The 226,696-nt window shown below is 70.9% G+C and carries 208 protein-coding genes, 2 tRNA genes, 5 pseudogenes and 1 riboswitch (2 of these 216 running past the window's edge); of the genes and pseudogenes, 137 read left to right on the top strand and 78 right to left on the bottom strand.

Features of this window, described 5'->3' with window-relative positions; translation table 11 throughout:
- The 13 genes from OG700_RS12400 to OG700_RS12340 all read left to right on the top strand — a co-directional run.
- Positions 1–635, top strand: partial view of an ABC transporter family substrate-binding protein gene (locus OG700_RS12400; protein ID WP_405612803.1) — the final stretch only. It extends 1,963 nt beyond the left edge of the window; the window shows 635 of its 2,598 coding nt (coding positions 1,964–2,598); its start codon lies off the left edge, out of view; the stop codon is at positions 633–635.
- 317 nt (positions 636–952) lie between these two features.
- Entirely contained in the window at positions 953–2,839 is a 1,887-nt protein-coding gene (gene typA, locus OG700_RS12395) for a translational GTPase TypA (RefSeq protein WP_405612800.1), read from the top strand.
- Between the two features lie 509 nt (positions 2,840–3,348).
- A complete protein-coding gene (locus OG700_RS12390) occupies positions 3,349–4,992 on the top strand; it encodes an ABC transporter substrate-binding protein (protein ID WP_405612797.1) in 1,644 nt (547 codons plus the stop codon).
- Between the two features lie 149 nt (positions 4,993–5,141).
- Positions 5,142–6,068 (top strand): ABC transporter permease, encoded by a 927-nt coding sequence (locus tag OG700_RS12385; protein WP_405612794.1) that lies wholly within the window; start codon positions 5,142–5,144, stop codon positions 6,066–6,068.
- The gene (locus OG700_RS12380) at positions 6,061–7,041 is read left to right on the top strand and encodes an ABC transporter permease (RefSeq protein WP_405612791.1); all 981 of its coding nucleotides are present in this window, start codon (positions 6,061–6,063) and stop codon (positions 7,039–7,041) included. The genes OG700_RS12385 and OG700_RS12380 overlap by 8 nt, the downstream gene beginning before the upstream one ends.
- 11 nt (positions 7,042–7,052) lie before the next feature.
- The gene (locus tag OG700_RS12375) at positions 7,053–8,111 is read left to right on the top strand and encodes an ABC transporter ATP-binding protein (RefSeq protein WP_405612788.1); all 1,059 of its coding nucleotides are present in this window, start codon (positions 7,053–7,055) and stop codon (positions 8,109–8,111) included.
- The gene (locus tag OG700_RS12370) at positions 8,104–9,273 is read left to right on the top strand and encodes an ABC transporter ATP-binding protein (protein WP_405612785.1); all 1,170 of its coding nucleotides are present in this window, start codon (positions 8,104–8,106) and stop codon (positions 9,271–9,273) included. The genes OG700_RS12375 and OG700_RS12370 overlap by 8 nt, the downstream gene beginning before the upstream one ends.
- 157 nt (positions 9,274–9,430) lie before the next feature.
- Positions 9,431–11,059, top strand: a complete 1,629-nt coding sequence (locus tag OG700_RS12365) for an ABC transporter substrate-binding protein (RefSeq protein ID WP_405612782.1) — start codon at positions 9,431–9,433, stop codon at positions 11,057–11,059.
- Between the two features lie 110 nt (positions 11,060–11,169).
- A complete protein-coding gene (locus OG700_RS12360; protein ID WP_405612779.1) occupies positions 11,170–12,093 on the top strand; it encodes an ABC transporter permease in 924 nt (307 codons plus the stop codon).
- The gene (locus OG700_RS12355) at positions 12,086–13,066 is read left to right on the top strand and encodes an ABC transporter permease (RefSeq protein ID WP_405612776.1); all 981 of its coding nucleotides are present in this window, start codon (positions 12,086–12,088) and stop codon (positions 13,064–13,066) included. The genes OG700_RS12360 and OG700_RS12355 overlap by 8 nt, the downstream gene beginning before the upstream one ends.
- 11 nt (positions 13,067–13,077) lie before the next feature.
- Positions 13,078–14,055 (top strand): ABC transporter ATP-binding protein, encoded by a 978-nt coding sequence (locus tag OG700_RS12350; RefSeq protein ID WP_405612774.1) that lies wholly within the window; start codon positions 13,078–13,080, stop codon positions 14,053–14,055.
- Complete coding sequence (locus OG700_RS12345; RefSeq protein WP_405612771.1) at positions 14,045–15,184, top strand: ABC transporter ATP-binding protein; 1,140 nt, start codon at positions 14,045–14,047, stop codon at positions 15,182–15,184. Before OG700_RS12350 ends, OG700_RS12345 begins: the two co-directional genes overlap by 11 nt.
- A gap of 204 nt (positions 15,185–15,388) precedes the next feature.
- Positions 15,389–16,480 (top strand): hypothetical protein, encoded by a 1,092-nt coding sequence (locus OG700_RS12340; protein ID WP_405612769.1) that lies wholly within the window; start codon positions 15,389–15,391, stop codon positions 16,478–16,480.
- 60 nt (positions 16,481–16,540) lie between these two features.
- Here the strand turns inward: OG700_RS12340 and OG700_RS12335 are convergent, their stop codons facing one another.
- Positions 16,541–18,724, bottom strand: coding sequence for a prolyl oligopeptidase family serine peptidase (locus OG700_RS12335; RefSeq protein WP_405612766.1), 2,184 nt, complete (start codon positions 18,722–18,724; stop codon positions 16,541–16,543).
- Positions 18,725–18,904: 180 nt separating this feature from the next.
- On the opposite strand from OG700_RS12335, the gene OG700_RS12330 reads away from it, so the two are divergent.
- Positions 18,905–19,099, top strand: coding sequence for a hypothetical protein (locus OG700_RS12330; RefSeq protein WP_405612764.1), 195 nt, complete (start codon positions 18,905–18,907; stop codon positions 19,097–19,099).
- A gap of 137 nt (positions 19,100–19,236) precedes the next feature.
- On the opposite strand, the gene OG700_RS12325 is transcribed toward OG700_RS12330, so the two are convergent.
- Positions 19,237–20,658, bottom strand: coding sequence for an IS1380 family transposase (locus tag OG700_RS12325; protein WP_405608350.1), 1,422 nt, complete (start codon positions 20,656–20,658; stop codon positions 19,237–19,239).
- Between the two features lie 203 nt (positions 20,659–20,861).
- On the opposite strand from OG700_RS12325, the gene mshB reads away from it, so the two are divergent.
- The 3 genes from mshB to OG700_RS12310 all read left to right on the top strand — a co-directional run bounded on the left by mshB (position 20,862) and on the right by OG700_RS12310 (position 24,711).
- Positions 20,862–21,764 carry an N-acetyl-1-D-myo-inositol-2-amino-2-deoxy-alpha-D-glucopyranoside deacetylase gene (gene mshB, locus OG700_RS12320; protein WP_405612761.1) on the top strand — a complete coding sequence of 301 codons (903 nt, stop codon included), beginning with the start codon at positions 20,862–20,864 and terminating at the stop codon, positions 21,762–21,764.
- Positions 21,765–21,853: 89 nt separating this feature from the next.
- Positions 21,854–22,291 (top strand): DUF6113 family protein, encoded by a 438-nt coding sequence (locus OG700_RS12315; protein WP_405621641.1) that lies wholly within the window; start codon positions 21,854–21,856, stop codon positions 22,289–22,291.
- A 218-nt stretch (positions 22,292–22,509) separates the two neighbouring features.
- Entirely contained in the window at positions 22,510–24,711 is a 2,202-nt protein-coding gene (locus OG700_RS12310; protein WP_405612758.1) for a hypothetical protein, read from the top strand.
- Positions 24,712–25,036: 325 nt separating this feature from the next.
- On the opposite strand, the gene OG700_RS12305 is transcribed toward OG700_RS12310, so the two are convergent.
- Positions 25,037–25,882 (bottom strand): tetratricopeptide repeat protein, encoded by an 846-nt coding sequence (locus OG700_RS12305; protein WP_405612755.1) that lies wholly within the window; start codon positions 25,880–25,882, stop codon positions 25,037–25,039.
- A gap of 17 nt (positions 25,883–25,899) precedes the next feature.
- On the bottom strand, positions 25,900–26,907 hold the full coding sequence (locus tag OG700_RS12300) for a GNAT family N-acetyltransferase (RefSeq protein ID WP_405612752.1): 1,008 nt from the start codon (positions 26,905–26,907) through the stop codon (positions 25,900–25,902).
- A 139-nt stretch (positions 26,908–27,046) separates the two neighbouring features.
- Between OG700_RS12300 and fdxA the strand changes: the two genes are divergently transcribed.
- Together fdxA and OG700_RS12290 are read left to right on the top strand one after the other, a co-directional pair.
- Positions 27,047–27,373 (top strand): ferredoxin, encoded by a 327-nt coding sequence (gene fdxA, locus OG700_RS12295; protein ID WP_189111520.1) that lies wholly within the window; start codon positions 27,047–27,049, stop codon positions 27,371–27,373.
- Between the two features lie 98 nt (positions 27,374–27,471).
- Complete coding sequence (locus OG700_RS12290; protein ID WP_405621639.1) at positions 27,472–28,566, top strand: bifunctional succinyldiaminopimelate transaminase/glutamate-prephenate aminotransferase; 1,095 nt, start codon at positions 27,472–27,474, stop codon at positions 28,564–28,566.
- A gap of 99 nt (positions 28,567–28,665) precedes the next feature.
- On the opposite strand, the gene OG700_RS12285 is transcribed toward OG700_RS12290, so the two are convergent.
- Positions 28,666–29,103, bottom strand: coding sequence for an ATP-binding protein (locus tag OG700_RS12285; protein WP_405612749.1), 438 nt, complete (start codon positions 29,101–29,103; stop codon positions 28,666–28,668).
- Positions 29,104–29,391: 288 nt separating this feature from the next.
- The gene (locus OG700_RS12280; protein ID WP_405612747.1) at positions 29,392–30,378 is read right to left on the bottom strand and encodes a hypothetical protein; all 987 of its coding nucleotides are present in this window, start codon (positions 30,376–30,378) and stop codon (positions 29,392–29,394) included.
- A gap of 95 nt (positions 30,379–30,473) precedes the next feature.
- Here OG700_RS12280 and dapE point away from each other — a divergent pair, with 95 nt between their 5' ends.
- Both dapE and OG700_RS12270 read left to right on the top strand, forming a co-directional pair.
- Positions 30,474–31,565 carry a succinyl-diaminopimelate desuccinylase gene (dapE, locus tag OG700_RS12275; protein WP_405612744.1) on the top strand — a complete coding sequence of 364 codons (1,092 nt, stop codon included), beginning with the start codon at positions 30,474–30,476 and terminating at the stop codon, positions 31,563–31,565.
- Between the two features lie 178 nt (positions 31,566–31,743).
- The gene (locus OG700_RS12270; protein WP_405612742.1) at positions 31,744–32,493 is read left to right on the top strand and encodes a TIGR00730 family Rossman fold protein; all 750 of its coding nucleotides are present in this window, start codon (positions 31,744–31,746) and stop codon (positions 32,491–32,493) included.
- 23 nt (positions 32,494–32,516) lie between these two features.
- Here OG700_RS12270 and folP read toward each other — a convergent pair whose 3' ends face one another.
- Entirely contained in the window at positions 32,517–33,389 is an 873-nt protein-coding gene (gene folP / locus OG700_RS12265) for a dihydropteroate synthase (RefSeq protein ID WP_405612739.1), read from the bottom strand.
- 110 nt (positions 33,390–33,499) lie between these two features.
- Here folP and OG700_RS12260 point away from each other — a divergent pair, with 110 nt between their 5' ends.
- Both OG700_RS12260 and OG700_RS12255 read left to right on the top strand, forming a co-directional pair.
- Positions 33,500–33,853: a DivIVA domain-containing protein gene (locus tag OG700_RS12260; protein ID WP_405612737.1), complete on the top strand. Its 354-nt coding sequence runs from the start codon at positions 33,500–33,502 to the stop codon at positions 33,851–33,853.
- Positions 33,850–34,446: a DNA-3-methyladenine glycosylase I gene (locus OG700_RS12255; RefSeq protein WP_405612734.1), complete on the top strand. Its 597-nt coding sequence runs from the start codon at positions 33,850–33,852 to the stop codon at positions 34,444–34,446. The genes OG700_RS12260 and OG700_RS12255 overlap by 4 nt, the downstream gene beginning before the upstream one ends.
- Before the next feature lie 6 nt (positions 34,447–34,452).
- Here OG700_RS12255 and OG700_RS12250 read toward each other — a convergent pair whose 3' ends face one another.
- Positions 34,453–35,253 (bottom strand): enoyl-CoA hydratase/isomerase family protein, encoded by an 801-nt coding sequence (locus OG700_RS12250; RefSeq protein ID WP_405612731.1) that lies wholly within the window; start codon positions 35,251–35,253, stop codon positions 34,453–34,455.
- A gap of 324 nt (positions 35,254–35,577) precedes the next feature.
- On the opposite strand from OG700_RS12250, the gene OG700_RS12245 reads away from it, so the two are divergent.
- Entirely contained in the window at positions 35,578–35,745 is a 168-nt protein-coding gene (locus tag OG700_RS12245) for a DUF3117 domain-containing protein (protein ID WP_003966491.1), read from the top strand.
- Positions 35,746–35,879: 134 nt separating this feature from the next.
- Here the strand turns inward: OG700_RS12245 and OG700_RS12240 are convergent, their stop codons facing one another.
- Complete coding sequence (locus OG700_RS12240; protein WP_405612728.1) at positions 35,880–36,545, bottom strand: O-methyltransferase; 666 nt, start codon at positions 36,543–36,545, stop codon at positions 35,880–35,882.
- A 141-nt stretch (positions 36,546–36,686) separates the two neighbouring features.
- On the opposite strand from OG700_RS12240, the gene sigE reads away from it, so the two are divergent.
- The 5 genes from sigE to OG700_RS12215 all read left to right on the top strand — a co-directional run bounded on the left by sigE (position 36,687) and on the right by OG700_RS12215 (position 41,680).
- Positions 36,687–37,445, top strand: a complete 759-nt coding sequence (gene sigE / locus OG700_RS12235; protein WP_405621636.1) for an RNA polymerase sigma factor SigE — start codon at positions 36,687–36,689, stop codon at positions 37,443–37,445.
- Positions 37,442–38,323, top strand: a complete 882-nt coding sequence (locus OG700_RS12230; RefSeq protein WP_405612725.1) for an anti-sigma factor family protein — start codon at positions 37,442–37,444, stop codon at positions 38,321–38,323. The genes sigE and OG700_RS12230 overlap by 4 nt, the downstream gene beginning before the upstream one ends.
- A 115-nt stretch (positions 38,324–38,438) precedes the next feature.
- Complete coding sequence (locus OG700_RS12225) at positions 38,439–40,262, top strand: trypsin-like peptidase domain-containing protein (protein ID WP_405612722.1); 1,824 nt, start codon at positions 38,439–38,441, stop codon at positions 40,260–40,262.
- A 126-nt stretch (positions 40,263–40,388) separates the two neighbouring features.
- Complete coding sequence (locus OG700_RS12220) at positions 40,389–40,880, top strand: sec-independent translocase (RefSeq protein ID WP_405612719.1); 492 nt, start codon at positions 40,389–40,391, stop codon at positions 40,878–40,880.
- Positions 40,881–40,996: 116 nt separating this feature from the next.
- The gene (locus OG700_RS12215) at positions 40,997–41,680 is read left to right on the top strand and encodes a hypothetical protein (RefSeq protein WP_405612716.1); all 684 of its coding nucleotides are present in this window, start codon (positions 40,997–40,999) and stop codon (positions 41,678–41,680) included.
- 84 nt (positions 41,681–41,764) lie between these two features.
- Here OG700_RS12215 and OG700_RS12210 read toward each other — a convergent pair whose 3' ends face one another.
- The 3 genes from OG700_RS12210 to OG700_RS12200 all read right to left on the bottom strand — a co-directional run bounded on the left by OG700_RS12210 (position 41,765) and on the right by OG700_RS12200 (position 44,834).
- Positions 41,765–42,880, bottom strand: coding sequence for an Mrp/NBP35 family ATP-binding protein (locus tag OG700_RS12210; RefSeq protein ID WP_405621634.1), 1,116 nt, complete (start codon positions 42,878–42,880; stop codon positions 41,765–41,767).
- A gap of 87 nt (positions 42,881–42,967) precedes the next feature.
- Positions 42,968–43,570: a DUF1003 domain-containing protein gene (locus OG700_RS12205; RefSeq protein ID WP_405612714.1), complete on the bottom strand. Its 603-nt coding sequence runs from the start codon at positions 43,568–43,570 to the stop codon at positions 42,968–42,970.
- Entirely contained in the window at positions 43,560–44,834 is a 1,275-nt protein-coding gene (locus OG700_RS12200; RefSeq protein WP_405621631.1) for a magnesium transporter MgtE N-terminal domain-containing protein, read from the bottom strand. Before OG700_RS12200 ends, OG700_RS12205 begins: the two co-directional genes overlap by 11 nt.
- A gap of 281 nt (positions 44,835–45,115) precedes the next feature.
- Between OG700_RS12200 and OG700_RS12195 the strand changes: the two genes are divergently transcribed.
- Positions 45,116–45,829, top strand: coding sequence for a hypothetical protein (locus OG700_RS12195; RefSeq protein WP_405612711.1), 714 nt, complete (start codon positions 45,116–45,118; stop codon positions 45,827–45,829).
- Between the two features lie 35 nt (positions 45,830–45,864).
- Here the strand turns inward: OG700_RS12195 and OG700_RS12190 are convergent, their stop codons facing one another.
- Together OG700_RS12190 and OG700_RS12185 are read right to left on the bottom strand one after the other, a co-directional pair.
- The gene (locus tag OG700_RS12190) at positions 45,865–46,392 is read right to left on the bottom strand and encodes a hypothetical protein (RefSeq protein WP_405612709.1); all 528 of its coding nucleotides are present in this window, start codon (positions 46,390–46,392) and stop codon (positions 45,865–45,867) included.
- Between the two features lie 30 nt (positions 46,393–46,422).
- A complete protein-coding gene (locus OG700_RS12185) occupies positions 46,423–47,538 on the bottom strand; it encodes a magnesium and cobalt transport protein CorA (RefSeq protein WP_405612706.1) in 1,116 nt (371 codons plus the stop codon).
- Between the two features lie 477 nt (positions 47,539–48,015).
- On the opposite strand from OG700_RS12185, the gene OG700_RS12180 reads away from it, so the two are divergent.
- From OG700_RS12180 to OG700_RS12165, 4 genes are all read left to right on the top strand, one after another.
- The gene (locus OG700_RS12180) at positions 48,016–48,657 is read left to right on the top strand and encodes a suppressor of fused domain protein (RefSeq protein WP_405612703.1); all 642 of its coding nucleotides are present in this window, start codon (positions 48,016–48,018) and stop codon (positions 48,655–48,657) included.
- Between the two features lie 355 nt (positions 48,658–49,012).
- Entirely contained in the window at positions 49,013–49,651 is a 639-nt protein-coding gene (locus OG700_RS12175) for a DUF6758 family protein (RefSeq protein ID WP_405612701.1), read from the top strand.
- Positions 49,652–49,751: 100 nt separating this feature from the next.
- Positions 49,752–50,621, top strand: coding sequence for a PHP domain-containing protein (locus tag OG700_RS12170; protein WP_405612699.1), 870 nt, complete (start codon positions 49,752–49,754; stop codon positions 50,619–50,621).
- Between the two features lie 143 nt (positions 50,622–50,764).
- Complete coding sequence (locus OG700_RS12165) at positions 50,765–51,370, top strand: MarC family protein (RefSeq protein WP_023538843.1); 606 nt, start codon at positions 50,765–50,767, stop codon at positions 51,368–51,370.
- Positions 51,371–51,452: 82 nt separating this feature from the next.
- Here OG700_RS12165 and OG700_RS12160 read toward each other — a convergent pair whose 3' ends face one another.
- A complete protein-coding gene (locus OG700_RS12160; protein ID WP_187280063.1) occupies positions 51,453–51,605 on the bottom strand; it encodes a hypothetical protein in 153 nt (50 codons plus the stop codon).
- Positions 51,606–51,781: 176 nt separating this feature from the next.
- On the opposite strand from OG700_RS12160, the gene OG700_RS12155 reads away from it, so the two are divergent.
- Entirely contained in the window at positions 51,782–52,693 is a 912-nt protein-coding gene (locus OG700_RS12155) for an NYN domain-containing protein (RefSeq protein WP_405612696.1), read from the top strand.
- Between the two features lie 9 nt (positions 52,694–52,702).
- Here OG700_RS12155 and OG700_RS12150 read toward each other — a convergent pair whose 3' ends face one another.
- Both OG700_RS12150 and OG700_RS12145 read right to left on the bottom strand, forming a co-directional pair.
- Positions 52,703–53,557 (bottom strand): alpha/beta fold hydrolase, encoded by an 855-nt coding sequence (locus OG700_RS12150; RefSeq protein ID WP_405612694.1) that lies wholly within the window; start codon positions 53,555–53,557, stop codon positions 52,703–52,705.
- Positions 53,558–53,723: 166 nt separating this feature from the next.
- Positions 53,724–55,562 carry a DEAD/DEAH box helicase gene (locus tag OG700_RS12145; protein WP_405612692.1) on the bottom strand — a complete coding sequence of 613 codons (1,839 nt, stop codon included), beginning with the start codon at positions 55,560–55,562 and terminating at the stop codon, positions 53,724–53,726.
- A 497-nt stretch (positions 55,563–56,059) separates the two neighbouring features.
- Between OG700_RS12145 and OG700_RS12140 the strand changes: the two genes are divergently transcribed.
- Complete coding sequence (locus OG700_RS12140) at positions 56,060–56,827, top strand: ferritin-like fold-containing protein (protein ID WP_405621629.1); 768 nt, start codon at positions 56,060–56,062, stop codon at positions 56,825–56,827.
- A gap of 15 nt (positions 56,828–56,842) precedes the next feature.
- Here OG700_RS12140 and OG700_RS12135 read toward each other — a convergent pair whose 3' ends face one another.
- The 4 genes from OG700_RS12135 to OG700_RS12120 form a co-directional block, all read right to left on the bottom strand.
- Entirely contained in the window at positions 56,843–57,112 is a 270-nt protein-coding gene (locus tag OG700_RS12135; protein ID WP_405612690.1) for a hypothetical protein, read from the bottom strand.
- Positions 57,113–57,294: 182 nt separating this feature from the next.
- Positions 57,295–57,522, bottom strand: coding sequence for a DUF3107 domain-containing protein (locus OG700_RS12130; RefSeq protein ID WP_405612687.1), 228 nt, complete (start codon positions 57,520–57,522; stop codon positions 57,295–57,297).
- Positions 57,523–57,646: 124 nt separating this feature from the next.
- Positions 57,647–58,297, bottom strand: a complete 651-nt coding sequence (locus tag OG700_RS12125) for a TetR/AcrR family transcriptional regulator (protein WP_405612685.1) — start codon at positions 58,295–58,297, stop codon at positions 57,647–57,649.
- A gap of 221 nt (positions 58,298–58,518) precedes the next feature.
- Positions 58,519–58,791, bottom strand: coding sequence for a hypothetical protein (locus OG700_RS12120; protein WP_405612683.1), 273 nt, complete (start codon positions 58,789–58,791; stop codon positions 58,519–58,521).
- Between the two features lie 172 nt (positions 58,792–58,963).
- Here OG700_RS12120 and OG700_RS12115 point away from each other — a divergent pair, with 172 nt between their 5' ends.
- The 7 genes from OG700_RS12115 to moeZ all read left to right on the top strand — a co-directional run bounded on the left by OG700_RS12115 (position 58,964) and on the right by moeZ (position 67,757).
- Complete coding sequence (locus tag OG700_RS12115) at positions 58,964–60,046, top strand: alpha/beta fold hydrolase (protein ID WP_405612680.1); 1,083 nt, start codon at positions 58,964–58,966, stop codon at positions 60,044–60,046.
- Positions 60,047–60,054: 8 nt separating this feature from the next.
- Positions 60,055–61,398, top strand: a complete 1,344-nt coding sequence (locus tag OG700_RS12110) for a DUF3152 domain-containing protein (protein ID WP_405612678.1) — start codon at positions 60,055–60,057, stop codon at positions 61,396–61,398.
- Between the two features lie 209 nt (positions 61,399–61,607).
- Entirely contained in the window at positions 61,608–63,434 is a 1,827-nt protein-coding gene (locus OG700_RS12105) for a DUF3492 domain-containing protein (protein WP_405621626.1), read from the top strand.
- Complete coding sequence (locus OG700_RS12100; RefSeq protein ID WP_405612675.1) at positions 63,427–64,575, top strand: hypothetical protein; 1,149 nt, start codon at positions 63,427–63,429, stop codon at positions 64,573–64,575. The genes OG700_RS12105 and OG700_RS12100 overlap by 8 nt, the downstream gene beginning before the upstream one ends.
- Before the next feature lie 181 nt (positions 64,576–64,756).
- Positions 64,757–65,758: an NAD-dependent epimerase/dehydratase family protein gene (locus tag OG700_RS12095; RefSeq protein ID WP_405612673.1), complete on the top strand. Its 1,002-nt coding sequence runs from the start codon at positions 64,757–64,759 to the stop codon at positions 65,756–65,758.
- Complete coding sequence (locus OG700_RS12090) at positions 65,746–66,507, top strand: spherulation-specific family 4 protein (protein ID WP_405612670.1); 762 nt, start codon at positions 65,746–65,748, stop codon at positions 66,505–66,507. Before OG700_RS12095 ends, OG700_RS12090 begins: the two co-directional genes overlap by 13 nt.
- A gap of 71 nt (positions 66,508–66,578) precedes the next feature.
- Positions 66,579–67,757, top strand: coding sequence for an adenylyltransferase/sulfurtransferase MoeZ (gene moeZ, locus OG700_RS12085; RefSeq protein WP_405612668.1), 1,179 nt, complete (start codon positions 66,579–66,581; stop codon positions 67,755–67,757).
- Positions 67,758–67,857: 100 nt separating this feature from the next.
- On the opposite strand, the gene OG700_RS12080 is transcribed toward moeZ, so the two are convergent.
- Entirely contained in the window at positions 67,858–69,513 is a 1,656-nt protein-coding gene (locus OG700_RS12080; protein WP_405612666.1) for an alpha/beta hydrolase, read from the bottom strand.
- Positions 69,514–69,591: 78 nt separating this feature from the next.
- On the bottom strand, positions 69,592–72,372 hold the full coding sequence (locus OG700_RS12075) for a lysylphosphatidylglycerol synthase domain-containing protein (RefSeq protein ID WP_405612664.1): 2,781 nt from the start codon (positions 72,370–72,372) through the stop codon (positions 69,592–69,594).
- Between the two features lie 161 nt (positions 72,373–72,533).
- Between OG700_RS12075 and OG700_RS12070 the strand changes: the two genes are divergently transcribed.
- From OG700_RS12070 to nudC, 6 genes are all read left to right on the top strand, one after another.
- Entirely contained in the window at positions 72,534–72,926 is a 393-nt protein-coding gene (locus tag OG700_RS12070) for an MGMT family protein (RefSeq protein ID WP_405612662.1), read from the top strand.
- A gap of 242 nt (positions 72,927–73,168) precedes the next feature.
- On the top strand, positions 73,169–76,531 hold the full coding sequence (locus OG700_RS12065; protein ID WP_405612660.1) for an ATP-dependent helicase: 3,363 nt from the start codon (positions 73,169–73,171) through the stop codon (positions 76,529–76,531).
- Positions 76,532–76,610: 79 nt separating this feature from the next.
- A complete protein-coding gene (locus OG700_RS12060) occupies positions 76,611–76,892 on the top strand; it encodes a hypothetical protein (protein ID WP_405612657.1) in 282 nt (93 codons plus the stop codon).
- 125 nt (positions 76,893–77,017) lie between these two features.
- Positions 77,018–80,668, top strand: coding sequence for a UvrD-helicase domain-containing protein (locus OG700_RS12055; RefSeq protein ID WP_405612655.1), 3,651 nt, complete (start codon positions 77,018–77,020; stop codon positions 80,666–80,668).
- 9 nt (positions 80,669–80,677) lie between these two features.
- Positions 80,678–82,084 carry a dipeptidase gene (locus tag OG700_RS12050; RefSeq protein ID WP_405612653.1) on the top strand — a complete coding sequence of 469 codons (1,407 nt, stop codon included), beginning with the start codon at positions 80,678–80,680 and terminating at the stop codon, positions 82,082–82,084.
- A gap of 43 nt (positions 82,085–82,127) precedes the next feature.
- A complete protein-coding gene (gene nudC / locus OG700_RS12045) occupies positions 82,128–83,072 on the top strand; it encodes an NAD(+) diphosphatase (protein ID WP_405621623.1) in 945 nt (314 codons plus the stop codon).
- Between the two features lie 112 nt (positions 83,073–83,184).
- On the opposite strand, the gene OG700_RS12040 is transcribed toward nudC, so the two are convergent.
- Positions 83,185–83,427: a mycoredoxin gene (locus tag OG700_RS12040; RefSeq protein ID WP_242574344.1), complete on the bottom strand. Its 243-nt coding sequence runs from the start codon at positions 83,425–83,427 to the stop codon at positions 83,185–83,187.
- Positions 83,428–83,577: 150 nt separating this feature from the next.
- On the opposite strand from OG700_RS12040, the gene OG700_RS12035 reads away from it, so the two are divergent.
- The 4 genes from OG700_RS12035 (at position 83,578) to OG700_RS12020 (ending at position 87,146) form a co-directional block, all read left to right on the top strand.
- Complete coding sequence (locus tag OG700_RS12035) at positions 83,578–85,779, top strand: ATP-dependent DNA helicase UvrD2 (protein ID WP_405612651.1); 2,202 nt, start codon at positions 83,578–83,580, stop codon at positions 85,777–85,779.
- 155 nt (positions 85,780–85,934) lie between these two features.
- On the top strand, positions 85,935–86,285 hold the full coding sequence (locus tag OG700_RS12030) for a hypothetical protein (protein ID WP_405612649.1): 351 nt from the start codon (positions 85,935–85,937) through the stop codon (positions 86,283–86,285).
- Positions 86,286–86,457: 172 nt separating this feature from the next.
- Positions 86,458–86,826, top strand: a complete 369-nt coding sequence (locus OG700_RS12025) for a WhiB family transcriptional regulator (protein WP_405612646.1) — start codon at positions 86,458–86,460, stop codon at positions 86,824–86,826.
- Entirely contained in the window at positions 86,823–87,146 is a 324-nt protein-coding gene (locus tag OG700_RS12020) for a hypothetical protein (protein ID WP_405612643.1), read from the top strand. The genes OG700_RS12025 and OG700_RS12020 overlap by 4 nt, the downstream gene beginning before the upstream one ends.
- Before the next feature lie 372 nt (positions 87,147–87,518).
- Here OG700_RS12020 and OG700_RS12015 read toward each other — a convergent pair whose 3' ends face one another.
- On the bottom strand, positions 87,519–88,913 hold the full coding sequence (locus OG700_RS12015) for an ABC1 kinase family protein (protein ID WP_405612641.1): 1,395 nt from the start codon (positions 88,911–88,913) through the stop codon (positions 87,519–87,521).
- 41 nt (positions 88,914–88,954) lie between these two features.
- Entirely contained in the window at positions 88,955–90,220 is a 1,266-nt protein-coding gene (locus OG700_RS12010) for a TOMM precursor leader peptide-binding protein (protein ID WP_405612639.1), read from the bottom strand.
- Positions 90,221–90,406: 186 nt separating this feature from the next.
- Here OG700_RS12010 and OG700_RS12005 point away from each other — a divergent pair, with 186 nt between their 5' ends.
- From OG700_RS12005 to OG700_RS11990, 4 genes are all read left to right on the top strand, one after another.
- Positions 90,407–91,030, top strand: coding sequence for a M48 family metallopeptidase (locus OG700_RS12005; RefSeq protein WP_405612637.1), 624 nt, complete (start codon positions 90,407–90,409; stop codon positions 91,028–91,030).
- Positions 91,031–91,143: 113 nt separating this feature from the next.
- On the top strand, positions 91,144–92,790 hold the full coding sequence (locus OG700_RS12000) for a TerD family protein (RefSeq protein ID WP_405612634.1): 1,647 nt from the start codon (positions 91,144–91,146) through the stop codon (positions 92,788–92,790).
- 13 nt (positions 92,791–92,803) lie between these two features.
- Positions 92,804–93,484, top strand: a complete 681-nt coding sequence (locus tag OG700_RS11995; RefSeq protein ID WP_405612632.1) for an AIM24 family protein — start codon at positions 92,804–92,806, stop codon at positions 93,482–93,484.
- Between the two features lie 15 nt (positions 93,485–93,499).
- Positions 93,500–94,264: an AIM24 family protein gene (locus tag OG700_RS11990; protein ID WP_405612630.1), complete on the top strand. Its 765-nt coding sequence runs from the start codon at positions 93,500–93,502 to the stop codon at positions 94,262–94,264.
- Between the two features lie 89 nt (positions 94,265–94,353).
- Here OG700_RS11990 and OG700_RS11985 read toward each other — a convergent pair whose 3' ends face one another.
- Positions 94,354–94,911: an NUDIX hydrolase gene (locus tag OG700_RS11985; protein ID WP_405612628.1), complete on the bottom strand. Its 558-nt coding sequence runs from the start codon at positions 94,909–94,911 to the stop codon at positions 94,354–94,356.
- Positions 94,908–96,401 carry a zinc-dependent metalloprotease gene (locus OG700_RS11980; RefSeq protein WP_405612626.1) on the bottom strand — a complete coding sequence of 498 codons (1,494 nt, stop codon included), beginning with the start codon at positions 96,399–96,401 and terminating at the stop codon, positions 94,908–94,910. The genes OG700_RS11985 and OG700_RS11980 overlap by 4 nt, the downstream gene beginning before the upstream one ends.
- A gap of 193 nt (positions 96,402–96,594) precedes the next feature.
- Here OG700_RS11980 and OG700_RS11975 point away from each other — a divergent pair, with 193 nt between their 5' ends.
- The 4 genes from OG700_RS11975 to OG700_RS11960 all read left to right on the top strand — a co-directional run bounded on the left by OG700_RS11975 (position 96,595) and on the right by OG700_RS11960 (position 99,861).
- Entirely contained in the window at positions 96,595–97,707 is a 1,113-nt protein-coding gene (locus OG700_RS11975) for an SDR family oxidoreductase (RefSeq protein WP_405612624.1), read from the top strand.
- A gap of 144 nt (positions 97,708–97,851) precedes the next feature.
- Positions 97,852–98,313, top strand: coding sequence for a molybdenum cofactor biosynthesis protein MoaE (locus tag OG700_RS11970; RefSeq protein ID WP_405612621.1), 462 nt, complete (start codon positions 97,852–97,854; stop codon positions 98,311–98,313).
- Between the two features lie 143 nt (positions 98,314–98,456).
- Entirely contained in the window at positions 98,457–98,630 is a 174-nt protein-coding gene (locus OG700_RS11965) for a hypothetical protein (RefSeq protein ID WP_405612619.1), read from the top strand.
- A gap of 139 nt (positions 98,631–98,769) precedes the next feature.
- Positions 98,770–99,861: a PDZ domain-containing protein gene (locus OG700_RS11960; protein ID WP_405612617.1), complete on the top strand. Its 1,092-nt coding sequence runs from the start codon at positions 98,770–98,772 to the stop codon at positions 99,859–99,861.
- Positions 99,862–99,992: 131 nt separating this feature from the next.
- Here OG700_RS11960 and OG700_RS11955 read toward each other — a convergent pair whose 3' ends face one another.
- Entirely contained in the window at positions 99,993–100,598 is a 606-nt protein-coding gene (locus OG700_RS11955; protein WP_405612614.1) for a PPA1309 family protein, read from the bottom strand.
- A gap of 151 nt (positions 100,599–100,749) precedes the next feature.
- Here OG700_RS11955 and OG700_RS11950 point away from each other — a divergent pair, with 151 nt between their 5' ends.
- From OG700_RS11950 to OG700_RS11935, 4 genes are all read left to right on the top strand, one after another.
- On the top strand, positions 100,750–103,668 hold the full coding sequence (locus OG700_RS11950; protein ID WP_405621621.1) for a UPF0182 family protein: 2,919 nt from the start codon (positions 100,750–100,752) through the stop codon (positions 103,666–103,668).
- Between the two features lie 42 nt (positions 103,669–103,710).
- Positions 103,711–103,784 (top strand) — tRNA-Met (locus tag OG700_RS11945).
- Positions 103,785–104,019: 235 nt separating this feature from the next.
- Entirely contained in the window at positions 104,020–106,020 is a 2,001-nt protein-coding gene (locus tag OG700_RS11940) for a sel1 repeat family protein (RefSeq protein ID WP_405612612.1), read from the top strand.
- Between the two features lie 115 nt (positions 106,021–106,135).
- Positions 106,136–106,209: transfer RNA gene (locus tag OG700_RS11935), tRNA-Met, on the top strand.
- 106 nt (positions 106,210–106,315) lie between these two features.
- Here OG700_RS11935 and OG700_RS11930 read toward each other — a convergent pair.
- Positions 106,316–106,732, bottom strand: a complete 417-nt coding sequence (locus OG700_RS11930) for a Fur family transcriptional regulator (protein ID WP_405612610.1) — start codon at positions 106,730–106,732, stop codon at positions 106,316–106,318.
- A gap of 126 nt (positions 106,733–106,858) precedes the next feature.
- Between OG700_RS11930 and OG700_RS11925 the strand changes: the two genes are divergently transcribed.
- Entirely contained in the window at positions 106,859–108,328 is a 1,470-nt protein-coding gene (locus OG700_RS11925; protein ID WP_405612608.1) for a catalase, read from the top strand.
- Between the two features lie 137 nt (positions 108,329–108,465).
- Here OG700_RS11925 and OG700_RS11920 read toward each other — a convergent pair whose 3' ends face one another.
- The 3 genes from OG700_RS11920 to hisN form a co-directional block, all read right to left on the bottom strand.
- On the bottom strand, positions 108,466–108,867 hold the full coding sequence (locus tag OG700_RS11920) for a cyclic nucleotide-binding/CBS domain-containing protein (protein WP_405612606.1): 402 nt from the start codon (positions 108,865–108,867) through the stop codon (positions 108,466–108,468).
- 431 nt (positions 108,868–109,298) lie between these two features.
- Positions 109,299–109,544 (bottom strand): hypothetical protein, encoded by a 246-nt coding sequence (locus OG700_RS11915; RefSeq protein ID WP_405612604.1) that lies wholly within the window; start codon positions 109,542–109,544, stop codon positions 109,299–109,301.
- Between the two features lie 235 nt (positions 109,545–109,779).
- Positions 109,780–110,580, bottom strand: coding sequence for a histidinol-phosphatase (gene hisN / locus OG700_RS11910; RefSeq protein ID WP_405612602.1), 801 nt, complete (start codon positions 110,578–110,580; stop codon positions 109,780–109,782).
- A gap of 135 nt (positions 110,581–110,715) precedes the next feature.
- Between hisN and OG700_RS11905 the strand changes: the two are divergent.
- A pseudogene (locus tag OG700_RS11905) lies at positions 110,716–111,207 on the top strand (TetR/AcrR family transcriptional regulator); the annotation flags it as partial.
- 328 nt (positions 111,208–111,535) lie between these two features.
- Here the strand turns inward: OG700_RS11905 and OG700_RS11900 are convergent.
- The 4 genes from OG700_RS11900 to OG700_RS11885 all read right to left on the bottom strand — a co-directional run bounded on the left by OG700_RS11900 (position 111,536) and on the right by OG700_RS11885 (position 115,244).
- Positions 111,536–111,862, bottom strand: a complete 327-nt coding sequence (locus OG700_RS11900) for a DMT family transporter (protein WP_405621619.1) — start codon at positions 111,860–111,862, stop codon at positions 111,536–111,538.
- Positions 111,863–111,985: 123 nt separating this feature from the next.
- Entirely contained in the window at positions 111,986–112,996 is a 1,011-nt protein-coding gene (rsgA, locus tag OG700_RS11895) for a ribosome small subunit-dependent GTPase A (RefSeq protein ID WP_405612600.1), read from the bottom strand.
- 4 nt (positions 112,997–113,000) lie between these two features.
- Positions 113,001–114,377, bottom strand: a complete 1,377-nt coding sequence (aroA, locus tag OG700_RS11890) for a 3-phosphoshikimate 1-carboxyvinyltransferase (protein ID WP_405612598.1) — start codon at positions 114,375–114,377, stop codon at positions 113,001–113,003.
- Positions 114,378–114,506: 129 nt separating this feature from the next.
- A complete protein-coding gene (locus OG700_RS11885) occupies positions 114,507–115,244 on the bottom strand; it encodes a M50 family metallopeptidase (RefSeq protein WP_405612596.1) in 738 nt (245 codons plus the stop codon).
- A 408-nt stretch (positions 115,245–115,652) separates the two neighbouring features.
- Between OG700_RS11885 and OG700_RS11880 the strand changes: the two genes are divergently transcribed.
- The 10 genes from OG700_RS11880 (at position 115,653) to OG700_RS11835 (ending at position 125,725) form a co-directional block, all read left to right on the top strand.
- On the top strand, positions 115,653–116,168 hold the full coding sequence (locus tag OG700_RS11880; RefSeq protein WP_405612594.1) for a lytic polysaccharide monooxygenase auxiliary activity family 9 protein: 516 nt from the start codon (positions 115,653–115,655) through the stop codon (positions 116,166–116,168).
- Positions 116,169–116,367: 199 nt separating this feature from the next.
- Complete coding sequence (locus OG700_RS11875; RefSeq protein WP_405612592.1) at positions 116,368–117,183, top strand: SOS response-associated peptidase; 816 nt, start codon at positions 116,368–116,370, stop codon at positions 117,181–117,183.
- Between the two features lie 47 nt (positions 117,184–117,230).
- Positions 117,231–117,944, top strand: a complete 714-nt coding sequence (locus OG700_RS11870; protein WP_405612590.1) for an alpha/beta family hydrolase — start codon at positions 117,231–117,233, stop codon at positions 117,942–117,944.
- Between the two features lie 277 nt (positions 117,945–118,221).
- A complete protein-coding gene (locus tag OG700_RS11865) occupies positions 118,222–118,881 on the top strand; it encodes a sigma-70 family RNA polymerase sigma factor (RefSeq protein ID WP_405612588.1) in 660 nt (219 codons plus the stop codon).
- A complete protein-coding gene (gene rsrA, locus OG700_RS11860; protein WP_405612586.1) occupies positions 118,878–119,198 on the top strand; it encodes a mycothiol system anti-sigma-R factor in 321 nt (106 codons plus the stop codon). Before OG700_RS11865 ends, rsrA begins: the two co-directional genes overlap by 4 nt.
- A gap of 178 nt (positions 119,199–119,376) precedes the next feature.
- A complete protein-coding gene (locus tag OG700_RS11855; RefSeq protein ID WP_405612584.1) occupies positions 119,377–121,065 on the top strand; it encodes an HD domain-containing phosphohydrolase in 1,689 nt (562 codons plus the stop codon).
- 472 nt (positions 121,066–121,537) lie between these two features.
- Positions 121,538–122,824 carry an HD-GYP domain-containing protein gene (locus OG700_RS11850; protein ID WP_405612582.1) on the top strand — a complete coding sequence of 429 codons (1,287 nt, stop codon included), beginning with the start codon at positions 121,538–121,540 and terminating at the stop codon, positions 122,822–122,824.
- A gap of 104 nt (positions 122,825–122,928) precedes the next feature.
- Positions 122,929–123,933 carry a tetratricopeptide repeat protein gene (locus OG700_RS11845; protein ID WP_405621617.1) on the top strand — a complete coding sequence of 335 codons (1,005 nt, stop codon included), beginning with the start codon at positions 122,929–122,931 and terminating at the stop codon, positions 123,931–123,933.
- A 133-nt stretch (positions 123,934–124,066) separates the two neighbouring features.
- A complete protein-coding gene (gene def, locus OG700_RS11840; protein ID WP_405612580.1) occupies positions 124,067–124,780 on the top strand; it encodes a peptide deformylase in 714 nt (237 codons plus the stop codon).
- Between the two features lie 207 nt (positions 124,781–124,987).
- Positions 124,988–125,725 carry a D-Ala-D-Ala carboxypeptidase family metallohydrolase gene (locus OG700_RS11835; protein ID WP_405612578.1) on the top strand — a complete coding sequence of 246 codons (738 nt, stop codon included), beginning with the start codon at positions 124,988–124,990 and terminating at the stop codon, positions 125,723–125,725.
- Positions 125,726–125,753: 28 nt separating this feature from the next.
- On the opposite strand, the gene OG700_RS11830 is transcribed toward OG700_RS11835, so the two are convergent.
- Together OG700_RS11830 and OG700_RS11825 are read right to left on the bottom strand one after the other, a co-directional pair.
- Positions 125,754–126,716 (bottom strand): GlxA family transcriptional regulator, encoded by a 963-nt coding sequence (locus OG700_RS11830; protein ID WP_405612576.1) that lies wholly within the window; start codon positions 126,714–126,716, stop codon positions 125,754–125,756.
- 328 nt (positions 126,717–127,044) lie between these two features.
- Positions 127,045–127,590: a GNAT family N-acetyltransferase gene (locus OG700_RS11825; protein WP_405612574.1), complete on the bottom strand. Its 546-nt coding sequence runs from the start codon at positions 127,588–127,590 to the stop codon at positions 127,045–127,047.
- Between the two features lie 80 nt (positions 127,591–127,670).
- Here OG700_RS11825 and OG700_RS11820 point away from each other — a divergent pair, with 80 nt between their 5' ends.
- On the top strand, positions 127,671–128,633 hold the full coding sequence (locus OG700_RS11820) for a phosphotransferase family protein (RefSeq protein WP_405612572.1): 963 nt from the start codon (positions 127,671–127,673) through the stop codon (positions 128,631–128,633).
- Positions 128,634–128,675: 42 nt separating this feature from the next.
- Here the strand turns inward: OG700_RS11820 and OG700_RS11815 are convergent, their stop codons facing one another.
- Positions 128,676–129,284 (bottom strand): TetR/AcrR family transcriptional regulator, encoded by a 609-nt coding sequence (locus OG700_RS11815; protein ID WP_405621615.1) that lies wholly within the window; start codon positions 129,282–129,284, stop codon positions 128,676–128,678.
- A gap of 111 nt (positions 129,285–129,395) precedes the next feature.
- Between OG700_RS11815 and OG700_RS11810 the strand changes: the two genes are divergently transcribed.
- Both OG700_RS11810 and OG700_RS11805 read left to right on the top strand, forming a co-directional pair.
- Positions 129,396–130,142: an SDR family NAD(P)-dependent oxidoreductase gene (locus OG700_RS11810; RefSeq protein ID WP_405612570.1), complete on the top strand. Its 747-nt coding sequence runs from the start codon at positions 129,396–129,398 to the stop codon at positions 130,140–130,142.
- 358 nt (positions 130,143–130,500) lie between these two features.
- A complete protein-coding gene (locus OG700_RS11805) occupies positions 130,501–130,770 on the top strand; it encodes a hypothetical protein (RefSeq protein WP_405612568.1) in 270 nt (89 codons plus the stop codon).
- 173 nt (positions 130,771–130,943) lie between these two features.
- Here the strand turns inward: OG700_RS11805 and OG700_RS11800 are convergent, their stop codons facing one another.
- The 3 genes from OG700_RS11800 to OG700_RS11790 all read right to left on the bottom strand — a co-directional run bounded on the left by OG700_RS11800 (position 130,944) and on the right by OG700_RS11790 (position 135,254).
- A complete protein-coding gene (locus OG700_RS11800) occupies positions 130,944–131,966 on the bottom strand; it encodes a ribonucleotide-diphosphate reductase subunit beta (protein ID WP_405612566.1) in 1,023 nt (340 codons plus the stop codon).
- Positions 131,966–134,368 carry a ribonucleoside-diphosphate reductase subunit alpha gene (locus tag OG700_RS11795; RefSeq protein ID WP_405612564.1) on the bottom strand — a complete coding sequence of 801 codons (2,403 nt, stop codon included), beginning with the start codon at positions 134,366–134,368 and terminating at the stop codon, positions 131,966–131,968. The genes OG700_RS11800 and OG700_RS11795 overlap by 1 nt, the downstream gene beginning before the upstream one ends.
- 148 nt (positions 134,369–134,516) lie before the next feature.
- Positions 134,517–134,649: riboswitch (cobalamin riboswitch) on the bottom strand.
- A gap of 77 nt (positions 134,650–134,726) precedes the next feature.
- Positions 134,727–135,254 (bottom strand): GNAT family N-acetyltransferase, encoded by a 528-nt coding sequence (locus OG700_RS11790; protein ID WP_405612562.1) that lies wholly within the window; start codon positions 135,252–135,254, stop codon positions 134,727–134,729.
- An 84-nt stretch (positions 135,255–135,338) separates the two neighbouring features.
- Here OG700_RS11790 and OG700_RS11785 point away from each other — a divergent pair, with 84 nt between their 5' ends.
- Positions 135,339–135,920 (top strand): Uma2 family endonuclease, encoded by a 582-nt coding sequence (locus tag OG700_RS11785; RefSeq protein ID WP_405612560.1) that lies wholly within the window; start codon positions 135,339–135,341, stop codon positions 135,918–135,920.
- Between the two features lie 77 nt (positions 135,921–135,997).
- Here OG700_RS11785 and OG700_RS11780 read toward each other — a convergent pair whose 3' ends face one another.
- Positions 135,998–136,204, bottom strand: a complete 207-nt coding sequence (locus OG700_RS11780) for a YbdD/YjiX family protein (RefSeq protein WP_405612558.1) — start codon at positions 136,202–136,204, stop codon at positions 135,998–136,000.
- A complete protein-coding gene (locus tag OG700_RS11775; RefSeq protein ID WP_405612556.1) occupies positions 136,201–138,387 on the bottom strand; it encodes a carbon starvation CstA family protein in 2,187 nt (728 codons plus the stop codon). The genes OG700_RS11780 and OG700_RS11775 overlap by 4 nt, the downstream gene beginning before the upstream one ends.
- Before the next feature lie 245 nt (positions 138,388–138,632).
- Here OG700_RS11775 and OG700_RS11770 point away from each other — a divergent pair, with 245 nt between their 5' ends.
- A complete protein-coding gene (locus OG700_RS11770; protein WP_405612554.1) occupies positions 138,633–139,571 on the top strand; it encodes an aldo/keto reductase in 939 nt (312 codons plus the stop codon).
- A 91-nt stretch (positions 139,572–139,662) separates the two neighbouring features.
- On the opposite strand, the gene OG700_RS11765 is transcribed toward OG700_RS11770, so the two are convergent.
- Positions 139,663–140,802: an endonuclease/exonuclease/phosphatase family protein gene (locus OG700_RS11765; protein ID WP_405612552.1), complete on the bottom strand. Its 1,140-nt coding sequence runs from the start codon at positions 140,800–140,802 to the stop codon at positions 139,663–139,665.
- Positions 140,803–141,086: 284 nt separating this feature from the next.
- Between OG700_RS11765 and OG700_RS11760 the strand changes: the two genes are divergently transcribed.
- The 7 genes from OG700_RS11760 to OG700_RS11730 all read left to right on the top strand — a co-directional run bounded on the left by OG700_RS11760 (position 141,087) and on the right by OG700_RS11730 (position 148,845).
- Entirely contained in the window at positions 141,087–142,127 is a 1,041-nt protein-coding gene (locus tag OG700_RS11760; RefSeq protein WP_405612550.1) for a glycosyltransferase family 2 protein, read from the top strand.
- The gene (locus OG700_RS11755) at positions 142,124–143,044 is read left to right on the top strand and encodes a lysylphosphatidylglycerol synthase domain-containing protein (RefSeq protein ID WP_405612548.1); all 921 of its coding nucleotides are present in this window, start codon (positions 142,124–142,126) and stop codon (positions 143,042–143,044) included. Before OG700_RS11760 ends, OG700_RS11755 begins: the two co-directional genes overlap by 4 nt.
- Positions 143,031–144,431, top strand: coding sequence for an aspartate aminotransferase family protein (locus OG700_RS11750; RefSeq protein WP_405612546.1), 1,401 nt, complete (start codon positions 143,031–143,033; stop codon positions 144,429–144,431). The genes OG700_RS11755 and OG700_RS11750 overlap by 14 nt, the downstream gene beginning before the upstream one ends.
- Positions 144,425–145,483, top strand: a complete 1,059-nt coding sequence (locus tag OG700_RS11745) for an NAD-dependent epimerase/dehydratase family protein (protein WP_405612544.1) — start codon at positions 144,425–144,427, stop codon at positions 145,481–145,483. Before OG700_RS11750 ends, OG700_RS11745 begins: the two co-directional genes overlap by 7 nt.
- A gap of 11 nt (positions 145,484–145,494) precedes the next feature.
- Entirely contained in the window at positions 145,495–146,505 is a 1,011-nt protein-coding gene (locus tag OG700_RS11740; RefSeq protein ID WP_405612542.1) for a UbiA prenyltransferase family protein, read from the top strand.
- A gap of 121 nt (positions 146,506–146,626) precedes the next feature.
- Positions 146,627–147,631, top strand: a complete 1,005-nt coding sequence (locus tag OG700_RS11735) for a glycosyltransferase family 2 protein (RefSeq protein WP_405612540.1) — start codon at positions 146,627–146,629, stop codon at positions 147,629–147,631.
- A complete protein-coding gene (locus tag OG700_RS11730; RefSeq protein WP_405612538.1) occupies positions 147,628–148,845 on the top strand; it encodes an endonuclease/exonuclease/phosphatase family protein in 1,218 nt (405 codons plus the stop codon). The genes OG700_RS11735 and OG700_RS11730 overlap by 4 nt, the downstream gene beginning before the upstream one ends.
- Before the next feature lie 71 nt (positions 148,846–148,916).
- On the opposite strand, the gene OG700_RS11725 is transcribed toward OG700_RS11730, so the two are convergent.
- Positions 148,917–149,759: a BTAD domain-containing putative transcriptional regulator gene (locus OG700_RS11725; protein ID WP_405612536.1), complete on the bottom strand. Its 843-nt coding sequence runs from the start codon at positions 149,757–149,759 to the stop codon at positions 148,917–148,919.
- A 414-nt stretch (positions 149,760–150,173) separates the two neighbouring features.
- Here OG700_RS11725 and OG700_RS11720 point away from each other — a divergent pair, with 414 nt between their 5' ends.
- The 6 genes from OG700_RS11720 (at position 150,174) to OG700_RS11695 (ending at position 158,559) form a co-directional block, all read left to right on the top strand.
- Positions 150,174–151,310 carry a radical SAM protein gene (locus OG700_RS11720; protein ID WP_405612534.1) on the top strand — a complete coding sequence of 379 codons (1,137 nt, stop codon included), beginning with the start codon at positions 150,174–150,176 and terminating at the stop codon, positions 151,308–151,310.
- Complete coding sequence (locus OG700_RS11715) at positions 151,310–153,622, top strand: DegT/DnrJ/EryC1/StrS family aminotransferase (RefSeq protein ID WP_405612532.1); 2,313 nt, start codon at positions 151,310–151,312, stop codon at positions 153,620–153,622. The genes OG700_RS11720 and OG700_RS11715 overlap by 1 nt, the downstream gene beginning before the upstream one ends.
- A 278-nt stretch (positions 153,623–153,900) precedes the next feature.
- Positions 153,901–155,136, top strand: a complete 1,236-nt coding sequence (locus tag OG700_RS11710) for a hypothetical protein (RefSeq protein ID WP_405612530.1) — start codon at positions 153,901–153,903, stop codon at positions 155,134–155,136.
- Entirely contained in the window at positions 155,126–156,235 is a 1,110-nt protein-coding gene (locus OG700_RS11705) for a hypothetical protein (protein ID WP_405612528.1), read from the top strand. Before OG700_RS11710 ends, OG700_RS11705 begins: the two co-directional genes overlap by 11 nt.
- 142 nt (positions 156,236–156,377) lie before the next feature.
- The gene (locus tag OG700_RS11700; RefSeq protein WP_405612526.1) at positions 156,378–157,232 is read left to right on the top strand and encodes a phytanoyl-CoA dioxygenase family protein; all 855 of its coding nucleotides are present in this window, start codon (positions 156,378–156,380) and stop codon (positions 157,230–157,232) included.
- A 31-nt stretch (positions 157,233–157,263) separates the two neighbouring features.
- Positions 157,264–158,559, top strand: coding sequence for a galactosyltransferase-related protein (locus OG700_RS11695; RefSeq protein WP_405612524.1), 1,296 nt, complete (start codon positions 157,264–157,266; stop codon positions 158,557–158,559).
- Here the strand turns inward: OG700_RS11695 and OG700_RS11690 are convergent.
- The 4 genes from OG700_RS11690 to OG700_RS11675 form a co-directional block, all read right to left on the bottom strand.
- Positions 158,549–159,577 carry a Gfo/Idh/MocA family protein gene (locus tag OG700_RS11690; RefSeq protein WP_405612522.1) on the bottom strand — a complete coding sequence of 343 codons (1,029 nt, stop codon included), beginning with the start codon at positions 159,575–159,577 and terminating at the stop codon, positions 158,549–158,551. The genes OG700_RS11695 and OG700_RS11690 overlap by 11 nt on opposite strands.
- 13 nt (positions 159,578–159,590) lie before the next feature.
- Positions 159,591–160,592, bottom strand: coding sequence for a zinc-binding dehydrogenase (locus tag OG700_RS11685; RefSeq protein ID WP_405612520.1), 1,002 nt, complete (start codon positions 160,590–160,592; stop codon positions 159,591–159,593).
- A complete protein-coding gene (locus OG700_RS11680; RefSeq protein WP_405612518.1) occupies positions 160,579–162,048 on the bottom strand; it encodes an MFS transporter in 1,470 nt (489 codons plus the stop codon). Before OG700_RS11680 ends, OG700_RS11685 begins: the two co-directional genes overlap by 14 nt.
- A gap of 132 nt (positions 162,049–162,180) precedes the next feature.
- On the bottom strand, positions 162,181–162,945 hold the full coding sequence (locus tag OG700_RS11675; protein ID WP_405621613.1) for a GntR family transcriptional regulator: 765 nt from the start codon (positions 162,943–162,945) through the stop codon (positions 162,181–162,183).
- A gap of 280 nt (positions 162,946–163,225) precedes the next feature.
- Between OG700_RS11675 and OG700_RS11670 the strand changes: the two genes are divergently transcribed.
- From OG700_RS11670 to OG700_RS11655, 4 genes are all read left to right on the top strand, one after another.
- Positions 163,226–164,506 (top strand): extracellular solute-binding protein, encoded by a 1,281-nt coding sequence (locus OG700_RS11670; RefSeq protein ID WP_405612516.1) that lies wholly within the window; start codon positions 163,226–163,228, stop codon positions 164,504–164,506.
- Positions 164,507–164,593: 87 nt separating this feature from the next.
- On the top strand, positions 164,594–165,589 hold the full coding sequence (locus tag OG700_RS11665; protein ID WP_405612514.1) for a carbohydrate ABC transporter permease: 996 nt from the start codon (positions 164,594–164,596) through the stop codon (positions 165,587–165,589).
- Positions 165,590–165,702: 113 nt separating this feature from the next.
- The gene (locus OG700_RS11660; protein ID WP_405621611.1) at positions 165,703–166,494 is read left to right on the top strand and encodes a carbohydrate ABC transporter permease; all 792 of its coding nucleotides are present in this window, start codon (positions 165,703–165,705) and stop codon (positions 166,492–166,494) included.
- Between the two features lie 6 nt (positions 166,495–166,500).
- Positions 166,501–168,045, top strand: coding sequence for a glycoside hydrolase family 3 protein (locus OG700_RS11655; protein ID WP_405612512.1), 1,545 nt, complete (start codon positions 166,501–166,503; stop codon positions 168,043–168,045).
- A 93-nt stretch (positions 168,046–168,138) separates the two neighbouring features.
- Here OG700_RS11655 and nagB read toward each other — a convergent pair whose 3' ends face one another.
- A complete protein-coding gene (nagB, locus tag OG700_RS11650; protein WP_405612510.1) occupies positions 168,139–168,921 on the bottom strand; it encodes a glucosamine-6-phosphate deaminase in 783 nt (260 codons plus the stop codon).
- Positions 168,922–169,111: 190 nt separating this feature from the next.
- Here nagB and OG700_RS11645 point away from each other — a divergent pair, with 190 nt between their 5' ends.
- Together OG700_RS11645 and OG700_RS11640 are read left to right on the top strand one after the other, a co-directional pair.
- The gene (locus tag OG700_RS11645) at positions 169,112–170,200 is read left to right on the top strand and encodes an SIS domain-containing protein (RefSeq protein WP_405612508.1); all 1,089 of its coding nucleotides are present in this window, start codon (positions 169,112–169,114) and stop codon (positions 170,198–170,200) included.
- A gap of 354 nt (positions 170,201–170,554) precedes the next feature.
- Positions 170,555–172,048 (top strand): histidine kinase N-terminal domain-containing protein, encoded by a 1,494-nt coding sequence (locus OG700_RS11640; protein WP_405621608.1) that lies wholly within the window; start codon positions 170,555–170,557, stop codon positions 172,046–172,048.
- Positions 172,049–172,288: 240 nt separating this feature from the next.
- On the opposite strand, the gene OG700_RS11635 is transcribed toward OG700_RS11640, so the two are convergent.
- On the bottom strand, positions 172,289–172,546 hold the full coding sequence (locus OG700_RS11635; protein ID WP_004937597.1) for a WhiB family transcriptional regulator: 258 nt from the start codon (positions 172,544–172,546) through the stop codon (positions 172,289–172,291).
- A gap of 317 nt (positions 172,547–172,863) precedes the next feature.
- Positions 172,864–173,832 carry a diacylglycerol/lipid kinase family protein gene (locus tag OG700_RS11630; RefSeq protein WP_405612506.1) on the bottom strand — a complete coding sequence of 323 codons (969 nt, stop codon included), beginning with the start codon at positions 173,830–173,832 and terminating at the stop codon, positions 172,864–172,866.
- A gap of 104 nt (positions 173,833–173,936) precedes the next feature.
- Between OG700_RS11630 and OG700_RS11625 the strand changes: the two genes are divergently transcribed.
- Entirely contained in the window at positions 173,937–174,365 is a 429-nt protein-coding gene (locus OG700_RS11625; protein WP_405612504.1) for a hypothetical protein, read from the top strand.
- 134 nt (positions 174,366–174,499) lie between these two features.
- Here OG700_RS11625 and OG700_RS11620 read toward each other — a convergent pair whose 3' ends face one another.
- Both OG700_RS11620 and OG700_RS11615 read right to left on the bottom strand, forming a co-directional pair.
- Positions 174,500–175,474: an RNA polymerase sigma factor SigF gene (locus tag OG700_RS11620; protein ID WP_405612502.1), complete on the bottom strand. Its 975-nt coding sequence runs from the start codon at positions 175,472–175,474 to the stop codon at positions 174,500–174,502.
- Positions 175,471–175,884: an anti-sigma regulatory factor gene (locus OG700_RS11615; protein WP_023538758.1), complete on the bottom strand. Its 414-nt coding sequence runs from the start codon at positions 175,882–175,884 to the stop codon at positions 175,471–175,473. The genes OG700_RS11620 and OG700_RS11615 overlap by 4 nt, the downstream gene beginning before the upstream one ends.
- 468 nt (positions 175,885–176,352) lie before the next feature.
- Here OG700_RS11615 and OG700_RS11610 point away from each other — a divergent pair, with 468 nt between their 5' ends.
- Positions 176,353–177,951 carry a Na+/H+ antiporter gene (locus OG700_RS11610; protein ID WP_405612500.1) on the top strand — a complete coding sequence of 533 codons (1,599 nt, stop codon included), beginning with the start codon at positions 176,353–176,355 and terminating at the stop codon, positions 177,949–177,951.
- Here OG700_RS11610 and OG700_RS11605 read toward each other — a convergent pair.
- From OG700_RS11605 to OG700_RS11590, 4 genes are all read right to left on the bottom strand, one after another.
- A complete protein-coding gene (locus OG700_RS11605) occupies positions 177,930–178,748 on the bottom strand; it encodes a 1-aminocyclopropane-1-carboxylate deaminase/D-cysteine desulfhydrase (protein ID WP_405612498.1) in 819 nt (272 codons plus the stop codon). The two genes, OG700_RS11610 and OG700_RS11605, sit on opposite strands and share 22 nt — an antisense overlap.
- Positions 178,749–178,895: 147 nt before the next feature.
- Positions 178,896–179,033, bottom strand: a complete 138-nt coding sequence (locus OG700_RS11600; protein WP_405612496.1) for a hypothetical protein — start codon at positions 179,031–179,033, stop codon at positions 178,896–178,898.
- Between the two features lie 373 nt (positions 179,034–179,406).
- Complete coding sequence (locus OG700_RS11595) at positions 179,407–179,595, bottom strand: hypothetical protein (RefSeq protein WP_405612494.1); 189 nt, start codon at positions 179,593–179,595, stop codon at positions 179,407–179,409.
- Positions 179,592–179,921: a hypothetical protein gene (locus OG700_RS11590; RefSeq protein ID WP_405612492.1), complete on the bottom strand. Its 330-nt coding sequence runs from the start codon at positions 179,919–179,921 to the stop codon at positions 179,592–179,594. Before OG700_RS11590 ends, OG700_RS11595 begins: the two co-directional genes overlap by 4 nt.
- A gap of 143 nt (positions 179,922–180,064) precedes the next feature.
- Here OG700_RS11590 and OG700_RS11585 point away from each other — a divergent pair, with 143 nt between their 5' ends.
- On the top strand, positions 180,065–180,706 hold the full coding sequence (locus OG700_RS11585; protein WP_405612490.1) for a helix-turn-helix domain-containing protein: 642 nt from the start codon (positions 180,065–180,067) through the stop codon (positions 180,704–180,706).
- Positions 180,707–181,202: 496 nt separating this feature from the next.
- Here the strand turns inward: OG700_RS11585 and OG700_RS11580 are convergent, their stop codons facing one another.
- The 3 genes and pseudogenes from OG700_RS11580 to OG700_RS11570 all read right to left on the bottom strand — a co-directional run bounded on the left by OG700_RS11580 (position 181,203) and on the right by OG700_RS11570 (position 183,685).
- Entirely contained in the window at positions 181,203–182,834 is a 1,632-nt protein-coding gene (locus OG700_RS11580) for a recombinase family protein (protein ID WP_405612488.1), read from the bottom strand.
- A 76-nt stretch (positions 182,835–182,910) separates the two neighbouring features.
- Positions 182,911–183,060, bottom strand: a pseudogene (locus tag OG700_RS11575) (1-aminocyclopropane-1-carboxylate deaminase); the annotation flags it as partial.
- 46 nt (positions 183,061–183,106) lie between these two features.
- Positions 183,107–183,685: an N-acetylmuramoyl-L-alanine amidase gene (locus OG700_RS11570; protein WP_405621606.1), complete on the bottom strand. Its 579-nt coding sequence runs from the start codon at positions 183,683–183,685 to the stop codon at positions 183,107–183,109.
- 269 nt (positions 183,686–183,954) lie between these two features.
- Between OG700_RS11570 and OG700_RS11565 the strand changes: the two genes are divergently transcribed.
- From OG700_RS11565 to OG700_RS11525, 9 genes and pseudogenes are all read left to right on the top strand, one after another.
- Positions 183,955–185,361 (top strand): family 2B encapsulin nanocompartment shell protein, encoded by a 1,407-nt coding sequence (locus OG700_RS11565; RefSeq protein WP_405612486.1) that lies wholly within the window; start codon positions 183,955–183,957, stop codon positions 185,359–185,361.
- 196 nt (positions 185,362–185,557) lie between these two features.
- Positions 185,558–186,598 carry a family 2 encapsulin nanocompartment cargo protein polyprenyl transferase gene (locus OG700_RS11560; protein ID WP_405621603.1) on the top strand — a complete coding sequence of 347 codons (1,041 nt, stop codon included), beginning with the start codon at positions 185,558–185,560 and terminating at the stop codon, positions 186,596–186,598.
- 327 nt (positions 186,599–186,925) lie between these two features.
- Positions 186,926–187,505, top strand: a pseudogene (locus OG700_RS11555) (dihydrofolate reductase family protein).
- A gap of 43 nt (positions 187,506–187,548) precedes the next feature.
- Positions 187,549–187,989 carry a DUF6304 family protein gene (locus OG700_RS11550; RefSeq protein WP_405612484.1) on the top strand — a complete coding sequence of 147 codons (441 nt, stop codon included), beginning with the start codon at positions 187,549–187,551 and terminating at the stop codon, positions 187,987–187,989.
- A 106-nt stretch (positions 187,990–188,095) separates the two neighbouring features.
- Positions 188,096–189,061: a DUF1648 domain-containing protein gene (locus tag OG700_RS11545; RefSeq protein ID WP_405612482.1), complete on the top strand. Its 966-nt coding sequence runs from the start codon at positions 188,096–188,098 to the stop codon at positions 189,059–189,061.
- 1 nt (position 189,062) lies between these two features.
- Positions 189,063–189,422: a GntR family transcriptional regulator gene (locus tag OG700_RS11540; RefSeq protein WP_405612480.1), complete on the top strand. Its 360-nt coding sequence runs from the start codon at positions 189,063–189,065 to the stop codon at positions 189,420–189,422.
- A gap of 156 nt (positions 189,423–189,578) precedes the next feature.
- Positions 189,579–190,013 carry a transposase gene (locus tag OG700_RS11535; protein ID WP_405612478.1) on the top strand — a complete coding sequence of 145 codons (435 nt, stop codon included), beginning with the start codon at positions 189,579–189,581 and terminating at the stop codon, positions 190,011–190,013.
- 57 nt (positions 190,014–190,070) lie between these two features.
- Positions 190,071–190,418: pseudogene (locus OG700_RS11530) on the top strand (transposase); the annotation flags it as partial.
- A gap of 326 nt (positions 190,419–190,744) precedes the next feature.
- The gene (locus OG700_RS11525; RefSeq protein WP_405612476.1) at positions 190,745–191,527 is read left to right on the top strand and encodes a hypothetical protein; all 783 of its coding nucleotides are present in this window, start codon (positions 190,745–190,747) and stop codon (positions 191,525–191,527) included.
- Positions 191,528–192,224: 697 nt separating this feature from the next.
- On the opposite strand, the gene snpA is transcribed toward OG700_RS11525, so the two are convergent.
- The gene (snpA, locus tag OG700_RS11520; RefSeq protein WP_405612474.1) at positions 192,225–192,881 is read right to left on the bottom strand and encodes a snapalysin; all 657 of its coding nucleotides are present in this window, start codon (positions 192,879–192,881) and stop codon (positions 192,225–192,227) included.
- A gap of 200 nt (positions 192,882–193,081) precedes the next feature.
- On the opposite strand from snpA, the gene OG700_RS11515 reads away from it, so the two are divergent.
- The 4 genes from OG700_RS11515 to OG700_RS11500 all read left to right on the top strand — a co-directional run bounded on the left by OG700_RS11515 (position 193,082) and on the right by OG700_RS11500 (position 197,235).
- Positions 193,082–194,125: a LysR family transcriptional regulator gene (locus tag OG700_RS11515; protein WP_405612472.1), complete on the top strand. Its 1,044-nt coding sequence runs from the start codon at positions 193,082–193,084 to the stop codon at positions 194,123–194,125.
- A gap of 122 nt (positions 194,126–194,247) precedes the next feature.
- A complete protein-coding gene (locus OG700_RS11510; RefSeq protein ID WP_405612470.1) occupies positions 194,248–194,592 on the top strand; it encodes an ArsR/SmtB family transcription factor in 345 nt (114 codons plus the stop codon).
- Positions 194,592–194,864 carry a hypothetical protein gene (locus OG700_RS11505; RefSeq protein WP_405612468.1) on the top strand — a complete coding sequence of 91 codons (273 nt, stop codon included), beginning with the start codon at positions 194,592–194,594 and terminating at the stop codon, positions 194,862–194,864. Before OG700_RS11510 ends, OG700_RS11505 begins: the two co-directional genes overlap by 1 nt.
- 133 nt (positions 194,865–194,997) lie before the next feature.
- Positions 194,998–197,235, top strand: a complete 2,238-nt coding sequence (locus OG700_RS11500; protein ID WP_405612466.1) for an MMPL family transporter — start codon at positions 194,998–195,000, stop codon at positions 197,233–197,235.
- Positions 197,236–197,304: 69 nt separating this feature from the next.
- On the opposite strand, the gene OG700_RS11495 is transcribed toward OG700_RS11500, so the two are convergent.
- The gene (locus OG700_RS11495) at positions 197,305–197,946 is read right to left on the bottom strand and encodes a TetR/AcrR family transcriptional regulator (RefSeq protein WP_405612464.1); all 642 of its coding nucleotides are present in this window, start codon (positions 197,944–197,946) and stop codon (positions 197,305–197,307) included.
- An 87-nt stretch (positions 197,947–198,033) separates the two neighbouring features.
- Between OG700_RS11495 and OG700_RS11490 the strand changes: the two genes are divergently transcribed.
- The 5 genes from OG700_RS11490 to OG700_RS11470 all read left to right on the top strand — a co-directional run bounded on the left by OG700_RS11490 (position 198,034) and on the right by OG700_RS11470 (position 203,058).
- Positions 198,034–199,023, top strand: coding sequence for a DMT family transporter (locus OG700_RS11490; RefSeq protein ID WP_405612462.1), 990 nt, complete (start codon positions 198,034–198,036; stop codon positions 199,021–199,023).
- A gap of 54 nt (positions 199,024–199,077) precedes the next feature.
- The gene (locus OG700_RS11485; protein WP_405612460.1) at positions 199,078–199,506 is read left to right on the top strand and encodes a RidA family protein; all 429 of its coding nucleotides are present in this window, start codon (positions 199,078–199,080) and stop codon (positions 199,504–199,506) included.
- On the top strand, positions 199,503–200,492 hold the full coding sequence (locus OG700_RS11480; RefSeq protein ID WP_405612458.1) for a hypothetical protein: 990 nt from the start codon (positions 199,503–199,505) through the stop codon (positions 200,490–200,492). Before OG700_RS11485 ends, OG700_RS11480 begins: the two co-directional genes overlap by 4 nt.
- A gap of 191 nt (positions 200,493–200,683) precedes the next feature.
- The gene (locus OG700_RS11475) at positions 200,684–201,892 is read left to right on the top strand and encodes a glycosyltransferase 87 family protein (protein WP_405621601.1); all 1,209 of its coding nucleotides are present in this window, start codon (positions 200,684–200,686) and stop codon (positions 201,890–201,892) included.
- Positions 201,892–203,058, top strand: a complete 1,167-nt coding sequence (locus OG700_RS11470; protein ID WP_405612456.1) for a glycosyltransferase family 4 protein — start codon at positions 201,892–201,894, stop codon at positions 203,056–203,058. The genes OG700_RS11475 and OG700_RS11470 overlap by 1 nt, the downstream gene beginning before the upstream one ends.
- Before the next feature lie 264 nt (positions 203,059–203,322).
- Here the strand turns inward: OG700_RS11470 and OG700_RS11465 are convergent, their stop codons facing one another.
- From OG700_RS11465 to OG700_RS11450, 4 genes are all read right to left on the bottom strand, one after another.
- Positions 203,323–203,994 carry a LuxR C-terminal-related transcriptional regulator gene (locus OG700_RS11465; RefSeq protein WP_405612454.1) on the bottom strand — a complete coding sequence of 224 codons (672 nt, stop codon included), beginning with the start codon at positions 203,992–203,994 and terminating at the stop codon, positions 203,323–203,325.
- Entirely contained in the window at positions 203,982–205,307 is a 1,326-nt protein-coding gene (locus OG700_RS11460) for a sensor histidine kinase (RefSeq protein WP_405612452.1), read from the bottom strand. The genes OG700_RS11465 and OG700_RS11460 overlap by 13 nt, the downstream gene beginning before the upstream one ends.
- Before the next feature lie 126 nt (positions 205,308–205,433).
- Complete coding sequence (locus OG700_RS11455) at positions 205,434–206,147, bottom strand: response regulator (RefSeq protein ID WP_405612450.1); 714 nt, start codon at positions 206,145–206,147, stop codon at positions 205,434–205,436.
- Complete coding sequence (locus tag OG700_RS11450) at positions 206,144–207,388, bottom strand: sensor histidine kinase (protein ID WP_405612448.1); 1,245 nt, start codon at positions 207,386–207,388, stop codon at positions 206,144–206,146. The genes OG700_RS11455 and OG700_RS11450 overlap by 4 nt, the downstream gene beginning before the upstream one ends.
- Positions 207,389–207,520: 132 nt before the next feature.
- On the opposite strand from OG700_RS11450, the gene OG700_RS11445 reads away from it, so the two are divergent.
- The gene (locus OG700_RS11445) at positions 207,521–208,456 is read left to right on the top strand and encodes an ATP-binding cassette domain-containing protein (RefSeq protein WP_405612446.1); all 936 of its coding nucleotides are present in this window, start codon (positions 207,521–207,523) and stop codon (positions 208,454–208,456) included.
- Positions 208,453–209,295, top strand: a complete 843-nt coding sequence (locus OG700_RS11440) for an ABC transporter permease (protein ID WP_405612444.1) — start codon at positions 208,453–208,455, stop codon at positions 209,293–209,295. Before OG700_RS11445 ends, OG700_RS11440 begins: the two co-directional genes overlap by 4 nt.
- Before the next feature lie 27 nt (positions 209,296–209,322).
- Here the strand turns inward: OG700_RS11440 and OG700_RS11435 are convergent, their stop codons facing one another.
- Together OG700_RS11435 and OG700_RS11430 are read right to left on the bottom strand one after the other, a co-directional pair.
- Positions 209,323–209,832 carry an SDR family NAD(P)-dependent oxidoreductase gene (locus OG700_RS11435; protein WP_405612442.1) on the bottom strand — a complete coding sequence of 170 codons (510 nt, stop codon included), beginning with the start codon at positions 209,830–209,832 and terminating at the stop codon, positions 209,323–209,325.
- A gap of 59 nt (positions 209,833–209,891) precedes the next feature.
- On the bottom strand, positions 209,892–210,764 hold the full coding sequence (locus OG700_RS11430) for a SigB/SigF/SigG family RNA polymerase sigma factor (RefSeq protein ID WP_405612440.1): 873 nt from the start codon (positions 210,762–210,764) through the stop codon (positions 209,892–209,894).
- Between the two features lie 318 nt (positions 210,765–211,082).
- Here OG700_RS11430 and OG700_RS11425 point away from each other — a divergent pair, with 318 nt between their 5' ends.
- A complete protein-coding gene (locus OG700_RS11425) occupies positions 211,083–211,451 on the top strand; it encodes a hypothetical protein (RefSeq protein WP_405612438.1) in 369 nt (122 codons plus the stop codon).
- 207 nt (positions 211,452–211,658) lie between these two features.
- Here the strand turns inward: OG700_RS11425 and OG700_RS11420 are convergent, their stop codons facing one another.
- Complete coding sequence (locus OG700_RS11420) at positions 211,659–212,225, bottom strand: hypothetical protein (RefSeq protein WP_405612436.1); 567 nt, start codon at positions 212,223–212,225, stop codon at positions 211,659–211,661.
- Positions 212,226–212,552: 327 nt separating this feature from the next.
- Between OG700_RS11420 and OG700_RS11415 the strand changes: the two genes are divergently transcribed.
- Complete coding sequence (locus tag OG700_RS11415) at positions 212,553–213,263, top strand: tectonin domain-containing protein (RefSeq protein WP_405612434.1); 711 nt, start codon at positions 212,553–212,555, stop codon at positions 213,261–213,263.
- Between the two features lie 346 nt (positions 213,264–213,609).
- Here the strand turns inward: OG700_RS11415 and sodN are convergent, their stop codons facing one another.
- On the bottom strand, positions 213,610–214,005 hold the full coding sequence (gene sodN, locus OG700_RS11410) for a superoxide dismutase, Ni (RefSeq protein ID WP_405612432.1): 396 nt from the start codon (positions 214,003–214,005) through the stop codon (positions 213,610–213,612).
- 150 nt (positions 214,006–214,155) lie between these two features.
- Between sodN and sodX the strand changes: the two genes are divergently transcribed.
- On the top strand, positions 214,156–214,575 hold the full coding sequence (gene sodX / locus OG700_RS11405) for a nickel-type superoxide dismutase maturation protease (RefSeq protein WP_405612430.1): 420 nt from the start codon (positions 214,156–214,158) through the stop codon (positions 214,573–214,575).
- Here the strand turns inward: sodX and OG700_RS11400 are convergent.
- The gene (locus OG700_RS11400) at positions 214,479–215,108 is read right to left on the bottom strand and encodes a CGNR zinc finger domain-containing protein (RefSeq protein WP_405612428.1); all 630 of its coding nucleotides are present in this window, start codon (positions 215,106–215,108) and stop codon (positions 214,479–214,481) included. The genes sodX and OG700_RS11400 overlap by 97 nt on opposite strands.
- Before the next feature lie 80 nt (positions 215,109–215,188).
- Between OG700_RS11400 and OG700_RS11395 the strand changes: the two genes are divergently transcribed.
- A complete protein-coding gene (locus OG700_RS11395) occupies positions 215,189–215,986 on the top strand; it encodes a class I SAM-dependent methyltransferase (protein WP_405612426.1) in 798 nt (265 codons plus the stop codon).
- Between the two features lie 92 nt (positions 215,987–216,078).
- On the opposite strand, the gene OG700_RS11390 is transcribed toward OG700_RS11395, so the two are convergent.
- Genes OG700_RS11390 through OG700_RS11380 form a run of 3 tightly spaced genes read right to left on the bottom strand, consistent with a single transcriptional unit; the run spans position 216,079 to position 218,830 of the window.
- Positions 216,079–216,882, bottom strand: a complete 804-nt coding sequence (locus OG700_RS11390) for an amino acid ABC transporter ATP-binding protein (RefSeq protein ID WP_405612424.1) — start codon at positions 216,880–216,882, stop codon at positions 216,079–216,081.
- Complete coding sequence (locus OG700_RS11385; protein WP_405612422.1) at positions 216,879–217,826, bottom strand: amino acid ABC transporter permease; 948 nt, start codon at positions 217,824–217,826, stop codon at positions 216,879–216,881. The genes OG700_RS11390 and OG700_RS11385 overlap by 4 nt, the downstream gene beginning before the upstream one ends.
- 29 nt (positions 217,827–217,855) lie before the next feature.
- A complete protein-coding gene (locus OG700_RS11380; RefSeq protein WP_405612420.1) occupies positions 217,856–218,830 on the bottom strand; it encodes an ABC transporter substrate-binding protein in 975 nt (324 codons plus the stop codon).
- Positions 218,831–219,355: 525 nt separating this feature from the next.
- Between OG700_RS11380 and OG700_RS11375 the strand changes: the two genes are divergently transcribed.
- The 9 genes and pseudogenes from OG700_RS11375 to OG700_RS11335 form a co-directional block, all read left to right on the top strand.
- Positions 219,356–220,603: an NADP-dependent malic enzyme gene (locus tag OG700_RS11375; protein ID WP_405612418.1), complete on the top strand. Its 1,248-nt coding sequence runs from the start codon at positions 219,356–219,358 to the stop codon at positions 220,601–220,603.
- 556 nt (positions 220,604–221,159) lie between these two features.
- Positions 221,160–221,744, top strand: coding sequence for a phosphoesterase (locus OG700_RS11370; protein WP_405612416.1), 585 nt, complete (start codon positions 221,160–221,162; stop codon positions 221,742–221,744).
- On the top strand, positions 221,741–223,297 hold the full coding sequence (locus OG700_RS11365) for an alkaline phosphatase D family protein (protein WP_405612414.1): 1,557 nt from the start codon (positions 221,741–221,743) through the stop codon (positions 223,295–223,297). Before OG700_RS11370 ends, OG700_RS11365 begins: the two co-directional genes overlap by 4 nt.
- Before the next feature lie 76 nt (positions 223,298–223,373).
- Positions 223,374–224,336, top strand: a complete 963-nt coding sequence (locus OG700_RS11360; protein WP_405612412.1) for a zinc-binding dehydrogenase — start codon at positions 223,374–223,376, stop codon at positions 224,334–224,336.
- Between the two features lie 16 nt (positions 224,337–224,352).
- Complete coding sequence (locus OG700_RS11355; protein ID WP_405612410.1) at positions 224,353–224,688, top strand: hypothetical protein; 336 nt, start codon at positions 224,353–224,355, stop codon at positions 224,686–224,688.
- Positions 224,689–224,742: 54 nt separating this feature from the next.
- Positions 224,743–224,952, top strand: coding sequence for a helix-turn-helix domain-containing protein (locus tag OG700_RS11350; RefSeq protein WP_405612408.1), 210 nt, complete (start codon positions 224,743–224,745; stop codon positions 224,950–224,952).
- Positions 224,952–225,500 carry a Clp protease N-terminal domain-containing protein gene (locus OG700_RS11345; protein WP_405612406.1) on the top strand — a complete coding sequence of 183 codons (549 nt, stop codon included), beginning with the start codon at positions 224,952–224,954 and terminating at the stop codon, positions 225,498–225,500. Before OG700_RS11350 ends, OG700_RS11345 begins: the two co-directional genes overlap by 1 nt.
- Before the next feature lie 199 nt (positions 225,501–225,699).
- Positions 225,700–226,074 (top strand): hypothetical protein, encoded by a 375-nt coding sequence (locus tag OG700_RS11340; protein WP_405612404.1) that lies wholly within the window; start codon positions 225,700–225,702, stop codon positions 226,072–226,074.
- A 69-nt stretch (positions 226,075–226,143) separates the two neighbouring features.
- Positions 226,144–226,623: pseudogene (locus OG700_RS11335) on the top strand (transposase family protein); the annotation flags it as partial.
- Here OG700_RS11335 and OG700_RS11330 read toward each other — a convergent pair.
- Positions 226,613–226,696: the 3' portion of a hypothetical protein gene (locus OG700_RS11330; RefSeq protein WP_405622266.1), read on the bottom strand. 42 nt of this gene lie beyond the right edge of the window; 84 of the gene's 126 nt are visible here — the last part of the coding sequence; its start codon lies off the right edge, out of view — the gene reads right to left on this strand; the stop codon is at positions 226,613–226,615. The pseudogene OG700_RS11335 and the gene OG700_RS11330 sit on opposite strands and share 11 nt — an antisense overlap.

Below are 226,696 nucleotides of genomic sequence, written 5' to 3'. Positions count from 1 at the left end.
GCTTCGTGCTCCCCTCCGGCCCCGGCTCCGAGCAGCTGCGTACCGTCGGCGAGAAGATCGCGCGCATGCTCGACCGCGTCGGCATCCGTACGGAGATCACCAAGGTCGCCGACGCCGACTACTTCAAGGACCACATCGCGTCGGGCGACTACGACCTCGCCCTGTACTCGTGGCCCGCGACCGCCTACCCGGCGACCGACGGCCGGCCGATCTACGCCAAGCCCGTCCCCGCCTCCGACGGCTCGCTGCTGGTGGAGCAGAACTACACCCGCGTCGGTACGGACCACATCAACCAGCTCTTCGACCAGGCGGCCTCCGAGCTGGACGAGAAGGCGGCCCGCGATCTGCTCCGGCAGGCCGACGCCCGCATCTGGGCGGCGGCCGGATCCATCCCCCTCTACCAGCGCCCGCAGCTCGTCGCGGCCAAGCCGGCCGTGGCGAACGCCGGTGCCTTCGCCTTCGCCGCCCCGCGCTACGAGGACATCGGCTTCAAGGACCCCGCCAGGAGCGGCCCGGAGAAGTCGGCCACCCCCGGGGACGGCCGGGAAGTCACCGAGGAGAACGGCCAGGAAAGCGGCCAGGAAAGCGGCCAGAAGGAGAAGGGCAGCCGTAGCACAGAAGAAGAAACGGAGTAAACCGGCAGGTCAGACCCAGAAAGCCGGACGATTCACTTGCCCGCCGGACCCCCCGGCGGGCAAGATCGTGTGCACCCCCTGACCCGGGCGGTTCCACACCCCTCGGCACACCCCGCAGCACCTCCCTGCGGACTCCCCGCCAGCACTCCCCGCCCGCACCGGCGGGCACCCCCGCCTCTCGCCGGATCGGCCCCGGAAGCCCCGGAAGCCCCGGACGCGCCAGCCCCGTACGATGGGTACGGCCGTGGCGTGTCCGCCCGGCAGGCGTACGAGGAAGACAACGCCGCATCCCACGATCGAGAGAAGCGCCAGCCAGCATGCCCACGCGCCACGACATCCGTAACGTCGCCATCGTCGCCCACGTCGACCATGGCAAGACCACTCTGGTCGACGCCATGCTGAAGCAGGCCGGCGCCTTCGCCGCGCACGCCGCCGAGCACCTCGACGACCGGATGATGGACTCGAACGACCTGGAGCGTGAGAAGGGCATCACGATCCTCGCCAAGAACACGGCGGTGAAGTACCACCCCAAGGAGGGCGGTACAGGTGACATCCCGAACCTGGTCACGATCAACATCATCGACACCCCCGGCCACGCCGACTTCGGCGGTGAGGTCGAGCGGGGCCTGTCGATGGTCGACGCGGTCGTCCTCCTGGTCGACGCCTCCGAGGGCCCGCTGCCGCAGACCCGTTTCGTGCTGCGCAAGGCCCTGTCGGCCAAGCTGCCGGTGATCCTGTGCATCAACAAGACGGACCGGCCCGACGCCCGTATCGCCGAGGTGGTCGACGAGACGTACGACCTGTTCCTCGACCTGGACGCGGACGAGGACCAGATCGAGTTCCCGATCGTCTACGCCTGCGCCCGGGATGGCGTCGCCTCGCTGACCAAGCCGCAGGACGGTACGGTCCCGGCCGACAGCACCAACCTGGAGCCGTTCTTCACCACGATCCTGGGCACCGTCCCGGCTCCGGTGTACGACGAGGCCGCGCCGCTCCAGGCCCATGTCACCAACCTGGACGCGGACAACTTCCTCGGCCGTATCGCGCTCTGCCGCGTCGAGCAGGGCGAGTTGAAGAAGGGCCAGACCGTCACGTGGATCAAGCGTGACGGCACGATGTCCAACGTCCGCATCACCGAGCTGCTGATGACCGAGGCGCTCACCCGCAAGCCGGCCGAGAAGGCGGGCCCCGGCGACATCTGCGCCATCGCCGGAATCCCGGACATCATGATCGGCGAGACCCTGGCCGACCCGGACAACCCGATCGCGCTGCCGCTGATCACGGTGGACGAGCCGGCCATCTCGATGACCATCGGTACGAACACCTCGCCGCTCGTCGGCAAGGGCGGCAAGGGCCACAAGGTCACCGCCCGGCAGGTGAAGGACCGCCTCGACCGCGAGCTGATCGGTAACGTCTCGCTGCGCGTCCTGGAGACCGAGCGCCCCGACACCTGGGAGGTGCAGGGCCGCGGCGAGCTGGCGCTGGCCATCCTGGTCGAGCAGATGCGCCGCGAGGGTTTCGAGCTGACCGTCGGCAAGCCCGAGGTGGTCACGAAGCAGGTCGACGGCAAGCTGCACGAGCCGATCGAGCGCATGACGATCGACTGCCCCGAGGAGCACCTGGGCGCGATCACGCAGCTGATGGCGACCCGCAAGGGCCGTATGGAGACCATGACCAACCACGGGTCCGGGTGGATCCGGATGGAGTGGATCGTGCCGTCCCGCGGACTCATCGGCTTCCGTACGGAGTTCCTCACCCAGACCCGCGGCACCGGCATCGCGCACTCGATCTTCGAGGGCCACGAGCCGTGGTTCGGCGAGCTGCGGACCCGTAACAACGGCTCGCTGGTCGCGGACCGTTCGGGTTCGGTGACGCCGTTCGCGATGGTCAACCTCCAGGAGCGCGGTGTCATCTTCACCGAGCCGGGCACCGAGGTGTACGAGGGCATGATCATCGGTGAGAACTCACGCGCCGACGACATGGACGTGAACATCACCAAGGAGAAGAAGCTCACCAACATGCGCGCGGCCTCCGCCGACACGACGGAGAACGTGGTGCCGCCGCGCAGGCTGTCGCTGGAGCAGTCCCTGGAGTTCTGCCGCGACGACGAGTGCATCGAGGTGACCCCGGAGACGGTCCGTATCCGCAAGGTCGTCCTGGACCAGAAGGAGCGTGGCCGCGCGGCCTCCCGCGCCAAGCGCTGACCCACCGGGCGGTCACATGGACCCCACCAGCCTCATGGCTCCCCGGCCTGGCCCCGCGAGGTGCCGGGCCGGAGGCCTGGGGGCTGTCCCGTGTACCGGACCGAGCCGGGCACCACCCTCGCGAAATGGTGGGACAGTAGGCTGTTTTGCCCGAGCAGAACGTTCCTGTCAACACGTTTTCCCTGCTGGAACGTCCGGATAGCGGGTATCGCTCACCGGAAGTTGCGTCAACAGTCCGTTTCGCGGGTGTCTGTCTGGGCTTACTTTGTCCGGATTTCGGGCGTTGGTGGTTGGTCGATGTTGTCAAAACGAGACGCTGCAAGTGTGGTTTACCGGTCGGGCGTACTTAATAGTTGGCTCCATTGAGCTCGGGTCAATGGGTCATGCGCTGATGGGGAGCGCCGACTCACGAGCACACACTCGGAGCACTGATCGACCGCCGTCAGGGGTGTCGGCGTAACGATCAGTGCCCATCTTGTTGTGACAAGTGGACTCATGAGGAGGAACCCATGCGCGGTGCCAAGAGTGCCAAGTGGGTCGCGGGCGCGATAGTTATCGCCCTGGCTGCGACCGCTTGCGGTGGCGGGGACAGCGACAGCGGCGACGACATGAAGGCGGGGAAGGCCGACCCGAATGGCATTCTGACCGCACAGCTCGGCGAGCCGCAGAACCCGCTGCAGCCGGCCAACGCCAAGGAGAGCCAGGGCAGTCGTGTCCTGAAGGTCATCTTCTCCGGCCTCGTGGACTACGAGCCCGGGACCGGTGAGCTGAAGAACGTCAACGCCGAGTCGGTCACCCCGAACGACGACTCGTCCGTGTGGACCGTCAAGCTCAAGCCCGGCTGGAAGTTCCACGACGGCACCCCGGTCACCGCCGCTTCCTACGTGGACTCGTGGAACTGGTCGGCCAACACCAAGAACAACCAGACCAACTCCAGCTGGTTCCAGGACATCAAGGGCTACGAGGACGTCCACCCCGAGAAGGGTGACCCGAAGGCCGAAAAGATGTCCGGTCTGAAGGTGGTCGACGAGAACACCTTCACGATCACGCTGACCAGCTCGGTCTCGTACTTCGCGTACAAGCTGGGTTACGACGTGTGGGCCCCGCTTCCCGAGTCGTTCTTCAAGGACCCGAAGGCGGCCGGCGAGAAGCCGATCGGCAACGGCCCCTACAAGTTCGTCTCGTGGGACCACAAGAAGCTGATCAAGGTCCGCAAGTTCGAGGACTACACCGGGCCGAACAAGGCCAAGAACGGTGGCATCGACTTCAAGAACTACACCACCGCCGACGCCGCCTACTCGGACCTGCGGTCGGACAACCTCGACTGGATCGAGCAGATCCCGACCACGTCTCTCACGAGCTACAAGGACGACCTGGGCGACCGCGCGATCGACCAGGAGTACTCGGCCGTCCAGTCGATCGTCCCGGCGTTCTACACGGACCAGTTCAAGGACATCGACCCCAAGGTCGTCCAGGGTCTGTCCCTGGCGATCGACCGTGACACGATCACCAAGACCGTGCTGCACGGCACCCGGTCCCCGGCCGACTCGTACGTCGCCCGCGGTGTGCTCGGCTACAAGGCCGGCGCCCTGTCCGACGTCACGAAGTTCGACCCGGCCGCCGCCAAGAAGCTCATCGAAGAGGGCGGCGGCGTCCCCGGCAACAAGATCTCGATCCAGTTCAACGCCGACCAGGACCACAAGCCCTGGGTCGACGCGGTCTGCAACAGCATCCGCAAGAGCGTCGGTGTCGAGTGCACCGGTGACTCGAAGCCGGACTTCCAGGCGGACCTGAACGCGCGTGACAACAAGCAGGTCAAGTCCATGTACCGCGGTGGCTGGGTGCTCGACTACCCGGTCAACTCGAACTTCATGCGCGACCTGTACGGCACCACCGCCGCGGGTAACACCTCGGGCTACTCCAACAAGGAGTTCGACGAGCTGTCCGCCGCGGCGGACAAGGCGGCGACGCTCGACGAGACGGTGAAGATGTACCAGGAGGCCGAGCAGCTCCTGAAGGCTGACATGCCTGCCATCCCGCTGTGGTTCTACAAGAACAACTCGGGTCAGTCCCGGAACGTATTCGGCAAGATCGTCTACGGCCAGGACGGTGACCCCATCTTCACCGACGTTCAGGTGAAGTCGAAGAAGTAGCAAGCGGGACCGTATGCCGGTGCCGCCGCTCCAGGGGGAGCGGCGGCACCGACCCGGCCAAGGCCAAGGCCCCGGGAGACTCCACCCCATACCCCGCGGCGGAGAAAACTACGTAGGCCATCGCCGACCCCTCACGGCATGGAGGCATGATGGGGCGTTACGTCGCCAGGCGACTGCTCCAGATGATCCCGGTATTCATCGGGACCACTCTGATTATTTTCCTTATGGTCAACATTCTGCCCGGAGACCCTATCCGGGCGATGTGGGGCGAGAAGGCGGCAGACCCCGCCCAGCTCGCCGCGCTGCGGGCCGAGTTCGGGTTCGACAAGCCGCTGTGGCAGCGGTACATCGACTACATGCTCAACCTGTTCCAGGGTGACTTCGGCGAGACCTTCGGTCGCCGCCCGGTCGCCGAGGTGATGGGCGAGGCATTCCCGGTGACCCTCCGACTGGCCGCCGTCGCGCTGGTCATCGAGATCATCATCGGCATCGGACTCGGTGCCTGGGCGGGTCTGAAGGCCGGCAAGGCCGTCGACACCGGTGTGCTGATCTTCACCCTGGTCGTCATCTCGATTCCGGTGTTCGTGCTCGGCTACCTCGCGCGGTTCATCCTCGCGGACGAACTGGGGTGGGTCGCGCCCAATGTGCAGGACTCCACCAGCTTCTCGCAATTGTTTTTGCCAGGCTTCGTCCTGGCGATGCTCTCCATGGCGTACGTGGCCCGGCTGACCCGCACCACGTTCGCCGAGAACCTGCGCGCCGACTACATGCGTACCGCGATGGCCAAGGGCCTGCCGCGACGCCGCATCGTCGGTGTCCACCTGCTGCGCAACTCGCTCATTCCGGTCGTCACCTTCCTCGGGACGGACGTCGGTGGCTTCATCGGCGGCGCCGTCATCACCGAGGGCATCTTCAACGTCCAAGGTGTCGGCAACCTTCTCTTCACCGGGCTCCAGCAGCGGGAAGGCTCGACGATCGTCGGTGTGGTGACGGTGTTCGTCCTCGTCATCCTGCTGATCAACCTTCTTGTCGACCTGCTGTACGCGGTCCTGGACCCGAGGATCCGGTATGCCTGACGTGACCAAGACCCCGAACATGACCAAGAACGACGCGACCACCGACGCCCTCGCGCCGCCGGCCGCCGGAGCGCCCGAGAGCGCGGCCGACGGCCACAAGTCGCAGGGCAAGCCCCGCAGTCTGTGGGGCGACGCCTGGTACGACCTGCGGCACCGCCCGATGTTCTGGGTCTCCTCGATCCTGCTGTTCCTGCTGCTGGTCGTCGCCGCGTTCCCGGGGATGTTCACCAGCGCGGACCCGCGTGACGGCGACCTGATCAATCACTTCCTGACCAAGCCGGACCTGGGCAAGGTGTTCCAGCCCGAATGGTTCGGCTACGACGGCCAGGGGCGTTCGATCTACGCGCGTGTCATCTACGGCACCCGCGCCTCGATCCTGGTGGGTGTCGGCGTCACGCTGGCCGTCACCTTCCTCGGTGGCCTGCTCGGCATGCTGGCCGGCTACTTCGGCGGCTGGATCGACTCGGTCATCTCCCGTATCACCGACATCTTCTTCGGCATCCCCTTCCTGCTCGGCTCGATGGTCGTCCTGAACGCCTTCACCGAGCGCAAGGTCTATGTCGTGATCTTCGCCCTCGCCTTCCTGGGCTGGACGTCGATCTGCCGTGTGATGCGCTCGTCGGTCATCACCGCCAAGCAGGCGGACTACGTGACGGCCGCCCGAGCCCTCGGCGCGGGCACCCGGCGGATCCTCTTCCGCCACGTCCTGCCGAACGCCATGGCGCCGACCATCGTCGTCGCCACGATCGCCCTCGGTGGCTACATCTCGGCCGAGGCGACGCTGTCGTTCCTCGGTCTCGGCCTCGCCGACCCGACCATCTCCTGGGGCATCGACATCGCCCAGGGCAGCAAGGACATCAGGGACAACCCGCACGCCCTGTTCTTCCCGGCCGGAATGCTGAGCCTCACGGTCTTCGCGTTCATCATGCTGGGTGACGCCGTCCGCGACGCCCTCGACCCGAAGTTGCGCTGAGGAGGGCGTACGTGACCATCATCGAAGAAACCTCAAGTGTCCCGACGCCCCGATCGGGCGGCTCCGACACCACCCCGCTGCTCGAAGTACGCGATCTCCACGTGGAGTTCCACACCCGCGACGGTGTCGCCAAGGCCGTCAACGGCGTCAACTACAGCGTCTCCTCGGGCGAGACCCTGGCCGTGCTCGGTGAGTCAGGCTCCGGCAAGTCCGTGACCGCGCAGGCGATCATGGGCATCCTCGACATGCCGCCCGGCTCCATCCCGCAGGGCCAGATCCTGTACCGCGGGCAGGACATGCTCACCATGAGCTACGAGGAGCGGCGGAAGATCCGCGGCCGGAAGATCGCGATGATCTTCCAGGACGCGCTCTCCTCGCTCAACCCCGTGCTCTCGGTGGGCTACCAGCTCGGCGAGATGTACCGGGTCCACGAAGGGCTCTCCCGCAAGGCCGCCAAGGCCAAGGCCGTCGAGCTGATGGAGCGGGTCAACATCCCGGCGGCGAAGGCGCGGGTCAACGACTACCCGCACCAGTTCTCCGGCGGTATGCGCCAGCGCATCATGATCGCCATGGCGCTCGCGCTGGAGCCCGACCTGATCATCGCGGACGAGCCCACGACCGCGCTCGACGTGACCGTGCAGGCCCAGGTGATGGACCTGCTCGCGGATCTCCAGCGCGAGTTCAACATGGGGCTGGTCCTGATCACCCACGACCTCGGCGTCGTCGCCGACGTCGCGGACAAGATCGCCGTCATGTACGCGGGCCGGATCGTGGAGACCGCGCCGGTGCACGAGCTGTACAAGCGCCCGGCGCACCCGTACACCCGTGGCCTGCTCGACTCCATCCCCCGGCTCGACCAGAAGGGGCAGGAGCTCTACGCGATCAAGGGCCTGCCGCCCAACCTGCTCAAGATCCCGGCCGGCTGCGCCTTCAACCCGCGCTGCCCGAAGGCCCAGGACATCTGCCGTACGGATGTCCCGGTCCTCGACCCGGTGACCGAGCAGGACGGCACGGAGCTGCCCGGCCGCGGCAGCGCGTGCCACTTCTGGAAGGAGACGATCCATGGCTGAGCCGAAGAAGACGACCGGCGACCCGGCCGCGGACGCCGCGCCCGCGGTCGTCACCCCCAATGTCACCGAGGTGGCGGAGATCGAGGCCGCCACCGAGTCGGCGGCGGTCGCCGCCATCGAGGCGCCGGTGGAGCGCGGGGAGCCGATCCTCCAGGTCCGTAATCTGGTCAAGCACTTCCCGCTGACCCAGGGCATCCTCTTCAAGCGCCAGGTCGGCGCGGTCAAGGCCGTGGACGGGGTCTCGTTCGACCTCTACCAGGGCGAGACGCTGGGCATCGTCGGCGAGTCGGGCTGTGGCAAGTCCACGGTCGCCCGGCTGCTGATGACGCTGGAGAAGGCGACCGCGGGCGAGGTCTTCTACAAGGGCCAGGACATCACCCGGCTGTCCGGGCGGGCGCTCAAGGCGGTCCGCCGGAACATCCAGATGGTCTTCCAGGACCCGTACACCTCGCTGAACCCGCGGATGACGGTCGGCGACATCATCGGCGAGCCCTTCGACATCCACCCCGAGGTGGCGCCGAAGGGCGACCGGCGCGGCAAGGTCCAGGACCTGCTCGACGTCGTGGGACTGAACCCGGAGTACATCAACAGGTACCCGCACCAGTTCTCCGGCGGCCAGCGCCAGCGCATCGGCATCGCCCGCGGTCTCGCGCTCAACCCCGAGATCATCATCTGCGACGAGCCGGTCTCGGCGCTCGACGTGTCCGTGCAGGCGCAGGTCATCAACCTGATGGAGAAGCTCCAGGACGAGTTCAACCTGTCCTACATCTTCATCGCGCACGACCTGTCGATCGTCCGGCACATCTCCGACCGGGTCGGTGTCATGTACCTCGGCAAGATGGCCGAGATCGGTACGGACACCCAGATCTACGACCACCCGACGCACCCCTACACCCAGGCGCTGCTGTCGGCGGTCCCGGTCCCCGACCCGGAGGCCCGTACCGGCCGTGAGCGGATCATCCTCTCCGGCGACGTGCCGTCCCCGGCGAACCCGCCGTCCGGCTGCCGCTTCCGTACCCGCTGCTGGAAGGCCGAGGACAAGTGCGCCAAGGAGGTCCCGCTGCTGGCGATCCCCGAGCGCTTCGTCACCTCGACCACCCCGGCGGCGCACGAATCGGCCTGCCACTTCGCCGAGGAGAAGGACGTCATCCACGCCGTGTGAGACGTCGATGAGTGTCGGTGAGTGAACGACGAGAGGCCCGGACCGAGCGCGGTCCGGGCCTCTCGTCGTTCCCCGCACGGGTGCCCAATACATGCGCGAAATATGAAAGGGAGTGATATTTGGGCCTAAGTGACAGTCAGGACTCAGGAGGAACTCCATGCGCGGAGCCACGCACGCCAAGTGGGCCGCAGGTGCGCTCGCCGTCGCCCTCACGGCGACAGCCTGCGGCGGCGGTGGGAGCGGCGGCGGGGGTGGCACCGACGGTGTGCTCAGCTCGTCCTGGGGCGACCCGCAGAACCCGCTGGAGCCCGCCAACACCAACGAGGTCCAGGGCGGCAAGGTCCTCGACATGGTCTTCCGGGGGCTGAAGCGGTACAACCCGAAGACCGCCAAGGCCGAGAACATGCTCGCCGAGAAGATCGAGACCACCGACTCGACGAACTTCGCCATCACCGTGAAGAGCGGCTGGACCTTCAGCAACGGCGAGAAGGTCACCGCGAAGTCCTTCGTGGACGCCTGGAACTACGGCGCGAACCTGAAGAACAACCAGCGCAACGCCTACTTCTTCGGCCAGATCGACGGCTATACGGCGGTCCACCCCGACTCGGGCCGGCCCACCGCCACCACGCTGTCCGGCCTCAAGGTCACCGGGCCGCAGACCTTCACCGTCAAGCTGTCCCAGAAGTTCTCCACCTGGCCGGACACCCTCGGGTACGCCGCGTTCGCGCCGCTGCCCTCCGCGTTCTTCAAGGACCACACGGCCTGGCTCGCCAAGCCGGTCGGCAACGGGCCGTACACCATCGACTCGTACACCAAGGGCTCGCAGATGTCCCTGCGCAAGTGGGACAAGTACCCGGGCTCGGACAAGGCGCAGAACGGGGGGGTGGACCTCAAGGTCTACACCGACAACAACACCGCCTACACCGACCTGACGGCGGGCAATCTGGACCTCGTCGACGACATCCCGGCCTCCCAGCTCAAGAACGCGCCGTCCGACCTGGGATCGCGCTACATCAACACCCCCGCGGGCATCATCCAGACCCTCGCCTTCCCGTTCTACGACAAGGCCTGGAACACCCCGGACGGGAAGAAGGTCCGCACGGGGCTGTCGATGGCGATCAACCGCAAGCAGATCACCGAGACGATCTTCCAGAAGACCCGCACCCCGGCCACCGACTGGACCTCCCCGGTGCTCGGCGCGGCGGGCGGCTACAAGGCCGGCCTCTGCGGCAAGGCCTGCGACTACGACCCCGCCGCCGCGAAGAAGATGATCGCCGACGGCGGCGGCCTCCCTGGTGGCCGGATCCAGCTCACGTACAACGCGGACACCGGCTCCCACAAGGACTGGATCGACGCCGTCTGCAACAGCATCAACAACACCCTGGGCAACGACCGGGCGTGCGTCGGCAGGCCGATCGGCACCTTCGCCGACTTCCGCGGCCAGATCACCGACCAGAAGATGCCCGGTCCGTTCCGGGCCGGCTGGCAGATGGACTACCCGCTGATCCAGAACTTCCTCCAGCCGCTGTACTACACCAACGCCTCGTCCAACGACGGCAAGTGGACCAACGCCGAGTTCGACAAGCTCGTCAACGAGGCGAACGCCGAGAGCGACACCCAGACGGCGGTCAAGAAGTTCCAGCAGGCCGAGGGCGTCGTGCGGGACAACATGGCCGCCATCCCGCTCTGGTACCAGAACGGCAGCGCCGGCTACTCGGATCGGCTGAGCAACGTCCATCTCAACCCCTTCAGCGTCCCCGTCTACGACGAGATCAAGGTCAGCTGACGCCGGAGCCGTGAGGCCCGGCGCACCCTCCCCGTGCCGGGCCGCACCCGTCTCCGGCCACCCGCGACCAGGACCCGACCAGGACCCGACCACGACCCCCGGAGCCCTTCATGGGACGTTATGTGATCCGGCGTCTGCTCCAGATGATCCCGGTCTTCATCGGTGCCACGATGCTGATCTTCCTCATGGTCAACGTGATGGGCGACCCCATCGCGGGTCTCTGCGGCGAGCGGGCCTGCGACCCGGCTACCGCCGCGCAACTGCGCAGCCAGTTCGGCCTCGACAAGCCCGTGTGGCAGCAGTACCTCACGTACATGGGCCACGTCTTCACCGGCGACTTCGGTACGGCCTTCAACGGCCAGCGGGTCACCGAGCTGATGGCCACGTCCTTCCCGATCACCATCCGGCTGACGATCGTCGCGATCGTCTTCGAGATCATCATCGGCATCACGCTCGGCGTGCTCACGGGACTGCGGCGCGGCCGGCCCGTCGACAGCGGCGTCCTGCTGCTGACCCTGGTCGTCATCTCCGTACCGACGTTCGTGACCGGCCTGCTCGTGCAGCTGTTCCTCGGGGTGAAGTGGAACATCATCTCCCCGTCGGTCTCCACCGCCGCCCCGCTCGGCGAACTGATCGTGCCGGGCCTCGTACTGGCCTCCGTGTCACTGGCGTACGTCACCCGGCTGACCCGCACCTCCATTGCCGAGAACAACCGCTCCGACTACGTCCGTACCGCCGTCGCCAAGGGCCTGCCGAGACACCGCGTGATCACCCGGCATCTGCTGCGCAACTCACTGATCCCGGTGATCACCTTCATCGGCACCGACATCGGCGCCCTGATGGGCGGCGCGATCGTCACCGAGCGGATCTTCAACATCCACGGCGTCGGCTACCAGCTCTACCAGGGCATCCTGCGCCAGAACACCCAGACCGTCGTCGGCTTCGTGACGATCCTCGTCATCGTCTTCCTGCTCGCGAACCTGCTGGTCGACCTGCTCTACGCCGTACTCGACCCGAGGATCCGCTATGCCTGAGCCACAGCCCCCGAAGGACGAAGGAGTCATCGCCCCCACCGGCACCGGCGGCGCGATGGACCTCGCCACCAGCGACGGCGCCGGCCTCGAAGGGCTCGACCAGGGCGACGGCAAGGGGCCCGACGAGAGGGCCCGCAGCCTCTGGTCCGACGCCTGGCGCGATCTGCGCCGCAACCCGGTCTTCATCGTCTCGGGCCTCGTCATCCTCTTCCTGGTGATCATCGCGATCTGGCCCCAGCTGATCGCCTCCGGCAACCCGCTCTCCTGCGACCTCGCCAAGGCCCAGCAGGGCTCGCAGCCCGGCCACCCCTTCGGCTACACCGCCCAGGGCTGCGACGTCTACACCCGTACCGTCTACGGCGCCCGCGCCTCGGTCACCGTCGGCGTCTGCGCCACCCTCGGCGTCGCGATCGTCGGGGCCGTGCTCGGCGGGCTGGCCGGCTTCTTCGGCGGCTTCTGGGACGCGATCCTCTCCCGCGTCACCGACATCTTCTTCGGCATCCCGGTGGTGCTCGGCGGTCTCGTCCTGCTCTCCGTGGTGACCAGCTCCACCGTCTGGCCCGTGATCGGATTCATGGTGCTGCTCGGCTGGCCGCAGATCTCCCGGATCGCCCGCGGCTCCGTCATCACCATCAAGCAGAACGACTTCGTCCAGGCGGCGCGCGCCCTCGGCGCCTCCAACTCACGGATGATGCTGCGGCACGTCCTGCCCAACGCCGTCGCCCCGGTCATCGTGGTGGCGACCATCGCGCTCGGCACGTACATCGCGCTGGAGGCGACCCTGTCGTACCTCGGCGTGGGCCTCAAACCGCCCGCCGTGTCCTGGGGCATCGACATCTCCGACGCGTCGAAGTTCATCCGCAACGCCCCGCACATGCTGCTCTGGCCCGCCGGTGCCCTGGCCATCACCGTGCTCGCCTTCATCATGCTCGGCGACGCGGTGCGCGACGCCCTCGACCCCAAGCTGCGCTGAGGAGCCGGTCCATGTTGCTCGAAGTGCGCGATCTGCACGTGGAGTTCCACACCCGCGACGGCGTCGCGAAGGCGGTCAACGGGGTCAGCTACTCGGTCGACGCGGGCGAAACCCTCGCCGTGCTCGGCGAGTCGGGCTCCGGCAAGTCCGTCACCGCCCAGGCGATCATGGGCATCCTGGACGTCCCGCCCGGAAAAATCGCGGGCGGCGAGGTGCTGTTCAAGGGCCAGGACCTGCTCAAGGTCAAGGAGGACCAGCGGCGCAAGATCCGCGGTGCCGACATGGCGATGATCTTCCAGGACGCGCTCTCCTCGCTCAATCCGGTGCTCAGCGTGGGCGCGCAGCTCGGCGAGATGTTCATGGTGCACCGGGGGATGTCCCGCAAGGACGCGCGGGCGAAGTCGGTCGAACTCATGGACCGGGTAAGGATCCCGGCGGCCAAGGAGCGGGTGAACGACTACCCGCACCAGTTCTCCGGCGGTATGCGCCAGCGCATCATGATCGCCATGGCGATGGCGCTCGAACCCTCGCTGATCATCGCGGACGAGCCGACGACCGCGCTCGACGTGACCGTGCAGGCCCAAGTGATGGAGCTGCTCGCGGAGCTGCGGCGCGAGCTGAACATGGGGCTGATCCTGATCACCCACGACCTCGGCGTCGTCGCCGACGTCGCGGACAAGATCGCGGTGATGTACGCGGGCCGGATCGTCGAGTCCGCCCCCGTCCACGACATCTACAAGGCCCCCGCCCACCCCTACACCCGAGGGCTGCTCGACTCCATCCCCCGGCTCGACCAGAAGGGCCGGGACCTGTACGCGATCAAGGGCCTGCCGCCCAACCTGCTGCACATCCCGCCCGGTTGCGCCTTCAACCCGCGCTGTCCGCGAGCACAGGACATCTGCCGTACGGATGTGCCGCCGCTCTTCGAGGTCGACGAGAACCGGCACAGCGCCTGCTTCTTCTGGAGGGAGACGCTCGATGACGTCTGAGTCCGCCGAGCCCATTCTGCGAGTGCGCGACCTGGTCAAGCACTTCCCGCTCACCCAGGGCATCCTCTTCAAACGGCAGATCGGCGCGGTCAAGGCCGTCGACGGTGTCTCCTTCGACCTGGCGGCCGGCGAGACGCTGGGCGTCGTGGGCGAGTCCGGCTGCGGGAAGTCGACCGTGGCCCGGATGCTGGTCAACCTGGAGCGGCCGACGGCCGGCGAGATCCGGTACAAGGGCGAGGACATCACCCGGCTGTCGGGCCGCGCGCTGAAGGCCGTACGCCGGAACATCCAGATGGTCTTCCAGGACCCGTACACCTCGCTGAACCCGCGGATGACCGTCGGCGACATCATCGGCGAGCCCTTCGACATCCACCCCGAGGTCGCGCCGAAGGGCGGCCGGCGGCGGATGGTGCAGGACCTGCTCGACGTGGTCGGCCTCAACCCGGAGTACATCAACCGCTATCCGCACCAGTTCTCCGGCGGCCAGCGCCAGCGCATCGGCATCGCCCGCGGACTGGCGCTGCGGCCGGAGATCATCGTCGCCGACGAACCGGTCTCCGCCCTCGACGTGTCCGTGCAGGCGCAGGTCATCAACCTGATGGAACGCCTCCAGAACGAGTTCGGCCTGAGTTACGTCTTCATCGCGCACGACCTGTCGATCGTCCGGCACATCTCCGACCGGGTCGGGGTGATGTACCTCGGGCGGATCATCGAGATCGGCACGGACACCCAGATCTACGACCACCCCACCCACCCGTACACGCAGGCGCTGCTCTCCGCCGTGCCGGTACCCGACCCGGCGGCCCGCGAGGGCCGCGAGCGGATCATCCTGACCGGTGAGGTGCCCTCGCCGGCGCATCCGCCGTCCGGCTGCCGCTTCCGTACCCGCTGCTGGAAGGCGCAGGAGCGGTGCGCGCTGGAGGTGCCTCTGCTGGCCGTGCCCGCGGTCTTCCGGGAGACGCGGGGGCCGGCTGAGCACGACTCGGCGTGTCACTTCGCCGAGGAACGGCAGGTGGTGCGCAGTGCGGCCGGACCTGCGGCCGGACCTGCGGCCGGGTCCGGAGAGGCGGCGCGCGGGGACGGTGGCGGGGGCGGGGAGCAGGGGCCGGATCCGGACAAGGAGAGGTGATTGAGACGTCAGGCCCGTTGACACGCAGGAAACTTCACCGACGCCCCGCCGATATACGGACGGGCCACATTGGTCGACGTACGGCCGTGCGGGTGCCGTTGGGCCGGCCGGGATCCTGAGGTCCCGGCCGGTCGCCCCCTCCGGGGGCTGCCGGGTGCCTCCGGTGCCCTTGTTCCCGGAGCGTTCAACCGGGACCATCGCAGGGTGATATTCACCCGCGGGGCCCGGATCACCGGCGCCGTGCTGTGCGCCGTGCTCGCCGCCGTCACCGCCGCGTGGATCGTGCGTGACCTCATGGCGACGGACCGGCCGGTCGACCTCTGGTGGTTCTGGGCGGGTCAGGGCGACATCCGGGCCGCCACCCCGCCGGTGACCACTCTGCTCGACCCCGTGCTGCTGGTCGTGTACGCCGTCGTGGCCGCCACCGTGCCGCGCTCGGCGGTCGCCGCGTCCGCGCTCTTTGCCACCGGCGTCCTGACGATCGCCGTCCGGCTGCCGGGTCTGTGGGTGCTCGGCTCGTCGTGGATGGACGGCCGCGCCCCGGACGACCTCCGTACCCGTGCGCTGCTCTGTGCCTTCGGCGTTCTCGGGGCGGGCGTCGCGCTGCTCGGCACGGCCGTGGCCGGGCGCAGGCCGCCGGACTCCGCGTACGCGCTGACGCCGACCCGGCCCGCGCAGGGCGTCTCCGTGGCCGCCTTCCTGCTGCTGGGTGCCGCGGCGGGCATCTGGGCGGCCTGGGAGGTCTATTGGGGGCGGCGGCTGGGCCTCGACGCCTATCTCGGCCGCGTCACCGGCGAGTCCGTGCTGATGCCGCTGCTCGGTACGCCGCCCGGCTGGCTGAACACGGTGATCGTGCTGCTGTGCCTCACGGCGGCCGTGGGGGCGCTCTTCGGCACCCCGTTCTCCCGGCCGCTCGGCATGGTGGCGGCGGCGCTGCTGGTGGGGGTCGGCGGCGCGGCTCTGGCGACGGCCCTGCGGTACGAACAGCTCGACCACTTCGACGAGTTGACCACCGTCGAACAACTCTCCCTGGCCGGACTGCTGTTCGGGCTCGGCGCGGGCTGTCTGGCGCTGTTCGCGCTCGCCCGCGGGGGCGAGGAGGACGTGCCGGGCGCCGGGCCGTACGGACCGGCGTGGGGGCAGCCGGAACGGGAGCCGGAGCCGGAGCCGGAGAGGTACGGGCAGGGGTACGGATACGGGTATCCGGCGGGCGGTGGTGGCGGGAGTGGTGGAGGTGGCGGGAGTGGTGGCGGCGGATTCGGGCCGCCACCCTCGTCGCCGCCGCCCGGCTGGTGAGGGCACCAGCCGGGCGTACGGCACTTACGTCACCTACGGCGCGTACGCCGCGTACGGCGCCTACGTCATCCCGAGCGAACGCTTGAGGAAGTCCACCTGGAGCAGCAGCAGATTCTCCGCGATCTGCTCCTGCGGCGTCATGTGCGTCACCCCGGTGAGCGGCAGCACCTCGTGCGGCCGGCCCGCAGACAGCAGCGCCGACGACAGCCGCAGCGTGTGCGTCATCACGACGTTGTCGTCGGCCAGCCCATGAATGATCATCATCGGTCGCGCCGGGCTCGCGGACCGCGCCAGCACGTCGTCCGTGACCAGCGAGTTGGCCGCGTAGACCTCGGCCGCCTCCGCCGGATCGCCCAGATAGCGTTCCGTGTAGTGGGTGTCGTACAGCCGCCAGTCGGTGACCGGGGCGCCCGCGATCGCCGCGTGGAAGACGTCGGGGCGGCGCAGCGCGGCGAGCGCGGCGAGGTAACCGCCGTACGACCAGCCGCGGATGGCCACCCGCGATTGATCCAACGGGAACCGCTCGGCGAGCGCCTGGAGCGCCTCGATCTGGTCGTCGAGGGTGAGCGGCAGATTGTCCTTCACCGCCTTCTCCCAGCCGGGGGAGCGGCCCGGACTGCCCCGGCCGTCCGCGATGACGACGGCGAAGCCCTGGTCGGCGAACCACTGTGACGTGAGGTACGGATTGTGCGCGGCCAGCACGCGCTGGCCGTGCGGTCCGGCGTAGGGATCCAGCAACACCGGAAGCGGACCATCCGCCTCCCGGTACTCCGTGGGGAGCAGAACGGCGCACGGAATTCGGTGTGCGCCCCCCGCCGTGAGCTGGACGCGCGGGGCGAGATTCGGCTGTTGCGCGTACGAGGCGACGACGGCGAGTTGCCTACCCTCCCGCACCACCCGCACCACCGTTCCGCTGACGTCCGGCCGGGCCGACGCCAGCACCATGACACCGCCCGCGCGGACCGCGGTGTGCACGCCCGCGCCCTCCGAGACGCGCTCGCAGTCCTTCAACGGGCCGTCGTCCCCGTAGGGGACCCGGTAGACGTGGATCTCGCCGGTCTCGGGCACCTGCGCGGTCTCGCCCGCCGCCGCCGACACCAGCACGTCCCGTTCGCCGATGTCGAGCACCGCGCGCAGCTGCAACTCGGGCCCGGTCAGCGCCCGGTCACCGACGACCAGCACCCGCGCGCCGCCCCCGGCCCCGGTGCCGTCCTCGGTGTCCGGGGTGTCCACTATCCGCACCAGCTCGCCGCCGGGCGTCAACGCCGGTACCCCGGAGAACAGTTCAAGCCATGCCGGGTCCGTCTCCGCCCGTACCAGCCGCGTCTCGCCGCTCGCCGTGTCGACCGACAGACAGTGCTGACGGCGCTGATCCCGCGCCTGGACGAGCAGCAGCGGGGCGCCCGCCGACGACCAGTGGACGGAGGCGAGATACGGCGACTCTGCCCGGTCCCAGACCACCTCCGTACGCGAACCGTCGAGGCCGATCAGGAAAAGCCGCACGTCAGCGTTGGGTGTACCAGCCGCGGGATAGGCGATCGTGGACGGTTCGCGGTCCGGATGCGCCGGGTCGGCGATCCACCACCGCTGGACGTCGGCCCCGTCGACCCGCGCCACCAGCAGCTGGTCCGACTCCGGCGACCACCAGAAACCGCGTGAGCGGGCCATCTCCTCGGCGGCGATGAATTCGGCCAGACCGTAGGTGGTCTCCCCGTCCTCCGGCGCCGCCAGCTCACGGTCGCCGTCCCCCTCGGCGCCCGTCACCCGCAGCGTGCCCCCGGCCACATACGCGATGTGCCGCCCGTCGGGCGACGGCCTCGGGTCGATCACCGGCCCCGGCACGGGCAGTTCGCGCGCCGTCCCGGCCCGCAGCTCGGCGGTGAACAGCCGCCCGGACAGGGCGAAGGCCGCCAACTCGGTGGCGCCGTCGACCGCGTAGGCGACGATGCCCGCCGACCCCTCACGGCTCCGCTCCCGGCGGGCGCGCTCCTCGGCCGAAAGCTCCTCCGGTGTGCCTGCCAGCAGGGCTTGAGGGTCGGCGGCGATCCGCTCGCGCGCCGTACCCGATCTGTCGTCGAGATCGAGCACCCACAGACGGTTCGTACGGTCCGTTCCCGAGGTGGAACGGAGGAAGGCCACCCGCGAACCGTCGGGGGACACCGTGAAGGCGCGCGGAGCACCGAGCGTGAACCGCTGGGTCCTTGCGTATTGGCGAGGAAAGGAGAGTTGTTGCCCTGAGGTCATACGACCGAACCTAGCGTCCGTCCCAGGCGTTCGTGCGCCCCCATGTGCTGCCGTGCACCGATCGATGCGTTCCGGCGGATAGTTATGATCCATACCGCCAGGTGGGTATGTACCCGCCGGCACATGCGTGTTGCTCGTCCCGATCGAATATCCGCCGAACATCTGTGGAGGTGAACCGCCGTGGCACTCTCGATTTCGGCGGTGGTGCTGCTGGCGATCGTCGTCGTCCTGTTGGTCCGGAAATCCGGACTGAAAGGTGGACACGCGTTGGTCTGCGTCTTACTCGGTTTCTATCTGGCCAGCTCCTCGGTGGCCCCCACGATCAGCGAACTGACCACCAACGTGGCGGGGATGATCGGCGGCATCAAGTTCTAACCTCGCCGTTTCAGTTGGGGTTGCTGGGCGGCTGAGCGAGGTTGTTTGAGGCTGGGTCGGCCGGTGGGCATGGTGAGGGCCCGACGCGGGGTCGGGTTCTCCGAGGTCCTTGGGTTGAGGTGGGCGGGGGTGGTGGGTCAGCCGGCGGGGCGGGGTAGTGCGGCCAGTCGGTGGAATGCGGCCGTGAGCTCGTGTCGCCAGGGCCAGGTCGCCGATATCCGGAGGCGGAGGCGGCGGCTGCCCCGGGTGATTCTGGCGGCGACGTGCAGGAGCCGGTATCGGAGTTTCTTGGGTTCGGCCGTGGCGAGTTCGCCGTCCAGGAGGAGGGTGCGGGTCCAGGCAAGGAGGTCGATCGCCGCGAGGCTGAGTTCGAGCCAGGCGGCGTTGACGCCGAAGCGGCGGGAGGGGAAGCGGCCGAAGCCGGTGGTCTTGCCGCACCGGATGTGGTCTTCGACGGTGGCGTGCTGGCGGTGGCGGACCTCCAGGAACTGGGCGGAGCCGGAGGTGAACGGGGTGTCGGTGAGAAAGACCTGGTGCCGCATGCCTTCGTCCTGGTCGAAGAGTGAGAGCTGGGCTCCGGGGTGGGGATGTTCGCGGCGGACGATGATGCGGGTGCCGTCCGGGTAGCCGGCAAGGTCGGTCATGCCGGTCAGTTCGGCGACCTCGGCGGACTCGCGGAGGGTGCCGTCCTGGTCCAGGGCGGGGTGCCAGACCTGCTCGGGCAGGGCCCGGATCGCGCGGCGGACTGGTTCGGTGACCGCGTATCCGACTGAGAAGAAGGTGCGGATTCCGCGTGTTCGCAGGTCTCGGATGTGGCTGAGGAACGCTTTCGCGGATCCGGCGCTGTCGGTGCGGATCAGGATGTCGGTGCCGTGCCGGTGGGCGTCGGGGATCTGCGCGAGAGCGTCGTCCAGAACCGCGATGTGATCCGCGGCCGTGTTGGCTCCGGAGTTTCCGGGCCGGAGGCGCCCGGACATGGCCTCGCCGGTGTTGGCCAGGAAACACAGCAGGGGGTGGAAGCCGAAGCCGCCTTTGTAGGTGGGTGCGGCCTGGACCTTCTCCGAGTGGCAGGTGATCAGCGTGGCGTCGATGTCCAGGACCAGTCCGGGCACTTCCCGCCCGCCGGCTTTCGCCGCCGGTATGCCGCAGCGGGTCTCGGATGCCTGGAGCCAGGCCACTTCCCGAGCCTGAGCCCGGGCTGAGCGCAGGCGGCCCAGTACGCGTTCATCGACGGCGGCCAGCACCCGCCAGGCAGTCGGTGTCGAGGCGATGGGGCCGAACACCTCGCGCTGGTCGCGCAGGACGGCCAGATCCGTGATGGTCTCGCCGCCGGCAGCCACCATCACCGCGAGGTCGGTAGCGATCCGGCCCGGGTCATGACCAGTACCGCGTGGCCGGAGCGGTCCGAGCGCGGTGGAGTACGCGCTGGTCAGTCCGGTGACATCGGCGAGATCAGCCAGCAGCCGTGCCCCGGCATGACCGATCACCCCCGCCCCGTCAGCAGAGACATGAAGCCTGGGACGCGAACCGATACCCTGCACGCAGAAAGTGCCTTCCACCTGGACCGACAGAACCCCTCGACAAGGTTCATCGTCCCAGCTCGGAAGGCACTTTCGCGTTCACGGCCAGCAACTGGTCGCACGCCAACTGAAACGGCGAGGCTAACCTCTCCCGGCAAGCTTTGCCCCGCCGCAGCACCGGCCCGGCGACATTCCGTTCCGGGCCGATCCACCCGACCGGCCCGGCCTCGTACGCTGTGCGCATGACCGATCTTCCCGACCGTCGCCTGCTCCTGGTCCACGCGCACCCCGACGACGAGTCGATCAACAACGGCGCCACGATGGCCAGGTACGCGGCCGAGGGCGCCCGGGTCACCCTGGTGACCTGCACACTGGGTGAGGAGGGCGAGGTCATCCCGCCCGCCCTCGCCCATCTGGCGCCCGGCGGCGAGTCGGCGGGCGCCTCCAGCGTGCTCGGAGCCCACCGCGAGGGTGAACTCGCGGCGGCGATGCGCGAACTCGGCGTCACCGACCACCGGCTGCTCGGCGGCCGGGGGCGCTTCCGGGACTCCGGAATGATGGGCTTCCCGCAGAACGACCGCGAGGACGCCTTCTGGGGCGCGGACGTGGACGGCGCCGCCGCGTACCTCGTGGAGGTGATTCGTTCCGTACGGCCGCAGGTGCTGGTGACGTACGACCCGCACGGCGGCTACGGCCACCCCGACCACATCCAGACCCACCGCGTCGCCACGCGCGCCGCCGAACTGGCCGCCGACGCCGGCTTCCGGCCCGGCCTCGGCGCCCCGCACCCGATCGCGAAGATCTACTGGAACCGGGTGCCGCGCTCGGCCGCCGAGGAGGGATTCGCCCGACTGCGCGCCGCCGGGGCGGACTTCGAGGGCGTCGCGGACATCGGGGACGTGCCCGGTGTGGTGGACGACGGCGAGATCACGGCGGAGATCGACGGGACGGCGTACGCGGCGCGCAAGGCCGCGGCGATGCGCGCCCATGAGACCCAGATCGTCGTGGACGGTTCCTTCTTCGCGCTCTCCAACGGCCTCGGACAGCCACTTTTCAGCACGGAGTACTACCAGTTGGTGCGGGGCGCCTCCGGCGCGGACGCCGGCGTACGTGAGACGGATCTCTTCGCCGGGGTGGGCGTGTGAGCGGGCCTGAGGACGCGCGCCCGCCGAAGGCGGCCGGCGGTGCGGGGGGTGGTGGTGCCCGTGCGACCGGGGCTACTCGTGCGGGTGATGTGACGAGCGGTGCCACGGGTGCGGGCGCCGCGCGGCGTGGCGAACCCGGGGCGTGGCTCACGTCCCCGCCGAGACCCGGCCGCATCGCCGCGTACCTCGGTCTCCTGGTCCTCGGAGCGGTGGTCGGCACGGCGGGCGCGCTCGTCCAGGGCGGCTGGTTCCCCGGCGGTCTGATCCTCGCGCTGCTCGCCGCCGCGGGCCTCTTCCACGGAGGCCGGACCGCCACCGGAACCTCGTTCGGCGTCGGCGCCCCCGCCGCGGGCTGGCTGATCGCCGTCATCGTGCTGAGCCTCGGCCGGCCGGAGGGAGACGGTGTTTTCGCGGCGGGCCTGGGGCCGGTCGTCTATCTGCTGGGCGGTGCGCTGGTGGCTGTGATGTGTGCCACCATGTCGCGGTCACCGCAACCGGCCGCGGAGTCCGGCCGACTTGGAAAGTGACGTGCCCGTCCGGTATCTGTCGGCCAACCGTCGGCCCGAATCGACCCCGTCCGTACGGTCGGTGGAATGAATGGTTCCCCCGGTCGTCGGGTGTGGTCCGGCGCAGGACAGTATGGTGGTGCGCGCTCCGGGCCGTCCCCTGGCCTCCGGCTTGGGGGACCCACAACGGTTGAGTACCAGTAAGAACGGGCGGCGGAGCCAACCCGGGAGAACTTGCTTTGAGTCGTGAAACTGACAGTTCGTCCTCCGGGCCCCAGGGGCGCGGCGGAGCCGCGTACCCCTCGGGGACACCGCCGTACGGATCCCGCCAGTATCCGTCGCCGCACCCTGAGCAGGACGCTCCGGAGGAGACAGCCGAGGCCCCGGCCCAGCCGGACGAGCCGAAGACCGAGACCACGCTGACCACGCGTATCCGGATCAACATCCCGGGTTCGCGGCCGATTCCGCCCGTCGTCATGCGTACGCCCATGAGCGATACGGACAGCGGCCCGTCCGGACGGGGCGGGCCGGCGGGTCCGGCCGCGCCGCCGGACCGGGGCGACGACACGGGTGGGGTGCCGCGTTCCGGCGCCGGACCCGACACCGGCGCGGCCGACGAGGACGCGCCGGCGGGCGACAAGCCCCCGACGAGCGACTGGTTCGCGCCGCGCAAGCCCTCGACCGGGGGCACGCTCGGCGGGGCGATGGGCGCGGGAGCCGCCGCGACGGCTCCGGGGCCGACGATCCCCGGCCCCGGGCCTGGCCCCGGCACCGGTGGGCGCTCCGACCTCCCGTACGGCTCCGACACCGGACCGGACACCCGGGGCGGCGCGGGCGTGCCGCGCCCGCCGGCCCCGGGAGGCAACGCCTTCATGCCGCCCGCCGGCGGCGCCACACCGGCGTTCGGCGGCGGCGGGCCCGACGGACCGACCACGGGCCCCGCGAGAGGTACGTCCTCGCTCGCCTTCCTGGACCTGCCGCCCGGCGCCGACCTGGGCGCATCGGCCGGCCCCGCGGGACCGGCCGGCCGCGACGACCGGGATGACCGGGACAGCCGGGATGACCGGGACAGCCGGGACGACCGCGGCGGACGGCCGCGCATGTCCGACGACACGGCCATACTGACCCCGCAGACCCCCGCCCCCGAGCCCGCGAGCGGGCCGCCCGGCGCCCATGTCTCGGGCGACACGCTCACCAGCGGTATCCCGGTGGTGCCCTCGGAGAGCCGCTCCCCGTTCCCGCCCGCCGGTTCCCAGACGGGCCCGGTGCCGCGCGCCGACCTGTCCGGGGGACGGCTCCAGGACGGCCAACCGCCCGCGCCGCCCGGCCCGTCGGCCGGTGGCCCCATGGCCGCGGGGCACTCGTCCCACGGCGGCGGCAACCCGGACTTCTCGTCGCCGGACTTCCCCGGCGCGCCGGGACCGGTGTCCGGCACACCCGCCCCCGCCTCGGGTCCCGCACCCGCGCGGACGGCGAGCCCGCCTCCCAAGAAGAAGGGCCGCTCCAAACTGATGGGCGCCGGCGTGGGCGTCGTCACGCTGGTCGTGATCGCCTACGGCGCCGGACTGCTCCTGAACCACTCCGACGTACCGAAGGGCACCACCGTCCTCGGGGTGGACATCGGCGGCGGCACCCGCGACGACGCGGTGGACAAGATCGACGTGGCGCTCGGCAAGCGCTCGACCGCGCCGCTCCAACTGTCCGTCGGCGGCAAGAAGGAGGAGCTGGCGCCCGACAAGGCGGGGCTCAGCCTCGACAGCCAGACCACCGTCCGCAACGCGGCGGGCAGCGACTACAACCCGGTCTCCGTGATCGGCTCGCTCTTCGGCGGCGAACGCGTCACCGAGCCGGTGATCCCGGTCGACGAGGAGAAGCTGCGCGTCGCGCTCACCGACCTCGCGGGCGACTCGGGCTCGGCGGCCGACGGCACGATCAAGTTCGAGCCGGGCAAGGCCGTCGCCGTACCGGGCAAGGCGGGCAAGACACTTGACGTCGAGCGCTCGATGATCTCGGTGAAGGACGCCTACCGCGCCCATGTCGAGACGGGCGAGACGAACACCGTCGAACTGCCCATCGGCAGCCGCGAACCGACGATCGATCAGGCCGAACTCGACCGCGCGATGAAGGACTTCGCCGAGCCGGCGATGTCCGGCCTGATCACGATCAAGGCGGGCGGCCGGCAGATCCAGTTCGGCCCCGACCGGTCACTGCCGCAGATCCTCTCCATGAAGGCGATCGACGGCAAGCTGGTCGAGGTCTACGACCGGGCGGCGATCGAGCAGTTGCTGGACGGCGTCTTCGACGGCCTGACGATCACCAAGGGCGACGGCAAGGAACACCCGCTGTCGGCGGCGGATGTGGCCCAGGCGATGCAGAAGCCGCTGCTGGGCAAGACCCCGGCGGAACGCACGGCGGAGATCGCCCTCGACCCGCAGGGTTAGGTCCTGTCCGGTGGATCTTCGGGGATCGGCCCGGGGCGTCTGGTGCGGTGCGTCGCAAGGCGGAGGATCGTGCTCGTACTGGACGTACTCGGATGCCTTCGAAAACGCTGTCAACGAAGCGAGGCCGTGCCGGGCGTCCCGGGCCCCGAAGATCCGCCGGACAGGGCCTAGGGCGTGCCAGGCGTCGTCGGCCAGGCGGGACTTTCGAAACACGCCCTAACACCACGCCCGGGCGCCGGACGGGCTGAAGCCCGTCCGGCGCTTGAGGACGACAGGACGGCCCGGCCCGCCGGCCGGACCCGTGGGACCACGCCCACGCCCGCCCTCAGTTCAGCATCGCGCGGGCCGCCCGCGCCTTGTGGCGGATCGCGTCCGCCGTCGACGGCTCCACCGCCGCCACCACCTCCGCGTACTCGTCCAGCTCCGCTGCCCCCGCCAGGAAATCCCCGCGCCGGACCAGCAGTTGGGCGCGTTCGTAGCGGAGCCGGGCCGGGTGGGAGGGCAGCAGGAGACTCAACTCGACCGCCCACAGGGCGACATCGCCGCGTTCCGGGCGTGTCGACGCCCACGCGCGGATGTTGTTCAGGACCCGCACCACGACGTGCAGCGGTTCGGCCGAACTCAGCATCGACGGCTCCAGAGGGGTGCCTGTCGCCCCCGTGACCAGCGTCTCGGTGTCCCGCCGCGTCAGGAGCCGGCCGCCCGCGTACGGGTCGACCAGGACCTGCTGGTCGGGTTCCCCCGGCGCGCCGAGGCCGACGACGAAGTGGCCGGGCAGGGCCACCCCGTACACCGGCGCTCCCGCGCGGCGCGCGACCTCGGTCCACAGCACGGACAGCAGGATCGGCAGCCCGCGCCTGCGCCGCAGGACCTCGTGCAGCAGGGAGGCCTCCAGCCGCTGGTACTCGCCAGGGGTTCCCTGGAAGCCGAGGCGGGTGCCCAGCAGGTCCGCCAGCGCGGTGGCCCAGGCGTGCGGGCCGGTGAGCCCGAAGGGCAGCATCCCGGCGAGCCGGTCGAGTTCGATCTGCGCCGCGTCGAGCCCGGCCTCGTCCAGCGCGGAGTCCGCCTCCGTACCGATGAGAAGGCAGAGCAGCGCGACGTCGGGCCGCTCGGCGCGGGCCTCGGCGGCGAACCGGCTCCGCCGGTCCGCCGATGACGGTTGAGGTTCCATGGCCGGTCCGTCGCTCCTCACGCGGCTCGGAAGTGGTGGTACCGGTGGTGCGTGGCGAAGCCCATGCCGTCGTACAGCGCGCCCGCCGCCCCGTTGTCCGACTCGACCTGGAGCCACGCGGCGGACGCGCCCTCGTCCAGCGCGCGCCGGGCGAGCGCCCGCATCACCGCGCTCGCCAGCCCCTGCCGCCGCCGCGCGGGATCGACCTCGACGGCCATGAACCCCGCCCAGCGCCCGTCGACGACACACCTGCCAATCGCCGCAGGCACCCCGTCGTCGGCCGCCACCGACGCGAACCACACGGACGGCCCGCCGCCCAGCACCCGCAGCACGTGTGGCCCCGGTTCCTCGAAGCGCTGGTAGCGGCGGAGCCACGCCTCGTCGCAGGCGCGGTCGAGGCGTACCCGCGCGGCTGACCCGGTCTCAGGTGGGCCGTCCGCGAGCGGCGCGAGCGCCCCGACGCGCAGCTCGGCCGTGACCTCCCGCTGCCAGCCCCGCGCCTCCAGTTCGGCGCAGAGCCGCTCCTGCGTCCCCTCGGCGCCCGTGGCGGTCTGGATGTACGCCGGCAGGCTCCGCAGGTCGTACCAGCGCCGTACGCGCGTCAGCGCCTCGTCCAGGGGCATTCCCGGATCGCCCAGCGGCAGCACCGAGTTGGCGCGCCGGGTGAACCCGGCGGACGCGCGCAGTTCCCACTCGCCGAGTGCCTCCCGTTCCACGGGCGGCCACGCCCGCGCCGCCACCCGGGCCAGCTCCCGGAACGACGCGGCGGGGCCGCCCCGCCGTCTGGCCGGTGCGGCCGGGACGACCTTGCCCGCGACGAGCGAGGATTCCGGGATCCGCACGGTCTCACCCGTACGTCGTGTGACGAGGACCACACCGTCGTCCCAGGATGTGAGAACGCCGACCGTGTCGGTGAACTTCTCCGCGCCGTCCAAGGCGCCGGTCAGACGCCGTACCGACACGCGTTTACCCACGTCAGTGCGGGTGATGCGGACCTCCAGCCGTCCGCCGGTGGTGAATTCCACTGCTCTGTGCGCCCCTCCTGTGCGGATCGTGCCCAGGAACGGAGATACTAGGTGCGGGCATCGACGACGCCGCGCTCCCGCGCGCCCGTGGACGGAGCCGCAGATGGCCCGCCGCGCCCTATCGAGGAGGAACGACAGCGTGACCTACGTCATCGCGCAGCCTTGTGTGGATCTCAAGGACAAGGCGTGCATCGAAGAGTGCCCGGTCGACTGCATCTACGAGGGCTCCCGGTCCTTGTACATCCACCCGGACGAATGCGTCGACTGTGGCGCCTGTGAGCCGGTGTGCCCGGTCGAGGCGATCTTCTACGAGGACGACACCCCGGAGGAGTGGAAGGACTACTACAAGGCGAACGTGGAGTTCTTCGACGAGCTCGGTTCCCCCGGTGGCGCGTCCAAGCTCGGTCTGATCGAGCGTGATCACCCCTTCATCGCCGCACTTCCGCCGCAGCCTCAGAACGACTGACAGGCGCGCCCCCGGTCCCGTACGGCACGCCGCCGTACGGGACCGAGGCGTTTGTCCCGTCGTACCGAAAAGTGAGCACTGTCGAGAAAGTGAGCACCGTGTCCGCAGTCTCCTCACGCCTTCCGGTCTTCCCCTGGGACAAGCTGGAGCCCTACAAGGCGACAGCGGCGGCCCATCCTGACGGCATCGTCGACCTGTCCGTCGGGACCCCGGTCGACCCGGTGCCCGAGCTGATCCAGCGGGCCCTGGTCGCGGCCGCGAACTCGCCCGGCTATCCCACCGTGTGGGGAACGGCCGAGCTGCGCGACGCGCTGACGGGCTGGGTCGAACGGCGGCTCGGGGCGCGCGACGTCGCGCACACCAACGTCCTTCCGGTCGTCGGCTCCAAGGAGTTGGTGGCCTGGCTGCCGACCCAGCTCGGCCTCGGCGCCGGTGACCGGGTCGCGTACCCACGGCTCGCCTACCCGACGTACGAGGTGGGCGCCCGGCTGTGCGGCGCGGAACCCGTCTCCTACGAAGACCCGACCGCACTCGACCCGGCGGGCCTGCGGCTGCTCTGGCTCAACTCGCCGTCGAACCCGACCGGCCGGGTCCTGGACAAGGCCGAGCTGACCCGGATCGTCGCCTGGGCGCGTGCGCACGGCGTGCTCCTCTTCAGCGACGAGTGCTATCTGGAACTCGGCTGGGAGGCCGAGCCCGTCTCGGTGCTCCACCCGGACGTCTGCGGCGGCTCGTACGAGGGTGTCGTGGCCGTCCACTCGCTCTCCAAGCGCTCCAACCTGGCCGGCTACCGCGCGGCCTTCCTCGCGGGCGACGCGGCCGTCCTGGGCGAGCTGCTCCAGATCCGCAAGCACGGCGGCATGATGACGCCGGCGCCGGTGCAGGCGGCGACCGTCGCGGCGCTGGGCGACGACACGCACGTGGCGGAGCAGCGCGTGCGGTACGCGGCCCGCCGCACCGCCCTGCGCGCGGCCCTGGAGGGCCACGGCTTCCGGATCGAGCACAGTGAGGCGAGCCTGTATCTGTGGGCGACGCGTGACGAGCCGTGCTGGCAGACGGTGGCGCACCTGGCGGCGCTGGGCATCCTGGTGGCGCCGGGGGACTTCTACGGGCCCGCCGGCGCGAGTTTTGTACGGGTGGCGCTCACGGCGACGGACGAGCGCGTGGAGGCCGCGGTCAAGCGACTGGGCTGAGTCCCGTCGCCGGCCGGGCGGGCCGACGGCATGAAGGGGTGCGGGGAGTACGTACTCCCCGGACCCCTTCACATGTGCGTACGTGCCGGCCGGCTCAGGTCAGCCGAGCGGCAGGGTGTTGACCGGGAGCTTGTCGGTCGGCAGACCCCCGAGGGATTCGGTCGGCAGGCCGTTCTCGGTGACGGACGTGGCCGCGTCGCCGAGGGTCTGTCCGGCGCCGCCGGCGGCTTCACCGGCCGCCCGCTGCGCGACGGGGGTCGCCTTCCTGGCGACGCCGCCGAGGGTCTCGCCGGCGGCCGGGACGGAGGTGCGAACCGTCTCGGCGCCGACCTCGCCCGCGATGCCGGTCGCCTGGCGGGCGCCGCTGTCCAGCGTGTCACCGAGGGCGGCGCCGTCCAGCTGGGAAACGCCGCCGAGGTCGGTGGCCTGCGGGAGGGCTGCTGCGTTGGCGGAGCCGGCCGCACCGACCACGGGGGCTGCGCCCGCCGCGATAAGCAGCGCGGCACGGGCGATCCGACGGGTCAGGGGGAGGGACATGATGCTCCTTTGACGGGAGAGGGAATTGTCGTGTCCAGTGAGCGGACGCAGTGACAACCCCTCGAAGGGCACCGGAGGTTGCGGTGTGCAAGAGTAAAGAATTGGCAATGCGTCGCATTATCGGTTACGGATAAAAACGGTCAAAGGATCCTCGGCGCGGAAATCTGGCAAACCGTCACTTCGCTTTTGGAGCAGGGGATTTGGCGCCACGCGGGGCAACTGCCCGGTGGGGCCGCGCAATGCCCCCCGAATATGCCCCGGCCGCCACGTCCGGGTTACCCCGCCGTACTACTGCGCGATACGCATTCGAACGTCGTTCGCGGCGGTTTTCTCCGGACCCGATTGGCCGCCCGTCTTCCGCCAGCCCTCGTCGGACTTCGCGACGCTCCACACCCGGTCTCCTACGGAGACCTCGGTGATCCGCAGATCGGCGGAGCGTGCCACCGCCCAGTGGGCGAGTTCCCAGCCGCGCGCCCCGTCCGACGCGCCGACCGGCACCGCGACCTCGGCCGGACCCTTCGCGCCGGTCTCGCCGCCCGGCTGCCCGCCCGCCTCGCCGTCCCCGCCGTCCGTGCCGCCCTTGCTCGCCGGATCGGCGCCTGCGGTGCTCGTGCTCGGCAGCACCTCGGGCCCGAAGGTGTGCGTCAGCGCGGCCCGTACCTTCGCCGGATCGCCCGGTCCGCCGTCGCCGCCGCCCGTGCAGGTGAGCGTCGCGGCGGCCCGGCCGGTGAGCGCGGCGGACAGCAGCGTCGCGTCCGGCTCGTGCTTCGCGTACGCCTGCGGGAACCCGCTGCGCTGGACGCGCTGGGCCGCCTCCGTAAGAGGAAGCCGCGAGTAGCCGGGAACCTCGGCCAGCCCCTCGTAGAACTTCCCCGCCGAGTACACCGGGTCGAGGATCTGCTCGACCGTGCCCCAGCCCTTCGACGGGCGCTGCTGGAACAGGCCGACGGAGTCCCGGTCGCCGTAGTCGATGTTGCGCAGCGCCGACTCCTGGAGGGCGGTCGCCAGCGCGATCGTGACGGCGCGCTCGGGCATGCCGCGGGTGGTGCCGACCGCGGAGATCGTGGCGGCGTTCGCCGCCTGCTCCGGGCTCATCTCGTACGTCGGGACGTCGCCGTCCGACGACTCGGCGGCCCGCGCCGTGCAGCGCGGCGGGCCGCTGTCGTCGGACACGTACCGCACAGCGACATAGCCGGCCACCGCGAGGAGCACGGTGAACGCGGCCGTGAGACGCAGGAGTCGGCCGCGACGGGGAGGGGAAGCGGTCTCGGACACGCAGCCCACCGTACCGGCCCCGGCGCCCGGCCAGGACCCGCCCGCCCACCCCCTGCCGCACCCGCCGGACACGGGCCACGCCGTAGGGTCTGGCCATGCCCGAAACAAAGCCTGGAACTGTGCTGGACCTCACGCTGGACGCCCCGGAGCTCACCGCCCGGCTCGTCGACATCCCGTCCGTCAGCGGCGACGAGAAGCCCCTCGCCGACGCCGTCGAGGAGGCCCTGCGCGCCCTGCCGCACCTCACCGTCGAGCGGTACGGCAACAACGTCGTGGCCCGTACGGACCTCGGGCGGGCCGAGCGGATCATCCTGGCCGGGCACATCGACACCGTCCCCATCGCGGACAACGTGCCCTCCAGGCTCGACGAGAACGGCATCCTCTGGGGGTGCGGCACCACCGACATGAAGTCGGGCGTCGCCGTCCAGCTGCGCATCGCCGCGACCGTCCCCGCGCCCAACCGCGACCTCACCTTCGTCTTCTACGACAACGAGGAGGTCGCCGCCGACCTCAACGGCCTCGGGCACGTGGCCGCAGCCCGCCCCGACCTCCTGGAGGCCGACTTCGCCGTCCTGCTCGAACCCTCCGACGCGCAGGTCGAGGGCGGCTGCCAGGGGACGCTGCGGATCCACCTCCGTACGGAGGGCGAGCGGGCGCACTCGGCGCGCAGCTGGATGGGGTCCAACGCCATCCACGCCGCCGCGCCGATCCTGGCCCGCCTCGCCGCGTACGAGCCGCGCCGCCCGGTGATCGACGGACTGGAGTACCGGGAGGGCCTGAACGCCGTGGCGATCGAGGGAGGCGTGGCGAACAACGTCATCCCCGACGCGTGCACCGTGGTGGTCAACTACCGCTACGCGCCGGACCGCGGCGAGGCGGAGGCGCTGGCGCACGTGCGCGCGGTGTTCGCCGACTGCGGGATCCGGGAGTTCGTCGTGGACGACCACTCGGGCGCGGCCCTGCCCGGCCTCTCACACCCCGCCGCGGCGGCCTTCATGGCGGCCGTGGGCGGCACCGCGCAGCCCAAGTTCGGCTGGACGGACGTCTCGCGCTTCGGTGCGCTCGGGGTGCCCGCGGTCAATTACGGCCCGGGGGACGCGCTGCTCGCCCACAAGCGCGACGAGCACGTGGCCGTCGAGCGGATCACGCACTGCGAGAACCGGCTGCGGGAGTGGCTGACCTCCTGACGAGGTGTGGGCGGGGCGGTCGGGAAGCAGTCGGCGGTCGGTCGGCAGGCGGTCGGTGTGCGGTCGGCGGTCGGTCGGTACGGCGGGGGCGTCGGACCGACCGCCGGAATTTCGCCGTTTGTCACCTCCATGGATCTACGCTGGCCGGGAACTGGCACAGCAGCGGAGGGAGCAGTCCATGGGCAGTCCTGAGGAAGCACGGAAGCCGGACACGCAGCGTCTCGGGCCGGTGCTGCGCCGCCGGGACCAGGTGCAGGCCGGCACCACCGACCAGCGGCTGCTGGACACCGAGGGTGACTCCGAGTGGGTGCACACCGACCCCTGGCGGGTCATGCGCATCCAGTCGGAGTTCGTGGAGGGCTTCGGCGCGCTCGCCGAACTGCCCAGCGCCATCAGCGTCTTCGGCTCGGCCCGTACACCTGTCGACTCGCCGGACTACGAGGCGGGCGTACGGATCGGCCAGGCCCTGGTCGAGGCCGGTTTCGCGGTGATCACCGGCGGCGGACCCGGCGCGATGGAAGCGGCGAACAAGGGCGCGCGGGAGGCGAAGGGCGTCTCCGTGGGACTCGGCATCGAGCTGCCCTTCGAGCAGGGGCTCAACCCCCACGTCGACATCGGCGTGAACTTCCGTTACTTCTTTGTCCGAAAAACGATGTTTGTCAAATACGCCCAGGGATTCGTCGTGCTGCCCGGCGGCCTCGGCACGCTGGACGAGCTGTTCGAGGCGCTCACGCTGGTCCAGACGCGCAAGGTGACCCGATTCCCGATCGTCCTGTTCGGCACGGCGTACTGGAACGGGCTCATCGACTGGCTGCGGGACACGGTCGTCGCGCAGGGCAAGGCGTCCGAGAAGGACCTGCTGCTGTTCCACGTCACGGACGACGTGGACGAGGCGGTGGCGCTGGTGACCAAGGAGACCGGCAAGTAGCGGCATCCGCAAGGTCGTTGGGATCAGGCCAGTCCCCGGCGGGCCACCGCCGGGGGCCGGTGGCCCGCGATGGACGCCACCATGTCCAGCACCTGCTTCGTCTCGGCCACCTCGTGCACGCGGTAGATCCGCGCGCCGAGCCACGCCGAGACGGCGGTCGTCGCGAGCGTGCCGATCACCCGCTCCTTCACCGGCTTGTCGAGGGTCTCGCCGACGAAGTCCTTGTTGGACAGCGACACCAGCACCGGCCAGCCGGTCTCCGCCATCTCACCCAGCCTGCGGGTCGCCTCCAGGGAATGCCGGGTGTTCTTCCCGAAGTCGTGCCCCGGATCGATCATGATCCCGTCCCGGCGGACGCCCAGTTCCGCGGCCCGCTCGGCCAGTGAGAGCGTCACCCGGAGGATGTCCGCGAGCACGTCGTCATAGGCGATCCGGTGCGGCCTGGTCCGGGGCTCGGCCCCGCCCGCGTGCGTGCAGACCAGCCCCGCGCCGTACCGGGCGGCGACCTCGGCGAGCGCCGGATCCACCCCGCCCCAGGCGTCGTTGAGCACATCGGCGCCCGCTTCGCAGACGGCCTCGCCGACCTCGTGCCGCCAGGTGTCCACGCTGATCACCACGTCCGGGTACCGCCTGCGGACCTCGGCGACGAAACCGACCGTGCGGCGCGCCTCCTCCGCCGCCGTCACCTCGTCGCCGGGCCCCGCCTTCACCCCGCCGATGTCGATGATGGCGGCGCCCTCGGACACCGCCTGCTCCACCCGGTCGAGCGCGGGCCGGTCGCGGAAGGTCGCGCCCTGGTCGTAGAACGAGTCCGGCGTCCGGTTGACGATGGCCATGATCACCGGCTCGTACGCGTCGAACTCCCGCCGCCCCAGCCGCAGAGTGCCGCCGTTCATCCCCTGGTCACCGCCCGTTCCCGCCGCCCGTTCCGTCGTCAGCGACCTTAACTGTCGGTCCCGCGTGGCACGATCGGCATCGGACGTTTCGCTGCCCCCGGGAGAAGCTCGTGTTCTTGTTCTTGCTCATCGCGATGGTCGTGGTCGTCGCGGCCGTCACCCTCGCGGTGGTCGGCGGCGGTGACCGCGAGGTGCTGCCCGAGACCGCGCCCGAACAGCTCGTGGACCCGCTGCCCACGACACGCCCGGTGGGCCGGGCCGACATAGAGGCCCTGCGGCTGCCGGTCTCCCCCCGCGGCTACCGGATGGCGGACGTGGACGAGGTGCTGGCCAGGCTCGGCGCCGAGCTGGCCGAGCGCGACTCCCGGATCGCCGAGCTGGAGTCCACCCTGGCGGGCGCCCAGGCGACGGCGGTCGGCCGGCCCGACCTCTTCGAGAACCCGGGCGAGGAGGACCAGCGGTGACCGACGGCGGAGCGGTGGCGGGACCGGACGGCGAGCTGCGCTGCCCCTGGGGCCTGTCGACCGAGGACTACGTCACGTACCACGACGAGGAGTGGGGCCGCCCCGTCCACGGCGACGACGCGCTCTTCGAGCGGCTGTGCCTGGAGGCGTTCCAGTCCGGCCTCTCCTGGATCACGATCCTGCGCCGCCGTGAGGGCTTCCGCCGGGCCTTCGCCGGATTCCGTATCCCGGCCGTCGCCGCCTTCACCGACGCGGACGCCGCCCGGCTGCTGACCGACGAGGGCATCATCCGCAATCGCGCCAAGATCGACGCCACGCTCGCCAACGCACGCGAGCTGGCCGGCTGGTCCGCCGGCGAGCTGGACGCCCTTATCTGGTCGTACGCACCGGACGCCGCGACGCGCCCGGTGCCCAGGACGATCGGCGACGTCCCGGCCGTCACCGACGAATCCACCGCGCTGGCCAAGGCGCTCAAGAAGCGCGGCATCCGGTTCGTCGGCCCGACGACGGCGTACGCCCTGATGCAGGCCTGCGGCCTGGTCGACGACCACCTGGCCGAATGCGTGGTCCGCGGACAGCTCACGCGCCCCTGAGCCGCGTCAGCGGCCCACGTAGCGCGGCTTCGCCTTGTCGAGGAAGGCCTGGACCGCGATGCCGTGGTCCTGCGACGCGCCCGCCCGGTTCTGGAGTTCGCCCTCCTTCTCCAGCGTCTCGGCCAGCGAGTGGCCGGCGCCGTAGGCCAGGGACTCCTTCAGCGCCGCGTACGCCAGCGTGGGGCCCTGCGCGAGGGTGCGCGCGACCGCCGCCGCCTCGGCGGCGAGATCGGCCGCGGGGACCAGCTTGTTGACGATTCCCAGCTCGTCCGCCCGCCGCGCCGTGATCGACCGCGGGAACATCAGCAGATCGGCCGCCCTGCTCTGCCCGATCAGCCGGGGCAACGTCCACGACACGCCGGAGTCGGCCGTCAGTGCCACGCCCGCGAACGAGGTGTTGAAGGAGGCCGTGTCGGCGACGACGCGGTAGTCGCAGGCGAGCGCGAAACCCAGGCCCGCCCCCGCCGCGACCCCGTTGACCCCGGCGACGACCGGCTTCGGCATCTCGGTCAGCGCCCGCACGATGGGGTTGTAGTGCTCCCGCACGGTGCTCATGGTCCCGCCGTTGCCGTCGGCCGCGTCGGCCGCCAGCAGGGCGACATGCTCCTTCAGATCCTGCCCCACACAGAAGGCCCGCCCGGTGGCGGTGAGAAGCACGGCCCGTACGGCCGGGTCGTCCGCGGCGGTGCGCAGCGCGTCCCGCAGGGCGACCTTGGCCGCTACGTTCAGCGCGTTCATGGCCTCGGGCCGGTTGATCGTGACGGTCGCGAGCCCGTCGCCCACCTCGTACAGCACCGTGTCGGCCATGATCGGATCTCCTCTGCGACTCTGACTGCCCGTCCGCTGTCCTGTCCGGCCCCAGCATGGCGGAGATCACCCCAGGCCGGCATGTGAGCTGCGTCAAACAATCCACGGCCGCCGAGCCGCGAACAGCGGCGAAGTATCGCAGGCGGATCACCGAATTGAGTCGTTTTGAGAGAGCGCGTTGCGCAAGCGATGCCGTCCGATGTTGGTCATCGGGTCCCGCCATGCGGGATAATGGCCTGGAAGCAATGTGTTCGATGCCGGTGACACAGCGCCTGTCATGGGGCCGCCGGCTGCGATGAGCTGGTTTCAGGAAGGGGAACGAGCATGGCGGCCATGAAGCCGCGGACGGGCGACGGCCCGCTCGAGGTGACCAAGGAGGGGCGGGGCATCGTCATGCGCGTTCCGCTCGAAGGCGGCGGTCGGCTGGTCGTCGAGCTGACCCCCGACGAGGCGGATGCGCTGGGTGACGCCCTGAAGAAGGTCGTCGGCTGACGCGTACAGAACGCGCACTCTCGTGCCGCCCCGCCACGGAGACACCTCCGTGGCGGGGCGGCTTTATGTGTTGGTGCCATGCGGGTCCTCGCCGGGCACACAGGACACGGCAGGCGGGACTTTCGCAACATGCCCTAGCGGCGCACGGCGCAGAGCAGCCCGTCGCCCACCGGCAGTAGTGACGGCAGCAGCTCGTCGTGCATCTCCCGCACCGTGCGCAGCAGCTCGCGCAGCCGCAGCACCTCGTGGGGCTGGGCCGCCGAATCGACCGTACGGCCGTCGGCGAAGACGCCCTCGAAGCAGACGAGCCCACCCGGTCGCAGCAGGCGCAACGATTCAGCGAGATAGTCCAGGCTCTCCAGCCGGTCCCCGTCGCAGAAGACGAGGTCGTAGCCGCCGTCGGCGAGCCGGGGAAGTACGTCGCGGGCCCGGCCGGGGATGAAACGCGCCCGGTTGTTGGTGAAGCCGGCCGCGCGGAACGCCTCACGGGCGAACTGCTGCCGCTCGGGCTCCGTGTCGACCGTGGTCAGTACGCCGTCGGGCCGCATCCCGTTCAGCAGATAGATCCCGGAGACCCCGGTGCCCGTACCGATCTCCGCGACCGCCTTGGCGTCCGCCGTGGCGGCAAGCAGACGAAGCGCGGCGCCCGTGCCCGGTGACACCGAGCGGAGCCCCATGTCCCGGGCCCTGTCGCGGGCCCAGCGCAGTGCCTCGTCCTCGGCGACAAAAGCGTCGGCGAACGCCCAGCTTGTCTGCCGGTTGGCGGTAATGACCCTCTCCTGTCCCCGTAGTTGGCGCACCGTGACTGTATCCGCTGGACGCGGGAACCCGCTGATGGGACCGGGCGTTATGAAGGGGTGGGGGAACACATGGATGAAGACCTGGGACCAGGCGCAAATTCAGGCAAAGATTCTTATCCGGAGCTAACGGGCGAGGTGGCTATGGTAGGTGCTCCGCTGGACACCACCAGAGTCGATAGGGGAGGTGCGGCTGCGCCTGCGGATCGGGGAGGAGCGTTCAAGCGCTTTCTCAGGTCGGCCGGTGAGCCGAAATCCGTGACCAACTTCGCTGACCGTTCTCGCTCGACCGACTCCGCAGTTACGGCGACCTTCGCATCGGATGCGGAATCGCAGGCGTGGACGCCTCCCAGCTGGGAGGAGATCGTCAGCACGCACAGCGTCCGCGTGTACCGCCTGGCCTACCGTCTCACGGGCAACCAGCACGACGCCGAGGATCTGACCCAGGAAGTCTTCGTCCGGGTCTTCAGGTCCCTGTCGACGTACACGCCCGGCACGTTCGAGGGCTGGCTGCACCGCATCACCACCAATCTCTTCCTGGACATGGTCCGCCGCAAGCAGCGGATCCGTTTCGACGCGCTCGGTGACGACGCGGCGGAGCGCCTGCCCAGCCGTGAGCCCTCACCGCAGCAGGTCTTCCACGACACCCACTTCGACGCGGATGTGCAGCAGGCGCTGGACACCCTCGCTCCCGAATTCCGGGCCGCGGTCGTCCTGTGCGACATCGAAGGGCTGTCGTACGAGGAGATCGCCGCCACGCTCGGCGTGAAGCTCGGCACGGTGCGCAGCCGGATCCACCGCGGCCGTTCGCACCTGCGCAAGGCCCTTCAGCACCGTTCTCCCGAGGCTCGGGCCGAGCAGCGGACGTTCGTGAGCGTGGCCGGGGAGGGCGGAGTCGCGTGAGTGGCACAGGTCCGACCCCCGCGGAGCAGCACCTGGGGGACCGGCTCGCCGCCCTGGTGGACGGGGAGCTCGGTCACGACGCCCGGGAGCGTGTGCTGGCACACCTCGCGACCTGCGCCAAGTGCAAGGCGGAGGCCGACGCCCAGCGACGGCTGAAGAACGCGTTCGCGCGGTCGGCGCCGCCGCCGCTGTCCGAAGGGTTCCTCGCCCGGCTCCAGGGTCTGCCCGGCGGACCGTCCGAGAAGGACGGGGACGAGTCCTCCGGCCCGTTCGACGGATCGGTGTTCGGCAACGGAGTCTTCGCCGCACGGAACGACACGTTCGGCTACCGCCCGACCGACTCCCACGCGTCGCCCCTGCGCGGCTCCGGCTCCGGTTCCGGCGCGGGCTTCAGGATCCACGAGGTGGGCCGCGCGGAGGCCGAGCGCTCGCCGTGGCGCGGCCGGCGGTTCGCCTTCGCCGCCGCGAGCGCGGTGTCGTTCGCCGCGATGGCGCTGGGCGGCGCGCTGCCCATGGGCGTCACGGCCGACACGGCCGCCCGCGGGTCCGGCGCGGGCATCACCCCGCTGACCAGGGCCACCACACCACCCGGCAGCGCCACCCGGAGCAGGCAGGGCGGCGAGCGGGGTGCCATCCTTCCGCAGTCCCTCGACAGCGCGCCGGTGCTCGCTCCTGGCACGACGCGGGCGCCGCTCAACGCCCACCCGTTCCAGTCGGCGGTGCTCAACCACTTCCCGGCGGCGCCCTTGATACGTCCTGCGGGTACGGCGTTCCAGCTGGCGGCGAACCCCGGACTGACCACCCCCACGGCCACGCCCGACCCCACCCACCTCGCCGCGCCCACACAGCCCGGCGCGCCGCTTTCGCGGAGTCGGTGACCAATGCCGGTGACAGGGTCCGTGACGGGGTCCCTGCGCGGACATTCGTAAACCTGGTTGAATCCCTGCACGGGTGCCCTTGTCGGGGCACGGACGAGGCAGGTGCGGGGAGAGCATGGACGACGGGAAGCCCACCGGACCCAAGGCGAAGTGGTGGAGCCGCCCGGCATCGGGACGCGCGATACCGCGCGAACCCGACGTACCGGAGCGCCGTAACCAGGAGGAGACGACGGAACTGTCGCCGGTCACCGATGAAGTTCCCCCGAGTCCCGACCGCACGCCGGTCACCGAACCGGCCGACAGCGCCCCGGAGCGGGTGTCCGAGCCGGCCCCGGATCCCGAGGACCATCTGCTCGCCCCACCCGAGCGCGCCCCCTCGGCCGTGAGCGCGGAGACGGGGCCGCAGAGCCGGCCACAGCCGCTGCACGAGCCCGATCCGTACAGCACACCGCCCTACGGCGGCCCCGGGCCTTGGGCGCCCGCGCCGCCCGTCCAGCGACCGGTGCCCACCCCGGCGCAGGGCACGCCCATCCCGCCGCAGCACTACACCGGTCCGGCCGTCCCTGACCCGTCGCAGCAGACCTCGGGGTACGGCGTCCCGGCGCAGGCCGCCCAGCAGCCCATGCCGCAGCCCCTGCCCCCGCCGCAGACGCAGACCCACCATCAGCCGCTCGCGCACCCGCAGCCGATGCCCCCGCCGCAGACACAGCAGCATCCCCCGCCTCAGGGCGGCCCGCACCCGCAGCCCACCCAGTGGCTCCAGTACGACCCCTGGAGCGCCCCCGGGCAGCGGGAACCCCTGTCGTACCCCGACCCCGGCGACTCCCGGAAGAAGCGCCGGGGCGTCGGGCTCGTGGGCGCCCTGGCGCTCGCGCTCTGCGCCGCCGTCATCGGCGGTGGTGTCGGCGCGTACGTGGAACGCAACGGCGGCCTCACCAGCGTCGAACTGCCCCAGGCCGGCACCGACGGCGGAGGCCGCCCGGCCGACAGCGTCGCCGGGATCGCCTCCAGCGCCCTGCCGAGCGTCGTCACCCTCCATGTCAGCGGCGGCGGCGAGCAGGGCACCGGCACGGGCTTTGTCCTGGACCGCAAGGGCCACATCCTGACGAACAACCATGTCGTCGATCCGGCCGGCGCCTCCGGCGACATCTCGATCACCTTCAGCGGTGGCGAGACGGCCAAGGCGAAGCTCGTCGGCAAGGACAGCGGCTACGACCTGGCCGTGGTGAAGGTCACCGGAGTCTCCGGGCTCAAGCCGCTGCCGCTCGGCAATTCCGAGAACGTCCAGGTCGGCGACCCGGTCGTGGCGATCGGCGCGCCCTTCGACCTCCAGAACACCGTCACGGCGGGCATCATCAGCGCCAAGGAACGCCCGATCACGGCCGGCGGCGAGAACGGTGACGGCAGCGACATCAGCTACGTCGACGCCCTCCAGACCGACGCGCCGATCAACCCCGGCAACTCGGGCGGCCCGCTGGTGAATTCGAAGGCCCAGGTCATCGGCATCAACAGCGCGATCCGCGGTGCGAACGGCGGCGGCTCACCGGACGGCGCCCAGGCCGGCTCCATCGGGCTCGGCTTCGCGATACCGATCAACCAGGGCAAGCGCGTCGCCGAGGAGCTGATCAGCACGGGCAAGGCGTCGCACCCGGTGATCGGTGTCACGCTCGACATGCAGTACACCGGCGACGGCGCCAAGGTCGGTGCGAAGAACGGCGACGGCGGACCGGCGGTGGAGGAAGACGGTCCGGCCGCGAAGGCGGGCATCAGGACCGGCGACATCATCACCGAGGTGGACGGTCAGCGGGTGCACAGCGGCGAGGAGTTGATCGTGAAGATCCGCTCGCACCGCCCCGGTGACGAGCTGGAGCTGACCCTGACCCGCGGAGGTGAGGAGCAGACCATGACTCTGGTCCTCGGCAGCGCGGAGGGTAGGTGAGTGTCGAATGAAGGTACCCTCCGGCCAGCTCCGCCGGGTACCGTGGAGCGGCCCGGGCCTTGACCCACCACAGGCCAGGCCGACGAGGTCCCGCCTGCGGGCACGGAGAACACAAGGAGCAGCTAGGTGTTCAATGACATAGGCGCGCTTGAACTGGTGACGCTCGTCGTCCTCGCCGTGCTCGTCTTCGGCCCGGACAAGCTGCCCAAGGTCATCCAGGACGTGTCCCGTTTCATCCGTAAGGTGCGGGCGTTCTCCGACAACGCGAAGGAAGACATCCGCTCCGAGCTGGGACCGGAGTTCAAGGACTTCGACTTCGAGGACCTCAACCCCAAGAAGTTCGTCCGCAAGCAGCTGTCGGAGCACGAGGACGACCTGGGGCTGAAGGACATCCGCAGCAGCTTCAACCTCAAGAAGGAAATCAACGACGTCGCGGACTCGGTCCACGGCAAGGGCGGCGACACCGCCGCGACGGACACCGCCGGGAGCGACAGCGGCGCGAGTACGGCCGCGCCGACGAGCCTGACGAAGAGCCCGTCCGGCACCTCCGACCTGCTCAAGAAGCCGGAGACGCCCCCGCAGGCCGATCGTCCGCCTTTCGACGCAGACGCCACCTGAGGGGCGCCCTGCCCGGCGAGCCGGTAACGGGTGGCTATCCTCCATCTGTCCGGTAGTGAGACGTCCGTGAGGGCGGGCCGCTCCGGACCCCGAGACAGAGGAGGCGGTCCGGACAGATGGAGACGACGAGTCGGGTAGGGGCCCACGACGCGGCCGGCACGGCGGATGGGGTGTCGGGGGCGGCCCGGCGCCCGGTCGAGGGCTATCTGCGGGCGACCTTCCCCTGGTACGGACTGGACGACGCGTTCACCGGACCCAGATGGCTGATGCAGGTGGGGACGGCGGCGGACGGCACCGTGCAGCACGGCGCCACCGGACACGGCGAAGAGCCGTCGATAAGACCGGACGCGTCAGGCGCGGAGAAGGAGCGGTTCGCGGCGGTCATCACGGTCGCCGCGAGCCCCGTACGCCGCAGTGGTGACGGCACGGGCGTGCTCGACGCCACGACGGTGTCCTCGGCGGCCTGGCTGGCCGGTTCGGGGCTCCTGGTGTCGACCTGGCCCGCGCAGCTCGACCACTCGCTGCGCGACGACTGGCTGGACCAGCAGACCGAGACGGCCTTCGAGCTGGCCGACGATCTGAACGGCTCCGCCTGGTCGGTGCTGTCGCTGCCCGTGGACGGTGTGCCGACGCCGTTCCACTATCGCGAATCCGAATTCGGCTGGGTGCTCGCGGGCTCGACGGGCCCGACCGCCACGGCCGAGGGCGGGGTGCACATCGGCGCGTACGGGCGCGGCATGAGCGCGTACGGCCTGGGCTTCTCGGTCATCGAGGACATCAACTCGTACGTGCCCGAGTAGCCGAGATCGCCGGACGGGCTGAAAGCCCGTCCGGCGCTTGAGGATCCGATATGAACCGTCCGGCGTTTGAGGACGGAACCTCGATCAGAACTTGTTACGCGGCGTCAGTCCCAGCGTCATACCCGCCAGACCGCGCTGCCGCCCGCCCAGCTTGCCCGCGATCGACCGCAGCGCCGCGCCCGCCGGGGAGTCGGGGTCGGAGAGCACGACCGGCGTGCCGTCGTCGCCGCCCTCCCGCAGCCGTACGTCGATCGGGATCGCGCCGAGCACCGGCACCGAGGCGCCGGTCGTCTTCGTCAGCCCCTCGGCGACCCGCTGGCCGCCGCCCGTCCCGAACACGTCGATGATCTCGTCGCAGTGCGGGCACGGCAGGCCCGACATGTTCTCGACCACGCCGACGATCTTCTGATGGGTCTGTACGGCGATGGAGCCGGCCCGCTCCGCGACCTCGGCGGCGGCCTGCTGCGGCGTGGTGACCACCAGGATCTCGGCGTTCGGCACGAGTTGCGCCACCGAGATGGCGATGTCGCCCGTGCCCGGCGGCAGGTCCAGCAGCAGTACGTCCAGATCGCCCCAGTACACATCGGCGAGGAACTGCTGGAGCGCGCGGTGCAGCATCGGTCCGCGCCACACCACCGCGGAGTTGCCGGGAGTGAACATGCCGATCGAGATGACCTTCACGCCGTGCGCCGACGGCGGCATGATCATGTTCTCGACCTGGGTGGGCTTGCCGTCCGCGCCCAGCATGCGCGGCACGCTGTGCCCGTAGATGTCCGCGTCGACGACGCCGACCTTCAGTCCGTCGGCCGCCATCGCCGCCGCCAGGTTGACCGTCACCGACGACTTGCCGACGCCGCCCTTGCCCGAGGCCACCGCGTACACCCGGGTCAGCGAGCCGGGCTTGGCGAAGGGCACCTCGCGCTCGGCCGTACCGCCGCGCAGCGACGTCGCCAGCTCCTTGCGCTGCTCGTCGCTCATCACGTCGAGGGTGACGGCGACATCGGTGACGCCCGCGACCGAGGCGACGGCCTGCGTCACGTTCGTGGTGATCGTCTCGCGCATGGGGCAGCCGGACACCGTGAGGTAGATCGTGACAGCCACCGCGCCGTCCGCCCCGATATCGACTGATTTGACCATGCCGAGGTCGGTGATCGGCCGGTGGATCTCGGGGTCGTTCACCGTCGCCAGTGCTGCGCGCACCGCGTCCTCCGCGGGGGCGACGGTTCCGTGCGTGTCGGTAGCCATATGGAGATGGTACGGCGCGGCGCGCACGCTCCGGAAAGCGCGTCAGTGCTCGGAACGGTCGGGTTCGTCACGTCCGTGCGGCGGTTCGCCCGGCAGTAGTACGTGCTGTTCGGCCAGGTCCCGCACCAGGTCCTGGAGCTCCGAGCGGATCCAGTCGCGGGTGGCGACCTCACCGAGGCCCATGCGCAGTGAGGCGATCTCGCGGGTCAGGTACTCGGTGTCGGCGATGGCGCGCTCGTTCTGCTTGCGCTCCTGCTCCTGGGTGACCCGGTCCCGGTCGTCCTGGCGGTTCTGCGCCAGCAGGATCAACGGGGCCGCGTAGGAGGCCTGGAGGGACAGCGCCAGCGTCAGGAAGATGAACGGGTACTCGTCGAAACGCACGCCCGCGGGCGCGAAGATGTTCCACAGCACCCACACGATGATGGTCAGCGTCATCCAGACGATGAAGCGTCCCGTCCCGAGGAAACGCGCGATCCGCTCCGAGAGCCGGGCGAACGCCTCGGGGTCGTAGTCCGGCAGGAGCCTGCGCCTCGGCGTACGCGGCTGGTCGAGCCGTCCGTGCGGCCCCCGCGCCACGGTGCTCGCTCCGGTGGCCGCCAGGCTCCGTTCCCTCGCCGCGTCCTTCTCCGCCCGCTCAGTGCCCACGCGCGGCCTCCTCCAGGCTGTGGAACCCGGTCTCCCGCCAGTCGTCGGGCAGCAGGTGGTCCAGGACATCGTCGACGGTCACGGCGCCGAGCAGCGACCCGCTCTCGTCCACGACCGGCGCGGCCACCATGTTGTACGCGGCGAGATAGCCGGTGATCTGGGGCAGCGGCGTATCGGGCCCCAGCGGCGGCAGATCGCTCTCCACGATCGAGCCGACGAGCGTGAACGGCGGGTCCCGCAGCAGCCGTTGGAAGTGCACCGTGCCCAGATACTTGCCGGTCGGCGTCTCGTCCGGCGCCCGGCACACATAGACCTGCGCGGCCAGCGCGGGCGAGAGGTCCCGCCGGCGCACTCGCGCCAGCGCGTCGGCGACCGTCGCGTCCGGCCGCAGCACGATCGGCTCGGTCGTCATCAGGCCGCCCGCCGTCCGCTCCTCGTACGCCAGCAGCCGCCGCACGTCGGCGGCGTCGTCGGGCCGCATCAGCTCCAGCAGCCGCTCCTTGTCCTCCTCGGGCAGCTCGGAGAGCAGGTCGGCCGCGTCGTCCGGGTCCATCGCCTCCAGGACATCGGCGGCCCGGTCGTCGTTGAGCTTGCCCAGGATCTCCACCTGGTCGTCCTCGGGCAGCTCCTCCAGGACGTCGGCGAGCCGGTCGTCGTCGAGGGCGGCGGCCACCTCGGCGCGCCGCTTCGGCGTCAGATGGTGCATCACATTGGCCAGGTCGGCCGGGCGCAGCCGTTCGAAGGTCGCCACGAGGGACTCCGCGCCCTGACTGTCCTCCTCCAGCGTGAAGCCGGTGACGGCCGACCAGTCGACGGTCAGCGCCTCGCCGCGCCGCCGCAGCGCGCCGCCCTTGCCGCGCCGGACGAAGACCTTCCCGATCTCCCACTCGCGGCGGGCGGGCAGTTGCTGGACGGCGACATCGAGGACGGTCACCTCCTCGCCGTTCTCCACGAGCTGGACGCGGCGGTCGAGCAGTTCGCCCAGGACCAGCCGCTCCGTGGGGCGCTGTTCGAAGCGGCGCATGTTGACCACGCCCGTCGTGATCACCTGACCCGACGCGACGCCCGTGATACGGGTCATGGGCAAGAAGATCCGCCGCCGGCTGAGGACTTCGACGACCATGCCGAGCAGCCGCGGCGGACGGCCGCCGACGCGCAGCATCGCCACGAGGTCGCGCACCCGCCCGACCTGGTCACCGCTGGGGTCGAAGACCGGCACACCGGCGAGATGCGAGACGAAGACCCGGGAGGTGCCCGACGCCATCATGCGCTCCTCCTTGCCCGTGATCTTGCCCGTGACTGTCCCCGTATCGACCGCGACAACGGGTTCAGGCTAGCCCGTACCGCTCCGTGCCGCCTTGGTGGATCCGTCCGTACGGTACGGGCGATCCGTCGCCGGGGCTCGTTGTCGAGGGGCGTCGTCGGCACGGGTACGCTGCGGTCTGCCGTCCCCCGTCACGCATGAGAGGCAGTGCGTTCGTGACCCTTCTTCGGTCCTCCGCCCGACTTTGCCGGGCCGCGATTCCCGTGGCTCTCTGCGTCGGGATGACCGTCGCGCTCACGGCGTGCGGCGGCGACGAGGATCCGGACGCGGGCACGAACGGCGTCGGCAAACTGTCGGCCGCCGGGATCGAGAAGAGGGCGAAGGCGGCGGCCGAGAGCGCGGACGCGGTACGCCTGTCGGGCACGCTCGTCACCGACGGTCAGACGTACAAGCTCAACATGTCGCTCAAGGAGGCCGGCGGCACCGGGTCGGTCAGCTCCAAGGCCGGCGGCACGTTCGAGCTGCTGCGCGTCGAGGACGAGCTGTTCCTCAAGGCGGACGCCGACTTCTGGAGCCACCCGGACGACAAGGGCGGCGACGGGGCGAGCACCCCGCCCAGCGCCGCCGACGCCGAGGCGGCGGGCAAGCTCAACGACAAGTACGTGAAGGTGCCCGAGGACGACCCGGCGTACGACCAGCTGCGGGGCTTCACCGACAAGAGCGTGCTGCTCGACGGGCTGCTGGGGCTGCACGGCAAGCGCGGCAAGGGCGACCGGGGCGAGATCGGCGGCGTACGGACCATCGAGGTCAACGGCAGCGAGGGCACGGGCGGCTCGCTGAACGTGTCGCTGGAAGGTACGCCGTACCCGCTGCAACTGGCCCGCGCGGGGGACGCGGGGACGCTCACGCTCAGCGACTGGGGCAAGGACTTCCCGCTGGAAGCGCCCACCAAGGGCGAGACGGTCGACTATGGCAGCACCCTGCCGAGCACCTGACCCGACCGGGCGCGCCGTTCCTCGGCCCTGCTCCCTCAGCCCTGCTTCCTCTTGCGCTTGAACAGCAGCCGCGGCACGGCCGCGGGCGCCGGCTGACGCGTCGTCGCCGGCGTCGGCAGCGGCGCCGCCGACTGCGAGTCCTGCGGCATGTCGGTGATCGCGTCGCGCGGCTCCAGCCGCAGCACCCGCGACTCGCGCGCCCAGCGCTCCGTCATCTCGTCGAAGTCCGGCGCGTTCAGCCGCTTGCCCTTCAGCTCGGCGACGGCCGCCTCCCACGCCGGAGTACGAGGAGCGAGCTCCGTGACGGACGCGGTCCAGGCCACCAGCCGCCCGCCCTTGTCCTTGCTCCGTACGGTCACATCGGCGGTGGAGCCGTCGACCAGCCCCGGCAGGGGCTGCTCACCGCTGCCGTCCCCGACGATCAGCGCGGCACCGTCGAGCCACACGTGCCACAGCGCGCGGGCGGGACCGCCCGCCCGCACCCAGATGAGGCCGGACTTCTTGGTGGCCTCCTCGACGAGCGCCTTGCCGAGGATCGGGGTGCCGGGGGCGGTGTCTGTCATGCCCCGCAGCCTAGGGCGTGCCCCGGAGCCCTACAGCCACCCGTTGCGCTTCAGCGTCCGGTGGATGGTGAGACACACGACCGCGATGCCGCCCAGCACCATCGGGTAGCCGTACTTCCACTCCAGTTCGGGCATGTGGTCGAAGTTCATGCCGTAGACCCCGCAGACGGCCGTCGGTACGGCGATGATCGCCGCCCAGGACGTGATCTTGCGCATGTCCTCGTTCTGCGCGACGGTCGCCTGCGCCAGATTGGCCTGGAGGATCGAGTTGAGCAGCTCGTCGAAGCCGACGACCTCCTCGTGCACCCGGGCCAGGTGGTCCGCGACGTCCCGGAAGTACTTCTGCACGTCGGGTTCGACCAGCCGCATCGGACGCTCGCTCAGCAGCTGCATCGGGCGCAGCAGCGGCGCCACGGCCCGCTTGAACTCCAGTACCTCGCGCTTGAGTTGGTAGATCCGCCCGGCGTCCGAGCCGCGCGGGCTGCCCTTCGCGGGCGCCGAGAAGACATCGATCTCGACCTCGTCGATGTCGTCCTGCACGGCAGCGGCCACCGCGATGTAGCCGTCGACGACATGGTCGGCGATGGCGTGCAGGACGGACGACGGCCCTTTGGCGAGCAGTTCGCTGTCCTCCTCCAGCCGGTGCCGCAGCGCGCGCAGCGAGCCCTTGCCGCCGTGCCGCACGGTGATGACGAAGTCCCGGCCGGTGAAGCACATGACCTCGCCGGTCTCCACGACCTCACTGGTCGCGGTGAGTTCGGCGTGCTCCACGTAGTGGATGGTCTTGAAGACGGCGAAGAGGGTGTCGTCGTACCGCTCCAGCTTGGGCCGCTGATGGGCGTGCACGGCGTCCTCGACGGCGAGCGGGTGCAGCCCGAACTCGGCCGCGATACCGGCGAATTCGGCCTCGGTCGGCTCATGGAGGCCGATCCAGGCGAAGCCGCCGCCCTTGCGCACCTCCAGCATCGCCTCGTGCGGGGTGAGGCACGGCTCGTCCTTCACCCGGCGGCCGTCGCGGTAGACGGCGCAGTCGACGACGGCGCTGGAGGCCGAGGGGTCGCGGGTGGAGTCGTACGGGCTGTGGGCGTTGTTGCTCTTGCGCAGGGACGGACGGACCGCCGCACGCAGGTCACGGATCATCGACATGGCTGGCTCCTCACGGAGAGGCCGTCGGCGGGGCGTGGCGCAGCCCGGAACGGGGACGTGACGCGCGTACGTGCGGCGGGCCATCGCATCGCGATGACATGCCATGAGGTGACATGACGCGGCGTGTGTACGTCCGCAAAGCGGGCGGCACCGCGAGGACGCGGTGACGGCGTTCGCTACAGACAGGCAAAACAGAGCTGGTGCAGTGCTCTTCCGTCGTGCGACAAGCCGCGGGCCTGTACGGGGCAGGGCCTCAGAGCGAGGCGGTACAGCGCGAGGAAGAGCGGCTGGTACTGGCCGGGTGACTTCGATCCACCGCAGCCCCACCTCCTCCGGCCGGTCCCCCGTAGGGGATGACGTGTGTCGGAACCGGAGAGCGACGCTTGCGCGCGCTGTCCCGACCGGCGGCCCAGACTAGCAGTCGATCGGGGCCAATTCGGTCTCTTGCCCGTTAAGGCGGCGTTCTATGCTCGCCGGATGGCAGAAGTTCTCTCTCTGGTCGAGGCCCGGTTGCGTACGGCGCTCGGCGAACCCGACGCCCGCGCCGCGATGACGTTCGTGGGCACGGACCGTATCGAGGTGCTGCGCTTCCTCGACGCGGGGGAGCGGGAGGAGCCGGGGGAGCCCCCGGGTTCCGCCGACTCCTCCTACGGAGGCGCCGTCGTGCGGTACGCCACGCTGGGGATGTCCGCGCGGCCGATGGCCGACCCCACGGTCGTCGTCGCCGACCCGGACCGCGGACCGCGAGCGGAACTGGTCCTGTCGGTACGCGCCGGGCTCGCCGACACCGACAAGGTGCTGCGCCCTCTCGCCGTACTGGCCGCGTCGCCCCAGGTCGAGGGCCTGGTTGCGGTGCCGGGCGCGTCCCTGGAGGTCGGTGAACCCCTGTGGCCGGGCGCGCCGTTCAGCTCCGTGCTCGTCGCCGAGTCCGGCGGACTGGTGCCCGATCTGGAACTGGCCGCGCCGCTCGACCCCGTACGGTTCCTGCCGCTGCTTCCGATGACGCCCAACGAGGCCGCGTGGAAGCGGGTCAAGGGCGCGCAGGCGCTCCAGGAGCGGTGGCTGGCGCACGGGACGGATCTGCGCGACCCGCTGCGCGGCTCGGTGCCGCTCGACTAGGGCCTCTCGTTTGGATCTTGCCGGGCTCGCGGTCCCTGGCACCGCGCCTCGCCGCGTTGACAGCGTCTTTCGAAGGCATCCGAGTACGCCCAGTACGAGAGCGATCCTCCGCCTTGCGATCGCACGCACCAGACGCCGTCGGCCCCGCCCTTCGGGCGGACGGCGCTACTTTCGCAACACGCCCCCAGGGGTACGCCCCCAGGGGGCGTACGCCGGTGCGCGGCGAGCCGCCGGACCTTGTACGCCGCCGGAAGGAGTACCCGTCTCGTACAGGCCGCCGGTATTTGCCAGGGTTATGTGCCGGACGGGTGATCGTCCTTGACGGGGCGTCGACCGGGGAGGACCGTTGGGCTCTATGAGGGGCGAACCAGGTTGCCCGAAGTGCGGTGGCCGGGTCAGGGCGCCCGGTCTCTTCGCCGACTCCTGGCAGTGCGACACGCACGGCACGGTGCATCCGATGCAGCCGGTCATACCGCCCAGCGTCGAAGCCCTCGGAGTCGTGGTGAACCGCGCCCGGGTCCCCGTCTGGATGCCCTGGCCGCTCCCCGTCGGCTGGCTCTACACCGGTGTGGCGTACGCGGGCGACGACCGCAGCGGCGGCCGGGCCACCGCCGTCGCGTGCTCCGGACCCGGCCCGCTCGGCGGCTCCGGGGAATTGCTGCTGGTCGCCGAGGAGCTCGGTGTCGGACTCGGGGCGCGGTACGCGGGGATCGACGGACCCGACCCGGGTCCGCACATCCGTGTCGATCAGCCCCCGCACGCCAAACTGCTGGCCGCCGGCCGCCCCACCCCGCTCTGGCACGTGCCCGACGTCCCGCCGGACCGCGCGGTCTTCGCGGGCGAGGCACTGGGGCTGTGGCTCTGGGCGATCGTCTGGCCGGAGCAGACGGGGCTGCTGATGTACGACGAGCTGGTGCTGACCGATCTGCGGGACGCGGGCGCCGAGGTCGAACTGCTGCCGTGCGGGGCGCTGTCCCCGCGCCTGTTGAGCTGACGGAGGGCCGCGGCGTCCCGCGCCGGCGCGGCCGGGACGGCTCTGCGCGCCCGTTATCCTGGAGCGTCCCCTGCCCGCCCGAGCTCCTGGAGTACGCGTCGTGCGCATCGACCTGCACACCCACTCCACGGCGTCGGACGGTACGGACACCCCGGCCGAGCTGGTACGTAACGCCGCGGCGGCCGGCCTGGACGTCGTCGCGCTCACCGACCACGACACGACCCGGGGCCACGCCGAGGCCGTCAAGGCCCTCGCCGATCTCGACAGCGGCCTGACTCTGGTCACCGGCGCCGAGCTGTCCTGCCGGACCGACGGTGTGAGCTTGCACATGCTGGCGTACCTCTTCGACGCCGACGAGCCCCAACTGCTGCGCGAGCGCGAGCTGGTGCGCGACGACCGGGTGCCGCGGGCGCGGGCGATGGTGGCCAAGCTCCAGGAGCTGGGCGTCCCGATCACCTGGGAGCAGGTCGCCCGGATCGCCGGGGACGGCTCGATCGGCCGCCCGCACGTCGCGTCGGCGCTCGTCGAACTGGGCATCGTGGGCTCGGTCGACGAGGCGTTCACCTCCCAGTGGCTCTCCGACCACGGCCGGGTGCACGTGCCCCGGCACGAGCTCGACCCCTTCGACGCGGTCCGGCTGGTCAAGGCCGCCGGCGGTGTCACCGTCATCGCGCATCCGCTGGCCGTGACCCGGGGCGCGGTCGTGGCCGAGGCGGCCATCGCGCGGCTGGCCGAGGCGGGGCTCGACGGCATCGAGGTCGACCACATGAACCACGACGAGCCCACGCGCGTACGGCTGCGCGGACTCGCCGCCGAGCTGGGCCTGCTCACCACCGGCTCCAGCGACTACCACGGCAGCCGGAAGACCGTCCGGCTCGGGGAGTACCGCACCGACCCGGAGATCTACGGCGAGATCGTCCGGCGGGCCTCGGGCGCGTTCCCGGTGCCCGGCACGGGCGGACACGCGTAAGCGACCCGTATCGCTCGGCCCGTACCTCGTCGTACGCACCCGTACGCACCCGTACGCACCCGTCGTACCCCGCACTCCGTACGTACTCCGCACCGCTTCCCGAGCCCCGCGCTCCCTCCGCCCACTCCTCGCAAGGCCACACCGTGTTCGACGCCGCCGTTTTCGGCTCCCTCTTCCTGACCCTCTTCGTGATCATGGACCCGCCCGGGATCACGCCGATCTTCCTCGCCCTCACCTCCGGACGACCCGCCAAGGTCCAGCGCCGGATGGCCTGGCAGGCGGTGGCCGTCGCCTTCGGCGTGATCACCGTCTTCGGCCTCCTGGGCCAGCAGATCCTCGACTATCTGCATGTGTCCGTCCCCGCGCTGATGATCGCGGGCGGACTGCTCCTGCTGCTCATCGCGCTCGATCTGCTCACCGGCAAGACCGACGAGCCCAAGCAGACGAAGGACGTCAACGTCGCCCTCGTACCGCTCGGCATGCCGCTCCTGGCCGGCCCCGGCGCGATCGTCTCCGTGATCCTCGCCGTCCAGCACGCCGACGGCGCGGCGGCCCAGGCGTCCGTGTGGGCGGCGATCGTGGCGATGCACGCCGTGCTCTGGCTGACGATGCGCTACTCGCTGGTGATCATCCGGCTGATCAAGGACGGCGGTGTGGTGCTGGTGACCCGGCTCGCCGGGATGATGCTCTCGGCCATCGCCGTGCAGCAGATCATCAACGGCGTCACCCAGGTCGTCCAGGGTGCCTGACACCAAAGCGCCCCCGCACGGTTGGTCCGTGCGGGGGCGTCTCGACATGAGCCGATCAGTGGATCCGATGGGATCCAAGAATTCACGAGGCCGTGGTGACGGCCGGTCGGATATAGAGGCGCTGCCCTGTTGAGGCGGCCTGCTGCACGATCTGGTTGACGGAGGCGGCGTCCACAACGGTGCTGTCGACGGCGGTGCCGTCCGCATCGTTCAGTCGCATGATCTCGAAGCGCATATCGCTTCTCCCTTCGTCTGATCCTCCGTAGGAGAACTGTGTGTGACGGATAGCCCGTCGTTGATTACATAAGGCCACAACGCCTTGCCCTCTGCAAACATTCCCTACACTAAGGAAAATTTTCAGCTCGCTAACTACTGGCGGGTACAGCCGCGCCCACGGACAATGGACCCCGTATGAGCGAGGCAGAGATCAACCCCGACATCGCCGAGGTCGGCGCCCGCCTGGAGCGCACCAACGAACTGCTCCAGCGGATGCTCGCCGAGGTCGCGAAGACCCCGTCCACCCACGCCATCTTCGTCGACGCGGGTTACGTCTACGCCGCGGCCGGATTACTGGTCGCCGGAACCGAGGACCGGCGGGCCTTCGATCTCGACTCCGAAGGGCTCATCGAGGCGTTCATCGACAAGGCGCGCACGATCTTCGCGGACAGCAGGCTGCTGCGCGTCTACTGGTACGACGGCGCGCGGCGGCGTATCCACACGCCCGAGCAGCAGTCCATCGCCGAACTGCCCGACGTCAAGGTCCGCCTCGGCAATCTCAACGCCAACAACCAGCAGAAGGGCGTCGATTCGCTGATCCGCACGGATCTCGAATCGCTCGCCAGGCACCGCGCCATCAGCGACGCCGCGCTCGTGGGCGGTGACGAGGACCTGGTGTCCGCCGTCGAGGCCGCGCAGGGGTACGGCGCACGCGTCCACCTCTGGGGCATCGAGGCGGGCGACGGCCGCAACCAGGCCGAGCCGCTGCTGTGGGAGGTCGACAGCCAGCGCACCTTCGACCTCGACTTCTGGAAGCCGTACGTGACCCGGCGGCCGGTCACCACGTACGAGAACGAGGGCGATCCGCCGCCCTCGCGCGAACAGGTGCGCTTCATCGGCGCGCAGATCGCCGCGACCTGGCTGGTGGGACGGGGGCGGGTGGCGATGGCGGAACTGCTGCCCGGCCATCCCTATCTGCCGGGCCCGGTGGACCAGGATCTGCTGATCGAGGCGGAGAAGCTGCTGCAACGGTCGCTGCGGGGGCACGCCGTGCTGCGGCGGTCGCTGCGCGACGGGTTCTGGCAGCACCTGGAGGCGCAGTTCTGAGCCTCGCGCTCAGCTCTGGGGGCTGTCGTCCCAGAAGGCGCTGAGCGCGGCGGCCGTACGCGACGGCTGATCGGTGTTCGGCGAGTGCTCGGCGCCCTCGATCACCGTCCTGCGCGCGCCCAGCCGTCGCGCCATGTCGTCGAGCAACGGCACCGGCCAGGTGTCGTCCCGCTCGCCGGACACCACATGAAGGGGCAGGCGCGGTACCGCCGCCAGCTCCGCCACCCGGTCCGGCTCCACCGTCAACTGCCGCCCCGTGGCGATCAGTTGGGCCGGGTTGTGGCGCAGCCAGCGACGGCGCAGCTCCGTGCCGTCGACATCCGTCTCCTCCGGCGGCTCCATCGCCCGGATGCCCTCCCAGACCTCCGCCATGTCCATGTGTGTGAGCGCCAGGGCCTCGCTCAGCAGCCGTACCCGCTCCTGCTGGGAGGGTGCGATACGGGCGGGGCCCGAGGAGATCAGCGTCAGCGAGCGGAACGGCTCCGGGTCCGTCAGGACGGCGGCGCGGGCGATCTGCCCGCCCAGCGAGTGCCCCACGAGATGGACCGGGGTGCCGGCCGCCGCCGCCTGCGCCAGCACATCGGCCGCCAACTCCTGCTGTGCGTAAGCCTCTTGGGAGTCGGGGCCGGCGGACTCGTACTGCCCGCGGCCGTCCACGGAGACGACGCGGTAGCCGGCCGCGGTGAGCGGTTCCAGCATCGCGATGAAGTCCTCCTTGCTGCCGGTGTATCCGGGCAGCAGGAGCGCGGTGCCCCGCGGCGTCCCCCCGGGGCGCGCGTCGAGCACCGCGAAGTGCCCGCGCCGCGTCGACAGCTGGAGCGCGCGGGCACAGGGCGGGGGAGTGAACGTGGGCGGCCGGCTCATGCGACGAGCGTAAGACCCCAGGCCCACCGCCGCCTCACCCGGCCGGGGCGCCGAGACGCCCCCGCCTCACCCGGCCGGGGCGCCGAGACGCCCTCCTACGGAGGCGCGCACACGCCGATGGCCCGGTCCCCGCGAAGGGGAGACCGGGCCATCGGCGTACGCGGTGTCAGCTCTCGGGCTGGGCGACCGCCGCACGCGCACGGCGGCGGCGCGGCTTGGCCTCGGAGGCGGGGGCGTCGGCCACCGCCGTGTCGGCCGTCTTCACCGTCTCGGCCTCGACCGGGGCCTTGGCGCGCGTACGGCGCCGTGGCTTGGTCTCGGTCTTCGGCTCGGCGTCGATGTCGGTGACCACGGCCGGAGCCGCCGCCTCGACGGTGTCCACGGCCGTGACCTCGACCGCGGGCTTGGCGGCGCGCGTACGACGACGGCGCGGCTTGGCGACCACCTCGGCACCGGCGGCGGCGTCCGCGTCGGCCTTCGGCTCGGCGAGCGGCTCGACGAACACGTCCGGTGCGGGCTGCGCCACGGTCGCGGCCACGGCGGCCGCCGCCTCGGCGGGCACGCTCACGCGCGTACGCCGGCGGCGACGCGGGATGCGCGGCTCGGTGCCGTCCGCGCCCTCGGCGGTGTCGACCGCTCCGGCCGCCGCGGCCGACGTCTCCGTCACCGTCTGCGCCTCGCCGGCCTCCAGGGAAGTCCCGCCGCGTGTACGGCGGCGCTGCCGCGGCGTACGCGTACGCGCCGGGCGCTCCTCCTGTACGGCGGTGGCCGTCCGGGCCGACGGACCGGTGGCCGACTTGCGGCCGCGACCGCCCGTCTCGCCCAGATCCTCGACCTGCTCCGCCGACAGACCGGCACGTGTCCGGTCCGTACGCGGCAGGATGCCCTTCGTCCCGGCGGGGATGTCGAGCTCCTCGAAGAGGTGCGGCGATGTCGAGTACGTCTCCGGCGGGTCCGGGAAGCCCAGGTCCAGCGCCTTGTTGATCAGCTGCCAGCGCGGGATGTCGTCCCAGTCGACCAGCGTCACGGCGATACCGGACGCGCCCGCGCGGCCGGTGCGGCCGATGCGGTGGAGGTAGGTCTTCTCCTCCTCCGGCGACTGGTAGTTGATGACGTGCGTCACGCCTTCGACGTCGATACCGCGAGCGGCGACGTCGGTGCAGACGAGGACGTCCACCTTGCCGTTGCGGAACGCGCGCAGCGCCTGCTCACGCGCCCCCTGGCCCAGGTCGCCGTGGACGGCGCCCGAGGCGAAGCCGCGCTGGGCGAGCTGGTCGGCGATGTCGGCGGCCGTACGCTTCGTACGGCAGAAGATCATCGCGAGCCCGCGGCCCTCGGCCTGGAGGATGCGCGCGACCAGCTCCGGCTTGTCCATGGAGTGGGCGCGGTAGACGCGCTGGGTGGTGTTGGCGACCGTCGCGCCCGCGTCGTCCGGCGACGTGGCGCTGATGTGCGTCGGCTGCGACATGTAGCGACGGGCGAGACCGATGACCGCGCCCGGCATGGTGGCCGAGAACAGCATCGTCTGGCGCTTCGGCGGCAGCAGCTGGATGATCCGCTCGACGTCGGGCAGGAAGCCCAGGTCGAGCATCTCGTCGGCCTCGTCCAGGACGAGTCCGCGCACGTGCGACAGGTCGAGCTTGCGCTGGCCCGCCAGGTCCAGGAGGCGGCCCGGAGTGCCGACGATCACGTCGACGCCCTTCTTCAGGGCTTCGACCTGCGGTTCGTAGGCACGGCCGCCGTAGATCGCCAGTACGCGCACGTTGCGCACCTTGCCGGCGGTCTGGAGGTCGTTGGTGACCTGCTGGCACAGCTCGCGGGTGGGGACGACCACGAGGGCCTGCGGAGCGTTGGTGAGCTGCTCGGGAACGGCCCGGCCCGCCTCGACGTCGGCGGGGACGGTGACGCGCTCAAGGAGCGGCAGGCCGAAGCCGAGCGTCTTGCCGGTGCCGGTCTTGGCCTGGCCGATGACGTCCTTGCCGGACAGCGCGACCGGCAGGGTCATCTCTTGGATGGGGAACGGAGACACGATGCCGACGGCTTCAAGCGCTTCGGCTGTCTCGGGAAGGATTCCGAGGTCTCGGAAAGTCGTAGTCAGGGTGCTGCCTCTTCTGTGAGACGCGACGCGAGGCGAACGCTGGGGGTCGTACCGCACCTGGGTACTCGGCCGGCCGTGGATTGGCCGGATGGCGCGGGACCACTGCCGTCGCTCGAGCGCTCGTGCCGCTGAGGGGGCCCCTCATCTGCGGTCATACGCAGCTGTGCGTACGGTCCGCGCGGAGGGCGGTCGGGGTCGGAGCCGATCGGGCCACCGACCGGGCATCCTCATGGGGCCTGTCCGGGACAGATCTCCCGGTCAAACACTGCGATGGCCCACCGAATACTCGGCAGGCGCATTACCACTGTACCCCGGAATCGCGCATGTGTGTTGGACGAATTCGTCTCAACGGTATGCGAGCAGTGTCTGACCAGGCCCTTACGCGGTGTGCGGAGCGGGCTATTGTGCGCTCCATGGAGACGTCTGACAACGCCACTGCGCCCGAGTCCACACCCGGATCCGCACCCTCGGAACACACCGGGATCGCCGCCCAGGACTGGGCGACGGCCTCCGCCGACCCGAAGTACCGGGCCGCGGTCGTGGATCTGCTGGGAGCACTCGCCTACGGCGAACTGGCGGCTTTCGAGCGGCTCGCCGAGGACGCCAAACTCGCGCCGACGCTGGACGACAAGGCGGAACTCGCGAAGATGGCCTCCGCCGAATTCCACCATTTCGAGAGATTGCGCGACCGGCTCGGGGAAATCGACGCCGATCCCACGGGCGCCATGGATCCCTTCGCCGCCGCACTGGACGCGTTCCACCGGCAGACCGCGCCGTCGGACTGGCTGGAGGGCCTGGTCAAGGCGTACGTGGGTGACTCGATCGCCAGCGACTTCTACCGCGAGGTGGCCGCGCGGCTGGACTCCGACACCCGTGGACTGGTCCTCGCTGTGCTCGATGACACAGGGCACGGCAATTTCGCGGTCGAGAAGGTCCGGGCGGCGATCGAGGCCGAACCACGGGTCGGCGGGCGGCTCGCGCTCTGGGCGCGGCGGCTGATGGGCGAGGCGCTGTCGCAGGCGCAGCGCGTGGTGGCCGACCGGGACGCGCTGTCGACGATGCTGGTGGGCGGGGTCGCCGACGGCTTCGACCTGGCCGAGGTGGGCCGGATGTTCTCGCGGATCACCGAGGCGCACACCAAGCGGATGGCGGCGCTGGGGCTGGCCGCCTGAGAGACGGGCCGGGAGTCAGGACGGCATGGGCCGGCGCAGACCATGGCCCGCGGGGCGCAGCAGCAGCGAGAGCAGGACCACCCCGACGGCCACCGCGCCGATCAGCGTCGCGACGACGTGACCGGGGCCGAGCGCCGCGTGGGTGAGCACCGCGCCGAAGAGGGAGCCCAGGGAACCCGCGGCGAGCACGGGTCGGCGGGAGGGGAGCCGGTGGGGCAGGCGCTGGAGGGCGGCCCACGAGGCGCCGAGTCCGAGCAGGACCGCACCGAGAGCTTCCAAGATCACTGCTGGTCACCTCACGAAGCACGCTGGGCAATCCGGTCGTAGCCCGGTCTACCCGCGGTGCGCGCGGAGCAACCCTCCGCGATCCGAAGAGCCAACGAACGAAGGAGTGGCCCGGCGGGATCTCTCCCACCGGGCCACTCCCGTGTGGCCGTGGTGCTGTTACGGCGGTTGAACGGTTCGCACTAGAGAGTGCCGAAGCCCACCCGTCGTGTCGTCGGCTCGCCGATCTCCACGTACGCGATCCGTTCGGCCGGTACGAGCACCTTCCGCCCCTTTTCGTCCGTGAGGCTGAGCAGCTTCGCCTTGCCGGCGAGTGCGTCGGCGACGGCGCTCTCGACCTCCTCGGCGGACTGCCCGCTCTCCAGAACGATCTCGCGGGGCGTGTGCTGCACGCCGATCTTGACCTCCACCGCTATGTCCCTCCGAACGGTCGGTGCGTTGCGCGGTCAACCGCGCGGTACCCAGCACACATTAGCCCGGCGGGACGGTGCTCAGGACGGTGGCGGGGCACGCCCGCAGCGAACACGGACCGGGTCAGGCGCCGGGGTGCTGCTCGCTGCCGTGCAGCGGGAATCCGGCGATGCCGCGCCAGGCGAGCGAGGTGAGAAGTTCCACGGCCTTCTCGCGCGGGATGACCGACTCGCTGGAGAGCCAGTAGCGGGCCACCACCTGGGAGACGCCGCCGAGTCCGACGGCCAGCATCATGGACTCCTCCTTGGAAAGGCCGGTGTCCGAGGCGATCACGTCGGAGATCGCCTCCGCGCACTGGAGCGCCACCCGGTCGACGCGTTCGCGCACGGCGGGCTCGTTCGTCAGATCGGACTCGAAGACCAGCCGGAACGCGCCGCCCTCGTCCTCGACGTAGGCGAAGTACGCGTCCATGGTGGCCGCGACCCGGAGTTTGTTGTCGGTCGTCGACGCGAGGGCCGTGCGCACCGCGTGGAGCAGGGCCTCGCAGTGCTGGTCGAGCAGCGCCAGATAGAGGTCCAGCTTTCCCGGGAAGTGCTGGTAGAGGACGGGCTTGCTGACGCCGGCCCGTTCCGCGATGTCGTCCATCGCCGCGGCGTGGTAACCCTGTGCGACGAAGACTTCCTGAGCCGCGCCCAGGAGCTGATTGCGTCGAGCGCGGCGTGGCAGGCGCGTGCCTCGCGGGCGCGCCGCCTCGGTCTGCTCTATGGCTGTCACGCCGCCTCCCAGAATCGTTCCGTGCGCGCTGTGCGCCGCCTTGCCATCGTACTTTTGGGTAACCCGGCTGTGCGTGGTCAGGTCGCAGAATTTCACGGACCGGACGGTCGGGGAGCCGGATGTCCGTCCGGCCCCGGATACGTCGGCGGTACGTCGGCGGAAAAATGTATCCAATGCTGACAAAAGGCGGACCCGGTCCTGAGCGGTCGCTCACCGGTCGCTCAGCGGTAGTCGTCCTCGTCGAGGGAGACGATACGCGCCTGCTCGGCGGCGTCCGTCTCGTCCGCCTCGGTCGTATCGATGGGGGCCGGCGGATCGTCGCCCTCGGGCCGCACGTCCGCGCGCTGCTCGGCGGCGTCGGCCTCCGGGGTCTCCTCGTCGAGGTCTTCGAGTGCGCCGGAATCCGTCCCGGCGCCCCGTGCCTTGTTCTCGGGGTTCTCGGGGTCGTTGGGGTCGTTCGGGAATGTGTCCGGGTCGCTCGGGTCCGCCGACATGGCGCCCCTTCCTCTCCGGTCGTCTTCCGACCTCCACTCACGCCTCCGTTCGCGAAATGAGGCGTACGCGTCCGCGTACTTACGAGGGTAGGAGGTCCGCACCCGCGGCGCTATGTGTCCTGTGACGGTGAACACGCGAACCGGCACGTGATCGTCTCGTAACATTGCCCGCATGTCTTCGACCGAGCTGCCGGAAACCCTCGCCGCCGCCGTCCCGCGCGTGAGTACCGTCCGGGTCGCCGACGGTGAGCGGCTGCGTTCGGTCGCCCTGCCCGGCCTGACCCTGAACGTGCGCTCACGGCCCCCGACGCGCCCCGGACTGCCGCACGCGCTGTACGTGCACGGCCTCGGCGGCTCCTCGCAGAACTGGTCCGACCTGATGCCGCTGCTGGCCGACGTGGTCGACGGCGAGGCGGTCGACCTGCCCGGCTTCGGGGATTCCCCGCCGCCGGAGGACCGCAACTACTCGATCACCGCCCACGCGCGGGCCGTGATCCGGCTGCTCGACGCGAGCGGCCACGGCGCGGTGCACCTCTTCGGTAACTCCCTGGGCGGAGCCGTCACGACCCGGGTCGCCGCCGCCCGCCCCGACCTGGTGCGCACCCTCACCCTCGTCTCGCCCGCGCTGCCCGAGATCCGCGTGCAGCGCAACGCCGTGCCGACCGCCCTGCTGGCCGTGCCCGGTGTCGCCGCCCTCTTCGGGCGGATGACGCGCGGGTGGACGGCCGAGCAGCGCACTCGTGGGGTGATGGCCCTCTGTTACGGCGACCCCGGCCGGGTCTCCGAGGAAGGGCTGCGGCACGCGGTGGAGGAGATGGAGCGACGGCAGGAACTGCCGTACTTCTGGGAGGCGATGACCCGTTCTGCGCGCGGCATCGTCGACGCGTACACCCTCGGTGGGCAGCAAGGGCTGTGGCGGCAGGCCGAGCGGGTTCTCGCCCCGACACTGCTGGTGTACGGAGGGCGGGACCAACTCGTTTCGTACCGAATGGCACGCAAGGCGTCCGCCGCTTTCCGGGATTCGCGACTCCTGACGCTTCCGGACGCCGGGCATGTTGCCATGATGGAGTATCCGAAGGCCGTCGGCGAGGCCGCGCGGAGTCTCGTCCGGGAGTCGGACGGGGCTGACGGCGGGGCGGCGGGTGAGACGAACGACCGTGCCGGCCGTAATGACGGTGGGGACGGCACCCTCGTGGGTGACAGCGGCGGCGACAATGACGACGGCAACAACGGCAACGACAGTGGCGGGAGCTGATCCTGGGCGTGGGACGACACAGCCGTAAAGGCCCCGCACCCCAGGGATCCGACAGCAAGAAGCGGGCCCCCTCCGGGGGCACCCCGCCGGCCGGTGAGCGGGCGGCGCCCCCCGCGCCGCCTCCCGGCGAGCGGGACCACGCCGCACCGGCGTACGGCACGCCCGCCCACGGCGTGCCGCAGGTGCGCGGCGGGCATCCCGAACACCCTGAGCCCGGCGGCGGTTGGGGCGGGCAGCAGCGCTACGGGGACTGGCAGGGCGGCGGGGGCGGGCCTCAGGGGTCGCAGCACCCGCAGCACCCGCAGGGTCCTCAGCAGCAGCAGCCGGGACCGGGCCGGGGGACGGGTTCGGCGCCGACCGGCGGTCGGCGCCGGGTGCCGGGACCGCGTCGCGAGTTCATCGACGCCTTCGACGCGCCGCCCTCCGCGCACACCCCCGCCACCGACCGGGACGACGAGAGCGGCCGTCCCGGCGTGGACTCCGCGGACGGCTCCGTGGTCACCGCCGCCGAGGGCGACGCGGAACGGCCCGCCAAGAGCGGTCTGGGGCGCACCTTCACCGGGATCGCCGCGGCGGCGGTGACCACGGTGCTCGCCGTCGTGGTGGCCGGTCAGGTCACCGACGGCGGCGGCTCCCGGGCCGACGCGCGGCCCTCGGGCGAGGTCACCCGCGACGGCGAGGACGCCGCCTCGCGCTCGGACGGCAGGCCGACCCCGAAGGAGCCCGCGGTCGAGGCCCCGGCGTTGCCTCTCACCTACAGCCAGTTGATGACCAAGCAGTTCCCGCTGGCCGCCGATCTGCAGGGCTCGGGCGAGTTCGAGGCGGTCCCCGGACTGGCCGAGGCGCCCGGCGAGGGCCTGAAGGTCCGCTACCGGATCGATGTCGAGAAGGGCCTCGGGCTCGACGAGAAGCTGTTCGCCGACGCCGTGCACAGAACCCTCAACGACGACCGGAGCTGGGCCCACAACGGAGCCATGACCTTCGAGCGGATCGCCAAGGGAACGCCCCGCTTCGTGATCACCCTGGCCAGCCCCGGGACCACGGCCGAGTGGTGCGCCAAGTCCGGACTGGACACCTCCGTCGACAACGTGTCGTGCGACTCCGCCGCGACCGATCGCGTCATGATCAACGCGTTCCGCTGGGCGCGGGGCGCCGAGACTTACGGCCCCAAGGCGATGCACACCTACCGGCAGATGCTGATCAACCACGAGATCGGGCACCGGCTCGGGCACGACCACGTGAGCTGCCGCACACCGGGCTCACTCGCCCCCGTGATGCAGCAGCAGACCAAGACGCTCGATCTCGACGGCGTGAAGTGCAAGCCCAACCCCTGGGCGTTTCCGGGCAGTTGAGGCACCGGCCGCAGCTTGACGCAGCGTGATCGAGTAATCCCATACCGCGACGGAACGCTGTCGTGGTGGGAAAGTTACGTGCATTCACCCCTTCTGGTGGTGCGACGGACAACCGTCCGCCGTTCCACCGTCATGTCCGCTTACGGTCGTCCCGCTGCGAGTCGCCGATTCAACGGCGGCTTCCCACAAGGGAGATCGGGGGTGTGCTCGTGCGGATCGGACTGCTTACGGACGGTGGCTACCCGTATGCCACGGGTGAGTCCAGGCTGTGGTGCGACCGGCTCGTACGCGGGCTCGCACAGCACGAGTTCGACATCTACGCGCTCAGTCGCAGCGCCCGCCAGGAGGGCACCGGCTGGATCCGGCTGCCGCCCTCCGTACAGCGGGTGCGCACGGCGCCGCTCTGGTCGGCGGAGGGGGACGGGCGGGCGTACGGCCGGCGCGAACGGCGGCGCTTCACAGGGCACTTCGGGGATCTGATCACCGCCGTCTGCACCCCGGACGGGCAAGCAGCCGGGAGCGCGGGCGACGACGACGCGCGGAGCGTGAGCGCCTTCGCCGAAGGGCTGTACGGGCTCGCCGAGCTGGCGCGCGAGCACGGCGGTCTGGCCACTGCCCTGCGGTCGGAGGCCGCCGTACGGATCCTGGAGGCCGCCTGCCACGCCCCCGGCGCACGCCGGAGCGTGCGCGGCGCCACCGTCCCCGACTACCTGGTCTTCGCCGACCAGTTGGAGCGCGCGCTGCGCCCGCTCTCCCTCGACTGGTACGACGACGACGGCCTCGGCGCCGTCGACCTCTGTCACGCGACAACGGGCGGATCCGCCGCCCTGCCGGGGCTTCTGGCCAAACGCTTCTTCGGGGCGCCGCTGCTGGTCACCGAGTACGGCGTCCAGCTCCGTGCCCACTACCTGGCCGCCGGACCCGGCGGTGACGCGCCCCTGCGCGCGCCGGTGCGCGCCCTGCTCGCGGCTTTCCAGGGCCGGCTCGCCGCCGAGGTCTACCGGCAGGCCGCCGTCATCACCTCCGGCAACACCCACGCCAGACGCTGGCAGGAGCGCTGCGGCGCAGCCCGCGCCAAACTGCGCACCGTCTACCCCGGCATGGAGACGGAGCGTTTCGCGGCGCTGGGGGAGAGCGGGGAGAGCGGGGAAGGCGGCGCGGGCGGGGAAGGCGGCGATCCGAACACCCTCGTCTGGGTCGGGCGGATCGAGCCCGCCAAGGACCTCATCTCCCTGCTGCACGCCTTCGCCGACATCCGTAAGGAGGAGCCCGCGGCGCGGCTGAGGATCATCGGCGCCGCGGCGCGGGGCGCGGAGGCGACCGCGTATCTCGCCCACTGCCGCGCGCTCGCCGCCCAGTTGTTCCCCGACGAGGCGGCCGACGCGCACGCCGTGGGCGACAACTGCGTCTCCTTCGAGGAGGTCGGCGGGCCCGGCGCGCCGGAGCTGGTGGACGCGTACGCGGCGGGCGGGGTGATCGTCCTGTCCAGCATCATCGAGGGCTTCCCGGTCAGCCTGGTCGAAGCGATGTTCTGCGGGCGCGCGACGGTCTCGACCGACGTCGGCGCGGTCGTCGAAGTCATCGGCGGCACGGGGCTCGTGGTGCCCCCGCGCAACCCGCGGGCGCTTGCCGACGCCTGTGTCGCGCTGTTGCGCGACCCGGAGCGGCGCGGACGGCTGGGCGCCGCCGCACGCGCCCGCGCGCTGGAACTCTTCACCGTCGAGCAGAATCTGGCGGCGTTCCGCGGCATCTACCTGGAGCTGATCTCGCACGCCCCGGTCCGGCGCTCTGCCGAGACCGTGAACGCGCACGGTGAGCCGCTGCCGTTCGCCAACCCCGCGGAGGCGTACGTACCCGGCCACTGGACCGCCGGACAGGCGAGGACCGTACCGATGCCGATGCCGGCGCCGCCGCCGATCCCCTTATCCGTATCTGTATCCGCCGCCCTGTCCGTCCCCGCCGCGACCTACGCGCCGCGTCCCACGGAGGCGGTCGCCGTCGGCGCCGGACAGGCCCTGGGGGAGAGCGATGTCTGACGCGGGCACCACACGCACGGGGGCCACAGGACTCACCCGGCGGCCGGGCCCGGCCGACCCCGTCAGGACGCTGATGCACAGCCACCGCGAGCTGTGCGAGCGCGCCGTCGACCCGCTGGAGATCGCGGCCGGTCTGGAGGCGCACGGTGTCACCGACCGGGCCGCCGCGCGCTTCCGGCACCGGGACGTCTTCTCCCTCGCGGAGGAGCTGTACGCACGCGTGCCACGCGCCGCGGAGAGCGACACGGACGCCGACACGGACGCCGACACCACCGTGCCCCACCCGGCGCGTTCCACCGATCCGCGCGCCCGGTGGACACTGCGCACCCTGCTCCCGGGCGCCGTGTGCGCCGTCGCCGTGGTCGCGCCGGGGCACGCCGGTGGAGCCGGTGGAGGAGTGCGGCTCGCGATAGGCGTGGCGGGGGCCGTCGCCCTCGCCATCGCGCTCACCGTCGCCGTCCGGCGCGGACCGCTGCGCGTCGAGGGCCACACCGCCCGTGTCTCGCGCCTGTGGGTGTGCTGGCTGCTGGCGTACGTGCTGTACGGCGACCGGCTGCCGCACCTGTCGGCCGGCGGCGGCCCGCACGGGACGTCGCCCCTGACGGACGCGGCGGCGCCGCTCCTGGCCCTGGCGTTCGCCGTGGCCCCCGCCGCCTGGTGCGCCCATCTGCTCGCCCTGCAAGCGAGGCGCGGGCTCACCGACAGCCGCGGACTGGCCGAGTTCGCCTCCCGGACCCGGCCGCCGCTGCTCGGCCTGCTCGTGCTGTACGTCCTCACACTGACCGCCCTGGCCCTCCTCGCCGAACTCGTCATCGGCGCCGACCGGGGCACGGGCGCCGGTCACCCCGTCGCGACCGTGGCCCTCGGCGCGCTGCTGTTCCTCGCCCGGCTGCTCACCGTCCACGGCTTCCCGAAGGCGGCGGCGACCGGCCTCGCCACCGCCTGCGCCGTCGAGGCGCTGGCCCTCGTCCTCGCGACGGCGGGCCGCGTTCCCGGCTTCGAGACCGTCTCCGCCCCCGTCCGGGTCCTCGTCGACGCGGGAGGAGCCGGCGCCGTACCAGCCGTCGCCTGCGGCGCCGCCGCGCTCGGACTGCTGATCCACGCCGCCGTCGCACTGCCCCGGGCCTCGGCCCACACCTGACCGGCGGACCACCGACCTACGGCGCACACCCCCCGTCCGGACCGGATCCGGACCCACAGACCTCCCGCGGAGCCGACGCCGCGGGCGTAACCCGAAGCACACCGCAACACCCTCTAAGGAGACGACAGAACATGACCCCTCAACCCCCAGCACCGGCACGTCGGAACCAAGGGGCAGCGCGATGAGGGTCCTGCTGCTCGGTGCCAACGGTTTCCTCGGGCGCTTCGTCGCCGACCGGCTGCTCGCCGACCCGGCCGTCCATCTGACCGCACTCGGCCGCGGCGACGACGCCGACGTACGGTTCGACCTCGCCGGCGGCAGCCCCGGAGCTCTCACCCGCTTCCTGGACGCCGTCCACCCCGGAGTCGTCATCAACTGCGCGGGCGCCACCCGGGGCGGCGCCCGTGACCTGACCCGGCACAACACCGTCGCCGTCGCCACCGTCTGCGAGGCGCTGCGCCGCAGCGGCTGCGGCGCCCGTCTCGTCCAGCTCGGCTGCTCCTCCGAGTACGGCCCCTCCCAACCGGGCTCGTCCACCGCCGAGGACGCGGTGCCCCGGCCCGGCGGCCCCTACGGGGTGAGCAAGCTGGCCGCCAGCGAACTGGTGCTCGGCGCCGGGCTCGACGCCGTCGTGCTCCGGGTCTTCTCGCCCGTGGGGCCCGGCACGCCCGCGGGCTCCCCGCTCGGCAGACTCGCCGAGGCGATGCGCCGCGCCATGCAGTCCGGCGACGGCGAGCTGAAGCTCAGCGGACTGGGCGTACAGCGCGACTTCGTGGACGTGCGCGACGTGGCCCGTGCCGTGCACGCCGCCTCGCTCTCGGCCGCGCAGGGCGTCGTCAACATCGGTACGGGGCGCGCGGTCCGGCTCAGGGACGCCGCCGCCGTCCTCGCGAGGGTCGCCGGATACGGCGGCGCCCTGCACGAACTGGACGCGCCCGGCGGCCAGCCGCGCCCCGTGCACGCCGCCCACGCCAACCACGGCACCCACGCCACCCTCGGCCCGCAGCGCGGCGAGCACCCGTCGGAGCAGCTGGGCAGCGGCCCGATCCCGTATCCCGACGGCTGCGGCGGCTGGCAGCAGGCCGACGTCCGCACGGCGCGCGACCGGCTCGGCTGGCGGCCCCGTATCAACCTGGAGGAATCGCTCGCCGACATCTGGATGGAGGCGGCATGCCGCATCTGACGACCAGCGGGGGCAGCCGGTCGGCCACCGGGGCCGCCGGGCTGGGTTTCGGCATCCCCGGATACGCGCATCCACTGCTCGCGCCGGTCGAGTGGGCCGAACTGACGCGCCCCGGAACGCCGTTGCACTGGGCCGTGCTCAATGTCGCCAACGGGCCGGGCACCATGCCGGACCCGCACTGCCTGGAAGCCGCGGGCCGGCTGAGGAACGCGGGCGTGCGGGTGCTCGGCCATCTCGACCTCGCGTACGGCGCCCGGAGTTTCGGCGAGATCATCTCCGACGCGCACGACTTCCACGACTGGTACCGCGTCGACGGCTTCTATCTGGACCGGTGTCCGTCGCAGGCGTCGTACCTCCCCGAGGTCAGACGTACGGCGGCGACGCTGGACACGGTCGCCCACCGCGGCCATCTGGTCCTCGGCCACGGCACCCATCCGTACCCCGGATACGCCGAGATCGCCGACCAGTTGGTCACCTTCCGCGGGCCGTGGACCGACTACCGCTGGTCACAGGTGGCCGAGTGGACGGCGGACCATCCGCCCGAGCGCTTCGCGCATCTCGTCCACGGGGTGCCGCGCAGCCATCTGGACGAGGCGATGCGGATCGCGCGCTGGCAGGGTGCGGGCACGATCTTCTTCACCGACCGGGGCGAACACGACGAGCGGACCGGACAGAACAGCCCATTCGCGGCGCTGCCCGGCTACTGGGACGAAATCGTCTCGCAGATCGGACCGGGTGTCTCGGAATGAGAAGGCGCGTGGCAGTGTTACTTGAGGAACAAACGTACTGACCAATCGACCAATCCCCTGTTGAGGTCCCTGTGTCGCTGCCACCCCTGGTCGAGCCCGCTGCCGAGCTCACCGTCGACGAGGTCCGCAGGTACTCCCGTCACCTGATCATCCCGGACGTCGGGATGGACGGGCAGAAGCGGCTGAAGAACGCGAAGGTGCTCATCGTGGGCGCCGGCGGGCTCGGCTCGCCCGCGCTGATGTATCTGGCCGCGGCCGGTGTCGGCACGCTCGGCATCGTGGAGTTCGACGAGGTCGACGAGTCGAATCTCCAGCGGCAGATCATCCACAGTCAGGCGGACATCGGCCGTTCGAAGGCCGCTTCCGCGCGTGACTCCGTCCTCGGCATCAACCCGCTGGTGAAGGTCGTCCTTCACGAGGAGCGGCTTGAGTCCGAGAACGTGATGGAGATCTTCGCCCAGTACGACCTGATCGTGGACGGCACGGACAACTTCGCCACCCGCTATCTGGTCAACGACGCGTGTGTGCTGCTGGGCAAGCCGTACGTATGGGGCTCGATCTACCGCTTCGACGGTCAGGCGAGCGTCTTCTGGTCCGAGCACGGTCCCTGCTACCGCTGCCTCTACCCGGAGCCGCCGCCGCCCGGCATGGTCCCGAGCTGCGCCGAGGGCGGCGTTCTCGGCGTCCTGTGCGCGTCGATCGGGTCCATCCAGGTCAACGAGGCGATCAAGCTCCTCGCGGGCATCGGTGAGCCGCTGCTCGGCCGCCTGATGATCTACGACGCACTGGAGATGCAGTACCGCCAGGTCAAGGTGCGCAAGGACCCGGACTGCGCGGTCTGCGGCGAGAACCCGACCGTCACCGAACTCATCGACTACGAGGCCTTCTGCGGCGTCGTGTCCGAGGAGGCGCAGGTGGCGGCGGCCGGTTCGACGATCACTCCGAAGCAGCTCAAGGAGTGGCTGGACGACGGCGAGAACATCGAGCTGATCGATGTGCGGGAGCCGAACGAGTTCGAGATCGTCTCGATCCCGGGCGCCAAGCTGATCCCGAAGAACGAGTTCCTGATGGGGAACGCGCTCCAGGATCTGCCGCAGGACAAGAAGATCGTCCTGAACTGCAAGACGGGTGTCCGCAGTGCGGAAGTGCTCGCGGTGCTGAAGTCGGCGGGCTTCGCCGACGCCGTGCACGTCGGCGGCGGCGTGGTCGGCTGGGTCCACCAGATCGAGCCGGAGAAGCCGATCTACTGAGTGGCACAACCTATGGAGGAGGCCGGTCCACGAGGTACGTGGACCGGCCTCCTCCATATGTCCGCGTATGCGGTGCGCAGCCGCGCCCCGCCCTACCGCGTCACTTGCAGACCGTCCCGGTCTTCGGCACCTTGCCGTTCAGCAGATAGCCGTCCACGGCGTCCTGCACACACGCGCTGCCGGCGTTGTACGCGCCGTGCCCCTGGCCCTCGTACGTCAGCTCGATGCCGACGCCCTTGCCGAGCGCCTTCGCCATCGCCCGCGCGCCCTCGTACGGCGTCGCCGGGTCACCGGTGTTGCCGATGACCAGGATCGGGGCCGCGCCCGGCGCGCTGACGTCGGGCTTGTCCCACTCGCCCGGCACCGGCCACTCGGAGCAGCCCAGCAGCCCCCAGCCGAGGAGGTCGCCGAAGACCGGCGACGCCTCGCGGAACTCGGGGAGCTTCGCCTTCGTCTGCGCGAGCGTGTAACGCTCCTTGGAGTCCACGCAGTTGACGGCCGCGTTGGCCGCCTGGATGTTGCTGTACTGGCCCTTCTCGTTGCGGCCGTTCATCGCGTCCGACAGGACGAGCAGCAGCGCGCCGCTGCCGCCGTCGGCCTCGTCCAGCCCCTGTTCGAGCAGCGGCCAGTACTCCTTCGAATAGAGCGCCTGGGCAATGCCGTTGGTGGCCTGGGTCTCGGTGAGCTGCCGGCCGCCCAGACCGGCGATCGGCTTCTTGTCGAGCCGGTCGAGCAGGCCGACGACGAAGTCCTCGATCTCCTGCGGGGTGCTGCCCGGCAGCTTGCACGCGTCGCCGCGGCTGACGCAGTCCTTCGCGAAGTTGGTGAGGGCGAGCTGGAAGCCCTTGGCCTGGCCGAGCGAGCCCTGTTCGGAGGTCTCGCTCGGGTCCACCACGGCGTCGAAGACGGCGCGGCCCACGGACTTCGGATACAGATGGGCGTAGACGCCGCCCAGTTCGGTGCCGTACGAGATACCGAAGTAGTTGAGCTTGTCGTCGCCGAGGACCTGGCGCATCAGCTCCATGTCGCGTGCGGCGTTGACGGTGCCGACGTGCGGGAGCGCCTTGCCGGCCTTCTGCTCGCAGCCACCGGCGTACCACTTGAGGTCGTCGACGTACGACTTCTCCTCGGCGCTGTCGTCCGGGGTCATGTCCTTGGCGTAGTACGCGTCGAGCTGCTTGTCGTCCTTGCACTCCACGGGGTCGCTGCGGCCGACGCCGCGCGGGTCGAAACTGACCAGGTCGTAGCGGGTGCGCAGCTTGTCGTAGTCCTTGCCGAAGGAGGGCAGCCCGGTCACACCGGAACCGCCGGGCCCGCCGAAGTTGAAGACGAGCGAGCCGATGCGCTTGTCCGGGGTGCTCGTCCTCGCCCGGATCAGGGCCAGCGGGATCGTGTCGCCCTTGGGCTTCGCGTAGTCCAGCGGGGCGGTCATGGTGGCGCACTCCCACTTGGTGCCGCCGGGCAGCGGCGACGGGGCCGTACCACCGCCCTCGGCCGCCGACGGGGTCGGGCACGCCTTCCAGTCCAGCTTCTGGGAGGTCAGGTCGCCTGGCGCGGCGGTCTCGGCCGCGTCCTGGCTGTCTTGATTGCTCCGGCTGTTCTGGCCGCCCTGGTCGCCGCTGTCGGAGTTCGAACCGGAGCCGGAGCATCCGGCGGCGGCCAGCAGCGTGGCGACGGTGACGGCGGTGACGGCGGTCAGCGCCGGGCGGCGCCGCCCGGCGGGAGCGGTGGACGGGGAGAAGGATGGCATCGGCATCCTCCTATCGTGCGTCGTGGCGGACGGCGGCGCGCGGCCCGGGGTCCAGCCGGGTGGTGGCAGCGCGCCGAGCGCCCCTCAGAGGGCTTCCCTGCGGGTGAGGTAGTGGAAGCACACCCAGCCGGGCAGCACCGGCAGCCACAGCGTCAGCATCCGGTACAGCAGCACCGCGGGGACCGCGACCGCCGGCGATACGCCCACGAAGATGAGACCGCCCGTCAGGGCGTACTCGACGGCGCCCACACCGCCCGGCGTCGGGGCCGCCGACCCCAGCGCGTTGCCCGCGAGGAAGACGACGGCGAGGCTCGCGTAGCTGAGCTGCTGGTTGCCGTCGTCGAAGGCCCGGACCGACGCGTCCAGGCACATCACGAACAGACCGGTCAGCAGCAGCATGCCGCCGATGCCGGTGACGAGCTTCATGGGCCGCTGGAGCACGTCGAGCATGCGCGGCACCACCCCGGCGAACAGCGAGCGCAGCCGCGTCACGACGAACTTCCGCAGGAACGGGATCGCGGTGACGACCAGCACCAGCACGGCGACCGTCAACAGGCCCGCGATCACCGTCCTCGACGGGGTGAGGGAGGCCGTCTTCTCCGTACCGGTGAGATAGCCGAAGGCGAGCAGCAGCAGGATGTGCGCCCCGAGCCCGAACAGCTGCGAGGCGCCGACACTGGCCACGGCGAGCCCCGGCCGTACGCCCGCGCGTTGCAGGAAGCGCGTGTTGAGCGCCACGCCGCCGACCGCCGGCGGGGCGACGATCTTGACGAAGGACCCGGCGACCTGTGCGACGACCGTACGCACGAACCCCACCCGCTCCGGCACGAAGCCGAGCAGGCTCATCGCCGCAGCGACGTAGCTGAGCGCCGAGAACAGGACGGCCGCCGCCACCCAGCCCCAGTGCGCCTGCGTGAAGACCGTGCCGAAGTCGTCCCCCGCGAGCTGCGAGAGCAGGTAGTACGCGGCGACGGCACCCGCGATGAAGCTGATCAGCGTGCGCGGTCTGATCCGTTCGAGCCGGACCGGTTCGACCGGTGCCTGCGGTCTGATGAGCAGCACCTGCGCGCGGATCTGGGAGAGCAGGTCCTCCTCGCGCGCCTCGTCCAGCGCGTCGTCCAGGGCTCTCTTCTCGGCCTGTTTCTCCGCGCGCAGCGACTTGCGGGCCGCCTTGCGTTCGGCGTCGGTGGCCGCGGTCCCCGCTTGGACCGTACGAGAGTGCTTGGCCGCCTCGGACGCCTGGAGCACCGCGTCGCGCTCGCGCTGGGACCGCTCACGGGCGAGCCGGCGCAGTGTGGTGCGCGTGGAGCGGCTGAGCGCGATCGGCTGGAGCAGCGGCAGACAGTCGGCGACGGTGTCGGGGCCGAGTACGGCCACGGCGTTCGCCACCGCGCGTTCGGCGCCGACACGCAGCCCGATCGTGGTGAGGAGCTGCGCGATGTCCATCCGCAGCACCACGTCACCCGCGGCGATCTCACCGCCGCGCAGATCGGTGACGATCACCTGGCCGTCCCGGTCGACCAGCAGCGCGTCGCCGGTGAGTCGGCGGTGGGCGATACGGCGCGACTGGAGCGCCTTGACCTGTTCCCAGGCGCCGCGCACCAGCTCGTCGGTGATCTCGTCGTCCGGCAGCGAGTCCAGGGAACGGCCGCCCATGTGCTCGTACACGAGGATGACGGCGTCGGGGCCCAGCTCCGAAGTGGCGATCAGCTTGGGGGCGTTGGCGCCGGCGGCGATGGCGGCGTAGGCGAGGAGTGCTTCCTGCTCCAGGGCCTGGCGCAGGGAGGGGATCGAGCGGCGGGTGCTGATCGAGCGCAGGGTGAGGCGCCGCCAGACCCGGTAGAAGAAGCCCTGCGCCTGCTGTTCGCGGTCGACGACCGTGACGTCCAGAGGTGGACCCTCGTCGAGGGTCACCAGATAGCGACGGCCCCGTTCGCCCTGCTCGGCCGAGTCGCCGGCCTCCTCCGGCTCGGCGCGCATCGCGCTGACGGGGCGGAAACCCACATGGCGAAGACCCGCCATCAGCGTCTGGCCGGTGGGCCGTACGTTCGGCGAACCGACTGTGTAGAGCGTGCCGTACGCGACGGTCCAGCCGATCAGCACGGTGAGGATGATCGAGAACGGTGTGGTGTAGCCCGCCACCAGCATCGCGAACGCGTCGAGCAGCAGCACCACCCACAGGACCACGCGCCAGCGCGGTCTGCGGGCCATCCCGACGGCCGTCATATAGGCGATGACGGGCGCGAGATAGCCGTGTACGGGGTCGGTGAGCCCTTCGCCGGGCGACGCACGTGTCAACGCGTCCTGGATGGAACCGGGCGCCGCGCGGGCGACCCAGAGATCGGTGGCGAGCGTCACACCGTGCGCGAGGACGGCGGCGAGCACGCCGTCGGCGATGCGCAGGCCGTCGCGTTTGATCAGCCGCTCGATCGCGAAGGCGACCGGGACGAGCAGCACGGCGATGCTGGAGATCAGACCGGCGACCTTGACGAGCAGGTCGGGGGCCTGGCCGGTGCCCTTGCTGATGTCCTGTTCGAGGCCGGACGTGGTGCCGTGGGCGAAGGCGGAGAGGCCGAGGACGACGGCGATGGCGAGGATGCCGATGAGCAGGCGCAGGAGGTCGGAGGGGCGGTGCACACGGGCGGCGAGCAGCGGCTCGTCGCCGGAGAGCGGGTCGGCGTGGCTTCCGGGAGGGGCGTCCCGGCGGATCACCTCGTCGGCCTCGGCTTCGGCTTCGGCGTTGGTGTCGGTCCCGGCTTCGGGGGCCGGTTCCGGGCGTGGCTCGGCGTCAGGGGTGCCGGCCACCGTCGGAGGCTGCACGCCCTGCTCCTTTGTCGAGTCTGTGTCTTCTTGATCTCGTATCACCAGTCACCGCCCGGATGATGGTGGCACGACAGGGTGACAGAGGGGGGTATCAGGGTGCATTGAGGAACACCGCGTCGGCACCGCCGCGCCCCGAGGCCCCGCCGCCGGGCCGGAGGGAGCGGCCGGGTGGACTGTCGGTGCCGTGCGGCAGGATGGGACGGATGACGAGCGACGAGCCCGACGAGGTGTCCGGAGACCTGCCCGCGTACGCGGAGCGGGTGCTCGACGTCGCCGACCTGATCCCGCCCGGCCGGGTCATGGCGTACGGCGACGTGGCCGAGTGGCTGGGGGAGGGCGGCCCGCGCCAGGTCGGCCGGACGATGGCGCTGTACGGCGGGGCCGTGCCCTGGTGGCGGGTGGTCCGCTCGGACGGTGTGCTGTTGGCCGGTCATGAGCTGCGGGCCCTGGCCCACTACCGTGAGGAGGGCACCCCGCTGCGGGAGGCCTCGCCCGGCGCCGAAGGCCATCTGCCACGCCTCGATATGAAACGGGCGCGATGGGACGGTCGGCCGCCGGAAACGGGCGCTGATACGGGCGATGCTGCTCACATCTGACAGTTTCTGACATTCAGCAGCGCGGCGGGAGGTCGTGCGAGTCCGCTGAGGACCGTACGGATGACGACGAGGCGCGGTGGCCGGGGCGAAAGCCGCGACCCGGGCGCCCGTGAAGGCCGTCAGATCATCGGGCGGACTCCCCGCTTCCGCGCCGTCCCACGGCGTAGCCTCGTCAGCTCGCGGCACACGCACCCCAGAGAGTCCCGTCACCACCAGCACCCCCTCCAGGACCGGCGATCCACGTGAGCTCCTTCTCTTCCACCGGGCGTACCCCGCACCGTCGGGTACGGCAGCGGGCCTCCGGTGCGTACCGACTGGTGCGTACGACGCCGGCCCCGGTGGATCCCCCTGTGCTGGACGCAGCGCAGCGCCCGGTGGTTGACCACGGCCGCGGACCGCTGCTCGTTCTCGCGGGTCCGGGCACGGGGAAAACGACCACGCTGGTCGAGAGCGTCGCCGCGCGGGTCGCGCGGGGCCTCGATCCGGAACGGATGCTCGTCCTCACCTTCAGCCGCAAGGCGGCGGTCGAGCTGCGCGACCGTACGGCGGTCAGACTGGGCGGCGCGCAGGGGCCGCAGGCGACCACGTTCCACTCATTCTGTTACGCGCTGATCCGCGCCCACCAGGAGGCGGAGCTCTTCACCGAACCGCTGCGGCTGCTGTCGGGACCGGAGCAGGACGTCGCCGTACGGGAACTGCTCGCCGGCCAGCTCGACCTGGAGCGCGAGGGGCTGGCGCACATCCGCTGGCCGGACGAGCTGCGGGCCTGTCTCACCACGCGCGGTTTCGCCGACGAGGTACGCGCGGTGCTCGCCCGCAGCCGTGAACTGGGGCTCGGCCCGGACTCCCTGGCCGTCTTCGCCCGGCGCACGGGCCGCCCCGACTGGACGGCGGCCGCCTCGTTCCTCGCCGAGTATCTCGACGTCCTGGACATGCAGGGCGTCCTCGACTACGCCGAACTGGTCCACCGGGCCGTGCTCCTCGCCGAACGGCCCGAGGTCGCCGAGCGGCTGGCCGACCGGTACGACGCGGTGTTCGTCGACGAGTACCAGGACACCGACCCGGCGCAGGTACGGCTGCTGCGGGCGCTCGCCGGGAACGGCCGCACACTGGTCGCGTTCGGCGACCCGGACCAGTCCATCTACGCGTTCCGGGGCGCCGACGTGAACGGCATCCTCGACTTCCCGGACGCCTTCCCGCGCCCCGACGGCCGGCCCGCCCCGGTGGAGGTCCTGACGACCTCCCGGCGCTCCGGGGAGGGGCTGCTCGCCGCGACGCGGCTGCTGACCCGCCGGATGCCGCTGAACCGGCTGCCGGCCGCGAAGGTGCGGGCGCACCGCGAGCTGGCGGCGGTCCGCGCGGGAGGGCGGGTCGAGACATACACCTATCCGACCGCTTCGACCGAGCTGGAGAACATCGCCGACATCCTGCGGCGCGCGCATCTTGAAGAGGGCGTGCCGTGGAGCGAGATGGCGGTGCTCGTACGGGCCGGAGGCCGGACCATCCCGGCCGTGCGGCGGGCCCTCACCTCGGCGGGCGTGCCCCTGGAGATCGACGGCGACGACGTGCCGCTGCGTCACGAACCGGCGGTGTCACCGCTGCTGACGGCGCTGCGCGCGGTCGCGACGGCGGCGGTCGCTACGGCGGCGGGGCCGGCGGCGGTCGGCGCGGACACCGACACCGACACCGACACCGACACCGATCTCGACACCGGACCCGGGGTCGAGGGCGACTGGCTCGACGTCGAGACCGCGCTCGCGCTGCTCACCTCGCCCCTCGGCGGCATGGACGCCGCCGACCTCCGCCGCCTCGGCCGCGCCCTGCGCGACGAGGAGCGAGCCGCCGGCAACCGCGTACCGCCGCCCTCCGACACGCTCCTGGCCCGCGCCCTCGCCGAACCGCAGCGGCTCGTCACGCACGACCCCGCCCACGCACGCGGCGCGCAGCGGCTCGGCGCGCTGCTGGCCAAGGCGCGTGACCTGCTGGCGGGCGGCGGCACCGCCGAGGAGGCGCTGTGGGAGCTGTGGGACGGCACCCGTTGGCCGGAGCGGCTGGAGCGGGCCGCCCTGCGCGGCGGCGCCGGGGGCCGTAACGCGGACCGGGACCTGGACGCCGTATGCGCCCTGTTCGACGCCGCGGCCCGAGCCGAGGAACGCACCGGCGGGCGCGGCGCCCTCAACTTCCTTGAGGAGATCGACGCACAGGACATCGCCGCCGACACGCTCAGTGGCAGGGCCGTACGGCCCGACGCCGTCCGTCTCATGACCGCGCACCGCTCCAAGGGCTTGGAGTGGCGGCTCGTCGTCGTCGCCGGAGTCCAGGAAGGGCTGTGGCCCGACCTCCGGCGTCGCGGCTCTCTTCTGGAGGCGGACAGGATCGGCCGTGACGGACTGGCCGAACCCCTCACTCCCGGCGCCCTCCTTACGGAGGAGCGACGGCTGTTCTACGTGGCGGCGACCCGCGCCCGCGAACGGCTCGTCGTCACGGCGGTCAAGGCCCCCGCCGACGACGGCGACCAGCCGTCCCGCTTCCTCGCCGAACTGGGCGCCGACCCCAAGGACGTCACCGGCCGGCCACGCCGCCCGCTCGCCGTCGCCGCGCTCGTGGCCGAGCTGCGCGCCACGACCGTCGACCCGCGGGCGGCGCCCGCGCTGCGCGACGCGGCTGCCCGCCGGCTCGCCCGGCTCGCCGCGCTCAGCGACGAGGACGGCCAGCCGCTCGTCCCCGCCGCCCACCCGCACCGCTGGTGGGGCCTGTACGAGCCGACACACAGCGCCGTGCCCCTGCGCGACAGGGACCAGCCCGTCGCACTCTCCGGCAGCGCCCTGGACCAGCTCGCCAACACCTGCGCGCTCCAGTGGTTCCTCGGGCGCGAGGTCAAGGCGGACGAACTGTCCACCGCCGCCCAGGGCTTCGGCAACGTCGTCCACGTCCTGGCCGACGAGGTGGCCTCCGGCCGTACGCCCGCCGACCTCGCCGTCCTCATGGAGCGCCTGGACTCCGTCTGGGACGCGCTCGCCTTCGACGCGCCCTGGAAGTCCCAGCAGGAGAAGCAGCACGCGCGGGTGGCGTTGGAACGCTTCCTGCGCTGGCACGTGATGGACCGCGCCGGGCGCACACCGGCGGCCACCGAGCACGCCTTCGACGTCACCCTTGAGGCGGGGGCCTACGAGGTACGGATCCGGGGCTCGATGGACCGCGTGGAGCAGGACGCCCAAGGGCGCGCCTACGTCGTCGACTTCAAGACCGGCAAAGCGGCTCCTACCAAGGAGGAGGTCGCGCACCACCCCCAGCTCGCCGTGTACCAGCTCGCGGTGGGGGAGGGCGCGGTGGACGAGGTCTTCGACGGGCGGCGGCCGGAGCCGGGCGGCGCCGAACTCGTACAACTGCGGCAGGCGGCGGCCAAGAAGGAGGGCGGCGACGACCTGCCCAAGATCCAGGCGCAGGAGCCGCTCGCGGGGGAGTGGGTCGGCGATCTGCTGGCGACGGCGGCCGGACGCGTACTGGACGAACGCTTCACGCCGAGCGCCGGGCAGCACTGCGCGCACTGCTCCTTCCGCGCGTCGTGCAGCGCGCGACCGGAGGGCCGGCAGATCGTGGAGTGAGTACGCTCGCCGGATGAATCCCCTCGGGTGAATCCTCTCGGGTGAATCCCCCTCATGCAGGCCCCCTTCGCGGCTCTTCGTGGGAGGGGACGGGGCGGTCGGGAATCCGGCCACCGGGCACGAGAGCCGTGTCTCCGCCTTGGACGCCGCTGTGATCGGGGGGCGGACACTCGCGGTGACCGGCAGCGACGACGGCACGGCGCGGATCTGGGATCTTGAGGGTGGCCGGCAGATCGGGCCACCCCTGGCCGGACATCGCGGTGAGATCTGGACCGTGGCGATCACGCCGTTCGACGGCCGCCACGTCGTGCTGACGGCGGGCCGGGACGGCACCGTACGTGTCTGGGACCTCGCGAACTGACGGCCGCGCGGCCGGCGTGGACTTCGCTGTTCGCCGTGACGTCCGGCACCCGATGGCCGTGACGTCCCGTTCTGTCGGATCTGTCCGTCGTTCTGCTGTCAGTGGTCCCCGATAGCCTCTCTGAAGTGTCCGCACGTATCACCGACCCCGCGCAGCTCAACGAACTCCTCGGCATCCCGTTCACCCCGGAGCAGACGGCGTGCATCACCGCACCGCCCGCCCCGCAGGTGATCGTGGCCGGGGCGGGCTCCGGCAAGACGACGGTGATGGCCGCCCGCGTGGTGTGGCTCGTGGGCACCGGCCAGGTGGCTCCCGAGCAGGTCCTCGGCCTCACCTTCACCAACAAGGCGGCGGGTGAGCTGGCCGAGCGGGTCCGCAAGGCGCTCGTCCGGGCCGGGGTGACCGATCCCGACCTGCTCGACCAGGACAACCCTCCGGGCGAGCCCCGCATCTCCACGTACCACGCGTTCGCCGGACAGCTCCTCACCGACCACGGCCTGCGGATAGGTCTGGAGCCGTCCGCCCGGCTGCTCGCCGACGCCACGCGCTACCAACTGGCCGCGCGGGTGCTGAAGGAGGCCCCCGGCCCGTATCCCTCCCTGACCAGATCGTTCCCCGCCCTGGTCAGCGATCTGCTGGCACTCGACGCCGAACTCGCCGAGCATCTCGTCCCGACCGGTGAACTCGCCGCGTACGACACCGAACTGCTGCGCACCCTCGAAGGCACCCGGCTCACCAACGCCGACCTGCGCAAGGTGCCCGAGACCGCCACCGCCCGCCGCGAACTGCTCGACCTGGTCGGCCGGTACCGCGCGGCCAAGAGCACCCGCGACCTGCTCGACTTCGGTGACCAGATCGCCCTCTCGGCGCGGCTTGCCCTCACCCGGCCCGAGGTCGGCCGAATCCTGCGCGACGAGTTCCGCGTCGTGCTGCTCGACGAGTACCAGGACACGTCCGTCGCCCAACGCCTGCTCCTGTCGGGCCTCTTCGGCGCCGGCACCGGCCACGCGGTGACGGCCGTCGGCGACCCCTGCCAGGCGATCTACGGCTGGCGCGGCGCCTCCGTCGCCAACCTGGACGACTTCCCCTCCCACTTCCCGGGCGCCGACGGCACCCCGGCGGCCCGCTTCTCGCTCAGCGAGAACCGCCGCAGCGGTGGCCGACTGCTGGACCTCGCCAACGGCCTCGCCGGCCCGCTGCGCGCGATGCACGAGGGCGTGGAGGCGCTGCGACCCGCGCCCGGCGCCGAACGCGACGGCATCGTGCGGTGCGCCCTCCTGCGTACCCATGCCGAGGAGTTGGACTGGCTCGCCGACTCCATCGCGCATCTGGTGCGCACCGGCAAGGAGCCCGCCGAGATCGCGGTGCTGTGCCGTACCGCCGGTGACTTCCCCGCGATCCAGAGCGCGCTCGTCGCCCGTGACGTGCCCGTCGAGGTCGTCGGCCTGTCCGGGCTGCTCCATCTCCCGGAGGTCGCCGATCTCGTGGCGATGTGCGAAGTCCTTCAGGACCCGGGCGCCAACGCCTCCTTGGTACGGCTGCTCACCGGCCCGCGCTGGCGTATCGGCCCCCGCGATCTGGCACTCCTCGGCCGTCGAGCCCGACTGCTGGTGCACCGCGCGAGCGGCGCCGATGCGGACAACGCCGACGAACGACTGGCGGCGGCGGTCGAGGGCACCGACCCCGCCGAGGTGATATCGCTGGCCGACGCGCTCGACACGTTCCTGGAGTCGGCCGGCGGCAAGGACGACGGCCTGCCGTTCTCCGCCGCCGCACGCGTCCGTTTCGCCCGGCTCGCGGTCGAACTGCGCGATCTGCGCCGCTCGCTGGCCGACCCGCTGATGGACGTACTGCACCGCGTCCTCGCCACCACCGGCCTGGAGGTCGAACTCTCGGCGTCCCCGCACGCCCTGGCCGCGCGGCGGCGCGAGACCCTGGGCAACTTCCTCGACACGGCGGCCTCCTTCGCCGCGCTCGACGGGGACGCCACACTCCTCGCCTTCCTCGCCTTCCTCAGGACGGCGGCGCAGTACGAGAAGGGCCTGGACAACGCGCTGCCCGGCGGCGAGAACACGGTGAAGGTCCTCACCGCGCACAAGTCCAAGGGCCTGGAGTGGGACGTCGTGGCCGTCCCCGGCCTGGTCACCGGACAGTTCCCCAACAGCAAGGCGCGCGAGGCCTGGACGTCCCAGTCGAAGGTCCTGCCGCACGCCCTGCGCGGCGACGCCCCGACGCTCCCGGACGTCCCGGAGTGGGACGCCAAGGGTCTCAAGGCGTTCAAGGACGAGATGCGCACCCACCAGCACACGGAGGAACTGCGCCTGGGTTATGTGACATTCACCCGCCCGCGCTCACTGCTGCTGGGCTCGGGCCACTGGTGGGGCCCGACCCAGAAGCGCGCCCGCGGTCCTTCGGACTTCCTGCACGCCCTGTACGACCACTGCGCGGCGGGCTTCGGCGAGATCGAGGTGTGGGCCGACGAGCCCCCGGAGTCCGACGAGAACCCCGCGCTGCTCACGGCGGACACGGTGCGGGCGTGGCCGCTGCCGTTGGACCCGGAGTCCCTGGCCCGCCGCCGCACGGCGGCGGACACGGTCCTGGCGCACCTGGACGCGCTGACGGCGTCCGCCGGGGCGGGCGGGACGCCGTACGGCGAGCCTCCTCCTGAGGAGGACGCCCCGCCGCCGGACGACGCGTACGACGACCTGGACGAGCCGTACGGCCACGCGTACGGCGATCCGCACGCCGCACACGCCGCACACGCCGCACACGACCCCACGGACGAGCCCGAGGAGTGGGAGCACGACGATCTGGCGGACTGGGACGACTGGGAGACGGGGCGCGAGCACCCGGAGCACCGGGTCGACGCGGTCGACGAGGTCGGCGCGGCGGGTCCCGCGCGCCTGCCCGGCCCCCGCCCCCCGGCCGACGGGGAACGCCTCACCCCCGAGGAGACCCGCACCCTCGCCTCCTGGGACCGCGACCTCGACGCCCTCTCCGGCGAGCTGCTGCGCGCCCGCGCCCGCGTCCGCGACGTCCCCGTACCGCCGTCGCTCTCCGCCTCCCAACTGCTGCGCCTCGCCGCCGACCCCGACGGCTTCGCGCAGGAGCTGGCCCGCCCCATGCCCCGCCCGCCGCAACGCGCCGCGCGCCGGGGTACCCGGTTCCACGCCTGGGTGGAGTCGCGGTTCGAGGAGCTGCCGCTCCCGATGCTCGGCCCCGACGAGCTGCCCGGCGGCGCCGCCGACGAGCCGGAGATCGCCGACGAACGTGACCTGGCGGCTCTCAAGGAGGCCTTCGACCGCACCCCGTACGCCCGGCGCACGCCGTACCGCGTCGAGGCGCCGTTCCAGCTCACCCTCGGCGGCCGGGTGATCCGGGGCCGTATCGACGCGGTGTACCGCGACATCGACCCGCTGACGGACACCGTCACGTACGAGATCGTCGACTGGAAGACCAGCCGCGGCCGTACCGCCGACCCGCTCCAGCTCGCCGTCTACCGCCTGGCCTGGGCCGAGCGGCACAACATCGCGCCGGAAGCGGTCACGGCCACGTTCCTCTACGTACGGAGCGGCGAGGCCGTACGCCCCCAGGGCCTGCCCGGCCGCACCGAACTGGAACACCTCCTCCTGTACGGCCACGGCACGGACCAGGGCGCCGAGCCGGGGACGGACCCCGGCACCGAGCACACCTCCGCCACCGTCTCTGGCGAACACACGCCAGAACCGCATCTCGAACGGCGAACGGCAGACGAGACCACCCCCGGAGCCGGATAGGCTCGATGTATGAGCGAGACCCCGGACAGCGCCGTCCGTACGCACACCCGTGACTACATCCAGTCCCACCGCGCGGCCTTCCTCGACGACCTCGCCGAGTGGCTGCGCATCCCGTCCGTATCGGCGCAGCCCGACCACCACGCGGACGTACGGCGCAGCGCCGACTGGCTCGCGGCGAAACTGCGCGAGACCGGCTTCCCGGTCGCGGAGATATGGCAGACCCCCGGCGCCCCCGCCGTCTTCGCCGAATGGCCGTCCGACGACCCCCGGGCTCCCGTCGTCCTGGTCTACGGCCACCACGACGTGCAGCCCGCCGCCCGCGAGGACGGCTGGCACAGCGACCCCTTCGACCCCGTCGTCCAGGACGGCCGGCTGTACGCGCGGGGCGCCGCCGACGACAAGGGGCAGGTCTTCTTCCATACCCTCGGCGTCCGCGCCCATCTCGCCGCCACCGGCCGCACCACCCCCGCCGTGCACCTCAAACTGCTGGTGGAGGGCGAGGAGGAGTCCGGCTCACCGCACTTCCGCGCGCTGGTGGAGGAGCGGGCGACCCGTCTCGCCGCCGACGCCGTGATCGTCTCCGACACCGGCATGTGGTCCGCGGACACCCCCACCGTCTGCACCGGGATGCGCGGCCTCGCGGAGTGCGAGATCGAGCTGTACGGCCCCGACCAGGACATCCACTCCGGTTCCTTCGGCGGCGCCGTACCCAACCCGGCCACCGTCGCCGCCCGCCTCGTCGCCGCGCTGCACGACGGGGACGAGCGGGTCACCGTGCCCGGCTTCTACGACGGCATCGTGCCGCTCACCGACGCCGAGCGCACGCTCATCGCCGAACTGCCCTTCGACGAGGACGCGTGGCTGCGTACGGCCAAGTCGCACGGCACGCTCGGCGAGGCGGGCCACTCCACGCTGGAGCGCGTCTGGACGCGTCCCACCGCCGAGGTCAACGGCATCGGGGGCGGCTATCAGGGACCCGGCGGCAAGACGATCATCCCGTCGTCCGCCCGGCTGAAGCTCTCGTTCCGGCTCGTCGCGGGCCAGGACCCGGACCGGATCGAGCGCGCCGTCGGCGACTGGATCGACACCCGGATCCCGGCCGGCATCCGCCACAGGACCACCTTCGCCGCCTCCACCCGCCCCTGCCTGACCCCACTGGACCACCCCGCGCTCCAGTCGGTCGTACGGGCCATGGGCCGCGCCTTCGACCAGAAGATCCGCTTCACCCGCGAGGGCGGCTCGGGACCGGCCGCCGACCTCCAGGACGTGCTCGGCGCACCCGTGCTCTTCCTGGGCATCTCCGTACCGTCCGACGGCTGGCACGCGCCCGACGAGAAGGTCGAGATCGACCTCCTTATGAAGGGCGTGGAGACGACCGCCTACCTCTGGAGCGATCTCGCCGCCGCTCTCCGCTGAACAGACACCCATCCATCCGGGGGAGTTGGAAGTACCAGTGAGCATCACCACCAGCGGCTCAGACACCGCCGCAGACCGGCCGATCGTCCTCACTTCCCACAGCGGCATCGACCGGGCCGCGCACCACCGCCTCGACGAGGCGTGGCTGGCCGCCGCCTGGAGCCACCCGACGACGCGGGTCTTCGTGGTCTCCGCCGGCCAGGTGCTGATAGACGACACCCCGGACGGGCGGACCGAACTCGTCATGACCCCGTCCTTCGAGGCCCCCCTCACCGAGACCCACCGCTACTTCCTCGGTACGGACGAGGACGGGGTCAGCTACTTCGCGCTCCAGAAGGACACCCTGCCGGGCCGTATGGACCAGTCGGCGCGCCCTGCGGGGCTGCGCGAGGCCGGGCTGCTGCTGTCCCCGCGGGACGCGGGCCTGATGGTCCACGCCGTCGCGCTGGAGAACTGGCAGCGGCTGCACCGCTTCTGCTCCCGCTGCGGCGAGCGCACGGTGATCGCGGCGGCCGGCCACATCCGCCGCTGCCAGGCGTGCGGTGCCGAGCACTACCCCCGTACCGACCCCGCCGTGATCATGCTGGTCACCGACGAGCAGGACCGCGCGCTCCTCGGCCGCCAGGTGCACTGGCCGGAGGGGCGGTTCTCGACGCTGGCGGGCTTCGTGGAGCCGGGGGAGTCGATCGAACAGTCCGTGGCCCGCGAGGTGTTCGAGGAGGCGGGCATCACGGTCGGTGACGTCGAGTACGTCGCGAGCCAGCCCTGGCCGTTCCCCTCCAGCCTGATGCTGGGCTTCATGGCCCGCGCCACCTCCTCCGAGATCACCGTGGACGGCGACGAGATCCAGGAGGCGCGCTGGTTCTCCCGCGACGACCTGCGGGCGGCGATCGAGTCGGGCGACGTCCTTCCGCCGACGGGCATCTCGATCGCGGCGCGGCTGACGGAGCTCTGGTACGGAAAGCCGCTGCCGAAGCCGCTGAACTGACCGGAACGCGTAGGAGCCCCCGCCGGTCGGCGAGGGCTCCTGCGGTGTCGCGTCCTGTCGCGTCTGTCATGTCGTGGCCCGCTCGTGTCACGCCGCGGCCGTGCCCGTGGGCTCAGGCGCCGACCTTCTGCTTGACCTGCGCGAGGGACGGGTTCGTCAACGTCGACCCGTCGTCGAAGAGCAGCGTCGGGACGGTCTGATTGCCACCGTTCGCCTTCTCCACGAATGCCGCCGAATCCGGGTCGTGCTCGATGTTGATCTCGGTGTACGCGATGCCTTCGCGGTCCATCTGGCCCTTGAGTCGACGGCAGTATCCGCACCATGTGGTGCTGTACATCGTCACGGTCCCCGGCATGTCTTCTCGGCTCCTCAGGCAGGCTCGAAATGTCTTCGCTGTGAGGAGAACGTACGTGACCTGGTCACCATTCCCGTACTTGTACGACCAACGAGACTCCCCTGTGGACAAGTGCCGCACCACCCTCACCGGACCTGGCAGCATGGCGGGGTGACAGCAGCAACGCACTCCTCACTCTTCCCGCAGGATTCCGACGGCAGCCAGATCGTGGCCCCGCCGCGCGACGCCGACGCGGTGCTCGACGGGCTCGACCCCGAGCAGCGCGAGGTCGCGACGGCGCTGCACGGTCCGGTGTGCGTGCTGGCCGGTGCCGGCACGGGCAAGACGCGCGCCATCACGCACCGGATCGCGTACGGCGTGCGGGCCGGGATCCTCCAGCCCGCCAGCGTCCTCGCCGTCACCTTCACCAACCGGGCGGCGGGGGAGATGCGCGGGCGGCTGCGCCAGCTCGGGGCCGGCGGTGTCCAGGCGCGCACGTTCCACTCGGCGGCCCTGCGCCAGCTCCAGTACTTCTGGCCGAAGGTGGTCGGCGGCGAGCTGCCCCGGCTGCTGGAGCGCAAGGTCCAGCTCGTCGCGGAGTCGGCCGCCCGCTGCCGGATCAGGCTCGACCGCAACGAGTTGAGGGATGTCACCGGCGAGATCGAGTGGGCCAAGGTCACCCAGACCGTGCCCGCCGACTATCCGGCCGCCGTTGCCAAGTCCCACCGCGACGCCCCGCGCGACCCGGCGGAGATCGGCCAGATCTACGCGATGTACGAACAGCTGAAACGGGACAGGTCGGTGATCGACTTCGAGGACGTCCTGCTGCTCACGGTCGGCATCCTCCAGGACCGGCACGACATCGCCGACCAGATCCGCAGCCAGTACCAGCACTTCGTGGTGGACGAGTACCAGGACGTCAGCCCCCTCCAGCAACGGCTCCTCGACCTCTGGATGGGCGACCGGGAGAACTTGTGCGTTGTCGGCGACGCCAGCCAGACGATCTACTCGTTCACCGGCGCCACCCCGGACCATCTGCTGAACTTCCGCACCCGTCACCCGAGCGCGACGATGGTCAAACTGGTCCGTGACTACCGCTCCACCCCCCAGGTCGTGCACCTGGCCAACGGCCTGCTGAATCAAGCCAGCGGCCGGGCCGCCGAGCACCGGCTGGAACTGATCTCACAGCGCGAAGCGGGCCCCGAGCCCGTCTACACGGAGTACGCGGACGAGCCGGCCGAGGCCGAGGGCACCGCGCGCCGCATCCGCGACCTCGTCGCGGCGGGCGTCCCGGCCGGCGAGATCGCCGTGCTGTACCGGATCAACGCCCAGTCGGAGGTCTACGAACAGGCTCTCGCCGACGCCGGAGTGCCCTACCAACTCCGGGGCGCGGAGCGGTTCTTCGAGCGCCAGGAGGTACGGGAGGCGGGCGCCGCCCTGCGCGGCGCGGCCCGCTTCGGCGGCAACGACTCCCTGCTCGACGATGTCGTCGACCTGCCGTCGCAGGTGCGGGCGGTGCTCTCCACCAAGGGCTGGACCACCGAACCGCCCACGGGCTCGGGCGCCGTGCGTGACCGCTGGGAGTCGCTGGCCGCCCTCGTACGTCTCGCCGAGGACTTCGTCCGGGCCAAGCCGGAGGCGACTCTCGGCGATCTGGTGGCCGAGCTGGACGAGCGCGCCGCCGCTCAGCACGCCCCGACCGTCCAGGGAGTCACCCTCGCCTCGCTCCACGCGGCCAAGGGCCTGGAGTGGGACGCCGTGTTCCTGGTCGGTCTGACCGAGGGCATGATGCCGATCACGTACGCCAAGACCGATGAACAGGTCGAGGAGGAGCGCAGGCTCCTGTATGTGGGGGTCACCCGCGCCCGGCTGCACATCTCCCTGTCGTGGGCGCTCTCCCGGGCCCCCGGCGGCCGGGCCTCCCGACGCCCCACCCGCTTCCTGAGCGGCCTGCGGCCGGGCTCCTCGGCCCCAGGAACACGCGGCGCGGGCGCGGCGGCGGGCGGTGCGGCCGAGCGTGGCGGCCGGCGCAAGCGGCGCGGTCCGGTGCTCTGCCGCGTCTGCGGCACGACACTGACGGACGCGGGCGAGATGAAGCTGATGCGCTGCGAGGGCTGTCCCTCGGACATGGACGAGGCGCTGTACGAGCGGCTGCGCGAGTGGCGCTCCGACCAGGCGAGGCAACTGGGCCAGCCCGCGTACTGCGTGTTCACCGACAAGACACTGATGGCGATCGCCGAGTCGGTGCCGGGTGACGACGGTGAGCTGTCCAGGATCTCGGGGGTCGGGGGTCGCAAGCTGGAGCGGTTCGGAGCCGATGTCCTTGCCATCTGTGCAGGTGAGGAGCTTGCGACGGAGGACGAGGACAGCTGATGCAAAATCGTCGAAAAAATAGTTTGCGCCCGCCCCGCGACTCACCATAGGTTCTTAACCATCGGGAACAGCGGGCTTCTCCGAAGCCCTGTCCCCGTGCTCTACTTGTCCGAAGTGGTATCCGGATTTCGATACGCCGAGAGGAGGCGATTCCAGTGATCAGCATCATCAGCAAGTTCGTCAGCACCGCCAAAATGACCGATCCCTCGGTCGTCTCCGCCTGCGCGTTCGACGTATCGCTCTCCGGCCTGCTCGCCACTGAGGGAACTCCGTTCAGCGTCGCCACCGGTCTGCCGTGCTTCAACACCGGCCGGATCAACCCCGTGGCGGTTCCCGCCAAGGGCGGCAATGAGCGACCGAGCAAGGCACTGGCGGCAGAACTAGCGGCAGCAGAGGCCACGGCCTATGCGTTCGCGGCAGCCGGTGCCGAAGCGAAGCAGCAGACGAAGCAGCACCACACGATGTGGGCCTTCCGTGGGCCTGAACCCTGGAGTGATCCAGCCTGATTCACGATCAGGCCGGCGCCTTCAGGGCCGCGGAACCCCACCCGGGATCCGCGGCCCTTCTGTTTTTCCCGAACGGGACAGGCGGAGCGAAGGGGCCTCGGGAAGAGCACCACCCGGTACCAGCCGACACCCGGCCAACAGGTCGGACCGACCAGACGAGGAAGACACCACCGTGCAACTCGAAGCGCACGCCCCGTCCGTACCGCCTTCCGAAACGATCACCCCGCAATGCCGCACGGAGGACTCCACCTTGACCCCGCTCACGGCGCTCACCGCGCTCGACGACGCCATCGAGAACCTCGGCGTACCCGTTCCCTGCCGTGCCTACGACCCGGAGGTCTTCTTCGCGGAGTCCCCGGCCGACGTCGAGTACGCCAAGTCGCTCTGTCGCACCTGCCCGCTGATGGAGGCCTGCCTCGCCGGCGCCAAGGAGCGGCGTGAGCCGTGGGGTGTCTGGGGCGGCGAGCTCTTCATCCAGGGCGTGGTCGTTGCCCGCAAGCGGCCCCGTGGCCGTCCGCGCAAGAACCCGGTCGCGGCATGAACGCCACCGGAACCATCGACCGCCCTTTCACGCACGATCCCAAGAAGCAGGCCCTCATGACCTCTTCCCTGCGAGAGCCGTCCGGCTCCGCCATTTCAGCTGTCAGTACCACCGGCGCGAGCGACTCGCGTCAGAACAGGACCCGCGAGATGCAACTCATCCCAGAAGCCATGGCACGCGCGCATATGACCGAGCGCCTGCGTGAAGCCGACGCGGAACGCCAGGCCGTGCGCCTGGTCGCCGCTCGGCGGATGCAGCGCCGCGCCGAGCGCGTGTCGATGCGGGCCCGCCGCGCGCTGGCCATGGCGGTCATGAACTGACCACCACCGGCCGGCAGCGACAACGCCACAAGCCGTAGGTGCCTCTGACGCGGGGGCCGGTCCTCAAGGACCGGCCCCCGCGGTGCGTTCTCCGGCCGCGTCTGTCCTCAATTGCCGGACGGGCTGCGTGCCTTGTCCTCATACGCCGGACGGGCTCGACAAGCCCGTCCAGCGCATGAGGCCGAACCTCGGACGCCCTAGGTCCTGTCCGGCGGGTCTTCGGGGGGTCCGGGTCGCCTGGCACGGCGCCTCGCTTCGTTGTCGGCGTTTTCGAAGGCATCCGAGTACGTCCAGTACGAGGCCGATCCTCCGCCTTGCGACGCACCGCACCGGACGCCCCGGGCCGATCCCCGAAGATCCAAACGAGAGGCCCTAGGCGCCCGCCTCGGCCTCGGTCTCCTCCTCGTACGCGTACTCCTCCGGGAGGAAGCCGGGCAGCCACTCCTCCAGCTCCTCGCGGAGCCGCACCGTGGCGTTCAGCTGGCACAGCACACCGATCGTGCTGAGCGTGACGCGATGTATCAGCAGATACGCGGGCGGCAGATTCAACTGCTTCCCCAACTGGTGGGCCGGGGAACGCGGGTCGCCGATCCGGGCCGCCTGGTTGCGCATCCAGCCACGGCTGAAGGTGAACTCGTCCGCCTCCGCCGGCTCGATGATCGGCACCAGATACTCCAGCACCGCGTCCGGGTCGAGATCGATCGACTCCTTGACGAACCCCTCCGTGCACAGCAGTTCGTACACCGCCTCGGCGTCGCCCTCCAGCGTCAGCCGCAGCGACTCACCGATCGTCTCGGGCAGTCCGCCCGGCAGCCGGTCCACGGTGCCGAAGTCCAGCACACCGAGCCGCAGTTCACCCTCGGCCGCCATACCGTCCTCCCCGGCGCCGGCGGGCGGCAGCAGCCGGAAGTTGCCCGGATGAGGGTCCGCGTGCAGCAGCCCCGTACGGGCCGGGCCCGAGAAGAGGAAGCGCGCCAGCAACTGGCCCGCGCGGTCGCGCTGCTCGTCGGTGCCGTCGGCGATCACGTCGGCCATCGGCATGCCGTCGATCCACTCCGTGACCAGCACCTGGTCACACTGGTGCACCACATCGGGCACCACCACATCGGGATCGTCCGCGAACTCCGCCGCGTGCTCCCGCTGGGCCCGCGCCTCCAACTCGTAGTCCAGCTCCTCCGACACCCGGTCGCGCAACTCGGTGATCAGGGGCTTGACGTCCATGCCCGGGATCAGCGGCCCCAGCAGCCGGGCGAACCGGCTCAGCTGGGCCAGATCGGACAGCAGCGCCTCGCCGGCGCCCGGGTACTGGACCTTGACGGCCACATCCCGCCCGTCGTGCCACACCGCCCGGTGCACCTGGCCGATCGAGGCGGCGGCCGACGGCTTCTCCTGGAACTCCAGGAACAGCTCTCGCCACTCCTCACCGAGCCGCTCAGCCAGTACCTTGTGCACCGTGCTGGTCGGCATCGGCGGGGCCGCCTCCTGGAGCTTGGTGAGCGCCGCCCGATAGGGCCCCGCCACCTCCTCGGGCAGCGCGGACTCGAAGACGGACAGCGCCTGGCCGAACTTCATGGCCCCGCCCTTGAGCTCGCCGAGGACCTTGAAGAGCTGGTCCGCCGTGCGCTGCTGGAGCTCCCGGCCCACGATCTCCGCGGACTTGCCGCCGATCCGCTTACCCAGACCCCAAGTGGCACGACCGGCGAAGCCCAGTGGCAGCGCGGCCAACTTGGCAGTTCGGGTGACCGCCTTCCGGGGAAGATCAGACATACGCCCCTCCAATTCCCAGACAGCCGAGCCGCCTACGGCGGTTATCCCACCATTGTGTCGTGCGGCGTGCCGGGCACGGTCATCCCCTCTCCCTCCGATTCTCCGGCGGCCCCGCAGCGGCAGGCGGGATGCGGCACGAACCGCTCCGAACGCCAGTCGAGCAGGGGCAGCGTGATCTCCCAGCGCGCACCGGTGCTCGCCGGCAGCTCCCCGTCCAGGAAGGACAGCGCGTGGGCGGCGGTGAGACCGGCCACGGTGGTGGCGAGCCCCAGGTCACAGGCCGGTGTGACCGACGCCCTGCGCCCCGACCGCCACTGCGCCAACATGAGGGGCCACCCCGGCTCCCGGCTGATCCGCTCCTCCGTCAGACAGCCCGCGCACGCTGTGGCGCCCGGCAGCACCAGTGGACCCACCACACCCGTGGCCTCGACAACTCCCGCGTAAAGATGGGGAGTCCCGGTGGCGATCCAGCGCTCGGCGGACGCCGGGTCCGGGGCGTAGGCCGCGAGCCCGTCCCGTGGGGCGACGATCACCAGCGACAGACCCGCCCCGCCACCGCTCGCCGTCGCCGCACGCTCGTCGGCGCGGTCGGGCCGCCCGGTCCCTCTCCCGACCGTCGGCGGCCCGTCCGCGACCCCCCTCTCCGCCCCGCCCGGACCGGACACCGTCGCGTCGGCCGCCGCCCGGGGGCCCGGCGCCGCTCTGACAGATCGGCCGGGTGCCGAGCGCCGCACCAGATGCCGGGCCGCCGCGTCCCTGCGCTCACCGACCGACTCCGCGGGCAGTCCGCCCGGCGCCACGTCCCACGCCTGGGTGAGCCCGCTGTCCAGCACATCCACCCGGCCCACCCCGGAGGCCGAGAGCACCGAGGCGACGGCCGCGCCGACACGACCCGCCCCGCGCACCTGGACGCGCATGGTGCGCCGAGCCGCCAGCCGCTCCATCGCCGCGCCCGGCTCCCGGTGAATGACGGACAGCGACGCCAGATCCGCCCGCAACCGGTCGAGCTCGACCTTTCGATTCCGTAACGCTTCGGCGGCCCGCCCGCCCGCCGTGCTGTCGTCGAGCAGCCCGGCCGCCGCGAGCCGGTCCACCAGCGCGTCCGCCTTGCCGTCCGGCAACCCCATCGTCCGCGCCTCCTCCCGCAGCAGCACAAGCCCTCGCGTGCCGTCGAGCAGGTCGAGAAAACTGCCCGTGGCCGTATCGACCGGGCCCACCACCACCGCGTGCGCGGGTGTGATTCCGAACTGCACGGTCTGCCGCTCCCGCCAAGCCCGGCGCAGCGCGGGTTTCACCATTGGATGCATTTGCGTCTCCCCCGTGATGCCTGATGTCCGATCCGATTCCAGAATGCAGGGAACCGGTGAGAGGTGCGAAGAGTTATCCACAAGCGTGGGGAATTAGTCGTTCAAATGACGGGTGTATGGAGTGGACCAAGATCGAAAGGTCCCCGTGACGGGACTTCCCCCACTGACAGCGGGTAACGTCGAAGCGTGTCCGCCGACCCTTCCCCTCGCGTTGCGGGGGAATCCCCACCGCACAGCGCCGGAAGCGAAGAGCGCGGCGTGACCGGCCGCCCGCAGCGCGGCCCGGCGACGAGCGCCGTCGAAGTCCGCAGGAGCGCCCGGCGCAACAGGACGGTCTCGGCCTACCGCGAGGGCGACCGCACCATCGTGCTCATTCCCGCCCGGATGTCGGAGGCCGAGGAGCGCCGCTGGGTCACCGTAATGCTCGACAAACTCGCGGCGCAGGAGAGCAAGCGCGTCCTGCGTGACAGCGATCTGGCCGAGCGCGCCAAACGGCTGTCCGAGCAGTATTTCGAGGGCCGGGCCCGCCCCGCGTCCGTCCGCTGGGTCACCAACCAGAACACCCGCTGGGGCTCCTGCACCCCGGCCGAGGGCAGTATCCGCCTGTCGCACCGGCTCCAGGGCATGCCCGAGTACGTCGTCGACTACGTGCTCGTACACGAACTCGCCCATCTGCTCGTGCCGGGACACGGCCCGCGTTTCTGGGAGCTGCTGGAGGCGTATCCACGCACCGAACGGGCCCGCGGCTACCTCGAAGGTGTCGTCGCCGCCGAGCGGCTGCCGCAGCTGCCCGCCGCTCCCGGAGAGTGACGGCACTCTCTCGGTGATCGTGTACCGAACGTGTACCGACTTGGCTCATTGCCGGACTTAACCGTTAGCCTGACGCGACGTGTTCAGCTCGGGATGGGGGACGGTCGTTACGCATGGCCAGGGAATTCCAACGCGGCCACAAGGCCAAGATCAGTGACCTCACGCAGGGTACGGATCTGTACGTAGGTGTGCAGATCGCGGCACCCGGCTTGACGTTCGACATCAGCTGTTTCGGCCTCGACGCCAATGAACAGCTCTCGGACGACCGGTATTTCATCTTCTTCAATCAGCCGAAGTCCCCTGAGGAATCAGTCCAGTTGCTGGGCGCGCAGTCGGGGGACACCGAGTCATTCCGCGTCACCCTCGACCGCATTCCGGCGAACATCCACCGGCTCTCCTTCACCGCCACCATCGACGGCGCCGGACAGATGTCCCAAGTCGGCCCCGGATACATCCGGATAGTGGCCGGCGGCGAAGAAGTCGTCCGATACGCGTTCAACGGCTCCGAGTTCAGCACCGAGCGCGCGGTGATGCTCGGAGACTTCTATCTGAAGGACGTCTGGCGGTTCGCCGCCGTCGGCCAGGGCTTCGACGGCGGTCTCGACGCACTGCTGAAGAACTTCGGCGGCGAAGTTGCCGAGGAGGAGCCCGCCGCGGCCCCGCCGCCCGCCGGTGGAGCCGTCCCGTCGTTCGCCCCGCCGCCCGGCGGCGCCGCGCCCGCTCCGTCCTTCGGAGCCCCGGCCGCGCCACCAGCCCCGCAGCCGCCTCCGTCGTTCGGTGCGCCGCCGCCGCCGCCGGCTCCGGCCCCGCCACCGGCCCCTGACCCGATGCACGGCGCGCCCACCGTCGCCGCGCCGATGGCACCGGCGCCCGCGCCGTCGCCGTACGCGCAGCCGCCCGGCCGGCCGCAGGCGCCGCAGCCCCCGCAGTTCGGCCAGATCCCCGGCCAGCCTCCGGGCCAGACCCCCGGCCAGTTCCCCGGTCAGGGACAGCCGCCCGGCGCGCCCTCGCCCTCGGCGTACGGGCAGTCGGTGCCGCCTCCGTACGGAAGCCAGGGAGCACCACCCCCCGGCATCCCGCAAGCGAGCCAGCAGGGCGGCGCGGGCCTTCAGGCGGCGCTCCAGCCGTACCGTGAGGCGGCCACCGGCCAGCGCTGGACCCCGCAGAACCAGCAGCTCATGCGGGTCGACCTCGCCATGGGCGGCACCCCCGTCCTGGCCCGCCAGGGCAGCATGGTCATGTATCAGGGCAAGGTCGACTTCGGCTACAAGAGCGCCGGCTTCGCGGGCCGCATCGTCGGGAACGCGACCGGGCAGGAAATGCAGCTGATGCGCTGCTCCGGCCGCGGCCAGGTGTTCCTCGCCGAGGAGGGCGCGCATCTGCACCCGATCGAACTCCAGGGTGACGGAATCTGCGTCTCCGCGGAGAACGTCCTCGCCTTCGACGAGTCCCTTCAGTACGAGGTCCGCCGCATCGAGGGCCACGGCATCCCCGGTGGAGCCCTGTTCACCATGCAGTTCCAGGGCACCGGCACCGTCGTCGTGAAGACCCACGGTGTCCCGGTCGTCCTGCCGGTCACGCCCACGACCTTCGCCGACTGCAACGCCGTCGTCGCCTGGTCGGCCGCGTCCCAGGTGATCCTCTCCAGCCAGGTCCGGCTGCGCCGCAACGCGTATCCGGGGCACAGCGGAGAGACCGTGAACCTCCAGTTCCGGGGAGCTCCCGGCAACTTCATCGTCGTCCAGCCGTACGAGGTCTGAGGGAGCCCGGCACATGAACCAGCAACTCGCGGGCTTCGCCCCGACCCCCGTCACGGCCCGGATGGAGAATCACGGCCGCACCATGCTCAAGGTCGCCATGACCAGTGGGCAGGACCTCTACGCGCGCACCGGCTCGATGGTCGCGTACGAGGGCTTCGTGCAATACGAGCCCAATCCGCCCGCCGCGCGCCAGATCGCCGGCCAGTGGGTGACGGGCGAAGGCGCACCGATCATGAAGTGCGCCGGAGACGGCCTGCTCTACCTCGCCGACTACGGCGCCGACATCGTCGTCATCAACCTCGACAACGACTCGCTCTCGGTCAACGGCACCAACCTGCTGGCCTTCGACGCGCACCTCCAGTGGGGCGTCGAGAAGGTGAAGGGGCTGGCCAAGTTCGCCGGACAGGGCCTGTGGAACGTCACGGTCGCCGGGACCGGCTGGGTCGCGCTGACCTCGCGCGGCACGCCGACCGTCGTCGACTGCGGCCGTGGCGAGGACGAGACATACGTCGACCCCGACGCCCTTGTGGCCTGGTCACCCGGGCTCAAGGTGAAGGGCAAGCGGAGCTTCAAGGCCTCGTCGCTCATCGGGCGGGGCAGCGGGGAGGCCTACCAGATGGCCTTCTCGGGCCAGGGCCTCGTCGTCGTACAACCGAGCGAGGACAGCACCGACCGCCTGCGGATCCGGGGCTGAGGGGAGGAGAACAGCATGCAGAGCCCGCTTTTCGGACACGCGGAAACGCAGTCCCAGGACCGCTATGTCGTGCAGAACCCGCAACTGCTGCGGGTCGCGCTCACCGGCCACGACGACGTCCTCGCCCGTAAGGGCGCGATGGTCGCCTACCAGGGACTCATCGACTTCGACGGTGAGTACCAGTCCCAGGGCCAGCGGCGCGCCAGGGCGAACACCGGCGAGGGCCTCGACCTGATGCGCTGCTCGGGTCAGGGCACCGTCTACTTCGCCAACCTCGCGCAGTACGTGCACGTCGTGGATGTCGACCAGGAGGGCATGACCGTCGACAGCGCCTATGTCCTGGCGCTCGACTCCACGCTGCACACCGAGGTCATCGCGGTGGACAGCCAGTACGGCATCTCAGGCTCCGGCAAGTACCAGCTCAACATCTCGGGCCGGGGCAAGGTCGCCCTGATGACATCCGGGCAGCCGCTGATGATGCACGTGACGCCGGACAAATACGTCAGCGTCGACGCCGACGCGATCGTGGCGTGGTCCTCCGCGCTGCGGGTGCAGATGCAGGCGCAGACACACTCCTCGGGCATACGGCGCCGCCGCGGCAACACGGGCGAGGGCTGGGATCTCAGCTTCCTCGGCCAGGGCTTCGCGCTTGTGCAGCCCAGCGAGGTCATGCCCCCGCAGAACGCGGAGATCGGGCAGGGCGCGCTCGCGCAGTTCGGCGTGGGCCAGCAGGGCGCCCAGGGGCAGAACCAGAACAACGCCTGGAACAGCCGCGGCTGACAACTCGGCCGGTCTCTCCGGTCCTTCGGGGGCGGTCTCCTCGGAGGCCGCCCCCGCCGGGTCGAGCCGGTTGAGAGCGCCGCGCGGCCTCAGCCGTGCACCCGCGCCGACAGCGCGGCGCGCGTACGGTCCAGGAGGCGTACGACCGATCCGTCGGCGACCGCCGCCACCTCCTCGTACGCGAACCAGCGCAGATCCAGCGACTCCTCGCTGATCTCCTCGACCGCGCCGACCGGCGCCAGAGCCGCGTACTGGACATCCAGATGCCAGTGACAGGGCGCCGGAATCGCGTGCCGGTCGAGCTGTACGGGCGGCCCCCCGCCCGCCAGCAGCGTCAGTCCCGGGATCCCGGACTCCTCCGTGGCCTCGCGCAGCGCCGCGTCCGCGAGCGAACCGTCCCCCGGCTCGCAGTGCCCGCCCATCTGAAGCCACTTGCCCAGCTTCTTGTGGAGGGTGAGCAGGACACGGCTCCGCTCTGGGTCGATCACCAGGGCGCTGGCCGTGACATGCCCGGTCTCACAGGATTTCCACATCCCGTCCGGACGGGCCGCCAAGTGCGCCAGATAGATCCGCCGCAGCTCGTGCTGCCCGTCGTCCTGCCCGTCGTACGTCTCCAGTACGCGGACGGCGTCGTCGTGCAGGCTCACTTGGCGCCGTCGTCCTTGCCCTCGTCGTCACCCTTGCCCGGGTCGCCCTCGGCGCCCTCGCTGCCTGGGTCGGTGTCCTTCTCCAGCTTCGGCTTGCCGCCCGCCGCCTCTCCGAGCATCTTGTCCAGCTCGGAGAAGTCCGCGTGCTCGTGGTGCACGAAGCCGTCCGGGTCGTCCAGGTCCGAGGCCGTCGGCAGCATGTCCGGGTGCTCCCACAGCCCGTCGCGGCCGTCCACGCCCCGCGCGTCCGTGAGCGAGGCCCAGAGCCGGGAGGCGTCCCGCAGGCGCCTGGGGCGCAGCTGAAGGCCGATGAGGGTGGCGAAGGTCTGCTCGGCCGGGCCGCCCGAAGCGCGCCGCCTGCGCAGCGTCTCGCGCAGCGCGTCCGCCGACGTCAGCCGGGTCTTGGCGGCCTCGTGCACCACCGCGTCCACCCAGCCCTCGACCAGCGCGAGCGCGGTCTCCAGGCGGGCCAGGGCGGCCTTCTGCTCGACCGTGTCCTCCGGCTGGAACATGCCCTGCTGAAGTGCTTCCTGAAGCTGCTCGGGGTTGGACGGGTCGAGCTGGCTGACGGCGTCCTCCAGCTTGGAGGCGTCGACCTTGATGCCCCGGGCGTAGCCCTCGACGGCGCCGAACAGATGCGACCGCAGCCACGGCACATGGGCGAAGAGCCGCTGGTGGGCGGCCTCGCGCAGGGCCAGATACAGCCGGACCTCGTCCTGCGGAACGCCGAGATCCTTACCGAAGGTCGCGATGTTCAGCGGGAGTAGCGCGGCCTTGCCGGCCGGTCCCAGCGGCAGCCCGATGTCGGTCGAACCGACCACCTCGCCCGCCAGCACGCCCACGGCCTGCCCGATCTGCTGGCCGAACATGGCGCCGCCCATGGAGCGCATCATGCCGATCAGCGGGCCCGCCATGGCCTGCATCTCCTCCGGCAGCACGTCACTCATCGCCGCGCCCACCCGCTCGGCCACCGGGTCGACGAGCTGCTGCCAGGCGGGGAGCGTCGCCTCGACCCACTCGGCGCGGCTCCACGCCACGGTCGATCCCGCGCCGGACGGCAGGGACGTCACGCCGTCCAGCCAGACGTCGGCCAGCCGCACGGCCTCCTCGACCGCGATCCGCTCGCCGGGGCTCACGCTGGCGTCCTTCGTGCCGTCGGGCGTGCCCTGCGCGACCGTCTGGCGGGCGATCTGCTTGGCCATGTCCCAGTTCACGGGACCGCCCTCGTAGCTCAGCATCTGGCCGAGCTGCTGGAAGGCCGCGCCCAGGTCGTTCGGGTTCATCGACCCGAACATGGCGGCGAACGGGTTGTCCCCGCCGGGACCACCGGGACCGCCCGGGCCGCCGGGCAGGCCGAACCCCGAGAAGGGGTTTCCCCCTCCGCCCCGGCCGCCGGCACCCTGACCACCTCCGGTGGGGTCGTTCTTCTTGCCGTCGCCGTCCTCTGGCTCCTCCGGCGGAAGGCCGAATCCGAATGGGGTGTCACTCACGGGTTTCCTCGGCTCGTAGGGCCGCCGGCTTATCCGCCGACGGCGACTGCCCGACAACACCACCCAGCGTAGACATCCGAGGCCGCATCCGGGCTCGGTGCTCCGCCAACGCTTGGCCTGCGGCAGGATGGACGCCACCTGGTACGTACGTGTCATACACGTCCGTACTGAAGACAACCGCTGGAGACGCCCGGTGAGTTCCCCAGATCCGCAGGTTCGCGCAGCGCGAAACCGCTCAACCTCGACATCGCCACGCGGCCCCGTCGTCGCGGTCACCGGAGCCGCCTCGGGCGTCGGAGACCTGCTCACCCGGCGCCTGGCGGCATCCGAGGAGATCAAGCAGGTCGTCGCGATCGACGAGCGCCGCGGGGAGGTGACCGAGGCGCAGTGGCACATCCTCGACGTACGGGACCCGGCCATCGCCGAGAAACTGCGCGGCGCGGACGTGGTGGTGCACCTGGCGCTCGACCTGGACCTGGAGCGGGACGCGGCGGCCCGTACGGCCTACAACGTCCGCGGCACCCAGACCGTGCTCACCGCCGCCGCGGCGGCGGGCGTGCACCGGGTCGTCCTGTGCACGTCGGCCATGGTCTACGGGGCGCTGCCCGACAACGACATCCCTCTGTCGGAGGACGCCGAACTGCGGGCCACCGCGGAGGCCACCGGCGTCGGCGACCTGCTGGAGATCGAGCGGCTCGGCCGCCGGGCGCCCCGCGCGCACCCCGGCCTGAACGTCACGGTCGTACGGCCCGCCGTCCTCGTCGGCGGCACGGACACCGCCCTGACCCGCTACTTCGAGTCGCCCCGGCTGCTGGTCGTGACGGGCTCCCGGCCCACCTGGCAGTTCTGCCACGTCGACGACCTGGTCAGCGCCCTGGAGTACGCCGCGCTGGAGAAGGTCGACGGCGAGTTCGCGGTCGGCTGCGACGGCTGGCTCGAACAGGAGGAGATCGAGGAGCTGAGCGGCATCCGCCGCATGGAGCTGCCGTCCGCCGTCGCCCTGGGCGCCGCCGCCAGGCTGCACCGGATCGGCCTCACGCCGTCCCCGGCAGGCGACCTCGCCTACACGATGCATCCCTGGGTGGTCAGCGTCAGCCGGCTGCACGACGCCGGCTGGCGGCCCCGGTGGACCAACGAGGAAGTCCTCGGCGCGCTCCTCGAAGAGGTGGAGGGCCGTCACACCGTCGCGGGCCGCCGTCTCGGCCGTAAGGACGCCACGGCCGCCGGCGCCGCCGGTGCGACGGTCGCCCTGCTCGGCGCGGCGGCGGTGGTACGGCGGGCCCGTAAGGCGCGCCGACGCCTCTAGCCAGCGGCCCCGCCCGTCCGCCCTCGCCTCCGTGGGAGGCCGCTCAGCAGGAGGCCGCTCGGTAGAACGCTCCAAGCGGGCGGCCCGAGCGCCGGTCGAACGCGCCATTACGTGATGCCGGTGCCGTACGGCACGATGGGGCGCATGGCACGCATCGAGGCGCACCCGGGCGAGCGGGCGGCACAGGACCCCGTCCGGCTGCTGGCGATACGCGACACCCCGCTGTCCGTCGACGAGATCTTCCGGGCCGTCGGGGACGACGCGGCGGGCGGCACCGCCCTGTTCGTCGGGACGGTCCGGAACCACGACGGGGGCTCCGATGTCGACACCCTCGGATACTCCTGTCACCCGTCCGCCGAGGCCGAGCTGCGCCGGGTGGCCGAGAAGGTGGTCGCCGACTTCCCCGTCCGCGCACTGGCGGCCGTCCACCGTGTGGGTGACCTCGCCGTCGGAGATCTGGCGGTCGTCGTCGCCGTCTCCTGTCCGCACCGCGCGGAGGCCTTCGAGGCCTGCCGCAGGCTGATCGACGACCTCAAGCACGAGGTGCCGATCTGGAAGCGCCAGACATTCTCCGACGGTACGGAGGAATGGGTCGGGGCCTGCTGACACCCCTCCCGGACTTCCCTGTCGCCCTCCGTTCCCATGTGGTCCGATTTGCGTAACCGCACCCCTGCCCGGAGCGTTGAAGCAGCAGATGACTAATCTGCTGATCAGTCGGTTCGCACACATACATAGGTAAGGAGGTCGGGATGGCCGCGCTTGCCTGGTTGCTGATTCCGCTCTTCGCCGCGGTCGGCGCGGCGATATGGGGAAGTTGGGTTTCGAGGAACCGAACCACCGGAGACATAGCCGAGCTCGCCGGCTACGCGCGTTTCCGGGACGCGATGTCGAAGTCCCACCCCGGCACGACGGACGCTGCCTGAGGCGCCCCCGCCCGCACCCTCCGTCGGCCCGGCCGAGCTCCTCCCGGCCCGCCCCGTCCGGCCACGCGCCGGGGCCAAGTCGCCCCGTACGGACCGGCCCCGGGGGTGCACTGACAGACCCTTCCCGTACTGTCGTTCCATGCCACGCCGCACCGCGACGATGCTCGCCTCCACCCTCGTCCTCATCGCGCTGCTCTGTGCGGGAGTCTTCATCCCCGTTCCGTACGCGGAAATGAGTCCCGGCCCGACGGTGAACACACTGGGCGACGCGAATGGCGAGCCGGTGCTCCACATTCCCGACCGGAAGACCTATCCCACGACGGGTCATCTCAATATGACGACCGTCAGGGTCACCGGCGCGGATTACAAGATGAATGTGGTCGAGGCGGTCTACGGCTGGTTGTCGCACGACAACATCGTGGTGCCCCACAACACCCTCTATCCGGACGGCAAGACGGAAGAGCAGTCCACGCAGGAGAACGCCGAGGAGTTCAGCCAGTCCCAGGAGAGCGCGAAGGTCGCGGCCCTGAAGGAGGAGAACATCCCCGTCACGTCGCGGGTCGTCGTCGCCGCGGTGTTCAAGGACGGCCCCTCCGACGGCACGCTGCACGCCGGTGACGTCATCAAGGCGGTCGACGGCACGAGCGTCAAGGCGCCGCGGGACGTCGGCGACATCGTCACCAAGCGCGAGCCGGGCGAGGACGTCGTCTTCACGATCGTTCCGGCCAAGGTCGCGCAGGCGGCCGAGAAGGCCGGCAAGGAGCCCGAGGGTTCCGAGAAGATCACGGTCAAGACGGAGAAGTCGGACGAGGACAAGGACCGGGCCGTCGTCGGGATCCAGGCAGGGCCGGACCACACGTTCCCGTTCGAGATCGACATCAAGCTGGCCGATGTGGGCGGACCGAGCGCGGGTCTGATGTTCGCGCTCGGGATCATCGACAAGATCACACCCGGCGATCTGACGGGCGGCGAGTTCATCGCCGGCACCGGCACGATCGACGACAACGGGACGGTCGGCCCGATCGGCGGTATCGGGATGAAGCTCGTCGGCGCGCGGGACGCGGGTGCGCGGTACTTCCTGACGCCGGACGACAACTGTGCGTCGGCCGCCTCGGACATTCCGGACGGTCTCACCCTGGTCCGGGTCAAGACCATCAAGGACGCGACGGCTTCCCTGAAGAAGATCAAGAGCGGGGACACGGCGGGACTGCCGAGCTGCTCGGCCGGCTGACCGAGGCCGGCCGAACCGGGTCCGCCCGATGGGCGTTCGCCGGACGGGCCGGGAGGTCGCTCACGGGCTTGACCGGGCTCGACCGCTCCGCCGGACGGACCGCCGGAGCGGTCCCGTCCGGCGGTCGGGCGTTACGCCTCGAACGTGGCGGACAGGGCCTCTGCCAGGCCCGGGACCAGCCCCGCGCCGGTCAGCACCTGGGTCGGCGAGTCCTTCTCGCGCAGCCGCAGCGCCGAGTCCCGCGTGCCGTCCCGCAGGACGGCGACCGTCATCCGTACCTCCTGACGGTCCGGGTGGGCGGCGACCCAGTCCACGAGCGCGGACTCGTCCAGGCCGTCCGGCACGGACGCCTCGGCGGACGGCGGCAGCATCAGACGCTCCACCGTGATCGCGCAGCCCGCCACCGCGCCGGGCCAGGCGATCGTGGCGAGGAATTCGTCGAGCGGGGTGCCCGCCGGGATCTCGTCCTGCTCCACGGGCGTGAGCGGGGCGGGAGTCGAGCCGTCGTCGAGACCGAGCTGGGTGGCCAGCTCCGGTTCGTCGGAGCGCAGTCGGGCCGTGTCGACGAGCGCGAACAGCCTGGCCGGCTGGTCCCAGCCCAGGCCGGAGGCGTATTCGTCGATCTCCAGCACCGCTCTGGTGATGGGGGTCGAGGCGACCGGACCCGATGCCGAGGACGGCTGATCGGACGAGGACGGGGAGGAATCGGAGGAGGAAAGGTTGGGCATGGCCAACATCCTGCCTCCTTCCGACCCCCGTGCGGGAACTAGGTAAAGCCTCAGTAAGTTGCATAGGTGGGCCCTACGATCGCTGGAGCCCGCTTACAGACGCTGATTCAGCTGCTTTCACACGACCGCGAACTTCGAGGTGCGCACGTTGGCTTTCCAGATGCCGGACCGCGGCGGAGGCCCGACCGGGCCACGGATCAGAGTGGGCCGGCCGTCCAGACGTGCCCGGACCCTGCTCATGACACTGGGCATCCTGGCCGTCCTGGCCATGCTGTTCGTCATGTTCGCGGGGTTCTGGACCGACTGGCTCTGGTATCGCTCGGTGAAATACTCGTCCGTTTTCACCACCACCCTCTGGACCAAGATCGGCCTGTTCGCGGTCTTCGGTCTGCTTATGGCGGCTGCCGTCGGCGTGAACATCTGGCTGGCGCACCGGCTGCGTCCGCCGCTGAGCGCGATGTCGCTGGAGCAGCAGAGCCTCGACCGGTACCGGATGGGTATCGCCCCGTACAAGAAGTGGGTGCTGGCCGGGATCACCGCCCTGGTGGCGCTGATCGCCGGAGCCTCCGCGGCCGGTCAGTGGCGCACCTGGCTGATGTGGGTCAACGGGGTGCCCTTCGGGCAGAAGGACCCGCAGTTCAACCTGGACGTGAGTTTCTACGCGTTCGATCTGCCCTGGTACCGCTTCATGCTCGGCTTCGGTTTCGCCGCGGTCGTGCTGGCGCTGATCGCCGCCGCGCTGACGCACTATCTGTACGGAGGGCTGCGCGTCACCAGCCCCGGCGCGCGTGCGACGGGCGCGGCCACCGGCCATCTCTCGGTGCTGCTCGGTGTGTTCGTGTCGCTCAAGGCCGTGGCGTACTGGCTCGACCGGTACGGGCTCGCGGTCAAGTCGAGTGACTTCAAGGCCACCGGCAACTGGACGGGCCTGCGGTACGTCGACGCCAACGCCTATCTGCCGGCGAAGACGATCCTGTTCTGCATCGCCGCCATCTGCGCCGTGCTGTTCTTCGCGACACTCTGGCGCCGCACTTGGCAGCTGCCGGTGATCGGCTTCGGGCTGATGGTGCTGTCCGCCATCCTCATCGGCGGTCTCTACCCGGCGATCGTGCAGAAGTTCCAGGTCCAGCCGAACGAGCAGGCCAAGGAAGCCCCGTACATCGAGAAGAACATCGATGCCACGCGCGCCGCGTACGGCATCGACGACGCCGAGGTGACGGACTACTCCGGCAAGGGCGATCCCGACAAGAAGGCGCAGCAGCGCGAGGCGGCCGACTCGGCCGCCAGCTACCGGCTGGTCGACCCCAACGTCGTCTCGCCCGCCTTCCAGCAGCTCCAGCAGGAACGCAAGTACTACCAGTTCCCGGACACGCTGGACGTCGACCGTTACGAGGGCCCGGACGGGAAGCCGCAGGACACGGTCATCGGTCTGCGCGAGCTGAACATCGCCGGTATCCCCAAGCGCAACTGGATCAACGACCACTTCACGTACACCCATGGGTACGGGGCGATCACGTCCAAGGGCACCGGGACGGTCACCGACGAGAACGGCGGCGGCACGATCGGCGCGCCCGACTTCACGGAGTCCGGCCTGCCGACCACCGGTGAGCTTCCCAAGTACGAGCAGCGGATCTACTACGGCGAGAAGACCCAGCAGTACTCGATCGTGGGCGGCCCGCAGAAGGAGCTCGACTACGAGAAGAACGGTGAGCGGACCACCAGCTACAAGGGCAACAGCGGCGTCGATCTCTCCAACCCGGTGAACCGCGCGGCCTACGCCGTGGCGTTCAGCGAGCCGCAGATGCTCTACTCGGGCGCCATCGGCGAAGGTTCGCGGATCCTGTACAACCGCACGCCGAAGGAGCGCGTCGAGGCGGTCGCACCCTGGCTGACCATCGACGGCGACGCCTACCCGGCCGTGGTCGACGGGAAGATCAAGTGGATCGTCGACGCCTACACCACGACGAACGGCTATCCGTACGCGTCGCGTACGACGCTGGGCGACACCACGACCGACTCGCTGACCAACAACCAGCGCGCGGTCGTCGCGCAGCAGAACCAGGTCAACTACATCCGCAACTCGGTGAAGGCCACCGTCGACGCGTACGACGGCTCGGTCAACCTGTACCAGTGGGACACCGAGGACCCGGTCCTCAAGACCTGGATGAAGGCCTTTCCGAACACGGTGAAGCCGAAGGCGGACATCGCGCCGGATCTGCTGGCCCACCTGCGCTACCCGCAGGACATGTTCAAGGTCCAGCGCGAGCTGCTCACCCGCTACCACGTCGAGGACGCCGCCCAGTTCTACAGCGGCTCCGACGCGTGGCAGGTGCCCGACGACCCGACGAACAAGGACAACAGTGCGGTCCCGCCGTACTACCTGAGTCTGAAGATGCCGGGGCAGTCGTCCCAGAAGTTCTCGCTGACGACGACCTTCACCCCCAACGGACGTCCGAATCTGGGGGCGTTCATGGCGGTCGACGCCGACGCCACCAGCAAGGACTACGGCACGATCAGAGTCCTGAGAGTGACCTCCACGGTTCAGGGCCCACAACAGGTGCAGAGCGAGTTGAACGGCGTGCCCGAAGTGGCCACGTTCGTCAGGGACATGAGAGGCACCGACTCGGACATCGAGTACGGCAATCTCCTGACGGTGCCGCTCGACGGGGGCTTCCTGTACATCGAGCCGGTGTACGCCCGAGGCGGCAGCGCGAACTACCCGCTGCTGAAGAAGGTCGCCGTCTCCTACGGAGGCAAGCCGGTCTTCAAGGACAGTCTGTCCGAGGCACTGAACGCGGTGTTCGGTGTCGACGGCACCGAGCCGCCGCCGGAGACGACGCCACCACCGGGTGACGACACGACGCCGCCGGCCACCGGCGACGCCGCGCTCAAGAAGGCCATCGCCGACGCCCAGAAGGCGTACACGGACGGTGAGGCCGCGCTGGCGAAGCAGGACTGGGAGGCGTACGGGAAGTCCCAGGAGGCCCTTCAGGACGCCCTGGAGCGTGCTGCCGACGCGGAGAAGTCCGCGGCGAAGCCGGCCAAGCCGCCGGCGGGCGGGAGCGACGACAAGAGCTGATCAGCAACTACCCCGCGTCGTGGTACGGTTGAGAAACAACGACGCGGGGTGGAGCAGCTCGGTAGCTCGCTGGGCTCATAACCCAGAGGTCGCAGGTTCAAATCCTGTCCCCGCTACTTATCGGCAAAGGCCCGGATCCGAACTGGATCCGGGCCTTTGCCGCGCGTTGTGATGTCTTCGTGCCTGTTCGTGGTTGGTCGGTGACCGTCCGTCGGTGAAGTGAGCGGTAGGAGTGGCGAGTTGGCCGGAGAGGCGTTTGAGTTGTCTCTCTGTGGGCATGTCGACAAAACGCTGAAGTGACCTTGGTGGCCGCGATATACCAGGTGTACGCGGGTAACAGGTGGTGCAACGATGGATTTTATGGGGGACAGGGCAACTCTGTTGGAGACAGGGCGGTTTGTACAGCGACAGGCGGAGAATGCCGCCGTCGCCGATAACTCCACGGGCGCGACCGGCGCGACGGCCGCCGGCGGCCCCACGGAGAGCGCCGACGCCGAGACGGAGGCGCGCCACCGGCGTGCCGCCGACGGCGGCGACGTCGCGTCGATGAGCGTGCTCGGCGCGCTGCTGCTGCGCCGCGGTGATCTCGACGCGGCCGAGAAGTACCTGCGCGCCGCGACCGCCGAGGGCGACCGCGCCGCGGCGAACAACCTGGGTGTCCTCCTCCACCAGCGCGGATACACCGACGAGGCGGCCGGCTGGTGGCGCGTCGCCGCCGTCGCCGGTTCGGCCGCCGCCGCCCACGCGCTCGGCCGGCACTACCGCGAGCAGGGCGACGAGCCCGCCGCTGAGTACTGGCTGCGGCAGTCCGCCGAGCAGGGGCACGCGCTGGGCGCCTACGCGCTCGCCGACCTGCTGGAGCACCGCAGTGACGTCGGTTCGGAGCGCTGGCTGCGGGCCGCCGCCGAGCAGGGGCACCGGGAGGCCTCGTACCGCCTCGCGCGTGCGCTGGAGCGGCGGGCGCGGCAGGCCGCGCGTACCGGCAACACCGTCCGCGCGGTCATCACGGGCGCGGGGAACGGGAACGGCGGCGGGGGCGGCAACCGCAACGGGCACGCCAACGGCGCGGCCGACGGCGCGGGTTCCGGGGTCCGAGAGGTCCCCCCCGGCGTCGACGGCGCCGCCGCCGACGCCGGGCAGTCGCTGCTCGCCGAGGCCGCCCAGTGGTACCGGCAGGCCGCCGCCCGGGGGCACCGCCGCGCCGCGCTGCACCTCGGCGCGATCCTGGAGAGCCGCGGTGAGCTGAAGGAGGCCGGGCGCTGGTATCTGACGTCCGCCAAGGACGGCGAGGCGCGGGCCGCCTGCGCCCTCGGTTTCCTGCTGCGCGACGCCGGTGACGAGGAGAGCGCCGCCGTCTGGTGGCTGCGGGCCGCCCAGGACGGCGACGGCAACGCCGCCAACGCGCTGGGCGCGCTGCACGCCGCACGTGGCGAGCAGCAGACCGCCGAGCGCTGGTACCGGGCCGCGATGGACGCGGGCGACGTCAACGGCGCCTACAACCTTGGGCTGCTCTGCGCGGCCCAGGACCGTACGGCCCAGGCCGAGCAGTGGTACCGGCGGGCCGCGTACGCGGGGCACCGCGAGGCGGCCAACGCCCTGGCCGTACTGCTCCTCCAGGCCGCCGACCCGACCGGCGCCGAGCCGTGGTTCTCCAAGGCGGCCGAGGCGGGCAGCGTGGACGCCGCGTTCAACCTGGGCATCCTCTACGCGGGCCGTGACGACGACCGAACGGCCCTGGTCTGGTACGAGCGGGCAGCGGCGGCCGGGCACACCGAAGCGGCGCTCCAGGTGGGCATCGCGTGCCTCAGGGACGGCGACGAGCAGGCGGCGGAGCGGCATCTGCGGTGCGCGGCCGGAGGCGGCAGCGCGGAGGCGGCCTTCCGGCTGGCGACGGCGCTGGACGCGCGGCAGCCGCCGCAGGGCGCGCCGGCGCTGGGTGAGACGCGGCCGGAGAAGACCGAGTGTGAGCAGTGGTACGAGCGCGCGGCCGAGCACGGTCACCGGCGGGCGCAGGTGCGGGTCGGGATGCTCGCCGCAGGCCGCGGCGACATGACGGACGCGGCGCGCTGGTACCGGGCGGCGGCGGAGTCGGGCAGCCGCAACGGTGCCTTCAACCTGGGGCTGTTGCTGGCCCGCGAGGGCAGCGAGCGGGAGGCGGCGCTGTGGTGGTCCCGCGCGGCGAAGGCGGGCCACGGCCGCGCGGCGCTGCGGCTCGCGCTGCTCGCGGCCCGGCGTGGGGAGTTGGCCGAGGGGCAGCGCTGGTGCGCCCGCGCGGTGGAGCTGGGGCCGTCCGAGGTGTCGGAGCGCGCCGCGCGGCTGCGCGAGGCGCTGCATCAGGAGTTGACCGCGTGAGCGGCGGTCGCCGGCGGGTGACCGCCGCCGACCTCGCCGCCGACCACCGCCCGCGCGACGGTCGAAACAGGGATTTGCGCTGGTCGGCGGGGTGACGTAATGTCGAGTTCAACGACGCGGGGTGGAGCAGCTCGGTAGCTCGCTGGGCTCATAACCCAGAGGTCGCAGGTTCAAATCCTGTCCCCGCTACTGAAGAAGGGCGAAGGCCCGGATCCGATACAGGATCCGGGCCTTCGTCGTGTTCACGTGGCGGCCGGGGCGCCCGGCCGTAAGGGCCTCGGCGGCTTCAACAGGCTCAGGCGCGGGCGCAGTTGGGGCAGGTGCCCCGGTACGTCACTTCGACGTCCGAGATCGCGAAACCGAAACGCTCCGTCGTGGGCAGGTCGGCCAGCAGGTCGCCCAGCGGGTGCACGTCGCGGATCGTGCCGCAGTGCGCGCAGACCAGGTGGTGGTGGGGCCGGTGGGCGTTCGGGTCGTACCGCTTGGCGCGGCGGTCCGTGGAGACCTCCAGGACCTCGCCGAGCGTCACCATCTCGCCCAGGGTGTTGTACACCGTCGCCCTGGAGATCTCGGGCAGCCGGGTCACGGCGCGTGCGTGCACCTCGTCCGCCGTGAGGTGTACGTGGTCCCCGTCAAGAACCTCGGCCACCACACGGCGCTGGGCGGTCATCCGCCAGCCGCGTTCGCGAAGTCGATCCAACAGGTCACTCATACCGATCAGCTTAACAGCGAACGCGCCCAGATCCCGAACAAGTGTGGAGTTGGACCTTTGCTTGACTTAGACAAAGTCCATCGTAGGATCGGAACAGGCAATCGCCGAGCGACAGGTTCAGCAGGTATGACGCAGGAGGCGCACGTGACGCAGGGACCGCTTACTACGGAGGCCGGCGCGCCGGTAGCCGACAACCAGAACAGCGAGACGGCGGGCGCGGGCGGTCCCGTGCTGGTTCAGGACCAGGCTCTTCTCGAAAAGCTCGCCCACTTCAACCGTGAGCGCATACCGGAGCGCATCGTGCACGCCCGCGGCGCCGGCGCGTACGGCACCTTCACGCTCACCCGTGACGTCTCGCGGTGGACGCGTGCCGCGTTCCTCTCCGAGGTCGGCAAGCAGACCGAGACCTTCCTGCGCTTCTCCACCGTGGCCGGCAACCTCGGCTCGGCCGACGCGGTGCGTGACCCGCGCGGCTTCGCGCTGAAGTTCTACACCGAGGAGGGCAACTACGACCTCGTCGGCAACAACACTCCGGTGTTCTTCATCAAGGACGCCATCAAGTTCCCCGACTTCATCCACACCCAGAAGCGCGACCCGTACACGGGCAGCCAGGAGGCTGACAACGTATGGGACTTCTGGGGTCTGAGCCCCGAGTCGACGCACCAGGTGACCTGGCTGTTCGGCGACCGCGGCATCCCCGCCACGCTGCGCCACATGAACGGGTACGGCTCGCACACCTACCAGTGGAACAACGAGGCCGGCGAGGTCTTCTGGGTCAAGTACCACTTCAAGACCGACCAGGGCATCAAGAACCTCACCTCCGAGGAGGCCGCCGTGCTCGCCGGCGCCGACCCGGACAGCCACCAGCGCGACCTGCGCGAGTCCATCGAGCGCGGTGACTACCCGTCCTGGACCGTGCAGATCCAGGTCATGCCGGCGTCGGACGCGGCCACCTACCGCTTCAACCCGTTCGACCTGACCAAGGTCTGGCCGCACGAGGACTACCCGCCGGTCGAGATCGGCAAGTTGGAGCTCAACCGCAACCCGGAGAACATCTTCGCCGAGGTCGAGCAGTCGATCTTCAGCCCGGCGCACTTCGTGCCCGGCATCGGCCCGTCGCCCGACAAGATGCTCCAGGGCCGGCTCTTCGCGTACGGCGACGCCCACCGCTACCGCGTCGGCATCAACGCCGACCACCTGCCGGTGAACCGTCCGCACGCCACCGAGGCGCGGACGAACAGCCGTGACGGCTTCCTGTACGACGGCCGCCACAAGGGCGCCAAGAACTACGAGCCGAACAGCTTCGGCGGCCCGTTCCAGACGGACAAGCCGCTGTGGCAGCCCGCTCCGGTCACCGGCACCACCGGCAACACCGAGGCTCCCGGCCACGCCGAGGACACCGACTTCGTGCAGGCCGGAAACCTCTACCGGCTGATGTCGGAGGACGAGAAGGCGCGGCTCGTCGACAACTTGGCCGGATTCATCGCACAGGTCTCGCGCGACGACATCGCCGAGCGAGCGGTCAACAACTTCCGTCAGGCGGACGGAGACTTCGGCAAGCGGCTCGACACCGCGGTCCAGGCCCTGCGCGGCTGACAGCCCTCGCCGATGAGGTGGTGGAAGCCGGGTTCCGGGACGGATCCGGCTTCCACCACCGTCCTTGCCTGCCCCGCGGGTCCGGCCTGTGCCGCAGGCCCGTCCCTCGGCCCCGGCTTGCCGCCGCGGCTTGTCTCTCAGCCGGTCAGGGCGGACGGGCGGCGCCCGACCGGGGCCCAGCAGCGGATGATGTCGCGTACGGACACGATGCCGACCGGTCCCCGGTCGTCGCAGACGATCAGATGACGGAAGCCGCCGTGCGTCATCGCCTCGGCCGCCTCCTCCAGGGTCCAGACCGGTGAGGCGAACACGACGTCGGTGGTGGTGTGCGTGCCGGCGAGCTCCACCTCGGGATCCTGTCCGGCGCCGATCGAGATCAGGATGTCACGCTCGGTGATGATCCCGAGCCCGCAGGTATCGGTGTCCAGGACGACGGCGGCGCCGACACGGCGTGCCGCCATCAGCTGCGCGGACTGGCGGAGTGTGTGGGTGGGCCCGATGGTGAGGACCACCGTGCTCATGGCGTCACGGACGAGCATGGATGGAGCCACCTCCTCGGTGAACCGGTCTCTCTGCTGGAGAACGAATTCACAAGTTCACAAGTGGGGAGACTCTTAGAGTGACACCGACACGGTGAGTCAACAAGGGGGCGGACGGAGCGAGGCGCCAGGCGCGCGATGATCGCAACCGCACGCCCCGGGCGCCCCAAGGATTCCCGATCCCCCGAATGGCCGATCGTCCGCTGAAAAAGAAATTGCCGGACGCCGGACGCCGTGCGGGCGGGGGCGTCTTCGCCCGCACGCGTCGGCCGCACCGCGGATTCGCCCGAAGGGCGGGAGGGGCCTGCCTTCGGGCGGGCGTCGGTCGAGGGGGAGCGGGAGCGCGACCGGGGGTCCCGGAAGCAGTCACCGGAATGAGCTTTCGGTGACTGCTCCGGAACCCCCGGTGCTCAGGTGCGAACAGCTCGTGGTTACGGCCGGGTCAGCGCCCATACGTAGCCGGCATTTTCGGACAACTTCAGCTTCTTGCAGAAGTACTCCGGCCCGGCCGCATTGGCGGCGGCGTTGCACGCCTTGGCGCCGGCGGCCGTGTACGAATACCACCGCACGACGGTCTCGGCGGAAGCCGGTCCGGCCGTCAGAGCCACAGTCGCAGCGGTGATGACGGCTGCCGCGCTCACGCGCGCCGCAGCGCGCTTCAGTGTGGATGTCTTCATGGAATCCCCCTTCGTGGTCAACTGATTGGCGATCTTGGCATATGCGGAGCTCGCGGAAATAGGCATGATTCAGCCAAACGGGCGGCTTGAATCATGTGCCGGAAGGGCGCGGGGACTGCGGGAGAAGGATGACGTCCACCCCCGGTCCGGAGCCGCTTCCCGCATACCGGGTGCCTGGTGGGCAGCGCCGTGGCCGGCAGGGCGAGGTCGACGTCGTTCGGAGCCGGCCGTGGCTTCAGTAGCGCTGGTTCAGATAGCCCAGCAGCTCCTCGTGCAGCACCCCGTTCGATGCCGCCGCGTTGCCGCTGTGCGGCCCCGCACGCCCGTCCAGGCCCGTGAACCGGCCCCCCGCCTCCTGGACGATGACCGACGGCGCCGCCATGTCCCACAGGGACAGCTCCGGCTCCGCGCAGATGTCCACCGAGCCCTCGGCGACCATCATGTACGGCCAGAAATCGCCGTACCCGCGCGTACGCCAGCAGGCCCGGGTCAGATCCAGGAACCCGTCGAGTCGGCCCTGCTCCTCCCAGCCCTTCAGCGACGCGTGTGCGAACGAGGCGTCCGCGATGCGCGAGACCTTCGAGACGCGCAGCCGGGTCGCCGACGAGAGGCTGCGGCCCGAGTACGCGCCGCCGCCCTTGGCCGCCCACCAGCGGCGCGCCAGCGCGGGCGCCGACACCACGCCGACCACCGGCTCGTAGCCGCCCTCGCCCGCCACCATCAGGGAGATCAGCGTCGCCCAGACGGGGACGCCGCGCACATAGTTCTTGGTGCCGTCGATCGGGTCGATCACCCAGCGGCGCGGGCCGGTGCCCTCGATGCCGTACTCCTCGCCCAGAACGGCGTCACGGGGCCGGGCGCGCTGGAGATTGCCGCGGATCAGCTCCTCGGCCGCCTTGTCGGCCTCACTCACCGGGGTCATGTCCGGTTTGGTCTCGACCTTCAGGTCGAGGGCCTTGAACCGGCCCATCGTCGCGGCGTCGGCGGCGTCCGCGAGGACATGGGCGAGTCGCAGATCATCGTGGTAATCGGGCATGGTCGTCACAGTATCGACCGTGTCCAAGATCGGGCTACGGCCCGGTGGGGGAGCCGTACCCGCTCCTCGTCCTCTTGACAGCGCGCGAGGGTGCGTCAACTCTGAGTGCGGAGCCGGACGGCCCGGGAGGCGACGATGCCTACAGCACGTGAAGCCCTACTCAACGCCGCTCTTTCGGCGCTCGCGGACCAGTCCTGGTCCGCCGTCAGGATGGTCGACGTCGCGTCGGCCGCCGGGGTCTCGCGGCAGACCCTCTACAACGAGTTCGGCAGCAAGGACGGCCTGGCCCGTGCCCTGGTACGGCGCGAGGCCGATCTGTACCTGTACGGCGCCGAGCGGCTGCTGGCCGAGCCGGCGGACCCGGTGGACCGGCTGGTGTCGGTGGCCGAGTGGACGGTGTCCGAGGCGCGCTCCAGGCCCCTGCTGCGGGCCCTTCTCACCGATGGCTGGACCGAACGCCACCCGGCGCCCCGTCCCGTCCTGCCCGCGTCCCCTCCGGGGGGCGCGCCCGCCCAGCGGCGCGCGGACGCCGGGCCGCCCGCGCCGGCGGATCTGGTGGCCGCGGTACGCAACCGGGCCGTGGCCGCGTTGGACCCGGGGCGGCCGGACCGCCGGGGGCGTACGGACTCCGGAGCCCCGCCTCGTACGGAGGCGCTGCGGGTGCAGGCGGGCCGGGTGCAGCGGGCGCGCGTCGAGCAGGCGCGGGCGGACCAGGCGCGTGCCGAGCAGGGCCGTACGGCGCCGTACCGCGGACCGGAGCGCGCCCGGTCCGATCAGCCGCGATCCGAACAGGCCCGGACCCCCGAGCCCGTCCTGCGTACGAAGGAGGAGTCCGCCGAGCTGGCCTTCGGTTGCGAGCTGGCCGTACGCCTCGCCCTCGCGCACATCGTCGCGCCGGACGGTGAGCCCGTCGGGCGTCTGGTGCGCGCGGCCGTCGCCGGACCGCTCGCGGTGGTCAGTGCTGGGTCGAGCCCGAGAGCTGGAGGCCGATGACCCCGATGATGACCAGTGAGATCGAGACGATCTTCAGCGTGGAGACCAGGTCGTCCAGGAAGATCATCCCGTAGATCGCCGTACCGGCCGCGCCGATGCCCGTCCACACCGCGTACGCCGGGCCGACGTCGAGCTTCTTGAGGGCGAGGGTCAGCAGCCCGAAGCTGGCCAGCGCGAAGACCGCGAAGGCGATCGTCGGCCAGAGCCGGGTGAACCCGTGGGAGAGCTTGAGGCAGACGGCGAAGCCCGTCTCCAGCAGTCCTGCGACCACGACCAGCAGCCACGCCATCGTCTGTGCCTCCCGTACCGCCGTCCGCGTCCCTGACGAGCCCTGGTCGCCCTTGGTGGGGCTTGCCAAGACTTGGTGAGTTTATGCACTTACCAAGGCTTGTGGGCGGCAAACATGGCGGGATCAGTCGCCCTCGCGCCGTTCCCGGGTGGAGAGCAGCCGGCGCAGCGAGTCGAGCCTCGACGGGTCGGCGTGCCCCTCGGCCACCCACGCGTCCAGCGCGCAGTCCGGCTCGTCGTGGCTACAGCCGCGCGGGCAGTTCTCCGTTCCCGGTACGAGATCCGGAAAGGCCAGGATGACGCGCGAGGGGTCGACGTGGTGCAGGCCGAAGGAGCGGATGCCGGGGGTGTCGATCACCCAGCCGTCCGCCTTCTCCAGCGGCAGCGCGAGCGCCGAGGTGGTGGTGTGCCTGCCGCGTCCGGTGACCGCGTTGACCAGGCCGGTCGTCCGGCGGCGGTCGTCCGGCACGAGCGCGTTGACCAGGGTGGTCTTGCCGACGCCGGAGTGGCCGACGAACGCGGTCATCCGGCCTTCGAGGTAGTCGCGTACGCGGTCGGCGGCCTCGCCGGTGGCCAGTTCGTCCCGTCGCGTGACGACGTAGCGGATCCCCAACGGCCGGTAGGTCTCCAGCAGTTCGTCCGCCGACGCCAGATCGGACTTGGTCAGGATCAGCAGCGGTTCGAGGCCGGCGTCGAACGCCGCGACCAGACAGCGGTCGATCAGCCGGGGGCGCGGTTCGGGGTCGGCGAGTGCCGTGACCACGGCGAGCTGGTCGGCGTTGGCGACGACCACGCGCTCGAACGGGTCGTCGTCGTCCGCCGTGCGCCTCAGTACGGAGCGGCGCTTCTCGATCCGTACGATGCGCGCCAGCGTGTCCTTCTTGCCGCTCAGGTCGCCGACGATCCACACCTGGTCGCCGACCACGGCGGCCTTGCGGCCCAGCTCGCGCGCCTTCATCGCCAGGACGACGGTGTCGCCCACCAGACAGGTGAGCCGGCCGCGGTCGACGGTCAGGACCATGCCCTCGGCCGCGTCCTCGTGCTTGGGGCGGATGTTCGTACGCGGTCGGTTGCCCTTGGGGTTGGGGCGGGAGCGGATGTCGTCCTCGTCCGGGTTCTTGCCGTAGCGGCGCATCGCGTCAGGCTCCCGCTCCCGCGAGCATCTCGGTCCACATCTGCGGGAAATCGGGCAGGGTCTTGGATGTCGTCGCGACGTTCTCGATCCGCACGCCGTCCACGACGAGGCCGATGATCGATCCCGCCGTGGCCATGCGGTGGTCGTCGTAGGTGTGGAAGACGCCGCCGTGCAGGGGGCGGGGGCGGATGTGGAGGCCGTCGGCGGTCTCGGTGACGTCGCCGCCCAACTCGTTGATCTCCTTGGTGAGGGCGGCCAGCCGGTCCGTCTCGTGGAGCCGCAGATGGGCGACGCCGCGCAGCGTGGAGGGGCCGTCGGCGAGTGCCGCGACGGCCGCGATGCCGGGGGTCAGTTCGCCGACCTCGCTCAGGTCGACGTCGATGCCGTGTACCCGGCCGCCGCCGGTGAACGTCAGCCCGTGCGCGGTCAGTTCGCAGGAACCGCCCATTTCGGTGAAGATCCGGCGCAGCGCGTCGCCGGGCTGTGTGGTGCGGCTGGGCCAGTCCCGTACGGTCACCCGGCCGCCGGTCACCAGGGCGGCGGCGAGGAACGGCTGGGCGTTGGAGAGGTCCGGCTCGACGGTCAGGTCGCGGCCGAGTACGGCGCTGGGGGAGACCCGCCAGACGTTCGGCTCGCCGCCGGTCTCCGGCTCGTCGACCCGGGCGCCGACGCCGCGCAGCATGTCGACGGTCATCCGGATGTGGGGCAGGGACGGGAGGGTGGCGCCCACGTGCCGTACCTCGACGCCCTGGTTGAAGCGCGGGGCCGAGAGCAGCAGCGCCGAGACGAACTGGGACGACGACGAGGCGTCGATCTCGACGGTGCCGCCGTCCAGCGCGCCGCCGCCGTGCACGGTCAGCGGGAGCGAGCCGCGCGCCTCGTCGTCGATGCGGGCGCCGAGGACGCGCAGGGCGTCGATGACGCCGTGCAGCGGGCGTACGTAGGAGCGCGGGTCGCCGTCGAAGTGGACGGGGCCGTCGGCGAGGGTGGCGACGGGCGGCAGGAAGCGCATCACCGTGCCGGCGTTGCCGACGTCGACCGTGGCCGGGCCGTGCAGTCCGTTGGGGAAGATCCGCCAGGCCTCGCCGGTGAACGACGGGCTGCCGGCGCCGTGTGCCGGGGTCATGGAGCCCGCGGCGGCCGAGCTGGAGGAGACCGTCTCCTCGATACCGACGCCCATCGCGCGCAGGGCGTCCGCCATCAGCAGGGTGTCGCGTGAGCGCAGGGGGCGGCGCAGCCAGCCGGGTTCGGCGGCGAGCGCGGCGAGGACGAGGCCGCGGTTCGTGACCGATTTCGAACCGGGCACGGTGACCGTCGCTTCGACGGCCCCGCTCGCGTGAGGGGCGGGCCAGAGGGCAGGGTGCACGGCGCTTTCGGTCATGGCCTTTACTTTAATGGCTGCACAACGACCCCGATCTCGATCAAATACGTTGAAATCGGGGCGTAATACGAAGGTGGTATGGGGGCGGCCGACCGGCTCGCGGAGGATCCGGGGCTTCTCGAACACGGCCTACAGGCCGAGCAGCCAGGTGCCTCCGCCGATCAGTGAGCACAGCGAGACGGCGTGGAAGAGGAACAGCCACATCGCCGGCGGTGCGTGCGTCAGCCGTGCGAGCTGGTCCGCGTCGGAGTCGGGGGCGCCGCCGTGCCGCCGCTTGGACTGGAGCTCGAACGCCGGCCGGACGCCGCCGAGCAGCAGGAACCACACGGCGGAGTACGCGAACGCGGCCTGCACGGTCGGCCCGGTCAGCCAGGAGATCAGCAGGAAGGCCGCACCCGTCACGACGACGGTGAGCACCCCGTACGCGTTGCGGATCATCACCAGCATCACCAGCAGCAGGGCCGTCGCCAGCCACAGCAGCAGCGTGGTGTGGTGCGCGGCGAGCAGCCAGGCGCCGCCCAGGCCCAGCAGGGGCGGGGCCGTGTAGCCGGCCGCCGCGGTGAGGATCATCCCGAAGCCGGTGGGCTTGCCTCGGCTGACGGTGAGGCCCGATGTGTCAGAGTGCAGCCGGATGCCGTCGAGCTTGCGGCCGGTGAGGAGGGCCACGAGGCCGTGTCCGCCCTCGTGGGCGATGGTGACGGCGTTGCGCGACAGCCGCCACAGGGGGTGCGGGACGACGGCGGCGAGCGCGACGACGGCGGTGGCGATCACCAGCCAGTCGTCGGGGGCGGGCTGGGTGCCGAAGACGCGATCCCACAGATCGCCTATCGAGGCGGCCGAGATGCCGCTGAAATCGGTGCTGATCATCGCTCGGGCGGCTCCTTAGGACGGTGTGCGTCGTCGCAGTGTGGCACTCGTGGTGTGGGCCGGTGCCCGGAACAACGGCTGGGCCATGTTGGGGAACTCCCGCCTGCCCCGCGGGGGGACGGCGCTACTTCTCAAACATGCCTAGAGGTTTTCAAGCCACCTTCTGTCAAGGGCAGTTCACGTCTTGACGACACCCGAAAGCGGCTGCCATGGTCTAGACCTAGTAGAACACTGGAGTGGAATCCCCTGCGGCAGCGCACCCCCGGACCGTCACCGGACCTGTCTGGCTGTCGATGCAATTGTTCGTGCACCTTCGCGAGTTCCCCACACGCAGTGAGTCCGTCACGGATCGGGGCCGGCCGCGTCTGCGGCGCCGGTCCGGGCGGGCGTCACCACGAAGGAGTTGTCATGCACAAGAAAACTCGTCTCGCGCTCATCCTGAGCGCGGCTGTCGCACCGATCATCGCCGTCACCCTCCCCGCCCCGACGGCCTCCGCGCACGGCTGGATCAACTCCCCCGCCAGCCGGCAGGACCAGTGCAAGACCGGCGTCGTCTCCTGCGGCGACATCAAGTGGGAGCCGCAGAGCGTCGAAGGCCCGAAGGGCCAGAACAACTGTCACGGCGGCGTCGGCCGATTCGCCGAGCTGAGCGACGACAGCAAGGGCTGGAAGCGGTCCAACATCAGTTCCAGCCAGACGTTCAACTGGACGCTGACGGCGCGGCACCGCACCAGCACCTGGCAGTACTTCGTCGGTGGCACCAAGGTCGCAGAGTTCAACGACGGCGGTGCGCAGCCCGGCGCGAACGTGAGCCACAACGTCAACTTCGGCAGCATCCGCGGCAACCAGAAGGTCCTGGCCGTCTGGAACGTCTACGACACCGCGAACGCCTTCTACGCCTGCATCGACGTCAACATCCGCTGACCGAAGCGGGGTCGAAGCCGACGGTTGCCCCTGTCGGGGCCGGGGCGGGCCGCCCCGGCCCCGACAGGGCTGTCGGCCGCAACGGCCGGCCCGGCCTCCGGCCCGCCTCCCGGCATACACCGGCACTCTGCGAGTGTTGGACCGGTGTCGGTAGCGTGACCTGGCGCGGGTGCGTCGGGTCGGCGAGGGGTGGTTGAACATGTGCGGTCGGTACGCGGCGAGCCGGAGGCCGGAGGATCTCGTCGGGCTCTTCGAGGTCGAGAAGTGGGAGCCGGAGGAGACGCTCGCGCCCGACTGGAACGTGGCGCCCACCAAACAGGTGTACGCGGTCCTGGAGCGCCCGGTGAAGGGCGCCGACGATCCCGCCCCCGTACGGCAGCTCCGCACGCTCAAGTGGGGGCTCGTGCCGTCCTGGTCCAAGACGCCCGAGGGCGGCGCCCGGATGATCAACGCACGTGCCGAGACGGTGCACGAGAAGCCCTCCTTCCGGCGCCCGTTCGCCTCCCGGCGCTGCCTCATACCGGCCGACGGCTACTACGAGTGGGTCACCGCCCCCGACGAGCGGCAGCTGGAGGAGCAGGGCAAGAAGAAGCGGCCCCGTAAGCAGCCGTACTTCGTCACCCCGGCCGACGGGTCGGTCATGGCCATGGCCGGTCTGTACGAGTTCTGGCGCGACAAGACCCTGCCCGACGACCATCCGAACGCCTGGTGGGTGACCTGCTCGGTCATCACCACCGAGGCGGAGACCGGCCCGCTCGGGGTGGCCCCGGCCGACGGCCCGGCATCGCTCGCCGAGATCCATCCCCGGATGCCGCTGATGCTGACGCCCGACCGGTGGGACGCCTGGCTGGATCCGGCCCGTACGGACCCGGACGAACTGCGCGAGCTGCTGGCGCCGCCCCCGGAGGGGCTGATGCGGGCCTATCCGGTGCCGACGGCCGTCAGCAACGTACGGAACAACGGCCCGGAGCTGCTGGAGGAGCTGGCCGCGCCCGAGGAGAGCACCCTCTTTTGAGGCGGGGGATTCGCGGTGATCCCGCCCCCCGATGTGATCCTGGTGACATGCGGAGCGTGCAGAGCGAGATCGTCGACACCCCCGCGGGCGACGCCCGCATCACCTGGCACCCTCCCAAGAAGGGCGTGGCCGCGCGCCTCGTCCTGGCCCTCGGCCACGGCGCGGGCGGCGGCATCGAGGCGCGCGACCTCCAGGCGCTCGCCGCGGCGCTGCCCGCGCTCGGGGTGACCGTGGCCCTGGTCGAGCAGCCGTGGCGGGTGGCCGGGAAGAAGCTGGCACCCGCGCCGAAGACCCTCGACACCGGCTGGCGGACCCTGTGGCCGACGCTGGCGAAGCGCGGGCTGCCCGTCGTCGCGGGCGGGCGCAGCGCCGGGGCGCGGGTCGCCTGCCGTACCGCGCGTGAGCTGGGCGCCCACGCCGTACTGGCACTGAGCTTCCCGCTGCACCCGCCGGGCCGGCCGGAGAAGACCCGCGCCGACGAACTGCTCGGGGCCGGAGTGCCGACGCTCGTCGTCCAGGGCGGCAACGACCCCTTCGGGAAGCCCGCCGAGTTCCCCGACGCGTCGTCCGAGTCTTCGTCCGGGTCTTCGTCCGACGCGCTGTCCGAGGCCTCGTCCGAGGGCGGTTACGAGCTGCTTGAGGTGCCGTACGGCGACCACTCCTTCGCGATCCCCAAGCGGGCCACGCTCACCCAGGACGAGGCCCTGACCGTCCTCACCGACGGCGTCGGGAAGTGGATCCGGTCACAGTCGGCCCGCTGACGGAGCGTGGCCGGGCGCCCGGGAATGCGTCGCGGGTGACGGCTGTTGTGCGAGATATCGGTACACAGATCCTGGAAAGGGAGTCCGTCGCATGGGTTCGACCATCTGCCCCGCCCGGTCGCACGCCACCGAAGTGGAGTGGACGGTGCTCTCCGCACCCAGGACCGCGCCTGTCCGGCCGCCGGCCGGGACGGCACCGAAGCCCACCCCGGCACAGGGTCGACTATTCTCCGATTCGAGTGGGTCCGCCTTCGGGCCTGCCGCAGCGTTGGAGGAGGTGGGTCCGGTCACTGGGACCGACACAGGGACCGACGACGGCCACAAGGAAGAGTCCGCCGCCGAGCGCAACGCCCGTTTCGAGCGCGACGCACTCGGCTATCTCGACCAGATGTATTCGGCCGCGCTGCGCATGACGCGCAATCCGGCCGACGCCGAGGATCTCGTGCAGGAGACCTACGCCAAGGCGTACGGCTCCTTCCACCAATTCCGTGAGGGCACCAACCTCAAGGCGTGGATGTACCGCATCCTCACCAACACCTTCATCAACTCGTACCGCAAGAAGCAGCGTGAGCCCCAGCGCAGCGCCGCCGAGGAGATCGAGGACTGGCAGCTGGCGCGCGCCGAGTCGCACATGTCGACAGGTCTGCGCTCCGCCGAGTCCCAGGCGCTCGACCACCTTCCCGACTCCGACGTGAAGGAAGCGCTCCAGGCGATTCCCGAGGAGTTCCGCATCGCCGTGTATCTCGCCGACGTAGAGGGCTTTGCGTACAAGGAGATCGCGGACATCATGGGGACACCTATCGGTACGGTGATGTCGCGACTGCACCGTGGCCGGCGTCAACTGCGCGGCATGCTTGAGGACTACGCCCGCGAGCGCGGGCTTGCCCCGGCCGGCGTCGGAAAGTCGTCGGACGATCGGAAAGGCTCGGGCTCATGAGTTGCGGAGAGCCGCACGAGACGGATTGCACCGAAGTTCTCGACCATCTCTACGAGTACCTCGACCGGGAGATGCCGGACAAGGACTGCACCAAGTTCGAGGAGCACTTCGACGAGTGCTCGCCGTGTCTGGAGAAGTACGGGCTCGAACAGGCCGTGAAGAAGCTGGTCAAGCGGTGCTGCGGACATGACGACGTACCGACCGATCTGCGGGCCAAGGTCATGGGACGGATCGACCTCATCCGGGCCGGGCACACCGTGCCCGAGCGGGACGTGACGGACATCGACACGGACCGGGCGGCCACCGCCAACGAGTAGTCGGCAGCCGCAAGCAGTCACACGCCTACGGGGCGCGCCGCACATCGCGGCGCGCCCCGCGTGCGTTTTGGCATGTATCACCCGATGGTGCTAATCGCCGCCGTCAGCCGGTGGGCCGGTGCCCAACTGGCTAGCCTGGCCCTTTGTTTCGGGCCGGTGCCAAGGGGGCGAGTGCGCGGTGAGGAGCGGGGCGAACACCATCCCGGGCGCGGCACGCGCGTATATCGGCTGCGCCGTGCTGGGCGCCCTCGTGTGCGTGCTCCCCGCGTTCGCGCTGCCCGGACTCGTGCCGCCCGGACTCACGCCGCCCGGGTCGCGCACCGGGCCGGGGGCCGTGGCGGGGCCGGACAGCCTCTGGCCCGCCGTCCTGCTGCTCGGCGCGCTGTACGCGCTCTGCGAGACGCCCGCCCGCTGCCGCTTACTCGGGAGGTCGGTGCGCGGCTCGGTGCCCGTCGCCGCCGGATCGTTCTTCCCCGTGCTGCTCACCGCCGCGTTCCTGCTGCCGCCCGCCGCGGCGGCGCTCGTGGCCGTCCCCGGCGCGCTGGCCGGCCAGGTCGCGCGGCGGCCGGCCGGGGTCCGCCGGGTGTGGCGCGCGGCCCAACTCGCCCTCGCCACCTGGGCCGCCGCGCAGGCCCACCGGCTCCTCGGCGGACCGGCCGCGCTGGGCGGCACCGCGCATCCCGGCCACGCCACCCCCGGAGTCCCCGACTTTCCGTACGCCCTGCTGCCCGCCGGGGCCGGGGCGCTCGCCTTCTGCCTGGTCCTGAGCGCGCTCGACGGCGGCATCTTCGTCACCGCCGAACGGCGGCCCGTGCGCACCGCCTGGCGCGGCCTGCTGCCGCGCTCGCTCGCGCCGTACGGCGCGCACGCGCTGGCCGGGCGGATGATGGCCGTGCTGTGGCGCAGCCCGTACGGCCCGCTCTCCGCGCTCTTCGTGCTGCTGCCCATGTACATCTCCTGCTGGGTCTTCGCGCAGTACCACCGCGAGCGGGCCGCCCACCAGGCGACCATCAGGGCGCTCGTGCACGCCGTCGACCTCAAGGACCAGTACACACGCGGCCACAGCGAACGCGTCGGGCGGGCGTCGGCGATGATCGCCGGGGAGCTGGGGATGGCCGACGAGCGGCTGGAAGTCCTCCGGTTCGCCGGAATCCTGCACGACGTGGGCAAGCTCGGCGTCCCCACGCGCGTACTGCGCAAGGACGGGCCGCTCACCCCGGAGGAGCGGCGCGTCATCGAGCTGCACCCCGAGTACGGCCACGAGATCGTCCGTGGCATCGACTTCCTCGGAGAGGCCCGGCTGGCGATCCTGCACCACCACGAACGGCTCGACGGCAGCGGCTATCCGTACGGCCTGGCGGGGGCCGAGATCCCCGAGTTCGCTCGGGTCGTCGCCGTCGCGGACGCCTTCGACGCGATGACCTCCACCCGGTCCTACCGACGGGCGCGGCCCGTGCCGACGGCGGTGGCGGAGCTGCGGCGGTGCGCGGGCACCCAGTTCGACCCCCGGATGGTGCGGGCGCTCGTACGGGCGCTGGACCGGTACGGCTGGCAGACGGCGGTCACGTCGGACGAGGCGGGGGCCGCCACGGAGGCCGGGGCGGCTCAGACGCGGGACGCAGCGGCCGGGCCGGCCGTACCGCAGCCGTCGCCGGACCCGTCACGGGATCCGTCGCCGGATCCATCACGGGACCCGTCGCGGGACCCGTCGCGGGAGACGCCCGCCGTGGCCGCCGGGGCGCCGCTCCCGGCGCCTGCGAGCGACGCCGCCGCCGCGCGAAAAAACGTCCCGCCAGCACGCCGGCCGGACGCCCCGCGCACCACCCCGCCCCCCGGCGGCCCCACCGCCCCGGACGGTGCCGGGTGACCGCCCCGCGCACCCGCCCGCCGGGCGGCGGCCCCGGCTCGTGCCCGAGCGCTCACACCCGCCCTCAGGCGCCGGACGGGCCGGGACGTGTCCGGGAAGTGGCGCCGTCCGCCCGAAGGGCGAGGCCCGCGCCCGCGACCGAGCGGCTGATCACTCGTCGGCGCGGGCGGTCGCCGGGCGGTGGACCGGCGTTGTGGACGGCCCGGCCGTGCTGGGGCGGCTCCGACCACACAGGGCGCACCTCCCGTGCTCGCAGGGCCATGGAGGCGAGGGTGTGTGCCGGGTGGCGCGGCCCGGGCGGGACGTTCCGAACAGGGCCAGGCCCCAGCCACCGGGCGGCCCCGTCGTCCCCTGCCGCTGGGGGCGGTGTCGTCCACGGCCGGTTGTACGCTCCCAGCGTCCCCGGCCCGGCCCCCGACCGCCCTCCCGCTCGCGGTGGCGCCGCACGCCCCCGCACCTCGGGCGGGCGCCCGTGAACGCCCCGTACGCCCCGCCGCCCCGCCCCTCCCGCGTCCTCCTCGCCGTCTACGGCGCCGCGCTCGTGCTCACCGGGCTCGGGCTCGTGGGGACCGTCTGGCGCGGGGTCGTCGAGCCCCGCAACGCCCTCGCCTTCGGCGTTCTCATCACCGTCGGCGAACTCGTCCGATGGGGTGCCCTCCCGGGCGAGCGCGAGCCCGCGCCCCTCGCCGCCGCCGGGGCCCTCGCCTACGCCCTGCTCGGTCAGAGCGCGGGCCGCCCGGCCGAGCACGGTGTCCTGCAGACCGTCGCCGTCGTCGTCGCGGCGGTCCTCGTCGGAGCCGTCCCGCATGTCGCCCGCGGCCACGGTCCGGCGCTCGACCACGTGGCACGCCGCGTGCTCACCGTCGGCTTCGCCGCCGTCTGCTTCCAACCGCTGGTGGCCTCCGGCGAGTTGGGCAGATGCGTCGGCGAGGGCCCGTACTACGCCCTTCTGCTCCTCCTCCTACTGATCCTGACCGCCCTGTGCGACGCGGTCCTCGCCGCGCTGATGCTGCGCGCCCGTACCCGCCATCCGTACGGCCCGCTCCTGCGTGACGAACTGCGCGCCCTGATCGGCATCGGATCGGCCGTCTGCGCGACCGGCGCGGTGATGGCGCTCGGCGTCGCCGTCGCCGGGCTGTGGGCGCTGCCCGTCCTCTGTGTGCCGCTGCTGCTGACGCAGCTGTCGTTCCGGCGGTACGCGGCGGTCCGTACGACCTACGGGCAGACCATCGCCTCGCTCGCCCGCGCCACCGAGATCGCCGGATACACCCGCCACGGCCACGCCCACCGGGTCGCCGAGCTGAGCCGCGCGGTCGGCCGCGAGCTGGGGCTCTCCGGGGCGGAGCTGACCGTCCTCGAATACGCGGCGCTGATGCACGACATCGGCCAGCTGTCGCTCGTCGACCCCGTACCTGCCGGCGCGACCGCCCTGCTGCCGGTCACCGAGCAGCGGCGGATCGCGCTGCTCGGCGGGGCCGTCGTACGCCGGACCGGGGTCCCGTCGGCGGTCGCCGTCGTCGTGGAGCGGCAGGCCGATCCGTACCGCGAACAGCCCCTGTCGGCCCGGATCGTCCGCGCCGTCAACGCGTACGACGATCTCGCCGGGGCGGGCGCGGGCGGCGGGGGAGGGGCGACGGGACCGCTCAGCGCCCTGGAGCGGCTGCGTCTGGGCACCGGCCACGACTACCAGCCCGAGGTGGTGGAATCCCTGGCGCGCGTCCTGTCACGTGGTGGTCTGACCCCTGGTCGGGCTGGGTAACCCATGGGTAAGGAGCGAGCGTCCGACCGGGCATGGTTGGATGCGAAGAGGAGTCCAAGAGGGTGTACGGGGGCACAGACCCGAGCGACCGGCAGGCGGGAATCGTGAAGATCTTCGGGAAGGTACGGCATCGGCCCTCCGCCTCGTGGCGGCAGGCCACCGACCGCGCGTTCACGCTGATCGGTGACGGACGGTACGAGGACGCGGGCGCGCTGCTCACTCGCGCGGCGGATCTGGAGCCCTGGCTCTCCGAGTCCTGGTTCAACCTGGCGCTGCTGCACAAGTTCCGGCACGACTGGGAGCAGGCGCGGGCCGCCGGGCTGCGGGCCGTCGCGCTGCTCGACAAGGAGGCCGGGGCACCCGACTGGTGGAACGTCGGGATCGCGGCCACCGCCCTCCAGGACTGGCCGCTGGCCCGGCGGGCCTGGCAGGCGTACGGCCTGAAGGTGCCCGGCAATCAGTACACGGCCGCCGCGACCGGTGAGCCGGTCGGCATGGAGCTGGGCAGCGCGGCCGTCCGGCTCTCGCCCGAGGGCGAGGCGGAGGTCGTCTGGGGCCGCCGGCTCGACCCGGCCAGGATCGAGATCCTGTCCATCCCGCTGCCGTCGTCGGGCCGCCGCTGGGGCGAGGTCGTCCTGCACGACGGCGTGCCGAACGGCGAGCGGACGACCGCCGCGGGGTCGAACGGCTCCGCGCGGGCCTTCCCGGTCTTCGACGAGATCGAGCTGTGGGCCCCGTCGCCCGTGCCGACCTGGGTGGTGCTGCTGGAAGCGGCGACCGAGTCCGACCGGGACGCCCTGGAGCGGCTGGCGGCCGACGCGGGCTTCGCCGCCGAGGACTGGTCGTCCTCCGTACGACTGCTCTGCCGGGCCTGCTCGGAGAGCCGGATGCCGAGTGCCGAGGGCGACGGCGAGCATCTGGACCCGCACGACCACAGCGAGCCGGGACATCCGGGGCCGCTCGGGCACCGCACGGAGGGCGAGCTGTGGGTGCCCGAGCGCGAGTGCGGGATAGCCGCGCCGCCCGGACTGGTCCGCGGGCTGCTCGACGGCTGGGTCGCCGACAGTCCGGACACGCGCGAGTGGCGGGACCTCGAAGAGGTCTGCTGACGGCCTCCCCCGGTAGGGGGTATCTCGGGCAGCGCGGCGGACGGCGCCCCTGCGGGCCGTAGGCTGTACGGGCACATCGCGCAGGCAGCGGTGTACAGGCAGCAGCGGGTACCGAGGAAGGCGTACTGCGGACATGGCGCAGCAGGAGACGGACCAGAAGACCGAGGGCGGGGCCTCCGGGGCGGAGCGGGGGGACGGGTTCGTCGCGGGCGGCGAGGGGACCGCGGGTGGCGAGGGGATCGTGGACGACGAGGGGTTCGTGGTCGACACGCGGGACGCGGAGGCGCGTGAGCTGGCGTACCGCGAGCGTGGCACGTCCCGGCCGGTGACCGTCGTCGGCAATCCGGTCCTGCACAAGGAGTGCGCGGATGTCACCGAGTTCGACGACACGCTCGCCTCGCTCGTGGACGACATGTTCGCGAGCCAGCGGACGGCGGAGGGCGTGGGCCTGGCCGCCAACCAGATCGGTGTGGACCTGAAGGTCTTCGTCTACGACTGCCCGGACGACGACGGCGTACGGCACGTGGGCGTCGTGTGCAACCCGGTGCTGGACGAACTGCCGCCCGAGGAGCGCAATCTGGAGGACGGCAACGAGGGCTGCCTGTCCGTCCCGACGGCGTACGCGGAGCTGGCGCGGCCCGACTACGCGGTGGTGCGGGGTCAGGACGTCCAGGGCAAGCCGATCAAGGTGCGCGGCACGGGCTACTTCGCGCGCTGCCTCCAGCACGAGACGGACCATCTGTACGGGTATCTGTACATCGACCGCCTCTCGAAGCGTGACCGCAAGGACGCGCTGCGACAGATGGAAGAGGGCACGCCGCGCTACGAGACCGTGCCGAACGCCTGAGTCCCGTCGCTTCGTGACCGTCTGTGGCCCCGTTCCGGATCTCCGGGAGCGGGGCCGCGTCCGTCGTCATTGGCTTCGGCAAGTGGCCCTGGTCGAGGACGGGTTGACGCGCGTCGACCCTTACGCCACTCTCTGGCGTACATCTTGGCCACACCCTGGCCGTACCTCTCGACTCGCCGTACCTCTCGACTCGAATCTGGAGACCCGATGCTCCGACGTACCGCACGACTCCTGCTCAGTCTTGTCATGACCCTGTCGTTTGCCTGGGCGGGTGCGGTGGTCACCGCCGGCACCGCGCAGGCCGACGGCTGCTACACCTGGTCCGGGACCCTCTCCCAGGGGTCCAGCGGCGCCGCCGTGACCCAGCTCCAGATCCGGGTGGCCGGCCACGCCGGCAACGGCGCCGTACTCGGCATCGACGGCGCCTACGGACCGGCGACCGCCGCCGCGGTCAAGCGCTTCCAGTCCGCCTACGGGCTGGCCGCCGACGGCGTCGCGGGCCCCGCCACCTTCAACAAGATCTACGAACTCCAGGACAACGACTGCACACCGATCCACTTCACCTACGCCGAACTCAACACCTGCAACTCCGACTGGTCGGGCGGCGCGGTGAGCGCGGCGACCGCCAAGTCCAACGCCCTGCGCACCATGTGGAAGCTGGAGGCGATGCGGCACGCGATGGGTGACCAGCCGCTCCGCGTCACCAGCGGATTCCGCTCGCATGCGTGCAACGCGGCGGTCGGCGGGGCCAGCGGCAGCCGCCACCTCTACGGTGACGCCGCCGACATCGGCGCCGGACCGCACACGCTGTGCGGCCTGGCCCAGAACGCCCGGAACCACGGCTTCAACGGGATCCTCGGCCCGGGTTACCCCGGACACAACGACCACGCGCACGTCGACCACCGCTCGGGCCGCTACTGGTCGGCGCCGACCTGCGGCATCTGACGCTCCGACGCTGTGTACGACCGGGGCCTCACGCGATGCGCGTGGGGCCCCTGAACGTGCGCCGGTAGACGTTCGGGGTCGTCCCGAGCGTACGCAGGAAGTGGTGCCGCAGCCCCGCCGCGTTCCCGAAGCCCGACCGGCCGGCGATCGCGTCCACCGTCTCGTCCGTCCCCTCCAGCAACTCCTGAGCCACCAGCACGCGTTGGCGCAGCAGCCAGCGGTACGGGGTGGTCCCCGTCTCCTGCTGGAAACGCCGCGCGAAGGTGCGGGGCGACATGCGGGCGCGCTCCGCGAGCTGTTCGACGGTCAGCTCCCGGTCCAGATGCCGCTCCATCCAGGCGAGCACCCCGCCCACCGTGTCGCACCGCGTGGGCAGCGGGCGCTCGATGAACTGCGCCTGCCCGCCGTCGCGGTGCGGCGGCACCACCATGCGGCGGGCGATCGTGTTGGCGACCTCGGGGCCGTGCTCCTGGCGTACGACATGGAGGCAGGCGTCGATGCCCGCGGCCGTACCGGCGGAGGTGACCACCGGGCCGTCCTCGACGTACAGCACGTCGGGTTGTACGTCGGCCAGCGGGTACGCCTCCGCGAGACTGGCCGAGTGCATCCAGTGGGTGGCGCAGCGGCGTCCGTCGAGCAGCCCGGCGGCGCCGAGGACGAACACGCCCGAGCAGACGCTGAGTACCCGCGCGCCCCGGTCCACGGCCCGGCGCAGCGCGTCCAGCAGCTCCGGCGGGTACTCCCGGACGATGTACGCGTCCCCGGCCGGCAGGCATATCAGATCGGCCTCCTCCAGCCGTTCCGGACCGTGCAGGTCGGAGATGGTGAATCCGGCGTGCGTACGCAGGACGGAGCCCTCGGCCGAGACCACGGCGAAGTCGTAGACGGGCAGGCCCTGCGCGCTGCGGTCGAGGCCGAACACCTCGCACAGCACGCCGAGTTCGAAGGGATGTGCTCCGTCGAGAAGGGCGACCGCCACGTTTTTCAGCATGGCAGCAGTGTGGCAGTAATTCGATGGTTCATGACAGTCCTGCCACTGCCCTGTGTTCTGCGGAACGACGACAGTAGAGACATGAACGCAATCAGCGAATACCTCGTCGTACTGGCTCTTTTCGTGCTTCTCGCTCTTCCCGGACTCATCGGTCACCTCAAGGACCGCGCCATCGACCGCCAGTTGCGGCACGCGGAGCGCCCGGACGCACCGCGGGAACCGCTCGCCGACCGGGCACCGACCTATGCGCGAATGCAGTTCACCATCCAACGCGGGCCGCCACGCCCCGGTCACGGACCGCGACCCGTACAAGTCGTGCCTGTACGAGTCAGCCCGCCGCCCACTCCTCGCGGCGCAGCTCCCAGGTTCGCAGCCGCACGCTCCGGCCGTCGCTCTCGCGGACGACCGGCGGTTCGTCGGTGAGTTGGAAGCCCGTCCCGCGTGCCACCGCCTCGCTCGCCGCGTTGGCCGGTTCTATCCGGAGTACCGCGCGCCGGGCCGCCGGGTCGCGGAAGGCGTGGGTGAGCATCAGGCGTACGGCTCGGGCGGCCAGGCCCTGGCGGCGGTACGGGGCGGCGATGCCGTAGGCGAGTTCGACCTCGGAGCCGTCCTCCGCCGCCGCGAACAGCAGCACTTCGCCCATGGGCGTGTGCCCGTCCGTGGTGATGGCGAGTTGGAGCGCGCGGCCCGTCGCCCGGCGTTCGTGGGCGCGGGCGACGTACTCGCGGGCCGCGGGCTCGTCGAACGGCGTCCGGAGCGGCGTCCAGCGGGCCATCTCGGGCTCGTCGAAGAGCGCGGACAGGGCGGGGACGTCCGCCTCGGTCCACTCGCGCAGTTGAAGGCCATCGCCGGCGGGCATCGGGTGGTGAGTCATGGGGCAATGCTGCCGCGGTCGCGACGCCTTCCGTCGAAAGGCCTTTGCGCGTGCTGTCGTCCGGATGGTGGGGTGGCACGGTGACCAATCACGATGAGGCGCCAATTGTCCGGCCGTTGACGCTGGCCTGGGTGAGCCGGCACCTGGAGGCCGGCGAGCGGATCGTCGGAACCGAGGCGCTGCACGGCGGTATTACCGCCGAGATGCGGCGGCTGACCATCGGCACGCGGGACGGAGGCGTCCGTGACCTGGTGCTGCGGACCTTCGTGAACCCGTTGTTCGTGGAGCAGGCCGAGGATCTGCTGAACACGGAGGCGGGCGTCCTGCCCTTGCTCGCGGGGGCGGGCGTGGCGGCTCCTGGACTGGTCGCGGTCGATCCGACCGCCGCGCACTGCGAGTATCCGTCGCTCCTCATGACACATCTGGCGGGCCGGACGGTCCTCGACGACGGGGGATTGGAGGCGCGCGTCCCTCTGCTGGCCCGTCAACTGGTGGCGATCCACGCGTTGCGACCCGCCGGGCGGCCTCGCGAGTACGTGGCGTTGACGACCGCCGACACCGTCGTCACTCCGAAGGGCGCCGACGTGGTGGCCTGGGCCGCGGCGATCGACATGATCCGCAAGCCGGCGCCGCCCTACGAGGGGCGGTTCCTGCACCGGGACTTCCACCCCGGCAACGTGCTGTTCGACGTGCCGCCCCCAGGCCCGGCAGGTCCCCGGATCACCGGGGTCGTCGACTGGGTGCAGACCTCCTGGGGACCGGCGGACCTCGATGTGGCGCACTGCTCCACCAATCTCGTGCTGCTGCACGGCCCGGCGTGGGGCCGGCGGTTCGCCGAGGCGTACGAGGAGGCCGGCGGGGTGCTGGCCGCGACCGCGAGCGAGCGGCTGTACTGGCGGGTGCGGGACGCGCTGGCGTTCTCGGAAGAAGTGCGGTTGGTGGCGCGGCCATGGCGGGAGGCGGGGAGGACGGAGCTGACGACGCGGGCCGTGGAGGAGCGGCTGGACGCCTACGTCACCGCCCTGATGGACGCGCGGGGCTGAGCCAAGGCGCCCCGGCTCGGCCGCCCGGCTGGTCCGGGGACGTCAAGTGGGTGGCCAGCTCTGCATGGCCATGTCGGCGACCAGTTGGAGGTCGTCGCGGGTGGCCCCGCCGGCGGCCTGGACGGCGATGCCGTTGGCCACGGTCATGACGTAGCGGGCGAGTAGCTGGGGGTCGGCGCCGGGGGGCAGGTCGCCTTCGTCGGCGGCTTGTCGGAACCGGTCGCGGAGTACCGCGATGTGCTCTTCACGCCAGGCGGTGAGCATGTCGCGGGCGCTGCTTCCCGGTTCGCCGGCGGCGAGGGATCCCTGGACGCCGAGGCACCCGGCGGGGGAGCCGGGGCGGGTGGTGGCGCGGACCGAGCCGTTGAGGATCGCGGCGGCCACCTGCCGGGCGGTCGGCTCCCGAAGGGCTCGGGCTCCGTAGGAGGCGGGGCCTTCCCCGTAGCGTTCCAGGGACTTGCGGAACAGTTCCTGCTTGTTGCCGAAAGCCGCGTACATGCTGGTGCGGGTGATGCCCATGGCGCTGGTCAGGTCGGTGAGGCTGGCGCCTTCGTAGCCCTGTTCCCAGAAGACCCGCATGGCCTGTTCGAGGGCCGCGTCGGCGTCGAAGCCCCGCGGCCGGCCGATCGGCGCCTTGTGTCCCGTCTCCATGCGATCGATCTCCATGCGATCGATCGTACCTCTTCTGTACCGATCGGTTCGTAAGGTGCTACGGTCTTAATTCAGTATCGATCGGTACCGAACTTGTTGGAGGTCATGATCATGGGACAGTTCGAGGGCAGGACCGCCGTCGTCACCGGCGGCGGCACCGGGATCGGCCTGGCCACCGCCGTACGGCTGGCGGCCGAGGGCGCGCACGTGTTCATTACCGGCCGGCGCGAGAGCGTGCTGGACGCGGCCGTCGAGACCATCGGCCCGGCGGCGGCCACGGCAGTGGTGGGCGACATCTCCGACCTGGCCGACCTGGACCGGCTCTACGACACGGTCCGCGCCCGGGGCCGGGGCCTGGACGTGCTGTTCGCCAACGCCGCCGCCGCGTCGTTCGCGACGCTGGAGCAGGTCACCGAGGAGCACTTCGACGAGACCTTCGGCGTCAACGTCCGGGGCACCCTGTTCACCGTGCAGAAGGCGCTGCCGCTGCTCAACGAGGGCGCGTCGGTGATCCTGAACTCCTCGGTGCGCGCCGATGACGGTGTCGCGGCGTTCGGCACGTACGCGGCCTCCAAGGCGGCGATACGCTCCTTCGCCCGGACCTGGGCCAACGAGCTGAAGGGCCGCGGAATCCGGGTCAACGCGATCTCCCCGGGCACCATCGACACGCCCGGGCTCGACGTCCTGGCCGCCGGAGGCGCACCCCACTCCAAGTCCCAGTTCGCGGCGAATGTCCCACTGGGCCGGATCGGAGACCCGGCCGACGTCGCCGACGTGGTGGCCTTCCTCGCATCCGAACAGAGCCGCTTCATCCTCGGAGCCAACCTGTACGTCGACGGCGGCGAGAACCAGATCTGACCCCCGGGCGGCATCCCGCAGCGCGACAAGGCGGGTTCTGCCACGGCGAGATGACGGACGGACATCGCACGTCATCGCCATCCGAGTGCACAACCCGATCCGGGAACGACTGAAAGGCCATCATGTCCGGCACCGACCTGCGCGAGTTCTTCCAGCGCTACATCGACGCGCTCAACACACATGAGTTTCAGCGCATACCGAGTTCATTCAGGACGAGCTCGTCATGAACGGCCGGCCGGGCGCGCGGGCAGGCGCTCGGCCAGCTCGCCGGGACGCTGCCTCGGTCGCGGGGCGGGGCCGGGTGTCAGACCCGGCGGGTAGCGTGCCGAGCACGTCAGATCGTGCTTGGAGGGCCGCCGTGTCGTACTCACCCGTTCCTGAGCTGAACCTCCTCAAGGAGTTCGAGGACGGCCTCGACGGCTACTACTCCGGTGGCTTCTTCCTGGACCGCTACGGAGAGAACGAGTTCCTGGGCGATCCGGAACTCGTCGCGCGCTTCATCCCGTTCGCCCGTCCAAGTACGGCCGGGCCATCCACAACGCCGATCCACCGCCTTGCGATCGCACGCGCCGGACGCCGTCGGCCCCGCCCTTCGGGCGGACGGCGCCACTTTCGCGACACGCCCTAGGGCATGTTGCGAAAGTCCCGCCTGGCCGACGACGCCTGGCACGCGCACTCGCCGCGTTGTCGGAATCATCCAAGTACGTCCAGTACGAGAACGATCCTCCGCCTTGCGATCGCACGCGCCGGACGCCGTCGGCCCCGCCCTTCGGGCGGACGGCGCTACTTTCGCAACACGCCCTAGAAGTCGTCGTCGAAGCCGACCGTTCCCTCCACCGCCACCTGGTACGCCGACGGGCGGCGCTCGAAGAAGTTCGTCAGTTCCTGGACGCCCTGCAGTTCCATGAACGAGAACGGGTTCTCGGAGCCGTACACCGGCGCGAAGCCCAGGCGCTGGAGGCGCTGGTCCGCGACGCACTGGAGGTATTCGCGCATCGACTCGGTGTTCATGCCCGGCAGGCCCTCGCCGCACAGGTCGCGGCCGAATTGCAGCTCCGCCTCGACCGCCTCCCTCAGCATGTCGGTGACCTGCTGCTGGAGTTCGTCGTCGAAGAGGTCCGGCTCCTCCTTACGGACGGTGTCCACGACCTCGAAGGCGAAGTTCATGTGCATCGTCTCGTCGCGGAACACCCAGTTGGTGCCGGTGGCCAGACCGTGCAGCAGGCCGCGCGAGCGGAACCAGTAGACGTACGCGAACGCTCCGTAGAAGAACAGGCCCTCGATGCAGGCCGCGAAGCAGATCAGGTTCAGCAGGAAGCGGCGGCGGTCCGAGCGTGACTCCAGGCGGTCGATCTTCTCGACAGAGTCCATCCACTTGAAGCAGAACTGCGCCTTCTCGCGGATCGACGGGATCTCCTCGACCGCGTCGAACGCCGCCGCGCGGTCCGCCGGGTCCGGGAGGTAGGTGTCGAGCAGCGTCAAGTAGAACTGGACGTGCACGGCCTCCTCGAAGAGCTGGCGGGAGAGGTAGAGGCGCGCCTCGGGGGAGTTGATGTGCTTGTAGAGCGTCAGCACCAGGTTGTTCGAGACGATCGAGTCGCCCGTCGCGAAGAACGCGACCAGCCGGCCGATCATGTGCTGTTCGCCGGGCGAGAGTTTGGCGAGGTCGGTGACGTCGGAGTGGAGGTCGACCTCCTCCACGGTCCAGGTGTTCTTGATGGCGTCGCGGTAGCGCTCGTAGAAGTCCGGGTAGCGCATGGGGCGCAGGGTCAGTTCGAAGCCCGGGTCGAGCAGGTTCTTTTCAACGGCGGCGGTGGAACTCATTACTGGCAGGCCTCGCAGGACTCGGGGTTTTCCAGGGAACAGGCGATCGCGTCGGCGTCGGTGTCGGCGCCCGGCGTCGTCTGAAGCGGTACGACCGGGGCCACCGGCTGCGACTTCGCCGCGCGGGCGATCCGCGTCGCCGGGCGCGAGCGCAGGTAGTACGTGGTCTTCAGGCCCTTCTTCCAGGCGTACGCGTACATCGAGCTGAGCTTCCCGATGGTCGGCGTCTGAAGGAACAGGTTCAGCGACTGGCTCTGGTCGAGGAACGGGGTGCGCGCCGCCGCCATGTCGATCAGGCCGCGCTGCGGGATCTCCCACGCGGTGCGGTACAGCTCGCGCACCTCGGCCGGGATCCAACCGAAGCCCGCCACCGAGCCGTTGGACTCGCGCAGCGCCTCGCGGGACTGCGCGTCCCACACGCCCAGCTTCTTCAGCTCCGCCACCAGATAGGCGTTGACCTGAAGGAACTCACCGGACAGCGTCTCGCGCTTGAAGAGGTTGGAGACCTGCGGCTCGATGCACTCGTACACCCCGGCGATCGACGCGATGGTGGCCGTCGGCGCGATGGCGAGGAGCAGCGAGTTGCGCATGCCGGTCTTCGCGACGCGGGCGCGCAACGCGTCCCACCGCTCGGGCCAGTTGAGCGTCACGTCGTAGTGGTCCGGGTGCAGCACGCCCCGCGCGGCGCGGGTCTGCGACCAGGCCGGCAGCGGGCCGTCGCGCTCGGCGAGGTCGCAGGACGCCTCGTACGCGGCGAGCATGATCCGCTCGGCGATCCGGGTGGAGAGCGCGGTGGCCTCGGCGGAGTCGAAGGGCAGCCCCTTCTTGAAGAAGACGTCCTGGAGGCCCATCATCCCCAGGCCCACCGGGCGCCACTTGGCGTTGGAGCGGCCGGCCTGCTCGGTCGGGTAGAAGTTGATGTCCACGACCCGGTCGAGGAAGGTCACGGCGGTGCGGACGCTGTCGTCCAGCCGTTCCCAGTCCAGCTCGCCCGTGTCCGTCACGAACGCGCCGATGTTGATCGAGCCGAGGTTGCAGACGGCCGTCTCGCCGTCGTCCGTGACCTCCAGGATCTCGGTGCAGAGGTTCGAGGAGTGCACGACGCTGCCGGGCTCGGCGGTCTGGTTCGCCGTACGGTTCGACGCGTCCTTGAAGGTCATCCAGCCGTTGCCGGTCTGCGCGAGGGTGCGCATCATGCGGCCGTACAGCTCGCGCGCCGGGATGGTCCTGCGGGCCTTGCCCGCCGCCTCGGCCGCGCGGTACGCAGTGTCGAAGCCGTCGCCCCACAGATCGACCAGCTCGGGCACGTCGGAGGGGGAGAACAGCGACCAGTCGCCGTCCGTGTCGACCCGGCGCATGAACTCGTCGGGGATCCAGTGCGCGAGGTTGAGATTGTGCGTACGGCGCGCCTCCTCGCCCGTGTTGTCGCGCAGCTCCAGGAACTCCTCGATGTCCGCGTGCCAGGTCTCCAGGTAGACGCAGGCCGCGCCCTTGCGCCGGCCGCCCTGGTTGACGGCGGCGACCGAGGAGTCCAGCGTCCGCAGGAACGGCACGATGCCGTTGGAGTGCCCGTTCGTGCCGCGGATCAGTGAACCGCGGGCGCGGATACGGGAGTACGAGAGGCCGATCCCGCCCGCGTGCTTTGACAGGCGGGCCACCTGGTGGTAGCGGTCGTAGATGGAGTCCAGCTCGTCCAGCGGGGAGTCCAGCAGATAGCAGGACGACATCTGGGGGTGCCGGGTGCCGGAGTTGAAGAGCGTGGGGGAGGAGGGGAGGTAGTCGAGCCGGCTCATCAGGCCGTACAGCGCGGCGACTTCGTCCACGGCGGCCGGGGAGTCGTCCTTGGCCAGCCCGGACGCGACGCGCAGCATGAAGTACTGCGGCGTCTCGATGACATCGCGGGTGATCGGGTGCCGGAGCAGATAGCGGCTGAAGAGCGTGCGCAGACCGAAGTAGCCGAAGCGGTCGTCGGCTGCGGGGTCGATCAGCGCGTCGAGGCGGGCGGCGTGGCGGGTGACGAACGCGGCCGTACGGTCGGCGATCAGGCCCTCCGCGTGGCCCACGGCGACCGACGAGGAGAACGAGACGGCGCCCTGGCCGGCGGCCTCGTCCGCGATGGTGCGGGTGAGCAGGCGGGCGGCGAGACGGGAGTACGCGGGGTCCTCCGAGATGAGCCCGGCGGCGGCCTCGGTGGCGAGTTCACGCAACTCGGCCTCGTCGGAGGCGGCGTTACGGCCACGCAGCGCGGCGGCGGCGACCCGGCCGGGGTCGGTGTCGGCCAGGTCGGCGGTGAGGTCCATGAGGACCCGCAGCAGGGCCGTACCGGGTCCGTCGGCCGCGACGGCCGTACCCCGTTCCCGCTCGGAGATCGCTGAAGCCGGATCGGCTGGCGCGATGGTCACGTGGTGCTCTCCCTCGCTCGGCTCTGGGCCACGGAGGGAGGGGCACGGCAGCGCACGCCCGCGTACGCCGCCCCGGAAACGGGCAGCGCGCGGTGCGGCGTCCACCGGCCCAACCGCGAGGCCCGGACGTCTCGGCACCCGGATCGGTCGAACCGGGTGCGCCGTCGGCAGGTGCTCGGACTCGCGGGGCGCGCAAAGCGCACCACAGCACACCGTTGCGGGACAGTTCCGGATTTCCACCGGATTCTCCTGCGGCGACAGCAGACTTGAGCATACATGTGGGGTCGGTTGGGAGAAGCACCCCCCACATGTTGTGTCGTGGGTGTTTCGCCTTGCCCTGAAACGGCCCCGAAACGCCTTAGATTTCCAGGCTGTACGTGAGCAGGGGCGAGAGAGCGGGAACCGGCGACCAGTCCCGCTCCGGGGTCCGTACGAAGTCCAGCCGCTCGTAGATCCGGTGGGCGCCCAGCATTGTCTCGTGGGTGGACAGACACACCCGCACGCACCCCTCGGTGCCCCGCGCCCGGTCCACGCACGCCCGCACCAACGCCTCGCCGACACCGCGCCCCCGGGCGGATGACGCGACCGCCAGCATGCGGAACTCGGCCTCCCCCTCCCTGGCGATGTTGGCCCACGCGGACCCGCCGGAGGCGTGGGCGACCCCACCGAGGACCACCCCGTCCGCGTCGACGGCCACGAGCACGTCGGACCCGGCGGCCCGCCCCGCGACGTCGCGCAGGGTCTCCAGATAGGGATCGTCCGCCCCGAAGTCCAGCAGCCCGTCGTCCAGATAGGCCCGCGCGGTGATCTCCCCGAGCGCCGCGTACTCGGCGGGCTCGGCCGCTCTGATCGTGAAGTCGGCCGCCGGCCGTATCGCCTGGTTCATCACAGCAGTGTGCGACACGGCGACGGCGGCGCGTTGTCCGAGGGGGTCGCTACCGTTGTGGGCGACGTGAGGGGGTCCAGCGGCGTGGCTACTACCGACCGGCTCCATGTGGAGACCCACGACTTCGACGAGTTGTACCGGATTCTGAGCCGCACGGCCGAACGTGCCCCCCTGGAACTGATCGACGGGAAAGTGCACGGCAAGGCGGGCCCGGACGGCACGCACGGATGCATCATGCAGTGGCTTGTACGCTGCTGTTTGCGGTCGAGACCGGAGCTGTGGCTCTATCCAGTCCAAGGGCTGAGAGTCCAGCGACATCTCCTGGGCCGCGCCCGGCCGGACGGTGCTCTCGCTCCGAGCGGTGCCTTCGCGGGCCAGGGCGAGTGGGTCGACCCCGGCCCCGTCCTGATGGCCGTCGAGGTCACCTCGTACGACTCCGACACCGACGCACGCGACCGGGTGGAGAAGCCCCGTTCCTACGCCGAGACCGGTGTCCCCGTCTATCCGCTGATCGACCGCGACTCCTGCGAGGTGACCGTCTACAGCGAGCCGGATGGTGTGCGCTACGAGAGCGCCCGCACCGTGCCGTTCGGCAAGAGCGTCGTCCTGCCCGACCCCGTGGGCATCACGCTGGAGACCGAGCAGCTGAAGGACTGGGTGCACTGACACCCGCTCGCGCACGGCGAAGGGCCGTCGTACCCCCATCGGGATACGACGGCCCTTCGCCGTACTGGCACGGCCGCTCAGCAGCAGCGGAACCCTTCCCTCGGGTCCGCCTCACGCGCGTCCATCCGGGCGCGTTCGAAGGCGCGGCGCGTCACGGGCTCCGCCGTCGGGTCGCAGGCACGGGTGTGGGCCACGTAGTGGTCGTACGCCGACTCACCCGTCAACTCCCGCACGTACCAACGGATCCGGCCCACGGCGTGGCGCACCTTCGCCGCCGGGGTCATGACGGACCCGCCCCGGTGGACGCCTTCGCCGCCGCCAGTTCCGCCTTCTCCTCCTTCGTCGGGATCAGGCCCGCCGGCGCGACCAGTTCCGACTTCACGTACGGCGTCTCCGACAGTTTCACGCTCTCCGGGTGGCGGATCGCCTTGTAGCAGACGCGTGCCGCGTCGGCGATGACCACGATGATCAGGAACGCGAAGAGCGCCGAAAGGACGCCGTCCACCGTCGAGTTGGTGACGACCGTGTGCATGTCGTCCATCGTCTTCGCGGGCGGGATCACCTCGCCCTTGTCGATACCCGCCTGGTAGACGTCGCGTTGGGTGAAGAAGCCGACCTTCGGGTCGTCGGAGAAGATCTTCTGCCAGCTCGCGGTGAGTGTGACCGCCGCGTCCCAGGCGAGGGGAACGCCCGTCACCCAGGCCCATTTGAGCCGCCCGGATTTCACCAGCAGCGTCGTACAGACCGCGAGGGCCACCGCCGCCAGGAGCTGGTTCGCGATGCCGAACAGCGGGAAGAGCTGGTTGATGCCGCCCAGCGGGTCGTGCACGCCGACCCAGAGGAAGTAGCCCCACGCGCCGACGACCACGGCGCTGGCGAACCAGACGCCGGGCTTCCAACTGACCTGGCGCATCGGCTTGTACACGTTGCCGAGCATGTCCTGGAGCATGAAGCGGCCGACGCGCGTTCCCGCGTCCACCGTCGTCAGGATGAACAGCGCCTCGAACATGATCGCGAAGTGGTACCAGAACGCCTTCATCCCCGTGCCGCCGATCACCGACGAGAAGATGTCCGACATCCCGAGCGCGAAGGTCGGCGCGCCGCCCGTACGGGAGAGCAGGCTCGCCTCCTCGACGTCCTTGGCCGCCTGGGCGAGCTGGTCGGGCGAGATCGTGAAGCCGAGGTTCGCGACCGCCTCGGAGGCGGACTCGACCGTGCCGCCGATCACGCCGGCGGGGGAGTTGACCGCGAAGTACAGGCCCGGGTCGATGATGCACGCCGTGATCATCGCCATGATCGCGACGAACGACTCGGTGAGCATCGCGCCGTACCCGATCATCCGGATCTGGGTTTCCTTCTGCACCATCTTGGGCGTGGTGCCCGACGCGACCAGTGAGTGGAAACCGGACAGCGCGCCGCACGCGATGGTGATGAAGACGAACGGGAACATCGAACCGGCGAAGACCGGACCGTCACCGCGGCTCGCGAACTCGGTGATCGCGTCCATCTTCATCGTCGGCATCGCGACGACCACCCCGACCGCCAGCAGCGCGATCGTGCCGACCTTCATGAAGGTCGACAGGTAGTCGCGCGGCGCCAGCAGCATCCAGACCGGCAGTACGGAGGCGAGGAAGCCGTACACGATCATCCAGATGACCAGCGTGCCGGCCTCCAGCGTGAACGTGTCGGCGAGCGAGGACTCCGCGACCCAGCCGCCGGCCACGATCGCGAGCAGCAGCAGCGCCACGCCGATGAGCGAGACCTCGCTGACCTTGCCCGGCCGCATCACCCGCAAGTACACGCCCATGAAGAGCGCGATCGGGATGGTCATCGCGATGGAGAAGACACCCCACGGCGAGTCGGCGAGGGCGTTGACGATGACCAGTGCCAGCACCGCCAGCAGGATGATCATGATGAGGAAGACCGCGATCAGCGCGGCGGCGCCGCCGAACGGGCCTATCTCGTCGCGGGCGATCTGGCCGAGCGAACGGCCGTCCCTGCGTGTGGAGAAGAAGAGCGTGACCATGTCCTGGACCGCGCCCGCGAAGATGACGCCCGCGACGATCCAGATGGTGCCCGGCAGATAGCCCATCTGCGCGGCCAGCACCGGCCCGACGAGCGGTCCCGCGCCCGCGACGGCCGCGAAGTGGTGCCCGAAGAGCACGCGCCGGTCGGTGGGGTGGAAGTCGACACCGTTGTCGAGCCGTTCGGCGGGGGTGGCCCGCGTCTTGTCGACCTTCAGTACCCGCCGGGCGATGAATCTGGAGTAGAAGCGGTAGGCGATCGCGTACGAACCGAGTGCCGCCGCCAGCATCCAGGCGGCGGAGATCTCCTCACCGCGCGACAGCGCGAGGACACCCCAGGCGACCGCGCCCACCAGGGCGACGAGCGCCCAGACGACGATCGATCTGGGGGTGAGGCGTCCGGCGGAACCCCGCGCGGTTGTCGATGGTGCCGGCTCTGGCATGGCGAGTCGTCCCCTTCACTGGTCACCTGCTGAAAGACGCAGGGATCACCTGCTCAATAGCTCAATGCGCAGGAAATCTAGGGGACTGCCAGGGGTGCGTCACCCCCTGATCCACATTTTGGTCCGGGAAAAAACTCCGCGAATGGTCCGGACCTGTTTGCGGTCACCCGGCGACGCGGGCAACACCCCCTGCCTACTATCGAATTACCGACCGCGACCAGCGTTTTCCCAGGAGGAACCACCCCATGACGGCACGACACCGCACCATCGCGCTCGGCACGCTGGGCTTCGGTACCAACGTCGACGAGGCCACCTCCTTCGCCGCGCTCGACCGGTTCGCGGAGGCCGGCGGTACGGTGCTCGACACCGCGAACAACTACGCGTTCTGGGTCGAGGGCGGCACCGGCGACGAGAGCGAAGCGGTCCTCGGCCGCTGGCTGGCGGCCCGCGGCAACCGCTCCGAGATGGTCCTCAGCACCAAGGTGGGCGGACGGCCCGCCGCGCCCGGCACGGGCCTTGAGAACGCCGAGGGGCTCTCCGAGAAGGCCATCAGGTCCGCCGTCGAGGACAGCCTGCGCAGGCTGGGCACCGACCACATCGACGTGTACTGGACCCACTTGGAGGATCGTTCGGTACCGCTGTCCGAGACCGTCGAAACCCTCGCCGACCTGGTGACCTCGGGCAAGGCCGGCGAGCTGGGCGTCAGCAACCACGCGGTGTGGCGGGCGGACCGGGCCAGGGTGCTGGCCGGTGACGGACCCGCGTACACCCACTTCCAGTACCGCTACTCCTACCTCCAGCCCCGCTTCGACCTCGCGCTGCCCTCGTCGGCGCACGTGCATGTCACGGGCGAACTGCTCGACTACGTCCGCACCGTGCCGGACCTGCGGCTGTGGGCCTACAGCCCGCTGCTGGCGGGCGGTTACACGCGCGAGGACGTGGAGATCCCGGCCGCGTACGACCACCCGGGCACGGCCCCGCGGCTGGCGGCGCTGCGCGCGGTCGCCGAGGAGACCGGGGCGACGGTCAACCAGGTCGTGCTCGCCTGGCTGCTGGACGGCAGCCCGGAGATCCTGCCGATCGTGGGCGTCAGTTCGGTCGCGCAGGTGGAGGAGGCGATGGGGGCCCTGGAGGTCACCCTCGACGAGACGCAGCGGCGCCGCCTGGACGATGCGGGCGTCTGACGGACGCGCCCGCCGATGCCGGGGCGGGTGGCCGAGAGCGCACGCCCGCCCGTCACCGGCTCGCCGCCCGTCACCGGCTCTCCGCCCGCCGTTACGGTGCCAGGGACACCAGCAGATCCTGGCCGCGGTGGTCGGAGAGCCCGGCCGGGTCGGTGAACGCGTACCGGTGCACCCGCAGCCCGTCGTCCGTGAAGGTCCAGTCCAGCCGCCAGAGACCGAGGCCCGCGGTGTTCCATGTGCCGGGCAGGAGATCGCCGGAGGCCGGCAGCGCGTCGCGGAAGGTGTCCCGCAGGCCCCCGATGTCGCGCATCGACGGGGTGGTGTTGAAGTCGCCCGAGATCAGCACGGGATGGGTGTTGGCCGCCGCGTCCTTCTCCAACGCCGCGAAGTGGGCGCGCCGTTGGGCGTCCCGCTCCCGGACCGTGCGGTAGAAGCCGCCGCTCAGCGGGGAGCGTTCGATGTCGAGCTGCACCGGGACGTGCGCGTTGTAGAACGACACCACACGGCCCCGTACGTCCACATCGGTCCGCAGCACCTTGTCGCGGGCGAAGACCTCCCGCCAGGGGCCGCCGGAGCCGGGCGCCCGGCTCGGCCCGACCGGGGGAGTGGCGACGACCGGGAAGCGGGAGAGGGTGACCAGCTCGCCCAGCACCTCGACCTCGTAACCGGGGAACTCCGCCCGGATACGGGCCAGTTCGTCGATCTCCTGGGGGCCGTCGTCCTCCCAGGCGAGATATTCCTGGAGCAGGTAGACGTCGGCGTCCTTGGCCTTGAGGTAGCGGTAGAACTCCCCGGGGTCGTCGGAGGAGTCCCAGTACAGGGTGTTCCAGGAGAACACCTTCAGCGTGTCGCCCCGTGCGGACACCGGCCCGCCGCCCGGCGTCAGCGCCGACCAGTTCACGCCCGCCCGGGGCGCGCCGAGCACCAGCAGCAGGACGAGGGCGGCCGTCAGCCACCGCCGTACCGGCACGGCCCACCAGGTGAGCGGCAGCAGCACGGCCGGTACGAGGAGGAAGAACGGCGGCGGCGCCAGGTCCGGCAGCAGCCACAGCCACCAGCGCCCGCTCAGCGCGTATCCGAGCACGGTGAACAGCGCCCACAGCGCCGTCGCCGCCACCAGCGCGCGGGTGCGCAGGGGCCACCGCCCGGCCGGCGGCGGTGCGCCGCGTGCGGCGGCGGAGGCGTCCGAGGCGTCCTGGCCGGCCGTGGGGTCGTCGGTGACCGCCGTCATCCGGGCAGGCCGGGAGCCGGGGCGCACAGCTGTCTGGTGATCACGCGCACGAACGCTAGCAGAGCGTCAACTCCCCACCCGGCGGCCTCGATCGGCGCCTGCGACCGGCCGAGCCGGCCGTCCGAACCGGCCCGCGATATCGGGGCGATACCCGAGCGATACCCGAGCGATACGCCGCGGATACGGCTTCGATAACGGGTCGATAACAGACTCGATACCGGCCCGATAGAGGGCGAATACGGCTGCGATACGAGGGGAATATGCCCCGCCAGTGAACTGTCCGCATGACAACTTCCGTCTCGGTGGTCATCCCGGCCTACAACTCGGCCCGCACCCTGGCCGCCTGCCTGGACTCCGTCTACGCCCAGACCTCCCCGGTCCACGAGGTCATCGTGGTCGACGACGCCTCCACCGACGCGACGCCCGAGATCGCCCGGCGCTACCCGTGTGCCCTGATCCGCGCGGACGGCAACAAGGGCGTCTCCGCGGCCCGTAACGCCGGCATCGCGGCGGCCACCGGCGAGGTGCTGTTCTTCCTCGACTCGGACGAGGCGCTCACTCCCGACTCGGTGGCCAACGCGCTGGACATCCTGCGCTCCGACCCGCGCTGCGGCTGCGTGCACGGCGTGATCGCACCCGACCCGCTCTTCGACGACGGGCCGGTCGAGCACTACAAGGTGCTGCACGCGCACTGGTGGCGGGTGCGCGGGGCCGGCGACGTGGAGACCGCCTTCTTCGCACAGGCCGCCGTCCCGCGCGAGGTGTTCGAGCGGCTCGGCGGATTCGACGAGCGGCTGCGGGACTCCGAGGACCTGGAGTTCAGCGACCGGCTCGCGCCGCACTACCGCATCGTGCTCACGGACCGGATCGTCGCCTACCACGACGAGGAGCACCGGCTGCGGCCCCTGCTCGCCGAAACCTTCCGGCGGGCGCTGCTGCTGGTGCCCGCGCTGGCCTCCGCGCGCCGCGGCGGCCGGAAGAACCTCACCGCCAACAGTCCCGTCTCCGTCCTGACAGCCGCGCTCTTCTACGCCGCCCTGCCCCTCGCCCCCTGGTATCCCGTACTGCCCCTGCTCGCCCTCGCCGCGTTCTGCGCCGCCAACTTCGGACTGCTGCGCTTCGTGGCGGGCCACCGGGGCGCCGGCTTCGTCCCCCGCTTCACCGGACTCCATCTCCTGCTGCACGGCGCCCTGTTGGCGGGGGCCGCGCTCGGCGCCGTACGCATGCTCGGTGCCGTACGGGTGCTGGGTGCCCTGCGCGCGCTGGGCGGCGGCTCCTTCGGACGACGGCGCTCCGCCGCCGACCGGGCGGTGTCGGGCCGATGATCGACAAGATCCGCAAGATCCTCACGCCCGTCGTCGTCATCGCCGCCCTGGTCGGACTCGTCCTGCTGCTGCGCTCCGGCGGTGTGGACGCGGCCCGCGAATTCGCCCGGCCGGAGGCGATACCGCTGCTGCTCGCCTCGGTGGCGGCCAACATCGTGGGACTCGTCCTCGCCGTGCACGCCTGGCGGGTGCTGATTCCCGGCCGGCACGAGATCCGGGGACTGCTCGCGGCCAAGATCTACTTCCTCGGACAGCTCAGCAAGTACGTACCGGGGCGGGTGTGGGGCGTCATCACCCATGTCGCGCACGGCCGTATCGCCGGCGTCCCCGGCGCGCAGATGACCTCCGCCTATCTGCTGAGCCTGGGGCTGACCATCCTCACCGGAGTCGGCGTCAGCCTCCTCGCCGCGCCCGTCGCGCTGCCCGACCACTGGCAGTGGCTCGGCCTGCCCGCCCTCTTCTTCCTCGCCTGCGTGGCCCGCCCCGCACTCGTCACCCGGCCCGTCACCTTCCTGGCCCGGCTGGCGCGTACCACCGTCGAACCGCCCCCGGACAGCGCCGTCCGCCGGGCCATGCTGCTGGCCGTCGCCTCCTGGCTGGCCTCGGGACTGCATCTGTGGTTCCTCGTGCTCGCCCTGGGCGCCCCGCCCTGGGCCGGACTGGGCGCCGCCGTCGGCGCCTTCGCGCTGGCGACCGTCGTCAGCAGCCTCGCGCTGATCGTCCCGGACGGCTGGGGCGTTCGCGAACTGACCATCACCGCCGCCCTCGCCACCGTTCTGCCCGGTGGCGCCGCCGCCACCGCCGCGCTCGCCAGCCGCCTCGTGTGCGTGGTGGCGGAGCTCGGCAGCTCGGCCGTTGTCCTCGCCTGGGCCCGGCTCAGGACGATCCCGATCGGAGAAGCCCGTGTACACCCTTGACGACGCGGAACACCTCGACATCGACCAGGTCCACGACCTGTACCGCAAGCACGTGAACAAGAGCCAGGTCTCGCTGATGACGTCCTTCGGCTTCGGCCGGGAGCTGGTCGACCACGCCGAAGGCGCGTACATCACGCTCAAGGACGGCCGGCGCGTGCTGGACCTCACCGGCGGCGTGGGCGTGCTCAACCACGGCCACAACCATCCCCGTATCCTCGCCGCCCGCGAACGCTTCGCACGGGACCGGCGGATGGAGGTCCACAAGACCTACTTCTCGCCCTACCTCGCCGCGCTGAGCCACAACCTCGCCGAAGTCCTGCCCGGCGACCTGAGCATGTCCTTCCTGCCCAACTCCGGTGCGGAGGCGGTCGAAGGAGCGGTCAAGCTCGCGTACAAGTACCACAACGGCAAGCGGCAGACCGTGCTGCGCGCCGACTGCGCCTTCCACGGCAAACTGCTCGGCTCCGGGGGCCTGACCGGCCAGAACCTCTACTCCTTCCCGACCATCCCCGGCATCGACACCTTCCGCTACGGCGACCTCGACTCGGTGCGCCGGGCCGTGGCCGCGCACCCCGACGACGTGTACGCGATCCTCATCGAGCCGTTCAGCGCCTCCACCATCCAGTGGTGCTCCGAGGAGTTCCTGCGGGGCCTGCGCGAGCTGTGCACCAAGCACAAGATCGTGCTGATCTTCGACGAGATCTACAGCGGCTGGGGCAAGACCGGCAGCCTCTTCTACTTCATGCGCTACCCCGACCTGATCCCGGACATCGTCACCACCTCCAAGTCCTTCGGCGGCGGCAAGTCCTCCATCTCCGCGTTCGTCGCCCGCGAGCCGATCCTGCGCAAGGCGTACGACAACCTCGGCGACGCGCTGCTCCAGTCGACCTCCACCACGTACTACGGATTCGGCGAGGAGTGCGCCACCGCCCTGGAGGCGGTCAACATCGTCGTCGAGGACGACTATCCGGCCCGCGCCCGCGCCATCGAGGCCGTGCTCGAACCCGGCCTCGCCCGGCTGGCCAAGGAGTATCCGGACGCCATCGGCAAGGTCGCGGGCGCCGGCGCGCTCTGGGGCGTGTTCGTCGACGGCGGCCCGAAGATCCTCGACCTGGTCGCGAAGCTGGCGCCCGGCGGCATGGCCCGCGACCCGCAGTTCAAGGCCAAGCTCGTCACCTGCGCGGTGATCAACGCCCTTTACCAGGATCACGACATCTACGCGTACTACACCCTCAACGGCCGCAATCCGCTGATCTTCGGCCCCTCCCTCATCACGGAACCCGCCGACGTCGAGCGGGCCGTCGACGCCCTCGGCACGGTCCTCGACCGGGGCCTCAACCATCTCGTCGCCAGATTCATCAAGCAGAAGGTGAGCTCACAGTGGTGATCACGATCACCGGCGCCTCCGGCATGCTCGGCTCGCGCCTCACGGAACGACTCCTGGCCGACGGCCACCAGGTCCGCGGCGTCGACCTGCGCCCCGGCCCCGGCGTCGAGGTGGTCGGCGACATCAGGGACCGCGCGGTGATGGACCGCGCCCTGGCCGGCGCGGACGTCCTCGTGCACGCCGCCGCCGCGCTGCCCAGCTACCCCGACGAGCAGATCCGCTCGATCATCGTCGGCGGCACCGAGAACGTCTTCGCCGCGGCGAGCGCCGCCAACACCCCGCGCGTGGTGCACATCTCGTCCACCGCCGTGTACGGCCTGCCCAGCGTCGTACCGACACCCGAGGAGTACCCGAGGGAGCCGGTCGACACCTACAGCCGCGCCAAGGCCGCCGCCGAGGAGATCGCGGAGCGGCACCGGGCCGCCGGGATGTGTGTGCCGATCCTGCGGCCCAAGACGTTCGTCGGGCCCGGCCGGATGGGCCTGTTCTCCATGCTGTTCGAGTGGGCGGAGGAGGGCCACAACTTCCCCGTGCTCGGCAAGGGGGACGTCCGGATCCAGATGTTCGGCATCGACGACCTGGTCGACGGCGTCGTCACCGTACTCACCGCGCCCGACGACATCGCCAATGACACCTACAACCTCGCGGCGGCCGAATTCGGCACGCTCCGCGAGGACTTCCAGGCCGTCCTCGACGCGGCGGGCCACGGGAAGCGGGTCATCGCGCTGCCCGCGAAGCCGGCCCTGCTCCTGCTGAGCGGGCTCCAGAAGGCGCGGCTGTCGCCGGTGTACGGGCGGCTGCTGCACAAGCTGATGGACGATTCGTACGTCAGTATCGACAAGGCCAAGTCGCGCCTGGGCTTCACCCCGCGCATGTCCAACCAGGACGCGATCCTGCACACGTACGACTGGTGGCGCACCGCCCGCCACGAGACCGCGCCCGGTGGTGGCGGCGGTGGCGGCGGCAAGGGTGGCAAGGGCGCCACGACGGGCCGCACCAGCCGGGACCCGTGGAGCCAGGGACTGCTGTCCGCCGCGAAGATAGTGTTCTGAGGGGCTGGGCCATGACCGCACTGGAGAAGCAGGCTCTGGACGAACAGACCATGGGGGAGCGGGCTCCGGGTGAACGCGTGCCCGGTGAACCGGCCCTGGGCGAGACGGCTTTGGGGGAAGCGGCTCGGGGCGAACCGGCGCCGGGGGAGCGGGAGCGCCCCGCCGCCGTACCGTCGCGGCTGCCCGCGCCGCTCGCCCTGGTCCGCCCCGGCCAGTGGGCCAAGAACATCCTGGTCGTGCCGCTGCCACTGCTGGGAGCGGCCTGGCAGTGGGAGGCCGCGGGCCGGGTGCTCCTCGCCGTCGGGGCGTTCATCCTGGCCTCGGCACTGGTGTACGTGATCAACGACATCTCCGACGTCGAACGCGACCGGCGCCACCCGGTCAAGCGCCACCGCCCGCTGGCCTCCGGCCGGATGAGCGTGCGGGCGGCGGTGGTCGAGGCCGTGACGCTGGCCGTGCTGCTGACGGCGGCCATGGTCGTACTCGGTTCGGCCGCCGTCTGGCCGCTGGCCCTCTACCTGGCGGTGAACGCCGCCTACTCCTGGAAGCTCAAGCACTTCCCGCTGCTGGACGTCTTCATCGTCGCCACCGGGTTCGTGCTGCGGCTGCTCGGCGGGTACGAGGCGAGCGGCCACCCGATCGCGGGCTGGCTCGTGGTCACCGTACTGACGCTGTGCCTGGTCCTGATCCTCGGCAAGCGCCGGCACGAGCTGGGCGTCTCGGGCACCGGGCACCGCCCGGCGCTGGCCGGGTACTCGGCGCAGTTCCTGGATCTGGTGCTGGTGCTCTGCGCGGGGCTGACCATGGTCGGCTATCTGCTCTTCCTGCGCTCCGAGTCGGGACTGGCCGCCGGGACGCTGCTGACCGCGCCGTGCGCGCTGTTCGCGCTGTTCCGCTATCTCCAGATCGTGATCGTGGACAACGACGGCGGCAATCCCGTGCACGCGCTGCTCAAGGACCGCGTGATGATCGCGAACTCCTCGCTCTGGGCGGGGCTGTTGCTCGCCTTCATGGTCGTCTGAGCCTTCCGGTCCCGGTCCCGCGCGGTCCCGCCCGTCCGGCGCCGCCCCGCACTCCGCACTCCGCACTCCGCACCCCGCGCTGCTCTCACTCCTCACCCTCGTCATGAACCGAAGGATTCACATGGCCGAACCCCTCGTGTCGGTGGTCATCCCCATGTACAACGACCGCCGCACCGTCGACCTCTGCCTGCGCTCCGTACTGGAGCAGACCTACCCCCGGCTGGAAGTCGTCGTCGTCGACGACGCCAGCACCGACGACTCCGCGGAACTGGCCGCCCAACACCCCGTCAAGCTCGTCCGCGCCCCGGTCAACGGCGGTCCAGGCGGCTCCCGGAACCTCGGCGTCCGGCACTCCACCGGCGAGATCGTCTTCTTCCTGGACGCGGATCTGACCATGCATCCGCAGGCGGTGGCCCAGGCGGTCGCGCTCTTCGAGGAGAATCCCACGTACGGCGCGGTGTTCGGCGTGCCCGACAAGGAGCCGCTGTTCGCCGAGACCGCCGTCGGCGACTACCGCATCCTCCAGTACCACTACTGGCGCAAGAGCGCCGAAGGGCTGGTCAGCGGCGGCTTCTACGCGCTGGGCGCGGTGCGCAGAACGGCCTTCATGGAGGCCGGCTGGTTCAACTCCGACCTGCGGCAGACCGAGGAGATCGACCACGCGGAGCGGCTGGCCGCGCGCTACCCGATGCTGCTGACCTCACGTATCCGCGGCAGGCTCTCCGACGAGAGCCGGCTCGGACCGCTGCTGCGCAAGGCGTTCGTCCGCAGCCGGCTGCGGGTGCCGTTCTATCTGGACCGGGGCCGGGCGATGCAGGGCATGGAGACCGGCGGGCGCGCGCTGGCGTCCGTGATGGGCGGACTGTGCCTGCTGAGCCTACCGCTGGTGCCCCTGTGGCCGGTGGCGGCGCTGGTGGCCCTCCTCGCCCTGGCGGTCTCGGTCCTGGCCGACTTCGGGCAGTACCGGTTCGTCGCGGGGGAGCGGGGCCCCGGCTTCCTGGTCTTCTTCACCCTGACGCATCTGCTGGTCAACGCCGTGGTGGTGGCCGGACTGGCGGCCGGGCTGGCGCAGTTCGCGGCCAGCCGCCGGTTCCGGCGCATGTACGTACGGGAAGCCACCTCATGAGCGTCGACGTCATCGATCAGGAGCCCGCCGGGGCCGGGACGGCCGGGCCGGGCGGTCCGGACGCCCCCGCCGGGCCGCCCCCGGGCCGGGCCCGCCGCGTCGCCCGTACCGCCCGGCTCTGGTACGGCAGGCTGCTGCTCGGCGTGGCCGCGCTCTGGCTGCTGTACGCGCTCATCCGCTGGGCCGTCAGCGGCCGGTGGCACTGGGCCATCCCGCTGGACGCCGCGCCGCCACTGCTGCTGATGGCGATACCGGCGGTGCTGCTGCTGGCCAGCGCCGCGTCCTGCGGACGGCGCCGCCGGTGGGGCGCGGGCATCGCGGCGGCGGGTCTGCTGCTCGGCCTCACCACCGGGTCCGGGCTCAACTGGCAGGCGCTGTGGCACGGTGAGCGCCAGGTTCCCGCCGACGCGCTGCACGTCGTGTCGCTGAACACCCAGTACTGGGGGAAGGCGGCCGGCGTGGAACGGCTGTACGGCCTGCTCCACCGGCAGGACGCGGACGTCTATCTGCTCCAGGAGCATGTGGCGTGGACGCCGGGTCTCGGTGAGGACGGGTACGCGCGGCTGAACGACGACGCGCGGCTGCGCGCCGAGTTCCCCGGCTACCACATCGCCAGGCGCGGCGAGTTGCTCACCGTCTCCCGCTTCCCGATCGTCCACAAGGAGGTGGTCGGCGCGGGCTCCGATCTGGCGCCCGGCGTCCCCTTCAAGCGGATCTTCGAGCGGAACAAGGTGCTCCGTACGGATCTGAGCGTCGGCGGACAGACGCTCAGCGTGTACAACGTGCATGTCACCGTGCAGCTCGCGCTCGACAATCTGAACCCGTTCTCCGGGTTCGACTTCGACGCGTACTTCGACCGTAAGTTCAGCTGGCGCCAGGAGGAGATCAAGGGCCTGGAGAAGGATCTGGCGCGCAACTCGAACGCCAAGGTCATCGCGGGTGACTTCAACTCCACGGCCGCGATGCGCGATCTGGACAACCTGCGCTCACAGGCCACGGACGCGTTGGAGGTCAGCGACGACTTCGTGCCGGTGAGCTGGAAGTTCCCGGCGCCGGCCGAATTCGAGTGGGAGAGCGTGTTCAACCGGCCGTTGCCGTTCTGGCGGGTGGACTGGACGTTCACCGACGGGCCGGTCAAGGCGCACCGCTACGAGCTGGCGGCCACCGACGGCATCTCGGAACACCGGATGCAGAAGCTGTGGGTCACGCTCTGACGCGGTGTGCGGTCCGGCGAGGCCCGCGGGCCGGGTCCCGAGTCCTCAACTCGGGCCCCGGCCCCCGGGATTCATCCGGCGGGCACCGCCAGGCCCAGCAGGATCGCCTGCTCCAGATCGTTCAGCTCCTGGCCGGGCTCGATGCCCAGCTCCTCCACCAGCGTCCTGCGTACCTTCCGGTAGCAGGCCAGCGCCTCGGCCGTGCGCCCCGACCGGTAGAGGGCGAGCATTAACCGGCCGTGCAGCGGCTCACGGTACGGGTGCTTGGCGGCCAGCTCGATCAGCTCACCGATCAGGTCCTCGTGCCGCCCGAGGGCGAGTTCCAGCCGTATCCGCTCCTCGATGGCCCGCAGGTGTCCCTCCTCCAGCCGGCGGGCGCCCCACTCCAGGGCAGGGCAGACCAGGCCGGCCAGGGCGGGGCCGTTCCACAGCGACAGGGCCTCGCGCAGTTCCATGACGGCTTCCGCCTCCCGTCCCTCGGAGGCGAGCGCCCTGGCGTGCCGGACCCGGCTGTCGAACACGGTGGCGTCCAGATCGGATTCGGCCAGTCGCAGGCGGTACCCGGAGTGGTACGTCTCGATCAGGCCGGGCATTCCCGCGTCCGCGAAAGTGCGGCGCAGGGCGGAGACACAGATACGGATCTGGGTGCGGGCGCTGGCCGGCGGGGACGTACCCCATACCGCGTCCACGAGCCGGTCGAGCGAAACCGCCCAATTGTTCTCCAGCGCCAGAACGGCCAGAATGATGTGGGTTCGTCTCCCTCTGAGGGGTAGTGTAAGTCCGTTTACCGATACACGTAGCGGACCCAGGACATGAATGAGCACAGGAAGACTCCCCCGTCTGTATCTTCCAAGCAGCCAAAAGGGCCTCCGGCGGTCCGGGACACCTTGATGAACGGCCGCTCCCGCCTCCATTCGTGATGAGCGCCGAACTGGTATCCCGTGGAACCGGCGTCGACTTTGCTGCCTGAATCCCAAACGCAGCTTGGTATAGGCCTTTGGGGGTGTCAAGGGAGTACCTGAGGGGCTGACGGGGTAGGTGTGACGCCAGTCTCATCTCGTTTTGTGGACTCATGTATCAATATTCGAGACACGTATAGTCGGCGACCTGCCGTCCCCCCTGCGCTCCGGGCTGTCCTGGCGCGAACCGCCGTACGGTGGCAACTTCCGCATTGTCTAGACCTCTTGACACCGTCGAGCAATTGTTCGTACCTTCGAGCGTCACTGTTTGTGCCGGGAACGCGACCGAGGGTGGACCTTGTGGATCGTGCAGACCAGATACAGAACGTGGAAGCGGCGGCCCCGCGAAACCGCGAGGGACTTCCGATCGTGAGCCTCGACCAGGCCCACTCGCCACAGAAAGTGCTCGCGCACGGAGATCTGCTGCGCCGCTTTGTGGAAGGCGCGGAGATAAAGCCCGTCCATATGCGGATCGGCATCATGGGCGCCTGCAACATGCGGTGCAATTTCTGTAATTTCCACTCGCCCAACGAAGAGAATTTCTATGATCTCTTCTCGTTCAAGGACTCCCTCGCCACCGAAAAGGCGATCATTCTTCTTCGGGAGTTCGCGGAGAACGACGGCCGGGCCGTCACCTTCTGCGGCAGTGGCGAATGCACCATTCACCCCGGCTATGCCGCGATCTCCACGGCGGGTCACGCGGCCGGTCTGCGCCTCGGTCTGATCACCAACGGCTCACGCCTCGGCCGCCCCGCCATCGCCGAATGTGTCGCCGCCACTCACACCTGGGTGCGTATCGGCCTCAACGCCGGCACCGAAGCCACCTTCGACGCCATCACCAAGGACCGCGAGCGGACCTTCTCCTCCTTCCTGGAGTCGGTCGGCCGGCTCCGCACGGCCGCCGTCGACCCGGACTTCCGCATCGGCTTCAACTACGTGATCACCAAGCAGAACTACCGGGAGATCATCGAGGCGGCCCGCATCGCCCGCGATTCGGGCGCGCACTACGTCCGTTTCGAACCGGAGTTCTACAGCGCGCTCGGACACGAGACGATCGAGTCCGTCCTCGGCGAGATCTCCGAGTCCCTCACCGAGGCCGCCGGGTACTCCACCGCCGACTTCGAGGTCTCGGTCCCCAAGCTCGACCGCGGGCCGATGGACCAGGTCGAGGAGGTCGAGGGCGACTTCGACCGCTGCCACTACAGCCGCTTCGTCACCGCGGTCGGCGCCGACGGCAACCTCTACCCGTGCCCGCAGGTGCACCTCAACAGCCGCTACCTGATCGGCAATGTGGTCGAGAAGGGGTACGCCGAGGTGCTGGAGGGCGGTCCGCGCGCCGAGTGGGAGGCCTCCAACCCCACCCGTACCGACCTCTGCAAGTCCTGCTTCTACCGGCCGCAGAACGAGCTGCTCGAACTGCTCAAGCGCGGCCAGATCCAGCTGGACGAGGCACTGGACGCCTACGCGGTGGAGATTCCCAGCACACTCCACGCCGACTTCGTCTGATGCGCGCGGAGCACACCCGCCGGCTCCTGGCCGCCGGACCGTCGATGCGCCACGTACCGGGCTCCGAGGAGCACGGGGCCTGGGCCGCGCGCCTGCGCGCACTGGTGGCGCGGCTCGCCCGCGCCGACCGGGCCGCCCCGCTCACCGTGACCGCCGGGGAGCCCGTGCTCGCCGACGGTCTGCGCCGGGTGCCGATGACGCTGGAACGGCCGGACGGCGGCGGGCGGTTCCGCGCCACCCTGCTCGTGCCCGGATCGAACGGTTCGGGCGCGGGCGGTTCGGGCGCGGGCGGTTCGGGCGCGGGCGGTTCGGGCGCGGGCCATCCCGACCGCCCCGGCCCCGCCGTCCTGGTCTGCGGCGGGCGCAACGCCCGGCTCGACCAGGTCACCGGCGAGACCCCACCCGACCACCCGGACCGCGACGTGGCACGGCGGCTCGCCCTGGCCGGCTTCACCACGCTCACCTTCGACTACGGCCTGGACGGCGGGCTCGACGCCGACCGGCTCGGCGGCCGGGACGAAGGGACGCTGCTCGCCCACGCGTACGCCCTCACGGGCCGTTCGCTGCTGGGCGCGCTCGTCGCCGACGCCCTCGGCGCGCTCGACGTCCTGGCGGCGCAACCGTCGGTCGATCCCGGACGGACCGGGCTCCTCGGCCACAGCCTGGGCGCGGCCGTCGCCCTGCACACCGCGCTGCTCTCCCCCCGGCCGTTGCCCGTCTGCGCGGCGAGCCACCTCGGCAGCTACCCGGCGCTCTACGGACGCCTGCTCGCCGGTCACGAAGGAGCGGTGCTGCCGGGCATCCTGGAGTACGCCGACCTGTCCGACCTGTACGCGGCGCTGGCCCCCGCACCGCTCCAACTCCAGTACGGCACCGCCGATCCCTGGCTCGACCCGGCCGACGCGCGGGCCGCGGGTGCGGCGGTGCGCGCCGCCCACGCCGGGGCGGTCGGCGCGGCCGGGGCGGAAGTTCACGAGATCGACATGGGGCACGGCACCCACATCGGCCACGCGACGGACTTCTTCACCCGCGCGCTCGCCGCACCGGCGACGGGCACCACGGACCCGACGGACACCACGGACCCGACGGACACCACGGCCGGGACCGCCACGACGTACGGCGCGGACGCGGCCCGCGCCCCCGTCCCCATCGCCGTCCCCGTCCCCGTCCCCGCCCAGCGCGTCCACTTCACCGTCGCCGACCGGCGCGCCGTTCGGGACCGCGTCGACGCAGCCCTCGTCTCCGGCTTCCTCACCCAGGGCCCGCTGGTGGCCCGCTTCGAGGAGCTGTCCGGGACCTGGACCGGCACCGGAGGCGTCGCCGTCGCTTCCGGCTCCGCCGCCCTGGAGATCGCGCTGCGCGCCCTCGACGTGGCGGGCCGCACCGTACTCGTCCCGGTGAACACCTTCTTCGCGACCGCCGCCGCGGCGGCCCGCGCGCAGGCCGACGTGCGCTTCGTGGACGTCGAACTCGACGGACTCGGCATGGACCCGGTCGGGCTCAAGGCCGCGCTGGATCGGTATCCGGACACGGCGGCCGTCGTGCCCGTCCATATCGGCGGCATCGTCGCGCCCTCCGTCGACGAGGTGCTGAACCTCTGCGCCGGGCGCGGCGTTCCGGTCGTGGAGGACGCCGCGCACGCCTTCGGCAGCACGCTCGGCGGCCGGGCCGCCGGCAGCCTCGGCCGGTTCGGCGCCTTCTCCTTCTTCCCCACCAAGGTCGCCATCAGCGGCGAGGGAGGGCTGGTCACCGGCGCGGACGCGGCCGACCTGGAAGACGTACGGCGCTGGCGCGACCACGGCAAGAGCGCCCCCGGCTCCACCCTGCACGACCGGCCGGGCGGCAACTGGCGGATGAGTGAACTCAACGCCGCCGTCGGCACGGTGGACCTGGAGCGGTTCGCGGACACCCTCGCCAGGCGCCGGGAACTCGCCGCCCACTACGACGAACTGCTCACGTCCGTACCGGGATTGCGCCCGCACACCGTGCCCGCCGGCGCGGCGAGCAACTACTACAAATACCTCGCCTACCCCGAGGTGCCCGTCGACCGGGGCCCGCTCAAGAAGCGGCTGCGGGAGCGCCACGGCGTCTCGCTGGCCGGTGAGGTCTACGACCACCTGCTGACCGACCACCCCTATTTCGCAACGCGCGGCGGGACCGACCCGGAGCCCGGCGCACGGGACACGGACGGCGAACCCTTCGCCAGGGGCCGCTGGTTCGCCCGCCACCACATCGCGCTGCCGCTGTATCCGACGCTCACCGAGGCCGAGCAGACACGGGTGGTCTCCGCGCTCCGCAGCGAGCTGTCCTGAATCCCCCGGCTGAGGCGGGGGGATTCCCGGCTCACGCCGCCTGTCGGACCGGCGGCCCGACAGGTCTTCCGCGATCAGCACCAGCCGGGTTGAGACCAGCCCGGTTCGGTACGGCAAAGCTTGGAGGTGCAGGTGCTGTCCTGGTTCTCGATCGGCACGGCGCACGCGCTCGGTTCTCGCGGCGTACGGCAGTCGGCTTCTCCAGCCGGGTGGGCGGACCGGCGCGGGCGTCCGGTTCCTCCCCGGCCTGACGGACGGGGCAGCCTCGGAGGAATCCGGTGACCCGCACCATCGCCGCGTTCCGCGCGGGCCAGTGGCGTACGTCCCTGGACACCGAGGAACTGCCGGGCGGCCTCGGCGGGCTCCGGCTCGCCCTCGTACCGGAGATCGTCGCCGACGCCGACCGGCAACGCTGGGCGGCGCGAGCGCCCGCGCTCCCCGCGCCGGACCCCGCCGAGCGGCGCGAACTGGTCCTGCGAGCCGTGGAGTTGTTCCGCCACGGGACCGTCACGGTGGGCGGGCTCGGAGCGCAGAGCGCCGAGAGCTTCCGTACCGCCCTGTGGGAGACGGCCGGGGTGCCGGCGCCGCTGACCGTACGGTGGGGCGCCATGCTGCGCGCGAGCGCGGCTGACCGTCCGGTACCGGACGCGGACGACGCGCTGGCGCTGGTGGCGCTGCCCGGCAACACCTTCACCTGCCTCGACTCCGTCCTCGACCAGGCGGAGCGCTCGGCCGCCGTCTGGGTACGGCCGAGCCGCCGCGAACCGCTGTCGGCCGCCCGGCTGATCGGCGCCCTGCTGGCGGTGGGCTGGCCGCCGGAGCGGCTCGGTCTCTACCCGACCGCGCGGCGCGCGCTGCCCGGCCTGATCCTGCGTACCGACCGGCAGATCGTCTACGGCGGCTCCGGACTCGCCGCCTCCGTCCGCGACAGACCCTCCCTCACGCTGCACGGGCCAGGCCGTGGCTGCGCGCTGGTGCCGGCCGGACTGCCGGTGGCCGAGGCCGTCGACTGGCTGCTGCCGCTGATCGCGGCGGACGCGGGACGCTTCTGCCGCAACGTCCGCACCGTCGTCTGCGAAGGCGATCCGGGTCCGCTGGCCGCCGCACTCGCCACGGCGCTCGACGCCGTCGGACCCGGCCGGGCCGACGCCGAGTGGCCGCTCACCGTCTTCCGCGAACCGCGCGCCGCCGAGCGGGCCGTGGCATCCGTGACGGCCGGGCTCGGTCCCGGTGACCGACTGCTGACGCGCGGGCCGGTCACCGTCGCCCACCCGGACGGCGGGGTGTACGCGCTGCCGCGGCTCGTCCTCATCGGGGCGGGCGAGGGCGAGGGCGACGGCGGCCCGGCCGCGCACCGCCCCGAGCACCACCCCCTCGTCGGGCACGAGGTGCCCTTCCCCTTCGCGGCGGTGTTACGGGCCGGGAAGAGGACCGCGGACGCCGTCGCCGACGCGTCCCTGTTCGTGTACCGGGCACCGGACCGTAAGGAGCACGAGGCCGCGCATGACCACTGACCCCGGCCGCAAGGCCACCTTCGACACCCTGCACGGCACCCTGCGCGCCCGGGTGCCGGAACTCGCCGTGGACCTCGACACCTGGACACGGCGCATGATGCGCTGGCACTTCGAGCCGGAGACCGGCTCCCCGTTCTGGCTGAAGCGCCGCACGTCACTCGGCTTCGACCCGCTGAAGGACATCGACGGCTACGCCGCGCTGGAACGCTTCGGCCTCTTCGACAAGGCCGCGCTGCGCGCCGCGAGCGCCACCGACCTGCGCCCGCGCGGCTACCGGGACCGCGCCTTCCGGGTCTTCGAGACGGGTGGTACGACCGGCGCGCCCTGCCGCGTCGTCAATGTGACCCGGCTCGGTTACGACGTGGAGATCTACCGCACCGTGCTGGAGGCGCGCGGCGTCGACGGCGGCGACATCCTCGCGATGACCCCCGGCGGCCCGCACGCGTACGGCCACTTCGTGGAGGGCCTGGCCGACAGCTGGCAGGGCGCCGTGCACGCCATCGACTTCGACCCCCGGTGGGTGAAGGCGGAGCTGCGCGCGGGCGGCGACGCGCGGGCGTACGTCGCGCACCTGGTCGACCAGACCCTCCCGCTGCTGACGGCCGAGCGGCCCGAACTGCTCTTCACCACCTCGCGGTTGCTGCTGGAGCTGGTCATGCGGCTGCCGCGCCCCCTGCACACGTACGGCGTGCGGGCCGTCTGCACCGGCGGCACCTCGTGCACCCCGGCCGAGGCGGAGTTCCTGCGGCAGGAGCACCTGGTCGGGGTGCAGTGGATCGACACGTACGGCAACACCCTGGTGGGGCACGCGTTGCAGGCCGACCCGGAGCCGGGCGTCGGCGGTGTCTCGTACCATCTGCCGCCGCCCTTCGCCGTGCTGACGGTCGTCGACCCGGCCGACCCCTGGCGGGAGGTGCCGGTCGGGCAACGCGGCCGGGTGCGGACCACCACCCTGCTCGAAGACCTCTTCCTGCCCAACCTGCTGGAACGGGACAGCGCCGTCAGGACCGGGCCGCACCGCTGGTTCCCCTGGGACGGGGTCACGGCGGTCGAGCCCTTCACCGACCTGGCCGACGCGGCCGAGGAAGGCGTCTACTGACGCGCCCGCTCCCTCCCCAGCTCGTACTCCGTTCGTCCCGCCGTCCGGCCGTCGTCCCGCCACCGCTCTGCCGCTCCACTGCTCCACTGCTCCACTGCTCCTCGATTCCCTTTCCCACCGAACCGGCACCCGAGGATTTCCCGTGAAGCTGTCGTCGAACGCCGTGCCCATCACCTTCTCCTCCGAGCTGTTCGCCCCGCTGCGCCCCAGCGCGGACCTGGTGTCCGACCCGGCGGCGCTGCGCGAGCGCCTGCACGAGGACGGATACCTCTACCTCCCCGGACTCCTCGGCCGCCAGGACGTGTTGCGGCTCAGAGGCGCCTACTTCGCGCGGTTCCCGCCCGGCTATCTGGCCGCGGGCACCGGCCCCGAGGACGGGATCTTCTCCGGCGAGGCGCCGGCCGGACTGCCCGGATACGGCGTGGCCGGACACCCCGCCCACAGCTTCGTACGCGGCACGGCCTTCGCCCGGTTCCTGGCCACCCCCAAGCTCGCCGGACTCGCGGCGACGCTGCTCGACGCCCCGGTCACGATGCTGCCCCGGCGGATTCTGCGGCACTTCCACCGCGACTCCGGTCTCGCCTCCCGCGCGCACATCGATCTCGACTACATGGACGAGGGCTCGCCCCGCGTGGTCACCCAGTGGATTCCGGTGGGCGACTGTCCGCGCGAGACCGGCGGGCTGGTGTATCTGGAGGGCTCCCACCGGCTGGGCCCCGAGGCGTACGAGCCGCTGCGCGATAGCGCCGACCGCCCCGGCGACCGGCGCCCCATCAGCCACGATCTGGAACTGACGGCCCGTATCCTGGGCCGCCGATGGCTGTGGGCCGACTTCGCGGCCGGTGATGTCATGGTGCACCTGCCCCGGATCATCCACGCGTCCCTGGACACGACGACCGACACCATGCGGCTGTCGGCCGACGTCCGATTCGTCCGCGCCGACGACACGCCGGACCCGCGCTGGCTGCGGCCCTGGGCCGCCGACGACGGTGCCTGACCCCCGCCCGATCCCGATACGGAGTACGCCTGTGCACGAGACCCCCGCCCCCGCACCGTCCGCCCCCGCACCGTCCGCCCCCGCACCGTCGGCCGCCGAGCATGTCCCGCTGGCCCAACGGCTCGCCGCGTACGCGGTGCTCGCCCACGACCCGGCGGTGCCGTTCATCGCGGCGGACTACTGGGAGAAGAGCGAGGACCACTACCGGGCCGTGGACGCGGCCCTGGGCGCCTTCGCGGCGAAGGCGCCCGGCGCGGAGCGCGACTACCGCGCCGTACTCGCCGCCCCCACGTCCACCGGGCCGCAGCACGCGCTGCGCGAGAGCCTGGCCGCGCTGCTGGCGCGACACCCGCAGGACGCACGGCGGTTGGCGGACACCGTCGGCGAGGCGGACCGGCACATCTGGATCGACTACCACCTCGGCACCGGCAGTGGCGACCGCCGCGTGGTGCCGGAGCCGAGGGTGCCGGACGGGGCGGGGGAGCGGGACACGGCGGGCGGGCCGGCGGTCCGCGTCGTCATCCCCTTCCGCGACAGCGACAGCGACGGCGACGGCGACGGCGACGGCGACGGTGACAACAACGGCGACGGCGAGGGTGGCGGCCTGCGCACCCGGAACCTGCTGGCCTGCCTGCGCGCCCTCGCCGACCAGGCGGACGGCGGCCCGGCCGTCCGCGTGACCGTGGTCGAGTCGGACGTGGAGCCGCGCTCCAGGAAACTGCTCGAACCACTGGTCGACCGCTACGTGTTCGCCCCCAAGACCGGTCTCTTCAACAAGGCGTGGGCGGTCAACGTCGGTGTCGTCGACGCCGCGCGGGACACCCCGTACGTCTGCGTGCTGGACGCCGACATCCTGGTCGACCGGCACTTCCTCACCCGTAACACCGCCCGGCTGGACGCGGGGGACCACGGCACGCACCTGCCGTTCCGCTGGTCGCTCTCGCTGGACGAGGAGTCCACCCGGTACGCGATCGAGCACCGCACCCTGGGCGGCGCGGCCGATGTACCGGACTCGACACTGCGCGGTCTGCTGCTGCGCGAGCCCCCGGGCGGCTGCCTCTGGCTGCGCGGCGAGGTCTTCCACGCCGTCGGCGGCTTCGACGAGCGGTTCGAGGGGTGGGGCGGCGAGGACGACGACGTGGTGGCCCGCCTCGCCGAGGCCGCGCCGCTGGTGCGGTACGACGATCAACTGCTCCATCTCAACCACCCCAGGCCGGAGATGACCCGCGAGGACGGGGTGCCGTTCAACGCGCACATCGAGCCGCTGAGCTGGCACCGGGGGATGGGCTACGGCAGTGCGGACCCGTTCGCTCCGGTCACGGTCTGACGGGTCGGCCGCCGGCCGCGTCCGAGAGCTGCGCGGCCACGATGACCTCGTCCACGGCGCGGGCCTCGGCCACCGGGCAGACCGGGGCCAGGCCCGCCGTGGCGGCGCGCGTGAAGTCGGCGATCAGCGGCAGATGGGGGTTGGCCGGGGGTGGCAGCGTGCGCGTCCACGTGTCCGTGGGGGAGGTCACGCGCAACCGCCCCGTGTCGAGTGGGTCCAGGGCCAGGGTCCGGCGGCCGGCGGTGACGGTGAAGCGGTCGGCCGGCGCCGCGTCGCCCCACTCGAACACGCAGTGCGCGTGCGTGCCCGACTCCCAGCGCAGGTCGAGTTCGGCGCGGCGCTCGGCGCCGAGCGGGAACCGGCCGCCGAGCCGGGCACGCACCTCGGCCGGGCGGCCGAACAGCGTCAGCAGCAGGTCGAGCCGGTGACACCCGGCGTCCGCGAGCACGCCGCCGCCCGACACCGCCGGGTCCGTACGCCAGCGCATCGGATGACCGGGTTCCGGCGCGAACGCGCACCGGAACATCACCCGCGCCCGTACGGCGCCTTGGAACCCGGACAGCTCCCGGCGCAGCAGCCGCACGGCGGGCGCGAGCCGCCGGTAGTAGGCGACCCCGGCACACAGCCCCGCGGGCACGGGCTCCGGCCCCAGCCCCGGCCCCAGCCCCAGCCCCGGCTGTGACTCCGGCCCCGGCTGTGACTCCGGCCCCGGCCCCGGTCCGTACGGAAGCGCACCCGCCAGTGGCTTCTCCACCAGGACATGGCAGCCGGCCGCCAACGCCCCCGCCAGGAAAGGCAGATGGCGGACGACCGGCGTCGCGACGTACACCGCGTCGGTCCCCTCGAACAGCACGCGCGGGTCGTCGCCCGACGACGGGACGCCGTGGCGCCCGGCGACGAGCGCCGCGCGGGCGGCGTCCCGGCCCCACAGCGCGACGGGCTCCTCGCCCAGCTCCCGCAGGGCCGGCAGCACCCGGCGCGTCACGATGTCCCCGTACCCGGCGACGGCCCACCTCATGGCCGGCTCCGCGTCAAGGGACGATCGCCACCTTCAGCGTCTCGCTCGGCGGTCCGTCGTACGGCGCCCGCTCCGCGTCCGGGTAGAGGGAACGGCTCGCGGAGAGCTGTTCCATCGCCTTCGGCAGCTCCGCCAGCGGATAGGTGTGGGTGAGCAGTTCGGGCAGCCGCAGGCGCTCCGGGCGCGCCCCGACCAGGCGTTCGGCCACGGCGCGGGCCTGCGCGCGTGCGGTGTCCACCGGTTCCGCCGAGCTGTGGACGCGCAGCCCCTTCCGCTCCCACGTGACCAGGTCGACGGTCACGTGGGTGTCCACGTGGTGGGTGCCGAGCATGACGACCAGTCCGTTCTGCCGGACCAGCCCCACGCAGCCGTTGAGCGTGGTCGGCGTGCCGACCGCGTCGACGGCCACGTCGAAGTCCCGGCCCAGAGCGACGAGTTCGGCGGCGCTCCCGTCGATCCGGCGCACCGTGTCCGCCCCCGCCGCGGTGGACCGTTCCAGCCGCCACCCGTCGAGATCGACCGCCACGATCTCCGCGGCGCCGCGCAGCGCCGCCATCCGCAGCGCCATCTGCCCGACCGGCCCCTGCCCCACGATCACCACCCGGTCGCCGAGCCGGACCCCCCGCGTGGCGTGCACGGCCAGCGGCAGGAGCTGGAGGATCGCGCCCTGCTCGAAGGGAATGTCGTCGGGCAGCGGGGCCACGGCTATCTCGCGGGCCAGGGCGAACTCCGCGTAACCCGTGGTCAGAGGCGTACGGACGAATACGCGCTGCCCCGGTACCACCCGGCTCACGCCGGGTCCCACCGCCTCGACCTCGCCCGCGATCTCGTGGCCGAAACAGCCCGTGGCGCAGTGGTCGCGCAGGCCGTAGTAGTGGAAGTACGCGAGGTCGCTGCGGTTGCAGACGGTGCACGCCCGCACCCGGATCAGCACCTCCAGCGGCCCCGGCACCGGCACGGGCGCGTCGGTGACCAGCCTGATGTCCCGCCGGCCGACCAGCTCATAGCGGCGCATGAAGCGTCTCCTTCGTTCGCGGAAGCCCGATTCTGCGGGCGAGTGGACAGGCGACGGCGGTCACGCACACCGCCGTCAGGAAGACGGCCGAGAAGGCGAAGGCGTCCTGCCCGGCCCGGGTGTGCGCGAGCGAGAACAGCGCCCCGCACAGACCGATGAGCAGCACGCTGCACAGACTGTCCGCCAGTTGCAGCGCCGCCGAGTTGACCCCCTGCCGGCCGCGCTCGGAGTGTTCGAGGGTGAGTATGCCGACGCCGGGCAGCAGTAGTCCCATCCCGAAGGCGGAGACGACCAGACCGGCGCCCGCGGTGGCGGCGGGCAGTGCGGTGAGTACGCCGGACAGGGTCACCGCGGCCCCGGCGAGATGGATCAACGCCCCGGTGAACACGAGGCGTTCACGGCTCCACCGCAGCGTCGGCCGGCCCTGGAGCCAGGACGCCAGGGCCCAGGTGAGCGCCGCGCCGGTGAGCGACAGCGCGGCGGCGGTGGGGGACCACCGGCGCTCGTTGACGAGCATCAGCGGGAGGTACGACTCGACGGTGAAGTACGCCGCGGCGGACAGCCCGCGCAGCAGGACGAGCGAGGGGATGCCGCGCCGGGCGGTCAGGGTGCCCGGCGGCAGCAGGCGCCGCAGCCCGAGGGCGATCAGACAGAGCCCGGCCAGCGCCGCGGGCACCCGCAGCAGCGAGGTGCCGGCGCCGCCCGCGTACTGGAGGAGCCCCGCACCCAGCGCCACCGACACGGCGGGCAGGACGCGGGCCGCCCCGGCGGGCTGCTCCTTCGCCTCCGCGTTCGCCTTCGCGTTCGCCTCCGCCTCCGTCCCGGAATCGGTCCCGCCGTCCGTGCCCGCGCCCGGCAGCGCCGCCAGTGGGCGGGCCAGCACCGCGAGGGAGACCAGGGTGAGCAGGGCGAGGCCGTGGAAGACCCAGCGCCAGGAGTACGTCTGAGCGATATGGCCGGCCACGGCGGGCCCCAGCATCGACGGCACGATCCAGCAGGCCGTGACCAGGGAGAACATCCGGGGCCGCAGCTCCGTGGGGTAGCCGTGGCCGACGACCACGTACAGCGCCACGGTCACGGCGCCCGCGCCGAGACCCTGGACCAGACGCCCCGCCAGGAAGGGCAGGATGGAGCCGGCGACCCCGGCCAGGACCGAACCGACGGCGAAACACGCCAGCCCCGCGTACAGGGCGGGCGCGGGCCCGCGCCGGTCGGCCCAGCCGCCCGCCAGGGCGGTGCCGACCACGCTCGTCGCCAGGAAGCCGCCGAACGCGAGGGCGTACAGGGGCAGTCCGTCCAGATCCTGGACGGCGACGGGCATCGCGGTGCTCAGGGCCAGCCCGGCGAAGGCGATCAGGACGAAGGTGGCGCCGACGGCGAGTGTGCACGCGCGGTACGGGGCCGAGAAGAGCCCCGGTATTCGTGGTGGCGCCGGTACGGCCGGCCCTCCGGTCATGGAACCCCCGTCGAAGTGGTGGTCACCCGCTCCGCGTCCGCGTTGGCCGCAACCAATCCGGCCCGTCCGGCGCTTGAGGACGAACCGGCCCACCGGCCGGAACCGGTGGACCCTTTGCGGTCACCGCACCGGTTAGTCGAGCGGCCGCTTGAGATTGGCCACGAACTTGTACCGGTCGCCCCGGTACACCGACCGCACCCACTCCACCGGCTCCCCGGCCGTGTCGATCGAGTGCCGCGAGAGCATCAGCATGGGCAGGCCCACGTCCGTACCGAGCAGCCCCGCCTCGCGCGGTGTCGCCAGCGACGTCTCGATCGTCTCCTCGGCCTGGGCCAGGTGCACGCCGTACACCTCGGCCAACGCCGTGTAGAGGGACGTGTACTTGACGAGCGACCGGCGCAGCGCGGGGAAACGTTTGGCCGAAAGGTGTGTGGTCTCGATGGCCATCGGCTCGCCGCTCGCCAGCCGCAGCCGCTCGATGCGCAGCACGCGCCCGCCGGCGGTGATGTCGAGCAGCCCGGCGAGTGTGTCGTCGGCCGTGACATAGCCGATGTCCAGCAGTTGCGAGGTCGGCTCCAGGCCCTGCGCGCGCATGTCCTCGGTGTACGAGGTGAGTTGGAGCGCCTGCGACACCTTGGGCTTGGCCACGAAGGTGCCCTTGCCCTGGATCCGCTCCAGCCGGCCCTCGACGACCAGCTCCTGGAGCGCCTGGCGCACCGTGGTGCGCGAGGTGTCGAACTCCGCCGCCAGGGTGCGCTCCGGCGGTACGGGCGTGCCCGGCGGCAGCGTCTCCGTCATGTCGAGCAAGTGCCGCTTCAGCCGGTAGTACTTGGGCACGCGGGCGGTACGGGTCGCCGCCCCGCTCTCGGTCTCGGTGCCGCCCCCGTCCGTGGCCATGGTCTGCCTTCCCGACTCCTGCGCTGCTGCCGTCACCGGCTCCTCCGTCTGTTGCGGCTCACATGGTGGCACGGTCCGGTCGCGGGTCGTCTCCCCGATCCAGGTGTCGGTCCGATAACGGACACGACAGCCCTCTTATACACCCTTGACACCCCTAAAGGTCTAGGCCAAGCTCCCCGTACTGGTCTAAACCATTAAAGACCAGTTCCCAGCCCCGGTGGTACTCGTCGTAAGTCTTCGCGGTGGGGAGGGGGTTGCAGGAATCCCTGAGGAGGGTGGCGTGAAGCGCAAGCTCATCGCGGCGATCGGCGTCGCGAGCATGATGGTCGGCCTGGCAGCGTGTGGCGATTCGGACAGTTCGGGTGGTGACGACGCGGGCGGTGCCAAGGAACTGACCGTCTGGCTCACGGTCGACGCCCAGAACAACTGGCCGGACCTGGTCAAGGCGGCTGACGACGCCATTGTGAAGAAGTACCCGGACATCAAGATCAAACACGAATATTACGGATGGCCGGACAAGAACGCCAAGCTCGACGCCGTACTCGCCACAGACAAGGCACCGGACGTCGTGGAGATGGGCAACTCCGAGATGATCGGCTACATGTCGACCGGAGCCTTCTCCGAGCTGGACCCGTCCAAGTTCGACAACTCGGACGGCTGGCTCGACGCTCTCAAGCAGTCCGTCACCTACGAGGGCAAGACGTACGGCGTCCCGTACTACGCCGGTGGCCGTGTCGGCACCTGGCGCAAGGACATCGCCGACAAGGCGGGTGTCAAGGCCGCGCCCAAGACGTACGCCGAACTCACCGCCGCCCTGGACAAGATCCAGAAGAAGGAGGGCGACAAGTTCAGTGCCTGGTACCAGCCGTCTCCCGACTGGTACGCCGCGATGTCGTTCGTCTACGACGCCGGCGGCTCGATCGCCAAGCAGGACGGCGACCAGTGGAAGGGCAACCTGTCCTCCCCCGAGTCGCTCAAGGGTCTGAACGAGTTCAAGAAGATCCTCGACAACTACATGAAGGCCGACAAGACCAAGGACGAGTCCGACCGTCCCGTCGTCTTCGGCCAGGGCAAGTCCGCCACCATCTTCGCGGCGGCATGGGAAGGCGGCACCGCCGCTGACCCGAAGAACGACAAGGTCGGCAAGCTCGGCGAGAAGCTTGAGAACTTCGTGATGCCCGGCCCGTCCGGCAAGAACCTGCCCGTCTTCCTCGGCGGCTCCGACCTGGCCGTGCCGGTCAAGTCCGACGCCAAGGACGTCGCCGGCGAGTGGATCAACGCCTTCACCGGCGCCAAGGGCCAGCAGGGCCTGATCGCCAAGGGCAACCTGCCGAACAACAAGAAGGACCTGGCACCGCTCCAGGACGACCCGAAGACGGCCGTTCCCGCGACCGCCGCCGCGTCGAGCTGGTTCGTCCCGACCGCTCCCGGCTGGGGTCAGGTCGAGAAGGGCCTGGTCCTCAAGACCATGCTCACCGAGATCGGTACCGGCAAGAAGACGGTCGAAGAAGCGGCGAAGACCGCCGACGCCGCCATCGACAAGGTCATCAACACCAAGTGACCTTGTGGCAGGGCCGGCTCCCCGCCGAGAACCGGCGGGGGCCGGTCCTGCCCCCCGTAGGCAGGAGAGGTTCCCGAGGAGCGCGCGATGAGTGCCGCAGATACAACCACCGCCAAGACGCCGCCCGTTCGGCCGTCGCCGTCATCGCAGAAGGGGGCCGGGCCTCCTGGCGCGCGCATCACCAAGCACAGCAAGGAAAGAGCGTCCGTTCCCTGGGTACTGCTCGCGCCCTGCCTGCTGATCATCGTCCTGGTCATGGGCTATCCGCTGGTGCGGCTGGTCATGCTCTCGTTCCAGTCGTTCGGCAAGTCCGAACTGTGGGGCTTCCAGGACGCCACGTGGGTGGGCTTCGAGAACTTCGCGGCGATCCTCGGCGACAGCACCTTCTGGACCGTCGTCGTCCGTACGATCGTCTTCGCGGGCGGCTCCGTCATCCTCACCATGGTGCTCGGCATGCTGATCGCCCTGCTGATGCAGCGCGTCTCCAAAGCGGTGAAGATCCTCATCAGCATCGCGCTGGTGGCCAGTTGGGGCATGCCCATCATCGTCGCCACCGCCATCTTCAAGTGGATCTTCGACACCGACTACGGCGTCCTCAACTGGATACTGAGCCGGCTGCCCGGCGTCGACATGGTCGGCCACAACTGGTTCGCCAGCGGCCCCCAGGGCCTCGCCGTGATGATGCTGCTCGTGGTCTGGGGCGCCGTCCCCTTCGTCGTGATCACCCTGAGCGCCGGACTCACCCAGGTGCCCAAGGAACTTGAGGAGGCCGCCCGGCTCGACGGCGCCAACGGGTGGAACCTCTTCCGCTCCGTCACGCTTCCGATCCTCAAGCCCATCATCGTCATGCTGACGACGCTCTCGCTGATCTGGGACATGGGTGTCTTCCCGCAGGTCTTCGTGATGCGCAACGGCAACCCGGAAGCCGAGTTCCAGATCTTGACGACGTACTCGTACCAGAAGGCGTTCGTCGTGAACGACTACTCCGGCGGCTCGGCGATCGCCCTGGTCACCGTGCTCCTGCTGTTCGGTGTGGTCGCGGTCTACATGCGCCAGATGCTCAAGATCGGAGAGGTGGAGTGACCTCGACCACCGCGGCTCCGCCCGCGAACCCCGGCCCGCTCAAGGGCGGCGGCCGTCCGCTCAAGCGCGAGCCGAAGAACCGCGGCTGGCGCAAGGGCAAGTTCGGCTGGAACATCCTCGGCCTGCTGGTCTTCGCCGTCGCCGGCTTCCCCGTCTACTGGATGCTGAACACGGCGTTCAAGCCCGCCAAGGACGCGATCGACCCCGAACCGCACTTCTTCCCCCGGGTGTTCACCCTGGAGAACTTCCGGCGCGCCTTCGACATCGCCGACTTCTGGGGACCCGTCGGGCGCAGCCTGCTGGTCTCCGGCGTCGTGGTCGTCATCGGCATCATCGTCGGCCTGCTCGCGGCGCTCGCCATCTCCCGGTTCGCCTTCCGTGGCCGCAAGATCGTCATCGTCGGCATCCTCGCCGTCCAGATGGTGCCCCTGGTCGCGATGATCATCCCGGTCTTCCTGCTGCTCAACGACCTCGGGCAGTACGACCGGCTCACCGGCCTGATCATCACCTACCTCACCTTCATCCTCCCGTTCACGGTGTGGACCCTCCGCGGCTTCATCGTCAACATCCCCAAGGAGCTGGAGGAGGCGGCGATGGTCGACGGCTGCACCCGCACCGGCGCCTTCGTCCGTGTCGTCTTCCCGCTGCTGGCCCCGGGCCTGGTCGCCACGTCGGTCTACGGCTTCATCCAGGCGTGGAACGAGTACCTCTACGCCCTGATGCTGATGAGCCAGCAGAACCAGACGGCCACCGTCTGGCTCGCCAACTTCTCCACCAAGCACGGCACGGAGTACGCCCCGATGATGGCCGGCGCCACCATGATGGCCGTCCCGATCGTGGTGCTCTTCCTGCTCGTCCAGCGCAAGATGGCGGCGGGCCTGACGGCCGGCGCCGTAAAGGGATAGCGGCTCATGACCACTTTCACGCACAGCCCCGACACGCTCACCCGTGACGCCCTCACGGTGCTCCAGCCCGGCTTCGAGGGCACCACCGTGCCCGACTGGGTGCTGCGCCGGGTCGGCGAGGGCCTTGCCTCCGTCGGCATCTTCGGCCGTAACGTCCACTCCGCGGCGCAACTCACCGCGCTCACCGCCCGGCTGCGGGCCGAACGGGACGACCTGCTCGTCGCGATCGACGAGGAGAGCGGCGACGTCACCCGCTTCGAGGTACGGACCGGCTCGTCGTTCCCCGGCAACTACGCGCTCGGCTCCGTGGACGACGTGGACCTCACCAGGGCCGTCGCACGCGAGCTGGGCAGCCGGCTCGCCGCGTGCGGCGTCAACCACAACTGGGCGCCGTCCGCCGACGTCAACTCCCACGTCGACAACCCGGTCATCGGCGTCCGGTCCTTCGGCGCCGACCCGGAGCTCGTGTCCCGGCACACGGTCGCCTACATAGAAGGTCTTCAGTCCGCCGGGGTGGCCGCCTGCGCCAAGCACTTCCCCGGACACGGTGACACCGCGGTCGACTCGCACCACGCGGTGCCCCGCATCGACGTGGACTTCGACACACTGCACGCCCGTGAGCTGGCACCCTTCCGTGCGGCGATCGCCGCGGGTGTCAAGTCGGTGATGAGCGCGCATATCCTGATTTCCGCGCTCGACCCGGACCACCCGGCCACGCTCAGCCCGCGGATCCTCACCGGTCTGCTCCGTAAGGAGCTGGGCTTCGACGGTCTGATCGTCACCGACGGCATCGAGATGCAGGCCATCGCGTCGACGTACGGCATCGAGCGCGGCTCCGTCCTCGCGATCGCCGCGGGCGTCGACGCGATCTGCGTCGGCGGCGGCCTGGCCGACGAGGCGACCGTCCTGCGGCTGCGCGACGCGCTGGTCGCGGCGGTGAAGGACGGTGAACTGCCCGAGGAGCGGCTGGCCGACGCGGCGGCGCGCGTACGCGCCCTCGCCGACTGGACGCTCAGGGTGCGGGGGGCTTCGGGGCCGGGCGCGGCAGCACAGGAGGGGACCGCGCCCGGCACCGGCAAGCAGGCGCCGGACAGCGGTTCGGTCGCGTCCGACATCGGCCTGGTCGCCGCGCGGCGCGCGCTGCGGGTGACGGGTCCGGTGCGGCCTCTTGAGGAGGCGCCGTACGTCGCGTCCTTCGCGGCGGCCGCGAACATCGCCGTCGGCGACGAGACCCCCTGGGGCGTCGCCGACGAGCTGACCGCGCTGCTGCCCGGCACCCGCAGTGGCACCTACGGCAGCGAAAACGGCGTGGACGAGGTGCTCGCCGCCGCGGGCGGGCGCAGGATCGTCGCCGTCGTACGGGACGCGCACCGGTATCCCTGGATGGCGGCCGTCCTGGACGGCATTCTGGCGGCCCGCCCGGACACGGCCGTCGTGGAGATGGGCATCAACCACGCCGAGCCGAAGGGCAGTCCACACCTCGCCACGCACGGCGCCGCCCGGGTCTGCGGGCGGGCGGCGGCGGAAGTCCTGACGGGCCGGAAGGCCTGACCACGACGCGCGGGGCCTGTCCGGCGGACCCACGAGGATCCGCCGGACAGGCCCTTTTTGCCTTTCGGCCGCCCGAGGGGCCGCCCGGGATCCTCAGATGCCCTGCCAGTCCGGCTTGGCGGCGTACGTGGCGCGGAAGTAGTCCGCGAGCTTCAGCTTGGACGCGGCGGCCTCGTCGACCACCACCGTGGCGTGCGGGTGCAGTTGCAGCGCCGACGCGGGTACGACGGCGGCCACCGGCCCCTCCACCGTCTGCGCCACGGCCTCGGCCTTGCCCTCGCCGGTGGCCAGCAGCACCAGGTGCTGGGCCTCCAGGATCGTGCCGATGCCCTGGGTGATGACGTGGTGCGGCACCTCGTCCGGGCTGTCGAAGAACCGGGCGTTGTCCGCCCTGGTCTGCCGGGTGAGCGTCTTGATACGGGTGCGCGAGGCCAGTGACGAGCACGGCTCGTTGAAGCCGATGTGCCCGTCCGTGCCGATGCCGAGCAGCTGGAGATCCACCCCGCCGGCCTCGGCGAGCGCCCGGTCGTACGCCTCGCACGCCGCCTGTACGTCCTCGGCGGCGCCGTCCGGCCCGATGAACGCGCCCTCGGTGAGCCCGAGCGGCTCGACGACCTCACGCAGGACCACCGAGCGGTACGACTCCGGGTGCCCGGCCGGCAGTCCGACGTACTCGTCCAACTGCGCGATGCGGGCGCCCGACGCGTCCACCTCGCCGGCCCGGACCTTGGCGGTCAGCGCCTGGTAGACGGGCAGCGGGGTCGACCCCGTGGCCACCCCGAGCAGGGCGTCGCGCTTGCGGCGCAGCAGATCCGCGATGGTCCGCGCTATGAGTTCGCCGCCCGCCGCGGCGTCCTGGACGATGACAACTTCCACGCTGCGCCTGCCGATCTGGTGAAGGGTTCGCTGGATCTTGTGGTATAGACCAATCTAGCAGAGCGTGCGGCGTGGATGCGGGCCGGGCCCGGCCCGTCCACTGGCGGGACACCGGTACCCGTGGTCGACTTGTGCGGGCCGGTCCTGTGGGCGCCCCCGGTCATCCTTCAGCCATGCGGAGGCACCCGGTATGTCCGCCACGAACCCTTCCGAAGAGGCCGTACGGCTCGCGCACACCGAGCCGCCGGGCCGGCTGATGGCCACCGAGACGGCGGAGCAGCCGGCGATCCTGCGCCGCATCCTTACGGAGGGCGCGCCGCGCATCCGTACGGTGGCCGCCGAGATCGCCGCGCGGGGTCCGCGCTTCGTACTGCTCACCGCCCGCGGCACCTCCGACCATGCCGCGCTCTACGCCAAGTACCTGCTGGAGATCCGCCGCGGCATGCCCTGCGGGCTGTCCTCCATGTCCACCACGACGGCCTTCGGCGCGCGCCCCGACCTGCGCGACGTGCTGGTGATCACGGTCAGCCAGTCCGGAGGCTCGCCCGACCTGCTCGCGTCCACCCGGGCCGCCCGCGCGGCGGGCGCGATCACGCTCGCCGTGACCAACAACCCGGACTCGGCGCTGGCCGCCGTGTCCGAGTTCCACATCGACATCCTCGCGGGCCGGGAGAAGGCCCTCCCGGCGACGAAGACGTACACGGCCTCCCTGCTCGCCCTCTATCTCCTCGTCGAGGGCCTGGGCGGCGGTGACGGGGCCGCGGCGAACGTCCTGCCGGACCTCGCCGCGGCCATCCTGGAGCGCGGGGACGAGCTGCGCACGCTGGCCTCCCGCTACCGCTTCGCGGAGCGGATGGTCCTCACCTCGCGCGGCTACGGCTACCCGACGGCCAAGGAGGCGGCGCTCAAGCTCATGGAGACGAGCTACATCCCCGCGCTCGCCTACTCCGGGGCGGATCTGCTGCACGGCCCGCTCGCGATGGTCGACAACATCTCGCCGGTGATCGCCGTCGTCACGGACGGCAGGGGCGGTGAAGCGCTCCAGCCGGTCCTGGAACGGCTGCGCGGCCGGGGCGCGGACCTGTGCGTGATCGGACCGGCGTCCGAGGCCGCCGCCGCGTCGGCCGGATTCGCCCTTCCTACGGAGGGCGTCGCCGAGGAGGTCCAGCCGGTCCTGGAGATCCTGCCGCTCCAGCGGCTGGCGTACGAGATCGCCCTGGCCCGCGGCCAGGACCCGGACGCGCCACGCGCGCTGGCCAAGGTCACCGAGACCCACTGAGCCGCCCGGCCCCGGCCCCCGCCGTGCCCCGCCCGCCTACCGTCGATCGCCCCCCGAGACACCCACGGGCCGCGGCGCCAGGACGGGACCCTCAGCCCGTCCGGCACCGCAGCCCGGAGCTGCTACGGCCACGAGGGCCGTGAAAGAGGTATCGACGCAGTCAGGGCAGAGAGCGCCGGTTACCTCGTTCCGCTCTCCTGTGCGGGGAGAACGGAAGCTTTACCCAAGCATTGTGGACTAGACCATTCTCATCTGTCCATGGATCGGAGAGGGCATTTTCCGGCCCCGTTCATGACCACGCGGGGCGGACCCGTCCCGGTTCACGTCGCGGGTACGCTCGCACCTGTGCCCTCCATGAACGACCTCGTACGCCAGCACACCGCCCTGACCGAGTCGGACCTCGAATGGCTCCACCTGCTGGTCTCGGAGTGGCAACTGCTCTCCGACCTGTCCTTCGCGGACCTCGTCCTGTGGGTCCCCACCCGCGACGGAGCCCGCTACGTCTCCGTGGCCCAGATGCGCCCCAACACGGGTCCCACCTCCTACCAGGACGACATGGTCGGCCATCTCGTCCCCCGCGGCCGCAGACCGCTCCTGGACGCCGCCCTGGACGAGGGCCGCATCGTGCGGGAGGGGGACCCGGAGTGGCGCGAGGAGGTCCCGGTGCGGGTCGAGTCCATCCCCGTACGCCGCGAGGGCCGCGTACTCGGCGTGATCGCGCGCAACACCAACCTGCTCACCGTCCGCACCCCCAGCCGGCTGGAGCTCACCTACCTCCAGTCCGCCTCCGACCTCGCGCAGATGATCGCCGCCGGATCGTTTCCCTTCCCCGGCCAGCAGGTCGACATGGACGCGTCGCCGCGCGTCGGCGACGGTCTGATCCGGCTCGACGTCGACGGCGTCGTCCAGTACGCGAGCCCCAACGCCCTGTCCGCGTATCACCGGCTGGGACTCGCGTCCGACCTGGTGGGACACCATCTCGGCCAGACCACCGACGAACTGGCCCCGGCCCGCGGCCCGGTGGACGAGGCCATGGTCAAACTGGCCAGCGGATACGCCCCGCGCGAGACCGAGATCGAGAGCAGCGGCGGCGTGATCCAGCTGCGCGCCATCCCGCTCAAGCCGAAGGGCATCCGGATCGGCTCGCTGATCCTGCTGAGGGACGTCACCGAACTGCGGCGGCGTGAGCGGGAGTTGATAACGAAGGACGCCACGATCCGGGAGATCCACCACCGGGTGAAGAACAACCTCCAGACGGTCGCCGCGCTGCTCCGGCTCCAGGCGCGCCGGATGGACTCGGAGCAGGGCCGCGAGGCGCTCAACGAGGCCGTGCGCAGGGTCGGTTCCATCGCCATCGTCCATGAGACGCTTTCCCAGAATCTGGACGAACGCGTCGAGTTCGACGAGATCGCGGACCGGGTCCTGGCGATGGTGTCGGAGATCTCACCCGGAAAGACGGTCCGCCGGACGGGCCGGTTCGGGATTCTGGACGCGGAGGTGGCCACCCCGCTCTCGATGGTCCTCACCGAGATCCTGCAGAACGCGCTGGAGCACGCGTTCGCGACGGGGGAGCGCGGCACGGTCGAGGTGCACGCGGTCCGCAGCGGCGGCTCCGCACCCAAGCGCCCGGCCGGCGGCGGCCGTTCGGACGCCCGGCTGCTGATCACCGTCCAGGACGACGGGCGCGGACTGCCCGAGGGCTTCGACCCGCGACGGGCCGGCAATCTGGGTCTTCAGATCGTACGGACGCTGGTGGAAGGGGAGTTGGGCGGCGGTTTCGACATGCTTCCCGGTCAGGAGAAGGGCACGCGGGTGATCCTCGACATCCCGGTCGAACCGCACAAGTGACCGACGCCTCACCCTGGTTCTGGTTGGCCCGGCGGTTCTTCACAACACCCTCACGGTGCCGACGGCCGTACGGGTGACCGCGGCCACCACAGCGACGAGCCCCGGACCGTGGTGACGGTCCGGGGCTCGGCCTCAAGCTCTGTGACGTTGCGCATCGGGGGGTACTGCGCGCTGCGGTTCGGGGGCGGGGTTATGCGTACACGCTGTACGCGCCGCCTCGCTCAAGGTCGGTGCGGGGGCTCAGGCGGTCGCGTTACGCGCCCGGTTGCGAGCGGCACGGCGCTTCATCGCGCGGCGCTCGTCCTCGCTGAGGCCACCCCAGACACCCGAGTCCTGGCCGGACTCGAGCGCCCACTGCAGGCACTGCTCCATGACGGGGCAGCGACGGCAGACGGCCTTGGCTTCCTCGATCTGCAGCAGCGCAGGACCGGTGTTGCCGATGGGGAAGAAGAGCTCGGGGTCTTCCTCGCGGCAAACGGCGTTGTGACGCCAGTCCATGGCTGCTACCTCTCTTGGTGTTACATGCGGATTGCTTGTGAATGTGAACGCTTTCACGAATCCCCCCGCAAGGGAAGGGCCGACTCCCAGACGGGCTGGGGTGGTCCTGGTTTGAGGAGGGGGTTCTGGTGCTCAGTGGAGGCCGGTGTTGCGGGCCGTCCCGAGCGCCATGTAGAGATTCGCAAACCTCGGCTGCGGATACAACCCCTTCAGGAAAGTTTTTTTTGATTCCTCGGTGTCGACTCGGTCACAGCCGTACTTCCATGGGGTGGATGCCAGCCTAAACGTTCGAGTGAAAGGACTTTCCCCGCTTCCACTCACACAATCACACGCAGTGCACGGCGTACGCCTGTGAACGTCACGCTCGTTCGCAGTCCCAGGTGGTCGCCATCCATCTGGAAGGGCAGTGGGACCTTCGAATGCAAGGTGAAGTCGGTCAGGTCATGAAGGGAAACCGCATGCCTGCCGTGCGGTCCCCGATCGGGGGTCGAATTGAGCAACTGCGTCGCATAACGAGCCACCGCGGGGGTCGACAGTCTGCTGAGTCCGAGTACGTCCAGAGCGGTGTCGAACGAGGCGCCCGGCGACGCGTAGAGCGGACGATTGCCCAGGTAGGAATAGGGGGCGGTGTTGCAGACTATGGACAGCACGAGGTCCGTGACCGGCTTCTCGCCGGGGCGGTCGAGGGTGATCATGCCGCGCCTGCGATGAGGCTCGTCGAGGAACTGCCGTACCACCTGGCGCACATAGAGCGCGTGCGTCGAACGCTTACCGCGCTGCCGCTCCTGTTCGACCCGGCCGACCACTCCAGCGTCGAATCCCAATCCCGCGCAGAAAGTGAACCAGCGCGACGGAACCGATTCGTCGTCCGTCCCCGGAGTGCCGGCCGCCAGTCCCAGACCGACCGTACGTTCGCTCTGGTTGCTCAGTGCGTCCAAAATGGCGCCGGTCGCTTCCACGGCGTCATTGGGCAGCCCCAGCGCGCGGGCGAAGACATTCGTCGAACCGCCCGGCACAACGGCCAGTCGCGGCAGGCGGTCGGGATCGGGACCGCCGTGCAGAAGGCCGTTGACGACCTCGTTGACGGTGCCGTCGCCGCCGAGGGCGACCACCAGCTCGATGTCGTCGGAGTCGGCCGCACGCCGCCCCAGATCGCGGGCGTGCCCCCGGTACTCGGTCGTCACCGCCTCCAGCTTCATCTCGCTGGCGAGCGCGTGGATGAGTACGTCGCGGGTGCGGGCACTGGTGGTGGTTGCTGCCGGATTGACCACAAGGAGTGCGCGCATACGGAGGAGATTACCGGCCACGGACACCTGCCCCGTCCCCGGGCGGGAGCCGCGCCCCTCCGGGGGCCGGGCGGTCACCGCGAGCCGGCCGCTACCCTGCTGGGGTGAGCAGCAGTGAGCGCAACACCCCCGACCCGAGCCCCCGACCCGGCCGACTGACCGCGGCCGCGGCATGCGCGGGACTCGAAGCCCTCGCCCTCGCCGCCGGCGGCGTGTACCTGCTCGTGATGGGCCTCCTCGGGCGGCCCGACAGCCCCCAGCAGGCCGAGATGGGCGGCCTCACCCTCATCGCCCTCGGCGCCATCCCGCTGCTCGCCGCCCGCGGGCTGCTGCTGCGCCGCAGCTGGAGCCGCGGCCCCGCGCTCGTCACCCAGATCATGGCGCTGCCGGTCGCCTGGACGCTGCTGAACTCCAGCGGCGCGCTGATTCCGGCCGGTATCGCGCTCGCGGTGGTCGCCGTGACGGCGCTGGTCCTGCTGATCAACCCGACGACCACCGAAGCCCTCGGCATCCGGGGACCGGACCGCGCGTAGCGCGTCTCAAGCCCGTCCGGCGATTGAGGACGGACCGGCCACCGGACGGCCGTCGAAACTCCCGGGCCACAGCGCCAGGGCGTGTGGCCTCAACCGCCGGGCGGTTCAGGCCCGTCCGGCGATTGAGGACGCACTCACTCCTCCACGAGCAGCTTCTCGCGCAACTGCGCCAGCGTCCGGGCCAGCAGCCGTGAGACATGCATCTGGGAGATGCCGACCTCCTGCGCGATCTGCGACTGCGTCATGTTCCCGAAGAAACGCAGCAGCAGAATCCGCTTCTCCCTCGGCGGCAGATCCTCCAACAGAGGCTTCAGCGACTCGCGGTACTCGACGCTCTCCAGCGCCTCGTCCTCCGAGCCGAGCGTGTCCGCCACCGCCGGGGACTCGTCGTCCGTGTCCGGGACGTCCAGCGACAGCGTGCTGTACGCGTTGGCCGACTCCAGCCCTTCGAGGACCTCCTCCTCGGAGATGCCCAGGCGCTCCGCCAGTTCGTGCACGGTTGGTGAACGGCCGTGCTGCTGCGAGAGTTCGGCCGTCGCCGTCGTCAGCGACAGCCGCAGCTCCTGAAGCCGGCGCGGCACCCGCACCGCCCAGCCCTTGTCACGGAAGTGCCGCTTGATCTCGCCGACGACCGTGGGCGTGGCGTACGTCGAGAACTCCACCCCCCGCTCCGGATCGAACCGGTCCACCGACTTGATCAGGCCGATCGTCGCGACCTGCGTCAGATCGTCCAGCGGCTCACCGCGATTGCGGAACCGGCGGGCCAGATGCTCCACGAGCGGCAGATGCATCCGCACCAGCTGATTGCGCAGCAGCGCCCGTTCGGGAGAGTCCTCGGGCAGCTTGCGCAGCTCGATGAACATCGCCCGCGCCCCGCTGCGGTCATGTGGATCGTGTTGCCTGTGCTCGCTCATCGTGGCCGCCCGCTCTGCCCGCTCCTGCTCCGCCCCGGCCGTCTGGCCGTCAGGCCCGTCCACCGGATGGGGCCGGGCCTGCTGCTCCGGAATGCCCGACGGCGCGAGCGCCGGATCCGCCGGAACCTCATGCCCGTCACGCGGATCCTGCGGGACCCGCTCCTCGTCACGCACCGGACCGTCCCCGTTCCTCACGCCGGCCCGGGTCCCGCGCCGCGCTGTTTGTACAGGCTGATGGCGACCGTACGGTCGTCGGCGACCGTCGCGTCGACCTTGCCCGCGAGCGCCGAGAGCACGGTCCACGCGAACGTGTCACGCTCCGGCGCGCGCCCGTCCGTGGTCGGCGCCGAGACGGTCACTTCGAGAGAGTCGTCGATGAGCCGGAACACACAGCTGAGGACGGAGCCCGGTACGGCCTGTTGGAGCAGGATCGCGCAGGCCTCGTCGACCGCGATGCGCAGGTCCTCGATCTCGTCGAGGGTGAAGTCCAAGCGTGCTGCCAAGCCGGCCGTAGCCGTACGCAGCACGGACAGGTAGGCACCCGCAGCGGGCAGCCGGACTTCCACGAAGTCCTGGGTCCCGGGCTCGCCTGCGATCTGGGACACCCTCACCTCCAAGGTGGCACAAGCTTCTCAGGGCTCCGGGAAGGGAAACCCCCGAAGCCTCGCGGTACGTAGTCGGCACGCAGCCGGTCTGGACTGGCGACGCTATCGCGATCCATGGTCCCGTGTCGCAGGGACCCCCGGGCCGGCACCGAGCCGTCAGTTACTCATAGTAGGCATACGGGCACGGACAGTGGCTAGAGGTGTGCGGCAACCAATTGCGAAGAACCGGCGGATGGTTGACGTACCCAGGGCTCACACGATCGAACCGTCGACAGAGCGCCGACGCCACGTCTCACCGGGCGCGCGGCGCGTTGCCCGGCGGCGGGTGTCCGGGGCGTGGGAGGTCGGCAACGTGCCGGTACTCACTCATGATGGCCAGATTACGACGCCGGTGCCGGGGCCGGGGACCTCGGCCGGGCCGCCCGGCTCGTGGGCCGCGATCGAGGACAGAACACGAAGGACGGTGGGATGGACCCGTTGCAGCTGATCGCCCTGGTGGCGGGAAGCGCGGTGATCGCGGCGGCGGCGCGAAGGACACCCGTGCCGGCCCCGCTGCTCCTGGTCACGGCGGGACTCGTCGCCGCCTACGTACCGGGCGTGCCCAGCTACGTACTCGACCCGCACATCGTCCTGCCGCTGCTGCTGCCGCCGCTCCTGCACACGGCGGCCGTGGACAGCTCATATCTGGACCTGCGGGCCAACCTGCGGGCCGTCGGGCTGCTCTCCGTGGGATACGTGCTGTTCGCGACGCTCGCCGTCGGCTACCTCGCGTATCTGTTCATCCCCGACCTGCCGCTGACCGCCGCCCTGGTGCTCGGCGCCGTCATCGCGCCGCCGGACGCGGTGGCCGCCACCGCGATCGCCCGCAAACTGGGGCTGCCGAGCCGGATCACGACCATCCTCCAGGGTGAGTCGCTGGTCAACGACGCGACCGCGATCACCGCGTTCAAGGTGGCGCTCGCGGCGGCCGTCGGCGAAGGCGCGAGCTGGGCCGGCGGGATCGGCGAGTTCGCGCTGGCCTCCTTGGGAGGCGTCGGTGTCGGCCTCGTACTGATGGTGCCGATCCACTGGCTCCGTACGCATCTGCGCGAGGCGCTGCTCCAGAACACCCTCTCGCTGCTCATCCCCTTCGTCGCCTACGCGGCGGCCGAACAGGTGGGCGCGTCGGGCGTGCTGGCCGTCGTCGTGGTCGCGCTCTACCTCGGACACCGGTCCTGGCAGGTCGACTTCGCGACCCGGCTCCAGGAGCACGCCGTGTGGAAGATGGTCTCCTTCGTCCTGGAGTCCGTCGTCTTCGCGCTGATCGGGCTCCAGTTGCCCTATGTACTGAAGGGGCTCGGCTCCTACGGGGGAATGCAGGTCGCCGGTTACGCCGTCGGGGTGTTCGTCACCGTCGTCGTGGTGCGCTACCTCTGGGTCTTTCCGGCCACCTTCCTGCCGCGCCTGCTGTCGAAACGGATCAGGGAGCGGGAACCGGACACGACCTGGAAGGCGCCGCTGATCGTCGGCTGGGCCGGCATGCGCGGCGTGGTCTCCCTGGCCATCGCCTTCTCCATCCCACTGGCCACACACGCCGGCGACGCCTTCCCGGCCCGCAACCTGGTCCTCTTCCTGACGTTCACGACCGTCATCGGCACCCTGGTCGTCCAGGGCCTCACGCTGCCCGCGCTGATCAGGGTGCTGAAGGTGCCGGGGCGCGACCGGTACGCCGAGACGCTGGCCGAGGCGCAGGCGCAGAACCAGGCGTCGGTGGCGGCGGAGCGGCGGCTGGACGAACTGCTCGCCGACGAGCACAACGCGCTGGCCGACCCGCTGGCGGACCGGCTCCGGGACGTGCTGGAGCGGCGGCGGAACTCGGTGTGGGAGCGGCTCGGCGCGGTCAACGAGCTCACCGGCGAGTCCGCCGACCGCACCTATCAGCGGCTGTCCAGGGAGATGATCGGGGCCGAACGGGACGTGTTCGTGACGCTGCGCGACGAGCGGCGGATCGACGACGAGATGCTGCGCACGCTGCTGCGCCGGCTGGACCTGGAGGAGGCCGTGGCCTACCGGGCGGAGGCCGACTGACCGCCGGTGACGACCGCGACGACGGTGCTGCCGGGCGGGAAGGCGCCCTCCTCGGCGAGGGTGGTCAGCCCGTGCAGCATCTTGGCCACGTAGTGGCGCTCGACCGGGAGCCCGTGCCGGTCCTCGAAGTCGGCGGCGAAGGCGTCCAGGGCGGGCGTCGTACGGGCGTAGCCGCCGCCGTGGAAGCGCTCGTCCAGCCGCCACTCACCCCGGGGGCCGCCGAAGGCCGCCAGTTGAAGGGCGCGGACCTCACCGGCCAGGAAGCCGCCCCTCAGTACGGGGAAGCCGACGGCGCGCTGCCCGGGGGCGAGACCGGCGGCCAGGCCCGCGAGGGTGCCGCCGGTGCCGCAGGCGACCCCCACCACGTCGGCCGCGCCGCGCAGCTCCCGCCCGAGGGCCGTACAGCCTTGCGCGGCAAGGGAGTTGCTGCCGCCCTCGGGGACGACGTAGACCCGCTCGCCGGGCACCGGGAGCGCGTCGGCGGCGGCGGTCAGGATCGCCCTCAGTACGGAGGGCTCGGCCTTACGGCGGTAGGTCGCCCGGTCCACGAAGCGCAGCCGCATGCCGTCCGCCACGCACCGGGCGAGTGACGTGTTCAGCGGGCGGGCGGCCAGCTCGTCGCCCCGTACGACGCCGACCGTCGCGAAGCCGAGCAGCCGGCCCGCGGCGGCGGTGGCGCGCAGATGGTTGGAGTAGGCGCCGCCGAAGGTCAGCAGGACGCGGTGACCGCCGTCGGCGGCGGCCCTCAGGTTGGGTTCGAGCTTCCGCCACTTGTTGCCCGGAGGGTACAGGCCCACTGGTGTAGGTCAAGTAGTCGGTTGAGGGCCGCTCTTGGGCGCGCGTTGCCATGGGCATAGTTGAGGCCCCCGACCGGTGCCGCTTTCGAGGAAAGCGAGTCAGCGAGTCGGGGGCCGTTCCGAGAAGGCGCCCGGCAGGGGAGGGTGCTACTTCCGCTTGGTCTTGGCCTTCATCTTCGCTACGAGGTCCCGTTTCTGCTGCTGCTGTTTGGCTGTGTTCGCACTATCCTTGCGGTCGACTGCGGTTTCGTTCCGTACGCCGCTCTTCGGCTTCTTCTCGGCCATGCGTCCCCACTCTCAATTGGTGCTGAACCCACCCCGACCGTTTACCTGTCCTTCTTCACGGGGTTGGCAAAACGGTCGGGGTGGGAGTCTCCTCGCGGTGTCCTACAGGCGGTCGGTGAGAGCGAGCCAGGGAATACCGGCCACCGTGCCTACGGCAACGAGCATTGCCAGCGACCAGGCGATTCGCCCAACGGTGCGTTCGATCATCGAGGACCCCATCCGATCTCATCTCGGAGTTTGCGAACGACTTCAATCAGTCGGGTGGCAATGCCGCAGTGCGCGTAGAAAGTCGCGCAGTCGGTGCACTTCCCGCTGTGGTTGAGGTATGCGTTCCACGCCTTCTCTTCTTGGGTTTCGAGATCCTCGAAAACACTCATTCGATCCCCAAGGCGCGCTTGGCATCCGCGTTGGTCGCCGCGATATTGGTGCCCGTGCCACAGATCACGCCCGGCGTCCGGCACGGGACACACTTCATCTGGTGGGTTTCGAGATCGCGGGCCGACCGCATCACGATGGACCGGAGGGCGTACTCCTCTGCCGGTCCCATCTCGGGGGAACTCATGCGTCCACCCCCGCCAGGTCGCGAGCCGTCCGCCACTCGTTGGCCAGCTCGTCACCGCGCTTGCAGGTGATCCCGACCGCACGGCACCCGCAGACCTCAAGGTGAGCCATGTACCGGCCGTGGGCCTCGGTCGCCGCGTACTCCAGAAAGCCGCCCACGCTCATCTTCACCACAACCGTGATCCGGGCATCCAAGGCGCCCTGAGCCATCACGGGTAGTCCCTGCTTCTGGAAGTCGTCCTTCCGCGTCAGCGCCTTGGCGATCTCGCTCCTGGCCCTCTTGCCCAGCACGGTTTCCGCCCGTGCTGTCCGGCTAAGGTTTCCCATGTTGATGCTCCTTCGGTGAGCGTTGACCACGCCCCCGGACCGGTCGCACGGTTGCGGGGGTACTGCGTTTGGTCATGCTTCCGAAGCGAGGAAACCCTGGGCAGCGGCCACATGTAGGCCAGGTGTAGGCCACAATTGCGGGTATGACTGTTGGTGATCGGATTCGGGCCAGGCGGATCGAGCTTGGCTGGAGTCAGGCGCGGCTTGCGACGGAGACGTGCAGAGCCGCAGGCGTAGGCCCCGAGGCTCTGGGACGGCAAGAGATCTACAGGTATGAGAAGGGCATCAGAACGCCACGTGACTGGTTGTCAGCGATTGCTCAAGCGCTCGGTGTGTCCGTGCATACGCTCAGCGGCGATGAGCCCGGCAAGAGTGAAGACTCCCTCTCCGGCGTCTGGCACAGCCAGTACACGTACATCAGTACGGGCAAGGGGGAGATCACCCGGCATCACTATGTGATCATGAGGCAGATTGGCAACCGCCTTCACGGCGAGAGCCTGCCAGGATCTAACGACTCGCCGATCTTCCTGGATCTCACCAGAGACGGCTTCGCGCTCACTGGCACGTGGACCGAGCGCACAGCGGCAGAAGGGCGGTACAAGGGCGCCGTCTATCACGGTGCGCTCCAGCTCATCGTTGAGCCCACAGGGCGCGGCATGGCTGGCAAGTGGGTAGGTTTCGACAAGTCGTTCACCGTGGACAGCGGGCCTTGGGCGCTGTCGTACGAGACCGCAGATACATCCCGACGGGCCTTGTTCCGCTTCAACCGTGCGCCCTCCGCGTAGCGGTCAGCCAACGTGAGCGCGAGCCGCGTTCAGCCTCCGGAGCACCCCATCTGCGGTGGTCTCCTCGACTTCTTCGAGGGCTGGAGCGGTGGGCCGGGTGAGTCGGTCCAATTCTTCTTTACTTACTCAAGGGCGCCTACGGCGCCGTCCGGCGGTCTGGCCCCCTGTCCGGGCATGCGGCCTTCGGCCGGTCCCGTCCGGGCGCCCACCGCCAGCTGGACCGGCTTCCATGAGCCGTGGTCGGCAGACCTGACACCGCCTGTCGCTCCCTCTCGTGACGATGCGTACCCGTCGTGGGCTTTGAGGGGCTGGGGGCGGCAGGCGCCGTGAGGCTTTAGGCAGCCACCAAGGGGCGAGCCTCGAAGAACAGGGGGCCAATCGGTCGACAACGCGGGCAGGGCAGGAGCCCGCCCGATTCGCGGAACGAGCGTAAGGCCCCCTGTTCTCTCGCCCCTTGGCAGCTCCCGCCCAAAGCCTCACGGCGTCGGCCGCGTGCCTAAGCTGCCTGTTCCATGACTTCGGGCAGATACCTGGTCACGCCGTCAAGACGGTTCCAGTCCATCTTGAGAGGCTGCGGCCTTTCCCCCACCCAATGAAAGCAGCAGCGCGCGTAGAGCTTGTACCAGGAGCACCGCTTTCCAGGACCCTCGGGAGGCAGTAGCCGCACGGAGTGCAGCACCACACGCAACAGCGAGCGGGCTTGCATCAAGTCAGCTTCCTGCCACGCCGTATTGAGGAGTTCCCAGTCGCGCAAGATCATCAGATCTGTGGAGGCTCCAATCTCTGTCAATTCGTTCCGCACAGATTGGATTTGGCCCGCGATGGCGCCACGCATTTGTTCGTACCGATGTTGTCCCTTCGGTCCCTGGAATCGACCCTGGACGTAAAAGGCGTCGTCCAACCCGTCTAGGCGAGATTGGGCATTGTCCAGTGCCAGTGTGAGTTCTGTCCGACTGGCGTCGGCTTCCGGATCTTTGTAGGAGAGCCAGCGGCGCGCGAGTTCCTGGAACAGTTCATGCGAATCCGTGAACGAGGTGACTCGGTTCATGAACGCCGCCCCGAGAATGCTGTCAATTTCCTCCACCGAAACCGTCATCCCCAGGCACGCAGACTTGCCCATATTGACGCGCCTGTAGCACCTGTACTGCGGTCCGCCTTTGGTCATTCCGCCGCCACACCGTCCACACTTCAGAAGGCCCGAGAGGAGCGACTGAGCAGCAGGCTTACCGCGCCGACCGGTCGCCAGTCCCTCGGACGTGCGTGACCGCAGTCCAGCCAGAATGCGAGCACGCTCACCCACCGTGATCACGCCCATTCCGACCCGGACAGGTGCACCATCGGGACCCATCAACGGCTCGTCCGTAGCCCGCCAACGCTCCCGCCCCTTTGCGTCCGTATATCGCTCGTGAACAGGCATCAGCCCAGCCCAGGCGGGGGAGTGTGCAAGCTGAGTGATCGTCGATGACCGCCACTGCCCGCCCCGTCGGGTGGTCAACCCGTCCGCGTTGAGTTCGTCGGCGATCGTTCCGGCCGACTTGTTCGCGAGCAGTCCATCAGCGACCCGGCGGGCGGGTTCGTACTCCTTCGGGTGGTGCTCCGTGGACGTCTTGGCCTTGCGTACGCGCAGTCCGTAGGGGGGCTGCCCGCCCGGCCAAGCGCCTGTGATCTTCTTCTCCGCCTTTGTCCGGCGCGTGCGAGTGGACGTGTTGTACGACTCCGAACGCGCCTGCTCAGCCAGCCACGCGAAGAGCCCTCGATGCTGCGGAATGCTGCTGTCAAGGCCGTCCATGTGAGCCAGCAGGCGCGCGCCCATGGACTCGAACTGATCAAGGACTTGGCCGACCTGTCCCATGCCTCGACGGCTCAGCCTGTCGAGCTTCCAGACCAGAACGTGACGCACCACCCCGGCCAACACGGCCGAGATCACGCTGTCGAACTCCTCGCGCTTGACTCCCGCCTTGAAGGCGGAAAGCTCCTCTTTCCAGATCTTGCGGACCGTCAGGCCCTCACGTGCTGCGCGCTCCCGAAGATCACTTTCATGTGCTTGCAATGTCGTCTTGTCATCCTGCAACGAGCTGCGACGAAGATACAGATCACACAACTTGGCAGGATCTGTGACCGTGCCCATACGACCACCCTCGGTCAGGGTGAGCCGGTCTGTCCATGTTTCTCAGGCCCAGGTCAGACCGACTTACACCAGTCGGCTTGTACCTGGGCAGGCTGGGATGGATCAGATCGTCCCGCTTGAGCAGCAGCCGTACACCGCGGCGGGTGAAGCGCTCGTCCTCGGCGGTCCGCAGGGGTGACGGCAGCCGTGGCCGCAGGGCGGCGAGGTCGAGCGCTTCCGGGGGCACCTGTCCATTGTCCCGCCGGATCGGGCCAGTCGGCCGGTCGGGCCGGCTACGTGAGCCGTTCCTTGACGCGGCGGCGCAGACCGCCCATGGAGACGCCGCGAGGGTCGCTCTTGCCGGGCTGCCATTCGATGTGGCCGATGACCGAGGGCGCGTTCCAGCCGTGGACACGGCAGACGGCCGCCGCCGCGGCCTCCATGGCCTCCACCTGGACGGCGGGCCACGGGTCCTTGCCGTCGCCCAGGTTCACGCACTCGAAGCCGTAGAAGTGCCTGTTCCCGTCCGTGTTGGCCTCGTTGTCCGGCGGCAGGGCCTTCTCGGCGATCACGGCGCGCAGGACGTCGTCGTCGCCGCTGCCCGCGTGGTTGGCGCGGCCGTAGCCGACCAGATGGACTCTGCCGTCCTTGGCGATGACGCCGTGGCACAGCGGCCCCGGCAGCCCCGCGTAGCCGTCACGGCAGATACGGACGCTGTCCGCGGTGCCCTTGGTGACCGTGTGGTGCATCATCACGCCGTGCACGGGTCCCCAGGGCCCCACGTGGTTGCGGTTGTGCGTGCGCCAGTCGCCGACCTCGACAACCGTCAGCCCCTCGTTCTTCAGCGCGCGGATGAAGCTGCTCGCAGACATGGGTGTGGCCATGGCTGCCTCCTTGCCGGTGGATGTGGAACCTCTCGTACCGCTGGCTCTTACCCGAACGCGGGGGAGTGGACCATCGATTCGCACGCTGTACGAGTCGATCCGGTCACTTTCGGCCGTGTGTGAGCCGTGGATGACAGAAGCGGTGAATGTGCCCCGACCACACCGATCCAGTCCCACTCATTTGTGTGATGGTGCGCCAACTGCCCGTGATGCAAAGCTCTTTCACGCAGGTCAGCCCATGATCGAGAGGGAGACTCATGTCGGTTGGTGACGAGGTCCGTACGGTGGAGCCCCCTGCTCAGCAGAGCCTGGGGACGGCCGCCGCGCGGAACCTGGCGACCACCACGAAGTCGGCGCCACAGATGCAGGAGATCACCTCGCGGTGGCTGCTGCGGATGCTGCCCTGGGTGCAGGTGCAGGGTGGTACGTACCGGGTGAACCGTCGGCTCACGTACGCGGTGGGCGACGGACGGGTGACGTTCGTACAGACGGGCGACCGGGTGTCGGTCATCCCGGCGGAGCTGGGTGAGCTGCCGGCGTTCCGTGACTTCGAGGACGAGGAGGTACTGGCCGAGCTGGCGAACCGCTGCGAGCAGCACGAGTTCACCGCGGGCCAGATCGTGGCCGCCTCCGGCGGCCCGGCGGACCGGGTGTACCTGCTGGCGCACGGCAAGGTGGAGAAGGTCGGCGAGGGGCCCTACGGGGACGAGACGGTGCTCGAAGTCCTCGCAGACGGGGCGTACTTCGGGGACCAGGCGCTGGTGGACGCCGACGCCACCTGGCAGTACACGGCACGCGCGGCGACGGCGTGCACGGTGCTGGCGCTGACCCGGCAGGACGTGCTGAACCTCGCGGAGCGCGCGGCCTCGCTGCGCGGGCATCTGGACGCGCTCGCGGCCATCCCGGAGCAGCGGACCAACAAGTACGGCGAGGCGGCGATCGAGCTGTCCGCCGGCCATGTCGGCGAGGCGGTGCTGCCCCATACGTTCGTGGACTACGAAGGGGCGCCGCGGGAGTACGAGTTGAGCGTCGCGCAGACCGTGCTGAAGGTCCACAGCAGGGTCGCCGACCTCTACAACCAGCCGATGAATCAGACCGAGCAGCAGTTGCGGCTCACGGTCGAGGCGCTGCGCGAGCGCCAGGAGCACGAGCTGGTGAACAACCGCGAGTTCGGCCTGCTGCACAACGCCGACTACGGCCAGCGGCTCCAGCCGCACGAGGGCGCGCCCACCCCGGACGACATGGACGAGCTGCTGTCGCGCCGGCGCGGCTCGAAGATGTTCCTGGCGCACCCGCGGGCCATCGCCGCCTTCGGGCGCGAGTGCAACAAGCGGGGACTCAATCCGGCCACGGTGGATGTCGCGGGCCACCATGTGCCGGCCTGGCGCGGTGTGCCGATCTTCCCCTGCAACAAGATCCCGATCTCGGACGCCCGGACGACCTCGATCATCTGTATGCGTACGGGCGAGGCGGAGCAGGGAGTCGTCGGACTCCAGCAGAGCGGTATCCCGGACGAGATCGAGCCCAGCATGTCGGTCCGGTTCATGGGCATCGACGAGCAGGCGATCATCTCGTACCTGGTCACCGCCTACTACTCGGCGGCGATCCTGGTGCCGGACGCCCTCGGTGTCCTGGAGAACGTGGAAGTGAGCCGCTGGGGGTGAGGTGACGCGGGCGGGTGGGGCCGGCATGTCCGTTCGTACGGGCGGTCTGTCCGTACGGGCGGTCTGTCCGTACGGGCGGTCTGTCCGTACGGGCGGTCTGTCCGTACGGGCGGTCCGTCCGTACGGGCGGTGCCTGCCCCACCCGCCGGTTCGCTCCCCGGTTCCCCCCGTTCGCCCAGAGGAAGTGACCGTGACCATGATCAGCACGGATGCCGCCACCGATGGCCATGAGGCCGTGGCGCTCCTGGAGCGCTCGCGTAGCGTCGTCCAGCCCGAACTGCGCACGGCCGTCGAGTCGTTGCCCCCGGCCGTACGCCGCGTCGCGAGGTACCACTTCGGCTGGCGGCGGGCCGACGGCTCGCCCTCGGCGGGTGGCGCGGGCAAGGCCATCAGACCCGCTCTCGTCCTCGCGGCGACGCGGGCGCTCGGCGGGGAGCCGCACCGCGCCGTCCCGGCCGCGGTCGCCGTGGAGCTGGCACACAACTTCACCCTGCTGCACGACGACGTCATTGACGAGGACCCGACCCGCCGGCACCGGCCCACGGCCTGGACGGTCTTCGGCACCACCGACGCGATCATCGCCGGCGACGCCCTCCAGGCGCTGGCGCTGCGGCTGCTGGCCGAGGACCGTCATCCGGCCTCGTCCCCGGCGGCCGTGCGGCTCACCAACTGCGTCATCGAGCTGTGCGCCGGACAGCAGACGGACTGCGCGCTGGAGCTGCGCGGGCCCAGCGATGTCTCGCTGGACGAGTGTCTGACGATGGCGATGGCCAAGACCGGTGCGCTGCTGGGCGCTTCGTGCGCTCTCGGGGCGCTCTACGCGGACGCGGGCGACGAGGAGGTGGCGGCGCTCGACGCGTTCGGGCGGGAGGCGGGGCTGGCCTTCCAGCTCATCGACGATCTCATCGGGATCTGGGGCGACCCCGACCGTACGGGCAAGCCGGCGGGTGCGGATCTGGTCGCCCACAAGAAGTCGCTGCCGGTCGTCGCCGCGCTGGTCTCGGGGCACCCCGCCGCCGATGAGCTGGCGGATCTCTACCGGCGGCCGATGGACGAGGCCGCCGTCGCGCGGGCGGCGTCGGCGGTCGAGCGGGCCGGCGGGCGCGACTGGGCACAGGCGCAGGCGGCGGACCGGATGTCGCGGGCGGTCCATCAACTGTCCGGTGCCGTACCGGATCTGGCGGCGGCGGGTGATTTGTTGGCGCTGTCCGAGTATGTGACGCGTCGGACGCGGTAGGTCCGTGGCGGGGGTGGGAGTGACCCGGGGCCGGCCGGTGGGCTTGTTCGGTGCCGGCCGGTGGTCGGGTTGTCCTCAATCGCCGGACGGGCTGCCGCGCTTTGTCCTCAATCGCCGGACGGGCTTGAGCCCGCCGGACGGGCCGCACATGCGGCCCGCCCGGCGATTGAGGACACGCGCGGTCCACGAGGTGCCGGGAGGAATAGAGGTTGCGCAACCACTACGGGTGAAGCTCTATGGGTGGAGTGGTCATGACCGCAGGCCCCGGACCAGCTCCGGGCGTGGGCCGTGGCGTGTTCTGTCGCCCATTGCGAAAGAGGAACCGGTCTGCGCAAGCTCAGCTACTTCATCGCCGCGTCGATCGACGGTTTCATCGGCGCCCCGGATGGTTACGCGGACTTCTTCACCCGCTACGTCGACGAGGAGTTCTTCAGCTCTTTCAAGGACGAGTATCCGGAGGCGCTGCCGGCGCCCGGCCGTCAGCCGCTGGGCATCGACCACCTGGAGAACGAGCGGTTCGACACGATCATCCAAGGCCGACGCGGTTATGACCTGGCCCTGGAAATCGGCATCACCAGCCCGTACGCGCACATGCGCCAGCTCGTGGCCTCGCGGACGCTCACGAGCGCCGACCCGGCGGTGGAGATCGTGGCCGGGGATGTCGCCGCCAGGATCAGGGAGTTGAAGCGGGAGGACGGTCTCGGGATCTACCTCTGCGGCCGTGCGAATCTCGCCGCCCAGCTGATCGACGAGGTGGACGAGCTCGTCATCAAGTCGTACCCGCTCGTCCTCGGCTCCGGAATTGCCCATGTTCGGCACGGAGTACGCCCATACCGACTTCGAGCTGGAGTCCAGCCGCGCCTTCGGCAACGGAGTCGTCGTCAGGACGTACAGCCGCAAGCGGTGACCCACGCGGCGGCGGAGCGGCCCGTACCGCTACAGTCCGCGCCATGACAGCGGAGTCGACGGAGTCATGGGCGGGCTGGTACCGGGACCGCCGCGGTGCGGAACCCATCGCGATCAGCGCGGACGGGCGGCAAGTCCGCACCCACATCAGGGGAGTTGCTTACGAGGGAGTCGATTTCTCCGTGCTCGAACCCACGGAGGCGGGCGGGGTGTTGTCCTCCTGCGTGCTGGAGTGGGACATACCCATGCCCGTCAGTGCGGGAGGCACGGTCCAACAGGCCACGCTCAGCTGCCTGCTGACGCTCGGGGAGCGCCCGTCGGGCACACCCTCGGGGCGCGCGGAGCTGAGTCTCACGCTGCGCTGCGGCGGAGCGGCCTACGAGTCGGGCATCGTCGGGGGAGGTTTCCGTGACGCCCTCGACCGGATCAAGCGGCAGCTGCCCGACGACACGGAATTCGGGGGCCGGATCCTGGTGAACGCCTGACCTCTTCAGGGAGGTACGAACCGCCCCGGCAGGTGAGTGACGCCTGCCGGGGCGGTTGCCTTATGCCTCATTTCTTGTTCTAGTAGTATGCGAACAAGGGGGGTTTATGAACCAGGCTCGTCTGCGCCTCGCGACCGTCACCGTCGCGCCGTTCCTGCTGGCGCTCGCCGTCCAGCCGGCCGTTCTTGTCGTTCTCGGGGACCGGCTGCCCGACTCGCTCGCCACCCACTTCGACCTGTCCGGCGACGCCGACCGCGCACCCACGTCCCGCACCGCGGCCCTCGTCGGCACCGTCCTGCTCTTCGCCGGAGTCGGCGCGCTGTGGGCCGGGTCGGCGCTCGGCAGCCCCCTCGGCGCACGCGGGCCGCGGTGGCTCACGGCGGGCGGCTGGGCGCTGTCCGGGCTGCTAGGATACGCGCTCACCGCGACGCTCTTCGCCAACCTCGACGCGACCGACAGCTCCGCCGCCCGCTTCCCGCCGTGGCGGCTCGGCGTCGCGGCGGCCGTCGGCCTGGTGGCCGCCGGCGTGGGGCTGCTGCTCACCCGCTTCGTACCCGAAGCGGGGGGCGAACCCGCCGGGGACGACGGCACGGCCAGGATCGACCTCGCGGACGGCGAACTGGCCGGCTGGTCCCGGCGCACCGGGTCGGGCAGACTGCTCGCGACGGGCCTGATGACGCTCGTCGCCGGGGTGTTCATCGCGGTCGTCGTCGGCTGGCGGCACGGTCCTGGGGTGTTCCTCATCGGCCTGCTGCTCCTGGTCTTCGCCTCCGCGCACGTGTCGGTCGACCGGCACGGACTCACCGTCCGCATGGGCGCGCTGTCCTGGCCGCGGGTACGGGTGCCGCTGGACGTCATCGAGGCGGCGAGCAGCCGCCGGATCAACGCGGTGGCCGACTTCGGCGGGTGGGGCTACCGGATCCGCCACAAGCGCACCGGGTTCGTGCTGTGCTCGGGGGAGGCGATCGTGGTGCGCCGGACCAACGGCCGGGAGTTCGCCGTCACGGTGGGCGACTCGGCGACGGCCGCCGCGCTGCTCAACACGCTCGTCGACCGGCGGAGGAGGAGCTGACGTGCTCTTCCGGGTGGACCCGGCGTCCTCGGTGCCTCTCGGCGACCAGATCGCGGGGTCGGTGCGCGGCGCCATCGCCGACGGCACGGTGAACCCCGGCGACCGCCTCCCGGCGGCACGGGCCCTCGCCGACTCGCTCGGCGTCAATGTCCATACGGTGCTGCGCGGTTACCAGCGGCTGCGCGGGGAGGGCCTGATCGAGCTCCGCAGGGGCCGGGGCGCCGTGGTCGTGCCGGGGCCGGTCTCGCCCGGACGGGCCAAGCTGCTGGAGCGGGTACGCGAACTGGTCGCCGAGGCGAGGGAGTTGGGGATGTCGGAGGAGGAACTGGTGTCGATGGTGCGGATGTCCCAGACGGCCTGACCAGCCCTGTCCTGAGAAGCCGTATCTCAACCGGTCATGGAACGTGCGAGTCGAACGGGCTTCCGCCGGGGTGATCTTCCCGGCGGTAGGCGCATGAAGGCAGGGCCCCTTGGTGGCTCGGAGGTGCGAACCGAACCGAGCTTCCAGGAGGCGCTGTTGTCGCAGCTCTACGCGCTCACGCCCGCATCGTTCAACTCGGCTGCCCGATCGTGTGATTGTCTCGCGCACGTGTACGGGAACGCGGCTGATCATCCTGATCGGGTGCGCCGGTACCCGTCGGATAAGACGGACGCGGAGTGGGCGGCGGTGCGCCCGCTGTTGCCGGTGCCGGCCTGGCTGGAAGGCAGGGGCGGGCAGCCCGAGGGTTACTGTCACCGCTCGATGCTGGATGCGATCCGTTACCTGGTCGCGGGCGGGATGTCCTGGCGTGCGATGCCCGGGGACTTCCCTGCCTGGGGCAGGGTCTATGCCTTCTTCCGCCCGTGGCGGGAGCACGGGCTGGTCGCGGAGTTCCACGACCGGCCGCGTGGACGGGTCCGTGAGCGCGAGGGTCGGCATGCGGAGCCTTCGGCCGGGATCATCGACGCGTAGTCGGTGCGGGCGTCCGCCTCGGTGCCGGCTCCCTCGAGCGGGTAAGACGGCGGGAAGAAGGTACCGGGCCACAAACGGTACATCGTGACCGACACGAACGGCCTGCTGCTGGCCGTCGCGGTGTCGGCCGCGAACGTGGGCGACCGGGACGCGGCCGTGCCCCTGCCGAGACGGCTGCGCACGCCGCACCGGGAAATCACCCTGGTCTGGGCTGAGGGCGGTTACGCCGGCGCCCTTGTCCGCCGGTGCGGTCAGAAACTCGGCCTCGCCCTGGAGGTCGTCAAGCGCCAAGACATCATGGAAGGCTTCGTAGTGCTGCCCCGCAGGTGGGTGGTGGAGCGCACGTTCTCATGGCTGATGCATTCGCGCTGCCTGGCCCGACCACTGGCTCACGGCCGACGCTGAACATCCCCGACGCTTCCTGGACCAGCCACTCAGATTCTCTGTGGGGCAGCGGAACCATGCGAAGGAATTACATCACGCCCAAAACACCCGGGATGGGAAAGGCAGACGCTCGCACGGACTGCTGGGCCAAAGTTCGGGACCGGCCTGTCCGCTACCGCACCGAGTCCCTGGACGAGTGAGTGCGCCGTTCATGCCGGTCGCCAGCGGCGGGTCGGTTCGACGAGGTCGCGTTGCGGTCGGGCCCGAGCCGCGCACGCCAGGTGGGCGAGCAGATCTCATGGCCCCTTGCATGCAACCGTGGGCTTGCGCCGGGAGTCGTTTCAGTCATGTCCTCCTCCCAGATCGTCCGCGGCCGCGGGGTCACCGCCACCCTGAAGAAGTCAGCCGTCATCGTCGACCGCGACCAGGTGCGCACCACCATTCCGTTTGAAGTCATTCAGGAGACACGAGTAGGCGGACGTCGCGAGCGTACGGTCGAGATCGTCCTCACCGACGGCATGACTCACGAACTCCGGGCGAACAACGCCACCTCCGCAACAGCGTTCGCGGCTGCCGTCAACGCCAGCCTTCCGGTGGAAGGCGATCCGCGCGGAAGCGGACTTGTCCGAACCAAGAGGTTGCGCGCGCCCGAAGCGCCGCCACTGTTCACCGACTGGCGCGTACCATCTGCGGTCCTCTGTGGCGCGGTCGCGTACTGCGGATACCTGGTATATCTCGGCGTCGCGCATTCACCCGTGCTCATCATCGGTGCGGTCGTCGGCCTCTTCCCCCTCACCCTGGGCTCGGTAGGCACTTTCATGTCAGTGAAGCACCTGTGCGACAAGGTCGTGCTGCGACGGAGAGGCGTGACGGTCGAGGCGGTCTCCGCGCACAAACTGCATGGGAGATCGGAGTACCGATTCATCGACGGAGAGGGCAATAAACGCACCTTCAAGAGTGCGCTCAACACGGGAAGGCTTGAGGTGACCTACGACCCCAGGAACTCGAAGCGGATGGCTGCGAGCATTTCGCTACTGCTGGCAGTGCCAGTAACGGTCCTGAAACTGGCTGTCGCCTTGGGCCTGGTGGCAGTGGGCGTGGTCGCCGCCTTCAGCCCCGTGATTCCCTGACGCCCCGTGTGCTTGTGCTCGTACCTGGCCCCTGGGCAGTCCTTGCACTCACGGCCACGGACCGCCGGCCGGCACTGAATGCCCCGGCGCCTCCAGGAGGAGCCACCCGCGCTCCGCCAGGCGCCGGGCTTTCGACCGCAACCCCTCGACCTTCGCCGGCGTTGTTCCACGGCCGAGCTCCACCGCGATTTCCTTGGCTCGAAGCGGCCCGTGACCGTGGATCGCCGCTGTTCCAGCACGCCCAGAATCCGTTGATAGTCCGGCGCCAGAACCGTCACCGGCAGCCCTTCCCGCCAGGGCGACACCGTCGAGCCCGGCACCGGCGCGAACGATAGCGCCGCCACCTCCTCCGCCTCGGTCGTCGTCGAAGCGGACACAAGACGCCGCATGCCTCCCTCAACCTGAGCGAAATCATGCCTCAACAGCAGAAATCAAGGGATCACGTTCGGTTGAGATACGGCTTCTGACCTGACCTGACCTGACCTGACCTGACCGGGCTGGATCTGATCTGACCCTGACCTGACGGAAGTTCACGGGCGCCGAACGCGCTCCGGGCGTGCCGGTACTCGTTCCAGCGAGTACCGGCACGCCCGATCGGTGCCTGATCCGGTGGGGGGTTCGCGATCCGCCGACCGGCGGCGTACCGGCGGCGTACCAGTGGCCTACCGGCGGCGGATCGCGACGGATCAGCGGTGGATCAAGAGGCCTTGGCCAGAGCGGCCGTGAAGCCGTTCGCCCAGAGGCTGTTGACCTGGTTGCGCTCGGCCTGGTCCGGCTGCGAGTTGGTGCAGGACGGGCCGGGGCCGCCACCCGACATCAACTTGCTGCACGGGGCCGAGTAGTTGTCCGGCAGACCGAGCACGTGCCCGGTCTCGTGGGCGGTCACGCGCGTGGAGTCGTACACCTGGTTCTGCGCGTAGTCCAGGAAGATGTAGCCGCGGCCGTGCCCGTCGGTGCTCGCGTACGAGCCACGCGGGTCGTTGCCCTCGTGGTAGGTGAAGTCTGCGTTGCCGCCCTGCTGGAGTTTGACGTTGGCGACGGCGCTGTTCCAGATCTGCGTGCTGCTGGCTATCTGGCCGGCGAACGACGGGGCGCCGGAGGCGTCGTAGACGACGGTGACCGCGAGGGCGCCGGGGTTGGCGGCACGCTTCTCGGCCACCGACTTCATGACGGCCTCGTAGAACGCCTTGGTCGCGGCGGCGTCTTGCGGCGAACCCTCGTACGCGGCGTACGAGGTGGTGGTGGGCGCGGCGCTGGTGGGGTCAGCGGCGGCGGCCGGGGTGGCGGTGAGGGCGGTCGCGAAGGCGAGAGAGATTCCGGCGATCGCGGAAAGTGCTGTCTTGGGGTATCTCATGTGGGGGGCTCCTACTCGTCCGAGGAACGGGTTCGGTAGGGAGAGTGTCGTACCGCACACCGCCGCGGCGGATGATGCCGAAGGGCGATAGCACGGGAGCATCCCCCGGTGCCGGCTCGTCCAATTTCCCGCGTATGCCCGCCAATTACTGTGCTTTGGGTCCCTGGCGTGACGCGGAGGGCGGCCCTACTCTGCGGTACATGGAGCTGGAGGTCAGGCATCTGCGCGCGCTGTGCGCCATTGCCGACGCGGGAAGCCTGCACAAAGCGGCCAGGCAGCTCGGCATGAGCCAGCCGTCCCTGACGACGCAGCTGCGGCGGATCGAGAACTCGCTCGGCGCCGAGCTGTTCTCCCGTGAACGCACCGGCTGCCGCCCCACGTTGCTCGGCCACTCCGTGCTCAGCCGGGCGCGTCCGCTGGTCGCCGGGATGGCCGTACTGGTCAGCGAGGCGCGCGCCGCGGCCGACCGGTCGGCCGGGCCCCGGCTGCGGATCGGTTCGACGGCGAGCCGCGCCCTGGCGGGCTGGCTGCGCAGGCTGCGCGAGCGGCTGCCGGGCACGGACATCTCACTCCAGATGGACGTCTCGGCGAACGCGCTGCTGCGACATGTCGCCGCGGGCGGGCTCGACGTGGCGTTCGTGCACGAGGTGGAGGGCTGTCCGCTGCGGGTGCCGCCGGGGCTCGACCGGCGCGTACTGGTCGAGCGGGAGCCACAGTTCATCTCGCTGGCCCGGGACCATCCGGCGGCCGGCCGGCCGGTCGTCGAACTGGCCGATCTGGCGGGCGACCGCTGGATGATCGACCCGACCGTGGACGGCGAGTGGGACGGTCTGCGGCGGGTGCTGGGCGCGGCCGGGCTCAACCCGTCGGTCCTGCACGGGGATTACCTCACCGCCGCGTCGCTGATCGCGGGGGGCGAGGCGATAGCGCCCTGCCAGCCCACCTCGGTCCCGCGCGAGGACATGGTCGTACGGCCGCTGCGGGACGACCCGTTGGGGGTGCGGCTGCTGCTGTTCTCGCGGCCGGGGGCGTACGAGGGCGCGTGCGTCGCGGGTACGAGTACGGGCGCGGGCGTGGACACGGGCGGCGACGGCCCCGGCGACGGCCCCGGTGACGGCCCCGGCGGCGCCGAGGTGTACGCGGACCTGGAGGCGGCCTACCGCGAGGCGGCGTTGCAGGCCGTCGTGTACCGCCAGTGGCTGCTGCGCAACAAGAGCCCGCTGCTGCACGCCCCCGCCGCCTGAGCGCGCTTCTTCCGCCCTCTTCTTCCGCCCTCTTCGTCCAACCTTCGTCCGCCCGTCGACTTTGGGGTTAGTAATCCGCGTAGGCACCTGCTAATTTTTCTTTGCATGCGTAGGAGGTCGCGATGAGCCCACCCGTGCCCACGGGCGACGAACTGGTGCGCGTACTGGCGACGCTGTCCAACCCCCACCGGCTGCGCGTCGTCGCGGCACTCACCGGGGGACGCAACTACGTCAGCCAACTGGCCAGGGAGCTGGACATCAGCAGGGCGCTGCTCCAGGTCCATCTCAAGAAGCTCGAAGCCGCCGGCCTGGTGACCTCGCGGCTGGAGCTGTCGGAGGACGGAAAGGCCATGAAGTTCTACGAGGTGAACGCGTTTGCGGTGGTTCTGACGCCGCAGGACATCGTCACCGCCGTACAGACGCTGAGCAACCACAAGGACGAGAGAGAAGAGAAGGGGGCCACCTGATGGAAGACGAACAGGATTGGCAGGAAGTCATCGGAGCGATAGGGCTGTTCGCGGTCCTGCTGATCGTGGTGACGCTCACCCTGTGGCACTTCACCGCGGGCCGCCGGGCCAGGGAGATCAGGGCCGGCGAGAACGAGTACCGCCAGCTCGCCGCCCAGGCGGTGGAGGGCCAGCGGCGTATGGAGGAGCAGCTCGCCGACCTCGGCCGGCGGCTCACCGACGTCCAGACCCGCACCGGATCGCTGGAACGGATCCTCAAGGACGTCGAGTAGCCGGGCCGGGCACACGCACGAGAACCCCGGGCCGCCGAGCGGCAACTCGACGACCCGGGCACAGAAGGACGCTCCACCTCGCCGTAACGGCGAGCTCCACAGGAACGACCCTCCGAGTGAAGGAGAGCAGCTAGTGCTGCGCCGAATCAAGTCAGAACGCCCACGCGCCGGACTGGTCGAGTCCGTCGCCGGCTGGTCCGCCAGACACCGTACGGCGGCCATCGCCGCCTGGTTGCTGCTGGTCGTGGTCGCCGTCATGTCCTCCTCGCTGTTCCCCGGTGCGCAGGTCAGATCCACCGACCCCGGTGAGGCGGGCCGCGGCCAGCGGATGATCGTCGCGCAGGACGCCGGGGACTCCATACGCGAGAACGTGATGATCCGGGCCGGGGTGGGCGCGGACCCCGCCACCCGGCGCGCCGCCACCAAGGACCTGGCGGCGGCCCTGCGCACGCTGCCCGACGCCGTGACGGACGTCGGGTCCCCGCTCGGCGCACACGGCGAGCGCTGGGTCTCCGAGGACGGCACGGCCGACCTCGTGACCTTCGAACTCGCCGGTCCCGACGCCGAGTTCGACGCCCACAAGCGGGCCGCCTTCGCCGCTGTCGAGAAGGTGACGCGGGAGCACCCCGAGGCGCGCGTCGACCAGGCCGGTGACTCCAGCCTCGCCTCGGCGGTCGACGAGGGCATCAAGGGCGACATGAAGCGCGCCGAGACCACCTCGCTGCCGCTCACCGTCGTCATCCTGCTCGTCGTCTTCGGCTCGCTGATCGCCGCCGGGATCCCGCTGCTGCTGTCGGCGACCGCCGTGGCCGCCACGTTCGGGCTGGTGGACACGCTCGGCCGGTGGGTGCCGTTCAACAGCGCCTCCTCCGCGATCGTTTTGCTCATCGGCATGGCGGTGGGCATCGACTACTCGCTGTTCTATCTGCGCCGTATCCGCGAGGAGCGCGCGGCCGGGCGTTCGGTCCAGGAGGCGCTGCGGATCGCCTCGCGCACCTCGGGGCACGCGGTCGTGGTGTCCGGTCTGACCGTGATGGTGTGCATGACCGGCCTGCTGTTCACGGGAGTCGACGTGTTCAAGGGGCTCACGCTCGGGACCGTCCTGGTGGTCGGGCTGGCGGTGCTCGGGTCGGTGACGGCGCTGCCCGCGCTGGTGGCCGCCCTGGGTGACCGCGTCGATCTGGGGAGGATCCCGTGGCTGGGGCGGCGGCGTACGGCGGCGGGCCGCTCGCGGGTGTGGACGGCCGTGGCGGAGAGGGTCGTTCGCCGTCCGCTGCTCACCGGCGGTACGGCGGCCCTCCTCCTCGCTGTGATGGCCCTGCCGGCACTCGGGCTGCACCTCCAGGACGCCACCCAGATCCAGAGCCTGCCGCGCGGCGTCTCGGCGGCGGCCGACGCCGGCGCCCGGATGCAGCAGGTTTTCCCCGGTGTGGCCACGCCCGCCCGCGTGGTGGTGTCGGCCAACGGCCCCGAGGCACGGGCGGCGGCCGACGCGCTGCACGAGCAGGCCGCCCGGAGCGACGGGGCGCTGCGCGAGCCGATCACGACGGTGCCGGTCGGCGACGCGCTGGTGGTACGGGTGCCGCTGGCGGGGGACGGCACGGATCCGGAATCCGGGCGGGCGCTGGAATTCCTGCGGGAGCGGGCGGTGCCCGCGACGGTGGGGGCGGTGCGGGGGGCGGAGGTCGCGGTCGCGGGCCGGACCGCCATGCCGTACGACTTCACCCGGCAGGTCAACGCGCGGACGCCGCTGGTCTTCGCCTTCGTCCTTGTCCTGGCCTTCGTCCTGCTGGTCGTCGCCTTCCGCTCGCTCGCCCTGCCGCTGGTGTCGATCGCGCTGAACCTGCTGTCGATCGGGGCGGCGTACGGGGTGCTCGTCGCGGTCTTCCAGGGCGGCCGGCTGGAGTCGCTGCTCAACTTCAACGCCTATGGGGGAGTGGTGAGTTGGCTGCCGCTGTTCATGTTCATCATTCTCTTCGGGCTGAGCATGGACTACCACATCTTCATCCTCAGCCGGATCCGCGAGCGGTGGAGCGGTCCGGCGGCCGGCCCCGACGCGTCCCCGGATGCTTCACGCGGCGTCTCCCCTGACGCCTCCCCTGACGCCTCCCGCGCGGCGATCGTCGGCGGCATCGCGGCCAGCGCGGGCGTCGTGACCAGCGCGGCCGTCATCATGGTCGGTGTCTTCTCGATCTTCACGACGCTGTCCGCGATCGAGTACAAGATGCTCGGTACGGGGATGGCGGTGGCCATCCTCATCGACGCGACGGTCGTACGGGGCGTACTGCTCCCGGCCTCGCTCGCGCTGCTGGGGGACCGGGCCTGGACGCTGCCGGGGTGGGTTCGCGGCGCGTGGCGCCGCCGGTCATGAGCGCGCCGGTCACGAGCGCGCCGGTCACGAGTACGCCGGTCACGAGTACGCCGGTCACGAGTACGCCGGTCACGAGTACGGCCCGAGCGCGGCGCGTGCCTGTTCGCGGGCGTGCCCGATGGCGTCCGGGAAGATGTCCAGGCCGTGGGCGACGAGCGCGCCTTCGTGCAGGAGCATGAGCGTGCGGGCGAGGCGGTCGGCCGTGTCGGACCCGGTGGCCTCGCCCGGCGCCGTGACCTCCCTGGCGAGGGAGGTGAACAGCTCCAGCATCCACGCCTTCTGGCCGGTGATGACCGCGTACGCCGGATGCTCCGGATCGTCGATCTCGGCATGGGCGTTGACCATGCCGCATCCCCGCGAGCCGTTGTCCGCCGCCCAGTCGCGGGAGGCCGCGAAGACCGCCAGGACCTGCTCGGCGGGTGACGGGGGAGCGGCGGCCAGCCGCTCGTCCAGGAAGGCGCGCCAGCGCTCGTCGCGGCCGGCCAGATACTCGACGACGATCTGCTCCTTCGAGCCGAACCGGTCGTAAAGCGTCTTCTTGGTGACCCCGGCCTCGGCTGCGATGCGGTCGACGCCGACGGCGTGGATGCCGTGTTCGTAGAAGAGCCGCGACGCGGCGTCCAGGGCGCGGCGCGCGCCGGGTGTCACGACGATCCGATGGGGCGGCCGGCGGGGCGCGGCCGGCCGTCTCCGGGTGCTGCCGGTACTCATGGCGAGAAGTATACCGGTCTGTATAGTGAGGTGAATGAGTAAACAGATCGGTATACCCATCTCCCCGGCCACGGGCGGTGTCCTGCCATGAACGTCCTCCTCGCCGTCGCGTTCGTCGTCTGCTGGAGCTCCGGCTTCATCGGCGCCAAACTCGGGGCGGGCAGCGCCGACGCAGTCACGATCCTGATGTGGCGCTTCCTGCCCCTGGCGGTGGTCCTGGCGGCGGTCGCCGTCACCCGCGCCCGCGCCGCCTGGCACGGGCTGACGGCGCGCGACGTGCTGCGCCAGTCCGTGATCGGCGCGCTGTCGCAGAGCGGCTACCTCCTCACCGTCTACTACGCGATCCAGCTCGGCGTCTCCAGCGGCACCACGGCCCTGATCGACGGGACGCAGCCGCTCGTCGCGGGCGCGCTGGCCGGACCGCTGCTGCGGCAGTACGTCTCCGGGCGCCAGTGGCTGGGCCTGTCCCTCGGTCTGACGGGAGTGCTCGTCGTGACGTCGGCGGACGCCGCGGCGGCGGAGGGCGTCGCGCCGTGGGCGTACGCGGTGCCGTTCCTCGGCATGCTGTCGCTCGTGGCCGCCACGTTCCTGGAAAGCCGCTCGCGCAGGGCGGTCGCGCCCTCGGTGGCGATGACGATCCACTGCGGTACGAGCGCCGTCGTCTTCACCGTCCTCGCCGCCGTGGCGGGCGCCGCCGTGCCGCCCGCCGAGGCGTCCTTCTGGGTGGCCGTCGGCTGGCTGGTGGGTCTGGCGACGTTCGGCGGATACGGCCTCTACTGGCTGGTCCTGCGCCGCTCCGGGGTGCTGCGGGTGAACACCCTGATGTTCCTCATGGCACCGGTCACGGCGGTGTGGGGCGCGCTCGTGTTCGGCGAACCCTTCGGCCCGCAGACGGCCGCCGGCCTCACGGTCGCGCTGGTCGCGGTGGTGGTGGTACGGGGCGGGGCCGCCGGGCCGGTGAGCGACCCCGTGGGTGACGTCGTGGGTGACGCCGTGGGTGACGCGGGTGACGTCGTGGGCGGCGGAAACCCGCGTGACGTACCGGATCGCCGCGCCGACAATGGCACGCGGGTGTGACCGCGCCACGCGGTCACCCCTCACCGCCACCGACGACTGGCAAGGAGCGACCTCATGGTGCGCCGCACGACCGTCCCCAGCCTCTTCCCGCCGCCCGGCTACGCGCACGCGGCGGTGGTCGAGACCGACACCCGACTGGCGTTCATGGCGGGATCCGTACCGCTCGACAAGGACGGCACACTCGTCGGACCGGGCGACTTCGCCGCGCAGACCGAACAGGTCCTGGCCAACCTGGAGACCGCGCTGCGCGCCATCGGCAGCGCTCTCGACCGGGTGGTATCCACCGACGTGTACGTCGTGTCGTCGGACCCGGCGGATCTGAGCCGGGCCTGGGACGTCGTCCACGCCTCGGGTCTCACCACGGCGCCGCACACCTCCACGCTGCTCGGCGTCGCGTGCCTCGGCTATCCGGGGCAACTGGTGGAGATCACGGCGGTGGCCGAGGCCGGCGAGGCCGACGAGGCGACGGACCAGGGGGAGTGAGGCCCGCCGCACGCGCCGCAGTGGCCGCCGTGCTCGCGGCGCTCACGGCCCTCGCCGGCTGCTCGTCCGGCCCGGCCGGCTCCGCCGATGACGCCGACGCCGCCGCGCCCGACACCTCCGCGTACACCGACGGCAGCCGCGTACCGAACGTCGTGAACGAGCGGGACATCCCCGAACTGCCCGTCGCCCGATACGAGTTCGGTGACAGCGACACCGAGCGGCACAGCCGGGCCCAGGCCCGCGCCGCACAGCGCTGCATGGTGGGCTTCGGCTTCACGGACTTCCCCCTGGACCCCGGTTCGCCGGACCTGCCCAAGACCGTCTACAGCATGGTCGCGGTGGCGATGGCGACCCCGTTCGGCGAACTCGACCTCGGCGAGGCCCGGCGCTGGGGCTACGGCTGGGACCCGAAGATGGCCGGTGCGGTCGACGCGGCCGGCGCCGGGTTCGGGAAGGGCCGCGCGATGACCGACGCCGAAGACCAGGTTTTCTACAACGCAGGCGGCTCCACCGACCGCACCGTCAACGGCCGCGAGGTCCCGGAGAACGGCTGCTCCGGGCAGGCCGCCGCCCGGCTCACCGAAGGCGTCGAGGACGCCACCCGCATGTGGACGTACACCTCGAAACGGTCCCAGGTGCTGGCCGCGAAGACGCTGAAGGACCCCGACGTGAGCGAGGCGCTGCGCACCTGGGCGCGCTGCGTCGAGGACCGGGGCCTCACACGGTACGAGGGCCGCGAGGACGCCTTCCGCGACAAGGCGTGGCACCGGGACGACAACGGCAACACCCGCCGTACGCAACGGGAACGGGACACCGCCGTCGCCGACATCGAGTGCGCCCGCGAGCACAACACGGTCGGCGTGTGGTGGGCCGGCGAGGCGCGGAGCCAGACGGCCGACATCGAGAGCCACCGCGCCACGTACGAGGCGGTGCGCCGCGACCAGGACGTCGTACGGGCCAACATCCGCGACGTGTTGGGGAATTGAGCGTCGGCGGTGGCTGAGGAGCCCGGTAGGTAGGGGAAAGCCGACCAGCAAGTCTCGACCTGACCGTGCTGACCCCGACGGTGCCCGGCGGCTGCAATGTCGAGGTGATTACTTGGCGAGTCGAACGCGAGAACAGCAGGCCGGCGGCGGGGGTGGCGCCGGCGGCGTGGGCGGCGTCGTGGTGGTGGCCCGTGGGATGGTCGCTCGCCGCCGTGTGGGCGGCGGTCTTCCCCCTCGTCTCCGATGTGGGGACGCACCGCGTGTGGGGGATCTGCGCGGCCGTGGGATACACGGGGGCCGCCGTCGCCGCGCGGGTGCTGCCGCGCCCGCGCGCCGTGCGGGTGCCGGTCGCGATCGCCCTGGCGGGCGCGGTCGTACTGCCACTGCTGCTCCTGGTCCTCACCGGGCAGGCACAGTCGGAGGTCGACGTCATCGAGCGGTCCGGGCGGCTGCTGTCCGAGCGGGGGACCCCGTATCTGGACGCGCCCCGACAGGTCGAGGAGTACACGCCGTATCTGCCGGGGATGGCGCTGCTGGGAATGCCCCGCGCGCTGTTCGGTGAACACGGCTGGGCGGCGCGGTACTTCGGCGACGCGCGGGTGTGGTGCGCGGTGGTGTTCCTGGCGTGTCTGGTGGCGAGCCGGGTCGTCGTACGGCGTGGGCGGGGCGGCGCCCAGGTGCGGCGCGGGGACGAGCGGTTCGGCGCGGCGATGGCGGTGCTGATCGCGTCGCCCGTGGTGGCGCTGCCCTTGTGCGTCAGCGGAGTTGATCTGCCGCTCGCCGGGCTGTGCGTGCTGGCGATCGCCTGCGCCGTACGGGGGCGGGCGGTGGCGGCCGGGCTGGTGCTCGCCGCCGCGTGCTCGCTCAAGTGGACGGCGTGGCCCGCGATTCCGGTCGTCGTGGCGCTGCTCGGCTGCGCGTGGGGCGCGCGGCCGGCGCTGCGGAGCGCGGCCACAGCGGTCGTCGGTACGGTCCCGCTCGTCCTGCCCAGCGCGCTGCTGTCACCCGGCCCGATGGTCCAGCAGGTGCTCGCCTTCCCCACCGGACAGGGCGAGTTGGAGACACCGGCGGCCAGCCCGCTGCCCGGCCGGCTGCTCGCCGAGCAGGGCGTCATGGGGTGGGCGGCGGCGGTGGCGCTGCTCGTGTGCGGCGCGATCGCGGTCGGCGTCTCGCTCGTCGTGAAACCGCCGTCGGACGCCGTGGCGGCGGCCGACCGGCTGGCGATCGGTCTCGCGATCGCGTTCCTGCTCGCGCCCGCCGGGCGGTTCGGATATCTGGCACTGCCGGTGCTGCTGGTGGTGTGGGCGCGGTGGGTGGGCGCGTCGGAGCCGGTGCCGGAGCTGGAGTCGGGTGCGGCCACGCGTACGGCGGCGGTCAGCATCGCCGGGGGGCGGCGCTGATGAGTTCAACTCTCGTCGTCACCAACGACTTTCCGCCCCGCCAAGGGGGCATCGAGACCTTCGTGCACGCGGTGACCACCCGTATGCCGGCCGACCGCGTCGTCGTCTACACCTCCAGCGAGCCCGGCGCCGCCGCGTACGACGCGACCCTCCCGTTCCCCGTCGTCCGCGACCGCGCCCACATGCTGCTGCCGACCTCGCGCGTCACCCGGACCGCGATCGAGATCGCGCGGAGCCACGGCTGCGACCGGGTCTGGTTCGGCGCGGCGGCACCGCTCGCGTACATGGCCCCGGCGTTGGTGCGCGGCGGCCCGATACGGCGTACGGTCGCCACCACCCACGGCCACGAGATCTGGTGGGCCCGTACGCCCGGCGCGCGGCAGGTCCTGCGGCGGGTGGGGACGTACGTGGACGTCGTCACCTATCTCGGGGAGTACACCCGCTCGCGCATCGCCCCGGCGCTGGGTCCCGGCGCGCGGATGAGCCGCCTCGTACCGGGGGTGGACGCGGCGACGTTCCGGCCGGACAGGGGCGCGAGTTGCGCGCGTGACGTGCGTGACGCCGTCCGTGAGCGGCACGGGATCAGTGGGAAGAAGATCATCCTCTGCGTCTCGCGCCTCGTCACCCGCAAGGGCCAGGACGTCCTCATACGGGCGCTCCCGCTGATCCGGCGGGCCGTACCGGATGCGGTGCTGGTGGTCGTCGGCCACGGGCCGGACGAACGGCGCCTGCGCGCACTCGCCCGCCGGCACGCCGACGGTGCCGTCGTCTTCGCGGGCGGCAAGGACCATACGGAGACGGCGAGTTACTACGCGGCGGCCGACGTCTTCGCGATGCCGTGCCGCACCCGCAAGGGCGGCCTGGAGGCGGAAGGGCTCGGCATCGTCTTCCTGGAAGCGGCGGCGAGCGGGCTGCCGGTGGTCGCGGGCGACTCCGGAGGAGCGCCGGACGCCGTACTGGACGGGCGTACGGGGCTGGTGGTCGACGGCCGCGACGTGGCGTCGGTGGCCGAGGCACTGACCACGCTGCTGCTCTCACCGGAGCGGGCGGCGGCGATGGGGGAGGCGGGGCGGCGCTGGGTGACGAAGCGGTGGTCCTGGGAGGCGTCGGCACGCCACCTGACGGAACTGCTGACACCTGAGCGGGAGTTGGGACGGCCCCGCTGAGACCGACCGGTTCGTCCTCAAGCGCCGGACGTGCTCGATGGAGCCCGCCCGGCGGACAGTTCAAGCCCATCCGGCGCTTGAGGGCACCACCCACGGGCCGGACGAATGTGAGCCCGTCCGGCGATTGAGGACAAGCGCGGCCCACGAGCAGCACACCCCGGCGAACAACCCCGGCCACGGCACCGGGACACCGTCCGCCGTAAGGGCCGCAAGGGCGCGGGGCCGTGCGGCGGAACCCCTGTCATGCCGCACAGCGCCCGGCGACTACGCCTCGCCCCGCAGATGCGCGAGCACCGCCAGCACCCGCCGGTTGCCCTCCGTGGGGTCGAGGTCCAGCTTCATGAAGATGTTCCCGGCGTGCTTCACCACCGACGCCTCCGTGACCGTCAACCGCTGTGCGATCGCCTGGTTGTTGAGACCCTCGGCCATCAGCCCCAGCACCTCCCGCTCGCGCGGCGTGAGCCGGCGCAGCGACTGGGCGCGCGCATGCTGGACGAGCAGGACCCGTACGACCTCCGGGTCGATGACCGTCTGCCCGTCGGCGACCCGCCCCATCGCGTCCAGAAACTCGGAGACCTCGCCGACCCGGTCCTTGAGCAGATAGCCCAGCCCGGCGGCCTCCGATCCGCTGCCGCCGCCGAAGAGCTGGGTCGCGTACGCGGTCGCGACGTACTGGGACAGTACGAGAACCGGCAGTCCGGCGTGCCGGGCACGCAGCTTGAGCGCGGCCCGCAGCCCCTCGTCGTGCTGGCCCGGCGGCATCCGGACATCGGTGATCACGAGGTCCGGGAGGGCGGGGAGCCGGTCGTCCACGGCGCGCGCCAGCGCCTCGGCATCGCCGACGGCGGCGATCACCTCGTGTCCGCCGCGGGTCAGCAGCTCGGTGAGCCCCGCCCGCAGCAGTACGGAGTCTTCCGCCAGCACTACGCGGAGCACGGCACCTCCATATGTACCCGGGTCGGGCCGCCCACCGGACTGGACACCACAAGCCTGCCTTTCAGGATCGCCGCACGGTCGGCGAGCCCTTGCAGGCCCGTGCCGGCGGAGGGGACCGCCCCGCCGTTGCCATTGTCGCCGATCACGAGCGTCAGCCGGCCCTTCCGTAGCTTCCCGACGACGGTGATCTCCGTGGCGTCACTGTGCTTGGCCGCGTTCGTCAGTGCCTCGGTGACCGTGAAGTACGCGATCGTCTCCACCGCGTCCGGCAGCCGGCGCGGCAGATCGATGTCCACGCCCACCGGTATCGGGCTGCGCAGCGCGATCTCCGCGACGGCGGCGTCCAGGCCGTGGTCGGTCAGCACCTGCGGGTAGATGCCGCGCACCAGGTCACGCAGTTGCGTCAGCGCGAGCCGCGCCTCGCCCCGGGCGCGCGACACCAGCTCGGTGGTGGGCGACCCGTTCTCCCTCAGCTCCATCTCGGCCAGCCCCAACGTCATGGTGAGCGCGACCAGTTGCTGCTGCGCCCCGTCGTGCAGATCACGCTCGATACGGCGCCGCTCGGCCTCGAACGCGTCCGCCAGCCGGGCGCGCGAACGGGTCAGCTCGACCACCTGGCGCTCCTCGTCGCGGGGCGACAGCAGAAACACGGTCGATTTGACCTGCGCCCCCGCGAGCAGGCCTGCGGCGTACGCGCACAGGGCGAGGCCGAGGAGCCCGGCGGCGGTGGCGGGGAGGGCGTGCAGCGGACTCTCGACCGCCTGCCCCGGAATGATCATGACGCTGCCGGGGGCCGTGCCCCAGACGATGAGGGGCGCCGCCGTCAGAACCACGGCGAACGTCAGCCCGAGCGCGACACCGATTCCGGTGATCGTCAGGACGGGCCCGAACACGACGACGTATCCCAGCTCCCGCCAGGTCGACCGCTCCCGCAGACGCGTGCGCAGCCGTCCCCGACGGGTGTCTCCGATCAGCGACCGGTGGGGATCGGGCACCGGGACCGGCTCGACCAGCCGCAGCCGGCGCCGCTCAAGGGCGGCGACGGGGATACCGAACGTGGCGGCCAGTTTGATCACGAGGTCCACGCCGACGACGGACAGGAGGAGACCGGAGACGGTGAGGACCGCCAGCAGGATCACGGCGGCGAGGCCGACGAGCGCCCCGCTGAGCAGATACGCCCAGGCGCGCCAGGGCCGGCTCGACAGCAGGAAGCGCTGCGGGGGCTGTCTCATGGCGCGCCAGACGGTGACGCCGGGGGCGCCGGTCTCCGATTCCGGCGCGTGGTCCGGCGCGTGGTCCGGCTCGTCCGACATACGGGTACTCCTCACCGGGTCCGCCCGGTGTCCGGTCCCGTCCTCGATCACCGGTCTCGTCCTCGATCACCGGTCTGTCCACGAACGACGGACGGGCTCGAAGACGCCAGCCTACGGGGGTGCCCTTCAGCCGGTCGCGGTGACCAGTCCCGCCTCGTAGGCCAGGATGACGAGCTGGACCCGGTCTCGGGCGTCGAGTTTGGCCAGCAGACGGGTCAGATACGTCTTGGCGGTGGCGACGCTGATGGACAGCTCGGCGGCGATCTCGGTGTTGGACAGACCACTGCCTACCAGCACCAGGACTTCGCGCTCCCGGTCGGTGATGCCGGCGACCGTCCGCCGTGCCGGGGCCGGCGCGGGGCGGTCCGCGAACTCCTTGATCAGGCGGCGGGTGACGCTCGGGGCGATCAGTCCGTCGCCGCTCGCGACCACCCGGATCGCGGCGAGGATGTCGTCCAGGGCCATGTCCTTGACGAGGAAACCGGCGGCTCCCGCGCGCAGCGCGCCGTACACGTGGTCGTCCTCGTCGAACGTCGTCAGCACGATGACATGCGTCGCGCCCGGACCTTCGGTGATCTGCCGGGTGGCCCGGATGCCGTCCGTGCCGGGCATGCGGATGTCCATCACCACGACGTCGGGGGCGAGTTCGGTGGCCAGCCGGACGGCCTCGGCGCCGGTGCCGGCCTCGCCGACTACATCGAGGTCGGGGGCGTCGGTGATGACCATGCGCAGGGCGGCGCGGACCAGGGGCTGGTCGTCGGCGAGTACGACGCGTACGGGCGCCGGGCCGTCGCTGACCGGCGCCGTGCCGTCGGGGGCCGCTGTGCCGTCGCCGGTCACCGGACCCCCACCGGTACGGGCAGCCGCGCCGCCACCCGGAAGCCGCCTTCGGGGCGCGGCCCGGCCGAGAAGTCGCCGTGCAGCAGTGTCGCGCGCTCGCGCATGCCGACGAGGCCCCATCCGGGACTCTTGCCGTCCGGTCGTCCGCCGCGCCCGTCGTCCGTGATCTCGATCGACAGCTCCTCGGTCCGGCGGTCGACGGTGACGCGGCAGGACGGGATGCCCGCGTGACGTACGACGTTGGTGACTGCCTCCTGGATGATGCGGTACGCCGAGATGTCGATCTCCGGTGGGAGCGGACGCGGTTCGCCGTGCCACCGCACGTCGACGCGGACCCCGGCCGCCGTCGTCGTCGCGGCCAGCCGGTCGACGTCCACGAGACCAGGCACGGGAGCGGGATCGAGTGCCTGATCGAGCGGCGCGACGTACGCGGCCCCCGCCGGGTGTTCAGGGGCCTCCGACTCCGCCTGCCGCAGCGCGCCGAGCATCCGGCGCAGCCCCGCCAGCGTCTCGCGCCCGGCGGTCTCGATACTGCCCAGCGCCTCACGTGCCGCCACGGGCTGCGTCTCGATGACGCGGGCCGCGGCCCCCGCCTGGAGGGCGATGATGCCGATGCTGTGCGCGACCGTGTCGTGCATCTCGCGGGCGATCCGCAGCCGTTCGGCGGTGACCGCCCGCGCCGCCGCCTGGACGCGTGACTTCTCGGCGTACTCCCGTGCCTGGTGCGTCGAGTTGCCGATGAGCCAGGCGATGACCACCGTCATGGCCACGGCCATCTCCGCCGACGTCCCCACGTTCCACCCGCGCAGCAGCCGGAAGCCCAGGAAGCCGGCCAGCGTGCCGAGCGCCATGGCGACGGCGACGACCCCGGTCCGGCGCGGCTGGGCCGACGCCACGAAGTACAGCGCGACATCGATTGCCAGGAACTGCGCGAGCGGGATCTCGCCCACGCTCAGCGGGGTCGTCGCGAGGACGGAACCGGCCAGCAGCAGGGCCATGGCCCCCAGCGGCCGGCCGGACAGCCGCCGCCCGCCCGCCGCCACCAGGGCCGTGGCGAGGGCCAGCATGATCAGCCCGTCCCACCGGAAGAACAGGACTCCCGCCAGCACGGCGGGTTCCTCCTCGCCGGGCAGCCTGAGCCGGACGAGGAACGTGAACACCATGCCCGCCACCCACGCGAGGGCGACCCAGACACTCGGTTCTACCCGCTTGAGCAGGGGCATGGGTGGCATGGCGTGCATGCGCCGATCGTAACGACGAGGCCCCGGCCGGTCATCCGACCGTGGTCGTACACCCGTGGCCGACACCGGGCGGCGGGAATGTCCGCGCCGGTCCGATGCCGGACGGACCGGTCCCCGGCCACTGTTGGCCGGGTGATCGAAGTCAACGAACTGACCAAGCGCTACGGCGCGACCACCGCCGTCAACGACCTCAGCTTCACCGTTCGCCCCGGTCTCGTCACCGGATTCCTCGGCCCCAACGGGGCCGGCAAGAGCACCGCGCTGCGGATGCTTCTCGGCCTGAACGAGCCCAGCGGCGGATCGGTCACCATCGACGGCCGTCCGTTCCGGGACCGCCCGCGCGGGCTGCGGCACGTCGGCGCGCTGCTCGACGCGAGCGACGTGCACGGCGGACGCACCGCCGCCGCGCATCTCGCGACGCTGGCCCGCGGCAACCGCATCCCGCGATCGCGGGTGGCGGAGGTGCTGCGCGAGGTGGGTCTCACGGGGGCCGCCCGGCGCCGTATCGGCGGATTCTCGCTCGGGATGAAGCAGCGGCTCGGCATCGCGGGCACGCTGCTCGGCGATCCGCCGGTGCTGCTGTTCGACGAACCGCTCAACGGCCTGGACCCGGAGGGGGTGAAGTGGGTGCGGGGGCTGTTCCGGCGGCTCGCCGCCGAGGGCCGGACGGTGTTCGTCTCCAGCCATCTGATGACCGAGATGGAGAGCACCGCCGACGAGTTGGTGGTCATCGGCCGGGGTGAGCTGATCGCCGCGGAGAGCCTGGCGGACTTCGCGGCCCGTGGCACCCGGTCGAGCGTGACCGTACGCACCCGGGACGGCGTCGCGCTGACGGAGCTGCTGACGGCCGAGGGCGCGGACGTACGACCGGCCGGCCCGCCGGGGCAGCGGGATCTGCTCGCCGTAACCGGCCTGAGCGCGGACCGTGTCGCCGCACTCGCCTTCCAACACCGCATCCTGCTAGGTGAGTTGACGACCGACCGGTCCACCCTGGAGGAGGCGTTCATGGAGCTGACCGCCGACAGCGTCGAGTACGGCGCGACTCAGGAACCTGGAGCCACCCGATGACCGCCGGTACCACTGCCACAGAAGCTGCCGCCGAACCTGCCGCCCGCTTCCGTGATCTCCTGGCCGCCGAGTGGCTGAAGCTGTGGTCGCTGCGCTCGACGGTGTGGGCGTATGTGCTCGGAGCGCTGGTCGTCGTCGGGTTCAACGTCGGTGCCACGTACGACCGTTACCGCTACTGGAACGCGCGCAGCGTGGCCGACCGGGCCGATTTCGTCTCCGACGGGATCGCCCTCATGTACGCCTACACCACCAACGCGGGCATGCTCATGATGCTCGCCGCCGGTGCCATCGGGGCCGTCGCGATCACCGGTGAGTACAGCACGGGCCTGATCCGTACGACGTTCGCCGCCGTCCCGGCCCGCCGTTCGGTGATGGCGGCCAAGGTGTGTGTGCTCACGACGGTCATGACCGGTTACGGGGCGGTCGTCGCCCTTCTGTCGTTCTGGCTGTCCCAGGCGATCCTTGGCCGGCACGACGCGGGCGTGTCCATCGCCGACCCGGGCTCCCTGCGGGTGGTCGTCGCCTCGACGCTGCTCGCGCCGGTGTGCGGGCTCGTCGGCATGGCGCTCGGGGTGCTCCTGCGGCACGGCGCGGCGGCCACGGTGACGGTCGTCGTGGTGCTGCTGGTCGTCCCGCTGGTCTTCGCGGACGACCGCCGCTGGGCCGCCGTCGTCGACCACGCGCTGCCCAGCAGCGCGTGGCAGCGCCTCATCGACACGCAGTACGGCTTCGGTGTGCCCTTCCCGTGGACGGTGGGCGGGGCGTGGACCGTGTTTGCGCTCTGGGCGCTCGGCGCGACGGCCGTGGCGGTGTTCGCGGTACACCGCAGGGACCAGTGACGGGCCGTCGCCGCCCCCGCCCCGGGATCAGGCGGTCTTGACCGCGCCCCCGCCGATGAGATGGTCCGCCCCGGTGGTGCTGCCCGCGAGAGGTGAGGCGAGGTACGCGACGAGGGCGGCGACCTCCTCGGGCCGTACGAGCCTGCCCGTCACCATCCCTGTCGCGGAGGGGAGTTGAGCCAGTTGCCACTCGTGCGCCACGCCCGTCGACCGGGCCGGCTCGGCACCGTACCCCACGGGGCTCTCCCACATGTCGGTGCGGACGGCGCCGGGCGACACGGTGTTGACGCGCACTCCGAGCGGGCCGAACTCCTCGGCCAGCGCCTTGCCGAACGCTGTCAGCGCGGCCTTGGCCGTGGTGTACGGGACGGGGTCCGCGTGCGGCGTACGGGCGCCGATGGACGAGATGTTGACGACGGCTCCGCGACGCTCGACGAGGTGGGGCAGGGCGGCGCGGAACCGCGCGGACCGCGACGCCGACCACTCGGCGGACGACGCGGCGGACGGTGACGCGGCCGGTGACGTCGACCTGGCCACCCTCGTCGTCGACGCCCTGCTGCGCGGCGTCGGCGGCGCGGCCGGCTCAGGCTCCTCACTCAGCTCTCGGTGAGCATGCCGTCCCGGAGCCTGGCCAGGGTCCGGGTCAGGATTCTGGAGATCTGCATCTGGGAGACGCCGAACCGCTCACCGATCTGCGACTGGGTCAGCTCCTGCCCGTAGCGCAGCTCAAGGATCCGGCGTTCCCGCTCGTCCAGCGTGCTCAGCAGCGGAACGAGACTCTGGAAGTCCTCGACCAGCTCCATGGCGGGATCGCACGCCCCCACGAAGTCGGCGACGGACGCACCGCTCCCGCCCGGATCGCCCGAGCCCGAGTCGGCGGGCAGGTCGAGCGAGTCGGAGTTGTAGCCGTTGGCGGCGATCAGCCCTTCGACGATCTCCTCCTCGCTCAGCTCCAGATGCTCGGCCAACTCCCGTACGGTCGGCTCCCGGTCGAGCCGTACGGCGAGCTGGTCCTTGGCCCGCGCGAGCCGTATCCGCAACTCCTGCAACCGGCGCGGCACATGCACGGCCCAACTGGTGTCGCGGAAGAACCGCTTGATCTCGCCGACGATGTACGGCACGGCGAACGAGGTGAACTCCACCTCGCGCGACAGCTCGAACCGGTCGATGGCCTTGATCAGACCGATCGTCCCGACCTGGACGATGTCCTCCAGCTGATCGTTCCGGCTACGGAACCGCTGGGCGGCGAACCTGACCAGCGACAGGTTCATCTCGATCAGCGTGTTGCGGGCGTACTGGTGCTCGTGGGTGCCCTCTTCGAGGACCTGGAGCCGCCCGAAGAACAGCTTCGACAGCTCCCGCGCGTCCCTCGGCGCGACCTGCCCCGCGTCCTCGATCCACGGAAGCTCCCCGACCCGCGGCCCTGTCTGCGGTTCGGCGGTTCTTCTGAACTGGGTTGAAATGGACATGTTGTTGATCCCCTCCCGGATCGGCGAACGGGGGGCTCGCCGACGCGACGTGTGCCCCGCTCTCCCCTCCCCATGCGTCCGCGGACCGTCGGATGAGGGCACCGGGCGCCCGAGTTGCCTCACGTACGACGTCATGGGTGAGGCGACCGAGACCCTGGCCGGCCGCTCCGAGGGGGCGCCGGGGCGGCTCCCGCGGCACCTTTCGGGACACCAACACGCCCTGTACGGTCATGAACCATGCAGCAGGAGTCACCTACCCCGCCCCTACCCGCCCGTCCCCCCGGCACTGCCGCCGCCCCCCGCCCCACCGGCCTCCTTGTGACAACCCTGGCGATCGGGTTGCTGCTGGGTGCCGCGGGCGTGGGCGCGGCGTGGGCGATCACCGGGGACAGCACCGGGACCACGTCCGGGACGGCGCCGGCGACCGACGCACGCGGCGCCTGCGACGCCCTCGCGGGCTTCGACGAGTCGAAGTACACGGCGAAGGGCGACGAGGGCCTGGTGGCCCTCAACCGCTGGAGCGGGGCCATCACCCTCTCCGCCGCGGCGGCCGCGGGCGACCCGGCGTACAAGTCGCTCTCGGACTCCCTCAGCCGGGCACAGCATCGTCACGCCCAGGTCTTCGACTTCGACGCCCAGGTGAAGAAGGACCTGGCAAAGGCCCGCGGGATCTGCGAGGACATCTAGGGCCTCTCGTTTGGATCTTGCCGGGCTCGCGGTCCCTGGCACGCACGCTCTCCCCCGTAGCCCCCGAGGGGGGGCACGGGGAGGTGCCCCCTGCGTCGACGGCGGAAGGGGAGGCACGGCTCCCGCCATGCCTTCCTCCTCCGCCTCGCGATCGCCCGCACCCGGCCGAGGCAATGACCGGCGCCAAGAAGTGCGGGCCACGAGCCGCTACTCACACCTGGCCAAGAGCAACCACCCGGGCCTGCCCTGAGCGGGGGTCAGTTGGAGTATCGACAACACCGCACGCAATGTGTCGTCCCACGCCGGATCCACCCTCGGCCGGCCGGGACCGCCTCCCGCCCCATCGGGGCCGTCGGCCTGCTCACGAAGGACGGGGACCACCGCAGCCGCAAGGGCGTACATCGGTTCGTCCTCCGTCCCGTGGCGGACGATCTCCACCCCCAGCCGCGAAGGTGCCTCAAGGGCGCAATCCCAGTACGCCTGAGTGTCCCAGGGCTCCGTACAGCCGGACACCGTGAGCATCCGTTCCGCCGCGGCCCACACGAAGTTGTCCTCCGCTTCGTCGTCGTAGCCGAACCAGTCAAGCGCCAGGGACCCGTCGTCGTCAGCCTCCAGCACCTTCCACCGTCCGCCGCCCCCGAGGTCGTACCCGTACGCGAAGACCGTGTCGCCCGGTGTTGTCGCCGCGCCGGTGGAGGGCCTTGGGCCGTGGTCGGTGGCCTCCACCCCGTTCGCGCCGTCGAGAGGTTCTTCCGCCTCCATGGAAATGATCATGATCACGCATCATAAGTTGTGGATATCTCCGCGCGGCCGGCAGGTGGCCGTGCCCGGGGCTCCGGGAAGCAGCCCACCAGGCCGGCGTGTTGGCCCCTGTCGGATGCACGGATGGGTGGCTCGTGTCGATCCCCCCTGGGCGGGACGTGGCTTCCGGCCGTCCGGTTCGTGGCCGGACCTTCCTCGTGCCCTGCTGCCAAGGCGATCGGGATCAAAACCATGATTTACGGACCTTTTTGGTATTGATACAAGTATTCGCCCGTTTGTCAGCTCGTCTGCCCGCCAAGGATGCAGGCAGGAATCGGAACGAGAGAAGGCGAGTTCGACATGGCGGATTGGGTGAAGGTCGCGGGCGGTCTCACGGCCATCTCGGCGGGATCCAGGACGACGGTGTGGGGGGTGAACGCGGCGAGCGCCATCTACCGGTACACCAACTACGACGCCAACCCCTGGATCAACATTCCGGGGGCGCTGAGTGACATCGGCGCGGGTGCTGATGGCACCGTGTGGGGTGTCAACGGCGGCAATCAGATCTTCCGGTACGTCGGGGACCAGGGGTCCTCCAACCCGTGGTTAAGCATCTCCGGCAGCCTGGTCCGCATCGACGCGGGCTCCAGGACGAGCGTGTGGGGGGTGGACTCCGCCGGCGCCATCTACCGGTACACCAACTACGACGCCGGCCCGTGGATCAAGGTCCCGGGGGCGCTGAGTGACATCGGCGCGGGTGCTGATGGCACCGTGTGGGGTGTCAACGGCGGCAACCAGGTCTTCCGGTACACCGGCGACCAGAGCTCGAACCCGTGGGCGAGCGTCGCCGGCAGCCTCAAGCGCATCGCGGTGGGCTCCCGGACCAATGTGTGGGGCGTCGACCCGGCCGGCAGCATCTACCGCTACACCAACAACGACGCCAGCGGGACCAACCCGTGGGTCAAGATCCCCGGCGCCGCCACCGACATCGCCGCCGGTGCCGATGGCACCGTGTGGCACGTCAACAGCGTCGGCGACATCTACCGCTACACCGGCGACCAGCCAAGCTGACCCCCGCCCGCACCGTCTGTGCGGCCCCGGCCTGTAAACAGGCCGGGGCCGCACCCGCTGTTCACGAACTTCTCGCTGCCGACCGGCACGCCGCAGGCGGGAGTTGCCTGGCCGAAGGTCTCGGACATCGACTTCAAGCGCGGCACCGTTCGCGTCGAGCAGGTTCGGCTCGTCCTCGGCCACGCGTCCGCCGTCCTCACCCTGCGGAGCTACGCGCACCCGCGGCCGGGCAAAGAAGACCGCACCCGCTCCGCCATGGACGCCTCTCTCGGCGGCCTGCGGACCGGGTGCGGACCGGTAGGCAGTGCGACCCACGAAAGTGCAGGTCAGACGGCCAAAGCACAGATCAAGCCTTCTTGGTCTCCCAGAAGATCTTGTCGATCTGGGCGATCAGGTCCAGGGCCTTCTGGCCCGTCGCCGGGTCCTTCGAAGCCTTCGCGGCCGACAGCGCCTTCAGGGCGTCGTTGACCAGCTGGTGCAGCTCCGGGTACTTCTCGAAGTGCGGCGGCTTGAAGTAGTCGCTCCACAGCACCGAGACATGGTGCTTGGCGAGTTCGGCGCGCTGTTCCTTGATGACCGTGGCGCGGGTCTGGAAGTGTGCGTCGTCGTTGCCCGCCATCTTTTCCTGGACGGCCTTGACCGACTCGGCTTCGATGCGGGCCTGGGCGGGGTCGTACACGCCGCAGGGGAGGTCGCAGTGGGCGCTGACCGTCACCCTGGGGGCAAACAGGCGGGAAAGCATGGAGCTGTCCTTCCTCGTGATCGTCTTCTCAGGTGGGACATTACTCCGTGAGAAGCCGGATTTCGCGAGTGCCCCCTAGGGCTTAGGACAAAAGTCCGGGGTCCCGACGGGACTGGCGGCGGAACGTACCGTGGGACCGGGAGGTGCCGGATGACGGAGCACGGGCGCGAGCCGAGAGCGCTGTTGGGGATCGCGGAGGTGTCGGGGCCGTCCATGTATCCCACCCTCAAGCAGGGCGATCGACTGCTGGTGCATTACCACGCACCGGTCAAGGCCGGCGACATCGCCGTGCTGAAACATCCGCTCCAGCAGGATCTGCTGATCGTGAAGCGGCTGGCCGAGCGGCGCGACGGTGGATGGTGGGTGCTCGGGGACAATCCGGGGGCCGAGGGGGACAGCCGGGTGTTCGGGGCCGTACCCGGCGAGTTGGTGCTCGGCCGGGTCCGGGCCCGTTACCGGCCGCGCGGTGCGGGTCAGCGGTCGGTGGCCGGCGCGCTCGCGTGGGCCTTCGCCTCGCTGCGGCCCGTGCTGTCCGACCGTTCCGTCTCCAGGCGCTTGCGGGCCCGGTAGGCGGCGACGTTGGCGCGGGTCGCGCAGCGGTCCGAGCAGTAGCGGCGCGAGCGGTTGGTCGAGGTGTCGAGGTAGGCGTTACGGCAGGGCGCGGCCTGGCACAGGCCGAGCCGGTCCACGCCGTACTCGGTCAGATGGAACGCCAGGCCCATCGCGGCGATCGCGGCGAAGCCCGCGGTCGCGTTCGACGGGTGCTCCGCCAGATGCATGTGCCAGCGCGGATGGCCCTCGTCGTCGAGGAAGTCGTGGCCCGAGATCTGCGGGCTGACGGGGAACTCCAGCAGCAGCGAGTTGAGCAGGTCGACGGCGTGCGTCGCCTCGTCCCCGTCGGCCGCCGCGAAGACGGCGCGCAGCCGGCCGCGGACGGAACGGAAGCGGGTGACGTCCGCGTCGGTGGCGCGGCGGGACGCCTGGGTGGAGGCGCCGAAGAGGGCGCGGACGGCTTCGACGGACGTGAGGGTGTCCGTACCGCGGGCCGGTTCCTCGGTGTTGACCAGGCGTACGGCGTAGTCCGAGTAAGAGGCCAGTTCCACTTGTAGTCCTTACGACAGCGGTCTAGGGTCGGCGTAATGGCTGGTCTTGCCCACAGGGTATTACGAAGCGGAGGGTTCCGATGGTGGACACGGGGTCGGGGACGGGAACGGCGGCCGGGGAATCCGCGCCGGGACGGGCCCACTGGCGGGCCTGGCAGGACAGCTGGGACCGCCAGCAGGAGTGGTACATGCCCGATCGCGAGGAGCGCTTCCGGGTGATGCTCGACATGGTCGAGGCCCTGGTGGGACCCGAACCACGGGTGCTGGACCTCGCGTGCGGCACGGGAAGCATCACCGACCGGCTGTTCCAGCGGTTCCCGGCGGCCACCAGCACCGGCGTCGACCTCGACCCCGCGCTGCTCGCCATCGCCGGCGGCTACTTCGCCGACGACCCGCGCCTGACCCTGGTGCGGGCCGATCTCAAGGACCCCGACTGGACGGCGAAGCTGCCGTACGAGTCGTACGACGCCGTCCTCACCGCCACCGCGCTGCACTGGCTGCACAGCGAACCGCTGGCCACGCTGTACGGGCAGCTCGGCGGCCTCGTCAGGCCCGGCGGCGTCTTCATGAACGCCGACCACATGACGGACCCGGGCACGCCCCGTATCAACGCCGCCGAACGCGCCCACCGGCACCGGGAGATGGACCGCGCCAAGGCCGCGGGCGCCGTCGACTGGCTCGACTGGTGGGAGCTCGCCGCCAAGGACCCGCTGCTCGCGGGGCCGGCCGCCGAGCGGTTCGCGATCTTCGGCGAGCACGCGGACGGCGACACGCCCTCCGTCGAGTGGCACAGGAAGACGCTCACCGACGCGGGCTTCGGCGAGGCCCGCCCCGTCTGGTCCTCGCCGTCGGACTCGCTGATGCTCGCCCTGAAGTAGCGCTTGTAACGGACGCGGAAGCGAACGCGGAACGGAACGCGGAGGGGTGCGACAGGCCGGCAGGCGGCCTGTCGCACCCCTCCGCGTCGCGGTTACAGCACCTTCGACAGGAACGACTTCGTCCGCTCGTGCCGCGGATTCGTCAGAACCTCGCGCGGATGGCCCGACTCCACGACCATCCCGTCGTCCATGAACACCAGCGCGTCACCCACCTCGCGGGCGAAGCCCATCTCGTGCGTCACGACGATCATCGTCATGCCGGACTCGGCGAGATCGCGCATCACATCCAGGACATCGCCCACCAGCTCCGGGTCGAGCGCCGACGTCGGCTCGTCGAAGAGCATCAACTTCGGCTCCATCGCCAGCGCGCGGGCGATCGCCACCCGCTGCTGCTGGCCGCCGGAGAGCTGGGACGGATAGCCGTCGGCCTTGTCCGCGAGCCCCACCCGGTCCAGCAGCCTCTCGGCCCGCGCCCTGGCGACGGCCTTCGTCTCACGGCGCACCCGTACCGGGGCCTCCATGATGTTCTCGATGGCCGTCATGTGCGGGAAGAGGTTGAAGCGCTGGAAGACCATGCCGATGTCCCGGCGCTTCAGGGCCACTTCGGAGTCGCGCAGCTCGTACAGCTTGTCGCCCTTCTGGCGGTAGCCGACCAACTCGCCGTCGACGTACAGCCGTCCGGAGCTGACCTGCTCCAGATGGTTGATGCAGCGCAGGAAGGTCGACTTGCCGGAACCGGACGGCCCGATCAGACAGAAGACCTCGCGCGGCGCGACCTCCAGGTCGATGCCCTTGAGCACGTGCGCGGCGCCGAACGACTTGTGTACGGCCTCGGCCTTCACCATCGGGGTCGCGGTCCTGGCCCCGTCGTGCGTCGTCTTCGCGGTGGCGGTCATGCGGTGCCTCCCTTCGGTCGGCCCAGCGACAGCAGATTGGCCCTGATCCGCTGCAACGGGGTCTGCGGCAGGGAGCGCAGCGAGCCACGCGCGTAATGCCGCTCCAGGTAGTACTGGCCGATGCTCAGGACCGAGGTCATCAGCAGATACCAGGCGGCGGCGAGGAACAGCATCTCGACCGGGGCGCCGGACGTCTGCCCGATGTCCTGCGCGTATCTCAGCAACTCGTAGAACTGCACGGTCGCCACCAGCGACGTCGTCTTCAGCATGTTGATGACTTCGTTGCCGGTCGGCGGCACGATCACCCGCATCGCCTGCGGGATCACGATGCGGCGCAGCGTCTTGCCGTGGCTCATGCCCAGCGCGTGCGACGCCTCCGTCTGCCCCTCGTCGACCGAGAGCAGACCGGCGCGGCAGATCTCCGCCATGTACGCGGCCTCGTTGAGGCCGAGACCGAGCAGCGCCGTCAGGAACGGCGTCATGAAGCTGGCCCAGTAGTCCTTGTAGATCGGTCCGAGGTTGATGTACTCGAAGACCAGACCCAGGTTGAACCAGACCATGAGCTGGACGAGGACCGGCGTGCCGCGGAAGAACCAGATGTACGACCAGGCGAGGGACGCCATCACCGGGTTCTTCGACAGCCGCATCACCGCGAGGACGATGCCGCCGATCACGCCGATGGCCATCGACAGGACGGTGAGGATCATCGTCTGGCCGACACCCTTGAGGATGCGGTCGTCGAAGAAGTAGTCGGGTATGGCGCCCCAGTTGATCCTGCCCTGCCAGAACGCCCGGACCATCAGCGCCAGCAGCGCGAGGGCGACGACCGCGGCCACGTACCGCCCGTAGTGCCGGACCGGGATGGCCCTGATGGCCGCCGGCCCGGCGGGTCCCGCCGGCGGCGCGTCGGACGGGCCGTCCGACTTCGATATGTCAACAGACACGGGTGCTGCCTTTCGGAGCCGGGCGCGGATCAGGTGCCGGAGTTGATCGTGGCTTCCTTGACCGCGCCCGCGTCGACGCCCCACTTCGCGATGATCTTGCCGTACTCACCGTTCTTGATGATCGCGTCGAGCGCGGCCTGGAGCGCCTTGCTCAGCTCGTCGTTGCCCTTGGCGACCGCGATGCCGTACGGGGCGGCCTCGATCTGCTCGCCGACGAGCTGGAAGTCGTTGCCGCCGCCCGAGGTCTTCACCGCGTACGCCGCGACCGGGAAGTCCGACGAACCGGCGTCGGCGCCACCGGCGCGCAGCCGCGTCTGGGCCAGCTGGTCGTTGTCGAACGCCTGGATCCCGATGGCCTTCTTCCCGCCGTCCTCGCACTTCGCCGACTCGGCCTTGGCCAGGTCGTGCGAGACGGTGCCGCGCTGGACGACCAGCTTCTTGCCGCACAGGTCCGACCAGGCGGCGATGCCCTTGTCGTCGCCCTTCTTGGTGTAGATCGAGACACCGGCCGTGAAGTAGTCGACGAAGTCGACACCCTCGCCGACCTTCTTGCCCGTCTCGGAGTCCACGCCGTCCTGGCGGGCCTTGGTGTCGGTCATGGCCGACATGGCTATGTCGTAGCGCTTGGAGCGCAGACCCGTGAGCAGCGTGTCGAAGGTGCCGTTCTCGAACTCGAAGGTGACGCCGAGCTGCTTGCCGAGCGCGGCGGCGATGTCGGGGTCGATACCGACGGTCTTGCCGGCGTCGTCCTTGAACTCGACCGGCGGATACGCGATGTCGGAGCCCACCTTGATGACGCCCTTGTCCGCGATCGCCTTCGGCAGCTGATCGGCCAGCGGGGCACTCTTGGTGGTCGCGGGGGAGTCCTTCCCGCTGTCGGTCTTCCCGCTGCCGGTCTGGTCGCCGCAGGCGGTGAGCAGCAGTGAGCCGGCGACCGCGATCGCCCCGACCGCGGCGATCCGGGACTTCCCGGCGGTGGTACGACTGGTGAAGCTGGCGGTCATGATGAGGATCCTCCGGCGGACGAGGGAATTGCCACGCGGTGTGCACGCGCCATCGAGTGTCGCGACCGTGTGTGATTGATTAGGGCATCTTGCCATTCGGACTGGTCCGTTCAGGGGGCCCGTCATGTCAAAATCGGATAACGGGTGACCCCCGCGTCCCAGCAGGCCGGCACAACAGGACCGGACCATCTGCGGGAATGCCTTCTTCCGGCCGGATGATCTCCGGCCCGTCCCGACTCTCCGGTCGGTTCGTGTCGTGCGGCGGAAGTGCCCCGAAACTCCGCTATGAGTCATGTCACCGCCTGTAGAACGAGTCGTGGACGTCCGGGCCCGTCCGGTATGAAGGACAGCTACACCCCTCATCCGGGGCTCAGGGCGCGTGTGCGGCGCGCCCGCGCGTACGTACCTCCTCCTGTTCGGCACTCCAACCGCCGATAACAGGTCACGTACGCGGTGCCCGCCCACCCCTCCGTAACCCAGGAGTGGACACCCTCAACTGATGAAGAGACTTAAGGGGTCAAAAACATGGCAGCGGAGATCGTGAATCCTCGCAGCGAGAGCGAAAGTGTCGGCGAACGCGAAAGTGTCGGTGACGGCGTCAGCACCGGCGCGACGGACGAGCCGTTCGATCCGGCCTTCGCGCTGCACCGCGGCGGGAAGATGGCCATCCAGGCCACCGTGCCCGTCCGGGACAAGGACGACTTGTCCCTCGCCTACACGCCCGGTGTCGCCAAGGTGTGCACGGCGATCGCCGAGAACCCGGAGCTGGTCCACGACTACACCTGGAAGTCGCAGGTCGTCGCCGTCGTGACGGACGGGACCGCGGTCCTCGGCCTCGGGGACATCGGCCCGGAGGCGTCGCTCCCCGTGATGGAGGGCAAGGCGATCCTGTTCAAGCAGTTCGGCGGCGTCGACGCGGTGCCGCTGGCGCTGGCCACCACCGACACCGACGAGATCATCGACACCGTCGTGCGGCTCGCGCCGTCCTTCGGCGGGGTCAACCTGGAAGACATCTCGGCGCCCCGCTGCTTCGAGATCGAGCGCAGACTCCAGGAACGGCTCGACATCCCCGTCTTCCACGACGACCAGCACGGCACGGCTGTTGTGACGCTCGCCGCGCTGCGCAACGCGGCGAAGCTCACCGGGCGCACGCTCGGCGACCTGCGCGCGGTCATCTCCGGGGCGGGCGCCGCGGGCGTGGCCATCGCGAAGTTCCTGCTGGCGGCGGGGATCGGCGACGTGGCTGTCGCCGACCGCAAGGGCATCGTCAGCCCCGACCGCGACGACCTGACCGACGTCAAGCGCGAGCTGGCCGCCCTTACGAACCGCGCGGGGCTCTCGGGCTCGCTGGAGGCCGCGCTGTCCGGCGCGGACGTGTTCATCGGCGTCTCGGGCGGTACGGTCCCGGAGCCGGCGATCGCGTCGATGGCCCCGGGGGCGTTCGTTTTCGCCATGGCCAACCCGACCCCGGAGGTCCACCCGGACATCGCGCACCAGTACGCGGCGGTGGTCGCGACCGGGCGCAGCGACTACCCCAACCAGATCAACAACGTGCTGGCGTTCCCCGGGATCTTCGCGGGCGCGCTCCAGGTGCGGGCCTCACGCATCACGGAGGGCATGAAGATCGCCGCCGCGAACGCGCTGGCGGACGTCGTCGGGGACGAGCTGGCGGCGGATTATGTGATCCCGTCGCCGTTCGACGAGCGGGTGGCCCCGGCGGTGACGTCCGCGGTCGCCGCGGCGGCGCGGGCGGAGGGGGTCGCGCGCCGCTGAGCTTCGCTGCGGGGTCGCCTTCCCTGGCGGAGGGCGGCCCTGCGGGCCGGGCTGGGTGGTGCGGGGGTCTCGTTGGCCGGGTTCGCCCGGTAGGTGGTTGTCCCCAAGCGCCGGCCGGGCTGGGGTGGTTGGGGTGCTGGCCGGGTTGGTTGGACCGGGTCCGCGTGGTGGCGGGGTTCGTCCTCAAGCGCCGGACGGGCTTGAAATGCGCCCGCCCGGCGGTGGGTTGAGGCGCCTGTGGTGCGGGCCGGTGGCCGGGGGCCGCTCCGGGGGCATGTCCGGACGGCATGATCTACGGCGCCCAGCGGTCATGGGAGAAGTACCGGTCCGGGTTGCGCCACACATCACGCTTGAGTGTCCGGACACGACCCCTGCGCGTCCCCCTTCAACCCGCACCCCGACCGGCAGCCGACAACCGCAACCACCAAGCCTGTCCGGCGCTTGAGGACAACGACCACCAACCCGCGGACGCGGACCCCGTAACCCCACCCACCCCCGCCATCCACCCCCACCTGGTGAGATCCTCGCGCCAACCACCCCTAACCAGGAGGCGCTTGTGAATCTGCTTGTCAACGGTGATGCGGAGAAGGGGCCGGGCGGGACCGCCGAGCCAGTCGGGCGGGTCGACGGCTGGGTCGTACGGCAGGGTGCGCCCGCGCTCGTCGGGTACGACGTCGGCGGCGGCTACCCCACACCGGGCTCTCCCGGACCCGGCGAGGCCGGGGCGCGGTTCTTCTCCGGTGGGAACAGCGCCGTCACCACACTCGTCCAGGAAGTGCCCGTCCCCACCACCGGCCCCACCGGACACGGCGCCGTCGACGCCGGACGCGTCCGGTACGTGCTGAGCGGCTGGCTCGGCGGGTACGCCGCGCAGGAGGACGGTGTCCGGCTGTCCGTCGAGTTCCGGGACCGCGCCGGGACCCCGCTCGCGCTCTCCGTCCTCGGCCCCGTCACCGCCGCGGAACGCGCCCACGCCACCGCCCTGTTGGAGCGCTCCGCCGAGGCCGCCGTGCCGCCGGGCGCCCGGTCCGCCCGCGTACAGCTCTCGTTCACCCGCACCGGCACGGGCGGCGGTACGTCCAACGACGGCTACGCCGACGCGATCTCACTCCGGCTGACAACGACGGGACGGCGCAAGTGACCCTCAACCGACGTGATGTGCTCAAGGCCGCCGGCGTCGCGGGCGTGCTCAACGTCGTCTGGCCGCTGAGCGCCGGGCTCTCGCCCGCCCAGGCGCGCGAGGCCGCGGAGGCGCTCGGTTCGGCGTACGACGAGGCGCCGTTCACGCTCGGCGTCGGGTCCGGCGACCCGCAGCCCACCAGCGTCGTGCTGTGGACGCGGCTCGCGCCCGAGCCCTTCGCCGAGCCGGGCGAGCAGCCGCTCGCCGAGGTCGTCGACGTCCGCTGGGTCGTCGCCGAGGACCGTGCCCTGCGCCGGGTCGTCGCACGCGGCACCGTCCCCGCGTCCGCGACCCTCGCGCACAGCGTGCATGTCCCGGTAGGCGGTCTGCGTCCGGGCCGTACGTACTGGTACGCCTTCACCGCGCTCGGCAGAACCAGCCGCCTGGGCCGGACCCGTACCGCGCCCGCCGGCCGGGTGCGCGGCGCCCGGTTCGCCACCGCCAACTGCCAGAACTACCCGCAGGGCCACTACGCCGCGCTGGCCGGGATCGCCCGTGAGGATCTGGACTTCGTCATCCATCTCGGCGACTACATATACGAGCACGGTCCCGAGGGCAGCGACATCCGTGACCACAACGGTCCGGCCATCCACACGCTGCACGACTACCGCATGCGCCACGCCCTCTACAAGGGCGACCCTTCGCTGCGCGCCGCCCACGCCGCCCACCCGTGGTTCCTGACCTGGGACGACCACGAGGTCGTGAACGACTACAGCGGTACGGGCGGCGGCGCCCCTTTCATGCGGCGCCGGGCCGCCGCGTACCAGGCGTGGTACGAGCACCTGCCGCACCGCGGCGCCGGGGACTCCGTCCTGCCCGACATCGACATCCACCGGGTGCGCCGCTGGGGCGACCTGCTGGAGCTGGCCGTGCTCGACCTGCGGCAGTACCGCTCCGCGCAGAACCTCCCCGACGGCACCATCCTCGGCGCCGACCAGAAGGCGTGGCTGAAGAAGACCGTCGACCGCGCGCCCGACAGCTGGCACGTCTGGGCCAACTCGATCATGCTCAGCCAGCTCCGTGGCCGCCCCGGCGGCGGCTACATGTTCACCGATCAGTGGGACGGCTTCCTCGGCGAGCGCAAGGAGGTGCTGGAGCATGTGCGTACCAGCGGCCTCGAAGACCTCGTGGTCCTCACCGGCGACTGGCACTCCGCGTTCGTGGACGACGTCCGGCCGGACTACGACAACACCGAATCGCCCGTCGTGGGAACGGAGTTCACCGCGCACTCGGTCAGCTCCAGCGCGTACGACGCGCAGTGGAACGCCACCAACGGTCCGCTGATGGGCGCGGCCAACCCGCACCTCCAGTACTTCGAGGGCAACCGTTACGGCTACGACGTGTACGAGGTCACGCCGGAACGATTCAGCACCCATATGCGGGTCATCGACGACCGGCGCGACCCGGCCTCGGCCGTCTCCACCCTGACCACCTTCCATGTGGACCGGGGCACGGCGGGCGCGTACGAGGACCCGGCGACGAAGTCGTCACCCGCGCAGTACCGCAGGGACTGACAGCCGGCGGGGGCGGGACCCGCCTCACACGCCCGCGTGCTTCCGCGCGTCCCGTCCCCGCCCTAGGGTCGAGGTCATGTTCGCCGCCTACGCAGCCCGCATCGACCGCGACCAGCCCCTCAACGGCCTTGAGTTGGGTGAACGCCCGGCTCCCGGTCCGCGCCCCGGCTGGTCGACCGTCACCGTCAAGGCCGCCTCACTCAACCACCACGACCTCTGGACCCTGCGCGGGGTCGGCTTCTCGGAGGACCAGCTGCCCATGATCCTGGGCTGCGACGCCGCCGGGACCGACGAGGACGGCAACGAGGTCGTCATCCACTCCGTCATCGGCCAGAGCGGCCACGGCGTCGGCCCCCGCGAGCCGCGCTCGCTCCTCACCGAGCGCTATCAGGGCACGTTCGCCGAGCAGGTCACCGTTCCCACCTGGAATCTGCTGCCCAAGCCCGCCGGGCTGAGCTTCGAGCAGGCCGCCTGCCTGCCGACCTCCTGGCTGACCGCGTACCGGATGCTGTTCACCAACGCCGGTGTACGGCCGGGGGATTCGGTCCTCGTCCAGGGCGCGGGCGGCGGTGTCGCGACCGCCGCGATCGTCCTCGGCAGGGCGGCCGGGCTGCGGGTGTACGCCACCAGCCGCGACGAGGCGAAGCGCAAGCGCGCCGTCGAACTGGGCGCCACCGACGCGTTCGAGCCCGGCGCGCGGCTGCCGCACCGCGTGGACGCCGTCATGGAGACGGTCGGCGCCGCGACCTGGTCACACTCGGTGAAGTCCCTGCGACCCGGCGGCACACTGGTGATCTCCGGCGTCACCAGCGGCGACCGGCCCTCGCACGCCGAACTGACCCGGATCTTCTTCCTGGAGCTGAAGATCGTCGGCTCGACCATGGGTACCAAGGACGAACTGGAGGACCTGCTGTCCTTCTGTACGACGACAGGGATCCGCCCGGTGATCGACGACGTCCTACCGCTGGACCGGGCCCGCGAGGGGTTCGAGCGAATGGCGGCGGGCGATCTGTTCGGCAAGATCGTGCTGACCGGCTGAGGTTGAGGGAGTCTTCATGAACGCACTGCTGCCCTGCTCGATGGTCGTCGGCGCTCTCGCGCTGGTCATGGGCTTCTTCGGCTGGCTCGCCCTGCACGTCAGGCGCCGGGGGACGGCGGGCGCGGGCGTCACCGCGGCCATGGCCGCGTACGACGAGGCGTTCCGGGTCACCGCGCACGAGGCGCACCACGAGATCCAGGCGGCGGCCGAGCGGCAGATGCCGCTTCCGGCGCCGGGTGGTGGGGGCGGGGCGCGCGGGGTTGGCGGACCCGGTCCGTACGCCGGGCGCCCCGCCCGGACCCGTAACCGCCGCTCCGTACTGGGGCGTTGGGTGCGACGGCTGCGCGGCTGACGCCGCATGTCAATGTTGGTTGACATGAGGCGACTGTCAATGTAGATTGACATCATGACCGATGCAACGGATCTCGCCGAGAGGGCGGGTGACCGCGACCCGCGGATCGGGCTGAGGGCGGTCGCCGCGCTGCGGCGGCTGCTCGAACAGCTCGAAGCCGTGCAGGTGCGCAGCGCCCGGAGTCAGGGCTGGTCGTGGCAGGAGATCGCCGCGCAGCTCGGTGTCAGCAGGCAGGCGGTACACAAGAAGTACGGGAGGCAGTGATGTTCGAACGCTTCACGAAGGGGGCGCGCGACGTGGTGACGGATGCCGTCACCCGGGCCGAACGTATGGAGTCGCCCCAGGTCACCGAAGAGCACATGCTGCTCGCGCTGCTCGACTCGCGGGGAACGCGATCGGCGTTCGCCTTCGCCTCGCTCGGCATCCTCGACCGGCGCGACTCGGTGGAGGCGGGGCTGGCCGACGCGCGCCGGCAGGGCGGCCTGTCCAAGGCCGACACGGCGGCGCTCGCCGACATCGGCATCGACGTCTCGCAGATCGTCTCGAAGGTCGAGGAGGCGCACGGCGCGGGCGCGATGGGGGCGGGCGGGAAGGCGAAGCGGGGGTGGGCCTCGAAGAAGTTCACGCCCGCCGCGAAGGAGACGCTGGAGCAGTCCCTGCGGGTCGCGCTGGGACGCGGCGACAAGGAGATCAACGACGGCCACATCCTGCTCGCCCTGACGGCCAGGCCGGGGGTGGTGGCGGACGTGCTCGCGGACCACGGGGGGACGTACGGGGCGGTGGAGCGGGTGCTGTTCGGGGAGGGGGCGTAGACAGCCGGATCGCTTGTCACGTCCGGCGGGGCGCGGGGTCTCCCCGCCCGGCGGGCCGACAACCCGCGGGACGGGAGCTCCGCCGGCTGTACAGGCCCAATGTGGGCCATACGTGCGTTACTTCGGCGTATCTACCTCATTGGGTGCCGTGGCCCGGATAGTCAGTGGATCTTCCTGACTCTCCGACCGAGGAGCTTTCGTGGTCTGTCGTCGTGTCCTGGGCGGGCGTGCTGTGGTGGCGTTCACCGCCGCGGCCTCCGCCGTGCTCACCTCCACCCTGCCGTCCGGCGAGGCGGTCGCCGCCGGCCAACCGCGCCCGCGGCAGCGGGCGGTGAGCCTGCCCGCCGGCAACGGCGACGTGCTCAGCTCGGAGCCGGGCGTCTTCCACCTGGATCCGCTCAAGGCGTTCAAGGCCAAGGCGAGCGCGCACCGGATCATGTACCGCACCACCGACCGCGCCGGGAAGGCCATCGCCGTCACCGGCACCGTGCTGAACCCCACCACCTCCCGCCAGCTGGCCGAAGGTACCGAGTGCGAGGCGCGGGTCTGTCAAACGAGCGGCTCTGGCCCGTAATCGGTGGTGCCGAAGCGTGACTACCTTCGTCGGCATGGCATGCGTGATGTCAACGAGCTTGTGGGTGCGGTGTTTTCGGGGCTGTCGGCCCTCGTCGTCGAGGGCGTGGCGGACGAGGGTGAGGTCATCCGGGTATCAGCGCGAACCCGGGATGATCCGGTGCCGTGCCCGGCGTGCGGGCAGCCGACGAGACGAGTGCACGGCTTCCACGGACGGGTGGTCGCGGACGTGCCGGTGGACGGACGGCGGGTCGTGGTGTCGGTGCGAGTCCGGCGCCTGGTCTGTCCGGTGCTCGGCTGCCCGCGGCAGACGTTCCGCGAGCAGGTTCCCGGCGTAGTGGAGCGCTACCAGCGCCGCACCAACCGACTGACCAGTCAACTGGGTTCGGTCGTAAGGGAGTTGGCGGGCCGGGCGGGCGCCCGCCTCTCGCGCGTTCCGGCCTGCGGGATCTCCCGCTCGACCGCCCTGCGCATGCTCATGTGCCAGGTGGTGACACCGCTGCGCGTCCCGCGCGTGCTCGGCATCGACGACTTCGCCCTCAAACGCCGACCTCCAGGACGTCGACGACATCCCCCGCCCCCGCAGAGTCCGCATCCGCCGCCCAGGCGACCCGCTCACAGCC

The sequence above is a fragment of the Streptomyces sp. NBC_01508 genome, from assembly GCF_045040315.1.
In the GTDB taxonomy this organism is placed as follows: Bacteria; Actinomycetota; Actinomycetes; order Streptomycetales; family Streptomycetaceae; genus Streptomyces.
This window is presented reverse-complemented; position numbering and strand designations above follow the sequence as displayed.

What these genes read in the sequence shown, in the direction of transcription:
- typA (WP_405612800.1), top strand. Translation starts at nt 953, where the DNA reads ATGCCCACGCGCCACGACATCCGTAACGTCGCCATCGTCGCCCACGTC.
- OG700_RS12390 (WP_405612797.1), top strand. Translation starts at nt 3,349, where the DNA reads ATGCGCGGTGCCAAGAGTGCCAAGTGGGTCGCGGGCGCGATAGTTATC.
- OG700_RS12385 (WP_405612794.1), top strand. Translation starts at nt 5,142, where the DNA reads ATGGGGCGTTACGTCGCCAGGCGACTGCTCCAGATGATCCCGGTATTC.
- OG700_RS12380 (WP_405612791.1), top strand. Translation starts at nt 6,061, where the DNA reads ATGCCTGACGTGACCAAGACCCCGAACATGACCAAGAACGACGCGACC.
- OG700_RS12370 (WP_405612785.1), top strand. Translation starts at nt 8,104, where the DNA reads ATGGCTGAGCCGAAGAAGACGACCGGCGACCCGGCCGCGGACGCCGCG.
- OG700_RS12365 (WP_405612782.1), top strand. Translation starts at nt 9,431, where the DNA reads ATGCGCGGAGCCACGCACGCCAAGTGGGCCGCAGGTGCGCTCGCCGTC.
- OG700_RS12360 (WP_405612779.1), top strand. Translation starts at nt 11,170, where the DNA reads ATGGGACGTTATGTGATCCGGCGTCTGCTCCAGATGATCCCGGTCTTC.
- OG700_RS12355 (WP_405612776.1), top strand. Translation starts at nt 12,086, where the DNA reads ATGCCTGAGCCACAGCCCCCGAAGGACGAAGGAGTCATCGCCCCCACC.
- OG700_RS12350 (WP_405612774.1), top strand. Translation starts at nt 13,078, where the DNA reads ATGTTGCTCGAAGTGCGCGATCTGCACGTGGAGTTCCACACCCGCGAC.
- OG700_RS12345 (WP_405612771.1), top strand. Translation starts at nt 14,045, where the DNA reads ATGACGTCTGAGTCCGCCGAGCCCATTCTGCGAGTGCGCGACCTGGTC.
- OG700_RS12335 (WP_405612766.1), bottom strand. Translation starts at nt 18,724, where the DNA reads ATGACCTCAGGGCAACAACTCTCCTTTCCTCGCCAATACGCAAGGACC.
- mshB (WP_405612761.1), top strand. Translation starts at nt 20,862, where the DNA reads ATGACCGATCTTCCCGACCGTCGCCTGCTCCTGGTCCACGCGCACCCC.
- OG700_RS12305 (WP_405612755.1), bottom strand. Translation starts at nt 25,882, where the DNA reads ATGGAACCTCAACCGTCATCGGCGGACCGGCGGAGCCGGTTCGCCGCC.
- OG700_RS12285 (WP_405612749.1), bottom strand. Translation starts at nt 29,103, where the DNA reads ATGTCCCTCCCCCTGACCCGTCGGATCGCCCGTGCCGCGCTGCTTATC.
- dapE (WP_405612744.1), top strand. Translation starts at nt 30,474, where the DNA reads ATGCCCGAAACAAAGCCTGGAACTGTGCTGGACCTCACGCTGGACGCC.
- OG700_RS12270 (WP_405612742.1), top strand. Translation starts at nt 31,744, where the DNA reads ATGGGCAGTCCTGAGGAAGCACGGAAGCCGGACACGCAGCGTCTCGGG.
- folP (WP_405612739.1), bottom strand. Translation starts at nt 33,389, where the DNA reads ATGAACGGCGGCACTCTGCGGCTGGGGCGGCGGGAGTTCGACGCGTAC.
- OG700_RS12250 (WP_405612731.1), bottom strand. Translation starts at nt 35,253, where the DNA reads ATGGCCGACACGGTGCTGTACGAGGTGGGCGACGGGCTCGCGACCGTC.
- OG700_RS12245 (WP_003966491.1), top strand. Translation starts at nt 35,578, where the DNA reads ATGGCGGCCATGAAGCCGCGGACGGGCGACGGCCCGCTCGAGGTGACC.
- sigE (WP_405621636.1), top strand. Translation starts at nt 36,687, where the DNA reads ATGGTAGGTGCTCCGCTGGACACCACCAGAGTCGATAGGGGAGGTGCG.
- OG700_RS12225 (WP_405612722.1), top strand. Translation starts at nt 38,439, where the DNA reads ATGGACGACGGGAAGCCCACCGGACCCAAGGCGAAGTGGTGGAGCCGC.
- OG700_RS12215 (WP_405612716.1), top strand. Translation starts at nt 40,997, where the DNA reads ATGGAGACGACGAGTCGGGTAGGGGCCCACGACGCGGCCGGCACGGCG.
- OG700_RS12200 (WP_405621631.1), bottom strand. Translation starts at nt 44,834, where the DNA reads ATGGCGTCGGGCACCTCCCGGGTCTTCGTCTCGCATCTCGCCGGTGTG.
- OG700_RS12195 (WP_405612711.1), top strand. Translation starts at nt 45,116, where the DNA reads ATGACCGTCGCGCTCACGGCGTGCGGCGGCGACGAGGATCCGGACGCG.
- OG700_RS12190 (WP_405612709.1), bottom strand. Translation starts at nt 46,392, where the DNA reads ATGACAGACACCGCCCCCGGCACCCCGATCCTCGGCAAGGCGCTCGTC.
- OG700_RS12185 (WP_405612706.1), bottom strand. Translation starts at nt 47,538, where the DNA reads ATGTCGATGATCCGTGACCTGCGTGCGGCGGTCCGTCCGTCCCTGCGC.
- OG700_RS12180 (WP_405612703.1), top strand. Translation starts at nt 48,016, where the DNA reads ATGGCAGAAGTTCTCTCTCTGGTCGAGGCCCGGTTGCGTACGGCGCTC.
- OG700_RS12175 (WP_405612701.1), top strand. Translation starts at nt 49,013, where the DNA reads ATGAGGGGCGAACCAGGTTGCCCGAAGTGCGGTGGCCGGGTCAGGGCG.
- OG700_RS12160 (WP_187280063.1), bottom strand. Translation starts at nt 51,605, where the DNA reads ATGCGCTTCGAGATCATGCGACTGAACGATGCGGACGGCACCGCCGTC.
- OG700_RS12155 (WP_405612696.1), top strand. Translation starts at nt 51,782, where the DNA reads ATGAGCGAGGCAGAGATCAACCCCGACATCGCCGAGGTCGGCGCCCGC.
- OG700_RS12150 (WP_405612694.1), bottom strand. Translation starts at nt 53,557, where the DNA reads ATGAGCCGGCCGCCCACGTTCACTCCCCCGCCCTGTGCCCGCGCGCTC.
- OG700_RS12145 (WP_405612692.1), bottom strand. Translation starts at nt 55,562, where the DNA reads ATGACCCTGCCGGTCGCGCTGTCCGGCAAGGACGTCATCGGCCAGGCC.
- OG700_RS12120 (WP_405612683.1), bottom strand. Translation starts at nt 58,791, where the DNA reads ATGTCGGCGGACCCGAGCGACCCGGACACATTCCCGAACGACCCCAAC.
- OG700_RS12115 (WP_405612680.1), top strand. Translation starts at nt 58,964, where the DNA reads ATGTCTTCGACCGAGCTGCCGGAAACCCTCGCCGCCGCCGTCCCGCGC.
- OG700_RS12100 (WP_405612675.1), top strand. Translation starts at nt 63,427, where the DNA reads ATGTCTGACGCGGGCACCACACGCACGGGGGCCACAGGACTCACCCGG.
- OG700_RS12095 (WP_405612673.1), top strand. Translation starts at nt 64,757, where the DNA reads ATGAGGGTCCTGCTGCTCGGTGCCAACGGTTTCCTCGGGCGCTTCGTC.
- OG700_RS12090 (WP_405612670.1), top strand. Translation starts at nt 65,746, where the DNA reads ATGCCGCATCTGACGACCAGCGGGGGCAGCCGGTCGGCCACCGGGGCC.
- OG700_RS12080 (WP_405612666.1), bottom strand. Translation starts at nt 69,513, where the DNA reads ATGCCGATGCCATCCTTCTCCCCGTCCACCGCTCCCGCCGGGCGGCGC.
- OG700_RS12070 (WP_405612662.1), top strand. Translation starts at nt 72,534, where the DNA reads ATGACGAGCGACGAGCCCGACGAGGTGTCCGGAGACCTGCCCGCGTAC.
- OG700_RS12050 (WP_405612653.1), top strand. Translation starts at nt 80,678, where the DNA reads ATGAGCGAGACCCCGGACAGCGCCGTCCGTACGCACACCCGTGACTAC.
- OG700_RS12040 (WP_242574344.1), bottom strand. Translation starts at nt 83,427, where the DNA reads ATGCCGGGGACCGTGACGATGTACAGCACCACATGGTGCGGATACTGC.
- OG700_RS12020 (WP_405612643.1), top strand. Translation starts at nt 86,823, where the DNA reads ATGAACGCCACCGGAACCATCGACCGCCCTTTCACGCACGATCCCAAG.
- OG700_RS12015 (WP_405612641.1), bottom strand. Translation starts at nt 88,913, where the DNA reads ATGTCTGATCTTCCCCGGAAGGCGGTCACCCGAACTGCCAAGTTGGCC.
- OG700_RS12010 (WP_405612639.1), bottom strand. Translation starts at nt 90,220, where the DNA reads ATGCATCCAATGGTGAAACCCGCGCTGCGCCGGGCTTGGCGGGAGCGG.
- OG700_RS12000 (WP_405612634.1), top strand. Translation starts at nt 91,144, where the DNA reads ATGGCCAGGGAATTCCAACGCGGCCACAAGGCCAAGATCAGTGACCTC.
- OG700_RS11995 (WP_405612632.1), top strand. Translation starts at nt 92,804, where the DNA reads ATGAACCAGCAACTCGCGGGCTTCGCCCCGACCCCCGTCACGGCCCGG.
- OG700_RS11990 (WP_405612630.1), top strand. Translation starts at nt 93,500, where the DNA reads ATGCAGAGCCCGCTTTTCGGACACGCGGAAACGCAGTCCCAGGACCGC.
- OG700_RS11970 (WP_405612621.1), top strand. Translation starts at nt 97,852, where the DNA reads ATGGCACGCATCGAGGCGCACCCGGGCGAGCGGGCGGCACAGGACCCC.
- OG700_RS11965 (WP_405612619.1), top strand. Translation starts at nt 98,457, where the DNA reads ATGGCCGCGCTTGCCTGGTTGCTGATTCCGCTCTTCGCCGCGGTCGGC.
- OG700_RS11960 (WP_405612617.1), top strand. Translation starts at nt 98,770, where the DNA reads ATGCCACGCCGCACCGCGACGATGCTCGCCTCCACCCTCGTCCTCATC.
- OG700_RS11955 (WP_405612614.1), bottom strand. Translation starts at nt 100,598, where the DNA reads ATGTTGGCCATGCCCAACCTTTCCTCCTCCGATTCCTCCCCGTCCTCG.
- OG700_RS11950 (WP_405621621.1), top strand. Translation starts at nt 100,750, where the DNA reads ATGCCGGACCGCGGCGGAGGCCCGACCGGGCCACGGATCAGAGTGGGC.
- OG700_RS11940 (WP_405612612.1), top strand. Translation starts at nt 104,020, where the DNA reads ATGGATTTTATGGGGGACAGGGCAACTCTGTTGGAGACAGGGCGGTTT.
- OG700_RS11930 (WP_405612610.1), bottom strand. Translation starts at nt 106,732, where the DNA reads ATGAGTGACCTGTTGGATCGACTTCGCGAACGCGGCTGGCGGATGACC.
- OG700_RS11925 (WP_405612608.1), top strand. Translation starts at nt 106,859, where the DNA reads ATGACGCAGGAGGCGCACGTGACGCAGGGACCGCTTACTACGGAGGCC.
- OG700_RS11920 (WP_405612606.1), bottom strand. Translation starts at nt 108,867, where the DNA reads ATGCTCGTCCGTGACGCCATGAGCACGGTGGTCCTCACCATCGGGCCC.
- OG700_RS11915 (WP_405612604.1), bottom strand. Translation starts at nt 109,544, where the DNA reads ATGAAGACATCCACACTGAAGCGCGCTGCGGCGCGCGTGAGCGCGGCA.
- hisN (WP_405612602.1), bottom strand. Translation starts at nt 110,580, where the DNA reads ATGCCCGATTACCACGATGATCTGCGACTCGCCCATGTCCTCGCGGAC.
- OG700_RS11900 (WP_405621619.1), bottom strand. Translation starts at nt 111,862, where the DNA reads ATGGCGTGGCTGCTGGTCGTGGTCGCAGGACTGCTGGAGACGGGCTTC.
- rsgA (WP_405612600.1), bottom strand. Translation starts at nt 112,996, where the DNA reads ATGCGCCGCTACGGCAAGAACCCGGACGAGGACGACATCCGCTCCCGC.
- aroA (WP_405612598.1), bottom strand. Translation starts at nt 114,377, where the DNA reads ATGACCGAAAGCGCCGTGCACCCTGCCCTCTGGCCCGCCCCTCACGCG.
- OG700_RS11885 (WP_405612596.1), bottom strand. Translation starts at nt 115,244, where the DNA reads ATGATCAGCACCGATTTCAGCGGCATCTCGGCCGCCTCGATAGGCGAT.
- OG700_RS11880 (WP_405612594.1), top strand. Translation starts at nt 115,653, where the DNA reads ATGCACAAGAAAACTCGTCTCGCGCTCATCCTGAGCGCGGCTGTCGCA.
- OG700_RS11875 (WP_405612592.1), top strand. Translation starts at nt 116,368, where the DNA reads ATGTGCGGTCGGTACGCGGCGAGCCGGAGGCCGGAGGATCTCGTCGGG.
- OG700_RS11870 (WP_405612590.1), top strand. Translation starts at nt 117,231, where the DNA reads ATGCGGAGCGTGCAGAGCGAGATCGTCGACACCCCCGCGGGCGACGCC.
- rsrA (WP_405612586.1), top strand. Translation starts at nt 118,878, where the DNA reads ATGAGTTGCGGAGAGCCGCACGAGACGGATTGCACCGAAGTTCTCGAC.
- def (WP_405612580.1), top strand. Translation starts at nt 124,067, where the DNA reads ATGGCGCAGCAGGAGACGGACCAGAAGACCGAGGGCGGGGCCTCCGGG.
- OG700_RS11835 (WP_405612578.1), top strand. Translation starts at nt 124,988, where the DNA reads ATGCTCCGACGTACCGCACGACTCCTGCTCAGTCTTGTCATGACCCTG.
- OG700_RS11830 (WP_405612576.1), bottom strand. Translation starts at nt 126,716, where the DNA reads ATGCTGAAAAACGTGGCGGTCGCCCTTCTCGACGGAGCACATCCCTTC.
- OG700_RS11825 (WP_405612574.1), bottom strand. Translation starts at nt 127,590, where the DNA reads ATGACTCACCACCCGATGCCCGCCGGCGATGGCCTTCAACTGCGCGAG.
- OG700_RS11815 (WP_405621615.1), bottom strand. Translation starts at nt 129,284, where the DNA reads ATGGAGACGGGACACAAGGCGCCGATCGGCCGGCCGCGGGGCTTCGAC.
- OG700_RS11810 (WP_405612570.1), top strand. Translation starts at nt 129,396, where the DNA reads ATGGGACAGTTCGAGGGCAGGACCGCCGTCGTCACCGGCGGCGGCACC.
- OG700_RS11800 (WP_405612566.1), bottom strand. Translation starts at nt 131,966, where the DNA reads ATGAGTTCCACCGCCGCCGTTGAAAAGAACCTGCTCGACCCGGGCTTC.
- OG700_RS11790 (WP_405612562.1), bottom strand. Translation starts at nt 135,254, where the DNA reads ATGAACCAGGCGATACGGCCGGCGGCCGACTTCACGATCAGAGCGGCC.
- OG700_RS11780 (WP_405612558.1), bottom strand. Translation starts at nt 136,204, where the DNA reads ATGACCCCGGCGGCGAAGGTGCGCCACGCCGTGGGCCGGATCCGTTGG.
- OG700_RS11775 (WP_405612556.1), bottom strand. Translation starts at nt 138,387, where the DNA reads ATGCCAGAGCCGGCACCATCGACAACCGCGCGGGGTTCCGCCGGACGC.
- OG700_RS11770 (WP_405612554.1), top strand. Translation starts at nt 138,633, where the DNA reads ATGACGGCACGACACCGCACCATCGCGCTCGGCACGCTGGGCTTCGGT.
- OG700_RS11765 (WP_405612552.1), bottom strand. Translation starts at nt 140,802, where the DNA reads ATGACGGCGGTCACCGACGACCCCACGGCCGGCCAGGACGCCTCGGAC.
- OG700_RS11760 (WP_405612550.1), top strand. Translation starts at nt 141,087, where the DNA reads ATGACAACTTCCGTCTCGGTGGTCATCCCGGCCTACAACTCGGCCCGC.
- OG700_RS11755 (WP_405612548.1), top strand. Translation starts at nt 142,124, where the DNA reads ATGATCGACAAGATCCGCAAGATCCTCACGCCCGTCGTCGTCATCGCC.
- OG700_RS11740 (WP_405612542.1), top strand. Translation starts at nt 145,495, where the DNA reads ATGACCGCACTGGAGAAGCAGGCTCTGGACGAACAGACCATGGGGGAG.
- OG700_RS11735 (WP_405612540.1), top strand. Translation starts at nt 146,627, where the DNA reads ATGGCCGAACCCCTCGTGTCGGTGGTCATCCCCATGTACAACGACCGC.
- OG700_RS11730 (WP_405612538.1), top strand. Translation starts at nt 147,628, where the DNA reads ATGAGCGTCGACGTCATCGATCAGGAGCCCGCCGGGGCCGGGACGGCC.
- OG700_RS11725 (WP_405612536.1), bottom strand. Translation starts at nt 149,759, where the DNA reads ATGGAGGCGGGAGCGGCCGTTCATCAAGGTGTCCCGGACCGCCGGAGG.
- OG700_RS11715 (WP_405612532.1), top strand. Translation starts at nt 151,310, where the DNA reads ATGCGCGCGGAGCACACCCGCCGGCTCCTGGCCGCCGGACCGTCGATG.
- OG700_RS11705 (WP_405612528.1), top strand. Translation starts at nt 155,126, where the DNA reads ATGACCACTGACCCCGGCCGCAAGGCCACCTTCGACACCCTGCACGGC.
- OG700_RS11690 (WP_405612522.1), bottom strand. Translation starts at nt 159,577, where the DNA reads ATGAGGTGGGCCGTCGCCGGGTACGGGGACATCGTGACGCGCCGGGTG.
- OG700_RS11685 (WP_405612520.1), bottom strand. Translation starts at nt 160,592, where the DNA reads ATGCGCCGCTATGAGCTGGTCGGCCGGCGGGACATCAGGCTGGTCACC.
- OG700_RS11680 (WP_405612518.1), bottom strand. Translation starts at nt 162,048, where the DNA reads ATGACCGGAGGGCCGGCCGTACCGGCGCCACCACGAATACCGGGGCTC.
- OG700_RS11675 (WP_405621613.1), bottom strand. Translation starts at nt 162,945, where the DNA reads ATGGCCACGGACGGGGGCGGCACCGAGACCGAGAGCGGGGCGGCGACC.
- OG700_RS11665 (WP_405612514.1), top strand. Translation starts at nt 164,594, where the DNA reads ATGAGTGCCGCAGATACAACCACCGCCAAGACGCCGCCCGTTCGGCCG.
- OG700_RS11655 (WP_405612512.1), top strand. Translation starts at nt 166,501, where the DNA reads ATGACCACTTTCACGCACAGCCCCGACACGCTCACCCGTGACGCCCTC.
- OG700_RS11645 (WP_405612508.1), top strand. Translation starts at nt 169,112, where the DNA reads ATGTCCGCCACGAACCCTTCCGAAGAGGCCGTACGGCTCGCGCACACC.
- OG700_RS11640 (WP_405621608.1), top strand. Translation starts at nt 170,555, where the DNA reads ATGAACGACCTCGTACGCCAGCACACCGCCCTGACCGAGTCGGACCTC.
- OG700_RS11635 (WP_004937597.1), bottom strand. Translation starts at nt 172,546, where the DNA reads ATGGACTGGCGTCACAACGCCGTTTGCCGCGAGGAAGACCCCGAGCTC.
- OG700_RS11630 (WP_405612506.1), bottom strand. Translation starts at nt 173,832, where the DNA reads ATGCGCGCACTCCTTGTGGTCAATCCGGCAGCAACCACCACCAGTGCC.
- OG700_RS11610 (WP_405612500.1), top strand. Translation starts at nt 176,353, where the DNA reads ATGGACCCGTTGCAGCTGATCGCCCTGGTGGCGGGAAGCGCGGTGATC.
- OG700_RS11600 (WP_405612496.1), bottom strand. Translation starts at nt 179,033, where the DNA reads ATGGCCGAGAAGAAGCCGAAGAGCGGCGTACGGAACGAAACCGCAGTC.
- OG700_RS11595 (WP_405612494.1), bottom strand. Translation starts at nt 179,595, where the DNA reads ATGAGTTCCCCCGAGATGGGACCGGCAGAGGAGTACGCCCTCCGGTCC.
- OG700_RS11590 (WP_405612492.1), bottom strand. Translation starts at nt 179,921, where the DNA reads ATGGGAAACCTTAGCCGGACAGCACGGGCGGAAACCGTGCTGGGCAAG.
- OG700_RS11585 (WP_405612490.1), top strand. Translation starts at nt 180,065, where the DNA reads ATGACTGTTGGTGATCGGATTCGGGCCAGGCGGATCGAGCTTGGCTGG.
- OG700_RS11580 (WP_405612488.1), bottom strand. Translation starts at nt 182,834, where the DNA reads ATGGGCACGGTCACAGATCCTGCCAAGTTGTGTGATCTGTATCTTCGT.
- OG700_RS11570 (WP_405621606.1), bottom strand. Translation starts at nt 183,685, where the DNA reads ATGTCTGCGAGCAGCTTCATCCGCGCGCTGAAGAACGAGGGGCTGACG.
- OG700_RS11565 (WP_405612486.1), top strand. Translation starts at nt 183,955, where the DNA reads ATGTCGGTTGGTGACGAGGTCCGTACGGTGGAGCCCCCTGCTCAGCAG.
- OG700_RS11560 (WP_405621603.1), top strand. Translation starts at nt 185,558, where the DNA reads ATGATCAGCACGGATGCCGCCACCGATGGCCATGAGGCCGTGGCGCTC.
- OG700_RS11550 (WP_405612484.1), top strand. Translation starts at nt 187,549, where the DNA reads ATGACAGCGGAGTCGACGGAGTCATGGGCGGGCTGGTACCGGGACCGC.
- OG700_RS11545 (WP_405612482.1), top strand. Translation starts at nt 188,096, where the DNA reads ATGAACCAGGCTCGTCTGCGCCTCGCGACCGTCACCGTCGCGCCGTTC.
- OG700_RS11525 (WP_405612476.1), top strand. Translation starts at nt 190,745, where the DNA reads ATGTCCTCCTCCCAGATCGTCCGCGGCCGCGGGGTCACCGCCACCCTG.
- snpA (WP_405612474.1), bottom strand. Translation starts at nt 192,881, where the DNA reads ATGAGATACCCCAAGACAGCACTTTCCGCGATCGCCGGAATCTCTCTC.
- OG700_RS11515 (WP_405612472.1), top strand. Translation starts at nt 193,082, where the DNA reads ATGGAGCTGGAGGTCAGGCATCTGCGCGCGCTGTGCGCCATTGCCGAC.
- OG700_RS11510 (WP_405612470.1), top strand. Translation starts at nt 194,248, where the DNA reads ATGAGCCCACCCGTGCCCACGGGCGACGAACTGGTGCGCGTACTGGCG.
- OG700_RS11505 (WP_405612468.1), top strand. Translation starts at nt 194,592, where the DNA reads ATGGAAGACGAACAGGATTGGCAGGAAGTCATCGGAGCGATAGGGCTG.
- OG700_RS11495 (WP_405612464.1), bottom strand. Translation starts at nt 197,946, where the DNA reads ATGAGTACCGGCAGCACCCGGAGACGGCCGGCCGCGCCCCGCCGGCCG.
- OG700_RS11490 (WP_405612462.1), top strand. Translation starts at nt 198,034, where the DNA reads ATGAACGTCCTCCTCGCCGTCGCGTTCGTCGTCTGCTGGAGCTCCGGC.
- OG700_RS11485 (WP_405612460.1), top strand. Translation starts at nt 199,078, where the DNA reads ATGGTGCGCCGCACGACCGTCCCCAGCCTCTTCCCGCCGCCCGGCTAC.
- OG700_RS11470 (WP_405612456.1), top strand. Translation starts at nt 201,892, where the DNA reads ATGAGTTCAACTCTCGTCGTCACCAACGACTTTCCGCCCCGCCAAGGG.
- OG700_RS11460 (WP_405612452.1), bottom strand. Translation starts at nt 205,307, where the DNA reads ATGTCGGACGAGCCGGACCACGCGCCGGACCACGCGCCGGAATCGGAG.
- OG700_RS11450 (WP_405612448.1), bottom strand. Translation starts at nt 207,388, where the DNA reads ATGCACGCCATGCCACCCATGCCCCTGCTCAAGCGGGTAGAACCGAGT.
- OG700_RS11440 (WP_405612444.1), top strand. Translation starts at nt 208,453, where the DNA reads ATGACCGCCGGTACCACTGCCACAGAAGCTGCCGCCGAACCTGCCGCC.
- OG700_RS11430 (WP_405612440.1), bottom strand. Translation starts at nt 210,764, where the DNA reads ATGTCCATTTCAACCCAGTTCAGAAGAACCGCCGAACCGCAGACAGGG.
- OG700_RS11420 (WP_405612436.1), bottom strand. Translation starts at nt 212,225, where the DNA reads ATGATCATTTCCATGGAGGCGGAAGAACCTCTCGACGGCGCGAACGGG.
- OG700_RS11415 (WP_405612434.1), top strand. Translation starts at nt 212,553, where the DNA reads ATGGCGGATTGGGTGAAGGTCGCGGGCGGTCTCACGGCCATCTCGGCG.
- sodN (WP_405612432.1), bottom strand. Translation starts at nt 214,005, where the DNA reads ATGCTTTCCCGCCTGTTTGCCCCCAGGGTGACGGTCAGCGCCCACTGC.
- sodX (WP_405612430.1), top strand. Translation starts at nt 214,156, where the DNA reads ATGACGGAGCACGGGCGCGAGCCGAGAGCGCTGTTGGGGATCGCGGAG.
- OG700_RS11395 (WP_405612426.1), top strand. Translation starts at nt 215,189, where the DNA reads ATGGTGGACACGGGGTCGGGGACGGGAACGGCGGCCGGGGAATCCGCG.
- OG700_RS11390 (WP_405612424.1), bottom strand. Translation starts at nt 216,882, where the DNA reads ATGACCGCCACCGCGAAGACGACGCACGACGGGGCCAGGACCGCGACC.
- OG700_RS11380 (WP_405612420.1), bottom strand. Translation starts at nt 218,830, where the DNA reads ATGACCGCCAGCTTCACCAGTCGTACCACCGCCGGGAAGTCCCGGATC.
- OG700_RS11375 (WP_405612418.1), top strand. Translation starts at nt 219,356, where the DNA reads ATGGCAGCGGAGATCGTGAATCCTCGCAGCGAGAGCGAAAGTGTCGGC.
- OG700_RS11360 (WP_405612412.1), top strand. Translation starts at nt 223,374, where the DNA reads ATGTTCGCCGCCTACGCAGCCCGCATCGACCGCGACCAGCCCCTCAAC.
- OG700_RS11355 (WP_405612410.1), top strand. Translation starts at nt 224,353, where the DNA reads ATGAACGCACTGCTGCCCTGCTCGATGGTCGTCGGCGCTCTCGCGCTG.
- OG700_RS11350 (WP_405612408.1), top strand. Translation starts at nt 224,743, where the DNA reads ATGACCGATGCAACGGATCTCGCCGAGAGGGCGGGTGACCGCGACCCG.
- OG700_RS11345 (WP_405612406.1), top strand. Translation starts at nt 224,952, where the DNA reads ATGTTCGAACGCTTCACGAAGGGGGCGCGCGACGTGGTGACGGATGCC.